The 230686-nt window shown below is 68.0% G+C and carries 197 protein-coding genes, 1 other RNA gene, 1 pseudogene and 1 riboswitch (2 of these 200 only partly in view); of the genes and pseudogenes, 74 read left to right on the plus strand and 125 right to left on the minus strand.

Going from position 1 to position 230686, the window contains the following annotated elements:
* The 4 genes from ACZK4S_RS00265 to mraZ form a co-directional block, all read right to left on the minus strand.
* On the minus strand, positions 1 to 1574 hold the 5' portion of the coding sequence (locus tag ACZK4S_RS00265) for a peptidoglycan D,D-transpeptidase FtsI family protein (protein WP_076059386.1). The gene continues 184 nt to the left of window position 1, outside the view; the window shows 1574 of its 1758 coding nt (coding positions 1-1574); it begins with the start codon at positions 1572 to 1574; its stop codon lies off the left edge, out of view.
* Between the two features lie 272 nt (positions 1575 to 1846).
* Complete coding sequence (gene ftsL / locus ACZK4S_RS00270; protein WP_076058293.1) at positions 1847 to 2380, minus strand: cell division protein FtsL; 534 nt, start codon at positions 2378 to 2380, stop codon at positions 1847 to 1849.
* Complete coding sequence (gene rsmH, locus ACZK4S_RS00275; RefSeq protein ID WP_076058291.1) at positions 2377 to 3327, minus strand: 16S rRNA (cytosine(1402)-N(4))-methyltransferase RsmH; 951 nt, start codon at positions 3325 to 3327, stop codon at positions 2377 to 2379. Before rsmH ends, ftsL begins: the two co-directional genes overlap by 4 nt.
* A gap of 131 nt (positions 3328 to 3458) precedes the next feature.
* A complete protein-coding gene (gene mraZ / locus ACZK4S_RS00280) occupies positions 3459 to 3896 on the minus strand; it encodes a division/cell wall cluster transcriptional repressor MraZ (protein ID WP_076058288.1) in 438 nt (145 codons plus the stop codon).
* Positions 3897 to 4154: 258 nt separating this feature from the next.
* On the opposite strand from mraZ, the gene ACZK4S_RS00285 reads away from it, so the two are divergent.
* The 4 genes from ACZK4S_RS00285 to ACZK4S_RS00300 all read left to right on the plus strand — a co-directional run bounded on the left by ACZK4S_RS00285 (position 4155) and on the right by ACZK4S_RS00300 (position 8959).
* Positions 4155 to 5120: an AAA family ATPase gene (locus ACZK4S_RS00285; protein WP_076058286.1), complete on the plus strand. Its 966-nt coding sequence runs from the start codon at positions 4155 to 4157 to the stop codon at positions 5118 to 5120.
* A 3-nt stretch (positions 5121 to 5123) separates the two neighbouring features.
* On the plus strand, positions 5124 to 6347 hold the full coding sequence (locus tag ACZK4S_RS00290) for a DUF58 domain-containing protein (protein WP_463643022.1): 1224 nt from the start codon (positions 5124 to 5126) through the stop codon (positions 6345 to 6347).
* Positions 6344 to 8497: a transglutaminase-like domain-containing protein gene (locus ACZK4S_RS00295; protein WP_463643023.1), complete on the plus strand. Its 2154-nt coding sequence runs from the start codon at positions 6344 to 6346 to the stop codon at positions 8495 to 8497. The genes ACZK4S_RS00290 and ACZK4S_RS00295 overlap by 4 nt, the downstream gene beginning before the upstream one ends.
* Positions 8498 to 8566: 69 nt before the next feature.
* Positions 8567 to 8959, plus strand: a complete 393-nt coding sequence (locus tag ACZK4S_RS00300) for an SCO2097 family morphological protein (RefSeq protein WP_076058279.1) — start codon at positions 8567 to 8569, stop codon at positions 8957 to 8959.
* 3 nt (positions 8960 to 8962) lie between these two features.
* On the opposite strand, the gene ACZK4S_RS00305 is transcribed toward ACZK4S_RS00300, so the two are convergent.
* The 4 genes from ACZK4S_RS00305 to ACZK4S_RS00320 form a co-directional block, all read right to left on the minus strand.
* Positions 8963 to 9544: a CueP family metal-binding protein gene (locus ACZK4S_RS00305; protein WP_076058277.1), complete on the minus strand. Its 582-nt coding sequence runs from the start codon at positions 9542 to 9544 to the stop codon at positions 8963 to 8965.
* Positions 9545 to 9638: 94 nt separating this feature from the next.
* Entirely contained in the window at positions 9639 to 10859 is a 1221-nt protein-coding gene (gene dinB, locus ACZK4S_RS00310) for a DNA polymerase IV (RefSeq protein WP_463643024.1), read from the minus strand.
* A 5-nt stretch (positions 10860 to 10864) separates the two neighbouring features.
* Positions 10865 to 14605, minus strand: a complete 3741-nt coding sequence (locus ACZK4S_RS00315; protein WP_463643025.1) for a DNA polymerase III subunit alpha — start codon at positions 14603 to 14605, stop codon at positions 10865 to 10867.
* Positions 14605 to 14910: a DUF6504 family protein gene (locus ACZK4S_RS00320; RefSeq protein WP_463643026.1), complete on the minus strand. Its 306-nt coding sequence runs from the start codon at positions 14908 to 14910 to the stop codon at positions 14605 to 14607. The genes ACZK4S_RS00315 and ACZK4S_RS00320 overlap by 1 nt, the downstream gene beginning before the upstream one ends.
* Before the next feature lie 287 nt (positions 14911 to 15197).
* On the opposite strand from ACZK4S_RS00320, the gene ACZK4S_RS00325 reads away from it, so the two are divergent.
* A complete protein-coding gene (locus ACZK4S_RS00325; protein ID WP_463643027.1) occupies positions 15198 to 16124 on the plus strand; it encodes a phytoene desaturase family protein in 927 nt (308 codons plus the stop codon).
* On the opposite strand, the gene ACZK4S_RS00330 is transcribed toward ACZK4S_RS00325, so the two are convergent.
* Together ACZK4S_RS00330 and ACZK4S_RS00335 are read right to left on the minus strand one after the other, a co-directional pair.
* Positions 16121 to 16927, minus strand: a complete 807-nt coding sequence (locus tag ACZK4S_RS00330; protein WP_463643028.1) for a cytochrome c biogenesis CcdA family protein — start codon at positions 16925 to 16927, stop codon at positions 16121 to 16123. The two genes, ACZK4S_RS00325 and ACZK4S_RS00330, sit on opposite strands and share 4 nt — an antisense overlap.
* The gene (locus tag ACZK4S_RS00335; protein ID WP_463643029.1) at positions 16924 to 17778 is read right to left on the minus strand and encodes a DsbA family protein; all 855 of its coding nucleotides are present in this window, start codon (positions 17776 to 17778) and stop codon (positions 16924 to 16926) included. Before ACZK4S_RS00335 ends, ACZK4S_RS00330 begins: the two co-directional genes overlap by 4 nt.
* Positions 17779 to 17953: 175 nt before the next feature.
* Between ACZK4S_RS00335 and ACZK4S_RS00340 the strand changes: the two genes are divergently transcribed.
* Positions 17954 to 20155 (plus strand): HelD family protein, encoded by a 2202-nt coding sequence (locus ACZK4S_RS00340; protein WP_463643030.1) that lies wholly within the window; start codon positions 17954 to 17956, stop codon positions 20153 to 20155.
* A gap of 9 nt (positions 20156 to 20164) precedes the next feature.
* Here ACZK4S_RS00340 and ACZK4S_RS00345 read toward each other — a convergent pair whose 3' ends face one another.
* Entirely contained in the window at positions 20165 to 21055 is an 891-nt protein-coding gene (locus ACZK4S_RS00345) for a methylenetetrahydrofolate reductase (RefSeq protein WP_076058259.1), read from the minus strand.
* A 46-nt stretch (positions 21056 to 21101) separates the two neighbouring features.
* On the opposite strand from ACZK4S_RS00345, the gene ACZK4S_RS00350 reads away from it, so the two are divergent.
* Both ACZK4S_RS00350 and ACZK4S_RS00355 read left to right on the plus strand, forming a co-directional pair.
* A complete protein-coding gene (locus tag ACZK4S_RS00350; protein WP_076058257.1) occupies positions 21102 to 22193 on the plus strand; it encodes a polyprenyl synthetase family protein in 1092 nt (363 codons plus the stop codon).
* Positions 22183 to 24558 (plus strand): HAD-IC family P-type ATPase, encoded by a 2376-nt coding sequence (locus ACZK4S_RS00355; protein ID WP_463643031.1) that lies wholly within the window; start codon positions 22183 to 22185, stop codon positions 24556 to 24558. Before ACZK4S_RS00350 ends, ACZK4S_RS00355 begins: the two co-directional genes overlap by 11 nt.
* Here ACZK4S_RS00355 and ACZK4S_RS00360 read toward each other — a convergent pair.
* A complete protein-coding gene (locus ACZK4S_RS00360; protein WP_463643032.1) occupies positions 24534 to 25211 on the minus strand; it encodes a thiamine phosphate synthase in 678 nt (225 codons plus the stop codon). The two genes, ACZK4S_RS00355 and ACZK4S_RS00360, sit on opposite strands and share 25 nt — an antisense overlap.
* Before the next feature lie 146 nt (positions 25212 to 25357).
* On the opposite strand from ACZK4S_RS00360, the gene pknB reads away from it, so the two are divergent.
* From pknB to ACZK4S_RS00375, 3 genes are all read left to right on the plus strand, one after another.
* Positions 25358 to 27412, plus strand: a complete 2055-nt coding sequence (pknB, locus tag ACZK4S_RS00365; protein ID WP_463643033.1) for a Stk1 family PASTA domain-containing Ser/Thr kinase — start codon at positions 25358 to 25360, stop codon at positions 27410 to 27412.
* 40 nt (positions 27413 to 27452) lie between these two features.
* Positions 27453 to 28658, plus strand: a complete 1206-nt coding sequence (locus ACZK4S_RS00370; protein ID WP_463643034.1) for a hypothetical protein — start codon at positions 27453 to 27455, stop codon at positions 28656 to 28658.
* A gap of 239 nt (positions 28659 to 28897) precedes the next feature.
* Complete coding sequence (locus ACZK4S_RS00375; protein ID WP_463643035.1) at positions 28898 to 29728, plus strand: hypothetical protein; 831 nt, start codon at positions 28898 to 28900, stop codon at positions 29726 to 29728.
* 1324 nt (positions 29729 to 31052) lie between these two features.
* On the opposite strand, the gene ACZK4S_RS00380 is transcribed toward ACZK4S_RS00375, so the two are convergent.
* The 5 genes from ACZK4S_RS00380 to ACZK4S_RS00400 all read right to left on the minus strand — a co-directional run bounded on the left by ACZK4S_RS00380 (position 31053) and on the right by ACZK4S_RS00400 (position 36138).
* The gene (locus ACZK4S_RS00380) at positions 31053 to 32069 is read right to left on the minus strand and encodes a threonine aldolase family protein (RefSeq protein WP_463643036.1); all 1017 of its coding nucleotides are present in this window, start codon (positions 32067 to 32069) and stop codon (positions 31053 to 31055) included.
* Entirely contained in the window at positions 32066 to 33451 is a 1386-nt protein-coding gene (locus tag ACZK4S_RS00385; RefSeq protein WP_076058244.1) for a class II 3-deoxy-7-phosphoheptulonate synthase, read from the minus strand. Before ACZK4S_RS00385 ends, ACZK4S_RS00380 begins: the two co-directional genes overlap by 4 nt.
* A gap of 61 nt (positions 33452 to 33512) precedes the next feature.
* Positions 33513 to 34154, minus strand: coding sequence for a response regulator (locus tag ACZK4S_RS00390; protein WP_076059384.1), 642 nt, complete (start codon positions 34152 to 34154; stop codon positions 33513 to 33515).
* 30 nt (positions 34155 to 34184) lie between these two features.
* Entirely contained in the window at positions 34185 to 35384 is a 1200-nt protein-coding gene (locus tag ACZK4S_RS00395) for a sensor histidine kinase (protein ID WP_076058242.1), read from the minus strand.
* Positions 35377 to 36138 (minus strand): lysophospholipid acyltransferase family protein, encoded by a 762-nt coding sequence (locus ACZK4S_RS00400; RefSeq protein WP_463643410.1) that lies wholly within the window; start codon positions 36136 to 36138, stop codon positions 35377 to 35379. Before ACZK4S_RS00400 ends, ACZK4S_RS00395 begins: the two co-directional genes overlap by 8 nt.
* Before the next feature lie 33 nt (positions 36139 to 36171).
* Between ACZK4S_RS00400 and ACZK4S_RS00405 the strand changes: the two genes are divergently transcribed.
* Positions 36172 to 36936 (plus strand): alpha/beta hydrolase, encoded by a 765-nt coding sequence (locus tag ACZK4S_RS00405; protein ID WP_463643037.1) that lies wholly within the window; start codon positions 36172 to 36174, stop codon positions 36934 to 36936.
* Here ACZK4S_RS00405 and ACZK4S_RS00410 read toward each other — a convergent pair.
* From ACZK4S_RS00410 to ACZK4S_RS00480, 15 genes are all read right to left on the minus strand, one after another.
* A complete protein-coding gene (locus ACZK4S_RS00410) occupies positions 36933 to 37955 on the minus strand; it encodes a zinc-dependent alcohol dehydrogenase (RefSeq protein WP_182765465.1) in 1023 nt (340 codons plus the stop codon). The genes ACZK4S_RS00405 and ACZK4S_RS00410 overlap by 4 nt on opposite strands.
* Positions 37952 to 40021 (minus strand): phosphate acetyltransferase, encoded by a 2070-nt coding sequence (gene pta, locus ACZK4S_RS00415; protein ID WP_463643038.1) that lies wholly within the window; start codon positions 40019 to 40021, stop codon positions 37952 to 37954. Before pta ends, ACZK4S_RS00410 begins: the two co-directional genes overlap by 4 nt.
* Before the next feature lie 4 nt (positions 40022 to 40025).
* The gene (locus ACZK4S_RS00420) at positions 40026 to 40334 is read right to left on the minus strand and encodes a hypothetical protein (RefSeq protein WP_463643039.1); all 309 of its coding nucleotides are present in this window, start codon (positions 40332 to 40334) and stop codon (positions 40026 to 40028) included.
* A 10-nt stretch (positions 40335 to 40344) separates the two neighbouring features.
* Positions 40345 to 40971 carry a hypothetical protein gene (locus ACZK4S_RS00425; protein ID WP_463643040.1) on the minus strand — a complete coding sequence of 209 codons (627 nt, stop codon included), beginning with the start codon at positions 40969 to 40971 and terminating at the stop codon, positions 40345 to 40347.
* A gap of 1 nt (position 40972) precedes the next feature.
* On the minus strand, positions 40973 to 41851 hold the full coding sequence (eutJ, locus tag ACZK4S_RS00430; RefSeq protein ID WP_083665291.1) for an ethanolamine utilization protein EutJ: 879 nt from the start codon (positions 41849 to 41851) through the stop codon (positions 40973 to 40975).
* Positions 41852 to 41853: 2 nt separating this feature from the next.
* A complete protein-coding gene (locus ACZK4S_RS00435) occupies positions 41854 to 42459 on the minus strand; it encodes a cupin domain-containing protein (RefSeq protein WP_076058229.1) in 606 nt (201 codons plus the stop codon).
* A gap of 39 nt (positions 42460 to 42498) precedes the next feature.
* The gene (eutM, locus tag ACZK4S_RS00440; protein WP_076058227.1) at positions 42499 to 42786 is read right to left on the minus strand and encodes an ethanolamine utilization microcompartment protein EutM; all 288 of its coding nucleotides are present in this window, start codon (positions 42784 to 42786) and stop codon (positions 42499 to 42501) included.
* 212 nt (positions 42787 to 42998) lie between these two features.
* Positions 42999 to 44522 (minus strand): aldehyde dehydrogenase family protein, encoded by a 1524-nt coding sequence (locus ACZK4S_RS00445; RefSeq protein ID WP_463643041.1) that lies wholly within the window; start codon positions 44520 to 44522, stop codon positions 42999 to 43001.
* 12 nt (positions 44523 to 44534) lie between these two features.
* Positions 44535 to 45191 carry an ethanolamine utilization microcompartment protein EutL gene (gene eutL / locus ACZK4S_RS00450; RefSeq protein WP_182765460.1) on the minus strand — a complete coding sequence of 219 codons (657 nt, stop codon included), beginning with the start codon at positions 45189 to 45191 and terminating at the stop codon, positions 44535 to 44537.
* A 15-nt stretch (positions 45192 to 45206) separates the two neighbouring features.
* Positions 45207 to 46112: an ethanolamine ammonia-lyase subunit EutC gene (gene eutC / locus ACZK4S_RS00455; RefSeq protein WP_463643042.1), complete on the minus strand. Its 906-nt coding sequence runs from the start codon at positions 46110 to 46112 to the stop codon at positions 45207 to 45209.
* Between the two features lie 4 nt (positions 46113 to 46116).
* Positions 46117 to 47484, minus strand: a complete 1368-nt coding sequence (locus ACZK4S_RS00460) for an ethanolamine ammonia-lyase subunit EutB (protein WP_463643043.1) — start codon at positions 47482 to 47484, stop codon at positions 46117 to 46119.
* A gap of 31 nt (positions 47485 to 47515) precedes the next feature.
* The gene (locus ACZK4S_RS00465) at positions 47516 to 49024 is read right to left on the minus strand and encodes an ethanolamine ammonia-lyase reactivating factor EutA (RefSeq protein WP_463643044.1); all 1509 of its coding nucleotides are present in this window, start codon (positions 49022 to 49024) and stop codon (positions 47516 to 47518) included.
* 35 nt (positions 49025 to 49059) lie between these two features.
* Positions 49060 to 49353 carry a EutN/CcmL family microcompartment protein gene (locus ACZK4S_RS00470; protein ID WP_463643045.1) on the minus strand — a complete coding sequence of 98 codons (294 nt, stop codon included), beginning with the start codon at positions 49351 to 49353 and terminating at the stop codon, positions 49060 to 49062.
* A 1-nt stretch (position 49354) separates the two neighbouring features.
* A complete protein-coding gene (locus tag ACZK4S_RS00475; protein ID WP_463643046.1) occupies positions 49355 to 50566 on the minus strand; it encodes an ethanolamine utilization protein EutH in 1212 nt (403 codons plus the stop codon).
* Positions 50567 to 50731: 165 nt separating this feature from the next.
* The gene (locus ACZK4S_RS00480; RefSeq protein ID WP_463643047.1) at positions 50732 to 51838 is read right to left on the minus strand and encodes a C40 family peptidase; all 1107 of its coding nucleotides are present in this window, start codon (positions 51836 to 51838) and stop codon (positions 50732 to 50734) included.
* A gap of 132 nt (positions 51839 to 51970) precedes the next feature.
* Here ACZK4S_RS00480 and ACZK4S_RS00485 point away from each other — a divergent pair, with 132 nt between their 5' ends.
* The gene (locus tag ACZK4S_RS00485; RefSeq protein ID WP_463643048.1) at positions 51971 to 53704 is read left to right on the plus strand and encodes a DEDD exonuclease domain-containing protein; all 1734 of its coding nucleotides are present in this window, start codon (positions 51971 to 51973) and stop codon (positions 53702 to 53704) included.
* A 23-nt stretch (positions 53705 to 53727) separates the two neighbouring features.
* Here the strand turns inward: ACZK4S_RS00485 and ACZK4S_RS00490 are convergent, their stop codons facing one another.
* On the minus strand, positions 53728 to 54237 hold the full coding sequence (locus ACZK4S_RS00490) for a peptidylprolyl isomerase (RefSeq protein ID WP_463643049.1): 510 nt from the start codon (positions 54235 to 54237) through the stop codon (positions 53728 to 53730).
* 160 nt (positions 54238 to 54397) lie between these two features.
* Between ACZK4S_RS00490 and ACZK4S_RS00495 the strand changes: the two genes are divergently transcribed.
* From ACZK4S_RS00495 to ACZK4S_RS00505, 3 genes are all read left to right on the plus strand, one after another.
* Entirely contained in the window at positions 54398 to 55285 is an 888-nt protein-coding gene (locus ACZK4S_RS00495) for a sunset domain-containing protein (protein WP_143570828.1), read from the plus strand.
* A gap of 64 nt (positions 55286 to 55349) precedes the next feature.
* Positions 55350 to 56552 carry a winged helix-turn-helix domain-containing protein gene (locus ACZK4S_RS00500; protein ID WP_459397935.1) on the plus strand — a complete coding sequence of 401 codons (1203 nt, stop codon included), beginning with the start codon at positions 55350 to 55352 and terminating at the stop codon, positions 56550 to 56552.
* A 52-nt stretch (positions 56553 to 56604) separates the two neighbouring features.
* Entirely contained in the window at positions 56605 to 57252 is a 648-nt protein-coding gene (locus tag ACZK4S_RS00505; RefSeq protein WP_463643050.1) for an A24 family peptidase, read from the plus strand.
* On the opposite strand, the gene trpD is transcribed toward ACZK4S_RS00505, so the two are convergent.
* The 3 genes from trpD to ACZK4S_RS00520 are packed head-to-tail and all read right to left on the minus strand — an operon-like array spanning position 57239 to position 59684.
* Complete coding sequence (gene trpD / locus ACZK4S_RS00510) at positions 57239 to 58279, minus strand: anthranilate phosphoribosyltransferase (protein ID WP_463643051.1); 1041 nt, start codon at positions 58277 to 58279, stop codon at positions 57239 to 57241. The two genes, ACZK4S_RS00505 and trpD, sit on opposite strands and share 14 nt — an antisense overlap.
* Complete coding sequence (locus ACZK4S_RS00515) at positions 58279 to 58686, minus strand: response regulator (RefSeq protein ID WP_182763663.1); 408 nt, start codon at positions 58684 to 58686, stop codon at positions 58279 to 58281. The genes trpD and ACZK4S_RS00515 overlap by 1 nt, the downstream gene beginning before the upstream one ends.
* Positions 58686 to 59684, minus strand: coding sequence for a cytochrome c oxidase assembly protein (locus tag ACZK4S_RS00520; RefSeq protein WP_463643052.1), 999 nt, complete (start codon positions 59682 to 59684; stop codon positions 58686 to 58688). Before ACZK4S_RS00520 ends, ACZK4S_RS00515 begins: the two co-directional genes overlap by 1 nt.
* A gap of 101 nt (positions 59685 to 59785) precedes the next feature.
* Between ACZK4S_RS00520 and ctaE the strand changes: the two genes are divergently transcribed.
* The 5 genes from ctaE to ACZK4S_RS00545 all read left to right on the plus strand — a co-directional run bounded on the left by ctaE (position 59786) and on the right by ACZK4S_RS00545 (position 65676).
* Positions 59786 to 60490: an aa3-type cytochrome oxidase subunit III gene (ctaE, locus tag ACZK4S_RS00525; RefSeq protein WP_463643053.1), complete on the plus strand. Its 705-nt coding sequence runs from the start codon at positions 59786 to 59788 to the stop codon at positions 60488 to 60490.
* 25 nt (positions 60491 to 60515) lie between these two features.
* Entirely contained in the window at positions 60516 to 61334 is an 819-nt protein-coding gene (qcrC, locus tag ACZK4S_RS00530) for a cytochrome bc1 complex diheme cytochrome c subunit (protein ID WP_076058189.1), read from the plus strand.
* Entirely contained in the window at positions 61331 to 62395 is a 1065-nt protein-coding gene (qcrA, locus tag ACZK4S_RS00535; protein WP_076058187.1) for a cytochrome bc1 complex Rieske iron-sulfur subunit, read from the plus strand. Before qcrC ends, qcrA begins: the two co-directional genes overlap by 4 nt.
* Positions 62395 to 64134 (plus strand): cytochrome bc1 complex cytochrome b subunit, encoded by a 1740-nt coding sequence (gene qcrB, locus ACZK4S_RS00540; RefSeq protein WP_083665289.1) that lies wholly within the window; start codon positions 62395 to 62397, stop codon positions 64132 to 64134. The genes qcrA and qcrB overlap by 1 nt, the downstream gene beginning before the upstream one ends.
* 81 nt (positions 64135 to 64215) lie before the next feature.
* Entirely contained in the window at positions 64216 to 65676 is a 1461-nt protein-coding gene (locus ACZK4S_RS00545) for a GuaB1 family IMP dehydrogenase-related protein (RefSeq protein WP_076058186.1), read from the plus strand.
* A 13-nt stretch (positions 65677 to 65689) separates the two neighbouring features.
* Here ACZK4S_RS00545 and ACZK4S_RS00550 read toward each other — a convergent pair whose 3' ends face one another.
* The gene (locus tag ACZK4S_RS00550) at positions 65690 to 66673 is read right to left on the minus strand and encodes a pirin family protein (protein ID WP_076058185.1); all 984 of its coding nucleotides are present in this window, start codon (positions 66671 to 66673) and stop codon (positions 65690 to 65692) included.
* 49 nt (positions 66674 to 66722) lie between these two features.
* Here ACZK4S_RS00550 and ACZK4S_RS00555 point away from each other — a divergent pair, with 49 nt between their 5' ends.
* From ACZK4S_RS00555 to ACZK4S_RS00570, 4 genes are all read left to right on the plus strand, one after another.
* A complete protein-coding gene (locus ACZK4S_RS00555; protein WP_463643054.1) occupies positions 66723 to 67973 on the plus strand; it encodes a sensor histidine kinase in 1251 nt (416 codons plus the stop codon).
* Between the two features lie 11 nt (positions 67974 to 67984).
* Entirely contained in the window at positions 67985 to 68641 is a 657-nt protein-coding gene (locus ACZK4S_RS00560) for a response regulator (protein ID WP_198928186.1), read from the plus strand.
* 68 nt (positions 68642 to 68709) lie between these two features.
* On the plus strand, positions 68710 to 69591 hold the full coding sequence (locus ACZK4S_RS00565) for an ABC transporter ATP-binding protein (RefSeq protein ID WP_076058181.1): 882 nt from the start codon (positions 68710 to 68712) through the stop codon (positions 69589 to 69591).
* Positions 69588 to 70754 (plus strand): ABC transporter permease, encoded by a 1167-nt coding sequence (locus tag ACZK4S_RS00570; RefSeq protein WP_076058178.1) that lies wholly within the window; start codon positions 69588 to 69590, stop codon positions 70752 to 70754. The genes ACZK4S_RS00565 and ACZK4S_RS00570 overlap by 4 nt, the downstream gene beginning before the upstream one ends.
* 78 nt (positions 70755 to 70832) lie before the next feature.
* Here the strand turns inward: ACZK4S_RS00570 and ctaF are convergent, their stop codons facing one another.
* The 7 genes from ctaF to ACZK4S_RS00605 all read right to left on the minus strand — a co-directional run bounded on the left by ctaF (position 70833) and on the right by ACZK4S_RS00605 (position 76460).
* On the minus strand, positions 70833 to 71231 hold the full coding sequence (gene ctaF / locus ACZK4S_RS00575) for an aa3-type cytochrome oxidase subunit IV (protein ID WP_076058177.1): 399 nt from the start codon (positions 71229 to 71231) through the stop codon (positions 70833 to 70835).
* Positions 71228 to 72871: an aa3-type cytochrome oxidase subunit I gene (ctaD, locus tag ACZK4S_RS00580; RefSeq protein WP_143570871.1), complete on the minus strand. Its 1644-nt coding sequence runs from the start codon at positions 72869 to 72871 to the stop codon at positions 71228 to 71230. Before ctaD ends, ctaF begins: the two co-directional genes overlap by 4 nt.
* An 89-nt stretch (positions 72872 to 72960) precedes the next feature.
* Positions 72961 to 73812: an aa3-type cytochrome oxidase subunit II gene (gene ctaC / locus ACZK4S_RS00585; protein WP_463643055.1), complete on the minus strand. Its 852-nt coding sequence runs from the start codon at positions 73810 to 73812 to the stop codon at positions 72961 to 72963.
* Between the two features lie 165 nt (positions 73813 to 73977).
* Complete coding sequence (locus ACZK4S_RS00590; protein ID WP_076058174.1) at positions 73978 to 74322, minus strand: HesB/IscA family protein; 345 nt, start codon at positions 74320 to 74322, stop codon at positions 73978 to 73980.
* Positions 74323 to 74428: 106 nt separating this feature from the next.
* Positions 74429 to 75328, minus strand: a complete 900-nt coding sequence (locus tag ACZK4S_RS00595; RefSeq protein ID WP_158069016.1) for a glycerate kinase — start codon at positions 75326 to 75328, stop codon at positions 74429 to 74431.
* Positions 75325 to 75660: a PspA-associated protein PspAA gene (gene pspAA, locus ACZK4S_RS00600; RefSeq protein ID WP_463643056.1), complete on the minus strand. Its 336-nt coding sequence runs from the start codon at positions 75658 to 75660 to the stop codon at positions 75325 to 75327. The genes ACZK4S_RS00595 and pspAA overlap by 4 nt, the downstream gene beginning before the upstream one ends.
* Complete coding sequence (locus ACZK4S_RS00605; protein ID WP_463643057.1) at positions 75657 to 76460, minus strand: PspA/IM30 family protein; 804 nt, start codon at positions 76458 to 76460, stop codon at positions 75657 to 75659. Before ACZK4S_RS00605 ends, pspAA begins: the two co-directional genes overlap by 4 nt.
* A gap of 154 nt (positions 76461 to 76614) precedes the next feature.
* Between ACZK4S_RS00605 and ACZK4S_RS00610 the strand changes: the two genes are divergently transcribed.
* Positions 76615 to 77274, plus strand: a complete 660-nt coding sequence (locus tag ACZK4S_RS00610; RefSeq protein WP_076058167.1) for a DUF3043 domain-containing protein — start codon at positions 76615 to 76617, stop codon at positions 77272 to 77274.
* A 12-nt stretch (positions 77275 to 77286) separates the two neighbouring features.
* Positions 77287 to 77493: a hypothetical protein gene (locus tag ACZK4S_RS00615; protein ID WP_076058164.1), complete on the plus strand. Its 207-nt coding sequence runs from the start codon at positions 77287 to 77289 to the stop codon at positions 77491 to 77493.
* Here ACZK4S_RS00615 and ACZK4S_RS00620 read toward each other — a convergent pair.
* Entirely contained in the window at positions 77483 to 77788 is a 306-nt protein-coding gene (locus ACZK4S_RS00620; RefSeq protein ID WP_463643058.1) for a hypothetical protein, read from the minus strand. The two genes, ACZK4S_RS00615 and ACZK4S_RS00620, sit on opposite strands and share 11 nt — an antisense overlap.
* Positions 77789 to 77835: 47 nt before the next feature.
* On the opposite strand from ACZK4S_RS00620, the gene ACZK4S_RS00625 reads away from it, so the two are divergent.
* A complete protein-coding gene (locus ACZK4S_RS00625) occupies positions 77836 to 79350 on the plus strand; it encodes a leucyl aminopeptidase (protein ID WP_463643411.1) in 1515 nt (504 codons plus the stop codon).
* A gap of 31 nt (positions 79351 to 79381) precedes the next feature.
* On the opposite strand, the gene ACZK4S_RS00630 is transcribed toward ACZK4S_RS00625, so the two are convergent.
* On the minus strand, positions 79382 to 79726 hold the full coding sequence (locus ACZK4S_RS00630) for a hypothetical protein (protein ID WP_463643059.1): 345 nt from the start codon (positions 79724 to 79726) through the stop codon (positions 79382 to 79384).
* 70 nt (positions 79727 to 79796) lie between these two features.
* Between ACZK4S_RS00630 and ACZK4S_RS00635 the strand changes: the two genes are divergently transcribed.
* From ACZK4S_RS00635 to ACZK4S_RS00655, 5 genes and pseudogenes are all read left to right on the plus strand, one after another.
* Positions 79797 to 81194, plus strand: a complete 1398-nt coding sequence (locus ACZK4S_RS00635) for a dihydrolipoyl dehydrogenase (RefSeq protein ID WP_076058159.1) — start codon at positions 79797 to 79799, stop codon at positions 81192 to 81194.
* Positions 81195 to 81245: 51 nt separating this feature from the next.
* A complete protein-coding gene (gene sucB, locus ACZK4S_RS00640; protein ID WP_463643060.1) occupies positions 81246 to 83042 on the plus strand; it encodes a 2-oxoglutarate dehydrogenase, E2 component, dihydrolipoamide succinyltransferase in 1797 nt (598 codons plus the stop codon).
* Between the two features lie 57 nt (positions 83043 to 83099).
* Entirely contained in the window at positions 83100 to 83840 is a 741-nt protein-coding gene (locus ACZK4S_RS00645; protein ID WP_463643061.1) for a DUF554 domain-containing protein, read from the plus strand.
* A gap of 16 nt (positions 83841 to 83856) precedes the next feature.
* Positions 83857 to 84501, plus strand: coding sequence for a lipoyl(octanoyl) transferase LipB (gene lipB, locus ACZK4S_RS00650; protein ID WP_143570827.1), 645 nt, complete (start codon positions 83857 to 83859; stop codon positions 84499 to 84501).
* A gap of 249 nt (positions 84502 to 84750) precedes the next feature.
* Positions 84751 to 85644 (plus strand): annotated as a pseudogene (locus ACZK4S_RS00655) (glycosyltransferase family 2 protein); the annotation flags it as partial.
* A 238-nt stretch (positions 85645 to 85882) separates the two neighbouring features.
* On the opposite strand, the gene ACZK4S_RS00660 reads toward ACZK4S_RS00655, so the two are convergent.
* The gene (locus tag ACZK4S_RS00660; protein WP_076058149.1) at positions 85883 to 86806 is read right to left on the minus strand and encodes a DMT family transporter; all 924 of its coding nucleotides are present in this window, start codon (positions 86804 to 86806) and stop codon (positions 85883 to 85885) included.
* 48 nt (positions 86807 to 86854) lie between these two features.
* On the opposite strand from ACZK4S_RS00660, the gene lipA reads away from it, so the two are divergent.
* The 3 genes from lipA to ACZK4S_RS00675 are packed head-to-tail and all read left to right on the plus strand — an operon-like array spanning position 86855 to position 90327.
* Positions 86855 to 87787: a lipoyl synthase gene (gene lipA, locus ACZK4S_RS00665; RefSeq protein WP_076058146.1), complete on the plus strand. Its 933-nt coding sequence runs from the start codon at positions 86855 to 86857 to the stop codon at positions 87785 to 87787.
* 14 nt (positions 87788 to 87801) lie between these two features.
* On the plus strand, positions 87802 to 88560 hold the full coding sequence (locus tag ACZK4S_RS00670) for a DUF4191 domain-containing protein (RefSeq protein ID WP_076058144.1): 759 nt from the start codon (positions 87802 to 87804) through the stop codon (positions 88558 to 88560).
* 3 nt (positions 88561 to 88563) lie between these two features.
* On the plus strand, positions 88564 to 90327 hold the full coding sequence (locus ACZK4S_RS00675; protein ID WP_463643062.1) for an ABC-F family ATP-binding cassette domain-containing protein: 1764 nt from the start codon (positions 88564 to 88566) through the stop codon (positions 90325 to 90327).
* A gap of 66 nt (positions 90328 to 90393) precedes the next feature.
* Here the strand turns inward: ACZK4S_RS00675 and ilvD are convergent, their stop codons facing one another.
* Together ilvD and ACZK4S_RS00685 are read right to left on the minus strand one after the other, a co-directional pair.
* Positions 90394 to 92091, minus strand: a complete 1698-nt coding sequence (gene ilvD / locus ACZK4S_RS00680) for a dihydroxy-acid dehydratase (RefSeq protein ID WP_076058138.1) — start codon at positions 92089 to 92091, stop codon at positions 90394 to 90396.
* Between the two features lie 20 nt (positions 92092 to 92111).
* The gene (locus ACZK4S_RS00685; protein ID WP_463643063.1) at positions 92112 to 92930 is read right to left on the minus strand and encodes an aldo/keto reductase; all 819 of its coding nucleotides are present in this window, start codon (positions 92928 to 92930) and stop codon (positions 92112 to 92114) included.
* Positions 92931 to 92978: 48 nt separating this feature from the next.
* Here ACZK4S_RS00685 and ACZK4S_RS00690 point away from each other — a divergent pair, with 48 nt between their 5' ends.
* From ACZK4S_RS00690 to ACZK4S_RS00700, 3 genes are all read left to right on the plus strand, one after another.
* Complete coding sequence (locus tag ACZK4S_RS00690) at positions 92979 to 93452, plus strand: heme-binding beta-barrel domain-containing protein (RefSeq protein WP_463643064.1); 474 nt, start codon at positions 92979 to 92981, stop codon at positions 93450 to 93452.
* Between the two features lie 67 nt (positions 93453 to 93519).
* Positions 93520 to 94662, plus strand: coding sequence for an AAA family ATPase (locus ACZK4S_RS00695; protein WP_463643065.1), 1143 nt, complete (start codon positions 93520 to 93522; stop codon positions 94660 to 94662).
* Between the two features lie 54 nt (positions 94663 to 94716).
* Complete coding sequence (locus ACZK4S_RS00700) at positions 94717 to 96840, plus strand: heavy metal translocating P-type ATPase (protein ID WP_463643066.1); 2124 nt, start codon at positions 94717 to 94719, stop codon at positions 96838 to 96840.
* Here the strand turns inward: ACZK4S_RS00700 and ACZK4S_RS00705 are convergent.
* Entirely contained in the window at positions 96818 to 97258 is a 441-nt protein-coding gene (locus ACZK4S_RS00705; protein ID WP_076058129.1) for a hypothetical protein, read from the minus strand. The genes ACZK4S_RS00700 and ACZK4S_RS00705 overlap by 23 nt on opposite strands.
* A 26-nt stretch (positions 97259 to 97284) precedes the next feature.
* Positions 97285 to 97704: an RDD family protein gene (locus ACZK4S_RS00710; RefSeq protein ID WP_076058127.1), complete on the minus strand. Its 420-nt coding sequence runs from the start codon at positions 97702 to 97704 to the stop codon at positions 97285 to 97287.
* A gap of 202 nt (positions 97705 to 97906) precedes the next feature.
* Here ACZK4S_RS00710 and ACZK4S_RS00715 point away from each other — a divergent pair, with 202 nt between their 5' ends.
* The 3 genes from ACZK4S_RS00715 to ACZK4S_RS00725 all read left to right on the plus strand — a co-directional run bounded on the left by ACZK4S_RS00715 (position 97907) and on the right by ACZK4S_RS00725 (position 103123).
* A complete protein-coding gene (locus ACZK4S_RS00715; protein ID WP_076058125.1) occupies positions 97907 to 99259 on the plus strand; it encodes a dicarboxylate/amino acid:cation symporter in 1353 nt (450 codons plus the stop codon).
* A 170-nt stretch (positions 99260 to 99429) separates the two neighbouring features.
* The gene (glnA, locus tag ACZK4S_RS00720; protein WP_076058123.1) at positions 99430 to 100851 is read left to right on the plus strand and encodes a type I glutamate--ammonia ligase; all 1422 of its coding nucleotides are present in this window, start codon (positions 99430 to 99432) and stop codon (positions 100849 to 100851) included.
* A gap of 148 nt (positions 100852 to 100999) precedes the next feature.
* Complete coding sequence (locus tag ACZK4S_RS00725; RefSeq protein WP_463643067.1) at positions 101000 to 103123, plus strand: MMPL family transporter; 2124 nt, start codon at positions 101000 to 101002, stop codon at positions 103121 to 103123.
* Between the two features lies 1 nt (position 103124).
* Here the strand turns inward: ACZK4S_RS00725 and ACZK4S_RS00730 are convergent, their stop codons facing one another.
* Entirely contained in the window at positions 103125 to 104528 is a 1404-nt protein-coding gene (locus ACZK4S_RS00730) for an MATE family efflux transporter (protein ID WP_076058119.1), read from the minus strand.
* Positions 104529 to 104736: 208 nt separating this feature from the next.
* Here ACZK4S_RS00730 and ACZK4S_RS00735 point away from each other — a divergent pair, with 208 nt between their 5' ends.
* The 3 genes from ACZK4S_RS00735 (at position 104737) to ACZK4S_RS00745 (ending at position 107687) form a co-directional block, all read left to right on the plus strand.
* Positions 104737 to 105708 (plus strand): MDR family oxidoreductase, encoded by a 972-nt coding sequence (locus tag ACZK4S_RS00735; protein ID WP_463643068.1) that lies wholly within the window; start codon positions 104737 to 104739, stop codon positions 105706 to 105708.
* A gap of 66 nt (positions 105709 to 105774) precedes the next feature.
* Positions 105775 to 106194 (plus strand): Fur family transcriptional regulator, encoded by a 420-nt coding sequence (locus tag ACZK4S_RS00740; protein ID WP_076058110.1) that lies wholly within the window; start codon positions 105775 to 105777, stop codon positions 106192 to 106194.
* Complete coding sequence (locus ACZK4S_RS00745) at positions 106191 to 107687, plus strand: catalase (RefSeq protein ID WP_076058108.1); 1497 nt, start codon at positions 106191 to 106193, stop codon at positions 107685 to 107687. The genes ACZK4S_RS00740 and ACZK4S_RS00745 overlap by 4 nt, the downstream gene beginning before the upstream one ends.
* Before the next feature lie 98 nt (positions 107688 to 107785).
* On the opposite strand, the gene ACZK4S_RS00750 is transcribed toward ACZK4S_RS00745, so the two are convergent.
* From ACZK4S_RS00750 to ACZK4S_RS00765, 4 genes are all read right to left on the minus strand, one after another.
* Complete coding sequence (locus ACZK4S_RS00750) at positions 107786 to 108781, minus strand: ABC transporter substrate-binding protein (protein ID WP_463643069.1); 996 nt, start codon at positions 108779 to 108781, stop codon at positions 107786 to 107788.
* Positions 108778 to 109617 carry an ABC transporter permease gene (locus tag ACZK4S_RS00755; protein WP_158069014.1) on the minus strand — a complete coding sequence of 280 codons (840 nt, stop codon included), beginning with the start codon at positions 109615 to 109617 and terminating at the stop codon, positions 108778 to 108780. The genes ACZK4S_RS00750 and ACZK4S_RS00755 overlap by 4 nt, the downstream gene beginning before the upstream one ends.
* 115 nt (positions 109618 to 109732) lie before the next feature.
* A riboswitch (FMN riboswitch) is annotated at positions 109733 to 109861 on the minus strand.
* Between the two features lie 48 nt (positions 109862 to 109909).
* Complete coding sequence (locus ACZK4S_RS00760; RefSeq protein ID WP_463643070.1) at positions 109910 to 110554, minus strand: NAD(P)-dependent oxidoreductase; 645 nt, start codon at positions 110552 to 110554, stop codon at positions 109910 to 109912.
* Between the two features lie 79 nt (positions 110555 to 110633).
* Complete coding sequence (locus ACZK4S_RS00765; protein ID WP_463643071.1) at positions 110634 to 113552, minus strand: bifunctional [glutamine synthetase] adenylyltransferase/[glutamine synthetase]-adenylyl-L-tyrosine phosphorylase; 2919 nt, start codon at positions 113550 to 113552, stop codon at positions 110634 to 110636.
* A gap of 90 nt (positions 113553 to 113642) precedes the next feature.
* Here ACZK4S_RS00765 and ACZK4S_RS00770 point away from each other — a divergent pair, with 90 nt between their 5' ends.
* Both ACZK4S_RS00770 and ACZK4S_RS00775 read left to right on the plus strand, forming a co-directional pair.
* Positions 113643 to 114071: a sterol carrier family protein gene (locus ACZK4S_RS00770; protein WP_076058103.1), complete on the plus strand. Its 429-nt coding sequence runs from the start codon at positions 113643 to 113645 to the stop codon at positions 114069 to 114071.
* 149 nt (positions 114072 to 114220) lie between these two features.
* Positions 114221 to 115126, plus strand: a complete 906-nt coding sequence (locus ACZK4S_RS00775) for an aldo/keto reductase (RefSeq protein WP_233120649.1) — start codon at positions 114221 to 114223, stop codon at positions 115124 to 115126.
* Between the two features lie 4 nt (positions 115127 to 115130).
* On the opposite strand, the gene ACZK4S_RS00780 is transcribed toward ACZK4S_RS00775, so the two are convergent.
* Complete coding sequence (locus ACZK4S_RS00780) at positions 115131 to 116423, minus strand: glutamine synthetase family protein (protein ID WP_076058101.1); 1293 nt, start codon at positions 116421 to 116423, stop codon at positions 115131 to 115133.
* A 118-nt stretch (positions 116424 to 116541) separates the two neighbouring features.
* Between ACZK4S_RS00780 and ACZK4S_RS00785 the strand changes: the two genes are divergently transcribed.
* From ACZK4S_RS00785 to ACZK4S_RS00810, 6 genes are all read left to right on the plus strand, one after another.
* Positions 116542 to 117387, plus strand: a complete 846-nt coding sequence (locus ACZK4S_RS00785) for a DUF2510 domain-containing protein (protein ID WP_459397977.1) — start codon at positions 116542 to 116544, stop codon at positions 117385 to 117387.
* Between the two features lie 46 nt (positions 117388 to 117433).
* The gene (map, locus tag ACZK4S_RS00790; protein WP_083665281.1) at positions 117434 to 118282 is read left to right on the plus strand and encodes a type I methionyl aminopeptidase; all 849 of its coding nucleotides are present in this window, start codon (positions 117434 to 117436) and stop codon (positions 118280 to 118282) included.
* A 77-nt stretch (positions 118283 to 118359) separates the two neighbouring features.
* An RNA gene (rnpB, locus tag ACZK4S_RS00795) (RNase P RNA component class A) lies at positions 118360 to 118724 on the plus strand.
* Between the two features lie 77 nt (positions 118725 to 118801).
* Positions 118802 to 119461, plus strand: a complete 660-nt coding sequence (locus tag ACZK4S_RS00800) for a TRM11 family SAM-dependent methyltransferase (RefSeq protein WP_076058095.1) — start codon at positions 118802 to 118804, stop codon at positions 119459 to 119461.
* Between the two features lie 90 nt (positions 119462 to 119551).
* Positions 119552 to 120970 carry an HNH endonuclease signature motif containing protein gene (locus tag ACZK4S_RS00805; protein ID WP_463643072.1) on the plus strand — a complete coding sequence of 473 codons (1419 nt, stop codon included), beginning with the start codon at positions 119552 to 119554 and terminating at the stop codon, positions 120968 to 120970.
* A gap of 453 nt (positions 120971 to 121423) precedes the next feature.
* Positions 121424 to 121612 (plus strand): DUF5302 domain-containing protein, encoded by a 189-nt coding sequence (locus ACZK4S_RS00810; protein WP_076058089.1) that lies wholly within the window; start codon positions 121424 to 121426, stop codon positions 121610 to 121612.
* Positions 121613 to 121619: 7 nt separating this feature from the next.
* Here the strand turns inward: ACZK4S_RS00810 and ACZK4S_RS00815 are convergent, their stop codons facing one another.
* The 5 genes from ACZK4S_RS00815 to rplM form a co-directional block, all read right to left on the minus strand.
* A complete protein-coding gene (locus ACZK4S_RS00815) occupies positions 121620 to 123053 on the minus strand; it encodes an RNB domain-containing ribonuclease (protein ID WP_463643073.1) in 1434 nt (477 codons plus the stop codon).
* On the minus strand, positions 123053 to 123793 hold the full coding sequence (locus ACZK4S_RS00820; RefSeq protein WP_463643074.1) for a zinc ribbon domain-containing protein: 741 nt from the start codon (positions 123791 to 123793) through the stop codon (positions 123053 to 123055). Before ACZK4S_RS00820 ends, ACZK4S_RS00815 begins: the two co-directional genes overlap by 1 nt.
* A 55-nt stretch (positions 123794 to 123848) precedes the next feature.
* Positions 123849 to 125198, minus strand: a complete 1350-nt coding sequence (gene glmM, locus ACZK4S_RS00825) for a phosphoglucosamine mutase (RefSeq protein ID WP_463643075.1) — start codon at positions 125196 to 125198, stop codon at positions 123849 to 123851.
* A gap of 117 nt (positions 125199 to 125315) precedes the next feature.
* Positions 125316 to 125843, minus strand: coding sequence for a 30S ribosomal protein S9 (gene rpsI, locus ACZK4S_RS00830; protein WP_076059356.1), 528 nt, complete (start codon positions 125841 to 125843; stop codon positions 125316 to 125318).
* A 17-nt stretch (positions 125844 to 125860) separates the two neighbouring features.
* A complete protein-coding gene (gene rplM / locus ACZK4S_RS00835) occupies positions 125861 to 126304 on the minus strand; it encodes a 50S ribosomal protein L13 (RefSeq protein WP_076058081.1) in 444 nt (147 codons plus the stop codon).
* A gap of 349 nt (positions 126305 to 126653) precedes the next feature.
* On the opposite strand from rplM, the gene ACZK4S_RS00840 reads away from it, so the two are divergent.
* On the plus strand, positions 126654 to 128732 hold the full coding sequence (locus tag ACZK4S_RS00840; RefSeq protein ID WP_463643076.1) for an elongation factor G-like protein EF-G2: 2079 nt from the start codon (positions 126654 to 126656) through the stop codon (positions 128730 to 128732).
* Here ACZK4S_RS00840 and coaBC read toward each other — a convergent pair.
* Positions 128729 to 129916 carry a bifunctional phosphopantothenoylcysteine decarboxylase/phosphopantothenate--cysteine ligase CoaBC gene (gene coaBC / locus ACZK4S_RS00845; RefSeq protein WP_076058077.1) on the minus strand — a complete coding sequence of 396 codons (1188 nt, stop codon included), beginning with the start codon at positions 129914 to 129916 and terminating at the stop codon, positions 128729 to 128731. The two genes, ACZK4S_RS00840 and coaBC, sit on opposite strands and share 4 nt — an antisense overlap.
* A gap of 45 nt (positions 129917 to 129961) precedes the next feature.
* Here coaBC and ACZK4S_RS00850 point away from each other — a divergent pair, with 45 nt between their 5' ends.
* Positions 129962 to 130669 carry an NRDE family protein gene (locus ACZK4S_RS00850; protein WP_463643077.1) on the plus strand — a complete coding sequence of 236 codons (708 nt, stop codon included), beginning with the start codon at positions 129962 to 129964 and terminating at the stop codon, positions 130667 to 130669.
* Between the two features lie 12 nt (positions 130670 to 130681).
* On the opposite strand, the gene ACZK4S_RS00855 is transcribed toward ACZK4S_RS00850, so the two are convergent.
* Positions 130682 to 131065 (minus strand): YccF domain-containing protein, encoded by a 384-nt coding sequence (locus ACZK4S_RS00855; RefSeq protein WP_182765418.1) that lies wholly within the window; start codon positions 131063 to 131065, stop codon positions 130682 to 130684.
* Positions 131066 to 131135: 70 nt separating this feature from the next.
* Here ACZK4S_RS00855 and trmB point away from each other — a divergent pair, with 70 nt between their 5' ends.
* The 4 genes from trmB (at position 131136) to ACZK4S_RS00875 (ending at position 133967) form a co-directional block, all read left to right on the plus strand.
* A complete protein-coding gene (gene trmB / locus ACZK4S_RS00860; protein WP_463643078.1) occupies positions 131136 to 131867 on the plus strand; it encodes a tRNA (guanosine(46)-N7)-methyltransferase TrmB in 732 nt (243 codons plus the stop codon).
* On the plus strand, positions 131851 to 132654 hold the full coding sequence (gene truA, locus ACZK4S_RS00865) for a tRNA pseudouridine(38-40) synthase TruA (RefSeq protein WP_463643079.1): 804 nt from the start codon (positions 131851 to 131853) through the stop codon (positions 132652 to 132654). Before trmB ends, truA begins: the two co-directional genes overlap by 17 nt.
* Positions 132651 to 133247, plus strand: a complete 597-nt coding sequence (locus ACZK4S_RS00870) for a class I SAM-dependent methyltransferase (protein ID WP_076058071.1) — start codon at positions 132651 to 132653, stop codon at positions 133245 to 133247. The genes truA and ACZK4S_RS00870 overlap by 4 nt, the downstream gene beginning before the upstream one ends.
* A gap of 108 nt (positions 133248 to 133355) precedes the next feature.
* On the plus strand, positions 133356 to 133967 hold the full coding sequence (locus tag ACZK4S_RS00875) for a superoxide dismutase (protein WP_076058069.1): 612 nt from the start codon (positions 133356 to 133358) through the stop codon (positions 133965 to 133967).
* Between the two features lie 65 nt (positions 133968 to 134032).
* Here ACZK4S_RS00875 and ACZK4S_RS00880 read toward each other — a convergent pair whose 3' ends face one another.
* The 14 genes from ACZK4S_RS00880 to infA all read right to left on the minus strand — a co-directional run bounded on the left by ACZK4S_RS00880 (position 134033) and on the right by infA (position 145658).
* Positions 134033 to 136000 (minus strand): acyltransferase family protein, encoded by a 1968-nt coding sequence (locus tag ACZK4S_RS00880; protein WP_463643080.1) that lies wholly within the window; start codon positions 135998 to 136000, stop codon positions 134033 to 134035.
* A 17-nt stretch (positions 136001 to 136017) separates the two neighbouring features.
* A complete protein-coding gene (locus ACZK4S_RS00885; protein ID WP_083665280.1) occupies positions 136018 to 136662 on the minus strand; it encodes a transglutaminase-like domain-containing protein in 645 nt (214 codons plus the stop codon).
* Positions 136659 to 137804 (minus strand): glycosyltransferase, encoded by a 1146-nt coding sequence (locus tag ACZK4S_RS00890; protein ID WP_463643081.1) that lies wholly within the window; start codon positions 137802 to 137804, stop codon positions 136659 to 136661. Before ACZK4S_RS00890 ends, ACZK4S_RS00885 begins: the two co-directional genes overlap by 4 nt.
* 62 nt (positions 137805 to 137866) lie before the next feature.
* On the minus strand, positions 137867 to 138658 hold the full coding sequence (locus ACZK4S_RS00895; RefSeq protein ID WP_463643082.1) for an ABC transporter ATP-binding protein: 792 nt from the start codon (positions 138656 to 138658) through the stop codon (positions 137867 to 137869).
* Entirely contained in the window at positions 138658 to 139560 is a 903-nt protein-coding gene (locus tag ACZK4S_RS00900) for an ABC transporter permease (protein WP_463643083.1), read from the minus strand. The genes ACZK4S_RS00895 and ACZK4S_RS00900 overlap by 1 nt, the downstream gene beginning before the upstream one ends.
* A gap of 8 nt (positions 139561 to 139568) precedes the next feature.
* A complete protein-coding gene (locus ACZK4S_RS00905) occupies positions 139569 to 140534 on the minus strand; it encodes an ABC transporter substrate-binding protein (protein ID WP_463643084.1) in 966 nt (321 codons plus the stop codon).
* 77 nt (positions 140535 to 140611) lie between these two features.
* On the minus strand, positions 140612 to 141574 hold the full coding sequence (locus ACZK4S_RS00910) for an ABC transporter substrate-binding protein (protein WP_463643085.1): 963 nt from the start codon (positions 141572 to 141574) through the stop codon (positions 140612 to 140614).
* 88 nt (positions 141575 to 141662) lie between these two features.
* The gene (rplQ, locus tag ACZK4S_RS00915) at positions 141663 to 142199 is read right to left on the minus strand and encodes a 50S ribosomal protein L17 (RefSeq protein ID WP_463643086.1); all 537 of its coding nucleotides are present in this window, start codon (positions 142197 to 142199) and stop codon (positions 141663 to 141665) included.
* Between the two features lie 36 nt (positions 142200 to 142235).
* Positions 142236 to 143258, minus strand: a complete 1023-nt coding sequence (locus ACZK4S_RS00920) for a DNA-directed RNA polymerase subunit alpha (protein WP_182763769.1) — start codon at positions 143256 to 143258, stop codon at positions 142236 to 142238.
* A gap of 125 nt (positions 143259 to 143383) precedes the next feature.
* Entirely contained in the window at positions 143384 to 143989 is a 606-nt protein-coding gene (gene rpsD / locus ACZK4S_RS00925) for a 30S ribosomal protein S4 (RefSeq protein WP_076058042.1), read from the minus strand.
* Positions 143990 to 144021: 32 nt separating this feature from the next.
* Positions 144022 to 144429: a 30S ribosomal protein S11 gene (gene rpsK / locus ACZK4S_RS00930; RefSeq protein WP_076058040.1), complete on the minus strand. Its 408-nt coding sequence runs from the start codon at positions 144427 to 144429 to the stop codon at positions 144022 to 144024.
* Between the two features lie 50 nt (positions 144430 to 144479).
* Positions 144480 to 144854, minus strand: coding sequence for a 30S ribosomal protein S13 (rpsM, locus tag ACZK4S_RS00935; RefSeq protein ID WP_076058038.1), 375 nt, complete (start codon positions 144852 to 144854; stop codon positions 144480 to 144482).
* 192 nt (positions 144855 to 145046) lie between these two features.
* Positions 145047 to 145160, minus strand: a complete 114-nt coding sequence (gene rpmJ / locus ACZK4S_RS00940) for a 50S ribosomal protein L36 (RefSeq protein ID WP_002514836.1) — start codon at positions 145158 to 145160, stop codon at positions 145047 to 145049.
* A 276-nt stretch (positions 145161 to 145436) separates the two neighbouring features.
* Positions 145437 to 145658, minus strand: coding sequence for a translation initiation factor IF-1 (gene infA / locus ACZK4S_RS00945; protein ID WP_040284660.1), 222 nt, complete (start codon positions 145656 to 145658; stop codon positions 145437 to 145439).
* A 129-nt stretch (positions 145659 to 145787) separates the two neighbouring features.
* Here infA and ACZK4S_RS00950 point away from each other — a divergent pair, with 129 nt between their 5' ends.
* Positions 145788 to 146075, plus strand: a complete 288-nt coding sequence (locus ACZK4S_RS00950) for a YciI family protein (RefSeq protein ID WP_463643087.1) — start codon at positions 145788 to 145790, stop codon at positions 146073 to 146075.
* A gap of 4 nt (positions 146076 to 146079) precedes the next feature.
* On the opposite strand, the gene ACZK4S_RS00955 is transcribed toward ACZK4S_RS00950, so the two are convergent.
* The 17 genes from ACZK4S_RS00955 to ACZK4S_RS01035 form a co-directional block, all read right to left on the minus strand.
* The gene (locus ACZK4S_RS00955; protein ID WP_076058034.1) at positions 146080 to 146523 is read right to left on the minus strand and encodes a VOC family protein; all 444 of its coding nucleotides are present in this window, start codon (positions 146521 to 146523) and stop codon (positions 146080 to 146082) included.
* Between the two features lie 185 nt (positions 146524 to 146708).
* Positions 146709 to 147551, minus strand: coding sequence for a neutral zinc metallopeptidase (locus tag ACZK4S_RS00960; protein ID WP_463643088.1), 843 nt, complete (start codon positions 147549 to 147551; stop codon positions 146709 to 146711).
* A 122-nt stretch (positions 147552 to 147673) separates the two neighbouring features.
* Complete coding sequence (locus tag ACZK4S_RS00965) at positions 147674 to 148033, minus strand: DUF1707 SHOCT-like domain-containing protein (RefSeq protein ID WP_463643089.1); 360 nt, start codon at positions 148031 to 148033, stop codon at positions 147674 to 147676.
* Between the two features lie 31 nt (positions 148034 to 148064).
* Positions 148065 to 148883 (minus strand): type I methionyl aminopeptidase, encoded by an 819-nt coding sequence (gene map, locus ACZK4S_RS00970; RefSeq protein WP_463643090.1) that lies wholly within the window; start codon positions 148881 to 148883, stop codon positions 148065 to 148067.
* Positions 148880 to 149458: an adenylate kinase gene (locus ACZK4S_RS00975; RefSeq protein ID WP_076058026.1), complete on the minus strand. Its 579-nt coding sequence runs from the start codon at positions 149456 to 149458 to the stop codon at positions 148880 to 148882. The genes map (ACZK4S_RS00970) and ACZK4S_RS00975 overlap by 4 nt, the downstream gene beginning before the upstream one ends.
* Entirely contained in the window at positions 149455 to 150768 is a 1314-nt protein-coding gene (gene secY, locus ACZK4S_RS00980; RefSeq protein ID WP_463643091.1) for a preprotein translocase subunit SecY, read from the minus strand. Before secY ends, ACZK4S_RS00975 begins: the two co-directional genes overlap by 4 nt.
* 183 nt (positions 150769 to 150951) lie before the next feature.
* A complete protein-coding gene (gene rplO, locus ACZK4S_RS00985) occupies positions 150952 to 151392 on the minus strand; it encodes a 50S ribosomal protein L15 (RefSeq protein WP_182763777.1) in 441 nt (146 codons plus the stop codon).
* A gap of 1 nt (position 151393) precedes the next feature.
* Positions 151394 to 151576: a 50S ribosomal protein L30 gene (rpmD, locus tag ACZK4S_RS00990; protein WP_459398002.1), complete on the minus strand. Its 183-nt coding sequence runs from the start codon at positions 151574 to 151576 to the stop codon at positions 151394 to 151396.
* Positions 151576 to 152190, minus strand: a complete 615-nt coding sequence (gene rpsE, locus ACZK4S_RS00995) for a 30S ribosomal protein S5 (RefSeq protein ID WP_076058018.1) — start codon at positions 152188 to 152190, stop codon at positions 151576 to 151578. Before rpsE ends, rpmD begins: the two co-directional genes overlap by 1 nt.
* A gap of 24 nt (positions 152191 to 152214) precedes the next feature.
* Complete coding sequence (gene rplR / locus ACZK4S_RS01000) at positions 152215 to 152598, minus strand: 50S ribosomal protein L18 (RefSeq protein WP_076058016.1); 384 nt, start codon at positions 152596 to 152598, stop codon at positions 152215 to 152217.
* A gap of 3 nt (positions 152599 to 152601) precedes the next feature.
* Positions 152602 to 153144, minus strand: coding sequence for a 50S ribosomal protein L6 (gene rplF / locus ACZK4S_RS01005; protein ID WP_076058013.1), 543 nt, complete (start codon positions 153142 to 153144; stop codon positions 152602 to 152604).
* 27 nt (positions 153145 to 153171) lie between these two features.
* Positions 153172 to 153576, minus strand: a complete 405-nt coding sequence (gene rpsH, locus ACZK4S_RS01010; protein WP_076058012.1) for a 30S ribosomal protein S8 — start codon at positions 153574 to 153576, stop codon at positions 153172 to 153174.
* Positions 153577 to 153652: 76 nt separating this feature from the next.
* Positions 153653 to 153838: a type Z 30S ribosomal protein S14 gene (locus ACZK4S_RS01015; protein ID WP_076058010.1), complete on the minus strand. Its 186-nt coding sequence runs from the start codon at positions 153836 to 153838 to the stop codon at positions 153653 to 153655.
* A 7-nt stretch (positions 153839 to 153845) separates the two neighbouring features.
* The gene (rplE, locus tag ACZK4S_RS01020; RefSeq protein ID WP_076058008.1) at positions 153846 to 154475 is read right to left on the minus strand and encodes a 50S ribosomal protein L5; all 630 of its coding nucleotides are present in this window, start codon (positions 154473 to 154475) and stop codon (positions 153846 to 153848) included.
* Entirely contained in the window at positions 154475 to 154843 is a 369-nt protein-coding gene (gene rplX / locus ACZK4S_RS01025) for a 50S ribosomal protein L24 (RefSeq protein WP_076058006.1), read from the minus strand. Before rplX ends, rplE begins: the two co-directional genes overlap by 1 nt.
* Before the next feature lies 1 nt (position 154844).
* Positions 154845 to 155213 (minus strand): 50S ribosomal protein L14, encoded by a 369-nt coding sequence (gene rplN / locus ACZK4S_RS01030; protein WP_076058004.1) that lies wholly within the window; start codon positions 155211 to 155213, stop codon positions 154845 to 154847.
* Between the two features lie 281 nt (positions 155214 to 155494).
* The gene (locus tag ACZK4S_RS01035) at positions 155495 to 158794 is read right to left on the minus strand and encodes an ABC transporter ATP-binding protein/permease (protein ID WP_463643092.1); all 3300 of its coding nucleotides are present in this window, start codon (positions 158792 to 158794) and stop codon (positions 155495 to 155497) included.
* Between the two features lie 146 nt (positions 158795 to 158940).
* Here ACZK4S_RS01035 and ACZK4S_RS01040 point away from each other — a divergent pair, with 146 nt between their 5' ends.
* Both ACZK4S_RS01040 and ACZK4S_RS01045 read left to right on the plus strand, forming a co-directional pair.
* A complete protein-coding gene (locus tag ACZK4S_RS01040) occupies positions 158941 to 160857 on the plus strand; it encodes a hypothetical protein (protein WP_463643093.1) in 1917 nt (638 codons plus the stop codon).
* Between the two features lie 75 nt (positions 160858 to 160932).
* Entirely contained in the window at positions 160933 to 161313 is a 381-nt protein-coding gene (locus ACZK4S_RS01045; protein ID WP_076060654.1) for a phage holin family protein, read from the plus strand.
* Between the two features lie 251 nt (positions 161314 to 161564).
* Here ACZK4S_RS01045 and rpsQ read toward each other — a convergent pair whose 3' ends face one another.
* The 14 genes from rpsQ to ACZK4S_RS01115 all read right to left on the minus strand — a co-directional run bounded on the left by rpsQ (position 161565) and on the right by ACZK4S_RS01115 (position 175264).
* On the minus strand, positions 161565 to 161858 hold the full coding sequence (rpsQ, locus tag ACZK4S_RS01050) for a 30S ribosomal protein S17 (protein ID WP_076060656.1): 294 nt from the start codon (positions 161856 to 161858) through the stop codon (positions 161565 to 161567).
* A gap of 2 nt (positions 161859 to 161860) precedes the next feature.
* Positions 161861 to 162091, minus strand: coding sequence for a 50S ribosomal protein L29 (gene rpmC / locus ACZK4S_RS01055; RefSeq protein WP_076060659.1), 231 nt, complete (start codon positions 162089 to 162091; stop codon positions 161861 to 161863).
* Positions 162091 to 162510, minus strand: a complete 420-nt coding sequence (gene rplP / locus ACZK4S_RS01060; protein ID WP_076060661.1) for a 50S ribosomal protein L16 — start codon at positions 162508 to 162510, stop codon at positions 162091 to 162093. Before rplP ends, rpmC begins: the two co-directional genes overlap by 1 nt.
* A gap of 2 nt (positions 162511 to 162512) precedes the next feature.
* A complete protein-coding gene (gene rpsC / locus ACZK4S_RS01065; protein ID WP_076060663.1) occupies positions 162513 to 163322 on the minus strand; it encodes a 30S ribosomal protein S3 in 810 nt (269 codons plus the stop codon).
* Between the two features lie 3 nt (positions 163323 to 163325).
* Positions 163326 to 163727, minus strand: a complete 402-nt coding sequence (gene rplV, locus ACZK4S_RS01070) for a 50S ribosomal protein L22 (protein ID WP_076060665.1) — start codon at positions 163725 to 163727, stop codon at positions 163326 to 163328.
* A 27-nt stretch (positions 163728 to 163754) separates the two neighbouring features.
* Positions 163755 to 164036, minus strand: a complete 282-nt coding sequence (rpsS, locus tag ACZK4S_RS01075; RefSeq protein ID WP_076060668.1) for a 30S ribosomal protein S19 — start codon at positions 164034 to 164036, stop codon at positions 163755 to 163757.
* An 18-nt stretch (positions 164037 to 164054) separates the two neighbouring features.
* Positions 164055 to 164891 carry a 50S ribosomal protein L2 gene (rplB, locus tag ACZK4S_RS01080; protein WP_076060670.1) on the minus strand — a complete coding sequence of 279 codons (837 nt, stop codon included), beginning with the start codon at positions 164889 to 164891 and terminating at the stop codon, positions 164055 to 164057.
* A 28-nt stretch (positions 164892 to 164919) separates the two neighbouring features.
* Positions 164920 to 165231, minus strand: coding sequence for a 50S ribosomal protein L23 (rplW, locus tag ACZK4S_RS01085; RefSeq protein ID WP_182763784.1), 312 nt, complete (start codon positions 165229 to 165231; stop codon positions 164920 to 164922).
* Positions 165228 to 165965: a 50S ribosomal protein L4 gene (gene rplD, locus ACZK4S_RS01090; RefSeq protein ID WP_076060672.1), complete on the minus strand. Its 738-nt coding sequence runs from the start codon at positions 165963 to 165965 to the stop codon at positions 165228 to 165230. The genes rplW and rplD overlap by 4 nt, the downstream gene beginning before the upstream one ends.
* The gene (gene rplC, locus ACZK4S_RS01095; RefSeq protein ID WP_076060674.1) at positions 165962 to 166618 is read right to left on the minus strand and encodes a 50S ribosomal protein L3; all 657 of its coding nucleotides are present in this window, start codon (positions 166616 to 166618) and stop codon (positions 165962 to 165964) included. Before rplC ends, rplD begins: the two co-directional genes overlap by 4 nt.
* Positions 166619 to 166629: 11 nt before the next feature.
* Positions 166630 to 166941, minus strand: a complete 312-nt coding sequence (rpsJ, locus tag ACZK4S_RS01100; RefSeq protein WP_040284687.1) for a 30S ribosomal protein S10 — start codon at positions 166939 to 166941, stop codon at positions 166630 to 166632.
* Positions 166942 to 167289: 348 nt separating this feature from the next.
* Entirely contained in the window at positions 167290 to 170250 is a 2961-nt protein-coding gene (locus tag ACZK4S_RS01105; protein ID WP_463643094.1) for a glycoside hydrolase family 2 TIM barrel-domain containing protein, read from the minus strand.
* Between the two features lie 114 nt (positions 170251 to 170364).
* Entirely contained in the window at positions 170365 to 172941 is a 2577-nt protein-coding gene (locus tag ACZK4S_RS01110; RefSeq protein ID WP_463643095.1) for a glycoside hydrolase family 101 beta sandwich domain-containing protein, read from the minus strand.
* 34 nt (positions 172942 to 172975) lie between these two features.
* Entirely contained in the window at positions 172976 to 175264 is a 2289-nt protein-coding gene (locus ACZK4S_RS01115; RefSeq protein ID WP_463643096.1) for a sulfatase-like hydrolase/transferase, read from the minus strand.
* A 202-nt stretch (positions 175265 to 175466) separates the two neighbouring features.
* Between ACZK4S_RS01115 and ACZK4S_RS01120 the strand changes: the two genes are divergently transcribed.
* The 5 genes from ACZK4S_RS01120 to ACZK4S_RS01140 all read left to right on the plus strand — a co-directional run bounded on the left by ACZK4S_RS01120 (position 175467) and on the right by ACZK4S_RS01140 (position 181388).
* Positions 175467 to 177293, plus strand: a complete 1827-nt coding sequence (locus ACZK4S_RS01120) for a DUF294 nucleotidyltransferase-like domain-containing protein (protein ID WP_463643097.1) — start codon at positions 175467 to 175469, stop codon at positions 177291 to 177293.
* A complete protein-coding gene (locus ACZK4S_RS01125) occupies positions 177290 to 177961 on the plus strand; it encodes a 3'-5' exonuclease (protein WP_463643098.1) in 672 nt (223 codons plus the stop codon). The genes ACZK4S_RS01120 and ACZK4S_RS01125 overlap by 4 nt, the downstream gene beginning before the upstream one ends.
* Positions 177962 to 178035: 74 nt before the next feature.
* A complete protein-coding gene (locus ACZK4S_RS01130; RefSeq protein ID WP_463643099.1) occupies positions 178036 to 179787 on the plus strand; it encodes a DEAD/DEAH box helicase in 1752 nt (583 codons plus the stop codon).
* Positions 179788 to 179864: 77 nt separating this feature from the next.
* A complete protein-coding gene (locus ACZK4S_RS01135; protein WP_463643100.1) occupies positions 179865 to 180821 on the plus strand; it encodes a glutathione S-transferase family protein in 957 nt (318 codons plus the stop codon).
* Between the two features lie 18 nt (positions 180822 to 180839).
* Entirely contained in the window at positions 180840 to 181388 is a 549-nt protein-coding gene (locus ACZK4S_RS01140; RefSeq protein WP_463643101.1) for a hypothetical protein, read from the plus strand.
* A gap of 36 nt (positions 181389 to 181424) precedes the next feature.
* On the opposite strand, the gene ACZK4S_RS01145 is transcribed toward ACZK4S_RS01140, so the two are convergent.
* Positions 181425 to 182252, minus strand: coding sequence for a uracil-DNA glycosylase (locus tag ACZK4S_RS01145; RefSeq protein ID WP_463643102.1), 828 nt, complete (start codon positions 182250 to 182252; stop codon positions 181425 to 181427).
* A 65-nt stretch (positions 182253 to 182317) separates the two neighbouring features.
* Here ACZK4S_RS01145 and maeA point away from each other — a divergent pair, with 65 nt between their 5' ends.
* Positions 182318 to 184036: an NAD-dependent malic enzyme gene (maeA, locus tag ACZK4S_RS01150; protein ID WP_463643103.1), complete on the plus strand. Its 1719-nt coding sequence runs from the start codon at positions 182318 to 182320 to the stop codon at positions 184034 to 184036.
* A gap of 52 nt (positions 184037 to 184088) precedes the next feature.
* Here maeA and ACZK4S_RS01155 read toward each other — a convergent pair whose 3' ends face one another.
* A complete protein-coding gene (locus ACZK4S_RS01155) occupies positions 184089 to 188948 on the minus strand; it encodes a GDSL-type esterase/lipase family protein (RefSeq protein ID WP_463643104.1) in 4860 nt (1619 codons plus the stop codon).
* Positions 188949 to 189045: 97 nt separating this feature from the next.
* Positions 189046 to 190506, minus strand: coding sequence for a glutamate--tRNA ligase (gltX, locus tag ACZK4S_RS01160; protein WP_463643105.1), 1461 nt, complete (start codon positions 190504 to 190506; stop codon positions 189046 to 189048).
* A 74-nt stretch (positions 190507 to 190580) separates the two neighbouring features.
* Between gltX and ACZK4S_RS01165 the strand changes: the two genes are divergently transcribed.
* A complete protein-coding gene (locus ACZK4S_RS01165) occupies positions 190581 to 191186 on the plus strand; it encodes a DUF4112 domain-containing protein (RefSeq protein WP_463643106.1) in 606 nt (201 codons plus the stop codon).
* A 24-nt stretch (positions 191187 to 191210) separates the two neighbouring features.
* Complete coding sequence (locus tag ACZK4S_RS01170) at positions 191211 to 192890, plus strand: glutamine--tRNA ligase/YqeY domain fusion protein (protein ID WP_463643107.1); 1680 nt, start codon at positions 191211 to 191213, stop codon at positions 192888 to 192890.
* 70 nt (positions 192891 to 192960) lie between these two features.
* Here ACZK4S_RS01170 and ACZK4S_RS01175 read toward each other — a convergent pair whose 3' ends face one another.
* The 9 genes from ACZK4S_RS01175 to ACZK4S_RS01215 all read right to left on the minus strand — a co-directional run bounded on the left by ACZK4S_RS01175 (position 192961) and on the right by ACZK4S_RS01215 (position 216377).
* Entirely contained in the window at positions 192961 to 197079 is a 4119-nt protein-coding gene (locus ACZK4S_RS01175) for a family 20 glycosylhydrolase (protein ID WP_463643108.1), read from the minus strand.
* Between the two features lie 120 nt (positions 197080 to 197199).
* Positions 197200 to 202272, minus strand: coding sequence for a discoidin domain-containing protein (locus tag ACZK4S_RS01180; RefSeq protein WP_463643109.1), 5073 nt, complete (start codon positions 202270 to 202272; stop codon positions 197200 to 197202).
* 156 nt (positions 202273 to 202428) lie between these two features.
* Entirely contained in the window at positions 202429 to 207741 is a 5313-nt protein-coding gene (locus ACZK4S_RS01185; protein WP_463643110.1) for an alpha-L-fucosidase, read from the minus strand.
* A gap of 235 nt (positions 207742 to 207976) precedes the next feature.
* Complete coding sequence (gene tuf, locus ACZK4S_RS01190; protein WP_076060712.1) at positions 207977 to 209170, minus strand: elongation factor Tu; 1194 nt, start codon at positions 209168 to 209170, stop codon at positions 207977 to 207979.
* A gap of 182 nt (positions 209171 to 209352) precedes the next feature.
* The gene (locus ACZK4S_RS01195; protein WP_463643111.1) at positions 209353 to 209814 is read right to left on the minus strand and encodes a GNAT family N-acetyltransferase; all 462 of its coding nucleotides are present in this window, start codon (positions 209812 to 209814) and stop codon (positions 209353 to 209355) included.
* 77 nt (positions 209815 to 209891) lie between these two features.
* Entirely contained in the window at positions 209892 to 211973 is a 2082-nt protein-coding gene (fusA, locus tag ACZK4S_RS01200) for an elongation factor G (protein WP_463643112.1), read from the minus strand.
* 82 nt (positions 211974 to 212055) lie between these two features.
* The gene (gene rpsG / locus ACZK4S_RS01205) at positions 212056 to 212526 is read right to left on the minus strand and encodes a 30S ribosomal protein S7 (RefSeq protein WP_076060714.1); all 471 of its coding nucleotides are present in this window, start codon (positions 212524 to 212526) and stop codon (positions 212056 to 212058) included.
* Positions 212526 to 212897, minus strand: coding sequence for a 30S ribosomal protein S12 (rpsL, locus tag ACZK4S_RS01210; protein WP_076060716.1), 372 nt, complete (start codon positions 212895 to 212897; stop codon positions 212526 to 212528). Before rpsL ends, rpsG begins: the two co-directional genes overlap by 1 nt.
* Before the next feature lie 351 nt (positions 212898 to 213248).
* Positions 213249 to 216377 carry a discoidin domain-containing protein gene (locus ACZK4S_RS01215; protein WP_463643113.1) on the minus strand — a complete coding sequence of 1043 codons (3129 nt, stop codon included), beginning with the start codon at positions 216375 to 216377 and terminating at the stop codon, positions 213249 to 213251.
* A gap of 420 nt (positions 216378 to 216797) precedes the next feature.
* Between ACZK4S_RS01215 and chvE the strand changes: the two genes are divergently transcribed.
* From chvE to mmsB, 3 genes are all read left to right on the plus strand, one after another.
* The gene (gene chvE, locus ACZK4S_RS01220) at positions 216798 to 217937 is read left to right on the plus strand and encodes a multiple monosaccharide ABC transporter substrate-binding protein (protein ID WP_076060721.1); all 1140 of its coding nucleotides are present in this window, start codon (positions 216798 to 216800) and stop codon (positions 217935 to 217937) included.
* 78 nt (positions 217938 to 218015) lie between these two features.
* Positions 218016 to 219551, plus strand: coding sequence for a multiple monosaccharide ABC transporter ATP-binding protein (mmsA, locus tag ACZK4S_RS01225; protein ID WP_463643114.1), 1536 nt, complete (start codon positions 218016 to 218018; stop codon positions 219549 to 219551).
* A 1-nt stretch (position 219552) separates the two neighbouring features.
* Positions 219553 to 220743 carry a multiple monosaccharide ABC transporter permease gene (gene mmsB / locus ACZK4S_RS01230; RefSeq protein ID WP_463643115.1) on the plus strand — a complete coding sequence of 397 codons (1191 nt, stop codon included), beginning with the start codon at positions 219553 to 219555 and terminating at the stop codon, positions 220741 to 220743.
* Positions 220744 to 221046: 303 nt separating this feature from the next.
* On the opposite strand, the gene rpoC is transcribed toward mmsB, so the two are convergent.
* The 4 genes from rpoC to rplJ all read right to left on the minus strand — a co-directional run bounded on the left by rpoC (position 221047) and on the right by rplJ (position 229930).
* Positions 221047 to 224985 carry a DNA-directed RNA polymerase subunit beta' gene (gene rpoC / locus ACZK4S_RS01235; protein WP_463643116.1) on the minus strand — a complete coding sequence of 1313 codons (3939 nt, stop codon included), beginning with the start codon at positions 224983 to 224985 and terminating at the stop codon, positions 221047 to 221049.
* A gap of 136 nt (positions 224986 to 225121) precedes the next feature.
* Positions 225122 to 228595: a DNA-directed RNA polymerase subunit beta gene (rpoB, locus tag ACZK4S_RS01240; protein WP_143570923.1), complete on the minus strand. Its 3474-nt coding sequence runs from the start codon at positions 228593 to 228595 to the stop codon at positions 225122 to 225124.
* Positions 228596 to 228868: 273 nt separating this feature from the next.
* Positions 228869 to 229267, minus strand: coding sequence for a 50S ribosomal protein L7/L12 (gene rplL, locus ACZK4S_RS01245; RefSeq protein WP_076060731.1), 399 nt, complete (start codon positions 229265 to 229267; stop codon positions 228869 to 228871).
* Positions 229268 to 229312: 45 nt separating this feature from the next.
* On the minus strand, positions 229313 to 229930 hold the full coding sequence (gene rplJ, locus ACZK4S_RS01250) for a 50S ribosomal protein L10 (RefSeq protein ID WP_076060734.1): 618 nt from the start codon (positions 229928 to 229930) through the stop codon (positions 229313 to 229315).
* Positions 229931 to 230267: 337 nt separating this feature from the next.
* Here rplJ and ACZK4S_RS01255 point away from each other — a divergent pair, with 337 nt between their 5' ends.
* A protein-coding gene (locus ACZK4S_RS01255; protein WP_076060737.1) for an ABC transporter substrate-binding protein crosses the window boundary here: on the plus strand, positions 230268 to 230686 show its beginning. The gene runs 484 nt beyond the window's last position; 419 of the gene's 903 nt are visible here — the first part of the coding sequence; it begins with the start codon at positions 230268 to 230270; its stop codon lies off the right edge, out of view.

Raw genomic sequence — 230686 nt, forward strand, 5'->3', positions numbered from 1 at the left:
TTCACGAACGAGGCGGTGTAGCCGTTGTAGCACTTGCACTGCGGGTCGAAGCGCTGGGCGGTGCCGGACTTGCCGGCGGTCCGGTACCCCGGAATCCGGCGGTTGTCGTTGAGCGTGATCACCGACTCCATCATCTCGACCACGGACGCGGAGGCCTCGTCCGAGATGACGCGGCGGCTCTCGGGCTGCGGCAGTTCGATCTCTGTGCCGTCGGCCGCCTTCGCGGACTTGATGATCACCGGCTGGTGGTAGGTGCCGCCGTTGGTCACAGCGGCGACCGCTGCGGCCATCTGCACGGCGTTGACGCTGAGGCCCTGGCCGAACGAGATCTGGTCGCGTGTGTAGTCCGGCATGTCCTTGGTGGGGATCTGGCCGGTGGACTCGCCGGGCAGGCCGGTGCCGGGCTTGGCGCCCAGCCCGAACGAGGACAGGTAGTCGGTGATGGTCTGCTTCTCGAGGTCACGCGTGAGCATGATCATGCCGACGTTCGACGACTGCGCGACGATCCCGCGGGCCGTCAGGTTGAGGTCGCCGTGCGAGAAGGAGTCGCGGACCACGCCGCCGCCGGAGGCGATGCTGCCGGGCACGACCCGCTTGGTGTCGGGGGTCACCAGACCCTGGTCGGCCAGGGCCGCCATCGTCAGGACCTTCTGCACCGAGCCGGGCTCGTAGACCTCGGTCACCGCGCGGTTGCCGAGGTTGTCGCCGTCTGCGGCGCTGGGGTTGGCGGAGTCGAAGCTGGGGCCGTTGGCCAGCGCGAGGATCTCACCGGTGTGGATGTTCATCACGACGGCGGTGCCGGTCTTGGCCTGCGCCTGCCGCATGCCGTCGGCCAGGGCCTGTTCCGTCATCCACTGCAGGTCCGAATCCAGCGTCAACTCGTACGAGGCGCCGTCCACCGGCGGGGTCATGATGTTGGTGCCCAGCGGGATGCGGCCGTAGGTGGAGGCGTCGTAGACCTGCTCACCGGGGGTGCCCTCGAGGTGTTCGTCGAGCGCGTACTCCAGGCCGGCCGCGCCGTCGCCCTCGGCGTTGACGAAGCCCACCACGTTGGAGGCGACCGAGCGGTTGGGGTAGACGCGGATGGGATCAGGGGTGCCGAAGACGCCGTACCAACGACGCTTCCCTTCACCGTCCAGCCCGGCCTTCATGTCCGCCTCGATGGCGCTGAAGGTGGCCGCGGGGACCCGTCGGGCGACGATCTCGTAGCGGGAGTCCGGCGTGTCGATCAGCGTGAGGTACTTTTCCTTGCGGCCGCCCAGGTGCTTGGCGAGGATCTCGGCCACTGCGTTGGGCGCCAGCTCGGTCTCCTCCAGCTTCCGCTTGCTCATGGCGTAGCGCTTGTCCGCCCCGTTGGTGCGCACCATGTCGGGATCGATGGAGACGAGCATGGCCGGCTCGGTGCTGGCCAGCACCACACCGTTGCGGTCGAGGATCTCTCCCCGCGTGGCGGGCAGCTCCCGCTTCGACTGCATCTTGGCGGCGGCCTCGGCCGCGAACGCCTGGGAGTCGAGGCCCTGGAGCTGGACGGCCCGCACTCCCGCCACGCCGAGCAGAAGGGCGAACACCAGCATGAACACGCGGATCCGCACGGAGGAACGCCCCACGGGCAGGCGCACCGTCTTGCGGTAGGTCCGGGGTGCTCCGGCGGGCCTGGAGGTGCGCAGCTTCGGCTTGGCGGCGGGCTTCGCCGCGCTCGTGCGGCTGGACGCCTGCTTCTTGGCCGGCTGCTTCCTGGCTGACTGCTTCTGCGTGCCCCCCTGCTGTGACGGGCGCTTCTGGGATGGCCGCTTCTGGGCGGGGGGCTGCTCGGCCGGCCGCTTCGCACGGGGCCGCTTCTCCCCGCTCACTCCTGGGCTCCAGACGCTCCGACTGCCACCAGCTCGCTGTCCGAGCCGGGGTCCGCGGGTTGCGCCGGCCGGCTCGGGGTGGGCAGCACAGGAGCCGGGACGGGCTTGGTGGCGATGCCGCGCAGGAAGGGCATCTCGTCCTCGGTGGCCGGGGTGGGCACACCGGTCACGGTCCCGTCGGCAAGGTTGATGAAGGCGGGGTACGGGTTGGGGACCATTCCGAGTTCGCTGGCGCGCAGCGCGAGCGCGTTGGCGCTGGACATCCGCTGGATGTGCGACTCGAGAGCGGCCGACGTGTAGCTGAGCTCCGTCGCATCGCGGCGGAGGCTCGAGAGCTCACGCGACTGCGCGCCCACGTTGGTGGTCACGATCGTCACGCCGGCCAGACCGACGGCGATCAGGCCGAGGAGGATGCTGACGAACCCTACCGTCGAGACGGTGGCCCCCACAGACTGCGGAACCACCCCCAGCCTGGGCCGGGCGGGCGCAGCCGCGACCGGATCGTCGGTGGTGATGGGCTCGGCGCTCATGCTGCCTCCTTGATTCGTTCGGCCACGCGGAGTCGCGCGGAGGCCGCCCTGGGGTTGGCGGCGGTCTCTTCGGGGGTGGGTTTCTCGGCACCTCGGGTGAGCAGTGCCAGTTCTGCCTTGAGGTGGTCAGGGACCAGCGGCATGTCGCGGGGGCCGCGGTCGGTGGCCTTGGCGGCGAAGGCCCGCTTGACGGCGCGGTCCTCGAGCGAGTGGTAGCTCAGCACTGCCATCCGGCCGCCCAGGGCGAGCGCGTCGATCGCCGCCGGCAGCACGCCGTTGAGGGCGTCGAGTTCGCGGTTGACCTCGATGCGCAACGCCTGGAAGGTGCGCTTGGCCGGGTGGCCGCCGGTGTGGCGGGCCGCAGCGGGGATGGCACCCGAGATGGTCTCCACCAGCCTGGCGGAGGTCTCGAACGGGCGATGCTCGACGATGGCACGGGCGATGCGGTCCGCGAAGCGTTCCTCGCCGTAGCGCGAGAGGATGCGTGAGAGGTCTCGGGCGGAGTAGGTGTTGAGCACGTCGGCGGCGGTTGGGCCCTCCGTCGGGTTCATCCGCATGTCGAGGGGTGCGTCGACCCGGTAGGCGAAGCCGCGCTCGGTGCGGTCGATCTGGAGGGAACTGAGGCCGAGGTCCAGGAGGATGGCGTCGACGCTCTGGATCCCGAGGTCGTCGAGCACCTCGGGCAGTTCGTCGTAGACAGCGTGTACCAGGGTGGCTCGCTCCGCAAGGTCACCGAGTCGTTCGACGGCGACGGCGTGCGCGTCGAGGTCGCGGTCGATGCCGATCAACCGGGCCTCGGGGCAGGCCTCGAGGATCGCGATGGCGTGCCCGGCGAGGCCGAGGGTGCCGTCGACGTAGATGGCGCCCGGCCGTGACAGTGCCGGGCGCAGCAGATCGACGATGCGGTCACGCATGACCGGATCGTGCACGTCTGTGAAGCCCTGCATGATGCTGTTTCGACCCTTCTTGAAAGCTGTGTTGTTCTGGTGGGTGCCCCCTCCAGTGGTTCCCTTCCGGGCCGGACCTGACATCGGGGAAGTGAGATCAGGGCCTGACCGGCCGGGAGCCACCGGGTGGGTCACAAGCCGGTGAGTGCGACGAATTCGTCATCCATCTCGGAGAAACCCTCCTCGCTGGCCTGGGAGTACTCGTGCCATGCCTGGGCGTCCCAGATCTCGGCGCGCTCTCCGGCGCCGATCACCACGACCTCGCGATCCAGATTCGCGTACTCGCGCAGCGGGGGCGGGATGGTGATGCGCCCCTGCTTGTCCGGAACTTCGTCGCTGGCCCCGGCCATCAGCATGCGCTGGTAGTCGCGGACCTGCTTCACGGTGCTGGGGGCGCTCATGAGGGCGGACATCTTGGCCTCGAAGGTGGCCCTGGGATACACCGCGAGCGACCTGTCCTGCGCTCTTGTGACGACCAGGCCGTGCTCGAGCGCGTCGCGGAACTTGGCGGGAAGGATCAGCCGGCCCTTCTCGTCGAGTTTCGGTGTGTACGTCCCCATGAAAAACATGCGATGCCAGGCCTCCTTCCCCCACTTGTCATCCACTTCGCTCCACTGCGCACCACGGTACCCCACTTTCCCCCACCAGCCCACCACTTTTTGTCGGTGGGTTGTGCTTGTTCGCCCTTTTTCTGCTCGGGAGTCGTCGAGCAGCACGCCTGTCCTCCATCTGGCGGGAAGTGGGTGGGTTGTCGAGCGACACTCGTGAAGGCTTCCGGGCACGGTTAGTCTTGGTTTGCTTGCCGCACGAACATCGAGGAGCCTCCGGTGAACCAGCCCGCCACACCATCACTGCATGAGGTGTCCCAACTCGCCAGCCGCATCGCCTCGGAGATGGCGCGCGTGATCGAGGGCAAGCCCCACCAGATCCGCATGGCCGTGATCGTGCTGCTGGCGGGGGGACACCTTCTGATAGAGGACGTCCCGGGCGTGGGGAAGACGGTCTTGGCTAAGTCGCTCGGACGCGCCATCTCCGGCGACGTCAAGCGCATCCAGTTCACGCCGGACCTGCTGCCCAGCGACGTCACCGGCGTGTCGGTGTTCAACCAGTCGACGCGCGAGTTCGAGTTCAAGCCCGGAGGGATCTTCGCCCACATCGTGCTGGGGGACGAGATCAACCGCGCCTCCCCCAAGACGCAGTCCGCCCTGCTCGAGGCGATGGCGGAGAGCCAGGTCTCGGCAGACGGCAAGACCTACCAGCTGCGTCAGCCGTTCATGGTCATCGCCACCCAGAACCCCATCGAGATGGAGGGCACCTATCCCCTCCCCGAGGCCCAGCGGGACCGCTTCATGGCCCGCATCACCATGGGGTACCCGGCCCGCACCGCCGAGGTGGCGATGCTCACCCACCACGCCAGCGGTGACCAACTCGCCACGGTCAGCGCCGTCACGGACGCCGCCTCCGTCGCCGCCGCCATCGACGCCATCCGGGGCGTGTTCGTGGCCCCGGTGATCAACGACTACATCGTCAGCATCGTCGAGGCCACGCGCCAGCACCCCGACCTGCGGCTCGGCGCCAGCCCCCGCGCCTCCCTGCACCTCATGCGAGCGGCGCGCGTGGAGGCGGCTCTCGGTGGGCGCGACTACGTCATCCCCGAGGACGTGCGCTCGCTCGCCGCCGAGGTGCTCTCCCACCGGGTGCTGCCCACCGTCGAGGCCCAGGTGGCGCGCCGCGACCCGGCAGACATCATCACCTCCGTGCTGGCCTCGGTGCCCACCCCCGCCAGGAGCTGACCCGTGCGTCGAGGCACCCGGCTGACCGGACGCGGCATCACGCTCCTGCTGAGCGGCGCGTTGGTCATCGGCGGCGCCGCCTACATCGGCGAGGTCGACGTGCTCTGGGTCGGCCTGGTGATGGCTGCCCTGCCGCTGCTGGCGCTGGGCTACCTCGTCCTCGCGCGTCCCCTCGTGACGCATGAACGCTCCCTGACCCCGCCCACCATCCCCGTCGGCACGTCCACCAGGGTGGTGCTCCACGTGCTGAACCAGTCGCCGGCCCAGGCGTCGGCGCTGCGCTTCCACGATGCCGCCGACGCGTCGCTGGGCGGCGGCGCGTCCTTCGTCATCGCGCGCGGCTTCGGCGAATGGAGCCAGGCGGTGGGCTACACCGTCGAGGCGCTGCGCCGCGGCCGGTTCAGCGTCGGCCCCCTCTGGGCTCAGGCCGGCGACCCGCTCGGGCTGGCGCTGCGCGGCTTCATCGCCAAGGGACGCGATTCCGTGCTCCGCGTCACGCCGCGCATCTGGCGGCTCGACGACCTGGCCGGGGGCGCCGGGCTCGGCAGCGCCGGCGACGCCACCCCCCAGCGGATCGGCTCCGCAGGCGCCGACGACGTCCTCGTGCGCGAACACCGGCACGGCGACGACATGCGCCGCGTGCACTGGAAGATGACGGCCAAGAAGGACGACCTCATGGTGCGGCTCGAGGAGCACCCGTGGGATCCGTCGAGCACCCTCATCGTGGACACCCGCCGCAGCGCGCACCTGGGCGACGGCGCGGACAGCTCCCTCGAGTGGGCCGTCTCCGCGGTCACCTCCGTGGCCGCCCTCATGAGTGAGGGCCGCCACAAGCTCGCCATCATCGCCCCCTCCGGCCGCGTCTTCGAGACGGGGCACAGCGTGGGCGAGGCCTCGCGCCAGTTGATGATCGAGGCGATGACGGACCTTCCCACCTCGGAGGAGACGTGGCTCGGCTCCGCCGTCGACGACCCTGAGCTGCTGACCTCGGTGGCCTCGCTCGTGGCCGTGACCGGCCTCCTGTCGAACGCGGACGCGGCCGCCCTCGCCGCCGCTGGCGGACGGGCGCGCAGCCTGATCGCCCTGGCGCCGGACGCCTCAGCCTGGGACGCCGAGCACGACGAGCACCGCGAGGCGATCAGGTTCCTACTCGGCCGGGGTTGGCGCGTCGAGACGTTCCGCCCGGGCGAGCCCGTTCCGCAGGTGTGGCAGCAGGTGACGACATGAGGTTCACCCACCACCCGTTCTCACACGTGATCGTGGCCGCTGCCGTGTGGTTGTCGATGCTGCCGCTGTCCACGCTGGTCTCCGACACCCAGCAGGTGTGGGCGCACGCCTGGTTCATCCTGGGCGCGGCCGGCACCGTCGGGCTCGTCATGGGGCTGCTGCGGGCGCCGCGGGCGCTGGTCCTCTTCGTCCAGCTGCTCGTGATCCTCGGCGTGCTCGCCTGGCGCGGGTTGGCGCTGGCGCCCCGGGGGGATCCCCTCGCCTCGCTCCGGGCGCTCACCGCAGACGGTGTCGAGGCGATCCGCACCGGCGTGCCGCCACTGGAGCCGGAACCCGGGTTGGTGTGGCTCTGCCTCATCCTCGCGGCCCTGCTGGTGATCATCGTCGAACTGCTGGTCAACGGCCTCGAGCAGCCCGCCTGGACTCTCGCGCCCCTGGCGTTGACCTACGGCGTCGCGGCGCTCGTGCGCATCGACGACCTCGACTGGCTGCTGCTCGTGCCCGTCGTCGCCGGCTTCATCGCCATCCTGTTGAGCTCCACGGGCGCGGGCGAAGCGGCGGGCAAGGCCTCCCGTGCGAGCTCCCACCACCTGTCGCGCGTCTCCGTCGGGTTGGCGTTCGGCGCTGCCGCGCTGGTGGTGGCGATCCTGGTGTCGGCCATGGTGCCCCTGGGAGACAAGCGTCCCTGGACGGAGGGCGGCCAGGACGGCCCCATCCAGCTCAGCGACCCCACCGTGCGGCTCGACCAGGACCTGCGCCGCCCCACGGACAGCCCTGTGCTGACGTACCGCACGAGCACCGGTGGGCCGGTGTACATGCGCACCGTGGCGCTTCCCAACCTCAGTTCCTCCGGCGCCGGACTGGTGCCGATGTCGCTCAGCCGCTCGGGGCTGGACGGAGACCATGACTTCCCCGGCGAGCAGGTGACGGTCGACGTCCAGATGGACGCGGTGCCGTCCGAGTACCTCCCCGCCCCGTTCGCGGCGGCCTCCTATGACGCCGACGGCGCGTGGAGTCACGACCCGGACACGCTCGCGATCGTCGCCTCGGGCCCGAACCGCACGCAGCAGACGGTCAACCTGGGCTACCGCGTCGAGTCCACGCTGCCCTCCCCCACGCGCGAGGAGGTGTCGCAGGCGAACCCCGGCAGCCTGCCGAGCGCCGTCACGCGCGAGGTCCCCGCCGGGCTGAGCCCCGGCGTCACCGCCCTGACCAGCGACGTGGTCGCCGGCGCCACCACCGCGGGCGAGAAGGCCCTGGCCATTCAGCGGTTCCTGCGCTCCGACGCGTTCCGCTACACGCTGGAGGCTCCGAACACCGCCGGGACGGACACGATCTCGAGTTTCCTGTTGGAGGCCCGCTCGGGCTACTGCATCCACTTCGCCGCCGCGATGATCACCATGGCGAGGATCGAAGGCATCGACGCCCGGATGGCCGTCGGGTTCGTCCCCGGTGAACAGCAGGCGGACGGCAGCTACCTGGTGACCTCGCACGACGCCCACTCGTGGCCAGAGCTGTACTTCGAGGGCCTGGGCTGGGTGCCGTTCGAGCCCACCCCCGCGTACCAGGGCGACCCGGAGTACGTGGATCCCTCGGCGATGCAGCCTGCCACGAGCCCTTCGCCGTCCCCCACGCCCAGCGCGGCGCCCACCCCGCAGCCCACCACGGTGCCGCCCACCCTGCAGCCGGTACCGACGGCGCCGACCACGGTGGACGATGGCCCGGGGCCGGTGGTCCGGGGGCTGCTGATCGCCCTGCTGGTGCTGCTGGCGCTCGTCCTGCCCGCCCTGGTCCGCCTGGGGCTGCGCGCCTCGCGTCTGCGGTCCGACGGCGACCCCGGCCAGGCGACCGACCGGGCTTGGCGGGAGGTGCAGGCCATGTTCGCCGACTACGGCCTGCGCTGGCCCGAGGGGTCACCCGGACCGGCCGGCCGGGAGGCAGCGGAACAGTTGTCACCCCGGGGTGCGGAGGCACTCGCCGCCATCGCCGCGACGGTGGAGCGCAGCCGGTATTCCCGCGACGGCGCGCCCGTCGCCGAACTCCCCGCGGAGGTGGGCACGCTACGCGAGGCGCTCGCCGGCCAGGCCACCCGGGGAGCGCGCCTGCGTGCCGTGCTGCTGCCCGCGTCGCTGTGGCGGCTGGGCCGGTAGCCAGATTGCTCTTGGGGTTGACGATTCCCCGGCATAGAATGGTCGCCACCGGCAGTAAGGGAGAAGGCCATGGCGCTGTCTGAACAGGAACAGAGGCTGCTGGAGCAGCTTGAGGCGTCGTTGAAGGCCGAGGACCCGAAGCTGGCCGACGCACTCAGCGGTACCACGCAGATCAAGCTGCACCGTCGTCGTGCGGCCATCGCAGGGCTGGTGTTCATCGTGGGCGTCGTGGTGCTGATCGTGGGCGTGCAGGTGCATCCCGCCGTCAGCATCGGCGGCTTCCTGTTGATGCTAGGCGGCGCCCTCGTGGGAATCAGTTCCTGGCGGCGCGTGTCTGACGACGCGCAGCCCAGCCGGCCCGGTTCAGGCGGCCCCCGCACCTCCCCCGGTGCGGGATCCAGCCAGGACTTCATGGACAAGCTCGAGGAGCGCTGGCGTCGACGTCAGCAGGGCGACCTTTGAGGCTCAGACCAGCTGCATCGTGGTGATGCAGGTGGGGTCTTCGACGCCGGTGGAGATCTCCTGCGTGGCGGACTTCCCGTCATGGGCCACCGTGATGGTGGCCCGGATGCCTGCGGGCAGCCAGAAACCGGCGAACCCGTTGTCATAGGTGGTGACCGTCTCATCGACGAGTTGCTCACCCTCTGGCGTGACGATGGACACCTCGATCTCCTGACCGGCCAGTTCACCCTGGCATGAGGCGAGGTTGTGGTTGTAGCACTCGTGGGTCTGCGTCAAGTAGGGCGCCACGGAGAGATAGAAGCCCTCGTCGACGGGCAGCGTGACCTCGGCGCCGGTGTCATCACTCAGAACGAGCTCTCCCGGGCGGACGGAGCCGTAGGGGCCGGTCTCCCTGTCGTCGTTGGTGGCATCGAGGCTGGTGACGATCTCGCGTACCGACCTGCCGTCGAGGTTGTGCTCCGCAAGGAAGTCCGACTCGGCGGACGCCGACGTGGTTGGGGTTCCGACAGGCGCCGGGGCGCCGGAGCAGGCCGCGACGACGGGCAGCAACGCGGCTGCGGCCACGGCGATCAGGGTCTTCTTCACTGAGGGTCCTCACATCTGGTTGGTGGTGCCCACGATACCGGGGTGGGGTACCGGGATTGCCCGGGGGGTGGGGATTGCCGCGGGTGGCTTGGGATCACGAGGCGTGGAGCGCGGGCCGTCGGGTGAGTCTGGCCCGCTGCACCGCCTTCGGGCCGAAGCGCAGCACCGCCCTGTCCACCGCCTGTTCCGCCTCGCTCCAGCCGTGCGCCGGCTCGTCGAGGGCGGGCTGCTCGTAGGTGGTGGCCTTCGGCACGAGTTTCTCCATCCGCACGCCCACCCGCCGGATACGGGCGCGCTGCAGGTTGAGTTTGCCGTAGAGCCGCATGGCCTCCGCGTAGACGTCGTTGGTGCGGTCTGTGAACGCCTTGAGCGTGCCGGTACGGGTGATGGTGGTGAAGTCTGCGAACCGGACCGACAACGTCACCGTGCGGCTCACCATCTCCTGCGCCCGCATGCGGGCGGCGGTACGCTCCGCCATCCGCAGGATCTCCGTGGCGACGATGGCGGCGTCGTCGGTGTCTCGGGCGAACGTCTCCTGCGAGCCGACGCTGTGCTCCGCCGGTTGACGGGCCAGCACCGAGCGCTCGTCGCGGCCCCAGGAGAGGTCGAACAGCATGGCACCGAGGTTGTCGCCCATGGCGCGCTGCAGTGTGGCCCGGGGCGTGTTCGCCAGGTCCCGTACGGTCTCCAGCCCCAGCTTGCGCAGTTTGCCGGCAGTGACCTCCCCCACTCCCCAGATGGCATCGACGGGCAGCGGGTGCAGGAACGCGATCACGTCCTGGGCCTGAACCAGGCGCAAACCGTCCGGCTTTGCCTGCTTCGAGGCGAGTTTGGCAATGAACTTGTTGGGGCCGATGCCGACGGAGCACGCCACGCCCTGCTCGTCCATCACCTGCGCGCGCAACTGCTCCCCGACGGCGACCGGGTCCTCGCCGAGGCGGCGCATGGCGGTGGTGAGGTCCATGAACGCCTCATCGATGGAGGCCATTTCCACCTTGTCCGTGAACGTGTCGAAGATCTCCCCGATGCCGGTGGAGACCGCACCGTAGTGGTCGTGGTCAGGGTGCACGACGGCCACCTGGGGGTAGAGCCGCCGGGCCCTGCTCGACGGCATGCCGGCGGTGATGCCGTAGCGGCGTGCCGGGTAGTTGGCCGACAACACCACGCCCCGGGTGGAGCCGCCGACGAACATGGGCACGTCGCGCAGCTCGGGGTGGCGCGCCATCTCGACCGAGGCGTAGAACGCGTCCATGTCCACGTGCACGACGACCTGCGGGAGGCCGCCCGTGGAGACGCGGCTGCGGGTGGTAGGCATGGGGATCACCTTCCTGAGCTTCCGGGGCTGGAGTGCCACAGTTTGCGCGGGGCATCCGCGGCCCCGGTGCCCGCCGGTTTGATGTCTGAGTAGGGGGACTGCTTGAAACCGCTGGCATGCACCAGCACCCGCCTACGGCCCATTCCTCCGGCCCGGGTGTGGTTCTGGGGATCCGGCGGCGGTTCCTCGCCGTCGGCCGGGAGCGGGGGCTCCGGCGCGACCTGGGGTTTCTCAGCCGGCTTCCACTCCCCCACCAGCGAGTAGCCCTGGGGCACCTCGTCGAGGATGGCCGTCACCGCGGCGATGGCCTCAGCTTCCGTCGCCCCCTGGTCCAGCGCAGCGCGCCAGGCCGCGTCCAGGGTGCCCAGATCCCAGGCGCCGGTGGCGCGGATGGAGAGGCCGCGGGTGCCGGTGCGCCGGATGAGCCCCCGCACCAAGAGGATCCACGACGCGAACACCGTGGCCGCGTACGGGCCCTGGACGTCCTCGAAGAAGGTGGTGTCCACCGGGCCGGTGGAGTCGTCGAGGGTGAGGAAGATCACCCGCCGGCCGGAGCGCACCGGAGGGGTCTGGGTGGCCACCTTCACCCCGGCGACGAGCACCTCGTCGCGGTTGCGGCGCTGCAGCAGCGTGCGGGAACTGGCCGCGCCGATGGCGCGCAGCAACGGAAGGTAGCGCTCCATGATGTGGTGGCTGGCGTCCAGCCCGAGGATCTCGAGTTCGGCCTTGAGCCGCTGCTCGTCGTCCATCTCCGCCAGGCCGGTGGGCACCACGTCAGTGGTGGGTTCGGCCTCCTCGTCGCCGAAGCTGAACGCGCCCTGCAGCGCCCCCACCCGGCTGTCGGCGCGGCGTTCGCGGTGCAGGTCTGCCAGCGCCAACAGGAGGTCACGCCGGGTCACCTGGGTGCGCCGCTGGACGGGGGCGCGCCGTCCGATGCCGTAGAGGCGGTCGAATGCGCCGGCAAGGATGAGCCGCTCCACGACGGGCTCCGAGACGTTCGCGCGGGACCAGAAATCCGTCAGCGACGTGTAGGGCCGGGCGGCCACGATCTGGCGCATCTCCTCCTCCGCGATGCCCTTCACATCAGACAGCGACAGCCTGATCCCCCAGCCCTCCACCCGGGGCAGGCCGTCCGTATCTGGGCCTGGGCGTTCGTAGCCACTGAGCGCCGGTGCTGAGGGATGCTCCATCGCCAGGTTCTCCGGCAGCCGCACCGTCTCATCGGTTCCGGCCACGTCGTCGAGCGGTTCCGCCCGGTAGTCCTGCACGCTGCGGTTGACGTCGAGGCCCAGCACGGCGATGTTCATCCGGCGTGCCTCCTCCAACAGCAACCGCTTGGGGTACATCCCCGGATCATGCGTGAGGATGCCGGCCAGGAAGTGCGCGGGATAATGCCGCTTCAACCACGCCGACTGGTACGTAGGCAGCGCGAAGGCAGCCGCGTGCGCCTTGCAGAACCCGAACGAGGCGAACGCCTCGAGGATGGCCCAGATCTCCTCACACATCGGCTCCGGGTAGCCGTTGGCCAGCGCCTTCGGCACGAACCACTCCTTGACCTTCGCCTGGCCCTCACGATCTCCCAGCGCGCGGCGCACCTCGTCGCCCTGGGCCAGCGAGCAGCCGGTGACGATGGAGATGATCTGGATGATCTGTTCGTGGAAGACCACCACCCCGAAGGTCTGCTCGAGGGCGGGAATGAGGCTGGGGTGGAGGTACTCCGGTTCCGTCCAGCCCTGCCGGGCCTCGAGGAACGGGGTGACCATGTCCGACTTCACGGGGCCGGGCCGGAACAGGGAGATGTCGACGATGATGTCGTGGAACGTCTCCGGCCCGAACTTGCCCACCAGTTCCCGCTGGCCGGGCGACTCGATCTGGAAGCAACCCAGCGTGGCGCGGTGGGCGATCATGTCGTACACCTCGCCGTCATCGAACGGGGCGAGCGCGTCGATATCCGGCGCCGGGCCTGCGGTGCGGCTGATCTCCGTGAGCGCGTGGGCCATGGCCGACTGCATGCGGATGCCGAGCACGTCGAGCTTGAGCAGGCCGAGGTCTTCGACATCGTCCTTGTCGAACTGGCTCATGGGGTAGCCACCGAAGCTGCGCTCCAGCGGGGTGCGCTGGCCGAGCGAGGAGTCGCTGAGGATCACGCCGCAGGGGTGCAGCGCGATGTGTCGGGGCAGCCCGTCGAGCGATTCGACCAGGGAGAACAGCATGTCGAGACACTCCTCCCCCAGCCCCGCGGCCCGGAGTTCCGGGAGGTCACGCAGCGCCGCGCGGGCGTCGCGGGCACGGATGTGCGGGAAGGCCTTCGCCATGGCGTCGATCTCCACCGGCGGGAGGCTGAGCGCCGCGCCGACATCGCGCACGGCGTGGCGCACGCGGTAGGTCTCGATCATCGCCACGCACGCCACTCGCTGCTCGCCGAAGGTGGCCAGGATCTTGTCGTAGACCTCCGTGCGGCGCGCCGATTCGACGTCGAGGTCGATGTCGGGCAGCGCCACGCGCAGCGGCGACAGGAACCGCTCCATGATGAGCCCGTACTTGATGGGGTCCACCCCGGAGACGCCCAACGCGTAGTTGACGAGGCTCCCCGCTCCGGACCCGCGCGCGGCGCAGCGGATACCCAGGTCCCGGATGAGGCCCACCACGTCTGCCACGGTGAGGAAGTACGACTCGAACCCCAGCTTGCCGATGACGGTGAGTTCGTCGTCGAGGCGGTCCAGGGCCTGCCTGTCCAGCGTGCCGTAGCGCTCGGTGAGGCCGGCCTCGCAGCGGGCGCGCAATACGCCGGCCGCCTCCTCCGCGGTGGTGCCGAGGGTCTCGAACTCCGGCAGCCGGATCTCACCCAGACCGATGTCGCCGATGGGGTCCAGCATGCACCGCTCCGCCAGGCCGCGGGTGGCGGCCAACAACGCCGACGCATCAGGGCGCCCGGCCAGCAGCGCGGCCTCCCCCGCGGCCAGCGTCATGGCGTCGGTGCCCTTGAGGTGACCCTCCGCGTTGCGGCGGTCGATGTTGCGCACGTCCAGGGGGACGAGGCGGCGTGCCGCGTCGAGCACATCGACGGTGGCGGCCTGCTCACGCCGGGCCATCCGCACCATGTTGGTCAGCACCACGGGGATGCCCAGGCCGTCCCCCAGCCTGATGAGGCCGGCGGCCTGGTGCGCCGAGGCGACTCCGCGCCCACCGGTCTGGTGGTTGGTGGCGGCGAGGAACAGCCCCTCCCCCAGCTCCGTGCGCCACTTCCGCACCTCGTCGGCGGCCTCGGTGGGCCGGCCGGCGACGAGCAGCTCACCCGGCTGCGAATCCGCGCCCAGGAGCACCACCACGTCGTGGCCGGCGCAGTGCTGCGCGATGATCTCGCGGGTCACCACCGGGTCTGCCCGTTCCCCGGCCTGCTGGGCCGCGGTGATGAGCTGGCACAGCGTGCCCCACCCCGAGCGGGAGGTGGCCAGCACGACGGCGCGCGGGAGCCGCGCGTCGCGCAACTGGCCACCCCGCGCCGCAGTGGGCCTGCGGCGGGCCAGCCAGCCGTCGGGCCGCACCGCGAGATCAACGCCGACGATGGGCGCGATGCCCGCGGACAGGCACGCCTTGGCGAAGCGGACGGCACCGTAGAGGCCACCGCGGTCTGTGATGGCGAGCGCGTCCATGCCGTGGGCGACGGCCTCCGCCACCAGCGCGCTGGGGTGGGAGGCGCCGTACTGGAAGGAGTAGCCGGAGGCCACCCTGAGGTGGGGGAACATCAGTCGAGCACCGCCTGGAGCACCCAGTTCTCCGCGCCGACGGTGCGGGCCAGTTCGTAGACGCCCCGGTGGCGGCCGTTGCCCGCCTCGACGCGCCAGACCTCCAGCTCTCCGAGGAGATCCGACCCCGCCGCCTGGTCGACGCTCTCGCCGCGGGCGGCGCGGGCCTGCTGCCCCGCCCACCACGGCGTGGCGCGGCTCCACCGGGCCTGCACCTCTTTGACCAGCAGCAGCCTGTCGCGCCAGATGAACTGTCTGGGCTCTTCTCTGAACAACACGAAAATGGGGTCGTCGTACCTGCGCATGGGGGCCACCTCCCGGGGAAAGTTCGAATAGAACACATGATGTTTTTCGACCCGGGAACCCCGGCCCGGCGCAGGGGTCGAAGCCGCGCCGGGCCGGGGTGGCCCCTCACCTCACGCTTGATACGGACCAGAGCTTCCCCGAACTAATCGAACAAGCGTGCGGTGATCTTCACTATAGATCGACCGTCCGACAAAAGAAAAGGGCGCCGGTGATTCGTGCGCAACTCCCCCGGTGCCCGGCCGGAGGGGCGCCGCCAGCCCTGGCGCGAGGCCCTACGATCGGTCCTATGCTCATCGTCAGAGGCGCCACGCTGGCCGGCCTGGCTGCCTCCGCGCGGCTGGCCAGGCTCGGGCATGAGGTGACCCTGGAGGCGGCCGGGCACACCGTCGACCCGCTGCCGCAGACCATCGTGTTGCCCGCCACCTGGCGTGACCTGTTCAAGAAATCCGGCGCCCACCTGGTCACCGCGCTCAACGGCGCGGGGCTGGCCCTCACCGAGGCGCCACCGCGCCGCCACCACCTCAGCGACGGCACCACGCTCGGCCTCCCCGCGGAGCGGGGTGCGCAGTACCACGCCTTGTCCGCCACTTTCGGCCCGGAGGAGGCGGCGCGCTGGCGCGACCTGCTCGACGACCTGCTGCCGGTGTGGGAGGCCTTCCGCCGGCACGCCCTGGAGGGCACGGAACCGGTGCGCACGAAGCAACAACGGGCCTCGCTCTGGCTCGACCGCAGCGTCGCCGACGTCGCCGAGCAACTCCGGACGCCGCTGTCAGAGGTGGTGCTCTCCGTGGGCCCGGAGAAGCCGGGCACGGCCGCGCTCCCGCTGCTGCTGGAACGGATGTTCGGCCGCTGGCAGGTCACCGACGACGCCGGGGCCCCGCAGCCCGCCGAGCGCCTCGTCGACCTGCTGCGCCAGCGGGTGGCCGAACGGGGAGTGCGCACCGTCGACTCGCACGACGGGCCGGCCGACATCGACTGTCGGCCCCACGTGCTGAGGCCTCATTGGTGGCAGCGCCGAGCAACTCTCGGCACCCCGATCGACGACGGCCGGCAACTTCGCGCCTCCGGCACCTCACCCGCAGGCGCGGCCCCCTGGGGGCAGTTGGCGAGCGCAGCCCTGGCCGTCTACGCGCTGCATGAGCGCCTCACCGGCGAGGACCCGCGCCCGACCAACAAGGCGTTCACGCCGCCCCGGCTGGGGCGCCGGGGCTAGGGCCGCGTCGGACGGCGCAGCCAGCCCCATAGCAGCAGACCCGCCACCACCACCACGGCCCCGACGACGGCGAGGTCGGGGATCCGGAGACCCACCTCGCGCAGCCAGGACTCGAGGTGGAACTGCTGCGTCGCGTCGAGGATGCCGCCGATGCCCGCGGTCGCGTCCGTGGTGATGAACAGCACCCCGACGCCGATGAACAGCAGACCGGAGACGAGACCCAGCGAAGAGGTGGTGAACGGGCCGATCCTGACCGGGCGGGGCCTGAGCCGCTCCCCCAGCCGCAGCCGGTCCCACAGCAGCGCCAGGATCACCAGCGGCACCACCATCCCCGCGCCGAACAGCGCGAGCAGCAGGCCGCCCCGCACTGCGTTGCCGCCCACCGCCGCGACGGTGAGCACCGCGCCCAGCAGCGGCCCGGTGCAGGCGCCGGCCAAGCCATAGGTCATACCGAGCAGCACCGCCCCGATGGGGCCCTTGGGGTCGCCACGCTGCGCGAGCCCGGGGATCGGCAGCCGGATGCCCAGCGCCATGATGAGGCCGAAGAGGATGAGCACGATGCCACCGACGAGTGCGAGGGTGTCGCGGTGCCTGGTGAGCAGGCCGCCCAGCCCCCCCGCAGCCAGCCCCAGCGGGACGAGCGTCAGCAACAGGCCAAGGTAGAACAGCGCGGTGCGCCCGATGAGCCGGGCGCGCTGTTGCCCGAAGGCATAGGCGAAGAAGGCGGGCAGCACCAACGCCGCGCAGGGGCTGAGGATCGCGGCGACGCCGCCGAGGAACGCCCCCGCATAGCCGATCGTCATCCGAGCTTGGCGGCCTCGGCCTCGATGACGCGCTCGAACTCGGCGATCGGCTGCGCGCCGGTGAAGAACTGGGTGCCGACGACGAAGGCCGGCGTGGCCGACACACCCATGCCCTGCGCCTCCTGCGAATCCGTGAGCACGGCCTGGCGCAGTGCGGGCTGCGCCCAGTCGGCCTCGAACTGGGCCGCGTCGAGGCCCAGATCGGCGACGATGCCCAGCACCAGCTCGTCGGGGATGTCGGGGTGCCCCTCGTTCGGGGTGGCGGCGAAGATGGCGTGCTGGAACTCGAAGTACTTCCCCTGCAGGCCGGCGGCGCGCGCTGCGGTGGCGGCCTTGACCGACTCGTCGCCGAACAGCGCCAGGTCGCGGAACTCGATGCGGAGCGTGCCGTCGTCCACGTACTTCTGGAGGAGGGGCAGCGTCTCCTCGGCGAAGACGGAGCAGAACGGGCAGCGGTAATCGGCCCACTCGGTCAGCACGACGGGGGCGTCGAGCGCACCCATCGCCATGGGGTCGCCCTCCAGGCGGCGGGGGAACTCATCGCGCACCCACTGCTCGTAGCCCGCCTGGTCGGCACCGGCGTCGGTGCCCTCCTCCGGCGGCGGGGCGGCTGCGGGATCCTCCTGGGCGGGAGACTCCGTGGCCGGCAGTTGCGCCACCGGAGCCTCCGTCGTGGGAGTGCCGTCCGCCGGCGCCTCAGCCCCGGGGACCGCCGCGGGAGCCGCACTCTGCTCGAGCGGCCGGCTCTGCGAGAACGCGATCAGCGCGACCACCAGCACCAGGAACAGGCCCAGCACGATCCATTTGTCCTTCGTCATGGTGGTGCGTCCGGCTTGCGGGGTGCTGTTCATTGGCTCACTCAAATCACTCTGGGCACTGTGTTCTCCCCACTCTGCCCCATCCCCCCGAAGGCATCCAATCCAGGGTCGGCTCCCCGGGGGGCCTGCCGCTGTCCGGACGGTTCAGGCGGCGTTCATGCGGGGGTAGTAGGGTTGACTGTCTGTCTTTCACGGAGGAAGGTCTGATTTGACCACCACATCGCGCGCTGACCTGGAACGCGAAATCGCCCTGGAACAGGCTCACGTCGACAGGGTCTACGCCAATCTCACCACCGCGACGGCGAGCGCCAAGAACCTGGCCCAGCAGGGCAGGGAGATCTTCATCTCCGACCGCACCGATTTCCTCCGCGAGGAGGACGGCACGGCGTTGTTCGAGCGCGACGCGTTCGCCTACCAGGCCGCCAAGCGGCTGGCGATCCTCGACGCGGAACACGAAGGCCTCGTCTTCGGACGCATCGACCTCACCACCGACGAGGTCCGCTACATCGGCCGCATCGGCGTGCGCGACGAGGACTACGAACCGCTGGTGATCGACTGGCGCGCGCCCGCGGCCGAACCGTTCTACCGCGCCACGCCGGCCGAACCCATGAAGGTCATCCGCCGGCGCGTGCTGCGCTGCCGCGACGACAAGGTGGTCGGCCTCGAGGACGACCTGCTGGATTCGTCTGCCGAGACCGACCTGCCCATCCTCGGTGAAGGAGCCTTGATGGCGGCCCTCAGCCGGGCCCGGGGCCGCACCATGCGCGACATCGTGGCCACCATCCAGGCCGAACAGGACGAGGCGATCCGCGCGCCGTACCAGGGAGTCACGATCATCGCCGGCGGCCCCGGCACCGGCAAGACCGTGGTCGCACTGCACCGCGCCGCCTACCTCCTCTACACCAACAGGGCGCGGCTCGAGAAGGGCGGCGTGCTCGTCGTCGGCCCCTCCAGCGTCTTCATGAACTACATCGAGCGGGTGCTGCCCAGCCTCGGCGAGGACTCCGTGACGCTGAAGGCCATCGGCTCGGTGGCCTCCGACGTGTTGGGCTTCAGCACGGAACGCGTCGACGAGGCGGCAGCCGCCACCATCAAGGGGTCGCTCGCGATGCAGAAGGTCCTCAAGCACCTCGTGCGCGCCCCGCTACCGGAACACGACGTGGACTCCGTCCGGGTCACGGTCAAGGGTGAAGTACTCGGGCTGGGCGCGAGGGAACTGCACCGGATCCGCGAACAGGTGCTCTCCAGCGTCAAGCTCAACAAGGGCCGCCGCATGGCGACCGACCTGGTCGCGGCCGCACTCATCCGCAAGTTCCCGGGCGATGTGGAGATCGAGCCACAGGAACTGGAGGCACAGGTGCGCGAACACCCCAGCCTCCACGCCTTCATGCCCCGGTGGTGGCCCCTGCTCAGCGCGACCCGGGTGTTGGCCCGACTGGCCGACCCCGCCGTTGTGGCAGAGGTCGCCGCCGGCGAGCTCGACGAGGACCAGCGTGCCCGCCTCGTCTCCTCCTACCGCTGGCTCGAGGCGGCTGACGAGGGCGACGAAATCGTGCGCGGCTGGTCCGTGGCCGACATCGCACTACTGGACGAGCTGATCCACATCCTGGGCGTGCCGCCCGAGGATGTCGACAAGGAACTCGACGTCTTCCTCGAGGGCGGCGCTGTCGCCGAGGTGCTCACGACGGCGGACCTGCTGCGGCACGAGAGGCACGTGGATCCGGATGAGGACCCGCACAACACCTACGCCCACATCCTCGTCGACGAAGGCCAGGACGTGACGCCCATGCAGTGGCGGATGCTGCGCAGACGGGGGCCGCAGTCGTCGTGGACCATCGTCGGCGACCCCGCCCAGAGCTCCTACCCCAACCAGGAGGAGACCACCCGGGCCCTCAACGAGGTCGTGGGGCGGGCGGCCAGCCGCACCTTCACGCTCTCGACTAACTACCGCTCCCCCAGCGAGGTGTTCGAGTTCGCCGCCAAGGTCATCACGAAGGTCTTCCCGGACGCGGACCTGCCCAAGGCGGTGCGCTCCACCGGCGTGGAGCCCAGCGTCGAGGCGACCACCACGGAGGCCCTGCCACGGGCGCTGCGCGAGCACCTCCTGTCGGTCGCGGCGAAGGTCAACGGAACCATCGGCGTGATCGTCCCCCCGTCGCGGTTGCGCGCCGTGCAGCTGGGCGTGTTCCAGGATCCCCGCCTCGCGGCGTTCGAGGACCGCCTCATCGTGGTGACGGCGCTCCAGGCCAAGGGCCTCGAATACGACGGTGTGCTGGTGGTCTCGCCGGACGAGATCATCGCGGAGTCGCCGGGCGGCGCCCGCGTCCTCTACGTGGCGCTGACCAGGGCGACGCAGAAGATGATCACCCTCGACGTCGACACTTCCCAGTGGCGGGCGCTGCTGGACTAGGTGTCCAGCTCAGGAGAGGTGCTTGAGCTCGGCCAGGATCTCGCGCGTGGCCTTGCTGCGGTTCTGCGTGAAGAACTGCAGCCCGGGCGCGCCGGCGTCCAGCAGGGTGCGGCACAGCTCGAGGCACGTGGCCATCCCGATCTCGCGCACCTCCTCCTTGGAGGCGGCCGAGCGGAGTTCGGCGACGAACTTGTCCGGCAGCGCGCGGCCCGACAGACCGGCGAAACGCTCGATCTGCGAGATCACCGTCAGCGGCATGATGCCCGGGATGATGGGGATGCTGCAGCCCAGCGCCCGCACGCGGCGCACCAGGTCGATGTAGCTCTGTGCGTCGAAGAACAGCTGGGTGATGGCGAACTCCGCACCCGCCTCCACCTTGGCCAGCAGGATGCGGTCATCGAGTTCGGGGTCCTCGGTGGTCTCGTGGGGGTTGGCGAAGGCGGCGACGCCCACGCAGAAATCGCCCTGTTCCTTGATGAAGCGCACCAGCTCGGTGGCGTTGGCCAGGCCGTCTGCGTGCCGCACCCATTCGCCGCCGCCCGGCATGTCGCCGCGGATGGCCAGGATGTTGGTGACGCCCACGTCGCGGTAGGCGGCCAACGCCTCGGCGATGTCGGCCTTCGACTGGTCCACGCACGTCAGGTGCCCCACGGTCAGCGGGCCGTTCTCCGTGGCGATGCGGCGGGTGGCGTGGATGGTGCGGTCCCGGCGCGAGCCCGTGGCCCCGTACGTGACGGACACGAAATCAGGCTCCAGTGGCGTCAGGGCCTCGACGGCGCGCCACAGGATGGGCTCCTCCTCCTCGGAGCGGGGAGGATAGAACTCGAAGGAGAAAAGGGGACCCTGTGCGGCGGAGAGCAACTCCCCCACCGTCGTGGGCCGTGAGATCGTCGACGGCATGTACCCACCATAGGGAACGCCACAACGCCTCGACTAAGCTGCCCACGTGAGCACCCCGTTTGATCCGAGCTCCCCGCTGAGCGCGCCGTTGCTGTCCGCCATCGGCGAAACCATCGACAGGTTCCTCGACGGGCAGGAGGAGTTGCTGGACACCATCGGCTCCTCGGATCTGCTCCCCGTCGCCCGTGCCGCCACCGCCGGCGGCAAGCGGCTGCGTCCCGCCTACTGCTACTGGAGCTACGTGGCCGCCGCCGGGCAGCCGACGGAGGCCCGGTCACTCCTCGACGTCGCGAGCTCGCTGGACCTGCTCCACGTGTCGGCGCTGGTGCACGACGACCTCATCGACGCCGCCGACACCCGTCGCGGCCTCCCGTCGGCCCACAAGCAGTTCGAGTCGCTGCACGCGGCGCGCGGCGGCCGGGGGTCGGCCACCGACTTCGGGGTGTCGTCAGCCATCCTGCTGGGCGACCTCCTCCTCATGTGGAGCATCGAGCTCGCGGACGGCTCCGGCGCCCCGGGCATCGATCGCGCCCGGCCGCTCCTCAGCGCCATGCGGGCAGAGGTCACCGCCGGGCAGTTCCTCGACGTGAGCGCGCAGTACCGCGTCACCGGCGCCACGTCGGTGGCCGATGAACTCGACGTCGCCCGCCGCGTGCTCGAATACAAGACGGCCAGCTACTCCATCCGGCGCCCCTCCCAGATCGGCGCGGCGCTCGGTGGCGCCGACGCCCAGCTCCAGGGTGCCTTGGCGGAGTTCGGTTCCGTGATCGGCCGCGCCTTCCAACTGCGCGACGACGTGCTCGGCGTCTACGGCCGACCGGAGGTCACGGGCAAGCCCTACGGAGGCGACATCCACGAGGGCAAGCGCACGGTCCTGGTGCTCACGGCGCTGTCCCACGCCTCACCCGACGAGGCCCGCGAACTGGGCGGGCTGCTGGGCGCCGAGGGCCTCACGGACACGGACGTCGACCGGGCCGCAGAGCTGATCGAAGCCTCGGGTGCCCTGGCCCACGTGGAGGCCGTGATCGAGGAGAACATGCGCCACGCCCTGGCCGTCCTCGACGACACCCAGATGACCGCGGACGGCCGCACCGCTCTGGCGGGGCTCGCCGAGCGGAGCGTCAGACGTGCCCACTGAGCTCTCCGGGCTCACCTCCACACAGGTCGCTGAACGCGTCTCCTCCGGCCAGGTCAACCACCTGCCATCGCGCTCCGGGCGCAGCACGGCAGGCATCGTGCGCGCCAACGTGCTCACCCGGGTCAACGCCATCCTTTTCGTGCTGTTCTGTCTGGTCCTCGTCACGGGCAACCTTCTCCAGGGGGCGTTCGGCCTGCTCATCATCGCCAACTCCGTCGTGGGCATCGTGCAGGAGCTACGCGCCAAGCGCACGCTCGACAACCTGGCCGTGGTGGGCGAGGCCCACCCCATCGTCGTGCGCGACGGCGAACGCACGCGGGTCACCCGGGACGAGGTGGTCCTCGACGACCTCATCGCGGTGGGCCCCGGCGAACAGATCGTCGTCGACGGGTCGGTGGTGGCGGCCGACTACCTGGAGGTCGACGAATCGCTGCTCACCGGCGAGGCCGACCCGGTGGCCAAGCAGCCGGGCGACGGGGTGCTCTCTGGGGCCTACGTCATCTCCGGCACCGGGCTGTACCGCGCGGAGAGGGTGGGGGCCGACGCCTACGCGGCGCAACTGACCGCCCAGGCGGCCAAGTTCACCCTTGTCTCCTCGGAGCTGCGCCAGGGCATCAACCGGATCCTCCGCTGGGTCACCTACCTGTTGGTCCCCGTCGCCGCGCTGTCCATCTTCGTCCAGTTCAACCAGCCGGACACCACCTGGCAGGAGTCGGTGCTGCGGATGGTGGCCGTGCTGGTGCCGATGGTGCCCGAGGGCCTCGTGCTGCTCACCTCGATGGCCTTCGCGCTGGGCGTGATCAGGCTCGGCCGGCGCCAGTGCCTGGTCAACGAACTCCCCGCGATCGAGGGCCTGGCCCGGGTCGACGTCGTGTGCGCCGACAAGACCGGCACGCTCACCCAGCACGCCATGACGCTGGGCGAACTCCTGGACCTCACAGACGACCCGGGCCACACCCGTGTGGTCCTGTCGCAACTGGTGGCGGCCGACGACGCCCCGAACGCCTCCGTGCAGGCCATCGCCGCGGCGATCGCGGCCGCCGACGAACCCTGGCCCGTCGAGGCCCGGGCTCCGTTCACCTCCGCCAGGAAGTGGTCCGGCGTCAGCTTCGCCGGCGAGCGTGGGCACTGGGTGCTGGGCGCGCCGGAGGTACTGGCAGGCCATGACGAACTCGCCCGACGCGCGGAGCAGATCGGTGCCACCGGCCGCCGGGTCCTGCTGCTCGCCCGGGCGAAGCAGCGCGTCGATTCGCCCCAGGCGCCCGGGGAGGCGAGCCCCGTCGCGCTCCTGGTGCTCGACCAGCTCATCCGGCCGGACGCGGCGGAGACTCTCACCTACTTCCAGGAGCAGGGCGTGGCGCTCAAGGTCATCTCGGGCGACAACGCCGCGTCGGTGGCCGCCGTGACGCGCTCGCTGGGCGTGGCCATCGGCGACGTCATCGACGCCCGGACGCTGCCCGGGGCGGGCGAGCAGTTCGACGACGCCGTCGACGCCGTCGATGTGTTCGGCCGTGTGACGCCCGAGCAGAAGCGCCAGATGGTGGGTGCGCTGCAGGGCCGCGGCCACACCGTCGCCATGACGGGCGACGGCGTCAACGACGTGCTGGCGCTCAAGGATGCAGATCTCGGCGTGGCGATGGGCTCCGGCGCGCCGGCCACCCGCGCCGTCGCCCAGATCGTGCTGCTCGACGACAAGTTCGCCACCCTCCCCCACGTCGTCGCCGAGGGGCGCCGGGTGATCGGCAACGTGGAACGCGTGGCCAAGCTGTTCCTCACCAAGACGGTCTACGCCATCGCCCTCGCCCTGGTCCTCGGGCTGATGGGCCTTCCCAACCCGTTCCTGCCGCTCCAGATGACGGTGGTGGGGTGGTTCACGATCGGCATCCCGGCCTTCCTGTTGAGCCTCGCGCCGAACCGAGAGCGGGCGCGGCCCGGGTTCGTCTGGCGGACCCTCTCCGTGGCCATCCCCTGTGGCCTCATCGTGGCCGGCGTGACCATCGCCACCTACGTCACCGCCCGCGGCTTCGGCGTGGTTCCGGATCCGCACCAGGAGCAGGCCTCCACTGCGACCCTCATCGCCCTCATCCTGACGGCCACCTGGGTGCTGGCCGTGGTGGCGCGTCCCTACTACTGGTGGCGGGTGGGCCTTGTGGCGTTCGCGTACGCCTTCTACTTCCTGGTGTTCGCGCTGCCCGCCCCCCGCCGCGCGCTGGGGCTGGACATCACGAACACGGCCGAGATCACCTTCGGCGTCGTGGCCGGGCTGATCGGGATGGCGCTGGTGGAGCTCACCTGGTGGGTCACCAAGATCATCCGCCGGGAACGTGCCGACGTCTGGGCTCAGCCGAAGGCGGCGCTCCCGTAATCGGCGGCGCCGGGATCCGCCGTCCAGGTGGCCTTCAACGCGTCCGCGATGGCCTGCGCCTCCACGAAGGGGTCTGCAGCGGTGAACACGGCCGTCGAGACGACGGCTCGGCGCGCGCCTGCGGCGAGCACTGCGTCGACGTTGCCCGACGAGATGCCGCCGGCCGCGAACCACACCGGGCCGGCGGGCAGCGCCAGTGGCGGATACTGCGCCGCCATCTCCGCGACGGCGGCGCCGGCCCCCTCGCCGTCGACGGCCGGGCCGACGAAGGCGAAGTTCCACGGATCCCCGTCGACCTTGTCCGCGTCCTCCGCACCGTCGATGGAGCGGCCGAGCAGTGCGAACTCATGGGGCCGCTTGATCCCGAAGGGACGCCATCCGGGGCGCTTGAGGAAGACCACGTCAGCGCCGCTGGCCTCAGCGACGTCGAGATTGTCCGCCGCGATGAGCGTCTGCAAACCGAACAGCCGGTTGCGGGCCACGCGGATCCCCTCCGCTGTTTCCTCGACCGAGCGCTCGCCCCTGGTCAGCACCAGCAGGTCGGCCCCGTGGGCGGCGAAGTCTGCGGCCTCCGGGCCGGAACGCTCAGGTGGGACCACCAGGGCGAGACGGGCCAGGCGCAGTCTGGTGTGAAGAGACAAGGGTGCGGTCACAGGGGCAATCTACTTCGTCGGGGAGGCCACCGGAAGGAGTTCGGCGACGTGCCCGCGCGCCGGTGGCGGAGGCTTCGGCGGGGCAGCCTACAATCAGGAGAGCAAACGGGCCCACGGCCTCCTTCCCCGACCGTGCTTGGAGTGGCATGAACAGCACTTTCGACCCGTTGGTCGGCCAAGTGCTCGACGGTCGCTACGAAATCGTGGCGAAAGTCGCCCGCGGTGGCATGGCCACGGTGTATCGCGCGCGAGACCGACGTCTGTCGCGCGTCGTCGCGGTCAAGGTCATGCGCAGCGACCTCGGCGAGGACGACGAGTTCGCCGCCAAGTTCGACCGCGAGGCCAGGTCCGCGGCCGTCCTCTCCCACCCGAGCGTGGTGTCGATCTTCGACCAGGGCTCCTCCCAGGGCAAGCCGTACATCGTCATGGAGTTCATCGAGGGCGAGACGATGCGCCGGATAATCAGCCGCGACTCCCCCATGCCGCCGGACAGGGCGCTCGAGCTGTTCGAGCAGGTCGCGGCCGCGCTGGCCGCCGCCCACGAGGCGGGCGTGGTGCACCGCGACATCAAACCCGAGAACGTCATGATCACCCGCCGCGGCCACGTCAAGGTCGCAGATTTCGGGCTCGCGCGTCAGGTGGGCTCCCCCCAGATGACCGCCACGGGCATCCTCGTCGGCACCGCCAGCTACCTTCCGCCGGAGCTCGTGACGCACTCGCGCCCTGATGGCCGCAGCGACGTGTACTCCGCCGGCGTGGTGCTCTTCGAGCTGCTCACCGGGAAGAAGCCGCACACCGGCGAGAACAACTACCAGATCGCCTACCGCCACGTGAACGTCGACATCGAGCGACCCTCAGAGCGGCTCGCAGAGATCGGGCACAGCGCCGACTGGGAGATCCCGGACTACCTCGACACCCTCGTCCTGGCCGCCACCCGCCGCGACCCTCGTGCCCGCATCTCCGACGGCCGGGAGCTGCTCAGCGCGGTGCGCCGCGCGCGGCGCGAACTCGCGCGCACGGGCGGCCATGACAACCCCACCCTCGCCGCTGCCCTGCTTCCCGAGAGTCCTGCGGAGGACGAGACCGAACACCTGCGCACACGTTCCTCCGAACGGCCGCGCCCCCTGTCTTCGGGCTCGCCCCCCACCGTCGTGCTCCGCCGCGACGAGTGGCGCCCGGCGCAGAAGAAGCCACGCCCGGACCCGGTCCCCGTCGCCGAACCCGTGTCGCCGCGGCCCGTGGCCGCCACCACCCAGCCGCGTAGTCAGCGCACGCCCGTGTTCCCGCACCTGCACATCTCCGACGACCCGGTCCACCGGCGCCGTCGCGTCGTCGCGCTCGTCCTGGTGGTGCTCCTCCTGGCGGGCGCCGCGGGCGTCGGCTCGTGGTGGTGGCTCGACGGGCGCTTCACCACCGTGCCCGCGATGAGCACGCTCAACGAGACCAAGGCCCGGGAGGCCGCGTCGGCCAACGCCCTCAAGGTCAACCGCACCGAGCAGTACTCCGAGACCGTACCGGCGGGGGTCGTGATCGCCACGGACCCCACAGCGGGCGAGCGCCTCTTCCGGGGCTCCGACGTCACGTTGGTGTTGTCGAAGGGGCCGGAGCGCTACCCCATGCCCGCGGTGGTCGGGATCCCACTGGAGGCCGCATCCCAGGCGCTGACCGCCGGGCGGCTCGCCGTCGGCACCGTCACAGAGCAGTTCTCGGAGACGGTCGCCGAGGGCATCGTGCTGACCGCCTCGCAGGAGGCGGGTGCCCAGCTGAAGCCGGACACCCCCGTCGACCTGAGCGTCTCCAAGGGCCGCGAACCCATCCGCATCCCGGACCATGTGGGCGGGAGCGCGGACAAGGCCGTGAAGGAACTGGAGAAGCTCGGCTTCACCGTGGCGATCGAGGAGGAGAACTCCGCGGACGTCGGGGCCGGCCGCGTCATCAGGCAGGACCCGCGCGACGGGAGTGGGCACCGCGGCGACACCGTCACCCTGGTCAAGTCCCTCGGCCCCGTGATGGTGACGGTTCCCGAGGTCTGGATGAAGAGCACCGACGAGGCCACCAAGCTGCTCGAGGACCTCGACCTGGTGGTCAAGGTGGAGCGCAGTTCGAACTTCCCGATCCCGCTGGACATCGCCAACAGCACAGACCCGGCGGCGGGTACCGAGGTCGCCGTGGGGACGAAGGTCACGCTCTACGTCGCCTGATCGCGATCGCTGGCACACTGGTGGCCGGAGGTGGGGGATCGTGCCCGATTTCATGGTGGTCGTGCTCATTGTGCTGGCGGTGGCCGCCGTCGGCTTCGGCATCTGGGGCGTGCTGCGGCACCGCTATGTGCAGTCGCTGCGGGCCAAGGGCTGGGAGTTCATCACGTCTCCCCCGCTGTCCATCACCCACGGCCTGAACGTGCCGCCGTTCGGGCTGGGGTTCGATCGCCGCGTCGACGACCAACTGCTCGGCGTCGCGAAGGACTCAACGCCGTTCACCGCCTTCCGCTACTCGTGCGACGCCTGGCGCAGCGCCGGGTACGTGGTGACCATGCCCCTGCCGAAGTCGCTCCCGGCGGCTGAGGTCCTCCATGTCACCGACGACCGGCTGCCCAGGCTGGGCGAGCCCGTCGAACTAGGCGAACTGCGCGCGGCCGCGCCGTCGCGCCGCTATGCCGAGGAGTTGCTCACGGCGGTGGGCGCCCACCTCCGCGGGCCGTACCGGATCAGCATCGACCACGACAACCTGGTCCTGGTCGACGCGCCCCGCGAGGCGGACCCCCTCGAGGACGCCATCGAGCAGTTGGCAGCCGTGCGCGCCGCGCTGCTCACCACCGCGATCACCCAGTACAGCGGGCCCCCCGCCCCTGCGGGCCTGAGTTTCCACGGCCGCCCGGGCTGGTCCTACCTCCCCCGCGACGACGCCTACCTGGGCGCCGTGAGCAGCACCGGCGGCGGCTTCGACCACCAGGCCCACGACATCATCACCTCGTCCAACGACGGGCTGCCCTTCGTCCGCCTGAAGCACACCTGGAAGACCAGGCACACCCGCAGGGACTCCGAGGGCAGGACCCACACAGAGATCCGCAACCACGACGAGATCCTCTGTGAGTTCCGCACCACATTCCCGTTCGAGGACCTGTCCGTGAACTGGGGCCTGTTCGGGCGGTCGCAGAAGTTCGAGTGGGAGGACTTCAACCGGCGCTTCACCGTGCGCACCGGCAACGCCAGGTTCGGCTCTGACGTCATGCACCAGCGCCAGATGGAGTACCTGATGCTGGCCGATGCGCCGAAGTTCGAGATCTCGGCAGGGGTCATCCGGGTGGGCGACGGCGACGACTGGCTGCCGGCAGACTTGGACCGCACGTCGCGGTTCCTCCACGGGTTCTTCGCGCGGGTGCCCAACTTCGTCTGGCAGGAACTGGGCGCATGGCCGCGCCCGATCGCGGAGCTGGAACCCCGTTAGCCACAGGCTGCAAAACGGAGAGCCGCCATGCTGAGTCCAGCGGGAAGATCTGATCGACATATGACGGCTCGAACTGCATCTCCGCGCTGCGGATCGGCGTCGCTCACCTGACGTGCCCAGTTCACGCTCGGCCAGTATAGAGCCCCTCTCTGTTCACTACGGTTCGTAGTACTCTCGGCATCGCGCCACCCCCATTAGCGCTCGTCTAGCACCGCGCGCTTCAGTCGATGGAGACACCTATGATTTCGCACAAATGGAGCTTAAGCATTCTCCTCGCGATCGGGATAAGCCTCTCTTCGGGAGTGGCTGTGGCGGACGATCCTACGCACGGCGCATCGGTTGGCCCCGGTGTTTCCGATCCTCGGATCGACGAGATACTGTCTGTGAATCCCGGCGTTAGTTCGAAGGAACTCGCCGAGTCCATTGCAGATCACGCGATCAACCGAGGAATCAGCGAGGAAGATGTAGTCGCGATGCTGTATGAAGATTCGAGCGAGGCTAGAGCAGCGCACATTCCGAAAGCAACAGAACTGTCCACGAACAGCACAGGTGAAGGCACCGCTGTCAAGCTAGGTTGCGCAGCCGCTGGATACTTCACGTACTCTTACTCTAAGACCCTCACCGTGGCCCATGGGCACAACACTCTCTTCACAGGCCAGTGTGAGGCAGTGCACATGCCGGGCAGAGACATCCCGAGCATCCGGCGCATCACTAGTACCTACACCGGGCTTCGAACGCATGCAAGTTATCCTGCTCATCTTCGTCGAGTCGACGGTGCGTCCATCAACATGAACGACCGCGCAGGGCAGTTCGGCATCAATCGGTTGAGCGCTAACGTCCAGTACGAGTCCGATTTCTCATTCAACAAACATCCTCTTTGGCCTTTCGCTTCCCTCGACGACCAGGTGTGGAAGTCGACATACAACTGCTCGAGTCTGGTTTGGGCAGCTTGGATGTATGCATCGACCTACAACGTCGACCTGGATCGCAATGGCGGGCCTGGTGTATATCCGGAGGACCTCTGGAAGTCGCCGCTGACCGTCCTGAGTCGCTACCTTGAGCGAGCCTAAGTGCGACGGAGGTCATTCCTAGCGGGAGGCTTGGCGCTCTGCGCCGCGTCTGCCAGCGGTTGCAGCGCAGATCCGTGGATTGAAAGCCCTGCAGAGTCGGAGGGCGAGTTCGATCCCACTGCCAGCGGTTACGCGCTGGGGTTCTCCAACTACGGCGCTGGTGATGAACCTTCGACCCGTAAAGGAGTGGTGCTTCGTCTCAGCGACGACGGCCGCAGTCGTGATGTGACGGAGTTCACCCCGATCGATAATGCCCGCTTGATCGGCTGCAACGGTGCCGTCGCATGGCTCTCGAACGACCGGGCCCACTATTGGGATCAACAACACCGCACATGGGAACTCCCTGTACGCGGCGGAGCAATCGACACTCTTTCGCCGGCGGGAGACCATGTGCTCGCGGTCATCAACTACGGCACTCAAGACCTGAGTAGATACGACTCCGCGCTCCTGTTGTTCAATGGGACCGATCATCATTATTGGGACCATCATGGATTCCTCGGAGCGGGGAGCGGTTGGAACGGGGGACGCACGTTCGCCTTCTCCGCATCAGGATTGTCTCCCGAAGTCCACCTCACCGACCTGACATCCGACGCAGTCTCGAGCTTTGGACCCGCTGCAGAGGTGTCTTCGGTGTGGGGCGAGCGGATGGCTACTTTGGATCGGTTCAGTTACGCCTTCGTGGCGAGGTCACCTGATGCCCAGTCAACAATAGACATTTGGCGGATAGATCCGGAGGCACGCTCAGTCACCCCCCTCCCTCTCACTGGCCCCGGCGCCAGCGTAGCCCAGTGGCAGTCCGAGGGCGGACCGACCACGCTCACAGCGCTCGGCGGGTCCCTCTACTGGTTAGCTACTGGAAGTCTGTGGACAGCGGATCCCCAGACCGGGGTTTCTCGCGAAGTTGTGAGCTTGTCAAGGGAAAGCAGCTGGTTCCTGGGGCCATCGGGAGTGGTAGGAGTTCGACCTGCTGGTCTGGGCTGGTCGTTGGAACATCGCTCGGTCACTGATGGAGAAGTCGTTCACCAGCTGGAAGACATCATGATTCCTGATGTGCCAGGTCTGCACCCTTTTGGTGCTGTCTATACGGGAGGGACTCTCCCCACGGGCCGGGGGTAATTGTCCCTTTTAGCGGAGTGAAACCCCTTGTGGTGAGGAGCCGCCTTGCCCGGCGGGCGAGCACACCGGGCGCGACTCGAAGGCAAGGCACCCACCGCCATCGTCACGAGATCCTCGCCGAATCGAGCACCGCGTGACTGTTCGCCATCCCGCCGCGAACGAGAGCCCTTGGTTCATGGCCGCGCTCGACGGCAGAAATCGAGCCGCGTCAGCGCAGTGCCCAGGCGACACGTTGGCCCGCTTCGGCACACTGCTCCCCAGTGACATCGAGGTGCGTCACGGCGCGCAGCGCCCGCGGGCCCAGGACGCTGACCAACACACCCTTGTCCTTCAGCCGTGCGGCGACTCCCGGCGCATCCGGGGTGGAGATCAGCACGATGTTGGTCACCACCGACTCGACGGTGACGACGCCCGGCCGGGCCGCGTCGATGGTCTCGGCCAGGACGCGCGCCGCGGTGTGGTCCTCCACGACGCGGGCGAGGTTGTGGTCCAGCGCGTAGAGCCCGGCGGCGGCGAGCACGCCGGCCTGGCGCCAGCCGGCACCCAACCGCTTGCGCTGCACGCGGGCGCGGGCCATCTGCTCCGCGCTGCCGACGAGCACGCTGCCCACCGGAGCGCCGAGCCCCTTGGACAGGCAGCTGCTGACGGTGTCGAACAGCGAGCCGTACTCGGCGAACGAGCGACCGGTCACAGCAGCGGCGTTGGCGAGCCGGGCGCCGTCGAGATGCGTGGCGATGCCGAGCGCACGGGCGCCCTCGGAGACCTTGCCCAGTTCGTCGAAGTCCTGCACGGTCCCGCCACCGAAGTTGTGGCTGTCCTCCACCTCGATGCAGGCCGTCTCCACCAGGTACGGGCCGCAGTCGACCGCCACCATCGCCAGGGCGTCGTCGGCCACGAGCCGCCCGCGATCCGAGCCCCAGGTGCGCATGGTCACTCCGCCGACGGCGCCGTGGGCGCCCATCTCCGCCCGGGCGATGTGCGCCTGCGCGTCGCAGAGCACTTCGGTGCCGGGCGGGGTGTGCAGCCAGATGCCGAGCTGGTTGGCCAGGGACCCGGTCGCGCAGAAGAGCGCGTCCTCCTTGCCGAATATCCCGGCCACTCGGCGCTCCAGCTCCGCGACGGTGGGGTCCTCGCCGTAGACGTCGTCCCCGACGGGGGCCTCCACCATGGCGGCCAGCATCCCGGCCGAGGGCCGGGTCACCGTGTCGCTGCGGAGATCGATCACAGGTCCTTGGCCTGGAACCACTGGACCGGGTTTTCGCGGTTAAGGCGGCCCGAGCGGAGGCGGCGGGCCACGAGGAAGGCCAGTTCGAGCGACTGGTTGCGGTTCAGGCGGGGGTCGCAGACCGTCTCATAGCGGTTGGCGAGATCGTTCTCGTCGAGGTTGTAGACGCCGCCCACGCATTCTGTGACGTCGTCGCCCGTCATCTCCACGTGCAGGCCGCCGGGCCAGGTGCCGAGTTGCTCGTGGACGTCGAAGAAGCCGTTGACCTCATCGGCGACATCCGCGAACGAGCGGGTCTTGTAGCCGTTCTTCGCCTCGAAGGTGTTGCCGTGCATGGGGTCACAGACCCAGGCGACCTTGCGGCCGCTGGCCTCGACAGCCTCGATGACGGCGGGCAGCACGTCGCGGACCTTCTTGGCGCCCATCCGGGTGATGAACGTCAGGCGCCCCGGGACGTGGTGGGGATCAAGCTTGTCTGCCAGCGCGAGCGCATCGGCGACGCTGGTGGAGGGGCCGAGCTTGACCCCGAGCGGGTTCTGCACGCGGCTGAACAGCTCCACGTGGGCGCCATCGAGCTGGCGGGTGCGCTCCCCGATCCAGAGCATGTGGCCGGAGCAACCGTACAGCTCCTGCGAGCGGGAGTCGACGCGGGTGAGGGCGCGCTCGTACTCGAGCAGCAGCGCCTCGTGGCTGGCGTAGAAGTCGACGGTGCTGAGCGAGTCGTCCTTCACGCCGCAGGCGACCATGAAGGCCAGCGCGCGGTCGATCTCGGAGGCGAGCTCCTCGTACTCCGCCTCGACCTGCGAGTCGCGGACGAATTCGGCGTTCCAGCTGTGCACTCCACGCAGGTCGGCGAAGCCGCCCTTGACGAAGGCGCGCACGAGGTTCAGCGTGGCCGCGGAAGCGTTGTAGACGCGGAGGAGGCGCTGGGGATCGTGCTCCCGCGACTCCTGCGTGAAGTCGAAGCCGTTGATGGCGTCGCCGCGGTAGGAGGGCAACGACAGGTCGCCCCGGGTCTCCACACCGTTCGAGCGCGGCTTGGCGTACTGACCCGCGATGCGGCCGACCTTGACCACCGGGACCTGCGCGGCGTAGGTCATGACCACTGCCATCGAGAGCTGCACGAGCAGCTTGCTCTTGATGGCCTGGGCGGTGACCCCGGAGAACGTCTCCGCGCAGTCGCCGCCCTGCAGGAGGAACGCCCGGCCGTCGGCGACATCGGCCATCTTGAGACGCAGGTCGTCACACTCCCCAGCGAAAACCAGCGGGGGCAGCTTCTCCAGCGCGTCGATGGTCCGATCGAGGGCCGCGGGATCCGGGTACGACGGCTGCTGGACGTAGGGCAGCGCGCGTAGTTCTTCCCGGGAAATGATGCTCGACATGCGCGTTAGGTTACCCCACCCCGCACAGCGCCCTCACCGGTCGACGAGCCGGTGGACGGCCTCACTCGTTGGGATCGTGCAGGCCCTTGTCGATCGCGTAGAGCGTCAGTTCCACCCGGTTGTGGAGTTGCAGCTTGCGCAGCACGTTCTGCACATGGTTCTGCACGGTGCGGTGGGACACGAACAGTTCGTCGGCGATCTCCTTGTAGGCCATGCCCTTCGCGACGCGGCGGAGCACTTCGATCTCCCGGCTGGTCAGCACCGGGCCCTCTTCGTTGTGGGAGCGGGCCACGTTCACCATCCGGCGGAACTCGCCCAGCACCAGCCCGGCCAGACCCGGCGTGAACACGGCATCGCCGACAGCCGTGCGGCGCACGCCGTCGATGAGTTCCTCCTTGGACGCCGACTTCACCAGGTAGCCCTTCGCACCGGCCTTCATGGCGCGGAGCACGTCGTCGCGTTCACCGGAGGCCGACATCACGAGGACGTGCATGTCCGGGAACTCCTGCAGCAGGATCTCGATGCAGGTGGCGCCGTCCGGCTCGGGGATCTGCAGGTCCATCACCATGACCTCCGGACGGGCCGCGCGCGCCCTGTCCAGGCACTCCCGGCCGTTCTTGGCCACGGCCACGATCTCGAAACCCACCTCGGTGAGGTCCTCGCTCAGCGCGTCGATCCACATGGGGTGGTCGTCGACCAGCATGACCCGCTTCCGCTCCAACTTCGCAACCACTCAACTCTCCATCGCGTCGACGTCGATCGGGAACCTGAGTTCCCATTCTGCCCCAGCACCGGGCGAGGATTTGAGGATCGCCGAGCCGCCCAGCGCCGCCATGCGGCCCACGATCGAGTCGCGGATGCCCATCCGGCCGTTGGCTGCGGCGGCCTCCACCTGCTGGGCGCTCATGCCGACGCCATTGTCGCGGACCCAGAGGATCACCTCATCGCACATCTCCTGGTCCAGCAGGATCCAGACCCGGGCGTCCGGGCCTGCGTGTTCCTCCACGTTCTTGAGGATCTCCGCCAGGGCGGCCTCAATCTCGTCGGCCAGAGGCCTGGGGATCTCCACCAGGCTGGCCATGGTGGCGACGGTGACCTTGGACGATTCGTACTTGTCGAGGACGGCCGCGAGGTCGACGGTGGTGGTGGGCTCGACGTTGAGCACGTCGCGGTCTTGCAGGTGCGAGCGCAGCTGCATCTCGGACTCACGCGCCAATGCCGCGAGCCGGATGCCGCGGGGGCCCAGCGAGGGACCCTCCCGCTCGACGAGGGCCAGCACCTGCAGGGCGCCGTCGTGCACGAGCCTGGAGAGTCGCTCCCGTTCGCCGAGCGCGGCGGAGCGGACGCGCTCCTGCTCCTGCTCGACGATCGTGGCCCGGAACTGGGAGATCAACACGCCCAGGCAGGCGGTGAGCAGGATCATGACGAAGCTGCTGCCGAGGCGCTCCAGGCTGAAGTGCGACGGCACCATCAGCGTCGAACCGGCGATGATGACGGAGAACACCACGCCGTACCGGACGCTGTTGAACAGCGCTGCGTAGGCCGCGGCGCCGCCCGCCCAGTAGCCGGCCAGCGTCAGCGGCGCACCGCCCGGCGGCAGGACCAGTGCCGTGACCAGCACGATCGTGACCGTGACGCCCAGGTCCGCCAGGTGGGCGGCGGGGGTGCGCTTCGAGGGCTTGCGCATCCGCAGCGAGATGAAGATGTGCCAGAACACCAACGCCAGGGTGGCTGCGATCACTCCCAGCCGGTTGTCGGCGCGGGGCAGGACGAGCAGGAAGTTCACCAGCACCACGTGGACGCCCAACAGCCCGCGGGCCACCTCCACGACGGTGTAGACCCGGCTGAGCACGTCGTGCCGGTCGCGGTACCAGAGGGTGAACGGGCGCAGGCCCCGGACGGCCTGCGCCTCGTTCCACTGGCTGTCAGGCATCAGGAGCCGCGCTCTGCTCCGCAGGGGGCCCCTCCCCGCCGGGGCGGGGCCGCACGAACTCGTCGGAGCCGATGTCCCTGAGGTCGCCGTGCTTGACGCGCGTGGCATAGACGTCGGCGTACTCCTGACCGGTGAGTTGCTGGATCGCGGCCAGGGTCTCGTCCGTCACCCAGCGCAGCAGCGCCGTGCTGGGCTTCGCGGTGGCGTGGGCGGAGAAGTCGAGGGGCTTGCCGATGATCACGACGGGGCGGCGCACCCACGGCAGACCGAACGGGCCCTTGAAGGACTTGGTGCCGGTGACGCCCACCGGGATCACGGGCACATTGTTGCTGAGCGCCATGCGGGCCATGCCCGTCTTGCCCTTGTACAGCCGGCCGTCGGGCGAGCGGGTGCCCTCGGGGTAGATGCCCACCACGCTGCCCTCCGCGAGCACGGAGGTGATGCTGCCGAGCGCCTGCGCGCTGGCGCGGCCGCCGCTGCGGTCCATGGGCACCATACCCACGTTCTTCAGGAACCAGGCCACGATCTTGCTGCCCACCCCGCCCTCGCCGGAGAACAGTTCGGCCTTGGCGGGGAAGATGATCCGGCGCGGCATGCTGGCAGGCAGCACCAGGGAGTCGAAGGCGGCGATGTGGTTGCTGGCCAGGATCGCGCCGCCCTGCCTGGGGAAGTTCTCCTTCCCGATCACCTTCGTGCCATAGCCGTACTTCACCATGGGCGTGAAGATGACGTACTTGAAGAACTGGTACCACATGGGCGGCAGTCTAATCTCTGTCATCGTAGGAAGATGACTACCTCCTACAGCGTCCGGAATGAGGCGCGCCCGTTCCGGGGTGGACAGGGCGACATCGGTGTCGTCATGTGCCACGGATTCACCGGGACCGTCGGAAGCCTGCGACCCTGGGCCGAAGGGCTGGCTGAGCCCGACGGCGACTGGCCCGGGGTCCGGGTCCTGGCCCCGCGGCTCCCTGGCCACGGGACACATTGGCGCGACCTGGCACGCACCAGGTGGTGGGACTGGTACAACGCCGTCGAGGACGCGTACGTCGACCTGGCCGCCACCTGCAGCACGGTGTTCGTCGCCGGCCTCTCGATGGGCGGCGCGCTGGCGCTGCAGCTGGCCGCAGCCCACCCTGTGGGTGGCACCCTGCTGGTGAACCCCTCCCTCGGCACCAGGGACCGCCGCGTCGCCCCAGCGGTGAAGATCCACCGGCTGCTGCCGCCTCAGCGCGGCATCGCCTCCGACATCGCGCTGGCCCGGGTGGAGGAGCCGGCCTACTCGCGCTTCTCCGTGACCAGCCTCGCCACGATGGCCGAGCTGTGGGCAGACACCCGGGCGAAGCTGCACCGGATCCCCGGCCCGGTGCTCCTGATGGCCTCGACGGTGGACCACGTCGTGGACGGCCTCAGCCGCGAGGTGATCCGCCGGGACATGGCGGAGGTCGTGGATGTCGAACTGACGCGCAGCTACCACGTCGCCACCCTCGACCACGACGCCGGCCGGATCGTCGCCGAATCCCGCCGCTTCATCACGGGGCGCGCAGCCGCCTAGAACTCCAGGACGGTACGGCCGGGCAGGGCCGTGCCCTCGAGCTTGGCCAGCACGTCGTTGACGTCGTCGAGGCGCGCCGGGTGCACCGTCGCCTCGATCTTCGCCTGCGCCGCGAGCGCGAGGGCCCGGTCCAGGTCGTACCGGGTGCCCACGATGGAGCCGCGCAGCGTGATGGCGCGCATCACCATGTCGTAGATGTTGATCGGGAAATCGCCCGGAGGCAGTCCGTTGAGCACCACGGTGCCGCCCGGCCGCATCATCGCCACGGACTGGCCGAATGCCGCCGGCGAGACGGCCGTGACCAGCGCCGCGTGCGCGCCTCCGATGATCCGGCGGACGTAGCTCACCGGGTCCGCCTCCCGCACGTTGATGGTGAGGTTCGCGCCCAGGCGGGCCGCCAGCGTCAGCTTCGCGTCGTCGATGTCGGTGGCCACCACCTGCAGGCCCATGGCACGGGCGTATTGCACGGCCAGGTGGCCCAGCCCGCCCACGCCCGAGACCACGACCCAGTCCCCGGGGTCCGATTCGGTCATCATGAGGCCCTTGTACACGGTGAGCCCCGCGCACATGAGCGGCGCCGCCTGCTCATACGGCAGGCCGGCCGGCAACTTCACCGCGAAATCAGCCTTGGCCACCACGAAATCCGCGAACCCACCGTCCACGTCGTAGCCGGTGCGTCGCTGCTTGGCGCACAGCGTCTCCCACCCCGACATGCACTGCTCGCACCGGCCGCACGCCTCGTGCAGCCACGGCACTCCGACGCGGTCGCCCACCTGGTGCAGTTCGACGCCGGGGCCGACCGCCGCCACCTCGCCCACGGCCTCGTGGCCGGGGATGCGGGGCAACGCGGGCTTGTCGGGCCAGTCGCCGTGGATGGCGTGCAGGTCGGTGTGGCACACGCCACAGGCCCTGACGCGGACGAGGACCTCTCCCCACCGCGGTTCGGGGACGGGCACCTCGCGCAGTTCGAGGGGGGTGCGGAACCTCGTGACGACGGCGGCCCGCATGGTGTCGGTCATGGCTGCTTCCCTGCCTGGATGGCGGTGATGGCGACGGTGTTGACGATGTCGGAGACCAGCGCGCCCCGCGAGAGGTCGTTGACCGGCTTGTTGAGGCCCTGAAGGACGGGCCCGATCGCCAGCGCACCGGCGCTGCGCTGGACTGCCTTGTAGGTGTTGTTGCCCGTCTGCAGGTCCGGGAAGACCAGCACGGTCGCCCGTCCGGCGACCGGGGACTCCGGTGCCTTGGTGCGGGCCACGGCCGGTTCGACGGCCGCGTCGTACTGCAGCGGCCCGTCGACGGGGAGCCCGGGCGCGCGCTCGCGCACGAGCCGGGTCGCCTCGACGGTCTGTTCCACGTCCGGCCCCGTTCCGGAGGCGCCGGTCGAATAGGACAGCATCGCGACGCGGGGCTCGATCCCGAACTGCCGGGCGGTCTCGGCGGAGCTGAGCGCGATCTCGGCCACCTGGTCCGGCGTGGGGTTCGGGTTGACCGCGCAGTCGCCGAACACGAGCACCCGGTCCGCCAGGCACATGAGGAACACCGACGACACCACGGTGATCCCCGGCCTGGTCCTGATGATCTGCAGCGCTGGGCGGATGGTGTGCGCCGTGGTGTGCACCGCCCCTGAGACCATCCCGTCGGCGAGGGACTCGTGAACCATCATGGTGCCGAAGTAGCTGACGTCCTTCATGGTCTCGCGTGCCTGCTCCAGGGTGACGCCCTTCTGGGCGCGAAGCCGGGCATAGCTCTGCGCAAACTCCTCGCGCAACGGGCTCGTGGCGGGGTCGATGAGCTGGGCGGCACCGATGGCGAGGTCGAGTTCCTGCGCCTTCGCCCTGACGACCCCGGGGTCGCCGAGCAGGGTGAGCCGGCAGATCCCCTGATCGAGGAGGCGGTGCGCGGCACGGAGGATGCGCTCCTCCTCTCCCTCGGGCAGCACGATGTGGCGGTCGGCGGCGCGGGCCGCCTCCAACAGCCGGTGCTCGAACATCAGCGGCGTCACCACGTCCTCGCGTCCCACCACCCGGGCGCCGCGCAGAAGTTGTCCAGCGTCGGCGTCGCGGGCGAAGACGTCGCGGGCCTCCCGCAGTTGGCGGGCGTTGAGCTGGGCGGGTACCCGCTCGTAGTCACCCAACGCGAGATAGACCTGCTCGATGGTGCTGCTGGTGCGCAACAAGGGCGCGCCCGGCGTCAGCCGCTGCCAGAAGGCGCCGACTGCGGGGTCGAGCGGCCACGGTCCGGCGGCGATGGCCGCCGCAGCGGCGGGGAACCGCCCGGTCGCGGCCGCCAACGGCAGTCCGACGCCGATCTCCGTCCGGTCGGCGGAGAAGATCACCAGCGACTCGGGACGCACCTGGGGCAGGAGGTTGGACAGGCTCATGTCGGCGATCAGCAGCGCGCGCCGGGTGGCCACCGCGGCGAGGTCCCCCTCCCCCGCGACCGGCTCTGCACCGATCGCCACCAGCGCACCCTCGAGGCCGCTCACGGCCCCAGTCACCTCGGGCACGACGAACGCGGGCACCGGCAGTTCGCCGAGGTCCGCGGCACTCAGTTGCTGGCCCTCGCCCCTCGGCGCGAGCACACCGACCACCTGCGCGAAATTGCGGGTCGCCTCGTCCAGGGCGACGTCGATGCGTTCGCGGGTGAGTTCCGCTCCCCCGCCGGACGGCACGACGAGCACCATGGGCACGTCGATGTTGGCCGAGACGCGGGTGTTCCAGGCGAATTCGATGGGGGCCAGCGAACAGTCGTATTCGCTGCCCAGCACCAGCACGGCGTCGTGCCGTTGTGCGCAATCGGCGTAGCGCGCGATGATCTGCGCCATCGCCGCCGTCGAGTTGTGCAGCACCTCGTCGGCAGTGGCGCCCCACCGGGGCTCCGGCCCGTCGTCAGCCGCGAGTTCCAGCAGCGCGCCGAGCACCCGGTCGGTGGGTTCCGCCACGATCGGCCGGAACACGCCGACGGATGCATGCCGCGAGCCCAGGTCGTCGAGCAGGCCCACAGCGAACTGCAGGAGGTGGGGGCAGTGCTCGGTCGGACAAAGGTAGATCGATGCGCCGCGCACGTCGGTGCCGGGGCTCACGGCGTTACTTCTTGAGGGCCTTGTTGATGGCGCTGTCCAACCCGTCGGGCTCATAGCCGAGGGCGGCCACGACGGCCTTGCGCACCTCCGCACCCACCCCGGTGGAGCCTGAGGACTGTGGCGGGGGCTGCGCCGCCGGCGAAGGGGCGGACGGCGCCGCCGCCGCAGGGGCGGGCACGAGCCGCAGCCCGTGGTCGAGGGCGTACTCCTTGGCGAGCGCGGTCACGATGTCGCCGGGCGCGAGCCGGACCTCCGTGGTGCCGGAGGCGAGCAGTTGGTCGATGGATTCCTTGGTGAGTACGCGGCGAGCCATGGCGTGTTCCTTACTGTCCCGTGACGGCTTCGATGGCGGTGATGGCGGCCGCGCGGGCCGCTTCGATGTCGGCCTCCGTGCCGGAGATCCACATCCGGCCGTAGATGCCCACGGAGCTCATGTGGTTGAGGAAGATCGGTGAGGCCTTCTCGGCCTCGTTGGCGGCCAGCGTGATGTAGGCGGCGGGTTCGACCTCCAGCACCAGCATGGTGTGGCCGCCCTCGATCATCGTGCCCATGTTCATCCGGTTCAGGACCTGGGCCTGGAGGGGATGCACGTTGGTGATGATCTGTTCGGAGGCGATCTTGGGGGCGATGCGTGCCTCCAAGGGCCGGCCCAACGACTCCAGGACCACCTCGCCGGCGCGGAGCACCTCGGACTGGTTGTCGGAGTGCACCTCGAACATCCCGAACTGGCGCTCGACCACCTGGGCGCCCGGCTTCACGTCAACGGCCTTCAGCACGGTGTCGACCACCCTGAAGACCCAGTTGCCCGGCGCCATCTCGACGTAGAGACTGCTCATGCCCTCCACCGGCGGGGAACCGGCCGCGATCTTCCCCGTGAACGCGGCGAACTGGGGCTGGATGCGGTCGAGATGGCAGTAGGCCCGCAGTTGGAAATCGGAATGATCGGCCATGTCAATGGCCTCCCTTCTGGGCGATGGGCTCGGCGAAGCTCGCGACCCCGAGCGGGGTGACGAGCATGGGTTCGGGGGCCACGACGGTGCGGATACCGGTGATGTCGGCCATGATGTCGGCGATGCCGAGGAAGGCTGCGGTGCCTCCCACCAGGTGGATGACGTCGACGTCGTGGCCCGCCACTGCTGCGCGGACGATGGTGGAGATCTTCTCGAGGGTGGGATGGACCAGGGGCAACAACGCCTCCTGCTCGCGCTTCCTGACCTTGCGTTTCTCCGCTTCGGCCAAGGGGATCTTCAACGCGCCGGCGATGACCAGCGACAGGTGGGTGCCACCGGTCGGCTCATCGATGTTGGCGATGACCTCGCCGCCGCGCAGGATGGCGACCCCCGTGGTGCCGCCCCCGATGTCGACGACCGCGCCGTCGGTGATCCCGAGGACCGCGTTGGCGGCGGTGGTCTCGTCGACGACGGCGGTGCACTCGATCCCTGCGCCCTCCAGGACGTAGCGGTGCGCGCGGTGGTCAGCTGCGCCGACCGCCGGCGGGATGGTCACGGCACCCTGGGTGAGCGTGCGCCCGGTGGCGGCCTCGACCTCGTTGCGGAGTTCACGGATCACGGCCTGGGCGCCGGCGAAGTCCCACACCACACCGTCGCGCACCACGTCGGCGAACCTCGTGGCGGCGGCGAGCGGGGCGCCGTCGCGGTCGGTGACCATGACGACGCTGAACGCGGTGCCGAGATCGACCCCCACCCTGATCGGGGTGTGGGGCGCGATCCGCGGGGGGTGCCGCAGCGCCGCCTTGGCCGCCTTCATGGTGCGTCTGACCGGCGTCGGGGAACCCGGCGTGGGGTCCGACGCAGCCGCGGACACGTGCATGTTCAGAGCCCTTCCTCCCAGTTGGCCGGGAAGGTGACGTAGATGAACTTGGCCCACGACGGCGTGCCGAACGTGATCGACGACCCCTTGGGCACGTAGAGGATGTCGCCGGGGCGGCCGATCTGGCCGCCTCCGTCGCCACCCAGGTGGAGCTCACCTTCGAGGACGATCTGAATCTCGTCGTAGGTGAGGGTCCAGGGGAACGACCCCTTGGTGAGGGTGAGATAGCCAGCCGCCATGGGCGCGCCGTCGTCGGCCGTGACCACGTCGCCTGCGGTGACGGCCATGGACGGGGGCGGACCCGGGTACGGGAACGGTTCGAGCCGCGCGTCGGCCTGGCGGGCCAGTTTGACGCGTGGCCGGGCGGTGGAGGCGGCGAGCGCGCCCCCACCCGACCCCAGCATGGAGGTGACAATCGTGCGGATCTGCGTCATGAGAGCGTCATCGGCCCGCGGCGCTTCCTCCGCGGCACCTCCCCGCACAATGCTGACGCCCCGGTCCTTCGCCACGTCCCGCGCGAGCGGGGTGACGATGGCATCGGCGGGCACCACGAGGCGGTCACCCGAGGCCGCTTGGACCTCGGCTGCCGTGATGACGCTCCTACCCATGACGGCTCACTCCTTCCGGTTCACGATCGTCTTCGGTGGTCAGTCGCGGTGCGGGAGGATGAGTTCCACGTCGCCGTGCGGGCGCGGGATCACGTGGACCGAGACGAGTTCGCCGACGCGACCCGCAGCCGCTGCACCGGCGTCGGTGGCGGCCTTGACCGCGCCGACGTCGCCGCGCACGAACACTGTGACCAGGCCGGCACCGATCTGTTCCTTGCCGATGAGCCGGACGTTGGCGGCCTTGACCATCGCGTCAGCGGCCTCGATGGCGCCGACGAGGCCCTTGGTCTCGACCATGCCGAGAGCGATCATCTGGACATCTGCCATGGGAGTTCTCCTTTGAGTGGGTGTTTCCGGGGTGTGGGGTGTGGTTTCGGATTGTTGTTCCGGTTGTGGTGACGGCGTCGACGGTGGTGGGGCCTCTTCAGTGGCCTGCACCTCGGTCTCTGCCGTGGCTTCGGGCTTCTTCCCGTTGCCGGGTCTGCGCCTCGGCGGCACATTGGTTGGTTGATCGGTCATTGGCTACCTCCTCGCGGACCTCATTTCTGCATTTCTGTGAGTATCTGGCGCACCAGCTTCTCGATCAGCGCCGCGTCCGCGTCCTGACCGGACGCCTCTGCGGCCTGCGCAGTGTCGTCGCTGTCGCCGACGGCCGGCGTCATGCCGTCGAGCCGTCCTCCGTGCGCGCGGGCCACATCGGGCGCCGGGCGCAGGTGGTAGGCGAGCCGCTTGACGTTGAGCACGTGCTCGACGGTGATGTTGTCGCTGACGACCGCCCCGCCGATGCCACCGGGCGCGAGCGTCATGGACGGCCGCACCCCCGTGGTCGCACCGACGCCACCCAGGCTGCCCCAGGTGTTGACGAGGACGCGGAAGGCTGGCTTCTCGATACCGAACTGGAGGATGGACTCCTCGTCGCGCGAGTGGATGACCATCGAGTGGCCGTCGCCGCCGAACCTGAGCACCTGGATGGCCCGGTCGCAGCCGGCTTTCCAGCCGTCCTCCACCATCCAGCCGAGCACGGTGGTGAGCTTCTCGCGCGACAGCGGGTACTTCGGCCCCACCCCGTCGAGAGGCGCCACGAGGATGCGGGTGCTCGCGGGGACCTGGATCCCGGCCATCCGGCCGAGCTCCTGGGGCGTGCGCCCCACGTACTCCGCGAACATCATCCCGTTGGGACGGAACATCGCTCCTGCGAGCTTGTCCGACTCCTCCGCCGAGAGCCACTGGGCGCCCCGCTGCTGCATCTCGGTCTTGAGTCGCTCTGCGATCGGCCGGTCGGCGATGACCACCTGTTCGGTGGCGCAGATCGTGGAGCAGTCGAACGACTTCGACTCCACGATCATCTGGGCGGCCTTCACGATGTGCGCCGTGCGGTCGACGTAGGCCGGCACGTTGCCGGGCCCGACTCCCAGCGCGGGCTTTCCGCAACTGTGCGCCGCCTTGACCATGCCCGGGCCTCCGGTGGCCAGGATCATGGAGGTGGCGTAGTGGTTCATCAGCTCGTTGGTGCCGTCGAGGCTGAGTTCGGTCATGCAACTGACCAGGCCCTTGGGCATCCCCGCAGCCTCGCCCGCCTCGGCCATGACGCGCACCGCCTCGGCGGTGCAGTTCCTGGCCGACGGGTGCGGCGCCACGACCACCGCGTTGCGGGCCTTGACGCCGATCAGCACCTTGAAGATGGCGGTGGAGGTGGGGTTGGTCGAGGGGGTCAGTGCGCACAGCACGCCCACCGGCCAGCCGATCTCCACGATGCCCCGGCTCTCGTCGCGACGGAGCACGCCACAGGTGGGGATGTCCTTGATGGAATCCCACACCCCCTGCGCGGCGAACTCGTTCTTGACCTGTTTGTGCGCCGGGAATCCGAAGCCGGTCTCGTCGTGGGCCATCTGGCCCAGCCGGCCGGCTTCCCGCATCGCTGCCGCGACCATGGCCGCACAGATCTTGTCCACTTGCGCCTGGGAGGCGAACTGGAAGGACCGCATCGCCTCCCTCGCCGCCACGGCCAGGTCCCTGGCCTGCTGGATGGACCTCAGATCCGAGTCCATGTTGTGAGGGCTCATGACTCAGTGCTCCTAGAGGCGCTTCGGGTTGGCCGCGACTTCGAGCACGCCGTCCTGGAAGGCGGCACAGGCCGCCCGGCAGGCACTCTGTGAGCCGGTGAGCAGACCTCCGGCGAAGTTGGTCTCGCTCGGCGGTGCGAAGTACTCCTGCACCGAGACGTCCGCTGCTTTGACCGCGAGATCCAGCGCGTAGGTGGCTTCCAGCGGCGGTGCGATCAGGTACGCCAGGGGCTCGCCCTGGCGGATGCCCGCGCCCTCCGAGAGGTAGCTGCCGGTGCTGGAGATCAGGTGCGCGAAGAAGTTGAGCTCACCAGCCTCGTCCGCGGTGTAGAACCACGCCTCCTCCTCGGCGTAGGAGATGGCGGCGTCCACACCGGCGCGCACTTCGGCCGGGGTAGGTCCGGCCAGCATGCCGATGATCTCACCGGACAGCGGGCCCGAGGGGTAGCCCGAGCCTGCATAGAAGCTCTTGGCGTAGACGACGTCGACCTCCGCGTACTTCGTGGCGTCGTCGAGCGCCACGTAGAGCGAGTCGTCGATATCGCACGTGATGAGGCCGAGCGAGCGTTGGTTGTCCGCCAGCCCCAACTTCTCCGCGAAGCCACGATCGACGTTCGCGATGATGCGCACGGCCAGGATGGTCGGCTTGACCGGTTCCAGGATTGCCATGTCAGTTACCTTCCGTCAGTCTTTCGCGACCTCGCGGAGCTTGACTCCGCTGGCGCTGTACTTGAGCATCCGCTTGATGAATTCGACGATGTAGGCGCCGGCCTCGAGCGGGTTGGTGCCACCGTGGGTGGTGATCATGCAGATCAGGTCACGGTCGGCGTCAGATTTGCCGGGCTGCGGGTCGAAGCCCATGTAGGCGCTCATGGCGTCGGCGATGCCGAGGCCCGGGCGTTCGCCGATGAGGAGGACGACGACCTTGGCCTTGACGATCGTGTTGATGTCGTTCATGAGACCCACCCGGCCGTTCTCGATGAAGAACGGGGTGCCGACGGAGACCCCACCGGATTTGAGCCCCTGCTCGATCACCGGGTAGATGTCGCGCAGGTTGTTGTCGATGGCGGCGGCCGAGAGGCCGTCGACAACACACAGCTGCACGTCGGGCCCCTTGACGCACTTCTCTTCGATGAGCTTCTTGGCGTCGTCGTTGAGCAGGCGTCCGAGGTCCGGCCGGAGCAGGTACTCGGCCCGGTCCTCCACCCTGGTGGTCACGGTGAACAGGTTGAACTGGTCCCTGATCTCCTGGGACACGACGCCGTAGATGGCGTCCTGGGTCACTCCGTGATCGGCCTGGAACAGCAACGCGGTGGCTGTCTTCGGGCGCGGCCCGGCCCTACCGACACCCAACCTTGCACTGGTGGTGGCCATCAGGTTGCGCAACCCGTCCGCGTCGGCGGGATTGTCCACCAGCATCGCGTGGCGCGCTTCATCCAGCGTGGGGTCTGCCAGGTCGATGACCAGGTCACCACCGTCACGCTTGATGACGGACTCCGCCCGCTGTTTCACGTTGTCCTTGGGCTCGAAGCCCTCGGCCTTCAGTTCCGCCAGTACCCTGGCGACGATCTCCTCAATTTTCTGGTTCATCAGTTCACCTCTTCAGGAAGAAGGACGCGTCGCCGGCGATTTCGGTGAGCTGGCCGTCCTTCCACAGGCCCACCTCTTCCATCCAGGCCTCGAACTCGGGCAACGGGCGCACTCCGAGTGCCTGGCGGAGAGCCGCGGCCTCGTGGAAGCTCGTCGTCTGGTAGCTGAGCATCGCGTCGTCGCCCATGGGAACACCCATGATGAAGTTGGCGCCGGCCGAGGCCAGGAGTACAGCCAGGTTGTCGTTGCTGTTCTGATCAGACTTGGCGTGGTTGGTGTAACACACGTCACAGCCCATCGAGATGCCGCTCAGCTTGCCCATGAAGTGGTCTTCCAGGCCGGCGCGGATGATCTGCACTGAGTCGTAGAGGTACTCGGGGCCGATGAATCCGACGACGGTGTTGACCTGGTAGGGCCTCCACCGACGCGCGATGGCGTAGTTGCGGGCCTCCAGCACGAGCTGGTCCGCACCGTGGTGAGCGTCGGCAGAGAGCGCTGAACCCTGCCCGGTCTCGAAATACATGTAGTTCGGGCCGGCAGTGACGCAGTACTTCTGCGCCAGTGCATAGGCCTCGTCGAGGAGGTCCACGGAGATACCGAAGCTCTCCATCGCCTTCTGCGAGCCTGCGATCGACTGGAAGACCAGACCGACCGGCGCGCCGCGCTTCATGGCATCCATCTGCGTCGAGACGTGCGCGAGCACGCAGTTCTGCGTGGGCACTTCCCAGCGGGTGATGACTTCGTGGGTCATCTCCAACAGTCGGCTCACCGAGCCGACGGAGTCGTCGGCCGGGTTGATGCCGATGACCGAGTCGCCCGAGCCGAACGACAGGCCCTCGTAGATGGAGGCGCGGATGCCGTCGACCGAATCCGTCGGGTGGTTGGGCTGGAGCCGTGAGGCGAACGTGCCTGGCAGCCCCATGGTGTTGGCGCAGTGCGTCACCACCCGGATCTTCTTGGCCGCGACGATGAGGTCGAGGTTGCCCATCAGCTTGGTGACGGCCGCCACCATCTCGCCGGTGAGCGAGTGGCTGATGCGCGCGATGTCGTCGCCGGTGGTCTTGTTGGACAGGATCCACTCGCGGAAGTCGCCGACGCTCCACCCCTTGATCTCGTTGTAGATCGTCTCGTTGATGCCGTCGTCGATGGCTCGGGTGACTTCGTCCTCGTCGTACGGCACGACGGGGTTCTCACGTAGCGCGCTCAGTGGCACCTCTGCCAGCACGTGTCGTGCCGCGACACGCTCGGCAGCAGATTCGGCAGCAATACCGGCCTGCTGATCGCCCGACTTCTCCTCGTTGGCCTTGGCCAACAGATCCTTGATGTCGGCGAACTCGTAGGTGTGGCCGAACAACTTTGTCCGCAACAGCATCGAAGTCACCTCCTGGCTTTCTTTTCCACGGTCAGCTCCCTGTCTTTCCGGCTGATGTCTGATGGTTGTGTTTTTCTGTTTCTGCCGCTTGATAAAAGATGAGTGTCTTCACTGACACCGGGACGACTCTTCCGTCGAAGAGCGGCTCCCCGATATCGATGAAATCGCCTTCCCCGAGGTGAATCTGGTCGACGACGATGAGCGGCACTTCGGGCAGGTCCTGCTTGATTGTCTGGCCCAGCACCTGGGCATAGTCGGCCTCGGTGACCAGCACCAGCGGACGGCCCGGGGGAAGGTGTCGCACGGCGAAACTGCAGATGCCCATGGCCAGCGCTGTGACCTGCGGATACGTGAGTCGCTGCGGCAGGTCGAGGGAGACGGCGAAGTCTCCCTCTGCGCCATCGCCCCGGTCCCAGCGCTCCACGGCTACCCCGAGCGCCTCGGCGATGGCGGGGCCGTCGTCGAGTCCGGGCACCGAGTCCTGCAACCTCGGCTCGATGACCGGCGCGTTGCGCAACGGCAGGTGCGAGTCCTCCGCCCAGATGGTGGACCCGGACAGCGTGACCTGCTGGCTGGCCGCCCCCAGGACGGTGGCCCGCAGCGTCTGTTCGGGCTGCTCGACCCGCAACGCGGACCAGCGTGCGTTCCTCCGCAACGAGTCCGCGAGCAGCGGCCCGACGTCCCCCCAACGGATGACTTCGGACAGCGTGCGCGCGGGTGCCTTGTCGTAGTAGAGGGCGCCGACCCCGCCGGAGACGAAGTAGGCGCCGACGGTGCCGTCGACGGCGAGGGGCGGGCTCAGGGCCGCCTGGGCGGCCAACGGCGAGGTCTCCCCCAGGCAGAGTTCGACGATGATCTCCGCCATGGCATCGGTGAGCCTGCGCAGTTCTTCGAGCCGCGGCACCGACCCTTCGCGGAGGTCGAGCCCGAGTTCCCGAGTCAGCATCCGGCCGATCGGGGCCAGGTGGGTGAGCACACCCGAGGACGCGTCGAGCACCGCCTGGCGCCCGCCCACCATGGACGCGGCCGAAGCCACGTGCCCACCTGAGCGGAACAGGGCGGCGTTCGAGGAGCCGCCACCGATGTCGACGTTGATCACGGTGGCATAGTTGGCCGCCGACCACTGCGCGGCGCCGGAGCCCCGGCCCGCGATCTGCGACTCGAGGTTAGGGCCGGCCACGGTGACCACGAACTCGCCGGCCAGGTCGCCCAGCCCACGCAGGATCTCCTCCGCGTTGCGGGCGCGGGCCGTCTCGCCGGTGATGATGACGGCGCCGGTCTCGACCTGGCTCGGTTCGACCCCGGCGCGCCGGTACTCGGCACGGATGAGTTCGACGAGCCGCTCGACGTCGACCTCGTCGGCGGTGTGTAACGGGGTCAGGTGCGGTTCGCTCTGGTAGAGCACCCGGCGGGCGTCGATGTCCAGCCGGGGCACCAGTCCCGCGCGGGCCCGGTTACTCACCGTCAGCTCGGAGAGGACCAGTTGGCTCGTCGTGGTCCCGACGTCGATCCCGACGGAGAGCATGTCCCGGCTGTCCATCACACCTCCTTCCTCGTGCGTAGTCGTGATCTCTGTCAGCTCTTGCGGAACGTGGTGTCGCCGCCGACCTCGAGCGAGTCGAGGATGGCGAGGATCACGGCGTCCACCGGGGCCTCAGCGGTCAGCGGGGTATGGCGCGCCGCGCTCCCCTCGCTGATCAGGACGAGTTCGCCCTGGCCGGCACCGACCACGTCGACCGCGACGAACACCTCGTCGCCGATCAGCTCATCAGCGGTGGAGGCCGACTGCACCACGAGCAGTTTGGTGCCGCGCAACGTCTCCGCCTTGATGGTGGACACGGCCGATCCGATGACCCTGGCGATCCGCATGTCAGGCCTCCGCCGGGTCCCTCGGGTCGTCGCGCAGCGGTGGGCGGGCATCCGGCTCGTGCTCCGGCTCGAGGTCGATGACCGGTTCGTGCACGTGCTTGCCGGTGGGCTCGTGGGGAGCCGCTGCGGGAAGCGACCTGCGGAACAGGAAGTACGCGAGCGCGACGGCGAGGATGCCTGCCGTGAGCTTGCCGGCCATCATCGGCGCGATCATGCTGCGCTCGACGCCGGCCGTGAAGCCGAGGTGATCGCCCAGGACGAAGGCTGCCGAGACGGCGAACGCGCTGTTGAGCACCTTGCCGCGGGGGTCCATGTCCTTCATGAGCTGGAACATCGGGATGTTGTTGGCGAGGGTGGCCACCATGCCGCCGGCAGCAGCCTCGTTCATGCCGAGGAGGCCACCGACCTTGGACAGCGGCTTCGCCGCGTACTTGACGATGAGCGCGACGGCCGGGAACGCGCCGAGGAGCATCATGCCGATCTGGGCGACTGTCGCCAGGCCGTCGGTGGGCGGTGCGAGTTCCCATCCCGCCGGCATGATCTGCACGCCGGTCATGTACTCGAAGACACCGATGATGAGGCCGATGGTGATGACGAACACCAGGCCCTTGCCGAAGGCCTCGAAACCCCGGGTCATGCCGTCGGGGATCAGCCACAGGCCGACAGCGATGAGGATGGCCGCAACCAGCACGGGGATGAGGTTCACCAGCACGAACCCGACGGGAAAACCTGCGGCCACGCCACCGACGAAGACGCCGATGGGGATGGTCACGATGCCGGCGAGGATGCCTTTGGCGAGGTAACCGCGGTCCTCCTTGCTGATGATGCTCAGCGCGACCGGGATCGTGAAGACGATGGTCGGGCCCATCATGGAGCCCAGGATCAGGCCGGACAACTGTGCGGCCATGAGGTTGTCGGTCATCTGTTCAGCCAGCGGCCAGCCGCCCATGTCGTTGGCGAGCAACGTGCCCGCGAACATGGCGGGATCAGCCCCGACCACGCCGTACAACGGGCTGATAATGGGGCTGAGCAGCTTTTCCAGAACAGGGGCGAGCGAGGTCACGCCGACCATTGCCAGGGCCAGGGGGCCGAGGGCGTTGAAACCTTCCTCAAAGTGCTCGCCGAGGCCGAACTTGTTGCCGATTGCTCGGTCGAGACCGCCGAGCACCATGCAGATCATCAGGATCCACACAATGATTTCGTTGATGTCCATTGTTCCCCTCACCATTGAGGCCGCCCCTCGACGTTGAGGGTGCGGTTCCTTTGGACTCTAGCGAGGGTGGAACAGTTCCGCTTCGGAATGCATGAAATGCACGCCTAGGTCAACTTACTCGAGATCCGTCCACTGATCGGGACGCGGACAAAGGGGCTGATCGCCTCAGCCGATGACCCGGCGGGCGCCGGTGAAGGGCATGGAGTTGAGGCCGGCCACCCGGACGCCGGAGCGCGGGTTGGCGGCGTCGACGATCTTGCCGTTGCCGATGTAGATGCCCACGTGGCTGACGGGGCTGTAGTAGAAGACGAGGTCTCCGGGCTGGAGTTCCGACTTCGACACCTTGTAGCCGGCCGAGCTCCACTGCGTGCGCGACGAGCGCGACAGGTTGACGCCGACCTGGCGGTAGGCCCAGCTGGTGAGGCCGGAGCAGTCGAACGTGTTCTCCCCCGAGGTGCCCCACACATAGCGCTTGCCGACCTTGCTGAGCGCCGCGTTGACGACGTCCTGTGCACGGCCGGAAGCTACAGGTGCGGGGGCGGCCGGCTCAGCGGGCGCCGCTGCTGCGGGGGCGGCCGGCGCTGCACCTGGCGCTGCGGGAGCCGCCGCGGCCGTCTGTGCACGGGCCGCGCGCAGTTCGGCGCGGCGCTGGGCTTCTTCCGCCTGGCGGACCCGTTCGGCCTCCAGCCTGGCGAGGCGCTCGCGCTCCTCGGCCGAGAGGCGCTTGTAGACGGCCTCCGCCTCAGCTTCCTTGGCGTCGTAGTCATCGGCCAGCTCAACCTTGGCGGCGTGCTCCTTCTTCAGGGCGGCCTCCGTGGCTGCGGCGTCCTCGCGCAGGGTGGTGAGCTTGGCCTGGACGAGCTGCAGCTGCTGGATCCCGGCGTTGCTGCGGTCCACTTCGCTGTGCAGGGTGGCCAGGCCGCTGAGGAAGTTGTCCGAGGAGCTGCTGAGCAGCAGCTGCGCCGTGAGGGACACCGAATCGTGCTGCAGTTGGAAGGCGGCGACGTCCCCGAGTTCCGAGGACAGCTTCCCGACCTTCTCCTCCTGCGTCTGTACGTCGGTCTTCAGCCGCGCCAGCTTCTTCTCCGCCTGCGCTGCACGGTCATGGGACTCGATGATCTGCTGGTCGATGGCCGAGGACTCCTGCTGGATGCGCTCCAGATCAGCCCGGGCCTGCTCGACCGCCTGGGGGTCCGCGCTGGCCACGACGGTTCCGGTGAGGATGACAGCTGAGGTGAGTACAGCGGCGACGGCGGCACGAACTCGGTTCACGGAAGCTCCAGTGGTGGCGGACAGCAAATCTGAGAGAATCCTAAGCTCTTTTCAGGCTTTCTCAAAGTCCTGTCCACAGACTCGCTCAACCCGGTGCAGGATTTGTCGGCACCGGCGATTATCGTCTCCTTCATGTCTGCCACCGCCTTCTCCCAGCCGTCCTTCGAGGACCTCGGCGTACCGCTCCCGGACGTCACGTTCGTCGTGGTGGACCTGGAGACCACCGGCGGGGCCGCAGACTCAGAGATCACCGAGTTCGGCGCGGTCAAGGTCCGGGGCGGCGAGGTGCTCGGGGAGTTCCAGACCCTCGTGCGCCCCTCGGCGCCCATCCCGCCCATGATCCAGGTGCTCACCGGCATCACCAACCAGATGGTGGCGGGCGCCCCTCCCCTGTCCCAGGTGCTGCCGGCCTTCGCGGAGTTCGCCGCCGGCGCGGCGCTGGTGGCCCACAACGCGCGTTTCGACACCACCTTCCTGCGCCGCGGCTACGAGCAACTGGGCATGACCTGGCCACGCCCCACCGTGATCGACACGGTCGCGGTGGCCCGCACGGCGCTCATGCGCGACGAGGTGCCCAACTGCAAGCTCGCCACGTTGGCGCGCTACTTCCGCGCCACCACCGAGCCCAACCACCGGGCGCTCAGCGACGCCCGGGCCACCGTCGACGTGCTGCACGGGCTGCTGGCCCGCGTCGGCAACCTCGGCGTGCACACGCTGGAGGACCTCACGGAGTTCGCCCTCCAGGTCTCGCCGGACAGGCGCGCCAAGCGGGTCTGGGCCCAGGACGCCCCGGAGTCGGCCGGCGTCTACTTCTTCGTGACGGATTCGACGGCGGCGGACGGCAGCCCGAAGCGCGAAGTGCTCTACGTGGGCAAGTCCAACAACCTCAAGCGACGGTTGCGGTCCTACTTCTCGGCGGCTGAGAAGCGCGGCCGCATCCACGAGATGGTCCGGGTGGCCACCGGCGTCGAGTTCATCCCCTGCGCCACGGACCTGGAGGCGGAGGTGCGGGAACTGCGGATGATCGAGTCGCTGGCGCCGCGGTACAACCGTCGGTCGAAGAACCAGCGCAAACTCACCTGGCTGAAGCTCACCGACGAGGCGTTCCCCCGGCTGTCCGTGGTCACCTCGGTGCGCGACGGGGCGTCGCACTTCGGGCCGTTCCGCAGCCGCGACGCCGCCAACGAGGCAGCGCTCACGCTGTACGACGCCTTCAAGTTGCGGCGCTGCACGCCGCGCCTCTCCAGGAAGACGGCGTCGGCATCGTGCGCCCTCGCGGAGATGGGCCGCTGCCTTGCCCCCTGCGAACTCGGGGCAGGCGCTGAGGGCTACGGCGCCGTGGTGGAGGAGGTGCGCAGCAGTTGGGAGACCGACGTGCGCCCCGTGCTCCGCAGCGTGCGTGGCCGTCTGAGCAAGCTCGTCGGGCAGGAACGCTACGAGGAGGCCGGCGAGGTGGCGGAACGGCTCACCGCGTACTACCGCACCTCCCTGCGGTTCCACCGTGTGCGGTCGCTGGCCAGGTGCCGCCAGTTGGTGGCCGCCGTCCCCTCGGCGGCGGGCTGGGACATCCACGTCATCCGCTACGGACGGTTGGCCGCGGCCACCACGGCGCCCTCAGCCCGGGCGCGGGCCGCGGCGGAGGATGCCGTCGCGCTGGCAGAGACCGTACTGCCCGTTACGGGGGGCTGGCCCGCCGCCAGCATCGAGGAGGCTGAGCGGGTCGCCTCCTGGCTGGAGCTGCCCGGGGTCCGCCTCATCGAGACGGACGGGAGCTGGGAATGGCCGCTGAACGCGGGCCTCCCCGAGGGCGCCCTCCCCCGGGAACTACTCGGCGAGCAGCCCCTCTCGGAACTGCTCGCCTCGTGATCCCTGGTTGAACCGGCGAGGGGTCAGGAGATCTCGACGGTCTCGATCACGACCGGCTCGACCGGACGGTCGCCGGAACCGGTGCGCGTGGTGGAGATCGAGTCGACCACCTTCTGGCTGGCCGGGTCCTTGACCTCACCGAAGATGGTGTGGCGGTTGTTCAGGTGCGGCGTGGGGCCGGCCGTGATGAAGAACTGCGAGCCGTTGGTGCCCGGACCCGCGTTGGCCATGGCCAGGAGGTAGGGGCGGTTGAACTGCAGCTCGGGGTGGAACTCGTCGGCGAACGTGTAGCCGGGGCCGCCACGGCCGTCACCGCGGGGGCAGCCTCCCTGGATCATGAAGCCGTCGATCACGCGGTGGAAGGTCAGCCCGTCATAGTACTTGCCCGTGGTGGTCTCATCGGTCTTGGCGTCGGCGTATTCCTTGGTGCCGTTGGCGAGGCCGACGAAGTTCTCGACGGTCTTGGGGGCGTGATTGTCGAAGAGTTCGATGACGATGTCACCGTGGTTGGTCTTGAGGGTAGCGGTGGTCACGCGCTGTCCTTTCTGAGGATTCACTGGAGGCCCAGTCTGTCAGACGAGCCGAAACGACGGCGAAGCGCCGGGCGAAGTTGGGCCAATCGCCTTGAGTGGACCCTACAAGCAGGTAGCGTGGAATCTGCTCGATCACGAGCCACAACCATGGGAGGAACTTGTGAGAAGGTCACAAGAACTGAAGAAGGCCGCCGCAGAGACCGCTTCTGCCGCCGCCGTGTATTCAACCGCCGCTCTGAAGGAAGGCCTGGACCGCGCGCAGCTGATGCTGGCGGATCTTCAGAAGCAGGCCGCACCCGTCCTGCACGATGCCAAGATCCGCACCGCGGATTACGCGGCCAAGCGCCTCGACGATTTCGAGCCGCATCTGAAGGACGCCATGAGCAAGGTCGCCCCGGCCATCGAAATTGCGCGCGAGCGGGTCGAGGACGACCTGCTGCCGAAGGTCCAGGATTTCCTGCACCAGGCCGCTGAGCTCCCCGTCGTCATCGAGGGCGGCAAGCGGGGCAAGGCAGCGCTCAAGGCCCTGAAGGGCGAACTCGAGCCCGCCCCGAAGAAGAGCGGCTGGCGCACGTTCGGCAAGGTCCTCGCCATTGGCGCCATCGTCGCCGGTGCAGCCGCGGCGGTGCGGCATTTCCTGTCCCCGAAGGACGATGGCTGGACGGCCCACGAGCCTTCCAAGGCGTACGTGAACAACAACGACACGTTCTCCAACGCGGCCAAGTTCGCCTCGGACACCGTCGAACCCACCGATGAGGTGGCCGAGCCGGCCGAGGACGAGGTGCAGGCACAGGACGTGACCACCGAGACCACGCCTCCGGCGTCGGTGGTTGACGACGCTGCGGCGCCCGGCACGGCCGCCGCCGGCTACGGCGACGGCTCCTACGTGGGCACTGAGCCCCCCGCAGGGTTCACCATCAAGGGCAACGAGCGCTCGAAGAAGTACCACGTCGAAGGCAGCGGCGGCTATGACCGCACCATCGCCGAAGTCTGGTTCAACTCGGAGGAGGCGGCTGAGGCAGCCGGCTTCACGAGGGCCCAGCGCTGACCGCACTGCTCTCACCCCGCCGGGCGCCGACGCACTGTCGGCGCCCGGTTCTATTGTGTAGCCCATGCACCGCCGCCTGAGTCCCGCCGCCGCACGGCGCATCGCCGTCGACGCCCAGGGCCTGGGCAGGCCGCGGAAGGCGACGGTGGGGTCGGCCGCGCTGCGGGCGGTCATCGCGCGGCTCGGGGTGCTTCAACTGGACACGGTCAACGTGTTCGAGCGCAGCCACTACCTGCCGATCCTTTCCCGCCTCGGCCCGTATGATCGCGCGACGCTGGACCGGATCGTCCACCACGACCAGCGCGCCACCCGGCTGGGCAGCTTCACCGAATACCTCTCCCACGAGGCGGCCATCATGCCCGTGGCAGACTGGCCGCTGTGGGCGTGGCACCGGGCGCGGCCCGAACGGCCCGGCTGGGAGCGCTGGGCGCAGGAGAACGAGCGCCTCATCGACGAGGTGCTGGCCGAGTTTCACCTGTCCGGCCCCATGAGGGTCCGAGACCTCCAACACCCGCTGAACGCCCCCACCAGCGGGGGCTGGTGGAACAAGAACGACGTCTACTGGGCAGCGTCCAGGCTCTTCCGCAAGGGCGACATCGTCGTCGTGGGGCGTGACCGGTTCGAACGGGTCTACGGGGTCGCCGGCGACGTGCTCCCGCCAGAAGCGCGGGTCGCGGTGCCGGAGGACGAGGCCGTCGTCGAACTCGTCCGCAGGGCCTCCGTCGCCCACGGTGTGGCCACCCTCGAGGACCTGGCTGATTATCCGCGGATCAAGCGGGCTCCTGCACAGAGGGCGGTCGATGTGCTGGTGGCGCGCGGAGAGCTTGAGCCGGTCGAGGTCGACGGCTGGGCCCGCACGGCGTGGTTGGCCACGGGTCAACGGGTGCCACGCTCCGTGACAGCGGCCGCGTTGCTGTCGCCGTTCGACCCCCTGGTGTGGTTCCGCCCGCGCGCCGAGCGGGTGTTCGGCTTCCGCTACCGCATCTCCATCTACACGCCGGCAGAGCAGCGCGAGCACGGCTACTACGTGCTGCCCGTGCTGGTCGACGACGAACTCGTCGGCCGCGTCGATCTCAAGGCCGACAGGCAGGCCGGCGTCCTGCGGGTCCAGCATGCGCATGTGGAGCCGGCCAGCGCCCACCGGCGAGAGGAACTGGCCACCCGGGTGGCGCCGCTGCTGGCAGAGGCCGCCGAATGGCAGGGTCTGGGCTCAGTGTCCTTCACCGGCCCCGGCACCTGGGTCGCTGCGCTGAAGCCCCACTTCTGAGTTGTCCACAGGAGCCGCCGGCCTGACCCCGTGCGCTCCCTAGTCTCAGGCCATGACCTGGTTCATGGCCCTGGCCACAACGGCCTCAGCAGGCGCCGTCTGGTGGCTGATCGTTCCGCGGCTGCGCGTCGACGATCCCGACGCGCCGGATTTCGCCGCCCTCGTGTCGTGGCGCACCCTGCTGGGCGTGCTCGGCACGGCCGGTGCGGCGTCGGGCGTGCTGTGGCTGGTGCCCACGCACCACCACTGGCTGTGGGTGCCCTACCTGGCCGTGGGTGTGCCGCTGGTCGCCATCGACCTGCTGAGTACGTTCCTGCCGAAGCGGCTCAACGCCCTCGCCACCGCGCTGATGGCGGCGGGGCTGGCCGCCACGGCGATCACCGACTGGCGCGGCGCAGCGGCCGCCGCCCTGGGCGCGGCGGCCGCGTTCGCGTTCCTCTACCTGGCCTGGCGGCTCTCGGCGAGCCTGGGCTTCGGCGACGTGCGGCTCGCGCTGCTGATCGGCGCCGTCAGCGGACTGGCCGGTGTGGGTACGTGGACGACGGCGCTGCTGACGGGCACCGCACTGGGCGCCGTGCACGGCATCGCCCATGCGCTGTGGGCCCTGCGCGACGCCGGCCGCCCGAGGCACTTCCCCTTCGGCCCGGCCCTGTGGCTCGGCCCGTTGGCGGCGGCCACGCTGCAGGTCACCGCTGGGTAGCGGCGACCCACTTCTCCAGCGTCTGGGCGGCGTTCCCGGAATCGATCGCCTCGTGGGCCGCGGCCAGCGTGGGTCGCAACTGGTCGACGAGCTCGGTGACCGTCGAGATGCCCCGGTAGGCGAGCAGCGCAGCGGCGGCGTTCAAGGCGACGATGTCGCGCACGGGGCCGGGCTTGCCGGCCACCAGGTCGCGCACCACCTGGGCGTTGTGCTCCGGCGGCCCGCCCTGCAGCTCGAAGGAGGAGGCCGGCTCGAGGCCGAGATCCCGCGGGTCGAGCACGGTGCGGAAGACCCGGCCCTCGGAGATGAGCCACACATCGGATTCCGACGTCGTGGTGAGCTCGTCGAGGCCGTCGTAGCCGCGGAAGACCATCCCTCGGGTGCCGCGCTCCGCCAGCACGCGGGCGATCACCGGCGCGATGTCGTCGTTCGCCACGCCCAGCGCCATGGCGCGGGGCCGGGCCGGGTTGGCCAGGGGGCCGAGGAAGTTGAAGGTGGTCTGAATACCCAGCGCCTTGCGCACACCCGCCACGTATCTCATGGCGGGGTGGTAGAGCTGCGCGAACAGGAAGGCGATGCCGGTCTCGGCCAGGATGCCGGCCTGCTTGGCGGGCTCGACGTCCAGCTTGACGCCCAGCGCCTCCAGCGTGTCCGCGGTGCCTGCCTGGGACGAGGCGGCGCGGGACCCGTGCTTGATCACCTTGGCGCCGGCGCCCGCAGCGACGATCGCGGCCATCGTCGAGATGTTGACGGTGTTGGCGCGGTCGCCTCCGGTACCGACGACGTCCACCGCGTCGGGGTCGAGCGAGATCGGCGTGGAGTTGGCCAGCATGGCGTCGGCTAGTCCGGAGATCTCGTCCTCGCTCTCACCCTTGGCCCGGAGCGCGGTCAGCATGGCGGCGATCTGCACGTCGGAGGCGCGCCCGGCGAGGATCTCGTTGAGGGCCCACGTGGCGGCGGTCGCCTCCAGGCCCTCCCTCCGGACGAGACCGGTCAGGATGTCGGGCCAGGTGTAGCTCGTCGACATCAAGCGACCTGCGCCAGGCGCGCACGGATGAGGTGGGCGGCCTGCTCAGGCATGGTGACCGGATCGATCGGGAAGGGGGTCACCGCCTCGGCGCGGGACCAGGAGGCCAGCCAGGCGTCAGCCTCACGCTTGACCAGCAGCATGATGGGGGCGCTGTCGGCGTACTCCTCCTTGACCTGGTGGGCCAGGCCGAAGCCGCCCGACGGCTGCGCGTCGCCGTCGAAGATCATCAGGGCGTAGTCGGTGCCGGCGTCCAGGGTGCGCAGCAGTGCGCCCTGCGTCGCGACCTCGAAGACCTCGATCTGCGGCAGGTCCATGGCCACGCGCCGTCCCAGCGTCAGGCGGATCTGCTCACGCACCAGCCGGTCATCGGAGAACACCAGCACCTTCACGGTCGCATCGCTCATTATCGGTCTTCCTTCGCGTTGTGGCTGTCGACGGTGGGTTGAGATTGTTTCTGGGGGTCATGGTAGCCAAGTCCTTGCGCCTGGGCGCGTCGGGCCTCCTCCCGGTCCAGCGCCCGGTCCACCCGCCGGGCCTCCCGGTTGGAGTCCTTGATCCACTGGATGAAGATCGTGATCATCGCCGCGAACATCGTGAGATCCCCCGTGGCCCACATCAGCGCGCCGGCCCACTCCTGGTCCTGCATGGGCGACATGCCCCAGGTCCGGTCGAAGGAGAGGTACCACTCCTCCGCGATGAGCCGGCTCGAACCCATGATCGTCACGCCGAGGAAGGCGTGGAACGGCATGGTGATGAAGAACAGCAGGATCCGGATGGGGTACGGCATCTTGATCGGCACGGGGTCCACCCCGAGGAGCGGGAAGAAGAACAACACGCCCATGGTCACCAGGAAGAGGTGGAGCAGGTCGTGCGCGAGGTCGTTGGTGAGGGTGATCTCGTAGAGGCCACTCATGTAGAGGCCGAAGGGATAGATGACCATCAGACCCGTGGTGAGCGGCGGGAACATCACGAACTTCCCGAACCACGAGTGGAGCACCTTCAACAGGATGGCCCGCGGCCTCTTGGGCAGGGCGCGCAGCGCCAACGTCACAGGCGCACCGAACACGATGAACACCGGCGCGATCATGCTGAACAGCATGTGCTGGACCATGTGTGACCAGAACAGGACGGTGTCGTACACGCCCAGAAACGAGAAGGTGCCCACGGCGATGGACCCCAGGCCCAACACGACGAAGCTGATGGTGCGCATCAAGGGCCATCTGTCGCCGCGCCGCCTCAGCCGCTGCACCCCCCACAGGTACAGGCCGCCCGCGACGAGCAGTCCGATGACGGCACCGAGGGGGAACTCCCAGGCGGTGAAGAACCGGGCTCCGACGAGGGGGATGATGTCGTCGTCGGGCTTGGCGTGCATCGGGATGAGTGCCAAGGAACCGGTAAACATGTGGCGCATTATCGCATAGCCGCTTTCAACGATTTGGTGGGGGTGGTCCCAATGTTCGTGCCTGGCGTGACCTATGGGGCTTTTGAGGCAATAATGACCACGTGGCCACGAATCATGAACTCATCCAAGCACCATCGGAGCTGCCGACCGGTGCCATCCATCAGGTGCCGCCTGCCCGGCTGAACAAGCCCTACGGACGTCCCGACGTGACCGCCATCGGCGTGATCGTGTGGCTGGCGAGCGAACTGATGTTCTTCGGCGCCATCTTCGCAGCCTACTTCTGGACCCGCTCCATGGCGGCGGACGCCGCCGCGGAAGCTGGCGTCCAGTCCATGTGGGCCACAGAGAGTGCGCACCTCGACCTGCTCTTCGCCAGCATCAACACCACCATCCTGGTGCTGAGCTCGGTGACCATCCAGTTGGGCGCCAACGCCGCTGAGGCGGGCCGGGTCAACGGCTCCTGGGTGAACCCACTGAAGTGGGGCGTGCGTCAGGGCTTCATCATCTCGGCCATCCTCGGCTCGATCTTCGTCGCCGGCCAGGTCTGGGAGTACTTCACGCTCTTCAACGAGGGCATCAGCATCTCCACCAACCAGTACTGGTCGCTGTTCTTCATCGCCACCGGTATCCACGGCATCCACGTGTTCGGTGGCGTCGTGGCCATGTGGTACGTCCTGGCCCGCTCCTACATGACCCGCATCCACACCCACGAGCAGACGGTCCACGCCCACGTCGTGTCCTACTACTGGCACTTCGTCGACGTCATCTGGATCGCCCTGTTCGGCGTCCTCTACTTCCTCCGCTAAGACCGAGACCGGGAGTTTCATTTCAGTGAAGAAATCAACCAATCTCAGGCGGCATGCTGCAGCGCGGCCACTGCTGCTGATCTTGGCCCTCCTCGTCGTCGGCCTCAGCTACTCCGTCGTGAGCCCGCCACGCTCCTCGGCAGAGACGGAGACCACCCTGCAGATCGAGCAGGGCAAGGACATCTACATGACCACCTGTTCCTCCTGCCACGGTCTCGGCGGCGAGGGCACCACGCAGGGCCCCAGCCTCATCGGCGTGGGCGCGGCCTCGGTGGACTTCCAGATGGGCACCGGTCGCATGCCGGCGTCGCGCCTGGAGGCTCAGATCCGCGCCCGCAAGGTGAACTACACGCAGGAGCAGATCGAAGCGGTGGCAGCCTACGTCGCCTCGCTCGGCGCGGGCCCGGCCATCCCCGAGGAGTCGCAGTACTCCCTCGACGCTCTGAACCAGGGCGACGACGAGAAGGCGCTGGCTGTGGCGCGCGGCGGCGCGCTGTTCCGCGCGAACTGCTCCGCCTGCCACGGCGTCGTCGGCGGTGGCGGCGCCATGCCTGAGGGCAAGTTCGCGCCCAACCTGACGGAGACCGCACCCGTGCACATCTACGAAGCGGTCCGCACCGGCCCGCAGCAGATGCCGTCGTTCTCCAAGGACGTCCTCACGGACGAGAGCGTGAGCGAGATCATCGCTTACCTCGAGGCTGCCGACGAGCAGCCCAACTACGGCGGTCTGACCATGGGCGACGCCGGCCCTGTCTCCGAGGGCTGGTGGATCTTCATCATCGGCATCGGCGGACTCTCGATTGTTGCCCTGTGGATTGCACGGAAGGGGGCTCGCGCCCGATGAGCTGGAAGAATCTGCCCGTCCAGGATCCTGACAGGGGTCACAGCGTCACTGATCCCGGCATGGAGGAGCACATCGAGCGCTTCACCGACGCCGACAAGGGCGCAGGCAACCGTGCCTACCTGGCCATCCTCGCCATGCTGGGCCTCGTCCCCGTGCTGGCGATCGCCTTCGTCGTGATCTACTTCGCCGTCCCGCGCCGGGCCTACATCGACTTCGGGTGGCTGAAGGCCAGCGCGATGAACGTCGGCCTGGGCGTCACCGCAGGCCTCGCCGTGCTGCTCATCGGCCTGGCCATCATCCAGTGGTCCCGCGTGCTGATGGGCGACCACGAGTCGGTGGATCCCCGTCACAGCGCCGCCACCTCCCCCGAGGACCGGGCGATCGTCGCCCAGAACTGGCGCGACGGCGTGGAACAGTCGGCCATCAAGCGCCGCCCGCTGATCCTCGGCGCCCTCGGCGGCGCCCTCGGCATCGCCGTGGTGCCGGCCGTGGTGTTGCTGGCCGACATGGGTCCGCACCCCACCCGCCGGGTGCGCGAGCAGACCATCGAGAAGACCATCTGGGCCAACCAGGTGCGCCTCGTCAACGACGAGAACTGGGTGGAGCTGCGCCCTGAGCACCTCGAGGTCGGCCAACTGGTCAACGCCCAGCCCGCCACGCTGCGCGAGCTGGAAGGCGTGGAGGCACATCAGGCGAAGGCCAAGGCCGCGATCATCGTGGTGCGCATGGATCCCCAGTCGATCACCATCCCGCCGTCGCGGCAGGACTGGCAGGTGTCGGGCATCCTGGCGTACTCGAAGATCTGCACCCACGTCGGCTGCCCCATCTCGCTGTGGGAGCGCCAGACCCACCACCTGCTGTGCCCCTGCCACCAGTCGACCTTCGACCTGGGCAACAGCGGCACCGTCGTGTTCGGCCCTGCGGCCCGCTCGCTGCCCCAGCTGCCCATCTCTGTGGACGACGAGGGCTACCTGATCGCGACGAGCGACTTCACGGTGCCTGTCGGGCCGAGCTACTTCGAGCGCGACTCGCGCAATGACTTCCAGGACGGAGACCAGTAATGGCCAAGCCAACGAGCGTCGTCGATACGTCGTCCTCGGTCGAGGCCCACGAGGCCCCCACTCAGAAGACCAACAGCACCCCTGGCGTCCTCGGCTGGGCCGATGACCGGCTGGGGCTGGGCAAGCTCGGCCGCACCGGCCTGCGCAAGGTCTTCCCGGACCACTGGTCGTTCCTGCTGGGCGAGATCGCCCTCTACTCGTTCATCGTGCTACTGCTGACCGGTGTCTTCCTGACCATCTGGTTCAAGCCCTCGATGGCCGAGATCCACTACGACGGCTCCTACCAGCTGATGAAGGGCATGCCCATCTCGGAGGCCTTCGCCTCAACGCTGAACATCTCGTTCGACGTGCGTGGCGGCCTCCTGGTACGCCAGATCCACCACTGGGCCGCCCTGCTGTTCGTGGCGGCCTCGACGGTGCACATGCTGCGCGTGTTCTTCACGGGCGCGTTCCGCAAGCCGCGTGAGATCAACTGGCTCATCGGCGTCGGCCTGCTGTCCATGGGCCTGATGGCGGGCTTCACCGGTTACTCGCTGCCCGATGACCTCCTCTCGGGCACCGGCCTGCGCTTCGTCGACGGCCTGATCCGCTCGATCCCGGTCATCGGCACCTGGGCGGAGTTCTTCGTCTTCGGCGGCGAATTCCCCGGCAGCCTCATCATCCCCCGCCTGTACATGGCGCACATCCTGCTGATCCCCGGCCTGCTGCTCGGCCTCATCTCCGCGCACCTGGCGCTCGTGGTCTACCACAAGCACACCCAGTACCCCGGCCCCGGCCGCACGGAGAACAACGTCGTCGGTTACCCGCTGTTCCCGGTCTACATGGCCAAGGCCGGCGGCTTCTTCTTCATCGTGTTCGGGTTCCTCGTGCTCATGGGTGGCCTGTTCCAGATCAACCCGGTGTGGGCCTACGGCCCGTACGACCCGGCCAAGGTCACCGCGGGTTCGCAGCCTGACTGGTACATGGGCTTCGTCGAGGGCGCGCTGCGCCTCATCCCGCCCTTCTGGGAATCACACTGGGGCGGCACCACCTGGACCTGGGGCGTGTTCCTCCCCGGTGTGGGCATGATGGGCATCCTGTTCACACTGCTGGGTGTCTGGCCGTTCGTCGAACGCTGGCTCACAGGAGACGACCGCGAACACCACCTGCTGGACCGCCCGCGCAACGCGCCGACGCGGACCGCGCTCGGTGTCGCAGGCATGGCGGCCTACGGGCTGTTCTGGATCGGCGGCGCCAACGACATCATCGCCACCCGGTTCTCCCTGAGCCTCAACGCGATCACGATCTTCCTGCGCGTCGCCGTGTTCCTCGGGCCGATCATCGCGTTCATCATCACCAAGCGCATCTGCCTGGGCCTCCAGCGCGCAGACCGCGAACGGGCCCTCCACGGCTCTGAGGACGGCGTCATCGTCCGGAGCCCGGACGGCGGCTACTCGGAGTCGCACGTCCCCGTCGGCACGCATGAGCAGTTCGCGCTGACGCAGCACCTGCAGCACCCGGTGCTCGCGCCCGGCGGCGACACCGATGCGTCGGGGGTCGCCCGCAAGGGCGGTATCAGCAGGCTCCGCGCTCGGTTGTCCCGCTGGTACCTCGGCCATGAGATTGCCAAGCCCACGGCCGTTGAACTCACGGACGGCCACCACGGCGAACTCGAGGTCGGGCGCCACGGGGAGCTCCCGGCGCACGACGATGACGACGACCGCGACACCCCGGTGCTCGAAGGCTCGACGCGCCACTGACCGCACCACCCACAGAATCGGCGCCGCCCCACAGGGCGGCGCCGATTCTGTTCACCCCTGCCGCGAAGGTAGAATCCAGGCGTGCGATTTCTCCATGGCGACCCCTCGTATGACCTGACCTACAGCGACGTCTTCATGGTCCCCAGCCGCTCCGGCGTGAGTTCCCGCCTCGACGTGGACCTCACCTCTTCAGACGGCCTCGCCACCCCCACCCCGCTGGTGGCCGCCAACATGACGGCGGTCTCCGGTCGCCGCATGGCTGAGACGATGGCCCGCCGCGGCGGCCTCGCGATCTTCCCCCAGGACATCCCCACCGACGTGGTGGCAGAGTCCATCACCAAGGTGAAGAACGCCCACCTGGTGTTTGACACCGCGGTCACAGTGTCGCTCTCCACCACCGTCGGCATGGTCCTCCAACTCATCCCCAAGCGGTCCCACGGTGTCGCCGTCGTCGTCGACGAGAACCGCAAGGTGCTCGGCGTGGTGCATCCCCGCGCGGCTGAGGGCTCAGACCGGTTCGCGCAGGCCCGCGACGTGATGACCACCGACGTGACTGTCCTGTCGGCGGACACCGCTCCGTCGGACGTGTTCGCCACCCTCTCCGAGCACCATCAGAAGGTCGCGATCGCCGTCGACTCGGAGGAGCGCCTCGTCGGCGTGATGACCCCCGAGGGTGCGCTGCGTTCCGGCATCTACTCCCCCGCCGTGGACCACGAGGGCAGGCTCCGCGCCGGCGTCGCCGTCGGCATCAACGGCGACATCGCCGCCAAGGTCCGTGCCGCGCTGGACGCACGCGCGGACGTGCTCGTCATGGACACCGCGCACGGTCATCAGGAGAAGATGATCAGCGCCCTGAGCACCGCCCGCGGAGAGCGCGACCGCTTCGAGGCGGAGACGGGCCGACGCATCCTGATCGTGGCCGGCAACGTGGTCACCACGGACGGCTGCCACGACCTCATCGAGGCCGGCGCCGACATCCTCAAGGTGGGCGTCGGACCTGGCGCCATGTGCACCACCCGCATGCAGACGGGCGTGGGCCGCCCGCAGTTCTCCGCCGTCCTGGAGTGCGCGGCCGCCGCGCGCGAGCACGGGAAGTCCATCTGGGCCGACGGCGGGGTCCGCCACCCGCGCGACGTCGCCCTGGCGCTGGCCGCCGACGCCGGTTCGGTGATGATCGGCTCCTGGTTCGCCGGCACGCACGAGTCCACCGGCGACCACCTCATCGACTCCGAGGGCAAGATGTTCAAGGAGTCCTTCGGTATGGCCTCGGCCCGCGCGGTGCGCAACCGTACCCGTGAGCAGTCCGCCTACCAGCGGGCCCGCGCAGCGATGTTCGAAGAGGGCATCTCGGCCTCGCGCATGTACCTCGACCCCCGCCGTCCGGGCGTCGAGGACCTCATCGACTGGATCACCAGCGGCGTGCGCTCCTCGTGCACGTACGCGGGTGCCCGTAGCCTGCCCGAGTTCGCCGAGCGCGCCGTCGTCGGCGTGCAGAGCGGGAGCGGCTACGAGGAAGGCCGCCCGCTCGACCGGAGCTGGTGACCCTGACGGGGCGTCAGCGCTGACGGCGGCGGAAGCGCGGCTTGAGGCGGATGTCCGGCAGGGGCGGCGCCTCCAGCTTCCTTAGGGCGCCGCGGTAACCGCGGACCCCGCCGAAGCGGTCGTCGTCGCGCTGCCAGGCGTCGCGCAGCTCGACGATCTCCTCGTGGCTGCGCCCGATGAAGTTCCACCACATGACGATCCCCTCCTCGAAGGGGGTGCCACCCAGCAGCATCACGCGCGCCGGCTTGTCGCTCGGGTTCGACAGCCGGAGGTGGTTCAGGCCGGCGTCGCGGACGCCCATGACGTCCTTGCTGATCGCCACGCCGTCCATCTCCACCACGCCCGAATCCACCAGAACACCGTGCTCGAACGAGCGGTCCACCTCGAACTCCCAGTCGGCGCCCGGACGCAGGATGATTTCCGCACCGAGCAGCGGCGTCTCCGTGGAGATGGGCGACGCGTCGCCCGCCAGCGAACCCACCATCACCTTGGCGGTGCCGCCGGGGATGTCGAGGAGTTCCGGGCGGTGGTGCTGGAAACCACGGTGCGTGTCCTTGGCGTGCTCCGGAAGCACCACCCACAACTGCACACCGTGCAGGAACTCCGTTTGGGGGGTCGACACCTCGGAGTGCGAGATGCCGTACCCGGACGTCATCAGGTTCACCTCGCCGGGCCGCACCAGGTCATGGACCCCGCCGGAGTCGCGATGCTCGATCTCGCCGTCGAACAGCCAGCTCACCGTCTGCAGCGACGTGTGCGGATGGGGGGCCACGTCCATGCCGCAGGTGGCCTCCACCAGGTTGGGGCCGTAGTGGTCCGCGAAACACCACGCGCCGACGAACGAGCGCTCGAGTTGAGGGATGGTGCGACGCACCGTCATGGCGCTGGGGCCCTCGCCCAGGCTCACCATCCGGGGTTGGAGCTGCTGGATCTCGGTGGGTCCGTGGTCCTTGTGCCCGCAGTCCAGCAGTTGGGGAGAGGTCTCGGTGTTGCTCATGAAGCAACGTTACTCGTCGCCCACGGGCGCCAGCCCTAGACTGCGGGACATGGTTGACGCGATCCGGGCATTCTTCGGCATGGATGAGGACTACGTCAGGCCCTCCCCCACGCGGCCCGCGTTCGGCGACATAGCCGTGGCCTCGCTGCTCTGCATCATCTCGATGGCCACGGTGATGGTGTACTCAGAGATCGACGACATCAAGGACCACGTCGACGTGTGGCCGTCGCTGGGCGCCATCGCGCTGGCGGGGGTGTTTCTCGCGTGCCGGCGGGTCTTCCCGATCACGGTCATGCTGCTGCTCACCGGCGTGCATTTCATCGTCGTGGGCAGCCTGTGGCCGGTCGTGTCCAGCACCCCGAGCATGCAGATCGTCTACTTCCTCGGCATCTACACCGCGCTGGCCTATGCGAAGCGCCGCGACACCCTCGCGCTCGCCGCCGGCGCCGTGGTCCTGGCCATGACGGTGTGGCTGATCGTGGACGACAGCTACAACCGCTCCATCAGTCCGGCCGAGTTCCATCCGACGGCGTGGTACTACGCGGCCACCCTGCTGATCAACGCTGCGTACTTCGGCGGCGCCATGTGGTTGGGCCGCAATGCCTGGCGGCAGGCCCGCGACGCCCACGACCTGGATGAGTCCAAGGCGCTGGTCACGCAGCAGGCACATCAACTTGCCGACCAGGCGGTGCTGGCGGAACGGCTGCGGATCGCCCGTGACCTGCACGATTCGGTCGCGCACCACATCTCGCTGATCGGTATCCAGACCGCCGCTGCCCGCCGGGCGATGGACGCCAAGCCGGAGTTGGCCGCCGAGGCGCTCGTCGAGGTCGAGGAGATGTCCCGCAGCGCCGTCTCGGAGCTACGCACCCTGCTGGGCTCGCTCCGCGACGTCTCTCCCACCGCGGGGGCCGGCAGCTCCCTGGAGGCCCTCGAGGCACTGTGCGAGGAGGCCTCGGGCGAGGGTCTCGACGTGAGCTACGAACTCGTCGGCGACCCCGCGCGGGCCGCCGAGCTCACCACCACCCAGAGCGGCGCCCTCCTGCGCATCGCACAGGAGGCCCTCACCAACGTCCGTCGCCACTCGACGGCGGACCACGCCCGCGTGGTGGTCCGGCTCGGCGACACCACGGAAGTCGAGATCACCGACGACGGGATGCCCGTGCACTGCACCGCAGGCTCGGGCCTCGGCCACGTCGGCATGCGCGAGCGGATCGCCGCCCTGGGCGGCACCATCGACATCGGCCCCCGGGCCACCCGTGGCTACCGCGTCCACGCCGTCCTCCCACGAAGGGTTTGATCACCACCATGATCCGAGTCGCACTCGTCGACGACCAGGCGCTCGTGCGCCGCGCCTTCTCCCTGATGCTGAGCGTGGAGGACGACCTCGAACTCGTCGGGCAGGCGGCCGATGGGCAGGCGGCCGTCGAGCTCGCCACCGCCACCTCCCCCCACGTCATGCTGATGGACATCGAGATGCCGCGGATGAACGGGCTCGAGGCCACCCGCGCCGTGCGCGCCGCGGGCGACACCCAGGTGATCATCCTGACCACCTTCGACCGCGACGACTACCTGTTCGAGGCCCTCGACGCGGGGGCCGCCGGGTTCCTGCTCAAGAACTGCGAACCTGAGCGCCTGCTGGAGGCCATCCGCACCGTCGCCGACGGCGGGGCGCTGCTCGCGCCGGAGGTCACCCGCCGCGTCATCGAGCAGGCCGTGCAGGTCGTGCACCACATCACCGAACCCCATCCTGCCGTCGGGCGGTTGACCCAACGGGAGCTGGATGTGCTGGCCGCCCTGGCGCAGGGGCTGAGCAACGCGGAGATCGCGCGCGACCTGTATGTGAGCGAGGCCACCGTGAAGAGCCACGTCTCCAGCTGCCTCGCAAAGCTCGGCGTGCGGGACCGGGTGCAGGCCGTCATCTTCGCGTTCGAGCATGGCCTGACCCGATCTCATCCGAAGGGATGAGGGCTGCCGACGAAGATGTGGCCGCGCGGGCGATGTCCTGACAACCGGACATCCGGCAGGCTGGTGCCATGCTCGAAATCCACTCTGTCACCCGAACATTCGGTGATCTCACGGCCCTGAACGACGTGTCGTTCAGCGTCCCCGACGGCCGGTTCACCGGCTTCGTCGGCGGTAACGGCGCCGGCAAGACCACCACCATGCGCATCATCATGGGGGTGCTGTCCCCCACCTCCGGCGAGGTGCTGTGGAACGGCCACCCCATCACCGCCGAGGACCGCGCACAGTTCGGCTACATGCCGGAAGAGCGTGGGCTCTACCCGAAGCAGCCCATCCTCGGGCAGCTCGCCTACCTCGGGGAGCTCCACGGCATGACCGCCGCGGACGCCAAGGCCGCGGCCCGGCAGCTGCTGGAGCGGTTCAACCTGGGCGAACGGACCGGCGACAAGCTGGAGAAGCTCTCGCTGGGCAACCAGCAGCGGGTCCAGATCGCCGGCGCGGTGATCGCCTCACCCAAGGCCCTCGTGCTGGACGAGCCGTTCAGCGGTCTCGACCCTGAGGCGGTCGACGAGATGTTCGCGCTGCTGACGGAGTTCACCAAGCGCGGCGTGCCGGTGCTGTTCTCGTCGCACCAGCTCGAGTTGGTGGAGCGGTTGTGCCACCAGATCGTGATCCTGCGCAAGGGAGAGGTGATCGCCTCCGGCAGCGTCGAAGCGCTGCGCTCGGCCGGCCCCAAGCACCACCGGATCCTGGCCGGCGCGGACCTGGGCTGGCTCCGCCACGAGGGCGGCGTCACCGTCATCGACCTCGACGGCCCCCAGGCGGAGGTCGCCTTCGCCGACGACAGCGTGGCCCAGCGCGTGCTGGCCGAGGCCATCTGCCGCGGCAGCGTCCATTCCTTCGGGCCGATCGTGCGGCCCCTCAGCGAGTACTACCGAGAGGTTTCCCGATGACCGACACCCCCCGCACCCGTACGGCACCCTGGGTCATCGTCGCCAAGCGCGAGATCATGGTGCAGCTGACGGACCGCGCCTTCTGGATCGGCACGCTCACCACCATCGTCCTCATCGCGCTCGGCTTCATCTTCGGCGGCCTGCTCGGGGGCGATTCCTCAGAGACCAAGGTGGCCGTGTCCTCCGACGCCGCCGCCACCGTCGTGGCGATGGCGCAGGAGCAGGGCAGCGGCAACTACACCGCCCTGCGCGTGCCGGAGGCCGACGTCATGACCGCCGTCGACGAGGGCGATGCCTCGGCCGCGCTGACCCACTCGGCGGCCGACGGCTGGAAGCTCACCGTCAAGGACCTGTTCGAGGCACCGGACCTCAGCGCCGCCGTCGCTGACTACCAGCTGGGCGTCAACGCCGCCGAGCACAACCTGGATCTGGCCGCGATCCGAGCGGGCACCGAGCTCGAACTGGTGACGATGGAGGACGAGGAGGGCCAGGGCATGGCGGTCATCATCTCGACCATCGCCTTCGCCCTGCTGTTCATGATGTCGGCGATGACGTTCGGCATGCAGATCGCCAACTCCGTGGTCACGGAGAAGGAGTCGCGCATCGTCGAGATCCTCGCCGCAGCCATCCCCACCCGGCAGTTGCTCCTCGGCAAGGTGGTGGGGAGCACCATCATGGCGCTGGCCCAGGTGGTCCTGATCGCCACCACGGCACTCGTCGGCCTCTCGCTGTCCGAATGGAGCGGCATGGTGGGTCTCGTCACGCCCGTCGTCGGCTGGTTCGTGTTGTTCTTCCTGGTCGGCTTCGCGTCGTTGGCGTGCCTGTGGGCCGCTGCGGGCGCCATGGCGACCCGCCACCAGGACCTCAACCAGACCACGACGCCCCTGATGACGATCGTGATGCTGGTCTACATGGCCGGTTTCCTCGCACGTGGCGACGTGGCGCACGTCCTCAGCTACGTGCCGATCGCCTCCACCGTGTCGATGCCCGGCCGCCTCCTCAGCGGGGAGTCCACCTGGCTCGACGCCGGTCTGGCGATGGTCGTCGCGGTGGCGTTCATGGCCCTGTGCATCTGGCTCGGCTCGAAGATCTACCGCCGGGCCCTCATGCAGACCGGCTCCGTCCTGTCCTGGAAGGATGCCCTGCGGCGCCAGGCCGCCTGAGGCTCTTCCCCGGACAACAAGCAAGAAGCCCGCCCCCGGCAGGGGGCGGGCTTCTCGTCGTTTCAGGAGCGGGTGGGCTCAGTGCTTGTAGTCACCGCGGTAGAACTCGAGGACCCAACCGGAGGTGGCCCAGATGCCCAGCCCGAGGAACAGAATGGTGATCCAGGCCTGGTGCAGCGCGGGGCCGAGGCAGATGCCGGCGGTGACGACCGCGGCCCAGAAGGGCCAGATCGACTTCGGGGCGAAGAAGCCCATGTCGCCGGCGCCCTCGATGACGTCGGCCTCCGCACGATCCTCAGGGCGTGCGTCGAAGTTGCGCGCCTGGAGCGTGAGGAAGGCCGCGATGAAGCCGCCGAGGAGGCCGGTGGCGCCCAGCACGAACGTGCCGGCGATCTCGTTCGACACGAACCAGTAGATGGGCGTGACGAGCGCGAAGAAGACGAAGATGAACCAGAAAGAGTACTTCTCGGGCTTCACTTGGCGGAACCTTCCAGCTCGGGATCGTGCGTGTCATCGTCGAGCAGTTCGCCCGGGTCATCGTGGTGGCGGGCTGCCAGCTCCGGACGGGCCGCATCCAGCGCGGGGCTGTTGGACCGCACGCGGGGCAGCGAGTCGAAGTTGTGACGCGGCGGCGGGCAGGAGGTGGCCCACTCGAGCGAGCGGCCCCAGCCCCACGGGTCGTTGACGTTGACCAGCGGTGCCTTGCGGGTGATCCACACGTTCCAGAGGAACGGCAGCATCGAGACACCGAGCAGGAACGCGCCGAACGTCGACAACTGGTTCAGGAAGGTGAAACCCTCCCAGGCGCCATAGTCTGCGATGCGCCTCTGCATGCCCCCGACGCCCAGCCAGTGCTGGACGAGGAAGGTGGTGTGGAAGCCGATGAAGAGGGTCCAGAAGTGGATCTTGCCCCAGGTCTCGTTGAGCATCCGGCCGGTGAACTTCGGCCACCAGTAGTAGAAGCCGGCGAACATCGCGAAGACGACGGTGCCGAACAGCACGTAGTGGAAGTGGGCCACGACGAAGTAGGTGTCCGTGACCTGGAAGTCCAGTGCGGGAGAAGCCAGGATGATGCCCGTCAGGCCGCCGAAGAGGAACGTGACGAGGAACCCGATGGCGAAGGACATGGACGTGTTCAGCGTCAAGGATCCTCGCCAGATCGTGCCCACCCAGTTGAAGAACTTCACGCCGGTGGGCACCGCGATGAGGAACGTCATGAAGGCGAAGAACGGGAGGTTCACCGCGCCGGTGGCGAACATGTGGTGGGCCCAGACGGACACCGAGAGCGCGCCGATCGCCAGCGTGGCGAACACGAGGCCGTAGTAGCCGAAGACCGGCTTGCGGCTGAAGGCGCTGAGCACCTCCGTGATCACGCCGAAGAACGGCAGGGCGATGATATAGACCTCGGGGTGGCCGAAGAACCAGAACAGGTGCTGCCACAGGATGGGGCCACCGGACGACGGGTCCAGCACGTGCGAACCCAGCACACGGTCTGACTCGAGCACGAGGAGGCCGACGGCGAGCACGGGGAACGCGATGAGCACCATGATGGAGGTGACCAGGATGTTCCAGGAGAAGATCGGCATGCGGAACATGGTGAGACCGGGCGCCCGCATGGTGATGACGGTGGTGATGAAGTTCACCGCGCCCAGGATCGACGAGAGACCCAGCAGGTAGAGGCCCATGATCCAGAGGTCGTGGCCCATGCCCGGCGAGTGGATCGAGTTCGACAACGGCGCGTAGGCGAACCAACCGAAGCTGGCAGCACCACCGGGCATCACGAAGCCGGTGCAGGCCATCACCGCGCCGAACACGTACAGCCAGAAGGCGTAACCGTTCATGCGCGGGAAGGCCACGTCGGGGGCCCCGAGCTGCAGCGGCAGGATGGCGTTGGCGAACCCGGAGAACATCGGGGTGGCGAACATCAGCAGCATGATCGTGCCGTGCATGGTGAAGAACTGGTTGAACGTCTCGTAGTTCATGTAGTCCATGCCGGGGCTGGCCAACTCGGCACGGATGCCGAGGGCGAGCACGCCACCGATCATGAAGAAGATGAAGGCGGTGACGAAGTACATGTTGCCGATGACCTTGTGGTCGGTCGTCGTCAGGTACTTCATGACGCGGGCACCGAGGCGGTGCGACTCCACCCCGACGGGCGCCTGCGCCGCGTCGGTGACGGTGGTGCGTTGGGTGACTGTGAAGCTACTCACTTCTGCTCCTCAGGTGCGGTGGTCTGGAGGACCGCCTGCTTGGCTGGTTCGAGCTTGCGCTCACCGGCGTTACCGCTCTCTGCCAGCTCGCGAATCTTGGCTTCGTACTCCTCTTCGGAGACCACGTGCACCTTGAACAGCATCAGCGAGTGGAACTCGCCGCACAGTTCGGCGCACTTCCCGTCGTAGGTGCCGAGCTTGTTCGGCGTGGCGTCGAAGGAGTTGAGATGGCCGGGGATGACGTCCAACTTGAAATAGAACGAGGGGACCCAGAACGAGTGGATGACGTCTGCCGAGTTGAGGTTGAACCGCACCCGCTTGTTCACGGGCAGGTACAGGTCCGGGATCCTCTCCAGGGTGCCGATCTCGTGGGCAACGCCGACCTCGGGGTTGCCCTCCTCCATGTAATTGAAGGTCCAGGACCACTTCTGCCCGATGACGTTGATCACGACATCCGGCTCGGTCTCCTGCTCGACCATCGCGTCCTGCGCCTTGATCGTGTAGAAGAACAGCACGCCGACGATCAGGAACGGCACCAGCGTGTACAGCAGTTCCAGCGGCAGGTGGTAAGTGGTCTGGCGGGGCGCCGGGGCGTCGCCCTCACGGCGGCGGTACCGGATGATCGCCCAGATGATCAGACCCCAGACGATGCCACCGACGGCGAACGACGCGATCCACGCTCCGAGCCACAGGTTGCCGACGTTGGGGGCCTGCTCCGTTGCGGCCTCCGGCAGGCCCAGGCGCGCGGCGCCTTCAGAGCATGCTGTCAGGGCGACCAGCGCCACGGGGAGCCCAGCTGCCAGGGCCCCTCGGACCCATCGTCTCGACGGCGCAGATTTGCCACTCACAAGTTGCCCTTCCGTTCTACCTTTTCGGGCCCCTGTCCCCCGTCGGGAGAGCCGGGACCTGCACTGCTGCAGCCACCTTAACGCATAAAAGCCACCCCGGGTGATGCGTCTCCAGCGGGGTGGCGTAGAATCGCGCGACTCGCGCGCGACTGGTATATGCGAGGCTCAGTGGAACGAGTCGCCGCAGGCGCACGAGCCGCCGGCGTTCGGGTTGTCGATCGTGAAGCCCTGCTTCTCGATCGAGTCCATGAAGTCGATGCTCGCACCGCCCAGGTAGGGGGCGCTCATCTTGTCGGTGACGACGGTGACGCCGTCGTAATCAGTGGCCACGTCGCCGTCGAGCGAGCGGTCGTCGAAGTAGAGCTGGTAACGGAGGCCGGAGCAGCCACCGGGCTGCACGGCGATCCGCAGCGAGAGGTCATCGCGGCCCTCAGCGTCGAGCAGGGCGCGAACCTTCTGCACGGCGACATCGGTGAGGACAACGCCCTGAGTGGTCTGAGTATCGGTCACGGCTGTTTCTCCAAGTGGTTGGGTGAAGTGAGTCCTCGCCGATTCTACGCCGGACTTGCCGGAAACCCCAGAGCACCGTCCGCCCCCGGGATTCGCCTCCGGCGAACTACCAGGCCCAAGAGGCGGCGAGCCTGCTCGCGGCGGCCGCGAGTTCCTCCGGCGTCGACTCGTCCTCGGCCGCACCTTCGCGCAGCGCGTGGGCGGTTTCGAGCCCGGCGATCCGCAGTTCACGCGACGACACGTAGTTGCGGCCCGCAATGGCGATGGCCGGACGCAACTGCTCCTCCGCCCAGCTGACGACCTTCTTCACGACGGGACCACCGACGGCGTGGAACTCCATCAGTTCGGCCCCCGTGACCACCAGGTCTGCCTGCGCCAGCGTGCCCGCGAGCCCGTAGCGCTCGGCCAACCAGGTGAGCGGGTCCAGCACGCGGCCCCCGAGGGCGGTGACGATGAGTCCCACGCCCCCGGCCGCGCCGGCACCCGGGCCCTGTTCCAGGCCCAGCTCGGCCAGCCACCTCTCGGCGCGCGCGTCGAAGGTGAGGACCTCCTGGAGCGTGGCGCCGGCAGAACGCAGGGCAGTGGATGCGTGGCCTTCGAGGCCGGTCAGCGGCCGACTCACCTGGTCTGCGGGGACCAGCGCGACCAGTTGCCTGCCTGCCCAGGCGGCCCGGCCCGCGACGAGGCCCTCCACCGGGTCGTCGGCGAAGCGCGCCAGGATGGCGGCGCCGAGGTCGTCGACCTGGCAGCCGGTGAGGTCCAGGACCACGTCGGCCCCAGCGCCCGGGCGCGACAGCGCCTCCGAGACGTCGGCCGTGGTGGGGGCGCTGATGAACAGCGCCTCGGGAGCCGCGATAGCGGCCGCCTCGGCGAGGGCCTCGCCGTCGACCCCGAGGGGAACGACTGCGACCTGGGCCCCCTTGGCCGCGAAACCGCCCGCGATGGTTTCCGACGCGACGCGTGGCGTGAGCCCGGCGATCGAGTCCGCGGCGACGACCACCCTCACAGGACGGAGGACTCCTCGTCGCCCTCCACCAGCTCGCCTTCGGCGTCTGGGAGGATGCCGTAGTACTCGCTGGTGGAATCGAGCAACGCCCGCACCTCTTCGAGGCTGGAATCTGTGTCCGGCAGCACGAGATCTGATTCGACGATCACGTCATCGGGCACCTCGACGCCGAGCCTGCGCACGCCCTCGCTGAGGGCCTTGAGCGCCGTCTCGAGCGCAGCTTGGTCTTCAGCGGCGACGGCATCCTCGAGCTGACGGTCGAGTTCGTTGAGTTCGATGAGGTGCTCAGGTTCCAACACCCACTGGCCCTGGCCCATGATGCGCACGATCATGCCCGGTCCCCTCCCTGGCCGGCCTCGTACACGTCCGGCGTGGCCTGCGGGGTAGCGCCCTGGGGGGCGGAGTTCAGCTCCGGCCGCGCGGCGGGACCGCCGGTGAGTTCGGCCTTCATCCGGGCCAGCTCACCCTCGACCGACGAATCCGCGGCCAGGGCATCGAGCTCGCGGGTGATGTCGTCGCGCACGGTGCCGGTGGGGTCGTCGAGCGCACCGGTGGCCAGCAGCTCGTCGACGGCGGACGCACGGGCCTGCAGCTGGAGGGTCTTGTCCTCGGCCCGCTGGATGGCCAGGCCGATGTCGCTCATCTCCTCCGAGATGCCGGTGAAGGCCTCGTTGATGCGGGTCTGCGCCTCGGCGGCCGAGTAGGTGGCCTTGATGGTCTCCTTGCGGGTGCGGAATGCGTCCACCTTGGCCTGCAGGCGGGAGCTGGCGCGCACCAGCTTCTCCTCTTCGCCCTGCAACTGGGCGTGCTGCGCCTGGAGGTCTTCGAGCTGCGACTGGAGACCGGCCTTGCGGGTCAGCGCCTCGCGGGCCAGGTCCTCACGGTTCGACTCGAGCGCACGCTGGGCGGCCGACTGTAGCCGCTCCACTTCGGAGTTCATCTTGGCGGCCTGCAGCTCGACCCGCTTGCGGCTGGTGGCCACATCAGCGACGCCACGGCGCACGTTCTGCAGGAGTTCGAGTTGCTTCTGGTACGAGTAGTCGAGCGTCTCGCGAGGGTCTTCGTACTTGTCGAGCGCCTTATTGGCCTTCGATTTGAAGACCAGAGCGATGCGTTCAAAAATGCTGGCCACGAGGTGTCCTTCCGGGAACGTGCGGTGTTCAACCTTGAGGTTAGCGCGCATCCGGTCGCAGGACAGCCCTACGTCCCCCTGAGCTGACCCTGAACCCCGCGTGCGGCCCGGTATGATGGCTGCCGAACCCCTCCGATCAGAAGGACTCCCCACCGTGGCCCTCTTCCGCCCCTACGAGCGCAAGCAATCGACGTCGACCGACCGCATGGCGACGCTGACCCCGAAGGGCGCCAAGGCTGCGGCGAAGGCCGAGAAGTCCGTGAAGGCGCCAGAGACGACGCAGGCCACGCCCGTCGTCGACACCCCGGCCGAGAAGATCAGGGTCACGCGCAAGAAGGAGGGTGCCACCCTCAGCCGTCGACAGGCCGAGGCGGCCCGCATGGAGCGGCTCCACCCCACCCTCTCAGCCAAGCAGCAGCGCAAGGCGGACGCCCGCGCCCGCCAGGAGAGCCGGATGGACGCCTGGGAACGGACGGAGAACTCGCCTGCGCGCCAGCTCGTCCGCGACTATGTCGACACCCGCTGGACCGTGGCGGAGTTCATGCTGCCCGCCATGATCCTGGTGATGGCCGGCGTGATGATCACGATGCAGAACCCGGTGCTGTCCAGCTACATCGCGATGGGCCTCTGGGTGCTCCTCGCCATCACCATCATCAACGTTGCCATCATGTGGCGCGGCTTCAAGAAGCTGTTGGCGGAGCGCCACCCGGGCGAGCCGAAGCGCGGCCTGCTGGTCTACATGTTCAACCGCTCGCTGATGATCCGCCGCTTCCGCCAGCCTGGCCCGCGCGTCAAGCGCGGCGACACCATCTGAGCCGGTGCCCCGATGAGCTACCGCTGGCAACCCGCGTCCGGCACCTACGCCGAATCAGAACTGGCAGCCGCAGACCTGCTCAAGACCTTCGAGGACCAGGCAGCGGCCGAGGCGTGGCTCACCCTGTTCTTCGACGACCTGCTGGACCAGGGTGTGTCAGAGGTGAGCCTCTACGAGGAGGACCGCCTCGTGTACGGCCCCATGTCGCTCAATCCCTGACGGCATCCTGCTCGGCGGCCTTCAGATCCTGGCGCAGCAGCCAGCCACCGAAGACGGCCATCCCCAACCCCGTGGCGATCGCGAACGGCACCTGGCTGCGCGCCTCGGCCACCCTGTCCTCGTAGGTCTGCACCCGGCTCGTGCGCTCGTCGGTCCGGCTGGAGTAGTGGCACACGTCCCCCGGACCCATCTCGACTCCGCGGCACAGCATCGTCGGCGACACCCAGGACGAGACGCCCCACGCCACGATGATGACCCCCGCAGCGATGAAGGCCCACAGCCCGACACGTTTCATGCGGGACAAGGTAGCAGCCTGCAAACCCGACAAGCTCGTTGGCTAGGCTGGCGGGCGTGACTGAACTGTGCCCTGACCTCTCCCTGTCCACCTCCCTGCCCAAGCACACCGACGCGGTGCTCCTGGGCATGGCGACCATCAACCAGGACGAACCGGCCCTCGTCGGCCTGCTCCCCGCCCTGAACAAGGCCTATCAGAAGGCCTACGGCGGCACGGTCACGGCCATGGCCGGCGCGCTCGGCGCCTCGGCCAAGGAGGGCTGCGTCGTCGCACTGCCCGCCGTCAACGGCACCCGGGTCTTCGTGGTGGGCCTCGGCAGCGCCGACGTGACGCCCGACGGGGTGCGCAACGCCGCCGGCAACGGGCTGCGCGCCATCGCCGCGCTCCCGGACGTGGCAGACCTTTCCGTCGCCGTGTCCCTCGAACTCTCGGATCCGGAACTCATCCAGGCCGCCGGCGAGGGGGCGCTGCTCGGCGCCTACCGCTTCAAGGCCATCACCGCGGAGCCCGCAGCATCGACGGTGGCGTCGGTGACGCTGGTGTCGGCGGTGACGAGCGCCGCGGCCAAGGCCGCCGTCGGCACCGCCGCCATCGTGTCGGAGGCGGTGTGCCAGGCGCGCACCTGGACCAACACTCCCCCGAACCTGCTGTACCCGGAGACGTTCGCGGAGGCGGCGCGCGGCTATCTGAAGGACCAGAAGGTCGCCGTCGAGGTCCTCGACGAGAAGGCCCTGGAAAGGGGCGGCTACGGCGGCATCCTGGCCGTCGGCGGCGGTTCGGTGCGCAAGCCGCGGCTCGTGCGCATGTCCTACGCGCCCCGCGGCGCGACCGCCCACCTGGCGCTCGTCGGCAAGGGCATCACGTTCGACTCCGGTGGCCTCGACATCAAGCCGGCCGGTCAGATGGCCGGCATGAAGTACGACATGTCCGGCGCCGCTGCCGTCATCGCCGCCTTCCACGCCATCGCCGCCTCGGAGCTGAAGATCAAGGTCACGGCCTACGCCGCGCTGGCGGAGAACCTCCCGTCGGGCAGCTCCTACCGCTCCAGCGACGTGCTCACCATGTTCGACGGCCAGACGGTCGAGAACTACAACACGGACGCCGAAGGCCGCCTCGTGATGGCCGACGCGATCGGGCGCGCGGCCCAGGATGCTCCGGACCTCATCGTCGACGTCGCGACGCTGACCGGGGCCTGCATGGTGGCCCTGGGACTGCGCACCGGCGGCCTCATCACCAACGGTGAGCCGACCTCCGACGTGGTGCTGGACGCTGCCGAGTCCGCCGGAGAGGACTTCTGGGAGCTGCCTCTGAACGAGTACGTGCGCGGACTGCTGAAGAGCAACGTCGCGGACCTGCGTTCCGGCGCCTCCAACCGGTGGGGCGGGGCGCTCGTGGCCGGCGCCTTCCTGGAGCGCTTCGTGCCGGAAGGCATGGGATGGGCCCACCTCGACATCGCCGGGCCGGCCGAGAACCCGGAAGAGGCCTACGGCTGCACGCCGAAGGGCGGCACGGGCGTCGGCGTGCGCACGCTGGTGGCACTCGCCAGGCAGATGGCGGGCTGATCAGCCCCACCCGGTGAGGGCGCCGGCTGGTCTACCGGAGACCGTCGGCGGCCCGCCGGGCCTGCTTGGCCCGCAGGCCGTACTCGCGCATCCGCTTGGGGTACGGCACCACCCCGGCGTCGTAGCACGGGATGTGGTGCTGCTCTGCGAACGCGTAGCCGTACTCGGCGCTGGGCACGCCGCGACGGGTGGACTCACCGTCGGCGGCCACCAGCAGGATCGACGGCTTGTTTAACGAGGTGGGTTGCTCCACCCACGCCTCGACGCCGCGGCGGCTGATGACGAAGGCGCTCAGGTGCTCGAAGAGCGCGTCGGCGACCTTCTTCGAGTCGCGCGCAACCTCAGCCTGCTTCTTCTTGCGTCCGAACCATCCCACGCCTGCCATTATGCCCAGTGGGCGGTAACGGGAGGGCAACACCCGGCAGGGACGTGGAAGACTGGCACCCATGACGCATCCGTTCGATCTCGCCATCCTCGGTGCCGGCTCCGCCGGCTACGCCTGCGCCCTGCGGGCCGCCCAACTGGGCCTGCGAGTGGCACTGTTCGACGACACCCCGGTCGGCGGCACCTGCCTCCACCGCGGCTGCATCCCGGCGAAGGCCTGGCTGCAGGCGGCCAAGGTGCGCAGCACCGTGGCCAAGGCTGACGCCTTCGGCATCGGGGCCACCCTCGGCGACACCGACGTCCCCGCGCTCCGCCGCTACGTCGACGGCGTCATCAAACCGCTGCACAAGGGCCTGGCCGGCCTCATCGCGGCGCGCGGCATCACCCTCATCCAGGAACGCGGCGTCGTCACGATGGACGACGACGGCCCCGGCATCGACGTCGGCGACGCGCACTACCGGGCACGGGCGGTGGTCGTGGCCACCGGCGCGGCCCCCATCACCCTCGGGCTGCCCGTCGACGGCGAGCGCATCCTCACCAGCGACCATGCCCTCCGCCTCAGTTCGCTGCCCGGCTCAGCCATCGTGCTGGGCGGCGGCGTCATCGGCGTCGAATTCGCGTCGTTGTGGACGGATCTGGGCGTGAAGGTCACGCTCGTCGAGGCGCTGGACCGGCTGCTGCCCGGCGAGGAGCCGGCGCACTCGAGCATCCTCAAGGCTGAGCTGATGAGCCGCGGGATCGACGTTCGGCTCGGCGCGCCCCTCACCGACGTCGAGGTGGGCGAGACAGTCAGTGGCCGGGTCGGCGACGACCAGGTCCGGGCCGACGTCCTGCTGGTCGCCGCGGGACGCAGGCCGGCCACCGCCGGGCTGGGCCTCTCCGAGGCCGGCGTCCGGATCGAGGACACCGGGCACGTCGCCGTCGATGAGTTCTTCCAGACCTCGGCCCGCGGGATCTTCGCGGCCGGCGACCTGGTGGCGGGCCCCCAGTTGGCCCACCGCGGTTACGCGCACGGCCTGTTCCTCGCGGAGCGGATCGCGCAGTTGCAGGGCAGGCACGCCAGCCGGCCCACTCCCCCGCGGGACCGTGACATCCCCCGCATCACCTACTCCACCCCGCAGGTCGCCTCGGTCGGCCTGACCGCCGAGCAGGCGGGGCCCGACGCACAGGTCGTGGACTACCCCCTGTCCGGCAACGGCCGCAGCCGCATCCTCCACGCGCCCGGTGTCCGCGACAGCGGCAGGGTCCGGCTGGTGCGCGAGCCCGACGGCGCCATCGTCGGCGTGCACCTCGTCGGCGACGACGTCGGCGAACTGATCGGCGAGGGCGCACTGCTCGTGGGCTGGCAGGCCACGCCCGAGGATGTCGCCGGAATCGTTCATGCGCACCCCACCTTGGGCGAGTCCATCGCGGAGGCCAACTGGGCACTCGCTGGTCGGCCACTGCACATGCATGCCTGAATTGCCATATAGGGTGGAAACACTCACGGTACGCAAAGGAGCCACAACCACATGTCAACCGAAGTCACCCTCCCCGCACTGGGCGAATCCGTCACGGAAGGCACCATTTCTCGCTGGTTGAAGGCGGTCGGAGACACCGTCGAGGCCGACGAGCCGTTGCTCGAAGTCTCCACCGACAAGGTCGACACCGAGATTCCCAGCCCGGTTGCGGGCACCCTGCTCGAGATCCGCTTCGAGGAAGATGACGTGGCTGAGGTCGGTGCCGTGCTGGCCGTCATCGGCGACGCAGGCGAATCGCCCGCAGCGAGCGACGAGGCTCCCGCTGCCGAGGCCGCCCCCGAGCCGCAGCCCGAACCCGAACCCGAACCCCAGGCCGCCGAAGAGGAGCCCGTCGAAGCCGCTGTTCCGGCTGAAGACCAGCAGTCCCCCGCCGCGTCCGCAGCACCTGCCGCCGCCGGTCCCACCTCCGGCACCGAGGTGACCCTCCCCGCCCTGGGCGAGTCCGTCACCGAGGGCACCATCTCCCGCTGGCTCAAGGCCGTGGGCGACGCGGTGGAGGCGGATGAAGCGCTCCTCGAGGTCTCCACGGACAAGGTCGACACCGAGATCCCCAGCCCTGTGGCGGGCACCCTGCTCGAGATCCGCTTCCAGGAGGATGAGACGGCCAACGTGGGCGACGTGCTCGCCATCGTTGGCGACGCGTCGGCCCAGGCGGCCGCTCCGGCACCGGAGGCTGCTCCCGCGCCGCAGGCCCAGCCCGAGCCCGAGCCCGAGCCCGAGCCGAAGCCCGAGCCCGAACCGCAGGCCCAGCCCGCTCCCCAGGCCAAGCCGGCCAAGGAAGAGCCGAAGCAGGAGCACTCCGCTGCTGTTGAGGCCGCGGTCGCGCGTCGCGCCGCCGAGGCATCGGGCGACGGCACCTACGTGACCCCGCTCGTGCGCAAGCTGGCGAAGGAGCACGGCGTGGAGCTCAACTCCGTGAAGGGCACCGGCGTCGGCGGTCGCATCCGCAAGCAGGACGTCCTCGACGCGGCCCAGGCGGCAAAGGCCGCGCCGGCACCCGCTGCAGAGGCCCCGAAGGCCGCTGCTGCTCCCGCCGCCAAGGCAGCCCCCGCTTCCACCGAGCAGGTCCGCGGCACCACGGAGAAGCTGTCGCGCCTGCGCAAGGTGATCGCCGCCCGCATGGTGGAATCGCTGCAGACCTCCGCGCAGCTCACGGCCACCGTCGAGGTGGACCTCACCGCGATCAGTCACCTGCGCAACCAGGTCAAGGCAGACTTCAAGCGTCGTGAAGGCGCTTCGCTGTCCTACCTACCGTTCATCACGATGGCCGCGGTGGAGGCGCTCAAGCAGTTCCCGATCGTCAACGCCACCATCGATGTCGAGGCAGGAACCATGACCTACGCTGACGGCGAACACGTCGGCATCGCGGTCGACACCGATCGCGGTCTGCTGGTTCCCGTCATCAAGGAGGCCGGCAACCTGAACCTCACCGGCCTGGCCAAGAAGATCGGTGACCTCGCTGCCCGCACCCGCAACGGCCAGGTCGGCCCTGACGAGCTGTCCGGTGGTTCCTTCACCATCACGAACTACGGTTCCGCAGGCACGCTCTTCGACACCCCGATCGTGAACCAGCCCCAGGTCGCCATCCTCGGCACCGGCGCGCTGGTGAAGCGTCCGGTCGTGGTCGAGGACCGCTTCGGCGCCGAGTCCATCGCCATCCGCCACATGATGTACCTGTCGCTCAGCTACGACCACCGCCTCATCGACGGTGCCGTGGCCGCGCGCTTCCTCTCCGCTGTGAAGGAGCGTCTGGAAGACGGCGACTTCGGCGGCGAATTCGGCATCTGACAGTTCCCCTGAGACAGAGACCCCCGGCCTTGGCCGGGGGTCTCTGCGTCTGGTTGGATGACGCTCGTGTTCATCGGGATCGGTACGGTCGTCAACGTCGCCACTGTGGTGGTCGGCTCTCTGATCGGGCTGGCCCTCGGAAACCGCATCCCTGAGCGCACGAAGGACACCGTCACCTCCGTGCTGGGCCTGTTCACCATGGTTCTCGGCGGGTTCTCCGTCGTGGCGATGAACAGCGACGCGCTCACCTCCGCCGTCGGTAGGTCAGCGATGATCGTGGTGCTGGCCGCGCTGCTGCTCGGCACCCTGCTCGGCTCCTGGTTGCGGGTGGAGGACCGGCTGGAGCAGGGCGCGCACTGGATCCGCTCCAGGTTCAGGGGCGCGGGCGACGAGAACCGCTTCGTCGACGGGCTGGTGGTGTCCACCCTCGTCTTCTGCGTGGGGCCACTCACGATTCTGGGCTCGATCTCCGACGGTCTGGGCCGCGGGGCCGATCAACTGCTGGTCAAGGCCACGCTGGACGGTTTCGCCGCCATGGCGTTCGCCTCAACGCTGGGATGGGGCGTCCTCGCCTCCGCGGCCGCGGTGGGCGTCCTCCAAGGCTCGCTCACGGCGCTGGGCTACTTCGCCGGCGACATCCTCACCGTCGCGCAGGTCGACGCCCTGACCGCCGCGGGCGGCGTGATCCTGCTGGGTCTGGGCCTGCGGCTGCTCGGCCTGAAGCAGGTCCCCGTCGGTGACCTCCTCCCCGCGTTGCTGCTCGCGCCCGTGTTCACCTGGGCTGCGGGCCTTCTCTGAGGCGTAGTATCGCTGCGTGTTGACGTTCGAGTACCGCGGCCTCGGGGACGAACCCAGGCTCAGCGACTACCAGGAGACCTGGGACTACCAACGTGCCGTGCACGCCGAAGTCGCCGCAGCCGCGCGGCCGGGCCACGTCATCTACGTCGAGCATCCGCCGGTCTACACCGCCGGCCGCCGCACCAAGCTCACTGACTACCCCAAGGACGGCACGCCGGTCGTCCCCGTGGACCGCGGGGGTGAGATCACCTACCATGGGCCCGGCCAGCTCGTCGGCTACCCCATCGTGCACCTGCCGGACGGAGTCGGGGTCGTGGACCACGTGCGCGCCATCGAGGGCGCCGTCATCGACCTGCTCGACACCTACGGCATTTCGTCTGGGCGCGTCGAGGGCCGCACCGGGGTGTGGTTGGCATCCTCAGGGGACAGGCCGGAGCGCAAGATCTGCGCCATCGGCGTGCGGGTGTCCCAGCGCACCTCGCTCCACGGCTTCGCGTTGAACGTGCTGAGTTCCGCTGAGCGGTTCGGTAACATCGTCCCCTGCGGCATAGCGGACGCCGGCGTCACCTCGATCGTCGAGGAAGCACCGGGGGCCTGGTCCGTCAGCGCCGTGGCGCACGATCTTGAGCCTTTCCTCCGTGGTCGCCTCCGCCACACCTAGCCGCGCACCGGTGAGCCGGAGTAACGTCCTGACCATCCCCAACGAGAGGGGCCGCCATATATGACTCGAATCGCGCTAGTTATCTTCGGATACGCCGCCACGGCAGCGCTCGTGTGGGCGTTCCTCACCCTGCAGACACACCCACAACCTCCCGGCGCCTGGCTGCGTTGGGTGGTGCTGCTGGCGATGGGGCCGTCCCTGTTCCGATATTCGGTGCAACTCGTGCTCGCGCCGCTCTACGAGGTGATCATGGCACGCCGACGCCGCCGCCAGGGTGCCCGGTGCATGGTGCGGCGGCCGTCGGTCAGCGTGCTGGTGCCCGCCTGGAACGAAGAGGTGGGGATTGAGGCCACCGTGCGCTCCGTCCTCGCCAGCGACTATCCGGATCTCGAACTCGTCGTCGTCGACGACGGTTCGACCGACCGCACCGCTGAGGTGATGCTGCGCCTGGTGCGCGAGCACGAGGAATCGCGCCGCCCTGGTCGGCTCGTGTTCCGTTCGCTCCCCAACGCCGGCAAATCCCGCGCCATGAACACCGCGCTGACTCTGTCCAGCGGCGACCTGATCATCACCGTCGACGCCGACAGCGTCGTGGAACCTGATGCCGTCAGGGAGATCGTGCGGCTCTACGACGACCCCCAGGTGATGTCGGTGGCTGGCAACGTCAAGATCGGCAATCACAAGTCTGCCATCGGCCTCCTCCAGCAGTTCGAGTACCTCTACGCGTTCTTCTTCAAGAAGGCCGACTCCCTGCTCAACGCCGTATACATCGTCGGCGGGGCCGCGGCCTCCTACCGGCGAAGCATCATCGACACGCTGGGTGGCTTCGACGAGACGATCATCACCGAGGACATCGAGATGTCCACCAGGATCCAGGACGCTGGCGGCAAGGTGCAGTACACCCCGAGGGCCGTGATCTGGACGGAGGGCGCCTCAGACGTGGCGGGCCTGGCCGGGCAGCGCCTGCGCTGGAAGTACGGCCGCCTCATCACGTTCTGGCGCTACCGCTGGATGTTCCTCAGCATCGCGCCTCGGCACAACCTGTGGCTGTCCTGGCTGGTGATGCCGGTGACCGTGATCGCCGATCTGCTGCTGCTCCTCGAGCCGTTGCTGCTGGCGCTCATCGTGGCGTACACGTGGGTGAGCCACGACTTCCTGCCGATCATCGTCTACGCCGCCCTGCTCGCGGTGGTCATCGTCTTCCAGGTGCTGACCGACGTGCGCCGTCGGCAGAGCCTCAACCTGCTCCTGGTCGCGCCGATCGCCTGGCTGCTGATCTATTTCATCGACGCGATCGAGTTCCAGGCGCTCACCCGCAGTCTCCTGCGCATCTCGCAACGACAGGGGCTCGACTGGCAGCGCTGGGAACGCTCCGGTGTCTTCAGCGGAGCACCAGTTCCGAACCTTCCACCGCCGGTCGTCGAGTCGACAACAGCACCGCGGCGAGCAGCAGCAGCGCGCCGAGGAGCCCCGCCGGACTCAGTCGCTCCCCCAGAACCAGGAACGCCAGCGCGGAGCCGGTGACCGGTTCGAGCAGCGCGACCATCACGCCAGTCGTCGACGTCTGGGAACGCAGACCTCTGAGATAGGCCAGGTACGCGAAGGCCGAGGGGATCAGGCCGAGCAGCAGCACCAGCGCGACGGCCGACGCCGTGGGCTCGAAGGCCACGGGCTGTCCCCCGACGAACGCCATTGCGAGGACGGCGGCGCCGCCGAGGAGGAAGGCGAGACCGGTGCCCGTCACATCGTGGTAGTCGGCCACTGGACGCGCGCCCAGGACGCTGATCACGGCGAAGGCCACGCCCGCCATGAGGGCCAGGCCCGCACCGAGCAGCGCATCGCCGACCGAGACGTCGGACGGTGGGACGCCCATGAACAGCGTCAGGCCGCCCGCGGTGCAGGCGAGCGCAATCGCCAGCGGTGGGCTGAGGCGCTGGCGGCCGGCGAGCAGGTCGACGGAGAGCACCAGCACGGGTGCCGAGCCCACAGCGATCAGCGTGGCGACGGAGACGCCCAGCACGCCGACCGCGCTGAAGAAGCAGAGTTGGTAGACCGCCGAACACAGCGCCATGGCCGCCACCCGCCCCCACCCGGACCGGCTACGCGGCCACCGCAGGGTGCCGGTGCGCAGCGCCACGCCCATCAGGAGCAGCCCGCCGATGAAGATGCGGTAACCGGCGATCGCCAGGAAGCCCACCCCCGCCGTCGCGTGGAGCAGGGTGCCGAGCGTCCCGGAGGTGCCCCATGCCACCCCGGCAAGGACCAGGAGCACAATCCCGGATCGGGAGGCAACGAGGCGTAGCACGGTGACACTCTACTCACGCCCTCTCCCGGGGGGTATTACTCTGGGGGGGTGACAGCAGTGCAGCCAGACGGACGCAGACTCCTCAGAGTCGAAGCGAAGAACGCCGAGACACCGATCGAGCGGAAGCCCGCGTGGATCAAGACCACCGCCAAGATGGGCCCGAACTACCAGGATCTCCAGCAGATCGTGCGTTCGGGTGATCTCCACACCGTGTGCCAGGAGGCGGGTTGCCCCAACATCTACGAGTGCTGGGAAGACCGGGAATCCACGTTCCTCATCGGTGGGGACAAGTGCACCCGTCGCTGTGACTTCTGCCAGATCGAATCCGCCAAGCCGGAGGGTTACGACCCGGCCGAGCCGCTGCGCGTCGCCGCTTCCGTCAAGAAGATGGGCTTGCGCTACGCCACCATCACCGGCGTATGCCGCGATGACCTGCCCGACGAGGGCGCCTGGTTGTACGCGGAGACCATCCGGCAGGTCCACGGGGTCAACCCCGGCGTCGGCGTCGAGATGCTCGCGCCGGACTTCTCCGGCAAGGAGGAACTCCTCGCGCAACTCTTCGACGCACAGCCGGAGGTGTTCGCCCACAACGTCGAGACCGTGCCGCGCATCTTCAAGCGGATCCGTCCGGGCTTCCGCTACGAGCGCTCGCTCGAGGTGCTGAGGATGTCGCGCGATCGCGGGCTGGTCACCAAGTCCAACCTCATCCTGGGCATGGGCGAGACCCGCGAGGAGATCTCGGAGGCGCTGCAGGACCTGCACGACGCCGGCGCCGAGCTGATCACCATCACCCAGTACCTGCGCCCCAACGCGACGCTGCACCCCATCGACAGGTGGGTCACGCCGGAGGAGTTCGAGGAGCTGGATCAGGAGGCCCGCGAGATCGGATATTCTGGCGTGTTGTCCGGGCCGCTCGTTCGTTCTTCGTACCGAGCAGGCAGGCTGTACCGCACAGCGATGGACGCACGTAACAAGAACTGACACGAGAGGCTGTCATGGCGAAGAGCGAACGCGCGAAAGCCTTCGAGGCGAAGCAGAAGGCTGAGGCCCGCGCCGAGAAGGAGCGCAAGCGCAGTTCCACAGACCCCGCAGACTGGGGTCGTTGGCGCCAGCTTGTAGAGACCTACAAGATGAGCGCCAAGTACGACAAGGCGCTGCCCTGGCTGATGCTCGCCGGGTTCGTCGTGCCGTTCGCGCTGCTCCTGGTCGTGGGCTTCATCCTGAACCAGCCCCTCATCTGGGGCCTCGTCGGTGTGTCGGCCGGCTTCCTCGGTGCCATGGCGATCTTCGCCTGGCGGGCCCGCCGCGCCGTGTACAGCCGCTACGAGGGCCAGGCCGGCTCAGGTGAGGTGGCGCTGCAGATGCTGCCGAAGCAGTGGGTGTCTGATCCCGTCATCGCCGTGACCAAGAACATGGACGTCGTGCACCGCACACTCGGCCCCGGCGGCCTCATCCTGATCGGTGAGGGTGAAGCCGGCCGTCTGAAGCCGCTGCTGCAGGGTGAGAAGCGCAAGCATGAGCAGGTCGCCTACGGCGTCGAGGTCAAGACCATCCAGATGGGCAAGGCCGCGGGCCAGATCCCGCTGGACCAACTGGCCAGTCACATCAAGAAGATGCCCAAGGTGCTCACCCCCGCGAAGATCGGCGAGGTGCGCCAGCGCCTCCGCGCCCTGGACGCCATGCGCCCCAAGGCACCCATCCCGAAGGGCCCCATCTCGATGAAGGGCTCCCGAGCCGCCATGCGCGGCCGCTGACCTGTGGCCAACATCGTCAATCTCGAAGCCATCACGCATGGCTTCGGTACCCGCACCCTGCTCGACAACGTCTCCTGCGGCATCTCGGAGCGCGAGGTGATCGGCGTCGTCGGCCGCAACGGCGACGGCAAGACCACCCTGCTGCGGATCATGACCGGGGAACTGGAGCCAGATGCGGGGCGCGCCATCCGCGCCACCAACTCCTCCATCGGCGTGCTGCAGCAGCAGAGCGACCCCCGTCCCGGTGAAACGGTGCGCGACCGCATCGTCGGCGGTGAACCGGACCACGTCTGGGCGGCTGACGCCGGCAAACGCGGCGTCGTCGAGGCACTCCTGACCGACATCGGCTTGGAGCGGCCCCTGGATAAGTTGTCGGGTGGTGAGCGACGACGGGTCGAGCTCGTCGCGGTCCTGCTCGGCCACCACGAACTCATCGTGCTCGACGAGCCCACCAACCACCTCGACGTGGAGGCCATCGCCTTCCTGGCCGAGTATCTCCACGCCCGCACGCAGGCCGGGCTGGCCATGCTGGTGGTCAGCCACGACCGCTGGTTCCTCGACGCCGTGTGCACCCGCATCTGGGAGGTGCACGACGGCGTGATCGACGCCTACGACGGTGGTTACGCCGCGTACGTGCTCGCCCGTGTGGAACGCCAGCGGGTGGCCGCGACGAACGAGGCGCGTCGGAAGAACCTCGCGCGCAAGGAACTCGCCTGGCTGCGCCGCGGCGCCCCTGCCCGCACGTCGAAGTCGAAGTTCCGCATCGAGGCCGCTAACGTCCTGATCGCCGACGAGCCGCCGCCACGCGACAAGCTGGCGCTCGAACAGTTCGCGGTGACCCGCCTGGGCAAGGACGTGTTCGACCTCATCAACGTCGACTACACGGTGCCGGACCGCACGTTGCTCGACAGGTTGACCTGGTCGATCGGTCCGGGAGACCGGATCGGCCTGGTGGGCATCAACGGCGCGGGCAAGACCACCCTCCTCGACCTCCTGGCCGATGAACGTGACCCGGACAGCGGCAAGATCAAGCGCGGCAAGACCCTCCGGTTGGCCTACCTGTCGCAGGCCGTGGCCGAGCTCGATGAGGACGACCGCGTATTGTCGTCGGTGAAACGGTTGCGCGAGGAGACGAAGCTCGCCACCGGTCGCGACGCCTCCGCATCGTCGCTGCTGGAGGAGTTCGGGTTCACCGGCGACAAGCTCGTGGCCCGGATCGGTGACCTGTCCGGAGGGGAGCGCAGGCGGCTGCAGTTCCTGCGCCTGCTGCTGACCGAACCCAACGTGCTGCTGCTCGACGAGCCCACCAACGACCTGGACATCGACACCCTGACCGTCATCGAGGACTACCTCGACACCTGGCCGGGCACGCTGATCGTGGTCAGCCACGACCGGTACTTCCTGGAGCGCGTCACCGACGTGACCTACGCGCTGCTGGGCGACGGCACCTGCGTGCTGCTGCCGGGTGGCGTCGAGGAGTACCTGGACAGGCGACGGCGTGCCCAGGCCGCCGACGCGGCTGCAGCGCCTGGCCCCACCGGGCCCGCCACCAAGTCCGACGCCGCTGCGGAGCGTCAGCGGAAGAAGGACCTGGCGCGGCTCGAGAGCCAGCTCGGCAAGGTCGAGTCGGAGATCGTCAAGCTGCACACCGCGATGACGGAGGCGGCCAGCGACTACCCGCGGCTGGCGAAGCTCACGGCTGACCTGCAGGCTGCCGAGGCCCGCAAGGACGACCTCGAAGAGGCCTGGCTTACCGCCGCTGAGTGACCGCAAGGCGGGCCGTGACCTGGGGTGTCCCCCGGGTACGGCCCGCAACTGCTCCAGGCTCGGCCCTCAGCCCAGCACCGCACCCTTGCTGGCCGAACCCACGAGCTTCTGGTATTTACCCAGGACGCCGGTGGTGAACTTGGGCTTGATCGGGCTCCAGCCCTCCCTGCGGCGCGCGAGTTCCTCCTCATCAACCTCGAGGTCGAGCGTCATGGTGCCGACGTCGAGACGGATCTTGTCCCCGTCGCGGACGAACGCGATGGGCCCGCCGTCGGCCGCTTCCGGCGCGACGTGGCCCACGCACAACCCGGTGGTGCCGCCGGAGAACCGGCCGTCGGTGAGCAGGAGGACGGTCTTGCCGAGGTTGGCGCCCTTGATCGCCCCGGTGATGGCCAGCATCTCGCGCATGCCCGGGCCACCCTTGGGCCCCTCGTAGCGGATGACCACCACGTCGCCATCCGTGATGGTGCCGTTCTCCAGCGCATCGAGAGCGGCACGCTCACGTTCGAACACCCTGGCGGTGCCTTCGAACACATCGGTCTGGAAGCCGGCGGTCTTGACCACGGCGCCCTCCGGGGCGAGCGATCCGTGCAGGATGGTGATGCCGCCGCGCGGGGCGATGGCGTTGTCCAAGGACCGCAGCACCTTGCCGTCGGGGCGGCCGGGCGCCGACTCCTCAAGGTTCTCAGCGATGGTCTTGCCCGTGACGGTCATGCAGTCGCGGTTGATGAGCCCCGCCTCGTCGAGCACCCGCATGATGACGGGCACGCCGCCCACCCGGTCGACGTCGTTCATGACGTAGCGCCCGTAGGGCTTGAGGTCGCCCAGGTGCGGCACCTTGGCCTGCATGCGGGTGAAGTCTGCCAGCGTGAGGTCCACGTCGGCCTCGTGGGCGATGGCCAGCAGGTGAAGCACGGCGTTGGTGGACCCTCCGAACGCCATCACGACGGCGATGGCGTTCTCGAACGCCTCCTTGGTCATGATGTCCCTGGTGGTGATGCCCTGGCGCAGCATCTCGACGACGGCCTCGCCGGCCTTGAACGCCGCGATGTCGCGCCTGGGGTCGACGGCCGGCGGCGCGGCGGAGCCGGGGATCGACAGGCCCATGGCCTCTGCCACGCAGGCCATCGTGTTGGCCGTGTACATTCCGCCGCAGGCGCCCTCGCCAGGACAGATCGCCTTCTCGATCGCCGTCACGTCCTCGCGCGACATCAGCCCCCTGGCGCAGGCTCCCACCGCCTCATAGGCGTCGATGATCGTGACCTCGCGTTCCTCTCCCGACGAGAGGCGCGCCAGGCCCGGCAGGATGGATCCGGCGTAGACGTAGACGGAGGCCAGACCCAGGCGGGCGGCGGCCATCATCATGCCCGGCTCGGACTTGTCGCAACCGGCCAGCAGCACGGATCCGTCGAGGCGTTCCGCCTGCATCACGATCTCGACGGAGTCCGCAATCGTGTCGCGGGAGACGAGCGAGTAATGCATGCCGTCGTGGCCCATCGAAATGCCGTCGGAGACGGAGATGGTGCCGAATTCGAGCGGGAAACCGCCGGCCGCGAACACCCCCTCCTTGGCCTTCTTCGCGAGTCTGTCGAGGGAGAGGTTGCAGGGGGTGATCTCGTTCCAACTGGAACCCACGCCGATCTGGGGCTTGGCGAAATCGTCGTCGCTGAGGCCGACTGCACGCAACATGCCGCGGGCGGCGGTGGCTTCCAAACCGTCGGTGACCTGGCGGGAGCGGGGCTTGATGTCCGGATGCTCTTCCATTCCCGGAGTCTACGGCCCCGTCACTGCCGTTCGTCGGGCGAAGTGCCGAACCGTTGGCCCCTGTCCAGCGTGGCGATGGCGGCCATGTCGTCGTCGGTCAGCGTGAAGTGCTCCACCTCCAGGTTGCTGCGCAACCGCTCGGGGTTCGTCGACTTCGGGATGACCGCGTTGCCCAACTGCAGGTGCCACCGGATGATGACCTGCGCCGGGGTGACGCCGTGCCTGGCCGCGATGGCGCGGATCAGCGGGTCTTCCAGCACCTGCCCACGGCCCAGCGGGCTCCACGCCTGCGTGACGATGCCGTGCTCCCGGTGGTAGTTCCGGAGGCCTTCCTGTTGGAGGTAGGGGTGGAGCTCCACCTGATTCACGACGGGGGCGACCCGTGTCTCCTCGATGATCCTGCCGATGTGCTCCTCCGTGAAGTTGGACACCCCGATGGAGCGGACGCGGCCCTCCTCGCGCAACTCGATGAGGGTGCGCCACACGTCGACGTACTGGTTCCGGTTGGGTCGGGGCCAGTGGATCATGTAGACGTCGACGGCCGTGCCCAGCGCCTTCTCGGTCGCCTCGAAGGAGGCGAGCACCGCGTCCTCGTCCTGGCTCTCCTCGCCCCAGAACTTGCTGGTGACGGTGAGGAGCGAGCGGTCGATGTCGACGCGGCGAAGCGCGTTGCCCAGTTCGACCTCGTTGGCATAGAACTCGGCGCCGTCGACCAGCCGGTAGCCGGCGTCGACACCGGCGACCACCACCTCCTCCGTCTGCTCCGGCGGAACCTTGTAGAGGCCGAAGCCGAGCGCAGGCATGCGGAAACCGTCGAGGAGTTGCAGGTCGTCTGTCATGCGCCCGATTCTGCCACCGCCGGCCGGCACCCGGCTTAGACTCGGGGCATGGATCTCCATCCCGCACTGCAGCCCCTGGCAACGCTCGTCGGCGCCTGGGAGGGCGCTGGGCACGGGGAGTACCCGAGCATCCGGCCCTACGGCTACATCGAAGAGATCACGTTCACCAACATCGGCAAGCCGTTCCTGGAGTACCGGCAGCGGACCTGGAATTCGGACAACGCGCTGATGCACGTGGAGACGGGCTACCTGCGACTCCCCTCCCCGGACAGGGTGGAGTTCGTGTTGGCGCTGCCCACCGGCCAGGTGGAGCTCGCCGAAGGACATCTCACGGTGGCGGACGGTGTCGTGCAGCTCTACCTGGAGGGCAGGATCCTCAACTCCTCGACGGCGAAGACCGTCAACGCGTCCGCCCGCCGCTACTCCCTCATCGACGACGAACTGGCCACCAGCTTCGACATGGCCGCCGGGGAATACCCCCTGCAGCGTCACCTGACCTCTGAACTGACCCGCACCAGGTAGCGGCGATCCCGCCAAGCGGGACCGGCCCCCTCCGGCGCTGTCGCACCCTCGGTTTACGCTCGCCAACATGTACAGGACACTGGCCGTCTCCGGATACCGGTCGCTGCGTGACGTCTCCGTCCGGCTCGGCCGCGTCACCGTCGTGACGGGGGCCAATGGGTCGGGAAAGTCGAGTCTCTACAAGGCGCTGCGGCTCCTTGCAGGTTGCGCGCTGGGCGACGCCGTGGCCTCCCTCGCACGCGAGGGCGGGCTGTCGTCGGTGCTGTGGGCCGGCCCCGAGTCGCTCCAGGGCGCCCGGCGCACCGGTATGGTGCAGGGCACCGTGAGGAACGGACCGGTGTCGCTCAGGTTGGGCATCGGCGCTGATGCGCTCAGCTACCTCATCGATCTGGGCCTGCCCCAGCAGGGCCTGAGCGCCTTCGACCGGGACCCGGAGATCAAGCGCGAGGTGGTCTGGGGTGGCCCGCTCATGCGCGCCTCCACCCTCGCCGCCCGCCGGAAACGCGGCCTGGTGGAGGTCCGCGATGAGGGCCCCTGGGAGGAACTGCCCTTCCAGCTGGCGCCCCACCAGTCCATGCTGCTCGACCTCCCCGAACTCCGGGCGCTGCGGGACGACCTCGCGGCCTGGCGGTTCTACGACACCCTGCGCACGGATGCCGGGGCCCCCGCCAGGCAGCCGCGGGTGGGCACCCGCACCTGGGCGCTGGCCGGCGACGGCGCGGATGTGGCTGCGGCACTGCAGACGATCCGCGAACACGGGCGCGAACCCATCGGCCAGTTCATCGAGGACGCTTTCCCCGGCAGCAGCCTCGAGGTTCCGGTCACGGACGGGATCTTCGAGCTCGCGCTCCACCAACCCGGCTTGTTGCGCCCGCTGCGTGCCGCAGAACTGTCGGACGGCACCCTGCGCTACCTCATGTGGCTGGCCGCCCTCCTGGCCCCGGCCCGCCCTCCCCTGATGGCCTTGAACGAACCCGAGAACAGCCTCCACCCCACCCTCATCGCGCCGCTCGGGCGCCTGATCGCACGCTCGGCGGCGGAGACGCAGATCGTCGTGGTGACCCATTCACAAGCCCTCGTCGAGGCGCTCACCAGCGCGGTGACCGAGGAGGACCTGGAGTTGGTGGACCTGGACAAGGACACGGGGGAAACGGTGATCGCCGATCAGGGCCTGCTGTCGCGTCCGAGCTGGGAGTGGGGGCGCCGGTAAGCCCCGCTCGGGCGGCTCTTTCATACCCCCTGGGGGTATGGTAACGTCGGTGGCATGACTGCTCACCAGCATCACGGGCACCCGGCACCCACGGCGCCGGAAGTGCGGGGCCACGAAGACCACACGGACCATTCCCGAATGACCCATGGGGCGCCTCCGGAGAGCGCCGGCCACGAAGGCCCCGCCACCCATGGAGGCCACGGCGGTCATGCCGGCCACGCGGTCCGCTTCGGCCTCCTCTTCTGGATCATGCTCGCCCTGGGTGTCCCGGTCGTCGCACTCTCGCCGATGTTCGCCCACCTGATCGGCTACGCCCTCCCGGGCTGGGCTATCTGGGTGGCGGCGCTTCTCGGCACGGTCATGTACGTCTGGGGCGGCCAGCCGTTCCTGACGGGAGCCGTCAACGAGATCAGGCAGCGCAAGCCCGGCATGATGCTGCTGATCGGGCTCGCCATCACCGTCGCCTTCTTGGCATCCTGGAGCGCGACGCTGGGCATCCTCCACCACGAACTGGAGTTCTGGTGGGAACTGGCGCTGCTGATCGTCATCATGCTGCTGGGCCACTGGGTGGAGATGCGCTCCCTGGCGCAGACCACCTCAGCGCTCGATTCGCTCGCCGCACTGCTGCCGGACGAGGCCGAACGCGTCGTCGACGGCGGCGTGGAGAAGGTCTCCCCCACCGCCCTGGCAACCGGCGACATCGTGATCGTGCGGCCCGGCGGCCAGGTGCCGGCCGACGGCAGGATCACCCAGGGCTCAGCGAGCATGGACGAGTCGATGATCACCGGCGAGTCCAAGCCGGTGGCCCGTAGCGAGGGCGACCAGGTCGTGGCCGGCACGATCGCCACGGATTCGGGCATCCGCCTGGAGGTCACCGCCATCGGCGACGACACCGCCCTCGCCGGCATCCAGAAGATGGTCCTCGACGCCCAGAACTCCTCGTCGAGGGCACAGCGGATCGCGGACCGGGCGGCGGCCTGGCTGTTCTGGTTCGCCCTCGGCGCGGCCGTCATCACCGCCGTCGCGTGGACCGTGCTCGGCGTGCCGGACCAGGCGATCGTCCGCACCATCACGGTGCTCGTGATCGCCTGCCCGCACGCCTTGGGGCTGGCCATCCCGCTGGTGGTGTCGATCGCCACCGAGCGCGCCGCCAAGGCCGGCGTCCTGGTCAAGGACCGGCTCGCGCTCGAGGCGATGCGCACCGTCGATACCGTCCTGTTCGACAAGACCGGCACGTTGACCGTCGGCGCCCCGGTTGTCGCGGCGGTCCACGCCGTCGGACGCTCCGACGACGAGGTGCTCGCCCTGGCCGCAGCCGCGGAGGCCGACTCCGAGCACCCCCTTGCCAAGGCGATCGTCCGGCGCGCGGCAGAGCGCGGCGTTCAGGTGCAGCAGGCACATGACTTCTCGTCCTCCCCCGCCGTCGGCGTCAGCGCCCTGGTTGAGGGACGACGCGTCCAGGTGGGCGGCCCCCACCTGCTGTCCCAGGAGACAGCAACGGCACTTCCGGTCAGCGAGACCTGGGCGTCCTCCGGAGCCACCATCCTGCACGTGCTGGTCGACGGCGAGCCCGTCGGCGCACTGCAGGTCGCCGATGAGGTCCGCCCCGAATCCCGGGCGGCCGTCGAGGCGCTCCGCGAGCGCGGGGTCACCGTCGTGATGATCACCGGCGACGCTCGGGCGGTGGCGGAATCTGTCGCGGCAGACCTCGGCATCGAGCGGGTCTTCGCGGGAGTCCGCCCAGAGGACAAGGCGGGGAAGGTGCAGGAGCTGCAGCGCGAGGGACGAACCGTGGCGATGGTCGGCGACGGCGTCAACGACGCACCGGCCCTCGCCCAGGCCGACGTCGGCATCGCGATCGGCGCGGGCACCGACGTCGCGATCGGGTCCGCAGGCGTGATCCTCGCGGGGGACGACCCTCGGGCGGTCGTCTCCGTCATCGAGTTGTCGCGCGCCGCCTACCGCAAGATGAAGCAGAACCTGTGGTGGGCGGCAGGGTACAACCTGGTGGCGGTGCCGCTCGCGGCGGGCGCGCTCGCCTCAGCAGGCGTCACCCTGCCGATGTCGGTGGGCGCCATCCTGATGTCCCTCTCGACGGTGGTGGTGGCGGTGAACGCCCAACTGCTGCGCCGCCTGGAACTGGACCCCGCCTCGGTTACGCGCCCACAGCACGCTTGATCAGGTCGGCAACCTTCGTCTCCACCTGCGCCGTCCACGCCGGGATCGCGAACGCGGAGGGCCAGATGTCGCCGTCGTCGAGTTTCGCGCTGTCGTTGAAGCCGAGGGTGCCGTAGCGAGTGCCGAACTTCTTCGCCGGTTGGAAGAAGAAGACGATCTCCTTACCCACCATGTAGGCGGGGAACCCGTACCAGGTCTTGCACCCCATATCAGGCGCGACCTTCTTCACCAGCGCGTGGAGGGACTCGGCGATCGCCTTGTCGTCGCCCTCCATCTCAGCGATCTTCGCCAGCACATCGGCTTCGGGGTCCTTGGTGGAGCGCGCCCGCTTCAGCTCAGAGGCCCGTTCCTTCATGGCGGCCTTCTCCTCGGCGGAGAAGGTGTCTGCATCAGCGTCGGTGCGTTTCTTGGTGGCCATGTCGAAATCCTGCCACGCCGAGGACGCTATTTACGATTGATGACAACAGTTCCGAGCAGCAGATCTGTCAAGGCACGCCGCTCGGCGCCGATCACCACCGCCGGGATGACGAGGCACTTCAGTGCGGTGCGCACGATGGCGCGCCACCAGCCGATGTGCCGGCCGTCGAGCCGCACGATCCCGATCCGGGCGATGAGCTGGCCGAAGGAGCCGCCGGTGAGCGCCGTGAGGATGCTCGCCTCCACGAAGTACACCGCCAGGATCATGAACGACCTCCACCCGGTGCCCGTCATCACCTCGATGCCGAAGACCGCTATCGCCACCAGCATGCTGGCGGCCCAGTCGCCGATCATGGCGGCGATACGCGCGCGCCACGACGCGAGCGAGCCACGGCCACGCTCGGGCAGACCGATGGTCTGGCCCGGGTAGGTGGTGATGTCAGTCACGCGGCGCAGCCTACCAGCGGCTCCCCGGTACGCCGTCGGTGAACAGGTTTCCCGGAGCCTTCAGGGACGTGCCATGATCTGTCCATGCTGATGCTCGTCGGTCGACTGTGGGTCGATCTCTGCCGCGTTCCCGCGGGCACCTGTCTGCGCTGACGCGGACCCCTCCCGACGTTCATCCCACCCCAGCTTTCAAGGAATCCTCATGTCCACCATCATCGAGGCGCGCTCTGACGCACCCACCCGCGAACCCCGCAAACCCTTCTACACCGGCCTCGGCTTCCAGATCGCTGTCGGCCTCGTCGTCGGCCTGATCCTGGGATTCATCGCACTCGGCATCGGTGCGCCCGCCGAAGGCGAGCGCAACTGGCTCACCGGCCTTCTCTACGAAGTGGGCTCGGCCTACGTCAAGCTCCTCATGCTGCTCGTCGTGCCGCTCGTCGTCACCGCCGTGATCTCCTCGATCGCCCGCCTGCAGCAGGTCAGGAACGCCGCCCGGCTCGCCGTCCAGACGCTCGTGTGGTTCGCCATCACCGCCCTTGCCAGCGTCATCGTCGGCATCGTCGTCGGCCTGCTGTCCAAGCCGTGGCTGACCGCCGGCGTCTCCGGCGACGCCGCCGAACTCCCCAGCCGCCAGGGCGACTGGGCCGCGTTCCTGCTCGGTCTGGTACCCAGCAACATCTTCGGCCTCGGCGTCAACGCCAGCACCACCGCCGAGGGCGTCGTGACCGCTTCCCCGAGCTTCTCGGTGCTGCAGGTCCTCCTCATCTCGATCCTCTTCGGTATCGCCGCGGTCAAGGTGGGCGACAAGGCCGCGCCCTTCGTCGGCTTCATGGAGTCGGCGCTGTCCGTCATCCAGAAGGTCCTGTGGTGGATCATCCGCCTTGCCCCCATCGGCACCGCTGCCCTCGTCGGCCGCGCCGTTGCCACCTACGGCTGGACCTCGCTGGCGTCGCTCGGCTCCTTCGTCCTGGCCCTCTACGTGGGCCTGGCCGTGATCTGGGTGGTCGTGTACCCCGCCGTGCTGAAGTTCAACGGCCTCGACGTGGCGCAGTTCTACCGCAACGTGTGGCCCGCCATCTCGCTGGGCTTCGTGACCCGCTCCTCGATGGGCACCATGCCCGTCACCGAGCAGGTCGTCGAGCGCAACCTGGGCGTGCAGCGCCAGTACGCCAGCTTCGCCGTGCCGCTGGGCGCGACCACGAAGATGGACGGTTGCGCCGCGGTCTTCCCGGCCATCGCCGCGATCTTCATCGCCCAGTTCTACGGCATCGACCTGAACATCACGCACTACCTGCTGATCGCGTTCGTCGCCGTCCTCGGCTCCTCGGCCACCGCCGGCACCACCGGCGCCACCGTCATGCTGACCCTCACGCTGTCCACGCTGGGCCTCCCGCTGGAGGGCGTCGGCCTGCTGCTCGCGGTTGAGCCCATCGTCGACATGGGCCGCACGGCCCTCAACGTCACCGGCCAGGCGCTGGTCGCGGCGGTCGTGGGCAAACGCGAAGGCGTGCTGGATCAGGAGATCTACGACGCGCGTCCGCAGTTCGCTGCCTGACACACGCAAGCTGAGAGGGGTCCGGGCCACGCCCGGGCCCCTCTGGCGTTGCGCTGAGGGGCCTTCGACACCGGGAAAGCTGTAACAGGGCCGTTACCCACCGGCAACTGCCGGGCAAAGATAGGCTCATATCGTTTGGACTCGTCAACCGAGACGTAAAGGCTATCCACATGTTCCAAGGCGCAGACGACCTACTGGCTTACATCAAGGAAGAGAATGTCGAGACGATCGACGTGCGCTTCTGCGACCTGCCCGGGGTCATGCAGCACTTCACCGTCCCAGCGACCGCCTTCGGGCCCGAGGTCTTCGAAGATGGCCTGGGGTTCGATGGTTCCTCCATCACCGGCTTCCAGAAGATCCATGAGTCCGACATGGCCCTGCTGCCGGATCCCACCACGGCCTACCTGGACCCGTTCCGCAAGTCGAAGACGATGAACGTCAACTTCTTCGTGCACGACCCGCTGACCAAGGAGCCCTACTCCCGTGACCCGCGCAACATCGCGCGCAAGGCGGAGGCGTTCCTGGGGTCCACCGGCATCGGCGACACCGCCTTCTTCGCCCCTGAAGCGGAGTTCTACGTCTTCGACGACATCAGGTTCGAGACGTCGGCGAACTCGTCGTACTACCACATCGACTCCGAGGCGGGCGCCTGGAACACGGGACGGATCGAGGACGGCGGCAACCGCGGCTACAAGGTGAGCTACAAGGGCGGCTACTTCCCCGTCGCGCCCGTGGACCACTTCGGGGACCTGCGCGACGACATCGTGCGTCACATGGGCAACGCCGGCCTCGAGGTCGAGCGTGCGCACCACGAGGTCGGCACCGCCGGCCAGGCCGAGATCAACTGGCGCTTCGACACGCTGCTCAAGGCCGCCGACGACGTCATGAAGTTCAAGTACCTCGTGAAGAACACGGCGTGGGAGGCGGGTAAGACCGCCACGTTCATGCCGAAGCCCATCTTCGGCGACAACGGCTCCGGCATGCACGTCCACCAGTCCATCTGGGAGAACGGCAAGCCGCTGTTCTACGACGAGAACGGTTACGCCGGCCTGTCCGACATGGCCCGCTGGTACATCGGTGGCCTGCTGAAGCACGCGCCCGCCCTGCTGGCCTTCACCAACCCGTCGGTGAACTCGTTCCACCGCCTGGTGCCCGGCTTCGAGGCCCCGGTCAACCTGGTCTACTCGCAGCGCAACCGCTCGGCGTGCATCCGCATCCCGATCACCGGTTCGAACCCGAAGGCCAAGCGCATCGAGTTCCGCTGCCCGGACCCGTCGTCGAACCCGTACCTGGCGTTCGCGGCGATGCTGCTGGCTGGCGTCGATGGAATCCAGAACCGGATCGAACCGCTGGCCCCCATCGACAAGGACCTCTACGAACTGCCGCCGGACGAGCATGACCAGGTGCCCACGGTGCCCGGTTCGCTGGGTGCGGTGCTCGAGGAGCTCGAAGCTGACCACGAGTTCCTCTACGCCGGTGACGTGTTCACTCCGGACCTCATCGAGACGTGGGTCGAGCTGAAGCGCGCAGAGATCCAGGCCATCGCGATGCGCCCGCACCCCCACGAGTTCGAGCTGTACTACGCACTCTGAGCCGGTCGCCGGTATTTCGAGGGAGATTGCTGCCACATCGACGCCACAGGGCGCGATGTGGCGGGAATCTCCCTCGAACTGTCTGATCCATCCTTCGATAGAGCCTCGGTCGTCGCGACAGCGCGATGGTTACATCTAGGCTGCAACCGTGAAAACCTCCCGTGGCCTGCGCGCCTTCATCGCCGTTGTCATCACCCTCGTCTGGCTGGTGGGCGCCGGCATCGGTGGACCCTACTTCGGCAGGATCTCCGAAGTGGCGCAGAACGATTCCGCACAGTTCCTCCCTGCAGGGGCTGAGTCGACACGGGTCGACGCACGCTACCTCGACTTCGTCGACAGCGACACTCTCCCCGCCATCGTGATCTTCACCGCAGAGGATCCCCTCACAGAGGCCCAGTTGGCCGATCTGGGCGCGCTGGCCCAGAAGCTCGGCGAAGAGCGGAGCGTGCTGAGCACCTCTCCCTTGCTGCCCTCTGAGGATGGTCAGGCGGCACAGCTCTTCCTAGGCGTGGATCCGGACCTTGAGCAGGGCGAGGCGGTGTCCGAGCTTCGCGAGACCCTGAGTGCAGAGACGCCCGCGGGCGTCGAGCAGCATGTCACGGGTCCTGCCGGCTTCACCGCGGACATCGCCGACGCATTCTCGGGCATCGACGGCCTGCTGTTGCTCGTGGCGCTGGGGGTCGTGCTGGTCATCCTGCTGATCGTCTACCGATCCCTGATCCTGCCTTTCGCCGTGCTCTCCACCAGCCTCTTCGCGCTGTGCGTGGCGTTGCTCGTGAACTGGTGGTTGGCCAAGGCGGACGTTCTGGTGCTCACGGGTCAGACGCAGGGCATCCTGTTCATCCTCGTCATCGGCGCGGCCACAGACTACTCGCTGCTCTACACCGCCAGGTACGCCGAGGAACTCAAGCGCCATCAATCCAGGGCCACAGCCACATGGCAAGCCATCAGGGGCGTCGTGGAACCTGTCCTGGCCTCGGGCGGCACAGTCATCGCTGGCCTGTTGTGCCTGTTGCTGAGCGACCTGGGTTCAAACCGCTCATTGGGGCCCGTCGCGTCCATCGGCATCCTGTTCGCCATGCTGGCCGCGCTCACCCTGCTGCCCGCGCTCCTCTACCTGATGGGCCGCGCCTCGTACTGGCCGCGCCGGCCACGGTTCCTCCCCGATCGCACTGACGAGGACGAGATGAACCAGGGCGTCTACGCCAAGACGGCGCGGTTCGTCTCCCGCAAGCCGCGCACGGTGTGGATCGTCTGCGTGCTCCTGCTGGCCGCAGGCGCGGCCTTCGTGCCCACCCTGAAGGCCGACGGCGTCCCGCCGAGCGACTTCGTACTGGGCTCCTCCGATGCCCGCACCGGCCAGGAGAAGCTGGGCGAGCACTTCCCCGGTGGCTCGGGCACCCCGGTGCGTGTGCTGACCGAGGAGGCGAATTTCGACTCCGTGGCCGACGTGCTGCTCACTGCGGACGGCGTCGACTCGGTGTCCGTGGTCGCGGCCGATTCGCCGGCCGGCACCGCGCTCGTGACGGAGGATGGCATCCAGGCGTTCGGGCCTCCCGGCACCCCGGCACCCTCGCCCACGGTGAACGACGGCGAGGTCATGCTGCTCGCCACGCTGGCGGATGCTCCCGACAGCGACGCAGCCATCGACGTCGTACGTTCCCTCCGCAGCGAATTCGGGGGTACTGCCGGAGTAGGCGGTCGGACCGCTGTCGACATGGACACCCGCGACACCTCCGCGAAGGACCTGGCCCTGATCATCCCCATCGTCCTGGTGGTGATCCTGGTGATCCTCATCTTCCTGCTACGCAGCATCCTGGCGCCCGTGCTCCTCATCGCCACCACAGCGCTCAGCTTCGGCACGGCCATGGGTACCGCCGCAATCGTGTTCAACCACATCCTCGACTTCCCGGGCGCGGACCCCTCGGTGCCGCTCTACGGGTTCGTCTTCCTCGTCGCGCTGGGCATCGACTACAACATCTTCCTGATGACCCGCGTCCGCGAGGAGACCGCGAAGCACGGCACCCGGCGGGGCATCCTGCGCGGTCTGGCTGTCACCGGTGGTGTGATCACCTCTGCCGGCCTCGTGCTCGCGGCGACCTTCGCAGCCCTGGCGGTGCTGCCCATCCTGTTCCTGGTGCAACTGGCCTTCATCGTCGCGTTCGGCGTTCTGCTCGACACGTTCCTGGTGCGCACCCTGCTGGTGCCGGCGCTCACCTACGACATCGGCCCGGCCATCTGGTGGCCGTCGAAGCTCCGCAAGAAGGGCTGATTCAGGCGGGGCACACCTGCAGGTGCGGATCTGCCTGCTCTGCGTCCAGGAGGGCGCGGGCGGCAGCTTCCCGCTCTGCCACGACGAGGCGCCGGTGCTGGTAGCGCCAGGCGATGAGCAGCGGGATCAGTGCGGCCACCCAGGCAGCCGGTGCCGCCAGGATCACGGCGATGAACCCGACATGAGGGACCACGAAGAGGCCGATGACGCCACGGGCCACGAGCTCCAGCACGCCGGCCATCGTCGGGGCCATCGTCGAGCCGAGGCCCTGGATCACGTGGCGGATCACGAACAGGACAGCAAGGATCGCGTACAGGGCGGCGTTGATGACCAGGTACCGGTGGGCCATGTCCACCACCTGCGGCTCCCCCTCACCCAGGAACATCCGCACCATCAGCGTGCCCCCGAAGAAGATCGCCACCCCGAGCACCAGCGCCATGCCCATGGCAAGCAGGAGCGCCTGCCGCACGCCGATGAGGATCCTGCGCCACTGACGACCGCCGGCGTTCTGCGCGACATAAGTGGTCATCGCAACTCCGACGGTGGCCAGCGGGATCACGGCCACCTGATCGACGCGCATGGCCGCGGTGAAGGCGGCCACCGCGTCGGTGCCCAACCCGTTGATGCCGAACTGCAGCAGCGCTGCGCCGATCGCGATGATCGACATCTGGAACCCGAGGGTGACGCCCAGCTTGGTCGACTCCCTCAGCTTGGGCATCTCCAGCCGCCAGTCCGCCCGGTGCAGGTGCAGGTCGGGCATCCGGCGCCAGATGAGGATGAGGCACAGCACCACCGACACGGTCTGGGCGATCAGCGTGGCCAGCGCGGCGCCGCCCACTCCCGTGCCCAGCACCGCGATGAACACGATCACCAGCACCACGTTGAGGACGGTGGAGATGATGAGGAACACCAGCGGGGTCCGGCTGTCGCCCAGGGCCCGGATGACGGAGCTGAGGTAGTTGAACGCCACCGTGGCGAACGAGCCGCTGAACAGCACGACGAGGAACGTGGTCGACTGCGGCATCAGTTCCTCGGGCGTGCCCAGCCACGTCAGCAGCGTATGGGCCCCCAGCGTGCCGACCAATGTGATCACCAGCGCCACCATGGCGCTGATCAGGACACCCCGGGCCACCGCGCGGCGCATCCCCGGCAGGTCCTGAGCCCCGAAGGCGCGGGCAACCGGGATCGCCAGACCCGCGGAACAGCCGATCGCGAAACCGAACAGCAGGAACTGGAGGCTGCCGGACGCCCCGACCGCAGCCAGGGCATCGACACCCAGCAGGCGTCCGACGACGATGGCGTCGGAGACGGCATAGGCCTGCTGGAACAGGTTGCCGATCAGGAGCGGCAGCGTGAAGAGCACGATGAGGCGGAGGGGGGATCCGACGGTGAGGTTTTTGGCCATGCAGGACCTTCTGGGCAGTTGGGATGAATGGACCGCGTCGTGGCGCATCGGGTCGTGGGACTGCGGGTCCGACACCCTGCGGCGATCAGCCAGAGAATTGTATTGCCATACCCCAAATAACGCAACTCGGCAAGTTTTCCTGCGCCGGCGCCATCGTGGACGCCCTCCCCGCCTCTTCGGCGGAGCGCCACCGCGTAGGCTGACCCGCATGGTTCGTGCAATGGTGGTCCGTGAGTCAGGCTCTGCGATCGAAGAGGTGGGCGAGGAGTTCCTCGATGGGAGCGGCGGGATCGTCGTCGACGTGAAGTTCTCGGATCTCAACTACAAGGATGCGCTCGCGGTCACCGGCCGTCCCGGCGTGGTGCGCAAACACCCCTTGGTCGCTGGCATCGATCTGGTCGGCCGCGTCGCCGAGTCAGACGACGAGCGGTTCTCCCCCGGCGACTGGATCATGCTCAACGGCGCCGGCCTCTCCGAGACCGAGCACGGTGGCTACGCCACGCGGGCGAGGATCAGCGGCGAGTACGCCGTCGGCCTCCCCGAGGACCTCTCCCCCGAACAGGCTGCGGCGCTCGGCACCGCCGGCTACACCGCCGCCCTGGCCGTGCTGCGGATCCTGGGCGAGAACATCATGCCCGACGACGGCCCGGTGCTGGTCACCGGCGCAACCGGCGGCGTCGGCTCCATCGCCACCCAACTGCTCTCCAACGCCGGCTATGTCGTCTACGCGACCACCGGCAGGGCGGAGCAGCTGGGCGACTACCTGCGCAGCATCGGCGCCGACGAGGTCATCGACCGCGCCACCCTCAGCGAGCCGGGCCGCCCGCTCCAGAAGGCCACCTACTCCGCCGTGGTGGACTCCGTGGGCGGGCAGACGCTGGCCAACGCCATCGCCCAAACCAAGAAGGGCGGCGTGGTGGCGGCCTGCGGCCTGGCGGGTTCGCATGACCTGCCCACCACCGTGATGCCGTTCATCCTGCGGGGCGTCACCCTCGCGGGCATCGACTCCGTGTGGGCCAGCCTTGACGACCGAGCCGACGCGTGGCGCATCCTCGCCCGCGGGCTCCACCTGGACATGCTCGACGCGATCACGGAGCGGGTGGACCTCGACGGCGTGCGCGCAGCCGCGGAAGAGATGATGGCCGGCCAGCGCCACGGCCGCACGCTCGTCACCATCTGACCGGACTGTTCATCGGGCCTTTTCCTTCTTTGGATTGTTTCCAGAAAAGGCGCTAGGGTTCGTGTCATGCACGATTGGCCCACCTCGCTCAAGGACGCCGGCATGCGCGTCACAGCGGGCCGCGTCGCCGTCCTGACCGCCCTGGCAGACCACCCGCACATGCGGGTCGGCGACCTGACGGAGGCGGTGCGGGAACGCACAGGCAGCGCGTCCGTCCAGGCGGTCTACGACAACCTCGCCGTCCTCCACTCCCACGGCCTCATCAGGCGCGTGGAGCCCGCAGGACAACCGCCGCGCTACGAGTTGGAGAACGGCGACAACCACCATCACCTGATGTGCCGCAGCTGCGGAGACATGCGTGATGTCCCGTGCGCCGTCGGCGCCGCCCCGTGTCTTTCCGCAGCGGACGACCACGGTTTCGTCATCGACGAGGCCGAGGTCATCTACTGGGGAACCTGTGCGAACTGCAACGAAAGGAAACAATGACCCACTTCTCCGGCGAGTACCAGCCCACCGGCCCTTCGACCCGCTTGAACGGCGCCCCCGCCGAGTCGGATGCCCACTCACTGACCGTCGGCAACGACGGCCCGATCGTCCTGCACGACGTCCACCTGGTCGAGCAGCTCGCCCACTTCAACCGCGAGCGGGTGGCGGAGCGCAGCCCCCACGCCAAGGGCTCGGGCGCCTTCGGCACCTTCACCGTCACCCAGGACGTCACCAAATACACCAAGGCTGCCCCGTTCCAGCCCGGCGCCGAGACCCGCATGCTGACGCGCTTCTCCACGGTCGCCGGAGAGCAGGGCTCCCCGGACACCTGGCGCGACGTGCGCGGCTTCTCCGTGCGCTTCTACTCCACCGCCGGCAACCTCGACATCGTGGGCAACAACACCCCGGTGTTCTTCGTCAAGGATCCGCTGAAGTTCCCCAACTTCATCCGTTCGCAGAAGCGCCACCCCGCCACCGGCCTGCGCAACACGAACATGCAGTGGGACTTCTGGACCAACTCGCCGGAGACCGCCCACCAGGTCACCTACCTCATGGGCGACCGGGGCCTGCCGGCCACCTGGCGCCACATGCACGGCTTCTCCTCCCACACCTACATGTGGGTCAACGGCGAGGGCGAGAAGTTCTGGGTGAAGTACCACTGGCGCAGCAACCAGGGTGAGAAGAACCTCACCAACGACGAGGCCCAGCGGCTGGCCGGCGAGAACGCCGACTTCCACCGTGCCGACCTCTTCGACGCCATCAGGCGCGGCGAGTTCCCGTCGTGGACGTTGCACATGCAGGTCATGCCGTACGAGGAGGCCAAGACCTACCGCTTCAATCCGTTCGACCTCACCAAGATCTGGTCCCACAAGGACTACCCGCTGATCGAGGTCGGCGTCATGGAGCTCAACGAGAACCCGGTCAACTTCTACGCGCAGATCGAGCAGGCAGCGTTCTCACCGTCGAACTTCATCCCGGGCACCGGCATCTCGCCGGACAAGATGCTCACCGCCCGCGTGTTCGCCTACCCGGACGCCCAGCGCGCCCGCATCGGCTCGAACTTCCACCAGCTCCCGGTGAACCAGCCCATCACGCAGACGAACAACTTCGCCGAGCAGGGCCACATGCAGTACCTGCACACGGGCGCGGCCCCGGTCCACACCTTCAACAGCTACGGGCGTCCGTACTCGGACGCCGAGGTTGTCGATGAGGCGGGCTGGGAGGCTGACGGCTCGCTCGTGCGCGCCGCCGTCACCCGGCACGCGGAGGACGACGACTTCGGCCAGGCGGGCACGCTGGTCCGCGAGGTCTACGACGACGCTCAGCGTGAGCGCTTCGTGGAGACCGTCGCCGGTGGCCTCTCCCAGTGCGAGCAGCAGGTCCAGGAGCGCGGCTTCTGGTACTGGAAGCAGGTCGACGAGAACATCGGCCAGCGCATCGAGAACAAGGTCCGCGGTCTCTCGACCATCGAGGACGAGGATTCAGTGGCCTGATCCAGGCCACTGACGGGGGGCGGGCTGCTGGCGGGCGGCCCGCCCCTCTTTCCGTGCCACCTTGCTTCCGCCTTTGCGCAACCCATAGGACGAACCGCTCAGAGGACGTCGAGGTGCGCCTCTGCAGGTGCTGCCTCGATGACACCGGCCTGGGTGAGAAACTCACCCATCCGGCCGAAGGCCGCGGTGTCGAGGGCCACGCTGACCTCACCGTCGCGCTTCCACAGCTCGGCGGTGGCGGCCAGCACCTTCTCGGCGGTGGCCTGCTGCTCCGGCTCAGCCATGGCCGGGACGTGCTCCGCCGTGGCGTCCAGTGCGGCCTGCGGGTCTGCCACGACGGCCTCTTCGGCCTCCTTCATGCCGAGCGCCACGGCACGCAGGATGTCCTCGGACACCTTCGTGCCGGGCGCGATCAGGCTGGGCCCGACCAGCAGCGCCTCGCCGGGTTCGAAGACGGGGATGGAGACCGACGCGATGTTCTGGTTCTCCAGTTGGACGCCCTCGTTGTTGATGAAGCCCATGGCGAAGTCCACCTGCTTGGCGGCCAGCGCAGAGAGCGTCGTGAAGCCGATGTCGACGAGCGTGACCTCGTTCTGTGTGAGGCCGGCCTGGTGGATCGCGCAGAGCGCCGCGTAGTAGCTGGAGCCGAAGTGACCCGGGATGCCCAGCGTGGCCCCGTTGAGTACGTCCAGGCCCGGGTCGGCCCCGAGCGTGGCGGGGGCGCCGCCCATCACCCGCAGCGGGTAGGTCTGGTACGAGGTGGCGAAGGTCCGCAGGTCGTTGCCGCCGGCGTTGGCCACCATCGCCTCATCGGCGGACGCGAAGACGATGTCCTCCTTGCCGCCCAGCACGGCACCCCACAGGTCTTCCTGCTGGCCGTGGTGACGCAGCGTCACGTCCAGGCCGTGCTTCTTGAACAAACCCTCCCTCACGCCGAGGTAGAACGCGCTGAACTGCACGTTCGGGATGTAGGTGAGCCCGACGGTGAGCTTCCCGTCCCCCGCCGCCTCCGGTTGCCGGCTACCACAGGCGGTGAGGGTGGCCCCCGCTCCCACGGCGAGGCCACCCAGCAGCATGCTGCGTCGACTGATCATGTTGTTTCTCCTTGTAGGCGCGCCACTGCCGCTCGCTCCAGAAGCTGGACGAACGCGTACAGGGCCATGGCTGAGAGGCTGATCCAGGCGACCACGGCGAAGACGCCGGCGGTGTCTGCAGCCTCTCGGGACAACGTGAGCAGGGTGCCCAGACCGGCGCCGCCCATGACGAGTTCGCCGACGACCGCACCGGTCATGGCGAGCACCACACCGCCGCGCACGCCGGCCAGCACCGACGGGGCCGCCATGGGCCCCTCGATGTGGATCAGGCGTTGCCAGGCGCTGGCACCGTCGAGAAGGGCGTTCTCCACCACACGCATGTCGAGGGACCGGAATCCGACGATGGTGGTGGTCACCATGGGGAAGAAGGCGACGATCGCACAGAGCACCGCAATGGGGATGGTTCCGTAGCCGATCCAGAGCACCAGCAGCGGCGCCGTCGCTACGAGCGGCACTGTCTGCGTGATGGCGACGACGGGCTCCATCACCGCTGCGAGCAGCCGGGAATGGGTGATGACGATTCCCAACGGGATCGCGACAAGGACGGCGAAGGCGACACCCAGGAGGGCCGCGATCAGCGTCGGCGACAGATAGCGCCACGCGATCCCCAGCTGCGCCTGCGAGACCATGCGGGCGACGACGTCGCCAGGGCCGGGCAGGTAGAGCGGTTCGATCAGGCCGGCGCCGGTCACCGCCCACCACACGCCCACCGCGAGGATGAGCGCAATGGTGGCAGGGATCCAGCGGCCGGCGGTGGGCCTGGTGCGTGCGGGGTAGGCGGACCAGAGCCCGAGGTGCGCAAGCCTGCGCGCCCTACGTCGCTCATCGGTGGTCATCTGCCCCGTCACTCCTTGTCCAGGCCCGGGGCACGCGTCGACAGTATGACCCGAGCAGACCCTCGACACCTCGCTGGATCGCGAGACGTCAGGGCGCATCAAGCACGCCGTCGGCGACGAGTTCCTCCCATCCAGACTTTAACTGTCGGTCTCGGAATTTCACCGAGTCAGCCCTTCTGGAGAACCAGAAGAGGTCGCGGACTGTCACCGCCGGTTCGGACTTACACCGACCCCGGAACACGTTTGCCGTCAACATTAGCACCGCGGCGCCGGAGTGCGCGTTTCCGCCCTCTCAGTAGGCGACCGTGAACCGCTGGCGACGGTGCGCCGGGCGCTCGATCTCGTCGACGAAGGCCTGGGCGTAGTCCTCGCCCGAAATGAACGAATTGCCCTCGTCATCGGTCAGCAGCACGTCGTCGCCAAGGCGGAAACTGCCCACCCGCTCGCCCGGCGCGAAGGCTCCGAAGCCACCGGCGGGGCTGAGGAAGAACCAGTCGAGCGACGCGTCGCTGGCGCGCAGGTCCTCCAGCAGCCCGGCCATCTCGGTGGCCTCCGGCTTGAGCCAGTCCGGGAAGCCTTCCGTGTCGACGAGGCGGGGGCCGCCTGGGGCGACCTCCAGCGACGCGGCGCCTCCGACGACGGCCAGCCGGGCGCCTGCCGCGCGGGCCTCCTCGGCGATCGTCGCCATGACCTCCCGCAGGTGGCCCTCAAGTTCACCGCGCGGCGACAGGGCCGTCACCACCACCTCAGCGCCGGCGACGAGTTCGCGGAGCGCGCTGCGGTCCGAGACGTCACAGGTGCGGTACGTCACTGCGCCGGCCTTTTCGTCGGGGAGATGACGGGAGGCCGCGGTGACCTCGTGGCCGCGGGACGAGGCCTCGCGGACGATGTTGCTGCCGGCGTAGCCGGTGCCGCCGATGATCACGATGCGTGCCATGGTGCAGTCCTTTCTCCGGGGCCTCTGGTAGCTGCCCATTGGGGCAAACCTAGTCCTGCCCTCCAGCCGTCAGGCCGGATCAGGCGGCCCAGAAGATCGCGTCGACGGCGTCGGCCGCGCGTCGCAGCAACCGACGGGTGTCCTCCACCAGCCTGGACGCCTCACCTGCCCGGTAGCCGAGCAAGAGGGCGATGGCCGCCAGTTCGCGTGTGTCGGACGGCAACGCGTCGCTGGCCCGCCCGCGCACCAGCATGATGGCGTCGCGCAGCATGCTGGCCCGGTGCCAGGCCTCCTGCAGCCGGGCCGCCTGGCTCTCCGGCACGATCTCCAACTCGGCCAGCGCCGCCAGTGCGTCCATCGTGGACGTGGTGCGCAGCACCGCATGCTCATGGCCGTGCTGCAGCTGCAGCAACTGCACCGTCCACTCGACGTCCGAGAGGCCGCCGGGCCCCAGCTTGAGGTGCCGGTCGCGCGGCACGCCCCTGGGGATGCGCTCGTTCTCCATCCGTGACTTCAGCTTGCGGATCTCAGAGATCTGCGCGCGGCTCAGGCCGGCCTCGGGGTAGCGGAACCAGTCGATCCCCGCGAGCACCTCCTCCGAGAGCGCCCGCTCCCCCGCGCCATGGCGGGCGCGCAGGAGCATCTGGGCCTCCCAGGTGGAGGCCCACTTGGTGTAATAGGTGAGGTACGACGACACCGTGCGCACCTGGGGGCCACCTTTGCCCTCGGGGCGGAGGTCGGTGTCGATCACCAGCGCGGGATCCGGGCCCGGCTTGCCGATGATCTCGGCGGCGCGCCGGACCAGGTCGGTCGCCCTGGCGAGTTCCTCGCCCTCCGTGCCGTCGGGAACGACGAACATGCAGTCGGCGTCGGAGGAGTAGCTCACCTCATAGCCGCCCCACCGCCCGAGCGCAATGACGCCCACCGGCGGGGCGTCGATGGTGCGGCGCGCCAACTGCAGGCCGGCCTCGACGGTGGCGGACGCGAGGTCGCTCAGCGCGCCGCCCACCGCCGCGAGGTCCGCGTGCCCCAGCACGTCACTCAGCGCGATCCGGCACAACTCGGCGCGGCGCAGCGCCCGGACAGAGGCGACCGACTGCTCAAGGTCGTCGTAACGGTTGGCGGCCCGGGTGAGGGCGGCGGTGAGTTCCTCGACGGAGCGTGGCCGCAGGTCGTCGGTGCTGGCCAGCATCTTGATGTGCTCGGGCGCCCGCTTCAGGAGGTCGACCACGTAGCGACTCGACGACGCCACCCGGGCCAGGCGTTGGGCCATGTAGCCCTCGTCGCGCAGTGCCCGCAGGTACCAGGAGGTCTTGCCGAGCGACTCCGACAGCTGGCGGAACGCGAGGAGCCCGAAGTCGGGGTTCGGCCCGTCGGCGAACCACTGCAGCATCGCGGGGAGCAGTTGGCGCTGGATCTCGGTGCCGCGGTCGCGGCCGATGGTCAACGCGCGGATGTGGCCCAGGCCCGCCTGCGGGTCAGCGAAGCCCAGGGCCCGCATGCGGGTCTTCGCGGCCTCGGTGCTCAACTGCAACTCGTCCGTGCGGACCTGGCTGACGACGTCGAGCAGCGGCGAGAAGAACAGTCGCTGCTGCAGCTGCCGGACCCGGCGGGCGGAATCGCGCCACCGCTTCTGCAGGTCCTCCGCCGAGGATCCCATCGAGCGGGCGACATGGCTGAGGGCCAGCTCGTCGTCCGGCATGAGGTGGGTCCTGCGGAGGCGGCGCAGTTGGATGCGGTGCTCCAGGACCCGCTGGAACCGGTAGGCGCGCGCCATCTCGGCGCCGTCGGCCCTGCCGATGTAGCCGTTGCCGATCAGCGCCATGAGTCCGTCGAACGTGCCGCGGGTGCGGATCCGCTCATCGGCGCGGCCATGCACCAACTGCAGCAGCTGGACGGAGAACTCGGTGTCGCGCAGACCGCCGGAGCCGAGCTTGATCTCGCGATCCTCCTGCTTAGCGGGGATCAGGGAGATCACGCGCTCCCGCATGGCGCGCACCTCAGGCAGGAACTCGGGTCGCTCCCCCGCCTGCCAGACCAGGGGCCACACGGCGTCGACGAACTCCTGGCCCAGGCTGAGGTCGCCTGCTGCGGGACGGGCCTTGAGCATGGCCTGGAACTCCCAGTTCTTGGCCCATTTCGCGTAGTAGGCGCGGTAGCTGGCCAGCGTCCTGACCAGCGGGCCGGCTTTCCCCTCCGGGCGCAGGGCCGCGTCGAGCTGCCAGATGCTGCCCTCATTGGTGTGCGACGAACAGATCCGGGCCTGCGCGGCGGCGAGCTTGCCGGCGACGGCGACCGCTTCGTCGGCCGTTGCGCCCTCCGCCGGTTCGGCGACATAGATCACGTCGACGTCGGAGATGTAGTTGAGCTCCTGGGCGCCCGTCTTGCCCATGGCCAGCACGGCGACGCGGGCCTGCCGCCAGCCGGGCACCTCCGCGCGGGCGAAGGCCAGCGACATGTCGAGGACCACGTCGGCGACATGCGACAGTTCGGCGGCGATCTCGTGGACCAGGGCGTCCGGCTGCGGAGCGGAGAGGTCGCGCGCGGCGATCTCGATCAGCGCGGCCCGGTTGGCCAGCCGGAGCTGGTCCGCGCTCCCGGCGGCCACCCCGTCGTCCAGGTGGATCCGGGCATTGAAGAAGGCGCGCCACCCGGACAGCCCACGGTGCACGGGTTCGACGGCGAGGATGCGCGCCTCGGCCGGGTTCCGCACGAGCGTGTGGGCCAGCACGCTGGAGCCGCCCATGACCAGCAGCAGCCGTCGGAGCCACGCCTCGTCCGACGCCATCTCACGGAAGACCTCCGGCGACGCGGCCTCGAGCCGCTCCAGCGAATCGAGCGCCAGGTCTCGGTCTGCCACGGGTTCGAACAGCGCGAGATCCACCGGGGGTTCCCCGCCGAGCCTGTCCGTCCAGCGCTCCCAGACGCGGGCGGCGCCGCTCGCGGAATCAAAGCCGCGACGGGCGAACTCCCCCATCGGCGACTGGTATCTACCCATTGGCTCAGACTAGTGCGCTGCGCTCCCCGGGGGGTCGCGACGTTCCGACCTGCGCGACGGGCCCTGGGCGCCAGCCGTTAAGCTGAATCGATGTTCAAACCCACGCCGAAGGTCGTCGCCGCGCTGCGCGCGCGCCTCGACGACGAGGGCCTGGCCGCGCTCGAGGTGGAGCTCAGGTTGCGCCGCCCGGATCTCACGCGGCTGCTGCTGCGCGCCGCCTCCGATCCGGCGCCGCTGGGCCGCGAGCTCCTGGCCGCCGTCTGCCGCGCGGGATGCGCCCTCTTGGGTGAGCGGCATCCGGGCGCGACCATCGAGGTGCGGGTGCCGCCGTTCGCAGCGGTCCAGATCGGCTTCGAGACCGGTCCCAGGCACACCCGCGGCACTCCGCCGAACGTGGTGGAGATGAGCGGCGAGACGTTCGCGGCCTTGGCCACCGGACGCCGGGCATGGGCCGAGGCCGACCTGCGCGCCTCGGGCGTCCATGCCGACGAGGCCTCCGTGGCCTTCCCCCTCTGCTGAGGGTTCAGCTGGCGTTCATCCGCCCTCCGGACGACCCAACCGGATCCGATGGCGTGGCGGTGGTGACACCCTCGAACTCAGCGAGGGCGTCCGGCGCTTACTCCGGGAGAAGCGCCACCCATGGCCCCGGCAACGGACAGACTGGACGCATGAGCCCCGAAGTCTCCGCGTCACACCATCCGATGCGCACCCTTGAGGTCGCCGGGCGAAGCGTCCCGGCGCTGGGCCAGGGCACCTGGCACATGGGGGACGCATCGTCGCGCAGAGAGGGAGAGATCGCAGCGTTGCGCACAGGCCTGGACCTCGGCATGACGCTGATCGACACGGCGGAGATGTACGGCTCAGGCCGGGCCGAACTGTTGGTGGGCGAAGCCATCAAGGGTCGCCGCGAGGAGGTGTTCCTGGTGTCCAAGGTGCTGCCAGACAATGCGAGCCACGACGGCACATTCCGCGCCTGCGAGCAGAGCCTGCGCCGCCTGGGCACCGATCACCTCGACCTCTACCTCCTGCACTGGGAAGGTTCGTACCCGCTGGAGGAAACCTTCGGTGCCTTCGAGGAGCTGCGCGCGCAGGGCAAGATCGGCGCCTGGGGCGTGTCGAACTTCGACCGAGCGCTCATGGCCGAAGCGACAGTGGCGGCGCGCGCCGCCGTCGGGTCCGGTGGGAGCCGGCCTCAGGATCGCCCGGCGACCAACCAGGTGCTGTTCAACCTGCAGCGCCGCTGGCCGGAGGGCGGGCTGCTGGAGGATCTCCGCGCGGCGCAGATCCCGCTCATGGCCTACTCACCGATCGAACAGGGCGCCTTGGCCGGAGGAGGTAGGCGCAGGGCGGCGCTCACCACCGTCGCCCGCCGCCACGGAGCCACCGAGGCACAGGTCGCGCTTGCGTGGGTCATCTCGCAGCCGGGCGTGTTCGCCATCCCGAAGGCTGGATCTACGGCCCACGTGCGTGAGAACGCCGCGGCCGTCAGCATCCAACTCACCGCTGAGGATCACGCCGAGCTGGACGCTGCGTTCCCCAAGCCCCGCGATGATGCACCGCTCGAGTTGATCTGAACGGTCACATCACGCGGATGTGGCGGTCCAGTTCCCAGGGCGTGACCTGCTGGCGGTAGGCCGCGAATTCCTTGCGCTTGTTGCGCATGAAGTACTCGTAGACGTGCTCGCCGAGCGTCTCCGCCACGAGTTCGCTCTCGTCCATGATGCGGATGGCCTCGTCAAGGTTGCGGGGCAGTTCCTGAATGCCGATCGCCTTGCGCTCGCGGTCCGAGAGGCGCCACACCTCGTCCTCGGTCTCCTCGGGCAGCTGGTATTCGCCCTCGATCCCCTTGAGGCCCGCGTTGAGCATCACGGCGTAGGCGAGGTACGGGTTGACCGCCGAGTCGATGGCGCGGTACTCGATGCGCGCCGAGGACGTCTTCCCCGGCGTGAACTGGGGAACCCTCACGAGGGCCGAGCGGTTGGCTCGTCCCCAGCACGCGTACGACGGGGCCTCTCCCCCGCCGACGAGGCGCTTGTAGGAGTTGACCCACTGGTTGGTGACGGCGGTGATCTCCGGCGCGTGGTGCAGCAGGCCGGCGATGAACTGCTTGGCCGTCTTGGAGAGGTTGTACTGGTCCGCCGCGTCGTAGAAGACGTTGGTGTCGCCTTCGAACAGCGACATGTGGGTGTGCATGCCGGAGCCCGGGTGCTCGGAGAACGGCTTGGGCATGAAGGTTGCGTGGATGTCCTGGCTGACGGCCACCTCCCGCACCACGACGCGGAACGTCATGATGTTGTCGGCCATGGTGAGGGCGTCGGCGTAGCGCAGGTCGATCTCGTGCTGCCCCGGAGCCGCCTCGTGGTGGCTGAACTCGACGGAGATGCCCATTTGTTCGAGGATGGTGATGACGTCGCGGCGGAAGTCGGTGCCGTCGCCCAGCGTGGTGTGGTCGAAGTAGCCGCCCTGGTCCAGCGGGACGAGGGGGTTGAGCGAGCGCAGCAGGAAGAACTCGATCTCAGGGTGGATGTAGAAGGTGTAGCCGAGATCGGCCGCCTTGCCGAGAGCGCGCTTCAGCACGAAACGGGGGTCCGCGAAACTCGGTGAGCCGTCGGGCAGCTTGATGTCGCAGAACATCCGCGCCGTCGAGCGGCCGGCCTGCCGCCACGGCAGCACCTGATACGTCGACGCGTCCGGGTGCGCCACCATGTCCGACTCGTAGACACGGGCGAAGCCTTCGATCGCGGAGCCGTCGAAACCGACGCCCTCCGCGATGGCGCCCTCGACCTCAGCCGGAGCGATCGCCACAGATTTCAGTGAGCCGAGCACATCGGTGAACCACAGCCTGACGAACCGGATCCCGCGCTCCTCCATGGAGCGGAGAACGAACTCCGTTTGCCTATCCATGCGCGCAAGTTTGCCGCGAAGATGTTACAGCCGCGTGACATTCTGCGTTCTGGGCGCGCTCCGGACCGCCCCTAGACTGGGGCACATGGCTCAGCCCGGTTGGTATGCGGATCCCACGGCGCCCGATGGGCGCCGTTACTGGGATGGTCAGCGATGGGTGGACCCCACGCCCCCGCGCAGGGGCCGCGCGGGCTGGGTGTGGCTGTCGGTCGCCCTGGTCGTGGTCGCAGCCCTGGTGGCAGCGCTGCTCATCTTCCCCAGCCGGGCCAACCCCTTCGCCCCCACGCCGGAGGACACCCGCACCGCCCGCCCCACCGGCAAGCAGTGGGATGAGCGGGTGCCGTCAGAGACGCCCACCCCCACCGAGATCGAATCGCAGTTCGGCGAGTCCATCGACTGCCCCTCCAGTGAGGACTGGCCGCGCAGCGAACTGACGGACGGGCGCCTCGAAGGTGGCGGGCTGAGCGTCGACGCACCCCAGGGCGAGAAGTGGCGGATGAGCCCCGCCCACATCGACTGGATGTACGACGGCAACTCAATGCTGCGCGAGATCGTCTTCGGCTGGATCAGCAACGTCAACGTGGGCTACATCAAGGTCTCGGACGGCTTCTCGGCCAATCCCCGCGCCGCGGCCGAGCAGTTCGTCAACTGCATGGCGTCGTCGGGCATGTTCCTCGGCTTCACCAGGCGCACCGTCCTGTGGAACGAGGAGTGGGACGTCTCCGGCAGGCCGGCGTGGCGGCTCACGTCGAACGTCTACGTCGACGACTGGAGCCACGAAGGCATCGAGGGCGACACCGTCGACATCATCATCGTGCCCACGGACGACAAGGACCGGTTGGCCGTCTACGTCAGTTGCGTGACCATCGGCCACGAGGAGAACATCAGCGAGGTCGAGCCGGTGTTGGAGTCACTGGCGTACGAGGGTTGACGCGTACAGAGGGGCCGGCGGGAGCGGCGGGATAGACTCGTTGACTGTGAATCCTGTTACTCCGCACACCATCACCCCCGTTCGCGACGTCCCCCGCAGCATCCTGCGTCCGGAGTACGTCGGGAAGAAGGCGCCGAAGCGCTACACCGGCTCCGATGTCCAGAGCGACGAAGTGATCGAAAAGATGCGGGTGGCGGGGCGGATCGCTTCCCGGGCCATGCATGAAGCGGCCAAGGCGATCGCGCCGGGCGTGACCACAGATGAACTGGACCGCATCGCGCACGAGTACATGCTGGACCACGGCGCCTACCCGTCGTCGCTGGGCTACCGCGGATTCCCCAAGTCGATCTGCACCTCCGTGAACGAGGTCGTCTGCCACGGCATCCCGGACACGCGGCCGCTGGAGGACGGCGACCTGGTCAAGATCGACTGCACCGCGTTCAAGGACGGCGTGCACGGCGACAACTGCGCCACGTTCTTCTGCGGCGATGTCGACGAGGAGTCCAGGCTGCTGGCGGAGCGCACGTTGGAGTCGCTCAACCGGGCGATCAAGGCCGTGCGGCCAGGTCGCCCCATCTCTGTCATCGGTCGGGTCATCGAGAGCTACGCGAAGCGCTTCAACTACGGCGTGATCCGCGACTACACCGGTCACGGCGTGCACACCGCCTTCCACTCCGGCCTGGTCGTCCTGCACTACGACGAGCCGCGCGTCGACACCGTGATGGTGCCGGGCATGACGTTCACCATCGAACCCATGCTCACGCTGGGCGGGTACGACACGGAGGTGTGGGACGACGACTGGACCGTCGTCACCGCCGACCGTTCGCGCGTGGCCCAGTACGAGCACTCCCTCGTCGTGACCGCGACCGGCGCGGAGATCCTGACGCTTCCCTGACGAGTCTCCGCCTCCCGTCGCTACGAACTGGCGACGGTGTGCCGAAGGCCCGATCCACGGTAGAATCGTTGGTTGGACGAGACGGCCAGATGATCGCGGCTGGAAACAGCTGAGGAAAGTCCGGGCTCCACAGAGCAGGGTGGTGGGTAACGCCCACCCGGGGTGACCCGCGGGACAGTGCCACAGAAAACAGACCGCCCAGCAATGGGTAAGGGTGAAACGGTGGTGTAAGAGACCACCAGCGCTCCGGGTGACCGGAGCGGCTAGGTAAACCCCACTCGGAGCAAGACCAAGAAGGCCGGCCCCAGGGCCGGCTGCGGACACCGTTCGAGCGCTGCTCGCGCGAGGTGTCCGGGTAGGTTGCATGAGCGCACCGGCAACGGTGGGCCTCAGATAGATGATCATCCGTCGACAGAACCCGGCTTACCGGCCGTCTCGTCCCCCACCCTTCCGCAGGCCGTGTTGCGGCGCGCAGCGCCGGCTCGATCCGCCTGCACCCCGGCGGCCTACGATGCAGACATGCGTCTGCGCCCCCATCTTCTTGTCAAGCACGATCAGGTGGTGGCCGAGCGTCACCCACTGGCGGACGAGAACGTGCACTTCTCCCGTTCAGTGGTGGCAGCAGTGGTGGAGGACCTGTCCCAGCCGAACCACCGGGTGCTCGACCCGTTCGCCGGCTTCGGCACCACGCTCCACGTCGCGACGGCCATGGGAAGACAGGCTGTGGGCGTCGAACTCCTGCCCGAACGCTGCGCCGTCGCCGCCGCGGTGGCCCCGGACGCCTTGATCGTGCAAGGCGACGCCCGCCGGCTCGCGCGGCTGGTCGAGGGCCCCTTCGACCTGATCCTGACGTCCCCGCCCTACATGGCCGCGGATGACGGCCCGGAGGATCCGTTGTCCGCCTACACCGGCGCGAGCACCTACGACCGCTACCTGGCCGAGCTCCGCGGAGTCCTGGCGCAGTGCCTCGAACTGCTGACGCCAGAGGGACACCTGGTCGTGAACGTCGCCAACATCGACACGGGCACGCACTTCACCCCCCTGGCGTGGGATGTGGGGAGGATGCTCGGCGATGTCGGGCGCCTGGCCCAGGACGTCTTCGTCTGCTGGGACCGGTCCTGGCACGACCTCGCGGGCGACTACCTGCTCGTCGCGCAACGCGGGGCCGATCAGCGCTGAGCCGCAGCGCCTGCGATCCGCGGGCCGTACTTATCCACAGCCGGGACACCACGCCGCGAATTGTCACTGCGAGCGAATATTGTGGGTGCCATGGAGATCGGTCAGCACCCGGCAGTCGAGGCGCTCAGCGCCGTCGACGCGTTGCTCTCCGGCATTGACGTGGAGGCTCTGGCGTCCTGTCCCGAGGTTGAACTGGTCCATGTGATGCGCAGCGCCCGGAGGCTCCGGAGCCGCATCGACGCGCTGGCCTGCGTGGTGACTGACCATGTCAACCGGCGCCAGGCTTCGATGAAGGCGGTGGGCACCCCCACCACCTCGCTGATCGCGCTGGACGAGAACCTCGACAACCGGCAGGCCGCGGGTCAGGTTGCCTTGGCCGGGGACATGGTCCGACACGAGGCGCCCAAGCAGGCGGCACTCGACGGAACCATCTCTGCGCAGCAGGCAGCCGCCATTTCGAAGGGAATCGCGGACCTTCCGGAGCTGCCGGCAGAGATCATGGCCAAAGTCGCCGAAACCTTCGTGGCCAGGGCCGCAGGGGTCCCCGCGAGGAAACTCGCGAGGCTCGCTCCGCATGTGTTGGCCGCAGTCGCTCCGCAGCACGCGCTCCGGGACGAAGACTCGCTCCAACGTGTCGAGCGCCAGCGGGCCAACGCAGTCAAGAACCGCCGCTTCACGTGGGGCAACGACGGCGAGGGCTCCATCTGGTTCACCGGCCAACTCCCCGAACTCGAAGCAGAGCCGTGGATCCGGACCTTGTCGGCCACGGTCGCGGCGGACAAACGTGCCGAGCGGGACCGTGAGCAGGCGGCACGCCACGGGCAGATCAATGCCCGCACCCGCCGTGCCCTGACCCGCCCCGACAGGCAGCGCACCCCGGCGCAGCGCAACGCGGACGCACTCATCACCCTCTTGGGGGAATCCGCCACCCGCACTCCCGTGGGTGACGCGCCCATCGTTCAGCTATCCGCCCACGGCGACACCGTCAGGGCCGAGGGAGTCGCGCGCCCACGTGACAGGGGGAGCCGCTCCCCCAGGGCGCAGATCCGCGTGACGATCTCTTTGGCAGATCTCCTCGACCGCGCCGGCGCCGGTGGGGTCCTGGATTCGGGCACCGAACTGACGCCCGGCCAGCTGCGCCGTCTGGCTGCAAAGGCGGAGATCATCCCCTTCGTCCTCGGTGGCAGCTCGGAGATCCTGGACATGGGCCGCGCCTCCAGGCTCGTCACGCCCGCACAACGCCGAGCTCTCGAGCTGCGCGACGGGGGCTGCGTCTTTCCCACCTGTACGAAGACTCCGGAGGAATGCGACGCCCATCACGCCAACCCCTGGAACCTCGGCGGGAAAACCAACCTCAGGGAGTTGGTGCTGCTCTGCGGGCACCACCACAACATCGTGGAGCCCGACGTCAACGGCAGCCGAGACCAATGGAAGATCCAGTTCCATCCAATGACCGGCACACCGGAGGTACTCCCACCCGAGCGCTTCAACGGCCCGAGGCGCGTGTGACGGCCCGGTTCGCTCTGCGACTCCTGGGCGGACGGGCCCGCGCCGCGCCACTCTCAACGCGGGCGCCGCGGGGCCAATAGGCCGTCGCTCCTCCAGGTAGCGCGCTGCCGTGGCAGGGATGCGTTCTGCATACCGATAGATGTCGACCACGGCTGACTCCGCGCCCGCGCGTGTCAGGGAGCCGAAGCTGGCGCGTCCGAGCGCTCTCGTAGGGTGGGCGTCAGGCCAGAGGAAGGAAGCACCACACATGTACGGCGAAAACAGGGAGTACCCCCAGGCAGCACACCTGCTCACTCCCCTCGGCGTTGTTGTCGTCGGGATGGTGCTGGCAATTGTCCACAGCCCCGTCTGGTGGCTGCTCGTCGCGGCCTTCGCCGGCCGCGCCGTTTACCTGGGGTGGCTCCTGAGACAACGTCGCCGCCGCGCTACCCCGCAGCCGGGTACAGTTGCGCCATGAGTGACGCTGAGCAGACCGACGCCCCGCTGGACCCCAAAGAGGCCATGCGGCAGGCCCTTGAACGCAAGAAGCAGGCTGAGCACCTCTCCGCCAACGCCGGAACCCACGGGGACCGCAAGCAGGGCGGCCAGGCCCACGGGCCCGCCGTCGGGCGCCGCGAGTTCCGCCGCAAGTCCGGCGGTTAAAGCCTGATCAGTTCGGACGGGACAGGGTGACCTGTCCCCTCCGGACATCCACCTTGTCCACACGCACCCGCACCTCGGAGCCAACTTCGCTCGCCTTGGCCGGCACCCTGAGTTCGACGGCGGGTTCAGCAATCTGCACCGTCCCCACATGCGTCTTGGGGTCGACGTCGGTGACGACGCCGGTGAAGATCGCACCCACCCGGTTACTGAGCACGAGGCCCTCCGTGAGGTCGATGACGCCACGCTCGTAGGCCCGAGCCGACCGGCCTGTCTCGGCCATCTCCTCCGGCAGTGCGGCCAGCCCGTCACGGGCCCACTGCGGCACCTCGAGGCCGTTGATCAGCGCATGACAAATGACCAGGACGTAGCGGTCCACCAGCCTCCGCAACGGCGCCGTCGTGTGCGCGTAGGGCGCGGCCAGCGCCGCGTGCAGCAAGTTCTCCTCCGGCACCTCGCCGTCGAAGGCCAGGTACCCGGCTCCACGGAACAACATCGTGCACTTGGTCAACGCCGCCAGCTGCTTCGGGTCCTTGGGGGACAGCGACCGCACGAACTCCGGATACGGCATCTCCTTCGGCCACGGCACACCCAACGAGCGCACGGCCCGCCGCAGCTTCTGCAGCGACCACTCCTCAGCCGGCGGCAACGTCCGCAGGACGCCCACCTTGCCCTTGAGCATGGTCTGCGCCGCCACGAAACCAGTCATCAGCGAAATCTGCGCGTTCCAGTTCTCCACCGGCACGAGCGCACGGAACTCCAGTTCCCAGGTGCCGTCGCGCTCGACGATCTCCTGATCGGGCAGGTTCAACGACACGCCGCCGCGCTCGATCTCCAACTGCTGACGGAGCCTCCCCACCTCAGGCAGCAGGGCGATGCTCGCATGAGGCGTGCCGCCGTCGAAATCTGCCTGGACGCCCTCGTAGTTCAGCTTGGCCCGGCTCTGCACCAAGGCGCGCGTCAGGCCGACGTCGACCACCTCGCCGCCCGCGTCCAGATGGAGTTCCCACACGAAGGCCGGCCGAGGCTTCCCGTCGGCCAACAGGGACCCCGCGTCCTCGGAGATCACCGACGGGTGCAGCGGAATACGCGCGCTGGGCGCGTACTTCGTCATCCCACGACGATGGGTCTCGGCCTCCAACGCCGTCCCGGGCCGCACGAAATGCGGCACATCGGAGATGGCGTAGCGGACCAGGTAACCGTCGCCCTCACGCTCGATCTGGATGGCCTGGTCGAGGTCCTTGGACGTGGGCGGGTCGATCGTGACGAACTCGACGTGGGTGAAATCCGCGTGGTCGTCGGCCGATTGCCGAGCGGCGAGTTCCGCGTCGGCCACGACCTCGTCCGGGAAGCGGAGCGGCATCTCCAGCCGTTCCTGCAGGAGCTGGATGGCCCCCCGGAGCGACTCGGGGATCCCATGGACCCGGAGATGCAGCGAGGGCATCAGAGACCAGACTCAGCCGTACGCACCAGGATGCGATCGCACTCGACGCAGCGCAACACCTGGTTCGCGGGGGCCTTCTTGTAGGAGTCCAGATCCGAGAGCGTCAACTGCAGCTGGCAGCCGGTGCAACGCCCCGCCTTCAGCGTCGCGGCGCCCAGCCCTGTGGAGGCCCGCAGCTTCTCGTAGAGCGACATCAGCGGCGGTGCCACCCTCGCCGCGACGGGACCACGATCGGCGGCCAGGTCCTTTGCCTCCCTGCTCAGCTTCGCCACCGCTTCATCGCGGGCGGCCACCTCGGCGTGCAGTTCGTTCTCGATCTCCACCTTGCGCGCAGCGACCCGGTCGCGATGGGCGACCGCGTCCTCCAGGCGGCTCATCACCTCGAGCTGGTCGTCCTCGAGCTCGATGATGCGCTTCTTGAGGTGCTCGACCTCTTCGGTGAGCGAGCGCAGCGTCTTCGGGTCCCCCACCGACCCGTCGGCCAACCGCTGGTCCGTGCGCTCCAGCCGCGCCTTCACGGGGGTCAGGTCCGCCTCCGCCTTGCGGACCCAGATCTGCAGATCGTCGACGCGGGTGCTGGAGGCAACCAGCTCATCAGCGACACTCTTGCGCGCACTCATCAGCTCCGCGATGGTCTTGTGCTGCGGGAGCGAGCGCGCTGCGTGTTGGACGCGCGCCACCTCCGAGTCGAGCTCCGCCAGGGTAAGCAGAGTGCGTTGATCAGCGGGGTCAGCGAGCATCGCGAATCCTTTGTCCAGTTGGGTGGGGCTCACTCTACTAGGACGGGGGCGCCCGTCAGAGACTCAGGCGCTCAGTCACCTTCGCCGCGAGCTGCTCCGTGATCCGCTGGGCCTGCTCGACGGTGGGCGCCTCACACATGACCCTCACCACCGGTTCGGTGCCGGAGGGGCGCAGCAGGACGCGGCCGGTGTCGCCGAGCTCGCGCGCGGCGGCCGTGACGGCAGCCTGGACATCCGGGTCGATGCCCGCGCGCAGCTTGTCGACGTTGCGCACGTTGATGACCACCTGCGGCAACACCGTCATCACGGACCCGAGGTCCTTGAGTGACCTGCCGGTGGACTGCATCCGGGACGCGAGGTGCAGGCCGGTGAGCGTGCCGTCGCCGGTGTTGGCGAACTCGGAGATGATCACGTGGCCGGACTGCTCGCCGCCCAGCGCGAAGCCGTTGGCGTTCATGGATTCCAGGACGTAGCGGTCCCCCACCTTCGTCTGGTCGACGCGGATCCCGTGCTCGCGCATGGCATTGACGAGGCCGAGGTTGCTCATCACCGTCGCCACCACCGTGTCGGAGTGCAGGCGGTGCTCCTCCTTCATGGCGATGGCCAGGATCGCGAGGATGCGGTCGCCGTCCACGAGGTTGCCCTCGTGGTCCACGGCGAGGCAGCGGTCGGCGTCGCCGTCCAGCGCGATGCCCAGATCCGCGCCCTCGTCCACGACGCGCTTCACGAGGTCGCCGATGTGGGTGGAGCCGCAGTCATCGTTGATGTTGATGCCGTCCGGCTCGGCGTGGATCGGGACGATGTGGGCACCCTGGGCCGCGAACGCCTCGAGGGCGGTCTGGGAGGCCGCGCCGTTCGCGCAGTCGATGACGACCTTCAGCCCTTCGAGGGAGGGGTCCCCCAGCGACGCCACCAGGTGGGCCACATAGGCCTCCACGGCTCCGAGGTCGCTGCGGATGCGGCCGACGGACGAGCCGGTGGGACGCTTCCAGTCCTCGCCCATCCGAGCCTCGATGGCGTCCTCGAGGAAGTCGTCGAGCTTCACGCCGCCGCGGGAGAAGAATTTGATGCCGTTGTCCGGCATGGGGTTGTGCGAGGCGGAGATCATGACGCCCAGATCGGCGTCCATCTCGTTGACGAGGTACGCGACGGCGGGTGTGGGCACCACACCGAGCCGCACCACGTCGACACCCGCCGACGCGAGCCCGGCGATCACCGCCGCCTCCAGGAATTCACCGCTCGCCCGGGGGTCGCGGCCCACGAGGGCCAACGGCCGGTTGTCGCGGAACGCTCCGGCCTCCCCGAGGATGTGCGCTGCGGCGACCGAAAGGTCCAGCGCAAGCTCGGCGGTCAGTTCAACGTTTGCGACGCCGCGGACGCCGTCGGTTCCAAAGAGTCGTGCCACGTCTGGAGACTCTACAGTCGCGCATCGACACTGAGCGAATCGCCGCGCCCGGCCCCGCACCGAGGAAAGGCAAACGCCCACCCTGCAGTAGCAGGATGGGCGTTCGACGTGCAGAAATCAGCGCTTGCTGTACTGCGGGGCCTTACGGGCCTTCTTCAGACCGGCCTTCTTGCGCTCGATGATGCGCGAGTCGCGGGTCAGCATGCCGGCCTTCTTCAGAGCGGCGCGCGACGCCTCAGCGTCGACCTGGTTCAGGGCGCGGGCCACACCGAGGCGCAGGGCGCCGGCCTGGCCGGAGGTGCCGCCACCGTCGATGCGGGCGATCACGTCGTAGGAGCCTTCGACGTTCGCGATCACGAACGGCTCGTTGACGTGCTGCTGGTGCAGCTTGTTCGGGAAGTACTCCTCGAGGCTGCGGCCGTTGATCTTCCAGGTGCCGGAGCCGGGCACGATACGCACGCGGGCGACGGCTTCCTTGCGACGACCGGTGCCGCCGCCGGGGGCGACGATGGCCGGACGGGTGTCGATGCCCGAGGCAGCGACCGGGTCGGCGTCGGAGCGGTACGCGATTTCGCGGTTCTCTTCGTCGACGAAGGGAGTGATCTCCTCGACGACGGTCTCGTCGATCTCGTTGGTCTCAGTCATGTTCTTCGGTCCTCGGCTCACTGGGCGATCTGAATGATCTCGAACGGCTGCGGCTTCTGGGCAGCGTGGGGGTGCTCGGGGCCCGCGTAGACCTTGAGCTTGCTCAGCATCTGACGGGAGAGCTTGTTCTTGGGGAGCATGCCCCAGACAGCCTTCTCGACGGCGCGGCGCGGATCCCTGTCAAGCAGTTCACCAATGGAGACGGCCTTCAGACCACCGGGACGACCGGAGTGCGAGTAGCGGTAATCGTCCGAGCGCTTGTTGCCGGAGAGCGCGATCTTCGATGCGTTGATCACGACGACGAAGTCACCCATGTCGACGTGGGGCGCGAACTGCGGCTTGTGCTTGCCACGCAACAGGTTGGCGATCTGGGCAGCGAGGCGACCCAGGATGATGTTTTCGGCATCGATGACGTGCCAGTTGCGGACGATCTCGCCCGGCTTTGGGGTGTACGTAGACACAGTCCCACTTCCATTCATACTTAACTGATGGGGGTTGCACACCGGGACAGCGCCCCATTAGGCCCCGAAAAGATGGCGTACAACAGCTACCCATCCTAAGTGCCGCGCGCCCCATCTGCAAAATGGCCGCTCCAGCTCATCCAGGCCACCGCGCGCGAGTCCGAGGTGCGGGCGCTCCGCTCCGAACTCGACGAGGTGGTCTGAGTGGCCATCGTCGTCGACATCGACGTCATGTTGGCGCGCCGCAAGATGGCCGTCGGCACCCTCGCAGACCGCACCGATTGACCTTTGGCAGGCCATTTGAGGGGGTCGGGGCCCACGGCGGCACCGCGCACACTAACGTATGTGCATGGCCTCAAAGACGAGTTCCCAGATCACGATCACGTCCCCGGACGATGTACGCAACGTCGTCCTCGTCGGCGCGAGCGGATCGGGCAAGACAACCCTGTTCGAACACCTCCTGCGTGCGCGGGTGGATGGATATCGCGGCGAAAAGGAAACCCAGGAGCGTGCCGCCACGCTGTGGCTGGCATCCATCCCGGCGATCGACGTCCAGATCAACCTCCTCGACGCTCCCGGGCACCCGGATTTCGTGGGTGAGCTGCGCGCCGGTCTGCGTGCGGCCGACGCCGCGGTCTTCGTGGTCCCCGCCGGCGACGACATCGATCCCACGACCGTCGCGTTGTGGGAGGAGTGCACGGAGTCCAACACCCCGCGCATCATCGCGATCACCAAGCTGGACCAGGGCCGCGCGTCGTTCGCCGACATGGTCGCGGCCTGCCAGGCGACCTTCGGCGCGGGTGTGATCCCGGCCTTGATCCCGCTGGAGAAGGACGGCACCAACGTCGGCAACCTCTCCCTGCTGAACAAACGCGCCCACGACTACTCCAGCGGCCAGCGCGTCTCCCGCGACTCCACTCCTGAGGAACTCGCTCTGATCGACGCCGCCCGGGCGGACCTGCTCGAGGCGATCATCACCGAGGTCCAGGACGACGACCTGATGGAGCGCTACCTCGAGGGCGAGGAGATCGCGGTGGGGGAAGCCAACGGCGCGCTGCTGCGCGCGGTCGTCGGCGCCCGCTTCTTCCCCGTCCTGCCCGCCCACACCACCTCAGACAAGGGCACCGAGGAGCTGCTGCGCTGGATCGAACAGGGCTTCCCGCCCCCGTCGATGCTCCCCGTGCCCCCGGTCACCACGCCCAACGGCGCGCGGTTGCCGGACGCCACTTGTGACCCCGACGGCCCGCTGGTGGCCCAGGTGGTGCGCACCACGTCCGACAACTTCGGCCGTTCCTCACTCGTGCGCGTCTTCAGCGGCACGCTCCGCGGCGACCAGGTGGTCCACGTCTCACGTAACCGCGAGCTGTTCGGCTGGGACCCGGACCCGATGCGCCCGGACCAGGACGAAGAGGAGCGGATGGGCCCCATGTCGGCGCCCTACGGCACCGAGTTCACCCCGCTGAACAAAGCGATCGCCGGCGAGATCGTGCTCGTCACCAAGTTGTCGAGGGCGGAGACGGGCGACACCCTGTCAGCCCCGGAGCGGCCGGCGTTGATCGAGCCGTGGGAACTCCCCAGGCCCCTCCTGCCGGTGGCCATCAAGGCGACCACCCGCGGCGACGAGGACAAGCTCGCCGGCGCCCTCCACCGCATCTCGATGGAGGACACCACCGTGCGGCTCGAACGCAACTCCGAGACCGAACAGCAACTGCTCTGGGTCATGGGCCAGGCGCAGAAGGACCTCGCGCTGAGCAAGTTGAAGGACCGCTTCGGGCTCAACGTCGTCGAGGAGGAGGTGCGCGTCGCGCTCCGCGAAACCGTACTGACGCCGTCGAAGGGCCTCGGCCGCAACGTGAAGCAGTCCGGCGGCCACGGTCAGTACGCCATCTGCAACATCCAACTCGAACCGCTCGAGCGCGGCGCCGGTTTCCAGTTCGTCGACAAGGTCGTCGGGGGGTCCGTGCCCCGCGCCTACATCGGATCGGTCGAGAAGGGCATTGAGCAGCAGTTGGCTCTGGGCACCAAGTTCGGCGTGCCTATGGTCGACGTGCGGGTCACGCTCTACGACGGCAAGTCCCACTCCGTCGACTCCTCCGACATGGCCTTCCAGGTCGCCGGGCAGTACGCGCTGCGCGACGCGTCGGAGAAGGGTCAGGTAGGGCTCCTGGAACCCATCGAGCGGGTCCGGGTGCGAGTAGGCGACCAGTATCTGGGCGCCGCGCTGACCGACCTCGGCGCACGACGCGCGCAGGTGCAGGGCACGGAGATGGACGGCAACGGCCACGCCGTGGTCGAGGCGCTGGTGCCTGCGATCGAGTTGGTGAGCTACCCGATCGACCTGCGCGGCGTCGCCCAGGGCACGGGCACCTTCACCCGCGAGTTCGTGGGCTACGAACTCATGCCGCAGGAGGCCTGGCCCACCGCCTAGCTGGTGAGCACGTCTAGGAGGGCGTCGGCGACTTCACGTTTGGAGCCCGACGCCTCCTTCACGACCTCGTCCTGCGCATCCAGCACGTACACCGTGTTGTGCGACGTCTCGAAGCCCTTGTCCCACCCCACCTGGTTCACCGCCAGGAGGTCGACTCCCTTCTTCTGCCGTTTCCGACGTCCGCGCTCGAGGTAGTCGGCCCCGGTTTCCGCCGCGAAGGCCACGATGGTCTGTCCGTCGCGGCGCTCAGCGGCAAGGCCCGCCACGATGTCCTCGTTCTCGACGAGGGTGAGCGACGGCACTCCCCCGACCTCCTTGGTGAGTTTGCCCTCTGAGACCTCCGCCACGCGGAAATCCGCCACGGCCGCGGCCATGATCACCACGTCCGCCTCGGCGGCAAGTGAGCGCATCACCCCGGCGAGTTCCGCAGCAGAACCCGCCGTCGTGATCTCGACGCCCGGACGCTGGGCCGGGCGCAGCACGTCCGCCTCGACGTTGGTTGCGGCCAGCAGCACTCGCGCACCGCGTTCGGCAGCGGCGACGGCGATCGCCACGCCCTGCTTGCCGCTGGAGCGGTTGCCGATGAAACGCACCGGGTCGATGGGCTCGCGGGTACCGCCGGCCGACACGGCCAGGGTGACGCCCTCCAGATCCCGTCGACGACCGGCCAGCGCCATGGCGGCCTCGTAGATGGCCTCGGGTTCACTCATCCTGCCCGGGCCGGAGTCACCACCGGTCAGCGGGCCGTCGTCGGGGCCCACGACGTGCACGCCGCGGCTCCGCAGCGTCGCCATGTTCGCCTGCGTGGCGGCATGCAGCCACATCTCCGTGTGCATGGCCGGGGCGACCAGCACCGGCGCCTTCGTGGCCAGCAGCGTGGTGCCCAGCAGGTCCGACGCCAAACCGGCGGCCATCGCGGCGAGGGTGTTGGCCGTGGCGGGCGCGACGATGACCAGGTCGGCGTTCTGTCCGAGTGCCACGTGGCGCACCCGGGGGACGTCGTCGTGCACGGAGGTGGTGACCGGGTTGCGGCTCAGCGACTCCCAAGTGGGACGCCCCACGAACCGCAGCGCGTCCTCTGTCGGCACGACATGCACCTCATGCCCGTCGCCGATCAGCAGCCGCACCAGGTGCACCACCTTGTACGCCGCGATGCCGCCGCTGACCCCAACCACAATGTTCATGACCGTGATTCTTTCATCCGGGTACGCTGACTGACCATGTGCACCGTGGTGATTCGCGTTCCCGAGCCCGGGCCGGGCCGCGTCAGGCTGCTGGCCATCCGGGACGAGGACCCGGGCCGGCCGTGGCGGCCGCTGGGCCAGTGGTGGCCCCAGCACCCCGAGATCACCGGGATCCAGGACCTGTCCGCCGGCGGAGCCTGGCTCGCCCACAACCAGTCGCAGCTCAGTGTCCTCCTGAACCGCGCAGGCGGCCCTCCTGAGGGCATCATCCCGACGACCCGGGGCGACCTCGTCATCGGCTCCCTCACGGGACGCCAGGTCCCGGCGACGCCCACCACCCTGGGGTTCAACCTGGTGGAGGCCACCTTCGACAGCGTGCGCGTCACCTCCTGGGAGGGAGGCGCGACGCGCACCGTCGACCTCGAGCCGGGCACGCACATGATCGCGCACTCGGACGTCGACGACTTCGGGGCGGAGCGCATCGCGTACTGGCTGCACCGCTTCGCCGACGCCCCCACCGAGGGTGTGCGCTGGTGGACGGAGTGGGCCAAGGTGCTCGACGAGGGCGGCCGGAACCTGGACCCCACCGACGACCGCGCGCTCATCCGCGACAACCGCGCCCACGGCTTCCCGACGCTGTCACTGCTGGCCGTCGTGGCGTCGATCGGCCCCGGCAACGTCACCAGCGCGATGGGTGTGCTCGGGGAGCCGGGCATCTGGGAACCGGTGGCTCCCCTCCTCCCCCGTACCTGAGCAGCTGTCGGCTCAGAGGATCCCGCCGCTCGGCACGATCCGCTTGCCGAAGGGGAAGCAGGTCACGGGGATCATCTTCAGCGACACCCACGCATTGGCGATACCGATGATGGTCAGCGACTGCGCGAGCGCCGAGGTGATGTGCAGGAGCGCCAGCCACCAGCCCGCCACCACGAACCAGATGACGTTCATGAGCCCTGATCCCCAACCCGCCCCCGGCTTCGGTTCGACGGTGCGGCCGAACGGCCAGAGCACGTAGTTGGCCATGCGGAACGACGCGAGCCCGGCCGGGATCGTCACGATGAAAATGCAGGCGATCACTCCCGCCAGCATGTAGCCCAGGGCCAGCCAGAAGCCGCCCAGGATGACCCAGATGACGTTGAGAATGGTGCGCATCGATGACTCCTCGTGGTTGCCGATCAGCACCTCACAGTCTAGTTCGTGCGGTCACCGGTAGGCTGGGCCGGTGATTTCCCGACCCCCACGCCCCCGCCGCGACATCGTCAGTTTCGTGCGCCGCAGCACGCGGATGAACGAGTCGCAGACCAAGGCCTGGGAGCGGCATGCCGCCGAATACCTCGTGGACATCCCGCGCGGCGAGTTGGACACCTCCGTGGCGCCTGAGGCCCACGTCGACTGGGCCGCGGAGTTCAGGCGTGAGGCGCCGCTGATCGTGGAGATCGGCTCCGGCGCTGGCGACTCCCTCGTCCCCATGGCCGCCGGCCGCCCCGAATCCAACGTAGTGGCGTTCGAGGTGTTCGAGCCGGCCGTCGCGTCCACGCTCGGCCGGCTGGGCCGCATCGGCGCCACCAACGTGCGTCTGGCCCTGGTCGACGGGGCGCAGGCGCTCCCCCGCCTGTTCGACGACGGCTCCGTCACCGAACTGTGGACGTTCTTCGCAGACCCCTGGCACAAGAAGCGCCACCACAAGCGTCGCCTCGTCAGCACCGGGTTCGCCGATGTCGTGGCCGCCAAACTGGCACCGTCCGGGGTGTGGCGACTGGCCACCGACTGGGAGGACTACGCGCTCTGGATGCGGGAGCACCTCGACGACCATCCCGGCCTGGTCAACGTGCACGACGGTTGGGCCCCCAGACTCGAGGAGCGCCCCGTCACGAAGTACGAGGCACGTGGGTTGGCCGCGGGCCGCACAGTCTTCGACCTCACCTACCGGAGGGCCGATGCGACTCAGGATTGATCTGGCCTACGACGGTACCGAGTTCCACGGCTGGGCCACTCAACCGGGCCTCCGCACGGTGCAGGCCACCCTCGAGGAATGGATCGGCAAGGTGCTGCGCCTGGCCGGGCCGCCCACCCTGGTGGTCGCGGGCCGCACCGACGCGGGCGTGCACGCCAGACGCCAGACCTGCCACGCCGACCTGGACCTCGACGAGGACCCGTCGGCCACCCTGCTGCGCCGTCTCCGCCGCGTCCTCCCGGACGACATCGCCGTCCGCGACGTCACCCCCGCCCCCGAAGGTTTCGACGCGCGGTTCTCGGCCATCTGGCGGCGCTACTGCTACCGCCTGACCGACGGGGTCGCCGATCCGCTGCTGCGCGGGCACATCACACCGTCGCGCGAACCGATCGACGTCGGCGCGCTCAACGCCGCCACGGAACTGCTGATCGGGCTACGGGACTTCGCCGCCTTCTGCCGGCCGCGCCAGGGTGCCACCACCATCCGCGACCTCCGGAAGCTCAGCGCCACCCGCCGCCCCGACGGCGTGATCGAGGTGCACCTGCTGGCGGACGCGTTCTGCCACTCGATGGTGCGCTCCCTAATGGGCGCGCTGACCGCCGTGGCGGCGGGGCGGCGCAGCCTCTCCTGGTTGGAGGAGGTGGCCGCCAGCAGCGTCCGCCATGGCGAGGTGCAGGTCATGCCGGCCCGTGGCCTCACGCTGGAAGAGGTGGGCTATCCCCCCGACGATGAACTGGCCGCCCGCGCCACCGCGGCGCGCGCCATGCGCACCCTGGAGACATCATGAGCCACTACTTCGACACCCCTGACCAGCCGCTGGTCACGCACGAGTTCAACGCCACCGTCTTCGGCAACGACCTGACGTTCACGACAGCCGGTGGCGTGTTCTCCGGCGGCCGCCTCGATCTGGGCACCTCCGTCCTGCTGCGCGAGGTGAGCCCACCCGAGCGGGGCCATCTGCTGGACCTCGGGTGCGGAGTCGGCACCATCGCCGTCGGGCTGGCCGTGGCGGCGCCCGGCGTCACCGTCGACGCGGTCGACGTGAACGGCCGCGCCGTCGAGCTGACCCGGATGAACGCGCAGCGGCACGGAGTCGCCGAGCGGGTGCACGCCGTCGCCCCCGACGAGGTGCCGGCTGACGTGCGCTATGACGAGATCTGGTCGAACCCCCCGATCCGGATCGGCAAGCAGGCGCTGCACGAACTCCTCCTGACGTGGTTGCCGCGGCTCACGCCTGACGGTGTCGCCTGGTTGGTCGTCGGGAAGAATCTCGGCGGTGACTCGCTGCAGCGCTGGCTGACGGATCAGGGCCATCCGACGGAGCGCGTGGCGTCCGCCAAGGGCTTCCGCGTGCTCAAGGTCGCCGCTTCAGAGGCCTGATTTCCCCGCCAGCGGAACCCGGTGAGAAGTTGAAGCGGTGACCAAATGGGCGGCATAGGATGGGGATCGTCAGCGCGCATCGGCGCGAGTCAACGATCAGGAGACACCATGACCTACACCCTTCCCGACCTCGACTACGACTACGGGGCACTCGCCCCGCACATCGCCCCGGAGATCATGGAGCTGCACCACAGCAAGCACCACGCCGCCTACGTGGCCGGCGCCAACACCGCCCTCGAGCAGCTCGCCGCCGCGCGCGACAAGGGCGACTTCGGCGCAGTGAACAAGCTCGAGAAGGACCTCGCCTTCCACCTGGGTGGTCACATCAACCACTCCGTCTTCTGGAAGAACATGTCGCCCAACGGCGGCGGCGAGCCCACCGGCGACGTGGCTGAGGCGATCGGCGAGTTCTTCGGTTCGTTCGACGGTTTCAAGAAGCAGTTCAACGCCGCCGCCAACGGCCTGCAGGGCTCCGGCTGGGCCATGCTCGTGTGGGACACCCTCGGCCAGCGCCTCAACATCAACCAGCTGTTCGACCAGCAGTCGAACGTGCCGGTCGGCCAGCTGCCCGTGCTGCAGCTGGACATGTGGGAGCACGCCTTCTACCTCCAGTACAAGAACGTCAAGGGCGACTACGTCAACGCCTGGTGGAACGTCATCAACTGGGACGACGTGGCGCAGCGCCTCACCGCCGCCAAGAACGTCCAGCTCACCTACTGAGCCACCGCGTAACACGAAGACCCCGGGCCAGGCCCGGGGTCTTCTCGTTTCGGCTGAGCCGCAGATCAGCTGCTGGCGGCCGTCAACACGTTCTCGAGCACCTTCTCGGCGGTCTCGTAGCCGAAGGGGTCCACCAGGATGTGGCTGCCGTCGGGCCGCAACAGCTGCCCACCGGGCTGGGAGTCGTCACACAGCGCCGGGCCGTCGGCCGTCTCGGGCTCGGGGTCCCTGCACAGCAACGGATCCATCCGGAAGGTCTCCACTCTGTCGTCGCGCTGGGCCAGGTCGACGACGATGTCGTTCCACCGGCGGCGGTACTCGTCGTGGTTGACCATGAGGTCCAGCAGCGGGTGGCACTCGTCCTCGGTGCAGCGGCTGAGCATGCCGGTGCCGGGGCGCTCGGTCTGGGCGATCACCAGAGTGGCGCCCTGGGAGGTGAGCCGGTCGACACTGGCCGCCAGGTCCTCCTCGAGCGCCTCCCAGAAGATATCTTCGTCCGGTCCGACGATCCGTCCGTCGAGCCAGCGCTGGTGCACCTCGTAGCGCGACCACCAGAACACCGTCGCCGGACGCTCGGAGTCGATCTTCTCGGTCTGGATGTCAGCGACCATGGTGCAGTCGCCTGCGCCCTCATGATCGGGCTTGAGGTACTCCTGCAACTCGATGGAGAGGGGCGGACATCCGCCGCGCGAAGCGTTGTCGACCACGAAGTCGTTGTCGCTGGCCACCTCGTCAAGCGATTCCATGAGGCGGAACGGCACGGAGTCGCCCACCACGATGACGAGGTCCGGGTTCGTCTGCGGCACCGGGGATCCGCCGGGGCTGACCGGGATCGCGGGCGGACGCGTGCTGGGCACGGGCAGTCCGCGCAGCGCGGTGGCCCACGTCATGATGATGACCATGATCACTGCGACGGCGAGCATCGTGCGCTTGAAGGTCAACCACGTGGTGAAGCGGCCGCGACGGATGGGCTCCTCCACGAAGTGGTAGCTCAGCACCGCACAGATCAGCGTCGCCACCAGCGCCAGCGGAGCCCGCAGCATCCGGAACTCCTCCTTGTGGGCCACGTCCAGCCACACGCTCCACGGCCAGTGCCAGAGGTACAGCCCGTAGGAGATCTGCCCGAGATACGTCATCGGCCGCCAGGACAGGAAACCCGACAGCATCGTCGGCGGAGCGACCACCAGCGCGCCGATCAGCAGCGTGACGCCCACGCTGAGGATCACCGCCCCGCCCTGGAAGTAGAAAGCGCTGGGTCCGGCCAAGAACGGCAGCACGGCCACGGCCGTCACCACGCCGACCGCCGCGATGAGACGGTGGTGGCGGTGGAAGACGGTGCGCACCCCGTGGTTGCTCATCACGATGGCCAACAGGGCACCGAGCAGCGGCTCGAACGCCTTGGTGTCGGTGCCCATGTAGGCGCGGTCAGGGGACGCCGGGTCGTACAGCACCATCAGCAGGGCTGCCGAGACGACGATGAGCACTGCCGCCACCACCCCGATGATGGTGGTGACCCGCTTCCTGCCGCCCAGCTTCCCGGCGACGAACGCGACGATGCCGATCAGCACCGGCCAGAAGAAGTAGAACTGCTCCTCGACGGCCAACGACCACATGTGCAGCAGCAACGACGGCGTGCCGTCAGAGGCGAAGTAGCTGTTGGCGCCCATGAACCGCCAGTTTCCGAGGTACAGCACCGTCCAGAAGATGTCCCAGCTCGCGCTGGCCTTGCGGAACAACGGCATCAGGAACGTGGCGTGGAGGAGTACCAGCAGCAGGACCAGCGTGGCGGCGGGCAGCAGGCGGCGGAACCGGCGCTGCCAGAACTTCCCGTACTGCGGCTTCCCGTGCCGCAGGGTGTCGCGCAGCAGGCCGGAGGTGATCAGGTAACCGGACAGCACGAAGAACACGTCGACGCCGGCGAACCCCAGTTCCAGGTTGGGAACGCTGAGGTGGAACGCGATGACCAGGCCCACAGCGATGGTGCGGAGACCATCAAGGCTGGGCACATAGGTGATGTTGTCTGGCGGCTGCACCCCGGGAGTCTAACGCGTCAGGTCGCGGAAGCCCTTCCCCGGCGCACCTTGCGGCCGTACACCCAGGGCGCCACCTCCCGGCCCGTCAGCCAGGCGTGCCAGACCGCGATCGCGACGAAGGAGCCCATCCAGGCGCCCAGTGCCCACCGGGTCACGCGGCGCAGCGGCAGCTCCCTGGTCAGCGGGACGAAGTTCACGGCCCCCACCCGGTTCGTCTCGTCCGAGGCGCAGGCGTCGAGCTCGTAGCCGCCCACGGCCACCTTGGCCCAGGTGTGCCCGCGCAGCCACCATGGATTTTGGAAGCCCCGGACCATGGCCGAGTGCACCAGACGGGTCTTGAAGCCCAGTTCGCGCAGCACGAGGAGGAGCACCGTGTTGTACTGGTGCGACCAACCCCGGTGCGACCGGAGCGCGCGCTCCGGCGGCTCCCAGAGGTGCCACAGCGAATAGTAGGGAAAGGCCCGCGCGACAGCCTTCACCGCCTCGTCGGCCAGGGCCCTCCCGGTCGCGCCCGTCTCGCGGCACTGCTGCGCCAGGGCGGCGACGGTGTGCGGTCCGGACACCAACGGTCTGCGCGGCGCCAGGGCCGCCACCGGGACCAGCGCACCGATCAGCGCCACCAGCGGCGACCAACCGATCTTGAGCCGCTTCTTCCTTCTCACAGCCGTTTCCCCTTCGGATTGTGCGCGAAGCCCCGCAGCTTCCGGTACGGCACCTCGTCTGCCAGTTGTCTGTGCAGCGCCAACATCGCGTCGGTGGTGCGCTGCCAGGGATACTGCTCGGCGCGCGCCCGTGCCGCACGCCGCAGCTCTGGGCCGAGACGCGGGATCAGCCGTTCCACGGCGTCTGCCAGCGACAGTGGGTTGGCGTCGCCGCGTTCGCCGGACGCGGCGTCGACCAGTTCGCTGGCTCCCCCGCTGGTGGAACTGACGACGGGGGTGCCGCACGCCAGCGCCTCGAGCACGGCGAGGCCGAACGTCTCCGCAGGACAGACGGACAACGAGATGTCGTGCTGCGCGATGCGCCTGGCCACCTCGTCCCGGCCTGGCACGAAGCCGTGGAAGAACACGGGCGCGCTGCCGGCGACCGCCTCCAGTTCGGCCTGGTCGGGGCCGGTGCCGTACAGGTCCAGCCGGACCTGATGGCCCCTCCGGTGCAGTTCGACGACGGTGGCCACGGCCAGCTGGGGGCTCTTCTCGTGGGAGAGCCTGCCCACGTAACAGAACTTGAGCACGCCGTCGTCGGCCGGTTCCCCCTTGTCGGGGTGGAACGTCTCCAGGTCCACGCCCAGTGGGACGAGCGCCAGGTTGGCGCCGGTGTCGGCGAACTCCTCCTCCGCGAAGCGGCTGGTGACCACGACGGTGTCGAAGTTGCGGGACAGCCGGCGGTTGAGCCCGCCCACGATGGTCTCGACGCCGAAGCTGGAGCGCACGAACATCGCCAACATGTCGGACAGCCGCTCGTGGCTGAAGAGCACGGAACCGACGCTGCGCTTGGCGGCCCAGTTCGCCGCCGGCGAGAGGGTCCACTTGTCCGACACCTCGATGGAGGTGGGCCGGAACCTGTCCAGCACGTCGAGCACCCGCCAGGGTTGGAAGATCATGCGGTACTGCTCGGTGACCTTGGGGGCGCGGACCTGCACGAGGATGCCGGCCTCGGTCTCGAGGATCTGGTCCTTCTCCCCCGGCGCGACGAAGATGCGCGTGTGCCCGGCGTCGACATAGCCCTGACCCAGGGTTTCGATGACCACCTTCATGCCCCCGGACGTGGGGCCGACGAAGTTGGCCAGCTGGGCGATGCGCATTCCCCTACCGTACCCATTCCGGGGGCGTCGGTTCCCAGGGGACGATGGACTCGGTCGGGAGGTCAGTCGAGCAGGGTGCGGTCCGACAGGCTGGCGCCCTTGATCTTGGCGAACTCCTGCGTGAGTTGCTCGGCCGTGATCGACTTCTTGGCCTCGTCGTCCACCTCGAGGACGATGCGGCCCTCATGCATCATGATCAGCCTGTTGCCCAGTTCGATGGCCTGGTGCATGTTGTGGGTGACCATGAGGGTGGTCAGCCGATGCCGCTCCACGGCCTCGCCGGTGAGGCGGGTGATCAGGGCGGCGCGCGCCGGATCCAGCGCGGCCGTGTGTTCGTCGAGGAGAAGGATGGCGGGTTGCGCATAGGTGGCCATGAGCAGGCTGAGTGCCTGGCGCTGGCCGCCCGACAGCATGCCGACACGCATGTCGAGGCGGTTCTCCAGCCCGAGTTCCAGCGTGGTGAGGGCCTCCTTGAAGACCGCGCGCTTGGGGCTGGTCACGGCCATCCGCAGGCCTCGCTTCCGGCCACGCTCGAACGCGATGGCCAGGTTCTCCTCGATGGTGAGGTGCGGCGAGGTGCCGGCCATGGGGTCCTGGAAGACGCGCGCGACCCACTTGGCCCGCTGGTGTTCCGGGGTGCGGCTGACGTTCTTGCCGTCGATCATCACCTTGCCGCCGTCCACCGGGTACCGCCCGGAGACCACGTTGAGCATGGTGGACTTACCGGCGCCGTTGGAGCCGATGACGGTGACGAAGTCTCCCTCGTGGAGGGTGAGGTTGATGGCGTCCAGCGCGACCCGCTCGTTGACGGTGCCGGGGAAGAAGCGCTTCGTGACTGAGGCGAGTTCGAGCATCAGGCAACTCCTGCCTCTGCGGCCTGACGACGACGGCGTTGGCGGCGCAGTTTCTTGAGGGGACCCCACTGCGGCAGCACCAGGGCGAGCACGACGAGCACCGCCGAGATGAGCTTCATGTCGTTGGGGTTGAAGCCGTTGTTGAGGGCGATCTGGATGACGCCACGGTAGATGACCGACCCCAGGGCGGCGGCGAGCACGGCCTGCCACACGGCGGTCATCCCGAAAATGGCCTGGCCGACGATGACCGAGGCCAGGCCGGCGACGATGAGGCCGATGCCCATGGAGATGTCCGAGAAGCCCTGGTACTGCGCCACGAGCGCGCCGCAGAGGGCCACCATGCCGTTGGAGATCATCAGGCCGACGATCTTGGTGACGCCGGTGTTGATGCCCTGCGAACGGGCCATCATCTCGTTGTCGCCGGTGGCGCGGATGGACACACCGAAGCTGGTGCCGAGGAACCAGTAGACCACCAGCCCGACGAGGAGCACCACGACGCTGAACGCCGCCACCGACATCCAGGTGCCGAGCAGCCGTTCGCCCCGGAACCAGCTGAACAGCGTTTCGGTGCGCAGCAGCGGCACGTTGGCCCGGTTGCCCATGATGCGCAGGTTGATGGAGTACAGCGCGATCTGGGTCAGGATTCCTGCGAGCAGGGGGTTGATGTTGCCCCAGACGTGGAGCAGCCCGGTGATGGCGCCGGCGAGCATGCCGGCGACCATCCCGGCGATCATCGCGGCCCAGACCGGCACCCCGTTCACGAGCAGGATGGCGCACGTGGCGGCTCCTGTCGTGAACGAACCGTCCACCGTCAGGTCAGGGAAATCCAGGACCCGGTAGGTGAGGTAGACGCCCAACGCCATGATGGCGTAGAGCAGGCCGATCTCGAGCGCGATGATCATCTAGGTACTCAGAACTTCTTGGTTGCGCGGTCGACGACCGCCTGGGGCAGTTCGATGCCCTGGGCCGCGGCCGCCTCTTCGTTGACGAACAGGTCGAACTGCTTCTGCGTCTCGACCGGGATGTCGGAGGCGGGAGTGCCCTCGAGCATCTTGATCAGCACGGCGGCGGCGTCCTTGCCCTGCTGGATGTAGTTCACCGAGAGCCCGGCGGTGGCGCCACGCTCCATCGTCGACTCGTCCGAGGCGAAGACGGGCACGGACTTCTGTTCGGCCACCTGCACGAGGGACTCGGCGGCGGAGACGACGGTGTTGTCGGTGGGGATCAGGTAGGCGTCGACGTCGAGCGACTCGGCGGCCTGCTGCACCTCGGCGGAGTTGGTGACGGTGGCCGTCTTGATCTCCATGCCACGGGATTCGGCGGCCTTCTCGGCCTCAGCCACCTGGACCTCGGAGTTGACCTCACCGGAGGAGTACACGATGCCGACGGTGACGGCCTCGGGCAGGATCTCCTTGATGAGGTCGAGCTGCGCGTCCATGGGGTTGAGGTCCGAGACGCCGGTGATGTTGGCGTCCGGGGCGTCCCATTCCTGCATGAGGCCGGCGGCGACCGGATCCGTGACGGCGGCGAAGGCGATCGGCTTGTCCGTGATCACGTTGGCCAGCGCCTGGGCGGTGGGGGTCGCGATGGCGAGGTAGCCGTTGAAGTCCGAGCTGGCGAACGTGTTGGCGATGCTCGTGAGCGTCGACTGGTCGCCCTGGGCGTTCTGCAGGTCGATGGTGAGGTTCTCACCCTCCGTGTAACCGGCCTCCGCCATGGCTTCCTTGAAGCCGTCGGCGACGGCGTCGAGCGCCGGGTGGGAGACGATGGTGGCGATGCCGATCTTGTAGGACTCCGTGGAGCCCTCCTCTGCGGCGCCACAGCCGGTCAGTGCGAGCGCGGCGATGGTGCCGAGCGCGACAACCTTGAGTTTCATGTTTCTCCTTGCGCGAAAGGGTGAGTGCCTGTAAAGACTAGGCTTCCGCGGCGCGGGTGGGCGCCGGCGTCCACCCCTCAGTACGTGGTGGCGGCCTCGTCGATGACTGCCTTGGGAATGGTCACGCCCATCCGCTCAGCGGCGGCGGGGTTGACCACGGTCTCCAGTGATTCCTGCAGCTGGACGCTGGTGTCGCCCGGCTCCCCTCCCTTGAGGAGTTCGACGATCATCTTCGCCGTCTGCAGACCCTGCGCCTTGTAGTCGGTCGAGAGTGCCGCGGCCGCGCCGCGCTCAACCGAATCAGGATCCGAGCTGACCAGCAGCGCCTGCTTCTGTTCGGCCACCTGCACCATGGACTCCATCGCCGAGACGACGGTGTTGTCGACGAGGGTGAAATAGGCGTCGACGTCGAGCGACTCCGCAGCCTGCTGCACCTCGGAGGAGTTCTGGATGGTGACTGTCTTGATCTCGACCCCGAGTTCCTTGCCCGCCTCAATGGCCTTCTCGGCCTGCACCTGGGCGTTGACCTCGGAGGCCGAGTAGACGATCCCCACGGATTCGACGGTGGGGTCGATGTCGAGGATCAGCTTCAGTTGCTGGTCGGTGGGCAGCTGGTCCGAGGTGCCGGTGACGTTGCCGCCCGGCTTCTCCATCGAATCCACCAGGCCAGCGGCGACCGGATCCGTCACGGACGCGAACACGATGGGCCGGTCCTGGATCACCTGCGCCATGGCCTGGGCCGGCGGCGTGGCGATCGCCACGAACAGGTCGTGCTTGGAGGCGGCGTAGGTGTTGGCGATGTTGGTCAGAGTGGCCTGGTCGCCCTGGGGATTCTGGAACTCCAGGGTGAGGTTCTCGCCCTGGACGTAGCCCGCCTCGGCGAGGCCTTCCTTCACGCCCTCCCAGATCAGGTCCAACGACGGGTGGGAAACGATGGTCACGCCACCGATCGACACCTGGTCAGGGGTGCCCAGTTGCGCGCCGCAGCCAGTGAGCAGCAATGCGGCGACAGCGGCACCTGCAAGAACTCGTCGCAGCATCTGGTCTCTCCTCTGAACGGCCAAAACTAACGAAACCCTACCGGTGGAAGAGAAGGGGCCCCACGACGGGGGCCCCTTCTGGATGGTGTCACTTGGACTCTGCAGCGTCCTCGTCAGCAGCCGTCTCGTCGGCCGCGGCCGGCGACTCCTCGGTCTCGGCGACCTCGTCGGTTTCGGTGACCTCTTCGGTCTCCTCAACCTCTGCGGTCTCCTCAGCCTTGGGCTCCTCGGCCGGTGCGGCCTTGGGCGCCTTGGCCTTCGGTGCCACGGCCTCGGTGATCAGTTCGATCACTGCCATGGGGGCGTTGTCGCCCTTGCGGGGGCCGATCTTGGTGATGCGGGTGTAGCCACCGTTGCGGCCCTCGAAGGTGGGGGCGATCTCGTCGAAGAGACGACGCACGACGTCGACGTCGGTGACCGACTGCAGCACCAGGCGACGGTTGTGCAGGTCACCGCGCTTGGCCTTGCTGATCAGACGCTCGGCAACCGGCTGCAGCAGACGGGCACGGGTCTCGGTGGTGGTGATTCGGCCGTGCTCGAAGAGCTGGGTGGCCAGGTTGCGCAGGATGTGGCGCTGATGGGTCGGGCTACCGCCCAGACGGGCACCCTTGGTCGGCTTAGGCATTGATCAATTCTCCAGTGTGAGTAGCGGTGTGGGCGGTCAGTACTGCTCGGTCTCGGCGAAGTCAGCGTCTTCGTCGTTGTCCTCGTCGTAGCGCTCGATGGCCTGCAGCGGGTCGAAGCCCGGGTGCGAGTCACGCAGCGACAGGCCGAGGTTGGCGAGGGTCTCGCGAACCTCGTCGATCGACTTGCTGCCGAAGTTGCGGATGTCGAGCAGATCCTCTTCGCTGCGGGCCACGAGTTCACCCACGGTGTGGATGCCCTCGCGCTTGAGGCAGTTGTAGGAGCGGACCGACAATTCCAGATCCTCGACAGGGAGGTTCAACGACTCGGCGATCTGCTCGTCGACGGGCGACGGGCCGATCTCGATGCCTTCGGCGTCCACGTTGAGCTCGCGGGCAAGGCCGAACAGCTCTACGAGGGTGGTGCCGGCCGAAGCGACGGCGTCACGCGGCGTCATCGACGGCTTGGTCTCGACGTCGACGATGAGACGGTCGAAGTCGGTGCGCTGGGCGACGCGGGTGGCCTCGACCTTGTAGGTGACCTTGAGCACCGGCGAGTAGATCGAGTCGACCGGGATGCGGCCGATCTCGGAATCGGGATCCTTGTTCAGCACTGCGCTGACGTAACCACGGCCGCGTTCGACGACGAGTTCCATCTCGAGCTTGCCGGTCTCGTTGAGAGTGGCGATGTGCAGCTCGGGGTTGTGGATCTCGACGCCGGCCGGGGGCTGGATGTCACCGGCGGTGACGGATCCGGCGCCTGCCTTGCGGAGGTACATGACGACGGGCTCGTCCTCCTCCGAGGAGATCACGAGGCCCTTGAGGTTCAGGATGATCTCGGTGACGTCCTCGACGACGCCCTCCACCGTGGAGAACTCGTGCTGGTTGCCTTCGATCTTGATGCTGGTGACCGAGGCGCCCGGGATGGACGACAGCAGGGTGCGACGCAGCGAGTTGCCGAGCGTGTAGCCGAAGCCGGGCTCGAGAGGCTCGATGACGAACCGGGACCGGTGGTCCGAGACGACCTCTTCCGTGAGGCCCGGGCGCTGTGCGATGAGCATGGTGTTTCCTCCCCGCGCCGACCGCTATATGAAGGCGCGAATAGTGCTGAGCCCGACCGTCGGGCCCAGCGCCCCGCCCGGAGCGAGCCGGACGGGGCGGTGGTGGGGCACGAGGCCCCGACGGATCACTTCGAGTAGAGCTCGACGATCATCTGCTCCTGGACATCGACCACGATCTGCTCGCGGACGGGGAGCTGGTGCACGAGGATGCGCATCCGGTTGGGACGGGCCTCCAGCCATGCGGGAACGGAACGCTCGCCGTGGGTCTCACGGGCGATGACGAACGGGGTCAGGTTCAGCGACTTCTCAGCCACGTCGATGATGTCCTTGGCGCGGACACGGTACGACGGGATGTTGACGCGCCCACCGTTGACCAGGAAGTGGCCGTGGACGACGAGCTGACGGGCCTGACGACGCGTCGAAGCGAAACCGGAGCGGTACACGACGTTGTCGAGACGCGACTCCAGGATCTGCAGCAGACGGTCACCGGTCTTGCCGGGGTGACGGTCGGCCTCTTCGTAGTAGCGACGGAACTGCTTCTCGAGCACGCCGTAAGCGAAGCGCGCCTTCTGCTTCTCACGAAGCTGCAGCGAGTATTCGGAGTCCTTCGTGCGACCGCGGCCGTGCTGACCCGGAGGGTACGGACGACGCTCGAAGGCCTTGTCGTTGCCGACAAGGTCAGTCCCGAGTCGACGGGACTTCTTGGTGATCGGGCCGGTATAACGAGCCATAATGTATTAGTCCTATTCTCTCTCGGGCCGGATCAGACGCGACGGCGCTTCGGCGGACGGCAGCCGTTGTGCGGTGTGGGGGTCACGTCGGAAATGGCGCCGACCTCCAGGCCGACGGCACCGAGCGAACGGATAGCGGTCTCGCGGCCCGAGCCCGGGCCCTTGACGAACACGTCGACGCGCTTCATGCCGTGCTCCATGGCCTTACGACCAGCGGCCTCGGCGGCCATCTGAGCGGCGAACGGGGTCGACTTACGCGAGCCCTTGAAGCCGACGGTGCCGGCGGAGGCCCACGAAATCACATTGCCCGTGGGGTCGGTGATCGAGATGATGGTGTTGTTGAAGGTGCTCTTGATGTGCGCCTGACCGGCGAGCACGTTCTTCTTTTCCTTGCGGCGGCCCTTGGTCTTGGCGCCGGCCTTGCGGCTTGCAGTAGCCATATGTTCTTAAGTCTCCTTGAGTCCTTGAGAGGAGGCGCTCGACCCGGAGGTCAGCGTGCCTTCTTCTTGCCAGCGACGGCCTTCTTCTTGCCCTTGCGGGTGCGGGCATTGGTGCGGGTGCGCTGACCACGAACCGGGAGGCCGCTGCGGTGGCGACGGCCCTGGTAGTTACCGATCTCGACCTTGCGGCGGATGTCGGCGGCAGTGCTACGACGGAGGTCACCCTCGATCTCGTAGCTGCCTTCGATGTGGTCGCGCAGCGCGACGAGCTGGTCGTCGGTCAGCTGGTGGACGCGGAGATCGCCGGAGACTCCAGTCGCGGCGAGGGTTTCGGCGGCGCGGGTACGGCCGATGCCGAAGATGTAGGTGAGTGCGACCTCGAGGCGCTTTTCGCGCGGCAGGTCAACACCAACTAGGCGTGCCATCAGGCGGTTTCCTTTCCTATGCGAAGGTGTGGGCGTGACGCGTCCCCGCCGCCTATGGTGCTCGGCTCGAGCACCGACGGGGCCTTGGCCTTCGTCCAAGGGTGGTCGATCCCGCTGGGGGATCTAGCTATCACGTTGTTTCAGTTGTCAGGCGGAACCAGGCCTGGGGCCCTCGTCCGCGGTGGCCTGTGATCAGCCCTGGCGCTGCTTATGGCGCGGGTTGTCGCAGATCACCATCACACGACCGTGCCGGCGGATGACCTTGCACTTGTCGCAGATCTTCTTGACGCTCGGCTGAACCTTCATTCGAGCAACCTTTTCAATCGGCGACTGGGAGCGCAGGGCGCGCCCAATCTTGCGGTGGATGAGCTTGGTCGAAGTGGCCACGGGCACGCGGGCGCGCACGGGCATTGACGACCGAGGAGCAACTTTACGCTAGGCGTGCGCGGAAGGCAAAAGCACGCTCAGGGCCCGCTGCGGTGCGGGCCGACGGCGTACTGGCCGGTATCCAAAATAGAAAGCGCCGCCGGCCCACGAAGGGACCGGGCAGCGCTCGAGAGGGTGCGGCCGGAGCCGCAGGTCTCACTTGTGTCGGTAGACGATGCGTCCGCGGGTGAGGTCGTAGGGCGACAGCTCCACGACGACGCGGTCCGACGGCAGGATGCGGATGTAGTGCTGCCGCATCTTGCCACTGATCGTGGTCAACACCTTGTGGCCGTTGGCCAGTTCGACGCGGAACATCGCGTTGGGCAGGGCCTCGACCACGGTGCCCTCGAGTTCGAGAGCTCCCTCTTTCTTCGCCATAAACTCTCTTCTGTTCGCCACCGGGCGCTCTGAGCGCGCGCCGGATGATACTGCAATCGGCAAGTTTACGCCCACAGCCGTCGCTGGCCAAACGGGGGCCCGCCCCTGCCTCGCCACTACCCTGTCCCCATGGCCTATTTCGCTGTCTGCTACACCTACTCCGACGACACCGCCGAGCTGGACAGGGTGCGCCCCAGCCACCGGGAATTCCTCGCTTCCCTGACGGCCGGCCCGCTGGTGGCCAGTGGCCCGTTCGTCGGTGCGGCGCGCCCCAGCGCACTGCTCCTCCTGCGGGCCGGATCCGGGGACGAGGTGACGTCGGCCCTCGACGCCGACCCCTTCTGGGCTGCGGGCCTCATCAGCGAGCGCCTCGTCGAGGAATGGAATCCCATCATCGGCGTGTTCGCCGACAACTGAGTGGTCAGCTGACGCAGAACTCGTTGCCTTCGGGGTCCAGCATGACGTGCCACCGGTGCGTCCCCTGGTTGTGGGAGTCGACGTACGAGGCGCCGCGGGCGAGGAACTCGTCGCGCAGGGCGTCGATGTCGTCGCCACCGGAGTGGACGTCGTAGTGCAGGCGGTTCTTGGTCTGCTTCTCCTCAGGCACATCCTGGAAGAGGATGCGGCGCCGCCCCGGGCTGCCCACCTCGTCCGGCGGGCAGATGGCTGCCGCCCCCCTCCACACCAGGTTCCCCCTGTGTGTCTGGGTGTCCGCCTCGGTGGCGTATCCCCCGTCGATCATCCGCTGGATGAACACAGGATCGCTGGGCTCCACCGTCCAGCCGAGGGACTCCGCCCACCAGTCCGCGAGGTTGTGGGCGTCGCGCGTGTCGACGCAGATCTGGATTCCATAGGGTTTGGGCATGTCGAACCTCCTGCTCTCTCCCGACATTACGAGCAGCGGGGTTCAGACAGAAGCCCCTGCGCGCAGTCACGGGCGGCGGCGGCCTCCGCCGTGGCCCGGGCGAAAGTCTCACCCTCCCCCAACTCGGCGGGTTCAGCCTCGCACTGGCCGCGATGCTCGCAGGCCAGCTCCCCCACCAGAAGCTCCTAGGCGACCTCGTCGTCCGGCACCGTCCAGGTGTTGCAGTCGTTCATGGTGGCCGCGTAGAGGCCGCGGGTACCCCAGTACAGGAGCGACTCGCGTGAACCGTGCACCCCGTCGGCGCGCATCGTCGCGAGTCGCTCCATCCAGGACTCATACTGTTCCTGCCCGAACCGGAAGGCGCTGTTGTGACGGGTCATGGCGGCTGACCAGCAGGTGGCCTGCAACTCCGCGCGCCGCTCCAGCACGGGGGTGTTGGCCATCGCTGTCTTGGCCCGCGTGATGCCGGCCAGGCTCTGCAGGTGGTGCCCGTACTCGTGGTTGACCATCTCGTTGACCGACAGGTCCCACGTGCGCGCCATGTCGAAGTGCCGCGCACCGAAGTGGACGCTGCCGCCCTCGGCCGAACAGTAGAACGCGGGCGCCTCCAGGTAGCCACAGGCGCTGTCGTCGCCCTCACCGGTGAAGAACTGGACGCCCGGAGCCGCCGTCAGCCACCCCAACTGCTGGAACGTGGGCACCCAGGAACGGTGCACGCAGAACCACTGGTCGCGCACCGCCGCCTCCCACTCCGCCTCGTCGCGGACGGTCTTCGGGGAGGCGCAGTGTTCCAGCGCGACCGGGGCCAGGGCGTTCAGGGTGGTGACCTGCGCGTCGTAGAGCGGCGACACCGGGTCTGGGCCCGGCAACGGCTCCCAGGTCTGCCCGGGCAGCTCCCACTCCCCCGGCCCGGCTCCCGGCTCCGGGACCTGCTCACCCCCGGCAGGGGGCGGTCCGGCATCAGGAGCGCGCTCGAGGTTCATGCCGAAAATGACGAGGGCGAGCGACACCACCAAGGTGGTCACCACAGCGATGAGGGTGGTGAGCCCCAGCCGGAATCGCGGCCTGGCCCGCCGAGGGCGAACGGTATGGGCTGAAGTGCGCATCCGTCACTCCCCCCGTCGGCTGCACTGCGCGTGCAGGAAGTATCTCAGAAGATCAGCACGAGCAGGATGATCAACACCGCCACCAGGGCAAGGCCGACGACGCCCACCATCATCGCGACAGGCACCAGGGTGCGCGACTGCGTGATCTGTCCTGCCGGGACCCCGCCCTGCTCGACGATGGCCGGCACATGGGCGGCGGCGGCGGGTAGCTTCTCCATCACGGGAACCAGGTCGCCGAGGGTGCGTGCGTCGTAGACCACGTCCATGGCGGCGGCGTACTCGTCGTGGGTGAGACGTCCGTCGGCGAACGCGTCATTGAGCCGCTGGGTGATGGAGGCGCGCTCCGTCTCGTCGATGGGGTCGCCTGGGCGTTGCAGGTACTTCGAGCTCGGTGGCAGCGGCATGAGGACCATCATAGGCCGCTGTGGGAGCCGCTCAGTCGGACAGCGGACCGAACAGGTCACCGAGCCTGGAGGCTCCACCATCATGTTCTGTGAGCACCCAGATGCCGTGCTCGGTGAGGGCCACCGTGTTCTCCCAGTGGGAACCGTTCGACCCGTCGCGGCTGACGACGGTCCAGTCGTCGTCGAGCTCGAGGGTCTGGTGTGTGCCGGTGGTCAGCATGGGTTCGATGGCCAGCGCCATGCCCACGGACAACCTGGGGGTGGGCCGACGGCGGTGCCAGTTGGGCACGTCAGGGTCCATATGCATCTCGGAGCCGATGCCGTGCCCGGTGTACTCCCGCAACGTTCCGTAGTGCGTGGGCAGGCTCTTGACATAGCCCTCGATGGCCTTGGAGACGTCGCCCACCCGGCCGCCGTCGCGCACCGCCCTGGCGCCGGCCCAGAAGGCCTCGCGGGTGGCGTCGATCAGGGCCTGGTCCTCCGCGGCGCCCGACCCCACGATGATGGTGCGGGCAGCGTCTCCGTGCCAGCCCTCCACGATGGCGCCGAAGTCGATGGAGACCACGTCGCCGTCCTGCAGCACCCTGTCACCAGGGATGCCGTGGACAAGTTCGTTGTTTGTGGAGATGCACGCCACGCCGGGGAACGGGGTGCCGTAGTCGCCGTAGCCCAGGAAGGAAGAGCCGGCGCCGTGGCGGGCGAGCACCTCGCGGCCCACCGCATCCACCTCGGCCGTCGTGACCCCCGCGGTGGCTGCCGCCACCATGGCGTCGAGGCCTTCAGCGACCACGAGTCCGGCCCTGCGCATGAGGCGCAGTTCATCGGCCGATTTCAGTTCGATCATGCTCATCGGCGGCTGATGTGCAGGTCGAGTTCGTCAAACATGCGCTGCTGCACTTCCTCGACGGTGCCGGTGCCCTCGATGTCGACGAGGAGGCCCTTCGACTCGTAGTGGAACAGCAGCGGGGCCGTCTGGCCCGCGTAGACCTCCATGCGGCGACGGATGGTGTCCGCGTTGTCGTCCGCCCGGCCCTCCTTGGCCGCGCGGGCCAGGAGCCGTTCGACGAGGGCCTCAGGCTCGACATGCAGCGACACCACGGCGTCGAGCCGCTGGTCCTGCTCCGAGAGGTAGCGGTCCAGGAAGTACACCTGGTGCATGGTGCGGGGGAATCCGTCCAGCAGGAAGCCGGGCTCGCAGTCCGGCTGCGCCAGGCGGTCCGCGACGATCTGCTCCGTCATGTCGTCGGGTACGTACTCTCCCGCGTCGATGATCTCCTTGACCTTGATGCCGAGCGGGGTCTGGTTCTTGATGTTGAACCGGAAGATGTCGCCGGTAGAGATCGCAGGGACACCGTAGCGGTCGGCCAGCGCTGTCGCCTGCGTGCCTTTTCCCGCGCCTGGGGCACCCATGATCAGTAGCTTCACCGCAGGAAGCCCTCATAGTTGCGCTGCTGGAGCTGGCTCTCGATCTTCTTAACCGTGTCCAGGGCTACACCGACGATGATCAGGATGGAAGTGCCGCCGAACGGGAAGTTCTGCTGGGCGCCCACTGCCATGAAGGCGATCGTCGGGATGAGGGCGATGGTGGCCAGGTAGAGCGAGCCGGGCGCCGTCAGACGCGACAGCACGTAGGCCAGGTAACGCTCGGTCGGCTTGCCGGCGCGGATGCCCGGGATGAAGCCGCCGTACTTCTTCATGTTGTCCGAGACTTCTTCAGGGTTGAAGGTGATGGACACGTAGAAGTAGCAGAACGCGACGATGAGCACGAACTGGACCAGGTTGTAGACCCACGAGTACATGCCCGTGCCGGTGAAGTTGGCCTGGATCCACTGGGAGACGCCGCTCTCCGGCCGGAAGGTGGCGTAGAGGACCGGCAGGTACATGATCGACGAGGCGAAGATGACCGGGATGACGCCGGACTGGTTGACCTTCAGCGGGATGTAGGTGGTGGAGCCGCCGACGAGGCGACGACCGACCATGCGCTTGGCGTACTGCACCGGGATGCGGCGCTGACCCTGCTCCACCCAGATGATGCCGAGCATCACCAGCAGGCCGATGCCGATCACGAGGAAGAAGAGGATCCAGCCGGTGGCACCCTGGTGCGACTGCTTGATGGACCACAGGCCCGTCGGGAAGCTGGCGACGATCTGGGTGAAGATCATGATCGACATGCCGTTGCCGACGCCGCGCTCCGTGATGAGCTCGCCCATCCACATGATGATGCCGGTGCCGGCGGTCATGACCATGACCATGGTGACCAGCGGGAACAGCTCGTCGGAGTAGAGGATGCCCTCACAACCGGGGAGCAACTGACCGGTGCGGGCCAGCGTCACGAATGCGGTGGCGTTCAGGATGGCCAGGACCAGCGTCAGGTAGCGGGTGTATTCGGTGATCTTCGCCGTGCCGGAGGCACCCTCCTTCTTGAGGGCCTCCAGACGCGGGATGACGACGGTGAGGAGCTGGAGGATGATCGACGCGGTGATGTAGGGCATGATGCCCAGCGCGAAGATCGTCAACTGCAACAGCGCCCCACCCGAGAACAGGTTGATGATGTTGTAGATGCCGGCGGATGGCCCCTGAGTGGCGATGGCCAGACACTCATCGATGCGTGCCATGTTCACGTTCGGGGAAGGGATCGTCGACCCCAGGCGGAACACGGCGATGATGCCCAGCGTGAAGAGGAGCTTCTTACGAAGGTCCGGCGTCCTCAACGCATTAGCCAAGGCGGAGATCATCCGACCCCTACTTTCCAGGTAGCAGATACTTTTGACCGCGCAATCGCTGCACGGCAACCAGGGCAGCCTATCAAGCTGATAGTCCCTGCTGAAACTCAACTCACAGTGTGAGTGAGCGGGACAGGAAAGCGGGGTGGCTCCGGAACCGGAGCCACCCCGCCGTCTCTGTCTCTGGTGACCGAATCAGAGTTCGGTCACGGTGCCACCGGCACCCTCGAGCTTCGCCTTGGCGGAGTTCGAGAACGCGTTGGCGGTCACGTTGAGGGCAATGGAGACATCCCCGTTGCCCAGCACCTTGACCAGGTTGCCTGCGCGCACCGCGCCGGCCGCGACCAGATCCTCGACGCCCACTTCGCCGCCCTCAGGGAAGAGCTCAGCGAGGCGGCCGACGTTGACGACCTGGTATTCGACACGGAACGGGTTCTTGAAGCCCTTGAGCTTCGGGAGGCGCATGTGCAGAGGCATCTGCCCGCCCTCGAAGTTCGCAGGGGTGTTCTTACGCGCGCCGGTGCCCTTGGTGCCGCGACCTGCGGTCTTACCCTTCGAGCCCTCACCACGGCCAACACGGGTCTTAGCCGTCTTGGCGCCCGGGGCGGGCTGCAGATGATGCAGTTTCAGCGCCATCTCACTTCACCTCTTCCACGGTGACCAGGTGGGCCACGGTACGAATCATGCCGAGAACCTCGGGACGATCCTCCCGCACCACCGAAGCACCGATGCGCTTGAGTCCGAGCGTACGCAGCGTGTCACGCTGGTACTGCTTGCCGCCGGCCGAAGACTTGGCCTGCGTGATCTTGAGGTCTGCCATCAGGAAGCCACCCCTTCTTTGGTCTCGCGGGCAGCGCGGAGGAGAGCCGCCGGGGCGACATCCTCGACCGGCAGACCGCGGCGCTTGGCCACGGCTTCCGGCATCTCGAGCTGCTTGAGCGCCACCACAGTGGAGTGGACGACGTTGATGGCGTTGGCCGAGCCGAGCGACTTGGCGAGCACATCGTGCACGCCGGCGCACTCGAGCACCGCACGGGTGGCGCCACCGGCGATCACACCGGTACCGGGGGACGCGGGGCGCAGCAGCACGACGCCACCGGCCTTCTCGCCCTGAACCGAGTGCGGGATGGTGCGCTGGATCAGCGGCACGCGGAAGAAGTTCTTCTTGGCCTCTTCAACGCCCTTGGCGATGGCGGCCGGAACCTCCTTCGCCTTGCCGTAACCGACACCGACCATTCCCTCGCCGTCACCGACGACGACCAGTGCGGTGAAGCTGAAGCGCCGACCGCCCTGGACGACCTTGGCGACACGGTTGATCGCCACGACCTTCTCGAGGTACTTGTTCTCTTCCTTGGAAGCCTGCTGGCCACGACGATCGTCACGGCCACGACGCTCCCCCTGAGCACCGCTACGGCGCTGCTGGGTTTCACTCATCGTGATATCCCTTTCCTTTCGTCGTTAGAAGCCGAGCCCGGCCTCGCGGGCGGCGTCGGCGAGTGCCGCGATCCGCCCGTGGTACTTGTTGCCGGCACGGTCGAAGACGACGTTCTCAACGCCAGCTGCCTTCGCACGCTCAGCGATGAGAGCACCCACCTTGCGGGCCTTCTCGGACTTGTCGGCTTCAACGGTACGCAGGTCGGCTTCCATGGTGGAGGCCGAAGCGAGCGTCTTGCCGGCCCGGTCGTCGATCACCTGAACGAACAGGTGACGAGCGGAGCGGGTGACGACCAGGCGGGGGCGCTCAGGCGATCCGCTGATCTTCTTACGGGCACGGAGCTGGCGACGCGAACGCGCAGCGCTCTTGGCGGCCAACGTCTTGTTGGTCCTGATCGAAATCGCCATGGATTACTTACCAGCCTTTCCAGCCTTGCGGCGGACGTGCTCGCCCGCATAGCGGACGCCCTTGCCCTTGTAGGGCTCAGGCTTGCGGAGCTTGCGGATGTTTGCCGCAGTCTCTCCGACAACCTGCTTGTCGATGCCCTGGATCGTCAGCTTCGTGGGGGTCTCCACGATGAAATCGATGCCCTCAGGGGCGTCGATGATCACCGGGTGCGAGAAGCCGAGCGCGAACTCGAGCTGCTTCGGACCCTTGGAGATGACACGGTAGCCAACGCCGACGATTTCGAGTTTCTTCTCGTAGCCCTCGGTGACGCCCACGATCATGTTGTTGACCAGGGTGCGCGTCAGGCCGTGGAGGGAGCGGGACTCACGCTCGTCGTTGGGACGGGTGATTTCCAGCTGGCCCTCGTCGGTCTTGTCAACGCTCAGCGGCTCAGAAATGGTCAGCGACAGCGAGCCCTTGGGCCCCTTGACGTCGACCTGTCGGCCATCGAGCTTGACGTCGACACCGGACGGGATGGTGATGGGCATCCTGCCAATTCGCGACATATCAGTTTCTCCTCTTCCTTCGCCCGGTCACCAGACGTAGGCGAGTACTTCGCCACCGACGGACTTGGCCTTGGCGTCACGGTCGGTCAGAAGACCCTGCGACGTCGAGATGATGGCGATACCCAGGCCACCGAGGACCTTGGGGAGATCGGTGGACTTCGCGTAAACGCGAAGGCCGGGCTTACTCACGCGCTTGAGGCCCACGATGGTGCGCTCGCGCGAGTCGCCGTACTTCAGGGTCACCTTCAGGACCTTGCCGACCTGGCCTTCGACCTCGGTGAGCTCGTAATCGGTGATGTAACCGTTCTTCTTGAGGATCTCGGCGATGCCCACCTTGATCTTCGACGACGGCATGGACGTGGAGTCCTGGTACGCCTGGTTGGCGTTACGCAGACGTGTCAACATGTCTGCGATCGGATCAGTCATCGTCATGACTATTGCCTCTTTCTCACACCGGTTTCCGGCTGCCCGGACCTGGTGTTAGTTGATTCTGACGTAGTGGGTCTCGTCACCAGGACGACTTGGTCACGCCCGGGAGCTGACCCGCGTGGGCCATCTCGCGCACGCAGACGCGGCACAGGCCGAACTTGCGGTAGACCGACTTCGGTCGGCCACACTTCTGGCAACGGGTGTAGGCGCGGACCGCGAACTTGGGCTTGCGGGCTGCCTTGACCTTGAGTGCTGTCTTAGCCATTAGTTACTCACTTCTTCTTCTTGGCGTAGAACGCAGGACCGCGCTTGGTCTTCTGCTTCTTCGGGTCGTCCTGCGCCTTGAAGGGGAAGCCGAGGTGCTTGAGCAGAGCGCGACCTTCCTCATCGTTGGCGGCCGACGTCACAAAAGTGATGTCCATGCCACGGACGCGGTCGATCTTGTCCTGGTCGATTTCGAGGAACATGACCTGCTCAGACAGACCGAAGGTGAAGTTGCCGTTGCCGTCGAACTGGTTGCCGTTCAGGCCACGGAAGTCACGGATACGGGGCAGCGCCAGGGTCAGGAGACGGTCGGCGAATTCCCACATGCGGTCACCACGGAGGGTGACGTGGGCGCCGATCGGCATGCCTTCGCGCAGCTTGAACTGGGCGATCGACTTGCGGGCCTTCGTGACGGTGGGCTTCTGACCGGTGATCGCCGTGAGGTCCTTGAGGGCCCCTTCGATGATCTTCGAGTCACGTGCAGCCTCACCGACACCCATGTTCACCACGATCTTCACAAGACCGGGGATCTGCATGACGTTGGCGTAGTCGAACTCCTGCTGGAGTGCGGGCACGATCTCTTCGCGGTACCTGGTCTTCAGGCGCGGCATCGCGTTGGTGGTAGCGGTGGCGGTCATCAGATCTCCTCCCCCGTCTTGCGCGCGATGCGCACGGAGCGCTCCGCCTTGTACTCGGAACCGTCGGGACGACGCTTGGACACCTCGACACGCTTGTAACCGACGCGCGTCGGGACCTCCTTGCCGTCGACCTTCACCACGAGCTGCACATTGCTGACGTGGATGGGGGCCTCGACGTTGATGATGCCGCCTTCGACCTTGCGACCGGTCGCAGTCTGGGACTCACGACGGTGCTTCTTGACGAGGTTGACACCCTGGACCGTCACACGCTCGTTGGCGGGATCGACAGCGATGACCTCGGCGACAACGCCCTTGTCCTTACCGGACAGGACCTTGACGCGGTCACCCTTCTTGACGTGGAGCGACATGTCAGATCACCTCCGGGGCGAGCGAGATGATGCGCATGAACTTCTTGTCACGCAGCTCGCGGGCCACGGGCCCGAAGATGCGCGTGCCGCGGGGTTCACCGTTGGCGTTGAGGATCACGGCGGCGTTCTCGTCGAACTTGATGTAGGAACCGTCGGGACGACGGCGTTCCTTGGTGGTGCGGACGACGACGGCCTTGACCACGTCGCCCTTCTTCACGTTGCCGCCAGGGATCGCGTCCTTGACGGTGGCGACGATGGTGTCGCCGAGGAATGCGTAGCGACGTCCGGAACCGCCGAGCACACGGATGCAGAGAATTTCCTTTGCACCAGTGTTGTCGGCGACCTTAAGTCGCGACTCCTGCTGGATCATTACTACTCCTTGCTCCACCGGTTCCTCGTTAAAGGCCTTGTGAAACTAGAAACGAACCCCCTGGATTTTGCCAGGAGGGAACCCCCAGCTCGAGGGAGAGGAGGTTGTGGCGAAGCCTGGGAAAGGTCCCCCCGAAGGGGCACAGACCCAAGGCAACCTGATTAGTCTAGCCCAGCGGCACCAACGCGCGAAATCGCCCCCACTGAGCGGTTCACCCTACCCCACACCGCCGACCGGACCTGAGCGCCACTCCCCTGGCCCGGTGGCCGACGCCGGCGGCGTCACTCGCTCCGCAGCGCCTCGACGGGGTCCTTGCGCGAGGCGGACGAGGCGGGCAGCAGACCCGCGACGGCGGTGAGCGCCATGCTGATCAGGACCAGGCCGACCGCCGCCTGCCACGGGAGGACCGCCACATTCGGGACGTCGAAGCGGGCATAGACGATGGCGTTGGCCGGGATGGTGAGCAGCGCGGTGATCGCCACTCCCAACACGCCGGCGACGAAGCCGACGATGAGGGTTTCGGCGTTGAAGACCCGACGGATGTCGCGCTTGCTGGCGCCGACGGCGCGCAGGATGCCGATCTCCTTGCGCCGCTCCAGGACCGAGATGTAGGTGATCACGCCGATCATGATCGACGACACCACCAGGGAGATCGCCACGAACGCGATCAGCACGTAGCTGATGGTGTTGATGATGTCGGTGACCGAACTCATCAACGCACCCACCAGGTCGGAGTACGTGATGACCTGTCCTTCGCGACCGGTCTCACGCATCCGCTCATTGTAGGAATCGAGCAGGTCGGTGATCTGCGCTTTGGACTCGAAGTCGATGGGATAGATGTTGACCGCCGACGGCTCGTCGGGCGACGCGTAGCCCAGGGTCCTCAGGGTGGACTCGTAGGTCGCCGCCCGGGTGGAGGCGGTCGACATCAGCAGCTGCGTGAGTTCCTCCTGGCTCTTGTCCATCTGGAACGAGGCCATGAACGCGTCCTGGTCGATGCTCACCGCCTCCCGCAGGTCGTCGGCCAACCCGGCCATCGAGGATTCGACCGCACTACCCAGCTGCGCGGTGATCTCGTCAGTCAGTTGCGCAGCGACATCACCCATGTAGACCTGCATCACCTGTTCGAGGTAGGAGCCGAGCTCCGCCTGGAGTTGCCGCTCCAGCGCGTCGGTGTCCACCACGTCCAGGGCGGTGTCGAGCAGCGCCTGCTGCTGGTCCGCGAGGAACACCTGGGCGTTGCCGGTCACGTCAGCGGGATCCAGGCCCTGCTCGGCGGCCCAGGCGAGGTAGGCACCCAGCTGGGTCTCGACGGCGGTGCGGTCGATCCCCAGTTCCAGCGCGATCGCCGTGAGCGTCGAGTCCGCCTCGGGTGAGGCCAGGAAGGCGGGCATGGCGACGGTCGGATCAGCCGGGTCCAGACCGTTCTCATTGGCGTAGATGGTGTACGTCTGCAGGAAGACCGGCAGCTGGGCCAGGATCTGTTCGGTGCTGACGGCGGGCAGCTCCTGCATCGGCACCGCGGGCATCTCGGGCAACTGGATGAGGTTGGCCGGATCAAGACCCTCCAGCACCGAGGTGAGGTCCAGCGGGGGCAGCTTCGCCGGGTCGATGCTGAGCGACGACATGTCGAGGTCCAGCTCGAGGCCGCTCAGATCGGGCTGCAGCTTCGATTCGTCGACGGTGAACGCGGCTGTGACGGCCTCCTCGTCGATGGTGAACAGCGAGGTCAGGTCCAGCTCCTCCCGGGGGGCCTCATCTGTGAAGCCCCGGCCGGTGAACACATTGACCGATGGTTCGGCGAGTTGCTCGCGGACGATGGGTGCCTCCGCCGCCTCCGCCATCAGGTACTCGGTCAGGGCCGGCGTGTAGTAGATGCCGGGGCTCAGGGTGGCGTTGCCGTCGTCCGCGGGCCGCGCGATCCCGACCACCTTCACCGGCGTGCCCTCCGCCACCAACTGTGCGACGTGGCTCTGGTCCTGGCTACGGTCGGTCCACACGTCGAAGTCGTCGTCGTGCACGTAGTACTCCGCGGCGTTCACGAGCTTGAACGAGACGTCCATCACCTCGTCGTAGGAGAAGTCCCGGGTGGTGGTGGGTGTGACGACGTCTTCCTCTGCCATCATCTGCCGGACCATCTCGTCGAGCTGGGCGGGATCGAGCAGTCCCATTGCGTAGAGCGCGAGGTCGCTGATGCCGCCGGTATCCGTCAGCACCACGAGCATCTCGTCGTGCGCGGCGGGCCAGCGCCCTGAGACCACGTCGTACTGCTCCTCGACGAGACCCAGGTCACCCACAAGCTCGTCGAAGGCGCTGCTCCGCAACCCGGCGGTCACCCCGCCCGCCGCCGGGGAGCGCGCGAAGCCGAGCGCCACCATGGCCGCGTCGGGGTTCACCTGGCGGGGGTCGCTGCCCCCGTCGTCGGCGTACAGCTGGGGGGTGACGTCGTAGGTGTACTCGACGGCGTTGACCAGCGAGTCGATTCCGCCGCCGTTGTCGTCGAGGTAGGTCTTGAGTGAGCCCAGGTCGTTGGTGCCCACGCTCGAGAACATCTTGGCCATGAGTGGCACCTCACGCACCTGCGCGTCGTCCGCGCCGCCCGGCCCGTCGTCCCCCAGCCCGCCGGAGACCAGCATCGCGGTCATGTCGAAACCCTGCGCTTGAATGGTGAGCGGGTACTGCGAGAGCGTGTCCTCCTCCACACCCTTGATGTAGCCCTGGACGCCGTTGGCCAGGGCCAGGATGGCGGCGATGCCGATGATCCCGATGCTGCCGGCGAACGACGTCATGAGCGTGCGCCCCTTCTTCGTCATCAGGTTGTTGAAGGACAACGCGATGGCGGTGAGGAAGCCCATGCTCGTGCGACGGGCCCAGCCGTGGCCGGCCGGGGCGAGCGCTGCGGGGAGGAAGGGATCCGTGTCCTCCACCACCCGGCCGTCGCTGAGGTGCACCGTGCGCGTGGCGTACTGCTGGGCGAGTTCGGGGTTGTGGGTGACCATGACGACGAGCCGGTCCATCGCGATGCTCGTCAACAGGGCCATGATCTGGACGCTGGTGGCCGAATCCAGGGCGCCGGTGGGCTCGTCGGCCAGCAGGATCTCCGGATCGTTGATCAGCGCCCGGGCGATGGCGACGCGCTGCATCTGCCCGCCGGAGAGCTGGTTGGGCCGCTTGTGGATGTGCTCCCCCAGACCCACATCCTCGAGTGCCGCCCGCGCCCGGCGGCGGCGCTCCGAACGCGTGACACCTGCCAGCGTGAGCGCGAGTTCCACGTTGGCCAGCACGCTCTGGTGCGGAATGAGGTTGTAGCTCTGGAAGACGAAGCCGACGCGGTTGTTGCGGTAGGTGTCCCAGTCGCGGTCGCGGTACCGCTCGGTGGAGACGCCGTCGATGACCAGGTCGCCAGAGTCGTACTGGTCGAGCCCACCGATGAGGTTGAGCATGGTGGTCTTGCCGGAACCGGAGGGGCCGAGGACCGCGACGAACTCACTGTCGCGGAAAGCGATGGAGACGTCGTCGAGGGCGACCTGACTGAAGTCGCCTGTGGTGTACGACTTGCGCACATCCCTCAACTCGAGCATGTCGGGCCTCTCCTGATGGCGTGTGATCCCGTTCCAGTTTCCCACTGACCGAAAACGGGTTGTCCACAGGGTCGGCAACGCGTGGTGATCCCGTGGACGGTTTGACCACAGTGGTGGTGCCAGACCCCATCCCCCTTGGAGAAACAATGACGTGGCGTCCGCTCTGTACCGCCCTGATCGCGCTGTTCACCTTCGCGCTCATGATCCCCACCGCCTCCGCCCGTCCGCAGGACGGCCACCTCACCGATTCGGGTCACATGGTGGCCCTTCCGGGCACCGGCACCAACTGGTACGGCGCCTACCACGTGGACAGGCAGACGGCCTACTGCGCGGACCTCATGGCGGACGGTCCCCGCAACGCCTCGTCCTGGGTACAGGCCCCGGGAGGCTACGTCCTCCGCAAGCAGAACCGGGCCAGCCACGGCACTCACGGCAACGGCAGCGCCGCGGCCACCGACCGTGAGTTGGCCGAACTGGCCTGGGTCCTCATGGCCACCGGACAGCAACCCGCGCCCGATATCGGTGCGGCGGTGGAGCACTTCGTGCGGCTACGGACCATCGACGGCGCCCACCAGCAGGCCCGCGAGGAGCAACGCTGGGGCGCCGTCGTCACGGCGCACCCGGGTGCGCGGGCCCAGTTCGACCGGCTCGAGAGAGAGGCACGGCTCTATGCCGGCCCCTACACTCTGGAGTTCAACTGGCAGGTCCGGCCATCGCGCAAGTCCCCCACGGGGCACGTGATCGTGGCGGTCCGGAGCGCGGCTGGGGTGGCGGTCCCGCATCGTGCGTTCAGCGTCGCGGGAAGCGGCAACCTTCAGATCGTCGAGGCCCCCACGTCCACTGGGGAGGGCGGCGGCGCCCACGTGCGGGTTTCCCTCCCGTCCCCTGAGGAGTCCACGGTGCGGGGCACGTTGTCGGTCCAGGTGCGGGGTCTGCCCGGCGCCCGACCGAAGCTGTACCTCCCCCAACCGGCCACCGTGCAGCGCCTGCTCGCCGCTCCGGACCTGGTCAAACTGAACGACTCCGTGAGCGTGGAATTGAAGCCAGAGGTCTTCCACCCCACGCTCACCACCAGGACCCGCGACGTCATCGCGCACAGCGGGGCACCGGCCGTGGACATCGTCACGCTGACGAAGGGCCGGCCAGGTGCGGAGTTCACCGGCACCAGCGCGCTGTACGGGCCGTTCGCCTCCCTGGCAGAACTGAAGGCGTCCTCGCGCTCGGACGCGCCCCTGGTGGACACCGCCACCTTCTCCGGCAGCTACGACGCCCATGGCGACGCGGAGGTGGCCACCACCGAGCTCCGCTTCCCAGAGGCCGGCTACTACACCTGGGCGGAATCCCTGGACGCGCGGCCGACGGTGGTGCCACCCGCTCCCCCTGCCTGGCCACAGCTGCCGGAGACCGGCGTGGTGCTGAACCCGAGCGTCACGTCAGTGCTGACCGCCGACGGGGCGCGGGAACCCGCGGAGGTCGGCACGGTACTGGCGGACCGGATCGACCTCGGCGGCATCCCTCCCGGCCTGGAGGTACCCGGCAGTGATGAGCCCCTCAGCGTCAGCGTCTCCGGGAGGATCGCCGGCCCCGTGGCCGCCGTCCGGACGGCGGCCGGGGACTCCTGCGAGGCCGCCGACTGGACGGATGCCGCCACCCTCGTCGAGTACGAAGACACGGCATGGACAGGGGAATCACTTGACGGGTTGGCGCGCTCTACGCCGACGACGCCGGGCTGCTACTCAGCGGAGGCGACGGTGACCATCAGGCACGGGACCGCCACTGTGGGCACCAGCCGGCATCCGTTGGGCGTCCCGGAACAGACCATCCTCGTCACCCCGGCACCACGGCCCACCCCCGAACTGCCCTCCCCCAGCCCGTCCCCGACGCCTTCACCGACGCCTTCACCGACGCCGTCGCCGACACCTTCGCCGACACCTTCGGCGCCGCCCTCCCCGCAGCCCACGCCGCTCGCAGCCACGCCGTCGGGATCTGCCACGCAGACCACCCACAGCCCGTTCCCTGCGGCCACCCGCACCCGGCCGGGTCTCCCCTCCACCGGACGCTGACGGATGCGGGCAGATCAGGGGTTGATCAGGGTGCGAACTCCAGACGCGCACCACGCGCCGTGGCAGGCTTGTGACATGCAGTTCATCGGCAGGCTCATCGTCACCGCACTCGCCACCGCCATCGCGGTCTGGCTGGTGCCCGGAATCACGCTGTCTTCCCCCACCCTCACGGACAAGGTGCTCACGCTGCTGGGAGTTGCGATCGTCTTCGGGCTGGTCAACGGCATCGTCGCGCCCCTCGTGAAGGGGCTGGGCACCTGTTTCATCGTGCTGACCCTCGGCCTCGCCCTGCTCGTCATCAACGCGCTCATGCTGATGCTCACCTCGTGGCTGGCGCGCCTCCTCGGCCTGGGATTCCAGGTCGACGGCTTCTGGCCCGCCTTCTGGGGAGCGATCGTGATCGCCATCGTCGGCGCCCTGTTCGGCGGCCTCCTCGGTAGCCGCAACAAGGACTGAACCCGTCCCCCGGCATAGTCCAGCCGGTAAATTCACCGTATCTACCAGCGATAGGGCTGGCGGTCATCAACTCGGCTGTGCAACTCGTCGGGGTGCTCGCCTTCGGCTGGCCGGCCGGCAGCATCTTCCTGCTGCTCTGGACCCAGAACCTGATCATCACGCTGGTGGTGGAAGTTCCCCACCCACTGACCCCGAACACAACATTGGCCCGCCCCCGTGAGGGGGGCGGGCCAATGTATGCGAACGGTGCCTTACTTGGCGCGCTCGATGATCTCAACCAGACGCCAGCGCTTCTGCGCCGACAACGGGCGGGTCTCCATGACGCGGACGCGGTCGCCGATGCCGGCTTCGTTGTTCTCGTCATGGGCCTTCAGACGGGAGGTCTTGTTCATGACCTTGCCGTACAGCGGGTGCTTCACGCGATCCTCGACGACGACGACGATGGTCTTGTCCATCTTGTCGGAGGCGACGATGCCGGTGAGCACCTTGCGGCGGTTACGGTCCTCGACCACAGGGGTCTCGGAGGGGGTGGTGGAATCAGTCATGGTCACTTCTCCTCAGCGGGCTCGTCCACGATGCCGAGGTTGCGTTCCTGCAGCACGGTGTAGATGCGGGCGATGTCCTTGCGGACGTTGCGCAGCCGGCTGCTCGACTCCAGCTGGCCGGTGGCCGCCTGGAACCGAAGACCGAACAGTTCCTCCTTGAGCTCAACTACCTTGGCGTTGAGCTGGTCACGCGACAGACCACGCAGGTCGTGTGCGGCGAGAGACTTACTCATCAGTTGTCACCTGCTTCGCGCTTGATGAAGCGTGCCTTGAAGGGCAGCTTGTGGATGGCCAGACGCATGGCCTCGCGGGCGACATCTTCAGTAACACCAGAGAGTTCGAAGATGACCCGACCGGGCTTGATGTTGGCGATCCACCACTCGGGGGAACCCTTGCCGGAACCCATGCGGGTTTCGGCCGGCTTCTTGGTCAGGGGGCGGTCCGGGTACACATTGATCCAGACCTTACCGCCACGCTTGATGTGACGGGTCATGGCGATACGAGCGGCCTCGATCTGACGGTTGGTCAGGTACGAGGGTTCGAGCGCCTGAATGCCGAAGTCACCGAAGGCGAGCTTGGTGCCGCCCTTGGATGCACCGCTCCGCTTGGGGTGGTGCTGCTTACGGAACTTGACGCGACGAGGAATCAGCATGCTCAGGCTCCTGCGTTCTCAGTTGCGGGCGCAGCCTCAGCCTGGGCTGCGTCGGCGCGACGGCGACCGCCGCGCTCGGGACGGTCACCGCGACCTTCGCCGCGTGCCGGGCGACGGCCCGGACGCTGCTGACGACCAGCGGGGGCGGCCTGACGGGCAGCCTTCTGAGCGGCGCGCTCGGCGCGGGTGCCGGCGACGTCGCCCTTGTAGATCCACACCTTCACGCCGATACGGCCGAACTGGGTGCGGGCCTCGTAGAAGCCGTAGTCGATGTCGGCGCGGAGGGTGTGCAGCGGCACCTGGCCGTCGCGGTAACCCTCGGAGCGGGACATTTCAGCGCCACCGAGACGACCGGAGCACTTGATGCGGATACCCTTGGCGCCCGCACGCATGGCGGTCTGCTGGGCACGACGCATGGCGCGACGGAAGGCGACACGGGCGCCGAGCTGTTCGGCGACACCCTGGGCGACGAGCTGCGCATCGATCTCGGGGTTCTTGACCTCGAGGATGTTCAGCTGGATCTGCTTGCCGGTCATCTTCTCGAGCTCAGCGCGCGTCTTCTCCGCCTCGGCGCCGTTACGGCCGATGACGATGCCCGGACGGGCGGCGTGCAGGAAGATGGTCACTCGCTCCGAACGACGCTCGATCTCGATCGACGAGATGCCGGCGCGCTCGAGGTTCTTCGTCAGGAACTCACGGATCTTGACATCCTCGCCCACGAGCTCCGCGTACTGCTTGTCGCTGTACCAACGGGTCTTGTGGTCGGTGGTGATGCCCAGGCGGAAGCCATGCGGGTTGATCTTCTGGCCCATGACTCAGGCTCCCTTCGTCTCGCGGGGTTCGACAACCACGGTGATATGCGATCCACGCTTGAGGATGCGGCTGGCCGAACCCTTGGCGCGGGGGCGGATCCGCCGGAGGGTGACGCCCTCGTCGACGAATGCTTTGGAGATGTACAGGTCGTCAGACCGCAGGGCCTCAGCCGACTCCGCGTTGGCCACGGCCGAAGCCACAACCTTGAAGACCGGCTCGGAAGCGGCCTGCGGGGCGAACTTGAGGGCGACGAGGGCGTCCTTGACGTCCATGCCGCGTACCAGGTTGACGACGCGACGGACCTTCGTGGGGCTCATCCGGACGTGCCGCGCGATGGCGAACGAGCCAGGACGATCCCCGAGCAGGTTCTCGCGACGACGGCTGTTGCCGTTTTCGTTGCTCATTGTTGAATCAATTCCTTATCTCGCGCCTCAGCGGCGACGGGCCTTCTTGTCGTCCTTCACGTGACCCCTGAAGGTACGCGTCGGAGCGAACTCGCCCAGCTTGTGACCGATCATGGACTCGGTGACGAACACCGGGACGTGCTTACGGCCGTCGTGCACCGCGATGGTGTGCCCGAGCATGTCGGGAATGATCATCGAACGGCGCGACCAGGTCTTGATGACGTTCTTGGTGCCCTTTTCGTTCTGAACGTCCACCTTCTTCTGCAGGTGGTCGTCGACGAAGGGGCCCTTCTTCAGGCTGCGTGGCATATTTCTTCAGGCTCCCTATCAGCGCTTCTTACCGGTCTTGCGACGGCGGACGATCAGGCGGTTGCTCGCCTTCTTCTTGCTGCGGGTGCGGCCTTCAGGCTTGCCCCACGGCGAAACCGGGTGACGGCCACCGGACGTGCGGCCTTCGCCGCCACCGTGCGGGTGGTCGTGCGGGTTCATGACAACACCGCGGACGGTCGGGCGGACGCCCTTCCAACGCTTGCGGCCTGCCTTGCCCCAGTCGATGTTGGACTGCTCGGCGTTGCCGACCGCGCCGATGGTGGCGCGGCAGCGGACATCGACCATGCGCATTTCACCCGACGGCATACGCAGCGTGGCGTACTTGCCTTCACGGGCGACCAACTGGATGGCGGAACCGGCGGAACGGCCCAGCTTGGCGCCACCACCCGGACGCATCTCCACCGCGTGCACCGTGGTGCCGACGGGGATCTGACGCAGCTCCAGGTTGTTGCCCGGCTTGATGTCGGAGCCATCACCAGCGGAGATGACGACGCCCTGCTTGAGGCCGGCCGGCGCGATGATGTAGCGCTTCTCGCCGTCGGCGTAGTGCAGCAGCGCGATGCGAGCGGTGCGGTTGGGGTCGTACTCGATGTGAGCGACCTTGGCCGGCACGCCGTCCTTGTCGTAGCGCTTGAAGTCGATCAGGCGGTAGGCCTGCTTGTGTCCACCACCGATGTGACGGGTGGTGATACGACCGGAGTTGTTACGACCACCGGTCTTCGGCTTGGCGACGAGGAGCGACTTCTCCGGCGTGGAGCGGGTGAGCTCGACGAAATCGGACACACTCGAGCCGCGACGGCCCGGCGTAGTCGGCTTGTATTTACGGATACCCATGAAGTTTCTGTTCCTTCTCTAGTTCCGGTCAGCCAACCGGCCCGGCGAAGATGTCGATGCTCTGACCCTCGGCAACGGTGACGATCGCGCGCTTGGTGTCGGCGAGCTTTCCGGTGCCGTAGCGGGTGCGGCGACGCTTGCCCTGACGGTTGAGGGTGTTCACGGACACGACCTTGACACCGAAGATGGCCTCAATGGCGATCTTGATCTCGGTCTTGTTCGCGTCGGGCGAGACGACAAAGGTGTACTTGCCGTCGTCGAGCAGGTTGTAGCTCTTCTCGCTCACCACAGGACGCAGGATGACGTCGCGGTGATCGCGGATCTTCAGCGCTGTCGTCACTTGTCCTTCTCCTCAGTGTTGTCGGCCTTCTTGGCCTTCTTCGCCTTGGGCGCCTCTTCGACAGCGGCTTCCTCAGCGACGGGCTCTGCCACCGCGTAGTCCTCGTTCTTGTCCGCGACGAACGCGGCAAGGGCTGCGGAGGTGAACACGATCTTGTCGTTGGCCAGCACGTCGTAGGTGTTGAGCTGGTCAACCGCGATCAGGTGCAGCGACGGGACGTTGCGCAGGCTCAGCCAGGCGTTGTCCTCGAAGCGGTCCAGGACGACGAGCGCCTTGCGGATGTCGCCGGCCACCTTGGTGAGTCCTGCGAGTGCCACCTTCGTCGACGGCTTGTCGCCGGCGATCTCGGAGATGACGTAGACCTCGCCGTCACGGGCGCGATCCGACAGGGCGCCACGGAGGGCGGCCGCAATCATCTTCTTGTTGGTGCGCTGGGCGTAGCTGCGCGGCGTGGGGCCGTGGACAACGCCACCGCCGGTCCAGATCGGGGAGCGACGCGAGCCGTGGCGGGCACGACCGGTGCCCTTCTGACGCCAGGGCTTTGCGCCACCGCCGCGAACCTCGCCGCGGGTCTTGGTGTCGTGCGTGCCCTGACGGGCCGCGGCCAGCTGGGCCACGACGACCTGGTGGATCAGGGGGATGTTGGTGTTCGCGTCGAACAGCGCGGCGGGGAGGTCGGCCTTACCGGCCTTCTTGCCCTTGGCGTCCATGACGTCGATGGTCAGATCGCTCATGCTGCGTCACCCTTCCTAGCTGCGGTGCGGACGACGACGAGGGACCCGTTGTTACCGGGGATGGCGCCGCGCACGATGAGCAGGCCACGTTCCGCGTCGACGGCGTGGATCTTCAGGTTCTGCACGGTCACCTTGGCGTTGCCCATGCGGCCCATCATGCGGGTGCCCTTGAAGACACGACCGGGGGTGGCGCAGCCACCGATGGAACCGGGGGCACGGTGCTTGCGGTGCACACCGTGAGAGGCCTTGAGGCCGGAGAAGCCGTGGCGCTTCATGACGCCCGCGGTGCCCTTGCCCTTGGTGGTGCCGGTGACATCGATGAACTCGCCGTCGGCGAAGAGTTCAGCGGTCAGTTCCTGACCGAGCTCGAACTCCGACGCGTCGGCGGTGCGGATCTCCAGCAGGTGCTTGCGGGGCGTCACATCAGCCTTGGCGAAGTGGCCAGCGGCAGGCTTGGTCACGTGCTTGGCCTTGATGGCGCCGAAGCCGAGCTGCACGGCGTTGTATCCGTCAACCTCGGGGGTGCGAACCTGGGTCACGACGCAAGGGCCGGCCTGGATCACGGTCACGGGGACGACCTTGTTGTTCTCGTCCCACAGCTGGGTCATGCCGAGCTTGGTGCCCAGGATGCCCTTCACGATTCGTTCACTCATTTCAGCAGACCTCACGGAAGCTTGATCTCGATATCGACACCCGCAGGCAGGTCAAGACGCATCAGCGAATCGACTGTCTTCGGCGTGGGATCGAGGATGTCGATCAGACGCTTATGCGTGCGCATTTCGAAATGCTCACGGCTGTCCTTGTACTTGTGGGGCGAACGGATGACGCAGTACACGTTCTTCTCCGTCGGCAGCGGCACCGGGCCGGCCACCTTCGCACCCGTGCGAGTCACGGTGTCGACGATCTTGCGCGCCGAGCTGTCGATGACCTCATGGTCATACGCCCGCAGCCTGATGCGGATCTTTTGTCCAGCCACAGTCGTTCCTAACTTCTCTTGCCCTTTGGAAATTTCAAGTTCCTGCGGGGTAAAACCCCTTGTCGCCCCGTACCACGCGGTCGGGAGTGTCGGTCATTTGGTCTCAACCCAAGCGGCCCTCCCAGGAGGGTGAACCTCTGTGATTTGCGCCGCCCGGACCCAGTGATGGATCCAGCTGCCCGACCCCGTTCCAGAGACGTCCCGCAGCGTAGACACGCCACCGAACTCCTCGCGGAGCAACCTGACTATTTAAGCACGCCTCTGGGACAGGTCCAAATCGGGGTGTCCGAAGCGCTCCGGGTCTGCGCGGGGCGTTCCCCGCACAGACCCGGTGTCGCCCCTTGAGCGTCAGAGGTGGAAGCGCAGCGCCCACTGGGCGGCGCGCGGTCGCAACTGGTACTCGGGCCGGACGTCAGGCCCGCAGGACCGTCCGCCCAGGCCCTGCTGCTGCACGTCCAGGTACAGATGGGTACCCGACGACGGGGGCAGCTCGTGGGGATGCGTGGCGGCCGTGACCTGGTGGACGTCGTGCGCCCGCAGGGTGAAGCCGGGCAGTTCGCCGGCCACCGGCTCCGCGGAGACGGCCATACCCAACTCGGGCAGCGTCAGTTCCCTCAGCTCGCTGCGGTGACCGCTCTCCTGCGGGACGGCGTAGTCAACGACGAGGTCCTCGATCGCCGAGTCGAACCGGCCCACGTGGGCGGCCGCACGGGAATCGGCATAGTTCTCCGCCGGACCGGTGCCGAACCACTCGGCACGCTGCAGCCCCTCGGGAAGGGTGAAGTGCAGGCCCACGCGGGGCCAGCCGCCCGTCCAGCCCGCAGAGGGCAGGGCGGAGGCGTCCAACCGGAGGCCCTCCGCGTCCAGCGTCCACACCAGTTCGACGGTGACCGCCCGTTGCGTGGCGGCCGGGGCGTAGCGGTGCAGCATGGTCACGGACCCGGGCGCGGTGCGCACGGAGACCACGCGGCGCTCCACCCTGTCCAGGCCTGCGGCGCGCCACTGCTTCTCCCATGCGGGCCCGTCCGTGACGCCATGGCGGGCGACGGCGGGCTCCTCCTCCGCGTAGGAGTGGAAGCCGTCCAGCCGGTCGTTCTCGGTGGGGGCGCGCCACAGTTCGAGGCGGGGACCCGCCACGACGCGGCCACCGATGGACAGGAGGTCCCCGGTACGCGCGTCGAAGCGCCCCGGGCCCAGCGTCAGCACGCCGTCCTCCTCCGAGGGGAGATCTGCCGAGACGAGCGGGCGCAGGGTGGCCGGCGCGTCGGCGAGCAGGACCTGGCCGCGGCTCACCACGTGGCCCTCCCCCGCCCACCCGTTGTCGCCGACCAGCACGGCCTCGACGGTGCGCCAGAGTTCACCGTCGCGGGGCTCGAAGCCGGGCAACGAGACGACCGCGAGGGCGCCGGGGGCGAGCGCGTCGACCTTCAGCTCGCCGGAGCCGATCTGGCGCCCGTCCAGTTCATCGCGCCAGACGAAGCGCAGGTCCGCGGTGTCGCCGTCGTGGCGGCGGTTCTCGATCAGCACCTCGCCCGCGGTGACGTGCAGCTTGATGGGCGTGATGACGGCCGCGTACTCGGCGAGCATCGGGCTGGGGGTGCCGTCAGAGAGCAGCATGCCGTCGGTCACGAACGAACCGTCATGGAGGGGTTCGCCGAAGTCGCCGCCGTAGCCGAAGAACTCCTGCCCGTCAGCGGTGCGGGTGCGCAGACCGTGGTCGCGCCACTCCCAGACGAAGCCACCGTGCCACTGCGGGAGCGTGTCGAACAGCTCCTCATAATCTGCCAGCCCGCCTGCCCCGTTGCCCATGGCGTGGGCGTACTCACACAGGATCATGGGCCTCCCGGCGAGCACCGCGGCGCGCCCCGGCGAGCCGAACCTGTTGCGCCCCAGGCCCGCGGACAGGTCCTCCATCTCCTCGAGCGACGGGTACATCCGGGAGACGACATCGGTGTAGCGGCCCTCGAAGTCGGGCTCGTAGTGCACGGGGCGCTCGGGATCCCGACGGTGCAGCCACGACGCCATCGCCGCGGCGTTCTGGCCGGTCCAGGACTCGTTGCCCAACGACCAGGCGATGATCGACGGGTGGTTCTTGTCGCGCTCGAAGAACCGCTCGATGCGGTCGAGGAGGGCGGCGCGCCACCGTGGGTCGTCGGTGGGGTTGTCGACCCAGCCGTCCAGCTCGAACCCGTGGGTCTCCAGGTCGTTCTCCGCGATCACCCACAGGCCGATCTCGTCGGCGAGGTCCAGGAGCCGCGGGTGCGGTGGGTAGTGCGCGGTGCGCAGCGCGTTGATGTTGTGCCTCTTCATGAGGCGGAACTGCTCGCGTACGACGTCCTCGTCGAAGACGCGGCCGTGGTCCGGGTCGTAGTCGTGGCGGTTGACGCCGCGCAGCCGGAGCTTGCGGCCGTTGACGCGCCACTCGTGCCCGACGATCTCGATGCGGCGGAAGCCGACGCGGAGGCTGCGGGTTTCGGCGTCGTTGGTGACCTCGGCGTCGTACAGCGTGGGGCGGTCGGCGCTCCAGGGGGACACCTCCCCCACCTCGATGACGGCCACGTCCCGGGCCGAGGCGAAGGTGGCCTCCACCCCCAGCGCCGCGACGCGCACGGTGATCGGGTAGGCCGCGTCGGCGGCCCGCAGCTCTGGGAGGAGGCGGCCATGCCCGGTGGCGGGGTCGAAGTCGGCCCGGAGCCACACGTCGTCGATCCCCGCCGCGGGACGCCCCAGCACGGTGACCGGGCGGAAGATGCCCGGCAGCCACCACTGGTCCTGGTCCTCCAGGTAACTGGCGGCCGACCACTGGTGCACGCGGACGTGCAGCACGTTGACGCCGGGCCGGGCCTGTTCCGTGACGTCGAGTTCCTGGGTCAGGCGGCTGCCGCGCACGACGCCAACCTCGGCCCCGTTCAGCGACACGATCGCCAGCGACTCGACGCCGTCGAAGCGGAGGTGGACCCGTTCGCCGAAGCCCTCCTCGAGCTCGAACGTGGTGCGGTAGTCGCCGGTGGGGTTCTCGTCGGGCACGAACGGCGGGTCCACCGGGAAGGGGTAGTTGATGTTCGTGTACGCCGGCCTGCCCCACTCCTCACGCCCCTGCAGCACCCAGTGCGAGGGCACCGCGATGGTGTCCCAGCCCGAGTCGTCGAAGTCGACCGCCGCTGCACCCTCCGGCGCCAGGTCCGGGCGGGCGACGAAGTGGAACTTCCAGGTGCCGCTGAGGTCGCGCTCAGCCGCCGTCGACGCCACACGGGCCCGCGGTTGGACGCGTCGGCCTGATCCGGGGGAATACGACGTGATCTCAGACATGCAGGAACCTCTCGGGTGCTCGGATGGAGGGGACACATCCACCCTAGTCCCCGTGCCGGGATGCTGGGTTTGATGCCGTCCGTGGCATCAAACCCAGCACTGAGCACCAGAGGGTCAGCCGCGCTTCTCGGGGCCTCCGAACATCACGATGTTGTTGAAGACCCACTCGTTGCGCTGCGAGAAGGTGTACCCACCCGCAGGCTTCGCAGTCGCGGCGTACACCGTCGTCATCGTGTAGGAGCGACACGCGCCCCTACCCGTCGCCGCGGTGTCGCACTCGGTTCGCCACTGCCGGCCGGCCGACGTGAACACGCCGTCGTTCGTGGAGCCCGCGTCGCCCAGCGGGTTGCCCTTCCATGCCGCCCGCGTCATGTACGGCAGGTAGGTGAGGTTGTTGAAGGCCCAGCCGCTCTCGCGTACGAACGCGCCGTTCTCGACCTTGACCACCGTGGCCCAGATGTCGGTGCGGCACCGCTCCGTCTGCGAATACGGTTCGCACACGGTGTTCCAGTCGCGGCCGTTGATCCCCTTGTGCAGCCCGGCCAGGGTGTAGGGCGCGGTCCGCACGAACTTTGCGGGGGCCGTCACCGTGGGCGTGGGCTCAGGCGACGGGCTGGTGGGCGGCGTCGGGCTGACCTTCGGCGCCACGGTGATGCTGAAGCTGGCCGTGGCCGTGAGCCCTGCGGCGTCGCGCGCCGTGACGGTCACCTTGTATGTGCCGGCCGTCGTCGGGGTGCCGGAGATGACCCCGGTGGAGGGAGCCATGGCCAGGCCCGAGGGCAGGCCCTGCGCCGCATACGTGAGCGGTCCGCCCTCGGGGTCCGTGGTCCGCACCGTGATGGTCACGGCCGTGCCCACCTTCGCCGCCGTGTTCGCGACGGTGAAGGCGGCCGGGGGCAGGCTCTCGCCCGAAGGCGCCTCGGCGGCCGGGAACAGCACGTAGGCGGTGGCGGGCTGCGCCACGATCGTGACCTGTCCGTCGGTGGGCGTCACGGTGCCCACCTTCGCGCGACCCTCGTCCGTCAGCCTGAACAGGGTCAGGGAGGGTTGGTTGAGCCACGCATCCGTCAGCAGCCAGGTGGTGGTACCACCGGCGGGGTTGTAGTGGTAGAGCCGGTCCGGGCCAACGTCGGTCCACTCCCGGCCGCCGTCGCGCCAGGGCAGGAGGTAGGCGCCGTCCTTGACGATGGTGGCGCCGTCGAAACGCACCTCGGTGGCGGTGGCGACGGTGCCGTTGGCGAAGGTGGCCTCGGCACCGGTGCGCTTGGTGAGGCCGGAGCGCTGCAGGAACTTGGCCGGCAGGTTGGTCTCCCAGACCGCGGTCGTGATCCCTGCGTCACCCTCGGCGACCTCCCGGGCCGCGCCGAGGATCGGGTCGTCGTCCCAGCCGTCACGCAGGCCGTTGTACACGAAGCGGATGACGTCGGAGTCCTTACCGGTGTTGACGGTGGGATGGGTGGCGACCACCCAGCCCTGCTCCTGGAGGGCGGCGTTCAGCAGCTGCGCGGCAGGGGCGTCGAGTGCCTCGTCGAAATAGAGGGTGTCCACGTTGAGCGGGCCAGAGTCCCACAGTTCCTGGTAGCCCGCTGCGAGCCCCGGGGCGGGGGTCGCAGCGCTGACGTCGTAGCCGAAGGTGGTGTTCAGCGCCACACCCTCATCGGAGAGGGCGGTGAGGTCTTCGGTGGTGGTGGGATCTGGCGCCGCCACCCCGGTCAGCACGACGCGCTGGCCGAGGTTCTCGGTGGCGGCCGAGAGCTGCCGGGTGGCTGCGAGGATGTCGGCGGCGGCGCCGGACGGGGCGCGGACGATGACCTCATCGGCCACCTCCTCCGCACCGTTGCCGAGGTCCACCAGCCGACGGGCGGCCACACCCGCGTCCTGCCAGTCGACGGCGCCGTCACCGTTGGCGTCCCTGGCGAGTTCCACCTCGACGTAGGGGTCTGCACCGCCCTGGCCGATGCCTGACCAGGTGCCCGCCCACAGTGATCCCAGCGGCTGGGTGTCGCCGGACCGGATCTGGCGTTCCCAGCGGCTGTTCGCATCAGCACCGGTGGCGTTGGTCCCGAAGGCGGCCGCCAGGTTCGACTCGTGCGCCAGCGCGAGCCACGAGCCGGCTACCGCTCCAGGCGCCGCGTCGGTCAGCTTCTCGTAGGTGTCTCCCCCGGCCACGCCTGCCACCGCCACGCGTGCGGTGGTCAACTGGGCGGCCGGGTCCGAGCCGTCGAGCGTCACCAGGTCGTGGTTGGGGATGCGGAGGCTCTTGACCACGGCCCCGGGATCTTCCAGGTCCGTGAGCGTGAACCGTAGCCTCTGGCCCGAAATCTCCGCCACCACCGTCAGCGAGACGCCGGTCAGGTCGGGGAAGGACAGCGCATAGGACGCGCTCCTCCTGTCGTGCGCCACGACGGGGTCCGCGACGCTCACGGGCTGGACGGTGCCGTTGACCTCGACGGTCGTGAGCGCCGCTCCGAGGCGGCCGGCCAACTGGTCGTCACCGAGGCGGTAGTCCACCACCTGGGGGAAATCGGGGTGCAGGCGGACCTTGAAGTCGTAGTCCTGCAGTTCGATGGCGCCGGCGGGTACCACCACGGCCGGGTCGCCGGAGGCGAACTGGTCGGTGAGCGTCATGCCGCCCACGGCGAGCGCCGCGACGGTGATCATGGAGGCGATTCGGTGCTTCTTCAAGAACATGTCGATCTCAATCCTTCTCAAAATCCTCGGGCGCTCAGCGCCAGAACTCGATCTCGCGCACCACGAAGTGCTGGCCGCTGACCTCGTAGGTGCCGGGGGTCTCGAGCCGGACGTGGGTGGCCTTCCCGGGCGCGAAGGTGATCGTGTTCCACGTCGGCCCCGCGCTTCCGCCGATCGCGTACTCCTGGGTGGCCACGGTGGTCCAGTTGACGCCGTCCTCGGAAACCTTCACGTCCAGCGACCTGGGACGCTCCGTGTCGCTGCGGAGCAGGAACCGCACCTGCGCCACCGTGACGGCGGCCGGCGCCTGGGCCTGGATCCAGTGGGGCGGCGCAGCGTGCGATGGCGTCCACTGGCTGTGCCAGAAAGTGTCGGTGTTGCCGTCGAAGGCGTGCTCCGGGCGCCCACCCCGGCCGTTCCCGGAGAGGTCGGTGGACGAACTCGCCGTGAAGGTCCAGCCTGTGGTGGGGACCCGCACCGGGTTCTCCGGCGGCGGGGCAGAGGCCACGGCGGTGGTCGTCGCCGTGGCCGTCGCCACTTCCCGGTGGCCGACGAGGAACTTCGCCGAGGCGGTCAGTGGCTGCGCGCCGGAGGCCGCCGCAGGGACCGTGACCTGGAAGACGAACTCCCGGCTGCCGCCCGGACGGATCGCCGCCCGACTGCGTCGCGGCGCCTGCACCGTCCAGCCCGCCGGTGCCTCCAGGTGCAGGTCGACGCGCGTGTACGGGTTGTCACCGTGGTTGTCGAAGCGCACCACCACCTGCGTCGTCTCGCCCGGCGGGAGATACGCGGGCGGCTCGATGACGAGGCCGCTGACGCTCCACTTCTCCCGGGGGACGGTGGGCTCTGTCCATTCCTGCTTCATCAGGGCGAGCATGGAGCCCGCGAGCGACGGGTTCTGGGCAGCGACGTTGACGTTCTCGCCGAGGTCGGTGGCCAGGTCGTACAGGCGGAAGTCCCACAGATCGTCCGCGACCGTGCGGTCCTTGGCGGGCGCGAAGCGGATCGCTTTCCAGTTGCCGCGCCGTACCGCTTCGGCTGCACGGGTGGTGGAGCCCCCCTCTGCCTCGTTGGCGCGCGGGGTGGCATAGGGCTCCACCCGCCACCAGTACAGGGGCCGCTCCTGCAGCGGCAGCTCATAGTCGTTGCTGCTCGGCGTCGAGGCGTCGAACGTGCTGCGGATGGAGCCACCGTCGATGAACGGGGGAACCGGGGCGCCGGAGAGGTCGGCGAGCGTCGGCAGGATGTCCCAGAACGCCAAGGGCTGGGAGACCTCTGTACCGGCGTTGCTGCCCATGTAGCCGGGCGCCCAGATGATGGCCGGTGTGCGGATGCCGCCCTCGTGAAGGTTGCGCTTGTAGCCGCGCAGCGGCCCGTTCTCGTCGAAGAAATCGGGGTTCAGCGGGATGCCGGCGTGCGAAGCCTCCTCATGGGGGCCGTTGTCGGAGAGGAAGATCACGATGGTGTCGTCGGCGATGCCGTGCTGCTCGAGCTTCGCGACGATCTGGCCGACGTGGCCGTCCAGGCGGGTGATTTGCGCGGCGTGCGCCTTCTCCCCTTCACCCCACGGTTCGTCCGCGTAGGGCCCGTAGTCCGGCACGTGCTGCGGTGAATGGGGGATGTTGGTGGACACCAGCACCATGAACGGCTTGTCCTTGTTGGCGTCGATGAACTCGAGAGTCCGCTCGGTCACCAGATCCGGCGCGTAGGCGCCGTTGGCGCCGTTGTAGTTCTCGGGGATCTCGACCCGGGTCTGGTTGTGCCAGAGATAGGTCGGGTAGTACTGGTGCGCGTGGATGTGGGTCAGGTAGCCGAAGAACTCGTCGAAGCCCTGGAGATTCGGGTGGCCGTAGTGGCCAGGCGCATCCGGTGAGAAGCCCCACTTGCCGAACAGCGCCGTGGTGTAGCCCTGTGACTGGAGGAGGTGACCGAAGGTGACCTCGTCCGGCCGGAACGGGTCGTCGACCGAGGTGGTGGGGTTCTGCCGGACGGTGGCGTGGCCCGTGTGCATGCCCGTCAGCAGCGTGCAGCGCGACGGCGCGCAGACGGCGGCGCCGGCGTAGAAGTCGGTGTAGCGCACCCCCTCGGCCGCCAACTTGTCGAGGACGGGGGTCTTGATCTGTTGTTGCCCGTATGAGCCGAGGGTCCCGTAACCCAGGTCGTCGGCGAGCACGAGTACCACGTTGGGCGACCTGCGTCCGGATGACGCCGCCTGGGCGCTCGTCGTCCTCCAGGCTGCACCTGCGAAAGCCGCGGCGCCCATGGCGCCGCCTCCTGCCACCAGGAATGCCCTCCTGTTGAACGGGGCTGTGTGACCCTGCATCGATCCTCCTCGATCCGACTGCGCAAACTCGGGCCATCAAAGCACCCGGATCCGGGCCTGCTCCGCGAACGGAACCCAAGTGCGCAATCGCCCCGCGCAGATCACCGCTGCGGCGCCGGGGCAATCGGCACAGCGGGCTGAGCCCCTCGTCGCGGCGCAGAAGCTAGGCTGGGTGAGACGCTTCTGATCAAGGGAGATCACCGTGTCCGAGTTGGCCGAAACCATCCAGTTCCTCGCCGCCCGTGAGCCTTGGTCGCTGCTGAGCGCCCCACAGATCGAGTCTTTCGCACGCCGCGCCGTCGGGCAGTACGTCCGACGCGGAGACGTAGTGCTGGCCGCAGGGCAGGCTCCCCTGGCGATGTTTGTGGTGCGGTCGGGAGCCGTCGAGATCATCGACGCCAACGGTGTGCTGATCGACCATGACGAACAGGGCGACTGCTTCGGCCAGTCGTCGATCCTCGAGGAGCGACCCTCCCGCTTCACGTTCACGGCCATCGAGGATTCACTGCTGTGGTCGTTCGCCCCTGAGGTGGTGCGCGAGCTCGTCGCCTTCCCTGAGGTGCGGCGCTTCTTCACCGAGGCCCGGCTGGGTGACGCGACGCGCCACGTGCCGGAGGGTGGGCCGGTGCTGCAGGTGCCGGTGCGCGAGATGATCACCCGTTCCCCCATCACGATCGATCTCGGGCACACCGTCCGGCAGGCCGCCCGCGCCATGACCGAACACCGCGTGAGCGCCATCATCGTCACCCGTGGCGACGGCGACCTCGCCGGCATCCTCACGGACCGCGACCTGCGTCGCGTGGTGGCCGACGGCATCGAGGTGGACAGCCCCCTGTCTGCAGTGATGAGCCACACCCCGTTCACGATCGGGGCGGACGCGCTGGCGCTCGACGTGCTGCTGTCGCTGGTGCAGCACAAGATCCACCACCTCCCCGTGTTGGAGGACGACAAGGTGCTGGGCATGGTGACCTCCGGCGACCTCATGCGTCTGGAGCGCTCCAGCCCCCTGTACATGGTGGGCGACCTGGCCAGGCAGCACGATGTCGCCGGGTTGGTGAAGGTGATGGGCAGGATCCCGAACCTGGTGGGCAGACTGCTGCGCCAGGACGCCACCGCCGAGGACATCACGCGCATCATCAGCCGCACCACCGAGGCACTGGCCCAGCGCATCGCCGAGATGGGCGAGGCCGAACTGGGCGCGCCCCCGGTGCCCTACGCCTGGGTGGCGCTCGGCTCGTTGGCCCGGCAGGAGCAGGCGCTGGGTTCGGACCAGGACCACGCCTTCATCCTCAGCGACGACGCGCTACCGGAGCACGACGGGTACTTCGCGGCGCTGGCCGAGTACCTCACCGCCGCTCTGGTGGAGTGCGGCTTCCCCCGGTGCCGCGGCGAGGCGATGGCCACCAACCCACGGTGGCGGATGCAGCTGCGCGAGTGGCAGCGCACCTTCTCGAACTGGCTGGCCGCCCCGACATCGGAGGCGGTGCTGAACTCGTCCATCTTCTTCGACATGCGGCCCATCCACGGCGACCACACCCTCTACACCGCCCTCCAGCAGCGGGTGTTGAGGGCGGCCCCGGAATCCACCCGCTTCCTCGGCCACCTGGCCAAGCACGCCAACGCGGCCGAGGTCCCCGTCGGGTTCCTCCGCGGTTTCGTCGTGGAGAAGCGTGGCCAGCACCGCGACCGGCTCGACATCAAGCTGGGCGGCATCAACCCCATCGTCGACGTGGCCCGGATCTACGCGTTGCGCTGGGGGCTGCCGCAGGTCAGCACCCGCGCCCGTCTCGCCGCCGCGGCCGAGCACGGCGCAGAGGTGGAGAACCTGCTCGATGCCCACGAGTTCCTGGGCTACATCCGGCTGCAGCACCAGGGTCGCCTGGTGGCCGCCGGCAGCGAACCCGACAACCACGTCAACCCCGAGGACCTGTCCGACTTCGAACGCAGATCGCTGCGCGAGGCTTTCGTGATCGTCGGCAAGGCACAGGCGGCACTCACTGTGGCGTTCCAGACGCAGTTCATCTCATGAGGTGGTCCCTCACGCGCAGGAACGCCGGACTGTCTGACAGGGTCCCCGACGGCGGGCTCAGGCGCTACCTGCAGACCGATCCGCCGCCGCGGCACACGCCCATCGACCAGGTGCCCCTCCTCGCGGTGGACTTCGAGACGACGGGTCTCATTCCGGGCACCGACAAGGTCATCTCGGTGGGCATGGTCGACGTGGACGGCCTCCGCATCCCCATGGGCAGCGCCACCAACTACCTCGTGAACCCCGGGGAGGGCGTGGGCCAGTCCGCGATCATCCACCAACTCACCGACGACGAGGTGCTCGCGCACGGCGTGACCACCGAGGAGGCCCTCGACAGGCTGTTCGACCGCCTCGCCGGGCGGGTGCTGCTCGCGCACCATGCGACGATCGAAGTGGGATTCATCGCTGCTGCGGTCAGGCGCGTCTACGACGTGAGTATCCCCCTGCGTGCCGTCGACACCCTCGGGCTCGGGCTGAGGGCGCTCGGCATGGACGAAGACCATCCGCGTGATGCCCTGCGCCTCTGGAAGTTGCGCCGAAGGGCGGGGCTGCCGAGCTACAAGGGCCATGACGCCGTCGTAGACGCCCTCGCCTGCGCTGAGTTGTACCTGGCGCTGGCCCAAGAGTTGCAGCTCCGGGATCTGGGCGCGGCCCTGCGCCTCTCCTGACGCCGTCGCCCCGGGTCAAGCGGACACGCGGGTGCTTTGCAAGGTGGGCTTGGGGGGTTAAAGTCGGGCCGCGTATGTCCTCCTCGGCTCTCGACCACCTCTCCCCCGCCTTCCCCCAGCGCGCCGCTTGGGGCACTGCGTCGTCCCTGCGCGCCTGGCAGCAGGAGGCACTGGACCAGTACGAGCGGGACCAGCCGAAGGATTTCCTCTGTGTCGCCACGCCCGGTGCAGGCAAGACCACCTTCGCGCTACGCGTCGCCCTCACGTTGCTCCAGACCCGGAGGATCCGGCGGATCGTCGTGGTGACACCCACCGAGCATCTGAAGGTCCAGTGGGCCGACGCCGCGGCACGCGTCGGCATCCAGCTCGACCCCGGGCTAGGTGGCTCCTCGAAGCGGGGACGCTCGCGGGAGTTCCACGGCTCTGCGGTCACCTACGCGGGCGTGGCCGCCCGGTCCTACGTCTACGAGGCACTCTGTCACTCGCAGGAGACGTTGGTGATCTTCGACGAGATCCACCACGCCGGCGATTCCAGGAGTTGGGGCGAGGCCATCGTCTACGCCTTCAAGCCCGCGGCCCGCCGCCTGTCGCTGACCGGTACCCCCTTCCGTTCCGACGAGAACCCCATTCCGTTCGTGGCCTACGACGAACTCGCCCCTGGCGTGAAGCAGTCGCGGGCGGATTACACCTACGGCTACGCCGAGGCGCTGGCGGATTCCGTCGTGCGCCCCGTCATCTTCATGAACTACGGCGGCCCCATGCGGTGGCGCACCAAGTCCGGCGATGAACTCGAGCTCGACCTGGGCGTGCCCACCACCAAGGACCTCACCGCCCACGCGTGGCGCACCGCACTGTCGCCCACCGGCGAGTGGATCTCCGCAGTGCTGCGCGCCGCAGACAAGCGGCTCACCGAGGTGCGGCGGCACCTGCCTGATGCGGGCGGTCTCGTGATCGCCACCAACCAGACCACCGCCCGCGCCTACGCGCGGCTGCTCACCGAGATCACCGGCACCAAACCCACCGTCGTGCTCTCCGACGACACCAAGGCCAGCGGCAAGATCGACGACTTCTCGGCCTCTGAGGACCGCTGGATGGTGGCGGTCCGGATGGTGTCCGAGGGCGTGGACGTGCCGCGGCTCGCCGTTGGCGTCTACGCGACGGCCACGTCAACCCCGCTGTTCTTCGCGCAGGCAGTCGGGCGTTTCGTGCGTTCACGCCGCAAGGGCGAGGTGGCCACCGTCTTCCTCCCCACCGTCCCGGTGCTTCTGGCGCACGCCGCCACGCTGGAGAAGCAGCGCGACCACGTGCTGGGGCGCCCCAAGACCGACGAGACGGACATCTGGGCGGAGACCGAGGCGCTCATGGAGGCCGCGAACCGCTCCGAATCGGCCTCCGACGACCTCTTCGGCGAGTTCGAGGCCCTCGAATCCACGGCGACGTTCGACCACGTCCTCTTCGATTCCCAGGCCTTCGGCATGCACGCCGAACCCACGAGCCAGGACGAGGCCGATTACCTGGGCCTGCCCGGCCTGCTCGACGCGGGCCAGGTCAGCCAGCTCCTCGCCGAGCGCCAGCGCCGGCAGCTGCGCCGGCGCGAACGCGAGGACACCAAGGCGGAGCCGGAGGTGGCGCTCCACCGGGCCATGGCCTCGAAGCGCAAGGAACTCAACTCGCTGGTCAGCCAGTACGCCCGGCTGAAGGGCGTCCCGCACAGTCACGTGCATGCGGACCTCCGTCGGGAGTGCGGCGGGCCGCCGCTGGCCAAGGCCTCGCAGGCGGAGGTGGAGGAACGCGTCCGCTCCATCCGCGCCTGGCTGCGCGGCTGACCTCTCCCGGCAGGAGTCGACCGCAACAGATTCCCCTGGAGCTGGAATTAAGTTGAACTGTCAACTACGATGGGGGCATGAGCGAACAGCAAGAGCATTCCACTGGCGGCGTCTACTCATCCAAGGGCAAAGAGTTCAGCCGCGACACCCGCTACATCGAGACCCGGATCGTGGCCGAGCCCCGTGAGGGCACCGACGACTACCCCGTCGTGCCGAACCGCTACCGCCTGATCGCCGCCTACGCGTGCCCCTGGGCCAACCGCGCCATCATCGTGCGCGACCTGCTGGGCCTCCAGGACGTCATCTCGATGGGCAACCCCGGCCCCACCCACGACGCGGATTCCTGGACGTTCGACCTGGACCCCGACGGGGTCGACCCGGTGCTGGGCATCGCCAAGCTCAAGGAGGCCTACGAGAAGCGCTTCCCCGGTTATCCCCGCGGCATCACCGTGCCCGCCATCGTCGACGAGACCACCGGCGAGGTGGTGACCAACAACTTCCCTCAGATCACCGAGGACCTCTACTTCGAGTGGAAGCAGTTCCACAAGGAAGGTGCCCCCGACCTCTGGCCGGACGACGTCCGCGAGGAGATGGAGGAGGTCATGCAGCGCGTCTACACCGAGGTGAACAACGGCGTATACCGCTGCGGCTTCGCCGGCTCACAGGACGCCTACGAGGCCGCCTACGACCGGCTCTGGACGGCCATGGACTGGCTCGAGGAGCGCCTCGGCAGCCGCCGCTACCTGATGGGCGACCAGATCACCGAGGCCGACGTGCGCCTCTTCACCACCCTGGTGCGCTTCGACGCGGTCTACCACGGCCACTTCAAGACCAACCGCAACAAGCTCAGCGAGATGCCCAACCTCTGGGGCTACGCCCGCGACCTGTACCAGACGGCCGGCTTCGGCAACAACGTGAAGTTCGACCAGATCAAGGACCACTACTACATCGTCCACACAGACCTCAACCCCCTGGGCATCGTGCCGAAGGGTCCGGACCTGAGCGGCTGGGACACCCCGCACGGCCGGGGCTGACCAAGTAGACTTAAACGCGTGATGACAAGCAACGATGCGGTGCGCCGTCCGGACGGCCGCCGGCGGCTGGCCGCGTGGCTCGCCGCCGTCGTCGCATCGTCCAGGGCGGAGGCGCCCGTGGCGGCCACCGGCCCGTCGGCGCGCGTGCAGTCCGTCAGGGCGGAGTTCGAAGCACTCCGCTCCAACCTCATCTACCGCATCGAACACTCCGCCCTGTTCGACGACGCGGCGTTGCTGACCCGCGAGTTCCATCTGGCGCTGATGCGCTGGGAGGAAGCGCAGGGCAGCGACGACGACGAATTGCTGCAGCGCGCCGCGTCGGAGGTGGAGTTCTCGTTCCGTACGGCCAGGTCGCACGCGGAAACGGTGGGCCTCACGCACCTGCCGGAAGGTTCCCGCGCCAAGGCCGAACGGGCGATCCGCGCCGCGCGCCTGGCAGAGCGCGCAGCCACCGGTGAGGAGCGCGAGGAAGCCGTCGGCCACGTGGCCGGCCTGCTCGACGCGCTGTCGCTGTACTACCTCCCGTCGCCCACCGAGGTGCCCCACCTGCTGGGTACACCCCGCTGATCCAGACCCGCGCGGCCCTGCCGAGGGTCGGAGGGCTCACAGGCTCCGCAGCACCCCGTCCAGCATCTCCTCGGTGAGCCTGCCCGTGAAAGTGTTCTGCTGGCTCACGTGGTAGCACCCCACCAGCGACACCTCCCGCCCTTCCGGCGTGCGGAGCGTGGCGCGGACCCCGTGCCCGAACCTCGGTTTGGGTTTCGGCACCTCCCACCCGGCGTGCCGCACAGCCGCCAGCGTGGCGTCCCACCCGATGCCGCCCAGGCACATGATGGAGCGCACGTGCGGGGCGGAGATCCCCAGATCCGCATCGAGCCACGGCGCACAGGTCCGCTTCTCCTCGGTGGTCGGCTTGTTCTGCGGCGGTGCGCACCGCACCGTCGCCACGATCCGCACCCCGATCAGTACCAACCCGTCGCCGGCGTGCTGCGAGGTGGGCTGCGTCGCCATGCCGGCCCGGTACAGCGCGGCGTAGAGCCAGTCCCCCGACCGGTCGCCCGTGAAGTTGCGCCCCGTCCGGTTCGCGCCGTTGGCCGCCGGCGCCAAGCCGACGATGAGGATCGGAGCGTCGGTGGGCCCCAGCGCCGGGGCGGGGCGACCCCAGTACGGCTGGTCCGCGAACGACGCCCGCTTCTGCACCGCCACCAACTCGCGCCACTCCACGAGGCGGGGACAGGCGCGGCACACCGAGACCCGCGCGTCGAGCTCCTCCGGCGCTGCGCCCCGCGCCAGCCGGGCGACATCGTCGGGGGTGTGGGCCACGGGAGTCGACCGCGTGGCCGGGTCACCGGGCCAGCCGGTGCCCGGCGGCACCGGGGAGGCGAACAAGCGCCCGGTGATCGGGTGCGGTAACTCAGGTGACGGGTACATGGGGCGACTCTAGTTCGGTCCCGATCCGCCGCACGTGGCAACGGCCCCACCACTAGGCTGGGCGTATGCCCAAGCGCCAATACGAGTCCCTCCCCGGCAGCCACGGATCCCGCGTCCGCATCAAGGCCCGCGGCGGGGCGGTACTGCGCGATCCGCGGATCAACCGGGGCACGGCATTCACCCACGACGAGCGGGAGAAGCTCGGCCTCACCGGCCTGCTGCCCAGCCACGTCACGCCGCTCGAGGCCCAGCTCCACCGCTCCTACATGCGCTTCAAGAACGCCACCACCCCCCTGTCGAAGTTCTCCTACCTCCAGGGCTTGCGGGAGCGCAATTCCGTGCTGTTCTACCGGCTCCTCAGCGAACACCTCGACGAGGTCATGCCCGTGGTCTACACCCCCACCATCGGCGAGGCGATCCAGGAATTCAGCTTCTGGTTCCAGACCATGGACGGCGTCTTCCTGTCCATCGACCGGCCTGAACTGGTGGAGCCCTCCCTCCGCGCCACAGAACTGGGCGCCGACGACGTCGACATCCTCATCGTGACGGACTCGGAGGGCATCCTCGGCATCGGCGACCAGGGTGTCGGTGGCATCCAGATCTGCAACGGGAAGAAGTCGCTGTATACCGCCGCCGCGGGCATCGACCCGGACCGGATGCTTTCGATCGTGCTCGACGTGGGCACGGACAACCTGAAGCTGCTCAACGACGAGCTGTACCTGGGAGAGCGGCACGCGCGCGTCCGCGGGGAGCGCTACGACGCCTTCGTCGCCTCGTTCGTCGCGGCGGCCCAGACCGTCTTCCCCAACGCCATGATCCACTGGGAGGATTTCGGCGCCAGCAACGCGCACCGCCTCCTGGACGCCTACCGCGGCGACATCTGCACCTTCAACGACGACATCCAGGGCACGGCCGCCGTCGTGGCGAGCGCCATCCTGGCGGGTGTGCAGGCCAAACGTGAGAAGCTCGGCCAGCAGCGCTTCGTCATCCACGGCGGCGGCACGGCGGGCATCGGGATCGCCGACCTGCTCGTCGACCTGCTCGTCAAGGAGGGGCTCGCCGAGGACGAGGCGCGCAGGCTGTTCTGGGTGACCAGCAGCCGCGGACTCGTCTCCGACGACGCGACCCAGCGCTTCCGTGACTTCCAACGCCCGTACGCCAGGGGCATCGGCGAACTGGGTGAGTGGGACCTCAACCACCCCGGTGTCTACACGCTGGCCGACATCGTGCGCAACGTGCACCCCACCGTCCTGATCGGCACCTCGGGGCAGCCTGATTCCTTCTCCGAGGACATCATCCGCGACATGGCCGCCCACGTGGAGCGCCCGCTCATCCTCCCTCTGTCCAACCCGACGACGCTCGCCGAGGCCCTGCCGGAGGACCTGCTCGAGTGGACGCACGGACGGGCCCTCATCGCGACGGGCTCACCGTTCCAGCCGGTGCTCCGCGACGAGACGACCTACACCATCGCGCAGGCGAACAACGCCCTGGTGTTCCCCGGTCTGGGCCTGGGCGTGGCGGTCTGCAACGCCGAACGGGTCACCGACTCGATGATCGCGGCCTCTGCGGAGGCCGTGGCCTCGCTGGCGGAGGCCCGGCGGCCCGGGCAGTCGCTGCTGCCCAGCATCAACGACCTGCGGCGCGTCTCCGCGACGGTGGCCATCGCCGTCGCACGGGCTGCAGAGGCCGACGGTGTGGCCAGGGAACCTCTCACCAACCCGGTCCAGCAGGTGTTCGAGTCCATGTGGATGCCGAAGTACCCGGAACTCGTCTTCGACGAATAGTCCCGCGGCCCCTCCGACCCGGCGTAAGTGCCGGGCAGGAGAGTGCCATGGGTCACTGCCGGCGCTCGGGTCCGCCGAACATCACGATGTTGTTGAACACCCACTGGTTGCTCTGCGAGAAGGTGTAGCCACCCGCAGGCTTCGCCGTGGCCGCGTACACCGTCGTCCACGTGTAGGAACGGCACGCGCCCCTACCGGTGGCGGCGGTGTCACACTCGGTCTTCCACTGCCGACCTGCAGAAGTGAACTCACCGTCCGTGGTCGAATCGAGGTCACCCAACGGGTTGCCCTTCCACGCCTGACGCGTCATGTACGGCAGGTACGTCAGGTTGTTGAACGCCCACCCCGACTCGCGGACGAACGTGCCGTTCTCGACCTTGACCACAGTGGCCCAGATCTCCGTGCGGCACCGCTCAGTCTGCGAGTACGCCTCGCATTGGGTGAACCACTGACGACCGTTGAACTGGTGCTTGCCCGGCAGGGTGTAGGGCACCGCCGGGACGTACTTGTCCGAGGCCGGAGTGGTCGTCGGCTTCCCCGAAGGCGTGACCGTCGGCTTGACCGACTGCTTCACCGACGGCTTCACCGACGGGCTCGGCGACACTGACTGCGAAACGCTGGGCGACGGAGAGGCCGAGGGTGAAGGCGACGGATCGGGCGCATCCTCCAGCGGCAGCGTGATGGTGCCGCTGAAGGTGTTCGACACGTTTCGGTCGCCGTTGGCGGCCGCCACGCTGCCTGACAGGGTGAACGCCCCGTCGGCAGCGGTGAGCGCTGCAACGTCGGTGGGGGTCAGCGTGTGGCTGCCGTTGGTCGTCAGCTGTGCCCCACGCGCCAACTTGTCGGCCGTCGCCGCCCCGGTCACCGATGTCAGGTCGACGTTGCCCGTATTGGCGATCACGTCACGGAACGTGACCTGATCCCCCACCGACGCCACGCCGTCGGCGTCGGAGTCGACGAACGTCAGCGTGCGGGTGCCGGCGATGGCAGGCTTGCGGTCGATGACGTCCACAAGGGAACCGGGCACGTTGATGGTCAGCTTCGGCAGCACCGTGCCGGAGGCCGGGTGGGCCTCCCACACCGTCGCCGGGTCGACGTAGCCGCGCGCGATGTCCTCCGCCGTGACCACATGAGCCGACGTGGTGCACACGTAGGAACCGCCGGCGGGCAGTGCGCTGTAGCGGCAGTTGCCCGCGCCGTCGGCCTGGACGAACGGAGTGAACGGGCCGCTGATCGGCTCGATCCGCTGCGTCACGTTGCCTGTCGACTGCACCGTGAAGTCGAATCCGACGCGTGCGCCGACCGTGTATGGGTTGGTGGCGAGGTTGCGCGACTGGTACGCAGCGTTGGCGGCACCAGTGATCGTCGCCCCCAGCTTGGGATCGGCGCCGACCTGGATCCGGGCGTCGCCGCGCAGGTCGAACGTGCCGGCCTTCAGCTCCACGTCGCCGACGTGACTTGCGTCCGGGGATCCGGCCGGGATGGCCAGCGTGAGTTCCACCGTGATCGAGGCACCCGGCGCGACCGCCGGGGTGGCGACCTCAGGGCTCACCCAGCCGTTCCGGAGGCGCAGCAGCGCCGAGCCCGCGGGGAGGGTCCGGGTGTCGTCGTTGCGGACGGTCACCGGAACCTTCACGCTCTGTCCGGCCTGGCCCTTGGCGACAGTCTCCTGGAAGCCCGCCTTGAAGGGGTTGAGCCAGACCTCGTCGAACGCGCCGTAGGAGATGTTGGCGTCCTGGGGCTCGAAGAGCACGCCGAAGGTGCCGTCCTGGAGGGCCAGCAGGTCGGAGTACATCATCGTGTCGGTGCGGAAGGTCTTGGCCACGGGCCAGGTCTTGCCCTCGTCGTAGGAATACCAGATCGTGCCGTTGGTGCGGCTGGTCGCCCTCGCGTTGGAGAAGAGCAGTTCCTTGGCGCGGTCGCTGCCGGCTTCCGCGTCGGGGTGCATCCGGATGATCGACGCGTTGTTGCGCGGGTCGAGCAGGGTTTCGTCGAGGACGCGCTCCGTCCAAGTGTGACCGCCGTCGTGCGAGTACGCCACCCAGCGCGCGTTCGCGCCACCGTTGTAGCGCGAGTTCATCATGAGGGTGCCGTCGCTGAGTTCCACGACCTTGTTCTCATCCATGTTCACGCCGATCATCTCGCCGCGCTGCCAGGTCTGGCCGTTGTCGTCGGAGTAGATCGAGTAGGCGTAGATCTGGAGGTCGGTGTTGCGCGAGGCGTACTGCTGGACGAGACGCCCCGCGTACTCGCCGCGGGTGATCTGGATGCCGTGACCCGACGTCGCGAACTGGCCCAGGACGTTGGCCGGCTTCACGACCTCCGTGAGGGAGCGCTGCACCCACGTGTGGCCGTTGTCCTTCGACACGGCGACGGCGGCGCTGATGACGTTGCGGTCACCGTCGTTGTTGCCGACCACCGAGCCGAAGACGCCCTGGTTCTTGGAATACACGTGGAAGTTGAACAGCGTGTCCGTCTCGGCGTCGTAGAGGTACGACGGATCCGAGTAGCCGAAGCGCCAGGCCCCCTGGTTGCTGGTTCCCCGGTGCGAGCCGCGCGCGATGTAGGTCATCTCGCCCCAGGTCTTGCCCCCGTCGGTCGAGCGGCGCTGGACGATGGAGTTGGGGTTCGGCGAGTCGCCGCCGCCGGGCCGGCCGTCGTAGGAGGCGAGGATGTCACCGTTGGGCAGCTGTACGACGCCGGGAATCCGGTAGTTCGAGAACTCCTTGTCGGGCGACTGGAGCGCGACGGTAGCGAACTCGCCCATGCCGCGGGCGGGCATCTGGGGCTGGGTACCACCGTCGTAGTCGAGCGCCCAGATGCGCGAGGAGCCCGGCACCAGCTCGATCTGCGTCAGGACGAACTTGGCCAGGGACAGCTGACCCTTGTAGTTCAGCGTGCCGTCGGTGAACCACTGGTCCGCGATGGCGGGGTGCGAGGTGTTCTGCTGCGCGACCCAGCGGTGCGCATCGATGAGGCCGACGCCGTCACGCGCCGCCAGCGTACGTAGGGCCTCAGCGTAGGGGGCGGCGGCGGAGTCGAGTGTCGCTGGGGTCATGACGATTGCCACGGCGTCAGTGGCCACGATCGCGTCCAGGACGGCGTCCACGTTGGTCGTGAAGTTCGCGACGGAACTCTCGTCGGTCACATCGGGCGTGACGAAGACCGCGTCGGGATCCTGCGGGATCACCTCGGTGGTGTAACGCCCGAGGAGGTCGGCCGACGTCAACCCCGCCACAGCAGCATTGGAGATGAAACGCATCCGGTTGCGGATGGTCGTGGCCATCTCGCCGCGCAGCACCTCTTCAATGACCTGAACGTAGTTCTTCGCGAAAGCGGGCTGCGTAGCGCCAACGGCTGTGGTGCCACCCAGGAACGACCACATGGTGGCCTCAGCATTGCCGTACAGCGGCCTCAGCAGCGCGGCAGCTGAACCCCCCGCGCCGGGGGACGCCGCGCTGACCTCAGCCTGCGACAGCGTGCGGGCGAACGTGTCGATGTAGTCGATGTCGCCGGTGAAATACCACCGCTGAGGGGCACTGGGACCGGTCGCAGCGGCGGTGAGGGCCGTGGGCGCGTAGTCACTGGGAGCCATCGAGAAGTGGCTGGTCAAGTCGAGATTGCGCTCGACCACGCCATCGATGAACCACGTCAGATTGTTGGCGGTGAGGTTCACGGACACGACATGCCAGTTGCCGTCGTTCAGGGTGCGGGAACCTGTAAACCATTGACCGGTCAGATGCCGACCCACTCGGACGCGACCCTGATGGAGCGAGACGTCGAGGCGCACGCTGCCGGCCCCGGTGAAGGAGGCCAGCACCATCGTCTGGTCGGCGGAGAACGTCGCGGAGGTTCGGAATCGCACCGTCACGTTGCCCTGGCTCGCCTGGGCAAAGGTGGTGATGTCCTTGTCAGCTGTGAGTGCAGTGGCGCCGTTGAAGTTGCGGGCGAGATCCCAATTGATAGCTCCGGCCGCGCCGGAACCGTGGCGGTAACCGTCAGTGCCGTCTGCGCTGATGGTGTAGGTCTCGTTGATCTCCGGCCCGGTGCGGGGCACGCTCACGACGTCGCCGCTGGTGGCCAGCTCCGAGGCGGGGTCGAGGAGGCCGAGGGAGTCGAGAGCCACGCGGGCCCAGCGGAGGTGGCCGTGCTCGTTCGGGTGGATCTCGTCGTTCATGATGGCGGGGTGCGACAAGCCGCCCTGGCTGATCTCGCGCCAATAGGTGGCGACGTCGACCATCAACACGTCGTCTTCAACGGCGAGTTCACGCACGGCGGTGAAGTAGATCTCGAGGTTGGTGTTCATCTGAGCGTTCTGGGTACCGTTCTGCGTCTGCAGCACGGGGATCCCTCCCGCCGTGCGAATGGCGGCGACGGCCCGCTTCAGTTCGGCGCGGAACTGGTCCAGCGGCACGAGAGGCGCGTTCAGTCGGCCGTCGTTCATGGCCAGCGCGATCATCACGACGTCGGCCTGGCGATCAGTGACCCAGGAATCGAAGTTGAGGTCGAGGCACGGCTCTCCGGGGTTGCCGGCGGGACAGATGGTGCGGCCGGAGGACACGGCCGTGTTCAGCACAACGTCCTGGGAGCGGTCGTGGCCGTCGACTGGCGTGGTGCGCAGGTACTGATCGAAGTACTCGGTGTAGCGCTTGTAGCCGTTGGTATGGACGATGCCATGGGTGATGGAATCCCCTGTGAACAGCCACCGCATGGGAGCCGGCTGCGCCAGCCTCTCCTGCAGCTCGGCATATTCGGGCAACGAGGCGTTGCGTTGTTTCCAGGCGATCGTGCTCGCCGGTATCTCGGGTGCTGCCGTCGCTGCAGGGGCGATTCCCAGCAGCATTCCCAGCACCAGCAGTACCGCTGTCGCCATCCTCGTGCCGGGCCAGGTCTGCCCAAGGCGTTGCGTCATAGTCGAACCTCCATCGCTTCGTCCGTACGATGATGCCGTGCGGCGCCTGGCGATGGAGGAATCACTCATCACACATGAGCGTCCGATGTCTGATGTGTCAGGCGAGGACGCTGCGCAGCGAGCGGAGCCTGGCCAGCGACGCGTCGCGGCCGAGGATCTCCATCGACTCGAACAGTGGCGGCGACACCCGGCGGCCCGAGATCGCCACTCGGATCGGCGCGAAGGCGAACTTCGGCTTGATGCCCATACCTTCCACGAGGCGCTCCTTCAGGGCGGCCTGGATCGAATCCGTGTCGAAGGGCACCCGCTCGGCCACAGCGATCGCGGCATCCAGCACCTCTGCGGCGTTATCGGCCAACGCGGCTGCAGCATCGTCGTCGACGGTGAGGTCGCCGTCGGCCACGAAGAGGTAGTCCAACTGAGGCAGGGCATCCTTCAGCAGCACGAGCCGCTCCTGGATGATCGGCACCGACTTGCGCAGCACGGCCACCTGCTCCTCGGACGGGGTCCAGTGCGACTCCTCGAAGGCCATGATCCGGTCCGCGAGTTCCTCTGCGGACAACGAACGGATGTAATGACCGTTGAGCCAATCGAGCTTCTTCAAGTCGAAGATGGGGCCGACGGGGTTGACCTTGGCCCAGTCGAACTGCTCGACGAACTGCTCGAAGGTCTTGACCTCCTGCTCGTCGTCGCCGGCGTAGCCCAGCAACTGCAGGAAGTTGCGCACCGCCTCCGGTAGGTAGCCCTCCTCTTTGAACCACATCAGCCGCGCTGCGGGGTTCTTCCGCTTGGAGATCTTCGACTTGTCCGTGTTGCGCAGCAGCGGCATGTGCGCGAACAGCGGCAGCTCCCAGCCCAGCCACTGATACAGCAGGACGTGCTTCGGTGTCGAGGAGATCCACTCCTCGCCGCGCACCACGGTGTTGATGCCCATGAGGTGGTCGTCGACAACGACGGCCATGTGATAGGTCGGGAACCCGTCCGCCTTCAGGATGACCTGATCGTCGGGGCGGGGCGCCTTGACCTCGCCGCGCACGATGTCCTGGAACGTCAGCGGCACGTCGTCGGGGATCAGCATCCGCACGACGGGGGTCTCGGAGAAGCCGGCCAGTTGGGCGCGCTCGTCGCGGGTCATCCCGTGGCACAGTCGGTCGTAGCCGGTGACCGAGGCCTTGGACTGCTCCTGCTCGCGGCGCAGCTCGACGAGCCGCTCGGACGAGCACCAGCAGTAATAGGCGTGCCCGTCCTCGACCAGCCGCTCGACGAACGGCCGGTAGGTGGTCAGCCGCTCCGACTGGCGGTAGGGGCCGTGCGCGCCGCCGACGTGCGGGCCCTCGTCGGGCTGCAGGCCCAGCCAGGCCAGCGACTCGTAGATCTGGTCCTCAGAGCCCGCCACGAGGCGGGCCTGGTCCGTGTCCTCGATCCGCAGGACGAACTGTCCCCCCGTCTTGCGGGCCCAGGCCAGGTCGAACAGCGCCATGAAGGCGGTTCCGACGTGGGGGTCTCCGGTGGGTGAGGGGGCGACGCGGGTGCGGGCGGGGATCACTGTTTCGCTCATAGTGGAACCAGCCTATCGGGCCCCACCCGTGGGGCTACTGGTCTTGGCCCTCGAGTCGCGCCACACTGGAGCGTATGACTCAGGAACCGCCCCCCACTCCGGCCAGCGCCATCGAACGTGCGCGCAAGGTGGCCGAGGAGGCGCTGTCCGGTTCAACCACCGACCCGACGTTGAAGGCCGCCCGGGACAGGACGAAGCGGGATCTGGGCAACGTGCCGAAGGAGTCTCCGGCGAAGTTGACCCGCGCTCTCTCGTACGTGCTCGACGACCTGGTCCAGGTGCCCGGTACCAAGATCCGTATCGGCGTGGACCCGGTGCTCTCGATCGTGCCGTGGGCCGGCACCGCCGTGGGAGCCGTGTTCGGCGGCAGCATCCTCGTCGACGCGATCCGGCTGCGTGCCCCCATCCCGGTCATCGGCCGCATGGCCTTCAACTCGCTGCTCGACTGGCTGCTGGGCATGATCCCCTTCGTCGGGGCCATCTTCGATGCGGCCTACCGCTCCAACAAGAAGAACCTCAAGCTCCTCAACGGAGCCATCGAGAACCGCGAACTGGTCAAGCAGTCCTCCGTCCGGTACTGGATCGCGGTGGGGGCCCTCGTGGCGGTGCTGCTGGCCGTCGTGATCGCCATCCCCATCCTGCTCATCCTGGGGCTCGCAGACCTTGCCGCCGCGCGGTAGCCGGAGCGTGCTAACTTACGCGTCATGACTCAGTCATCAGCCATGCCCTCGAACTTCATCTACGACGCGGTGCGAGCCGACGTCGAGCAGGGCAAGCGTGGCGGCCGGGTCCAGACCCGTTTCCCACCCGAGCCGAACGGTTACCTGCACATCGGGCACGCGAAGGCCATCGTGGTCGACTTCGGCGTCGCCACCGACTTCGGCGGCATCTGCCTGCTGCGGCTGGACGACACCAACCCGGAGACCGAGGAGACGAGCTTCGTCGACTCCATCATCGAGGACATCGAGTGGCTCGGCTACGAGCCCGCCGATGTGCGCTACGCCTCGGACTACTTCCAGAAGCTCTACGACTGGGCGGAACAGCTGGTCGAGAAGGGCCTGGCTTACGTCGACGACCAGGACGGAGACGCAATCTCCGCGGGCCGCGGCGGCTTCGGCAAGCCGGGGGCCAACTCCCCCTATCGTGACCGCAGCGTCGAGGAGAACCTCGATCTCTTCCGCAAGATGCGCGCCGGCCACTACGCCGACGGTTCGCGCGTGCTGCGCGCGAAGATCGACATGAATCACGAGAACATGCAGCTGCGCGATCCAGTGATGTACCGCATCCGCAAGGTTGCGCACCACCGCACCGGCGACGACTGGCCGATCTACCCCAACTACGACTGGGCCCATGGCCAGTCGGACGCGATCGAGGGCACCACGCATTCACTGTGCACGCTCGAGTTCGAGTCGCACCGCCCGCTCTACGACTGGTTCCTGGAGCAGCTCGGCGTCGAGGACGGCCCGCGCCAGTACGAGTTCGCCCGCCTGGAGTTGACGCACACCATCACCTCGAAGCGCCGTTTGGCGCGGCTGGTGATGGACGGCGTCGTCGACGGCTGGGACGACGCCCGGATGCCGACGCTCCGCGGCCTGCGGCGCCGCGGCTACCCGGCGGCTGCCATTCGGCAGTTCATGCTCGAGGTGGGCACCACCCGTACGAACTCGCGCCAGTCCATCGAGGCGCTCGAATCCTACGTACGCCGCGAACTCAACGCTACGGCGCAGCGCCGGATGGTGGTGCTCAACCCTTTGAAGCTGCGCATCACCAACTGGCCGGTGGGCGACAACGGGAAGCCTGCTGTGGAGCACTTCGAGGTGTCCAACAACCCGGAGCGGCCCGAGGACGGCACCCGCCAGGTGGAGTTCACCGGCGAGCTGTGGATCGAGCAGGACGACTTCCGCGAGGTCCCCCCGCCGAAGTACTTCCGCCTCTCCCCCGGCCGCGAGGTGCGCCTGCGCGGCGCCTACTTCGTGACCGCCACCGACGTGGTGAAGGACGACAACGGCGAGGTCGTCGAGGTGCTGGCCACCTACGACCCCGCGTCGAAGGGCGGCAATTCGCCGGACGGCCGTAGGGTGAAGTCGACGATGCACTGGGTCTCGGCCGAGCATGCGGTGCCGGTCCGGGCCGCGCTGTACGAACGGCTGTTCACGACGGAGGCCCCCGGCGAGGCGACGGGCGAGGCGCTCGACGACCTCAACCCGAACTCGCGCCAGATGGTCGACGGCTGGGCCGAGGAAGCGCTGGCAGACGCGGCGCCGGGTGAAGTGGTCCAGTTCGAGCGCCTCGGCTACTTTGCGGCCGACCTCGACGAGGACATGCTGTTCCACCGCACTGTCGGGCTGCGCGACGAGTGGGCCGCCATCCAGAAGCGCAGCTGACGCACAACCAGGTGGCGGGTCCCCGGGATGTCCCTGGGGACCCGCCACCAGGCCTGGCTCGGCGCGCGGGTCACGGCCGCTTCTCCGGCCCCCCGAACATCACGATGTTGTTGAAGACCCACTGGTTGGACTGGCTGAAGACGTAGCCGCCGGCGGCCTTCGGGGTGGCCGAGTACACCGTCGTCCAGGTGTAGGAGCGACAGGCTCCCCTGCCCGTGGCTGCGGTGTCGCACTCGGTCCTCCATTGCCGTCCGGCCGACGTGAACACCCCGTCGTTGGTGGCTCCCGTGTCGCCCAGCGGGTTGCCCTTCCAAGCCGTACGCGTCATATACGGCAGGTAGGTGAGGTTGTTGAAAGCCCAACCCGACTCACGCACGAATTTGCCGTCGTCCATCTTCACCACCGTCGCCCAGATGTCGGTGCGGCAACGCTCGGTCTGCGAGTAGGACTCGCACTGCGTGAACCACTGGCGGGTGTTGAACTCGTGCGTACCCGGCTTCGTGTAGGGCACCGTCGGGGCGAAGGTGTCCGACGGTCTCGTCGGCGTGGTCGTCGGCTTGGCGCTCGGCGACTTCGTCGGGGTGGGCGATTTCGTCGGCTGCGGCGCGGCCTGAGTCAGCGTCAACCGGAAGGTGGCGCTGACGCTGTGACCCGCGTCGTCGGTGACGGTGACAACAGGGTGGTACACGCCGACGGTTCCCGCGACGCCGAAGATCTCCCCTGTGGGGCTGATCGTCAGCGGCGCCGGAAGGCCCTTCACGCTGTACTGGTACGGCTGCGAGCCGCCAGTCACCGAGACCTTGACCAACACGGGCTGACCATGGGTTCCCGCCCGGTTGCCGATGGGCACTATGACAGGGAGACAGCCGTCGGGCAGTTCGTACACGTCGGGGGTGAGGCCGACGGACCCCGGCTGCGGCTCGCCGGGCAGCAGACCGCGGAACTCCAGTTCGCCCACTGAGGCGAAGGCCTGCGTGCCGTCCTGCGGTGCGGTCATCTTCACCCGCACGTACCGGCCGGTGGCGCCAACGTCGATCGGCTTGGCCGCCGTTCCCGCAGGCAGCGCCTGCGTCACCGCCGGAGTGGCGGGGAACGTGGTGTTGTCACTGACGTAGACCTCCACGGTCTTGACCTGTCCGCTGGCCGAGCCCTGACGGGGCACCCAGTTCAGCGAATGCACGTCCGTCACCTCGCCCAGGTCCACCGTGAGCGTGTGAGGGTATGGCGGCACTGGCGAGGACCACTGGGAGTGCCAGAACGTGCTGCGATTGCCGTCGACGGCGGCGGCCGCGAGACCATTGGGGGCCTGCTCGTTGGTGGCCACCGAGGACGCCGTGGCCCCGGCGGGGACGAGCACCCGCCCGGTCGGCGCCGGAACCAGGGAGTCGACCTCGATCACCTTCTCGACGAACCGGCCGGCGTCATCAGTGAAGCGGACCAGGTGGTTCCCCGCCTCCATCCCGTGGGCGAAGTAGACAGACGCGAACGCCTTGCCCTCGCCGTTCGTGCGGACCCGGCCCTGCACTGTGCCGTCAATGGTGACCGTGGCCCAGCCGTCGAACTCGAGCCCCGCGACATCGACGAACAGGCGGGCGTCGTCGCGCACGCGGGTGGCTTCAGGCGTGGCACTGGGGGCGACGCACTCGTTGAAGTGGCGGTCCGGGACACCAACGCCGTAGCCCGTCCCGGCGATGGCGTCCGCCGTCACCACTTTGCCGTCGGAGAACGTGACCGTGGTGGTGTGGCTGCCCTCGGCATAGGTGTGGTCGGCCCCGACGGTGTAGCGCCCGCCCGCATGCAGCGCATCCCGTCCACGCTCGGCGACGAACGTGGCGGGCACCGGTGCCGACCCGTCGCCGAAGTCAATGGTGGCCGTGAGCGGCGAGGCCAGCCCCGAGCGACTTGCGCCGTCGGAATCGTCCACCGAGTCCACCGCAACCGAGAGGCCGTCCGCGGAGGCCTTGGTGCCTGGCGCGACCAGGATCGCCGGCGCGATGCGCGTCCCACGCAGCGGTGCGAACGCCCTCGTGCCGGCCACGTCGGTGCCCCAGGCCACCTTCGGGCCGTCGTAGAAGTTCTGCCCAGCGGCCAGCAACCGGGCGCCCTGCCCACCCATCCGGTCCAGGAAGTCAGGGAGAGAGCGCCGAGCCTGCGGCGTCCAGCCGATCTCGGCGTGCGAGATGGCGCGCGGGAAGATCAGGAACTCGGCCTGGGAGCCTCCCCGCACGGATTCGCTCCACATGGGGGCTTCGACCCCAATGATTGCCGACTCCGGGATGGTGCCTGTGGCCAACGGCCACTTCACCGCTGCCGGGTCCCAGTTGTAGTACTTGTCCAGGTCACCCATGCCCAGCCAGGTGAGCCCGATGGGCGTCTTCGCGGTGTACTTCATGTCGACGTAGGAGCGGAAGCCGTCAGCGACGACCACCTTCGAGCCGGCTGACACCGAGCTGAGCACGGCGTCGAGTTCTGCCTGGTTGTTCATGTACCAGGCCTGGATGATGTCGCCGCTGCGCAGCTTGCCTCCCTTGGCGTATTCGTTCCAGCCCATCGGCGTCTTGCCGCCGTCGCGCACGATCCCGGTGATCTGCTCCACGAAGTGGGCCGCATCGGCTGCGCTGGTGGAGTGCACCTCATCGCCTCCGACGTGGATGATCTCGCCGTCGGTCAGCTCCATGACCTGGCCGAAGATGTGACGCATGCTCCTCCATGTCTGCTCGGCGCGCACGTCCAGCGACGAGCTGCCCACGCGCCCGTCGTTGTGTTCGACGGGGGTGCCGTACGCGGTGACGGCGGGCAAGGAGGTGGCCGTGTTGAGTTCCGGGATGGCATGCAGGATCGCGTTGGTGTGGCCGGGCACATCGATCTCAGGCACGATGGTGACGAAACGCTCGCTCGCGTAGCGCACCAGCTCGCGGTAGTCGCCCTGGGTGTAGTACCCCACCCGGCCCAACTCGCGCTGGTGGCCGTCCGGGTGGTCGAGCATGGCGGACTTGCCGCCGATGCTGGTGAGGCGCGTGTAGTCGACGGGGTCCGCCGGGTCCTTGCCCTCGTTGGTGATCTCGATGCGCCAGCCCTGGTCGTCGGCCAGGTGGAGGCGCAGGTAGCTCATCTTGTACGACGACATCGTGTCGACGATGCTCTTGACCTCGTCCACGGTGAGGAACGAGCGGGCGACATCTGCCATCACCGAGCGGTAGGAGAAGCGGGGGGCGTCCTCTATGGTGACGGCCGGGATGGCCCAGCTGGCGGTGACGATCCGTTCGGTCTCGTTGATCATCGGTGGGAGCAGCTGGAGCAGAGTGCGGGTGCCGTTCCAGAGGCCGTGCGGCGCGGAGGCTGTGATCGAGACCTTCTCCGCCGTGACCACCAGCCGGTAGCCCTCGTCCGCGTTGTCGGCGGAGACGGCCTGGTAGGCCGGGTCGAGGATGAGCTCGATGACGTCGGTCCACGAAGTCGCGGCGCCGTCGACGACGGAGAGGGCGAAGCCCGTGGGGGTCGCCATAGCGGATCGGAGCTGGTGGCCGACGGCAGCCGCGTCGCCGGAGGCCGAGATGACGGTACCGGCGCCCAGGACGAACGGCTCACCGTCGCCGACGGTGACGGACACCGGCAGCGGCACCAGGGAAAGCCCGCCTGCGGCGGGGGCAGGGGCCGGTCCGTCCCAGACTTCGAACTCGAAGAGGCTCACGCCGTACTTCATCCCGCCGATGGGCGTGCGCTCCAGCGCCTGCATCCGCACGTACTGGTAAGCCGTGGACGCCGTGGCACCCTGCGTGAAGACCTGGGTGTCCGAGGAGCCGCAGGTGGGCGTGACGTGGGCGGTGGCGTCGACCCAGGCGACCCCGTCGATGGAGACCTGCAGCGTGTAGCGCGCTGCGCAGGCAGCTTCCCACTCGATGCTCACGTGGTGCACGACGGTTGGCTCAGCCAGCCTGACCTGCAGGTATGCACTGTCCGAGGTGTTCGAGGACCAGCGGGTGGTGGCATTGCCGTCGATGGCCAAGTCCGGCCCGTTGCTCCCCGCGACCTCCTGTCCTGAAGCCGACGCGGTGGCACCGGCAGCCGCGAGGGCGACGTTGCGGCCCTCTTGAGCACCGGCGCTGGGGGCGGTGGTTGCGGCGAACAGGGTGGCCGACAACGCGGCAGCCGTGAGCAGCGCCAGGGCGCGGGTGCGGATTCTGAGCATCTGTGCACTTCCATGTGGGTGGGGTCCCGCCACGATGCGGATCGACTAGAGCACGCTATCCGGAGCTTCCTCTGCACGGCACTGGGCCTGCACAATCGCGCAGGCCCAGTGACGAGAGTGCTATCCGGCGGTGGCGAACATCACGATGTTGTTGAACACCCACTGGTTCGACTGGCTGAAGGTGTAGCCACCCGCGGGCTTCGCCGTGGCCGCGTACACCGTCGTCCACGTGTAGGAACGACACGCACCCCTACCCGTGGCGGCAGTGTCACACTCCGTCTTCCACTGACGACCAGCCGAAGTGAACTCCCCAGCCTGACCCAGCGGGTTACCCTCCCACGCCTGACGAGTCATGAACGGCAGATACGTCAGGTTGTTGAACGCCCACCCCGACTCCCGCACGAACAGCCCGTCCTCCACCTGGACCACAGTGGCCCAGATCTCCGTGCGGCACCGCTCCGTCTGCGAATACGCCTCACAGGCCGTCATCCACTGACGACCGTTGAACGTATGAAAGCCCGCTCTTGTGTATGGCACCTGAGGGACGAACTTGGCCGGCGGTGTGGCCGGCCTGGTCGACGGCCTGCCGCTCGGCGACTTCGTGGGAGTCGGCGACGGCTTGGTGATCGGCTTGGCCTCGACCGTCAGCGTGAAGACCGCCTTGGCAGGGTTGCCGGCGGCGTCGGTCACCACGACCGTGACCTGGAAGCTACCCTTACCCGTCGCGGTGCCGGTGATGAGACCGCTGCTGTCGACGGACAACCAGGCGGGTGCCCCGTCGAGCATGTAGCTGAGCGGCAGCGACCGGTCCGTGGCCCTGATCTGGATGGAGACACGGTCACCATCGGTGACACTGCGGTCCGAGAGGTCCTCGATCACGGGCGCCGAGGTGTCCGGCACCGCCGGCTCACGCACGGTGAGCGTGACGGAGCCGGCCGTGGTGCCGTCGCTCGCGCTGAGCACCGCCTGTCCGGCCGTCGCCGCTGCGGGCACCTGCAGGACCGCGGAGATACGGCCGAGTGTGTCGGCAATGGTGGTCGCCGAGTGCGATCCCAGGGTGAGCGTCACTGTGGAGCCGGCCTTGAAGCCCACCCCGGTCACGGTCACGTCCTGACCGGGGTCCACCAGCGCCGGAGTGACCTCCACGACGGCCTGGAGGGGCACGTCGACAAGGGACTCAGGCTGCGCGACGGCCGGGGCCTTGGCGGCGAGTTCGGCCGCATTGGTCCACGGCTGGCTGCTGCCGTTCTGCAGCACCGCCGACAGGGACTCGAACTTCAGGTACCGCGTGGCGACCGGCTGGTCGAACGTCACGGTCTTTGCCTCGTTCGCCGTGCTGAAGGATCCCGCGGCCACCTCGGTGCACACGGCATCGGTGGGTTCGGTGAAGCTGCGCTGCTGCAGTTCGGTGGCGGTGCGTTCCCCATAGGCGCCCGAGCAGGCGTCGATGGTGTAGCTGACCACCTGTCCGTTGCAGGCGGGGTACGCGATGGAGCCGCTGCAGTCGGCGGAGGGTCGCGGCAGGTACGTGAACGACGCAACGTCCTTCTCGCTGCCCAGGTCGAGCACGATGTAGTGCGGGTGCGTCGGGTTGGACCCCTGCCACTGGGTGTGCCAGTAGGTGGCCGGGTTGCCGTCGACGGCGGCCGACACGTAGCCGTTCGGGCTGGCGGTGCCACCCTCAGCAGGCTCCGCCGAGTCCCACGCCACAGCTCCAGCGATGGTCAGGTCCGACGGGTTCGTGAGGCGGATGATCGTCGAGGTGGTGACGGTGTCGCCCTCGAGGGTGGTCAGGGTGCCGCGGATGACGCCCGCGACCCCGGTGGCGGGGGCGCGAACGGTGACAGACGCCGTCGGGGATCCCTCCCCCAGCCACTGCTCCGAGGGGGTGACCGACCACCCGGCGGGCACCTGCACCCTGAGTGTGCTGTATTCCGCCACCTCGGCACCCTCGAAGGTGACCTGGGCGTCGGTGCCGTATGGCATGGTCACGGGCGTGTGCGCCACGCGCAACGACGTACCGTCCTGGGGCTCCGGCTGCGGCCACGGGGCGCGCTCACCCGACGACAGGGTCGTCCAACGATAGATCCGCCGGCTCACACCGTCTTCGGCCTCGGCCCAGACCTCAAGGACAGTGGACCCGCCTGTGACCGGCACGGTGTAGGTGCCGTCGGCGGCCGGGGCCAAAGCCACGCCGTTGACGCGGGCCGACAGGGTGGCCTCCGGGTCAGCCGTGGTGAACTTCACTGTGTAGCCGGCGAGGGTCTCTGCCACCTGATTCACGACGCCCTCGGTGGTGGCGTCCCGGACGGCGCCCGGGAAGGTAACGCCCTGAAAGTCGGCCGTGACGATGTCGGCCAGTCGGCCGGGGAGGTCTGCCGGGCGCGCCGGGCTCTGGGGGCCGGCCACGCCGCCGCCGAACTGCACCAGCGGAACGACGGCCGCGCCGACCGTGAGGTTGCTGAAGTCGAACGGATGCTGCAGCGACGTCTCGTTCTGGTAGCCGCCCACCAGCAGCACGACGCGGCTGGCATCGGTGATGGAGGCGTTGGACACCTCGGAGCCCACGTTGGTGAACGTGCTGCCGTCGGTGGAGTAGGAGCCTTGCACGCCCGTGCCGGTGCGGGTGAGTCGCAGGTGCACGGTGTCGCTAGGGGGATTGGCCGCTGAGCGGACCTCGTTGGCTGCGCCGGCCAGTTCCGTCACGACCCTGAGATCGGGGTTGCCGTTGCCGTGCTTGCGCTGGATCAGGACGTAGTTGTCGTCGTTGGTGTAGAGGCCGAGCCCGGCCTCTTCCCAGCCCTGCTGCGTGATCCCCTTCATGGTGACCGTCGCCGACTGCCCCGCACTGAGCGTGGGCGTGCGTAGGGCGACGGTGTTGCCGACGCTGTTGCCGGTGGCCCACAGCGAACCGCCGGTGGGCAGCAGGCGCAGCGACGAGTCGTCCTGCGCGATGATCCGGCCCGCGGTGGGCCTGATCACGTCGAAGGCCCCGGAGAGCACCGGTACCGGCGGGTCCGACGCCTCGGTGACCGTGACTGTGGCCGACAGGCTATCGGTGATGCCCAGCGGCGAGCTGCGCCAGCCGCTGATCTCGGCGGTACCGACACCCTTGGCGGTGACGACGCCGTTGCCGTCGACGGTGGCGACCGCAGGATCGCTCGACTCGTAGCCCGTGAGGCCCTGCGGCTCGGAGTTGTTGGCCTCGACCATGAGGTCCGCGTCGCCGTTGGTGAGGTCTGCCGCGGTCATGGCCGAGGTGGTGATGCGGCGGTTGAGCCCGTCGTCGTACACGTTCCCGGAGAACTCAACTCCGGTCGAGCCCCGGAGCACGTACAGCGGGCGGTTGTAGTTCGCGCCGGCCAGGGTGGCCTGGGTGGTCTCCCCGGGGGCCAGTTCGGCGTCGGCCAGCGTGATGGCGGAGGCGAGCCCGCGGTCGTAGCGACCGATGATGTTGCCGGTGACGCGCAGCCCGTTGACGGACTTCGCGTCGACGATCGTCGAGTCGCCCACGAGGAAGGTGTTGTCCTGGATGGTGATGTTCTCGTGCGCCTTGCGCTCCGGCACGATGGTGTTCAGGATCGGGTCCACGAAGATCACCGGATGGTTGCCTCCGGCCGCTCCTCCGGGGCGGGTGAAGAGGTTGCCGCGGATGGTGACGTCGCGCACGACGCTGGACTCGTACCAGTTGTTCGCGTCACCCGACATGTAGATCGAGGCCATCTCCATCTGGTCGAAGACGTTGTTCTCGATCAGCACCGGCTTGCGGGTGGTGACGAGGACGCCGCGCGTAGGGATGGATTCGAAGTGGTTGCCGCGCACCGTGAGCTGCGGGGAATAGGTGAGGTTCTCGACGACGTGCTGGTCGGCGGTGATGCCGGCCGGCAGGTCACGGTCGAAAGTGACCTTCATGGTGGTCAACGGCTTGTCGGCGTCGTAGCCGGAGGGGCCGTCGACCGAGACGACATTGCCCACCCAGTCCGGCACTTCGAGCATCGTGGACTTGGCCACGAACATGGCCTGGTTGCCGGGGTAGAACTGCGGGAAGCCCGCGGTCTCGTTGTGCATGTACTTCAGAGTCACCTCGCGGCCGTTGACCGCATCCACCTGCACGTAGGTGCCGTGCACGTTGATCGGGTCGTCGTGCGCGAAGCCGAAGCTCGAGTCCTCGATGAGGACCTCGCCCTTGTCGCCGGACACCTGGATCAGGTCGGCGAAGGCGGAGGTCGAGCGCCAGGAATCGCCGGGCTGGCGGAAGTTGACGTCACGCACCGTGAGGCCGTCGTTCATCTGGGCCACGACGCCGAACCCGTGCAGATAGCCCAGGTCCAGACCTGCCAGCGTCGTGTTCCTGGATTCGAACATCAGCATGCCGGAGGTGTCACGGGTGGTGGTGCGGACCTGGATGGAGCGACCCAACTCCATGGTGCTCCCGTGGAGGCGCAGCAGCCCGGGCTCGACCTCAGTGATGGAGGTCACGCCGTTGAAGAGGGCACCCGCGGCACTGCCGCTGCGCAGCAACCGGCCTGAGCTGTACTCGAAGGTCTGGGTGTAGCCGATCGTGCGCAGGCTCGGGTAGCTCCAGTAGGGCCGACCCGTGTAGGGGCTCAGCTCTGAGCTGAGCGACACGTCTGTGCCCGTGATGGAGTAGCGATAGCCGTCCGGGATTCTGACGTCGCGGTAGCCCTCCCCGGCGCCCGCCACCGTGATGTCCACGACGCGGGGGGAGATCCAGTCGAGGGCGAAGTTCTGCAGGGTGGCATTGGTGGAGCGCAGCGCAGCGAAGATGCTCTGCTGGCCGTGCATCACCAGCTGCGACCCGTTGCCCTCGACCGTGACGTCGGTCATGTCCTCGAGCAGGATGGCGATGCGCTTGTTCTTGTGGGAAGGGTTGGCGCCCACCGTGTTGGAGATGTACAGCTCACGCTCCGCCGCATTGTCGGGGTACATCTGGTAGGTGCCGTGGGGGAAGTTGAGCGTGACCGGCCCCCTGAGCGTCTTGGCATGCTCGATGGCGGCAGCCACTCCTTCCGTGGAGTCCGTGCTCCCGGTGGGGTCGGCCCCGAAGTCTGTGACCTGGACCACAGTGCCCAGGGCCATGGCGGTCAGGGCCGGGCCCGGCACCAGCCCCAACGTGAGGGCGAGCGCCGCGAACAGCACGAGGGGTCTGACGAAATGCCTGCGCATCTGCATGGGGCAACCTTCTGTCGACGGTGACGGATGCAAACGCTACGGGGCGCGCTCAGCTGAACCGCTAAACCCGCGTCAAATGAACATCCTTTCTGAAGCGTTGAAGGCCCCGGAGTCTTTCGACTCCGGGGCCTCGTGCAGCCGCCGCTCAGAGACCGGTCAGCGCTTCTCGGGACCTCCGAACATCACGATGTTGTTGAAGACCCACTCGTTGCTCTGCGAGAAGGTGTACCCACCCGCAGGCTTCGCGGTGGCCGCATACACCGTCGTCATCGTGTAGGAACGGCACGCGCCCCTACCCGTGGCGGCGGTGTCGCACTCGGTCTTCCACTGACGACCAGCCGACGTGAACTCCCCAGCCTGACCCAGCGGGTTACCCTTCCACGCCTGACGCGTCATGTACGGCAGGTACGTCAGGTTGTTGAACGCCCACCCCGACTCCCGCACGAACTTACCGTCCTCCACCTTGACCACAGTGGCCCAGATCTCCGTGCGGCACCGCTCCGTCTGCGAATACGCCTCACACGTCGTGAACCACTGACGGCCGTTAAAGTCGTGCTTACCCGGCAGCGTGTACGGCACCGACGGCACGTACTTGTCCGAGGCCGGCGTGGTCGTCGGCTTACCCGACGGCGTGACCGTCGGCTTCACTGAGGGCTTCACCGACGGCGACTTCGACGGGCTCGGCGACACAGACGGGCTCGGTGACGCCGAGGGCGAAACGCTCGCCGACGGCGACGGCGACGGCGACGGCGACGGCGACGGCGACGGCGACGGCGACGCAGCCGGCGTCACCATGACCGTTGCGGATCCGGCGGCGGTTCCGTCAGTGGCGCTCACCGTCGCGGCACCAACCGCTTGGCCGGCTGGCACGGTGATCTGCGCCGTGGCCACGCCCACCTCGTTGGCGGGCACGGTCACCGCGCTGCCCCCGAGCGTCACCGTCACGTCCGCGCCGGGCACGAACCCTATGCCGATCACGGTCACCTCAGAGCCCCGCTCAGCCGTCGCTGGGGACACAGACACCCGCGCGTCGGTCAGCGGAGCATCGGTCAGGTCAGCCACCTCGACAGGCCCCCGGAGGTTGAGCTCCGCGATCTGCGCCCACGGCTGGCTCTGCCCGCCGGACGCGGTCACGGCCGATGTGGACGTGAGACGCAGGTACCGCGTGGTGACGGGCTGGTCGAAGGTAACCGTCTTGGCGTCGGTGTTCGACGCGTCGAAGTTGCCCTTCGCCACCTGTGTGTAGACAGCATCTGCGGGGTTCGCGAAGGCTCGGCCCTGCAGTTCGGTCGCGGTCCGGGTGCCGAAGGTGCCCGTCGCCGAGTGCACCTCGAAGCCGACGATCTGCCCGTTACAGGCTGCCGGATTGATCGAGGAGCCACACGCCGACTTGGGGCGGGGCACGTACGTCAGCGAACCGATCGTCTGCACCGACCCGAGATCCACGGTGATGAAGTGCGGGTGCGGCGGGTTCGAGCCCTCCCACTGCGTGTGCCAGAACGACGCCGGGTTGCCGTCGATGGCGGCGGTGACGTAGCCGTTGCCCCCGCCTTCGGCCGGTTCCGCCGAGTTCCACGCTACGACGCCGGAGATGGCGACCGGGGCGGCCGGGTTCACCAGGGCAATCTGCGCCGACACAGCGCCGGTTTCACCCGTCGGGGTCAGCACCGTGGCGGTGATCACTCCCGACGTGCCCGACTGTGGCGCCCGCACCGTGACGGTGGCGATGCCATCGCCGGCGGGAACCCACTGACGCGAGGGGGAGACTACCCAGCCTGCCGGAGCATCCACGACCAGCACGCTGTCGGCGGGCAGACCGTTGGTGATCAGCGAAATGGTCTGGGTGGTGCCCAGCGTCATACCGGTGGGTTCGCTGGCCAGCTCCACCAGCGGAGCGCGGCTGACCACGAGCTCGAAGGTGACACTCGCGGACCCGCCGCGACCGTCGCTGACAGTGACCGTCACCTGGCTGGTGCCCGTGGCAGTCGGTGAGCCGGAGATGAGGCCGGTCTCGGCGTTGAGGGTGACGCCGGCCGGGAGGCCGGTCGCCGAATAGGTCAACGCGTCCCCATCGCGGTCGGACGCGAGGATCTGGATCGCGACGTCGCGCTCGACGATGGCGCTCTGGGCGCCGACATCGGTGATGCGGGGCTCACGGTTGCTGTCGGGATCGACGAACACCTCAAGGTTCTGGCTCGCGTCGTACGACGCGAACCAGTCTTCGGCCGGGGCAGCACCGATGGTGGGCATGACCTTACCGTCGTACGTGGTGACCACGACGGGCTCGTCCGCAGTGCCGTAGGCCCACAGGCGGGCGCTGGAGTCGTCACACGAGGTGCCCGACTTGAAGAAGACCGTCGCACTCGGCGCCAGGTCCAGGGTGCGCAGCTGCTCAAGCGAGTTCAGCGGCGCGGTCTGGGTGCCGGGGCCGGCGGTCGGGGCTTCACAGTCGATCCAGATGTCCGTGGGTCGACCGGGGTCCTGCTCCAACGTCTGGTAAAGCGACAGGTTCGCGATGCCGTAGGTGCCGCGTGCCGAGGGTACGGTGACGCGGAATTCCTGGGCGGTCACGGGGGTGTCGAGACGCCAGATGCGGTTGACACCGACGGCACGCCCGGTGGCGATCTGCTGCCAGTTGCCGGCGACCTTCGCCTCGACCTTGACCTCGCGGATCTGCTGGCCGTGGTCCGCGGCGTCCTCGCTGAGGCTGATGCGGTTGACGCGCTGGGGCGAGCCGAGGTCGATCAGCAGCGGCGTGGTGTCGTCGCCGCCATCGGAGACCCACGACGAGCGGCTGTTGCCGTCGGTGATGTCGTGGGTGGTCTCGCTGCCGACGGTGACCGCGCGGCCGAGTGCGAGGTCGTTGCCGAACGCCTTGCGACGCAGCTGTGCGAAGTCCATGATCGCGTCGACGTTGGATTGCGACAGTCGACCCTCCGTCGTCGGGGGCACGTTCAGCAGCAGGACGGAGTTGCGGCCAACGGATGCATCCCAATGGTTGTCCAGCAGCGCCTGCCCCGTCTTCGGGGTGTCCTTGCCCGGGCCCCAGAACCAGCCCGGGGTGAGCTTCATGTCGGCCTCGGACGGCCACCAGTGCAGGTGGCTCGCCCGTCCGTCCTGCGTGGCGGAGACGATCTGGTCGTCGAAGCCGTACAGCTGGTCGAAGTTGCCCGATTGGACGGCGCCGATCCTGCCGCCGGGTTCGCTCTCCTTGACCGGTACGACAGCCCACTCGTCATTGCGGGCCCAGCCGTGCTCATTTCCGACCCAGCGGATGTCGCGGCCACCCACGGCGATCTGCGCCTTGGGTTGCAGCTTCTTGATCAGGTCGTAGTACGCCGAGTAGTCGAAGCGCTCGGTGCCGGAGGTGTTGCCGCCGGCACCGTCGAACCACACCTCGTCGACCTGGCCGTACTGGGTGAGGACTTCGTACAGCTGGTTCAAGAAGTACTGGCCGTAGTCGGTGGCGTTGTAGTTGTAGGTCGGCAGGTCGCCGGCGGCCACTGCTGCCGAGCGGTCGTCACCCTCCACCAACGTGGGAATGGTGCGGGGCGTCGCTGAGGAACCGTTGGCGTAGATGCCCTTGATCTCGGCATTCGAGTCAGCCGGTGACAGGTACAAGCCCACGCCGATGCCGTACTTGCGCGCGGCTTCGGTGAACTCCTTGACGATGTCGCCTTCGCCGTTCTTCCACGGGGAGGCGGAGATGTCGTAGTCGGAGTAGCGGGTCGGGTAGGACAGGAAGCCGTCGTGGTGCTTGACGGTCAGCACTGCCATCTTCATGCCGGCGTCGCGCAGGTTCTTCAGCCACGAGTCGATGTCGGCGTTGGTGGGATTGACCTTCTCCGCCGGGTAGGTGCCGTAGCCCCACTCGATGTTCTCGAAGGTGTTCGGGCCGAAGTGCAGGAAGCCGGTGTACTGCAGTTCCTGCCAGTCGAGCTGCTCCGCCGTCGGGCGGACTGCGCTGGCCTTGGCAATGATGTCTTCGCGGCAGTCCTCCGCGCTGACCGCGACGAAGTTTCCAGTCTCGAAGGGGCCGCCTTCGCAGGTGGCGACCGGATCCTGCGTCTGGAACAGGAAGGCTTCACTGCGGAACGCCTCGTTCAGCTGGGCCAGGCGGGCGCGCTGGATGGTGCCGGCGAAGCCGCGGTCGAGGCCGGCGGTGTTGACGTCGTTTCCGAAGGCGGTGCCACCGGGGATGGCCTGACGCATCAGCGTGGTGGCGGTGATGGTGGGACCGGCCACGCCGTCGAGCCAGAGGTGCATCTTCGCGCCGCCCTCGGGCTGCGGGTCGTAGGCCACCGAAAGGACGTGCGACGCTCCAGCGGCCGGAAGCGCGATGGTGGCGATGTGATTGGACCAGTTGCCCGCGGTTCCCGTGGGGTTGCTGGAGAAGCCGTAGCGGAGCTGCCCGTCCTGGTAGCGGACGAAGGAGTTGCCTCCGAGCGCGAAGATGGTGGCGAGGGTGCGCTGCGTGGCCGAGGGCGTGAACTCGAGCTCGGCGACGAAGCCGGCGTCGAGATTCACCGCGCTGAGCGGGTTCGGGTCGGCCAGGAAGTTGAGCGCGTGCGTGGCGGCGCTCAGAGTCGCCTGGCCGCCGCCGACGGTGGCGCCTCCACGGGACGTCAGGGCACCTTCCACGGTCTCCCCCGCCGCGGGCACGTAGGCCGTGCCGTCGAGCGAGCCGTCGAAGGAGACGTCGAGCAGGTCGGTGGTCAGGGCACGCGGCTGGAACTCGAAGGCCACGTCGGCCGAGCCGTCGGTGGCGGCGACGCGGACCTCGTGCAGCGTGCCGGGCATCCCACGGTCCTGTCCCGCCGGGTGCACGTCATTGCCGAAGCCGAACATGTTCGCCGAGCCGCTCGCGACCACGAGGGGGTGCGGGCCCGTCACCGGGGGCATGGCGACCCCGTCGAGCATGAGGTCGACGGTGGTCTGGGCAGCCGTGTAACGGTAATGCAGTGAGATCGCATGGCGTTCGCTGTCCGACGGCAGCTCCACGTCGCGCGTGTGCTTGGTCCAGGATCCGCCGAGGTTCGTGTCCCAGCCGTAGCGCAGCTTGCCGTCCTGCGCACGGACGTAGAAGTTGCCACCCGCGGACATGATCGTGTCGAAGTGGCCGACGGCGTTGGGGGTGTACTGCACCTCCATGAGGAAGCTCTTGGTTCCGCTGTCGAGCGCGAAGTTGTTCGGCAGGAACCGGATGCCCTCGGTTCCTCCGGCGAGGACGACGCCCTCGCCGGGCACCTGGTCCTCGTTCCCGTCCATTCGCTGCAGCGTGCCGCGCTTGAGCTCGGTTCCCTGGGCGGTGTAGTCCTCTGTGCCCACGAGAGAGCCGCCGAACGCGACGTTCAGCGAGTCGCCCTCTGCAGCTTGGGCGGGTTGAAGGGTGGGGGTCATGGTTGTGGCGAGAGCCACAGCGAGGGCACTGACGAGCACCTTGCTGAAGCCTGCGAATCGCTTGCGCACGGGCATTGGTCTCCGATCCTGATCAGCTCTGATCCAGTGACGTCATGCTAGACCGCGGTGTTAGCGTTGCCACGATGTGGACAACGCGACTGCGCGGTAGCCCTACGCGAGAGGGTGCAGCCCACCCACGGGTTCGGCGTCATTCCGCTTCGGGGCGGAGCCGGCAGAGGAGCGGGAACGGCGAAGGGGCCGCACAGCCAAGCTGTGCGGCCCCTTCGCGGATCAGTAGATCAGATCACTTGAGGATCTTGGTGACATTGCCTGCACCGACGGTACGGCCGCCTTCACGGATGGCGAACTTGAGGTTCTCCTCCATGGCGATCGGCTTGTTGAGGTGCACGGTCATCTCCGTGTTGTCGCCGGGCATGACCATCTCGGTTCCAGCGGGGAGCTGGACGACGCCGGTCACGTCGGTGGTGCGGAAGTAGAACTGCGGGGAGTAGTTCGAGAAGAACGGCTTGTGACGGCCGCCTTCTTCCTTGTTCAGCACGTAGACGTTGGCCTCGAAGTCGGTGTGCGGGGTGGTCGAGCCCGGCTTGATGACGACCATGCCGCGCTCGACGTCTTCCTTCTTGGTGCCGCGGAGCAGCAGGCCGACGTTCTCGCCAGCGCGACCCTCGTCGAGGATCTTGCGGAACATCTCAACACCGGTGACGGTGCTGGTCTGCTTCTGCTCACGGATGCCGATGATGTCGACGGTGTCGCCGGTGTTGACGACGCCGCGCTCGATGCGGCCGGTGATGACGGTGCCACGACCGGTGATCGTGAAGACGTCCTCAACAGGCATCAGGAAGGGCTTGTCGGTGTCGCGCTCGGGCTGCGGGATGTACTCATCCACGGCCTCCATGAGCTCGAGGACCGACTTGCTCCACTTCTCGTCGCCGTTCAGGGCGGGGAATGCGGCAACGCGGACGATCTTGGTGTCTTCGAAGCCCTGAGCGGTCAGGATCTCGTCGAGTTCCATCTCGACCAGGTCGATGAGGTCAGCGTCATCGTCGTCGATCATGTCGCACTTGTTGAGCGCGACGACGATCGCCGGCACGCCGACCTGGCGAGCCAGGAGAATGTGCTCGTGGGTCTGAGCCATCGGGCCGTCGGTGGCGGCGACCACGAGGATGGCGCCGTCCATCTGAGCCGCACCGGTGATCATGTTCTTGACGTAGTCAGCGTGTCCGGGGCAGTCGACGTGCGCGTAGTGACGCTTCTCGGTCTGGTACTCGACGTGCGAGATCGAAATGGTGATACCACGCTGGCGCTCTTCGGGCGCCTTGTCGATCTGGTCGAACGCCGAGGCAGAGTTCCACTGCGGGTACGCGTCGTGCAGCACCTTCGTGATCGCCGCGGTGAGAGTGGTCTTGCCGTGGTCGACGTGTCCGATGGTGCCGATGTTGCAGTGCGGCTTGGTCCGCTCAAACTTGGCCTTTGCCACGAGGGCTCCTTCTTGGATCTCGCCACGCACTCTGCGCAGCTCTAGATTTTCGGGGTTCCTGATGCCGGTAGGGCACAAGGGACTCATTCATTTTTGTGCAGTGAGCGCCGATAGTCAAACCAGAGGTGCTCACACTGATCGGCCAGTCTAGCGAATAGGTTCGAACTGCGGAGCGGCGAGGTTCAGATCCGGTCCCGATTGCCTATGGCCGAGGGCCGCAGCATCGAGATGTGGGCGATGCCGGCCTCCTCGAACTGCTCCGCCACCGGCCTGAACCCGAAGCCCGCATACAGGGCCTGGACGTAGGTCTGTGAGTGCAACACCATCGGCTGGGTGCCCAGGCGGTCCACGGCCTCCCGGATGAGCACGCGGGCCAGCCCCTCACCTCGCCGGTCGCTCCGTACCGCCACCCGGCCCAGCGCCCAGGAGGCGCCGTATTCCGGCGTGGCGAGCCTGAGCGTGCGCAGGTAGGCCGCCGCTCCCCCGTCGTCGTGGATGGCGTAGTGCAGCGTCTGCGGTGCGCGGTCGTGCGCGTCGATATCCTGGACGTCGGCACGCTGCTCCACGTAGAACACCACCGAGCGCAGCACGGCGATGTCGAAGAACTCGTCCTTGCCCAGTTCGGCCCAGGTCCTGATCCGCATGTCCACAGCGTCACTGTATAGAAAACCGGCCGGGAGCTTTCGCTCCCGGCCGGTCTCACACATCGTGGGGCCGAGTGCTACTCGCCCTTCGCCTTGGCGACGATCTCTTCCATGATGTTCTTCGGGGTCTCGGCGTAGGAATCGAATTCCATCGAGTAGTTGGCCTGGCCCGAGGTCTTCGAGCGCAGGTCACCCACGTAGCCGAACATCTCCGAGAGCGGCACGAGCGCCTTGACGACACGGTTGCCGTGAAGCTCGTCCATGGACTGGATCGAGCCACGACGCGAGTTCAGGTCACCGATGACGGTGCCCAGGTAGTCCTCGGGCGTGGTGACCTCGACGGCCATGACGGGCTCCAGGATTGCCGGGTCCGCCTTGCGCGCGGCTTCCTTGAAGGCCATGGAGCCGGCGAGCTTGAACGCCAGCTCCGAGGAGTCGACGTCGTGGTAAGCGCCGTCGGTCAGCGTCACCTTGATGTTGTCGACCGGGTAGCCGGCGAGCACGCCGAACTGCAGGGCCTCCTTGACGCCGGCGTCCACCGCGGGAATGTACTCGCGGGGGATGCGGCCGCCGGTGACGGCGTTGACAAACTCGTAGCCGGAGCCGGGCTCGGTGGGCTCGAGGTCGATGATGACGCGCGCGAACTGGCCGGAGCCACCGGTCTGCTTCTTGTGCGTGTACTCGACCTTCTGCACCTTGCGGCGCAAGGTCTCGCGGTACGCGACCTGCGGCTTGCCGATGTTCGCCTCGACCTTGAACTCCCGCTTCATGCGGTCGATCAGGACGTCGAGGTGCAGCTCACCCATACCGGCGATGATGGTCTGCCCGGTCTCCTCGTCGGTGTGGACCCGGAAGGTGGGGTCCTCCTCCGCGAGACGCTGGATGGCGTGCGACAGCTTCTCCTGGTCGGACTTCGTCTTCGGCTCGATCGCCTGCTCGATGACGGGGTTCGGGAAGGTCATCGACTCCAGCACGATGGGGTTGGCCGGGTCGCACAGGGTCTCGCCGGTGGTGGTGTCCTTGAGCCCCATGACCGCGCAGATCATGCCGGCACCGATGGAGGGGATCTCCTCACGCTTGTTGGCGTGCATCTGGTAAATCTTGCCGATGCGCTCCTTGCGGCCCTTGGTCGAGTTGAGGACCTGCGAACCAGACTGCAGGACGCCGGAGTAGACGCGCACGAAGGTCAGGCGACCCAGGTGCGGATCGGCGGCGACCTTGAAGGCGAGGGTCGACAGCGGCTCGTCGTCGGAGGGGTGACGCTCGAGCTTGACGTCCTCGTGGCCGGGCTTGAAGCCGTCGATGGCGGGCACGTCGAGCGGCGACGGCAGGTAGGCGACGACCGCGTCGAGCAGGGGCTGCACGCCCTTGTTCTTGAACGAGGTGCCACAGACCACGGCGGTGAACGCGTTGGTGATGACGCCCTTACGGATGGCCGCCTTGACCTGCGCGACCGAGGGCTCCTCGCCTTCCAGGTACAACTCCATGATGTCGTCGTCCACGTCCGCCACCCGCTCGATGAGCGTGGCGTGGGCAGCCTCGGCCTCGGCCCGGAGCTGGGCGGGGATCTCCTCGACGTCGTAGTCCTCGCCCATGGCGGTCTCGCCGCGCCACGTCAGCGCGCGCATCTCCACGAGGTCGACGACGCCCAGGAAGTCACCCTCGGAGCCGATGGGCAGCTGCAGCAGCACCGGATCGGTGTTGAGGCGCTCGCGGATCGTCCTGACGACGTGGCTGAACGAGGCGCCGGTGCGGTCGAGCTTGTTGATGTAGCAGATGCGCGGCACGCCGTACTTGGTGGCCTGGCGCCACACGGTCATCGACTGCGGCTCGACGCCGGCCACGCCGTCGAACACCGCAACGGCGCCGTCGAGGACGCGGAGCGAACGCTCGACCTCGACCGTGAAGTCCACGTGCCCGGGGGTGTCGATGATGTTGATGAGGTGTTCGTGCCAGAAACAGGTCGTCGCGGCGGACGTGATCGTGATGCCGCGCTCCTGCTCCTGCTCCATCCAGTCCATGGTGGCTGCGCCGTCATGGGTCTCACCGATCTTGTGGTTCTTGCCGGTGTAGAACAGGATGCGCTCGGTCGTGGTGGTCTTGCCGGCATCAATGTGCGCCATGATGCCGATGTTGCGAACCTTGTTCAGGTCGGTCACAGTTCGGTCCTTCTCGAGTATCGAAGAGTCAAGTCGTTAGACGGTGAGAGCCCCCGTACCCTGCGGTACGGGGGCAGCTGAATCACCAGCGGTAGTGGGCGAAGGCGCGGTTGGCCTCGGCCATCTTGTGCGTGTCCTCGCGGCGCTTCACGGAAGCACCCAGACCGTTCGAGGCGTCGAGAATCTCGTTCATGAGACGCTCGGTCATCGTCTTCTCGCGACGAGCGCGGGAGAAGCTGACGAGCCAACGCAGCGCCAGAGTGTTCTGACGGCCGGGCTTGACCTCGATCGGCACCTGGTAGGTGGCGCCACCGACGCGGCGGGACTTGACTTCGATCGAAGGCTTGACGTTGTCGAGAGCCTTCTTCAGCGTCTGCACCGGATCGGTACCGGTCTTGGCGCGGGCGCCCTCGAGGGCGTCGTAGACGATGCCCTGGGCGACGGACTTCTTACCGTCGAGCAGGATCTTGGAGACGAGCTGCGAAACGAGCGGCGAACCGTAGACGGGGTCGATGACCACGGGACGCTTCGGGGCGGGACCCTTGCGAGGCATTACTTCTCCTTCTTGGCGCCGTAGCGGCTGCGGGCCTGCTTGCGGCCCTTGACACCCTGGGTGTCGAGCGAGCCGCGGACGATCTTGTAGCGCACACCGGGGAGGTCCTTCACACGACCACCGCGCACGAGCACCATCGAGTGCTCCTGGAGGTTATGGCCGACGCCCGGGATGTAGGCGGTGACTTCGATGCCGGAGCTCAAACGCACACGCGCGACCTTACGGAGCGCGGAGTTCGGCTTCTTCGGCGTGGTGGTGTACACGCGAGTGCACACGCCGCGGCGCTGGGGCGAGCCCTTCAGCGCGGGCGTATTGCTCTTGGACGGTTTGTCCCTGCGGCCCTTCCGGACCAGCTGCTGAATAGTTGGCACCTGTTTGGTTTCACTTTCGTTGTCTGGATATTGGCGGGGGTTTCCCTGGCGCAGGTCTCCGTGTCATCGTTCCGGGTCACCGTTCCGGGCAGAAACACAGTTGGCTGCCGTGCGAACACCGCACGCGTCAGGGATCCTCGCAACGTTTAGGACCTGAGCGTCATGCCAGGGCACGCACAATCGCGCCCTAGTCCGGGCACGCTTGCCAAGATTACTCCACCGGTGCCTGAGGGTCAAAAATCCCGCGGACCAAAATGGCACCCCCTAGTGAGGTGCCGCCAGCCCCCCGTCACACAAGCCGGCCGCCCTCCCGTCAGGGAAGGCGGCCGGCTCACACCCTCAGGTGCACCGTCAGCGCTTCTCCGGTCCCCCGAACATCACGATGTTGTTGAACACCCACTCGTTGCTCTGGCTGAAGGTGTACCCACCGGCAGGCTTGGCGGTGGCGGCGTACACCGTCGTCATCGTGTAGGAGCGGCACGCGCCCCTGCCTGTGGCGGCGGTGTCACACTCGGTGCGCCACTGACGCCCACCGGAGGTGAACACACCGTCGGTGGTCGAGCCCAGGTCGCCCAGCGGGTTGCCCTTCCAGGCCTCCCGCGTCATGAACGGCAGGTACGTCAGGTTGTTGAACGCCCACCCCGACTCCCGGACGAACTGGCCGTTGTCCACCTTGACCACCGTGGCCCAGATGTCAGTGCGGCACCGCTCCGTCTGCGAATACGGCTCACACGTGGTCATCCACTGACGACCGTTGAAGTCGTGCTTCCCGGGCTGGGTGTACGGCGCAGTGCGGACGAACTTGCCGGTGCCCGCAGTAGCAGTGGGCTTCACCGTCGGCGACTTCGACGCAGTCGACGACACCGTCGGCTTCCCGGTCGGCGTCGCAGACGGGGAAGGCCCGACCTTCGGCTGCACCGAGATGGTGAATTCCATCAGAGCCACGTTGCCCGCAGCGTCGGCGACCAGCACCGTCACCTCGTGGTCACCGACCGCGATCGTCGTGCCCGAGATCACGCCGGACTGGGCGTTGATGCTGAGTCCTGCAGGTAGGCCGGTGGCGGAGTGGACCAGTGGCGTGGAGTCATCCTGCGCTCCTACCCGGATGGTCGCGGCCACGCCCGACGTGACTTTGGTGGTGGCCAGCTGCGTGACCGCGGGAGCGGAAATGTCTCCCTGAGGATCGATCTCCGGTGCGGGGATGATCACCTCGTAGATCGAGAGGTAGGGGCTCAATGCCTTCTCCGTCACGTTGATCCGCACATACCGCGCATCGACCTGGTCGAACTCGAGTTGGTCCACCCGCTCGCCGGAGCTCTGGGCGCTCCTGGAGCCGACTTCCGTCCAGGTCACTGCGTCGTCCGAGACGAGCACGGTGTAGGCGGCGGCAGCGGCCGCTTCCCAATGGACCTGAACCTGATCCATGGCGCGCCGGGCACCGAGATCGATCTGCAGCCACGTGGGCATCGCATAACTGGCGGACCAGCGCGTGCGCAGGTTGCCGTCGAGGGTGTTCTCCGGACCGAACGCCGGTGCCTCGTTACCGGAAGCGGTGGCGGTGGCGCCATCGGTCAGCGGACGCGGCCCGTTGACCACGACCTCCCAGGCGCTCGCACCTGCTTCGGACTTTGCCGAGACCCGCACGTACCGGCCGATCATGGCGGCGAACTCGACGCTGTTGCCGGTGACGTGCACCGCGACCGCGCGCCAGTTCTCGCCGTCGTCGGAGATCTCCACGTGGTACGAGGTGGGCAGGGGTTGGGCCCAGGCGACGTCCACGCTCTCGATGGTGTTCGACGCGCCGAGATCAACCACGAAGGAGGGGTCCTTCTGCGTGCTGACCCACCGCGTCGTGCGGCTGCCGTCGGTGAGCGCCGCAGCGGGACCCTCCGGAGTGCTGGACGAAGCGGTGACGCTGGCATTGCGGCTCAGCTCGACGGTACCGGGCTGCGACACCGCACCGATGGTGGTCAGACCGGGGCCCCGCCCGATCTCGCGGACCCCCGCGGTGAACTCGGCGTAGGTGCGCGTCGGGGTCTGTGCATTCCACGTCTTCTGGGAGATGACAGGGAAGGAATCCTCGATCAGACCGTCGACGTCGAGTTCGGTGTAATCAGCGTCCACCAGGTCGTTCCAGACCGCGAACCGGGCGCCGTTGGGCGCACCCGCCGGCACGATGTCGGTGGCGTCGAGCCTGTTGGGCAGCCACACGTCGTAGAGCCGCTGGTTGTTGAGGCCTTGGCCGTGGTAGTAGTTCGCGAACGGCACCACGTAGAGGGTGGAGTCGTTCATGTTGATGTACTCGTAGCCGTCAGCCTCTGCGCTGGCCATGCCGTACCAACCGTTGTTCCAAGCGCCGATCAGCACGTCACGGTCATAGCCGGCAGCTGAACCGTGCATCACCGTCATGGAGCCCCACGCGGCCGGCTTCTTGCCGTGGCTGCGGATGTACGCAGCCATCTCATTGAAGAAGTCCCGGTACTCCTCGGCCTCTGCTCGGCTGTACTCATCCGCGCCGAAGTGGACGACCGGGCCCTCGAACCAGTCGATGAACTCGCCGAAGATCAGCTTGATCATCTCGCGCGTCTCCGGCTTGGAGAGGTCGAGCATGTCGTCGTCGCCTCCGTTGAGTCCCAGTTCGGGGCGCCACTGGATGAACGCCAGCGAGTGTGCAGGCACGTCGATCTCGGGCGTGATCACGACGGCGTTATCAGCTGCGGTCTCCTCGAAGGAGCGCCAGGTCTCTCGGTCGTAGCTGCCGTCCTCAGCCGCGAGACCGGCCAACTCGGGGTTGTCCGAGGCGAGGCGGAAAGCGGCGTACCCGTCCTGCCAGCCGGTGCTGGGGCGAGGGATCTGGTTGTCGTTCAGGTGGATCTGGAAGGAGTTCAGCTTGTACCAGCCCATCATCTTGATGTAGTCGCGCAGGAACTCGGGTGTGAAGTAGCGGCGGCCGACATCGAGCATGAAGCCACGGTCGGCGTAATCGGGCCAGTCGTGCGCCGTACCGACGGGGAACTGGTCGCGTCCCTCTGACTGCATCAAGCCCTGCAGGAGAGTGCGCGTTCCGTAATACAGACCCTGCTCACTGTGAGCGGTGATCGTCACCTGGTCCTCGCCGGCGACAAGCTCGTAGCCCTCGGCGTTGAACAACTCGCCGGCCCCCGTGACGCTGAGCTCCTCATCTATCAGCAGGACGATATCCGCGGAGCCCGTGGTCGTGGTGGTCTGCGCAGGGAAGCCGGTGTAGGCGGTGAGGTCATCGACGAAGCGGCCGGCGAGATCCGCGGCTTCTGGCGCGGCGACGGTCGTCGGTCCATCCGCATCCTGTTGGAAGTTGCCTTGGCCCCCCACCCATTGCTGTAGTTCCGGAACGATGAGCGGTGCGGCGTTGGGCTGCGCGTTCGCGTGCGGTGCCGCAAGCGTGCTGCCGACCATCGCCACTGCCATGATGGGGACAAAATACCGAGCCAGTGACTTCATCATGAATCCTTTCGACGCCCCAAGACACCATCCCGGGGTTCCTTGTGTCTGCAGGTCGGGGCGATGTGCTCACCCACCTTGAGCAACACCACCAACGGCCGCTCAGCCTTCAGCACCGGGTTCGGGGCGGGACCGATCGGCTCGAACGCGTCTGCGCAGGCGCGGATGATACCGCGGCGCCACCTCGATCAGCAGTGGGGGTGGCTTGGGGATTCGTTATGAAACCGAGACTGACCGATTGCGCGATTCACGTTGACGGGGGCCTCTCAGTTGAGCACCATGTGACAGAGAAAACCGTTTCACGGGTCCTCGTATGCCGCCCCGTGTCACACATGCCGATTCGTCGGAGAGGGCATCAGAGCCCCACCCAGGGATGGCCAGAGTTGGCCTCCACTGATCCGTTTCTAGGAGGAAACGATAATGAAGCTCAATCGTCGCGGGTTCATCGGGCTGGGCGCTGCCAGCGTTGCCGTCCTCGGTCTGGCCGCCTGCGGAAATGACACCGCCGCACCCGGTACCGATCCGACCACCTCCGCCAGCGCCGGCGGAGGCGAAGCGGCAGCCGGCGGCAAGGTCGGCGTCTCGATGCCCACCCAGACCTCGGAGCGCTGGATCGCCGACGGCGACGCCGTCAAGTCGCAGCTCGAGGAGGCCGGCTTCGAGGTCGACCTGCAGTTCGCCAACGATGACATCCCGACCCAGTCGCAGCAGGTCGACCAGATGATCACCCAGGGCGTCAAGGTCCTCATCATCGCCGCCATCGACGGCACCGCGCTCGCACCGCAGCTGGATGCAGCGGCCGCAGCCGGCATCAAGGTGATCTCGTACGACCGTCTGATCCGCGACTCGGAGAACGTCGACTTCTACGTTTCCTTCGACAACTTCAAGGTCGGCGTCGCTCAGGGCCAGTCCCTCATCGACGGCCTCGCTGAGCGCTTCAGCGCCGAGAATCCCGCCAACATCGAACTGTTCGCCGGATCGCTGGACGACAACAACGCCCACTTCTTCTTCGACGGCGCCATGTCGGTCCTGCAGCCGAAGATCGATGCGGGCGAGTACGTCGTCCCCTCGGGCCAGACCTCCATCGAACAGGCCGCCATCCTCCGTTGGCAGCAGGAGACCGCGCAGAAGCGCATGGAGGACCTCCTCACCGCCAACTACGGCGACAAGAAGCTCCACGGCGCCCTGTCCGCCTACGACGGTCTCTCGCGCGGCATCATCACCGCTCTGGAGAACAACGGCTACGGCGGCGAGACCTTCCCCATCGTCACCGGTCAGGATGCCGAGATCGCTTCGGTCAAGCTCATCAACGACGGCATCCAGTACTCGACGATCTTCAAGGACACCCGTCTCCTGGCTGAGCAGGCCGTCAAGGCCGCCGTCGCACTGCTCGAGGGCAACGAGCCCGAGGCCAACGACACCGAGACCTACGACAACGGCATGAAGGTCGTGCCGTCGTACCTCCTCGACGTCACCACCGTCACCAAGGACAACGTCACGGAGGCTCTGGTGGACACCGGCTACTGGACCCAGGAGCAGGTCGACTCCGGCGTTGCCTGATCCCGGGTAACTGACGTGATGGGGCCGGTGGTTGAATATCAACCGCCGGCCCCATCCGAGATTGAAAGCAGGCATACCTTGAGCGACATCATTCTCGAGATGCGCAACATCACCAAGGAATTCCCCGGTGTGAAGGCGCTGTCAGACGTGAATCTCAGCGTGCGGCGTGGCGACATCCACGCCATCTGCGGTGAGAACGGAGCCGGCAAGTCCACCCTCATGAAGGTGCTGTCAGGCGTCTACCCGCACGGAACCTACGATGGCCAGATCTTCTTCGATGACGAAGAGGTCAAGTTCAACTCGATCAACCAGTCCGAGGCCAAGGGCATCGTCATCATCCACCAGGAGCTGGCACTGGTTCCCCAGCTGTCCATTGCGGAGAACATCTTCCTCGGCAACGAACAGGCGCAGAACGGCCGCATCAACTGGCACAAGACGAACCAGCGGGCAGCCCAACTGCTGCGCCAGGTGGGCCTCGACGAGAACCCCACCACCCTCATCCAGGACATCGGCGTCGGCAAGCAACAGTTGGTCGAGATCGCGAAAGCCCTCTCCAAAGAGGTCAAGTTGCTGATCCTCGACGAGCCCACGGCCGCTCTCAACGACACTGACTCAGCACACCTTCTCGGCCTGCTGCGCCAACTGCGTGAGCAGGGCATCACGTCGATCATGATCTCCCACAAGCTCAACGAGATCATCTCCATCGCCGACGCCAACACGATCATTCGAGACGGAATGACGATCGAGACCCTCCAGAAGGGCCCGGAGATGCAGCAGAGCCGCATCATCAAGGGCATGGTCGGCCGTGACCTCGAGCACCTCTACCCGCAACATGAGCCGAAGATCGGGGAGGAACTGTTCCGCATCGAGGACTGGTCCGTCATGCACCCCACCATCCCGGGGCGCAAGACCATCGACGACGCCAGCCTCAACGTCCACGCCGGCGAGATCGTCGGCATCGCCGGCCTCATGGGCGCAGGTCGTACCGAACTCGCCATGAGCGTGTTCGGCGAGGCGTGGGGCCACAAGGTCAGCGGCAAGGCATACCTGCACGGCAAGGAGACGAACCTCTCCTCCGTACACCAGGCGATCGACGCCGGCTTGGCGTACGCCACAGAGGACCGCAAGCGGTTCGGCCTCAACCTGATCGACGATATCCGCCGCAACATCTCCGCCGCCTCCCTCGACCGGCTCAGGACCCCTCTCGGTTCTGTCAATGCCAACGAGGAGATCAAGCGCGCCGAGCAATTCCGAGGCAGCATGCGCATCAAGGCACCATCGGTGATGACGATCGCAGGGCAGCTGTCCGGCGGTAACCAGCAGAAGGTCGTCCTCTCCAAGTGGATGATGACCGAACCCGAGGTGCTCATCCTCGACGAGCCGACCCGTGGAATCGACGTCGGCGCCAAATATGAGATCTACACGATCATCAACTCACTCGCCGACGCAGGCAAGGCCGTCATCGTGATCTCGTCCGAGTTGCCCGAACTGCTCGGCATCTGCGACCGCATCTACACGCTGGCCTTCGGGCGCATCACCGGCGTCCTGGATCGGGGCGAAGCAAACCAGGAGAACCTCATGACACTCATGACCAAGGAAAGGGAGGCTGTCTGACATGGCAAGCGTCAAGAACATGTTGGGGGCGGTGAACCTCCGCCAGAGCGGCATCTTCCTGGCTCTGGTGGCCATCGTTATCCTCTTCCAGGTCTGGACGAAGGGCCTGCTGCTCAGCCCGCCCAACGTGACCAACCTGGTGCTGCAGTACTCCTACATCCTGGTGTTGGCGATCGGCATGTTGTTCGTCATCGTCGTGGGCCACATCGACCTGTCCGTTGGCTCCGTGATCGCCCTCGTGGGTGCCATCGCGGCGACCCTCGTGATCAAGATGGGACAGGCCTGGTGGGTCGCGGTCATCGCCGGGCTCGCTGTCGGCCTGCTGATCGGCCTCTGGCACGGGTTCTGGGTGGCCTACGTCGGCATCCCCGGCTTCATTGTGACCCTGGCGTCCATGCTGCTGTTCCGTGGCGCGACGTTCATGGTGCTGGGTTCCATCTCGCTGTCCCCCATGAGCAACGAGTACAAGCAGATCGCCACGGGGTTCATCCAAGGACTCTTCGGTACAGTGCCCATCTTCGGCAAGAACGTGGACATCTTCACGCTGCTGATCGGCATCCTGGCGGTGGCCGCCTTCATCTTCAGCGCGCTGCGTACCCGCGCGGCCCGCATCCAGTACGAGCAGCCCGTGGAGAAAGCAGGCCTGATGGTCGCGAAGTTCGCCGCGATCGCCGTAGCAGTGCTCTTCTTCGCCTTCCAGCTCTCGGTGAGCCGGGGCTTCCCGATCGTGTTGTTCATCCTGGCCGCCCTGATCCTGATCTACGCCTACCTGTCGCAGAACACGGTCTACGGTCGTCACACCTACGCCATCGGCGGCAACATCCACGCGGCCCGCCTCTCCGGCGTCGACGTGAAGCGCACGATCATGCTCGTGTACGTCCACATGGGCCTGTTGTCGGCCATTGCGGGCATCATCTACTCGTCCCGCGCGAACGGTGCGCAGCCCGCCGCCGGCAATGGCATCGAACTCGATGCGATCGCCGCCTGCTTCATCGGTGGCGCAGCCGTCACCGGAGGCGTTGGCCGGGTCGTCGGCGCCATCATCGGCGGCACGATCATGGCAGTGATGACCAATGGCATGCAGCTGCTCGGCGTGGAGGCGCCCACCCAGCAGGTCGTCAAGGGCCTCGTGCTGCTCCTCGCGGTCGCGTTCGACCTCGTGAACAAGCGGCGCGCCGTGTCCAAGGGGTAACTGCCCGACAAGGCAGCAGGGCCGGAAACCGGTTCGCGGATCCTCGTGGTCCTCGCAACACCTGCTGTAGGTGATCTGAAGGACATCATGCACACGCCCGGCTGGCTCGTCCCAGCCGGGCGTTGTGCGTGGTCAGCGGTCGAACCGATCCGGCGAGCAGCCTCACGCCGCGGCACGCAGCGCTGCGCAACCGAAGGACTCGGCCCCGCAACTCCACACAAGGAAACGGTCCTCGCAACGCCCAGAACTGGGTGTTGCGAGGACCGTGAGGAACCGCCGTCAGTGCCCCCTTCGGGACCAGGTTCAGCGAATCTCGCCGAAGTCCATCTCGTCGAGCGGCACGGCCGGGCCGACCACGTCAGAGCCGAACGCGTAATCGTACGGGTCGTAGCTCATCGTGTAGGCCGTGGCGCGGGCCTCTTCGGTGGGCTCCACCCGGATGTTGCGGTAACGCTCGAGACCGGTACCGGCAGGGATCAGCTTGCCGAGGATGACGTTCTCCTTCAGGCCCATGAGCTTGTCGCTCTTGCCCTGGATGGCGGCATCCGTGAGGACCTTGGTCGTCTCCTGGAAGGACGCGGCGGACAGCCACGACTCCGTCGCGAGCGACGCCTTGGTGATACCCATGAGCACCGGACGACCCTCAGCGGGCTTGCCGCCCTCAGAGAGCGCCCGACGGTTCGAGGCCTCGTAGCTGGGACGGTCCACGAGCTCGCCCGGCATCATGTCGGTCTCGCCCGAATCGATGACGGTCACGCGACGCAGCATCTGCCGGATGATGATCTCGATGTGCTTGTCGTGGATGGGGGCACCCTGCGTGCGGTACACACGCTGGACCTCCTCCACGAGGTGCTCCTGCACCTTGCGGAGACCACGCACACGCAGCACGTCCTGCGGGTCCACCTGGCCAGCGGTCAACTGCTGACCGATCGACACGCGGACGCCGTCCTGGATGTGGATGCGCTGGCCCGTGTTGTCCTCGAACTCGAGGCGGGTGCGGCGGCCGACCGGGTACTCCAGGTCTTCGCCACCGTCGTCGCGCACGATGACGATCTTGCGCGAACGGTCGCCGTCTTCGATCCGCACGACGCCGTCGGCCTCTGCGATCGGGGCCTTGCCCTTGGGCTGGCGGGCCTCGAAGAGCTCCGTGACACGGGGCAGACCCTGCGTGATGTCGTCTCCGGCCACACCACCGGTGTGGAAGGTACGCATCGTCAGCTGGGTACCGGGCTCGCCGATGGACTGCGCGGCGACGATACCGACGGCCTCGCCGACGTCCACGAGCTTGCCGGAGGCAAGCGAACGGCCGTAGCACATGGCGCAGGTACCGGCAGCCGACTCACAGGTGAGCACGGAGCGGACCTTGACCGTGGTAACCCCGGCCTCAACCAGCTTGAGGATCTCGGCGTCACCCAGGTCCGTGCCGGCCTGGACCAGCACGTTGCCCTCGGCATCGACAGCGTCGACGGCCAGCGAGCGGGCGTAGACGGCGGTCTCCACGTCGACCGTGGTCTCCACAGAGGCGCCCTTGGCGAACGGCTCAGCAGGGATCTCGATCGGGCGGCCCGTCTCGTCCACACCTGCGGTGGTCCACTTGGCGATGACCTTGGTGAGGCCACGCTCGGTGCCGCAGTCTTCCTCGCGGATGATCACGTCCTGGGAGACGTCGACCAGACGACGGGTCAGGTAGCCGGAGTCTGCGGTACGCAGAGCGGTGTCGGCCTGGCCCTTTCGGCCACCGTGCGTCGAGATGAAGTACTCGAGCACCGACAGGCCTTCGCGGAAGTTGGACTTGATCGGGCGGGCGATGATCTCGCCCTTCGGGTTGGCCACGAGGCCTCGCATGGCGGCGATCTGACGCATCTGCGTCATGTTTCCTCGAGCGCCCGAGTCCACCATCATGAAGATGGGGTTCTCGGTCGTGAAGTTCGCCTTCATGGCCTCCGTGAGTTCCGTGGTGGCGTCACCCCAGATGCCGATGAGCTCGGACCGGCGCTCGTCCTCGGTCAGCTGACCGCGGTCGTACAGCGTGTCGATCTTGGTGGCCCGGCGCTCGTAGACGTCGAGGATCTCGGCCTTCTGCGGCGGGGTCTGGACGTCCGAGATGGACACCGTCACGCCGGAGCGCGACGCCCACTTGAAGCCCACGTCCTTCAGGTTGTCGAGCGCAGCTGCGACCTTGACCTTCGGGTACGTCTCCGCGAGCTCATTGATGATGGGGCCGAGCACGCGCTTGCCCACGACGGTGTTGACGTAGTGGAAGTCCTCCGGGAGCGCCTCGTTGAAGAGGGCGCGACCGAGCGTGGTCTCCACCAGCACCGAACCATCGGGGCGGGGCTCGACGCCGTCGACTACGACGTCACGCAGCACGATGCGGCACTTGGCGCCGATCGACAGGTCGCCGCGGTCGAAGGCCATGATGGCCTCCGCCAGCGACGAGAAGAGCCGGCCCTGTCCCTTGCCCTCACGCTCGGAGGTCAGGAAGTAGTGACCGATGATCATGTCCTGGGTGGGCATGGTCACGGGGCGGCCGTCTGCGGGCTTCAGGATGTTGTTGGTGGAGAGCATCAGCACGCGTGCCTCAGCCTGGGCCTCAGCCGACAGCGGGAGGTGCACGGCCATCTGGTCACCGTCGAAGTCGGCGTTGAACGCCGTGCAGACGAGCGGGTGGATCTGGATGGCCTTGCCCTCGATGAGCTGGGGCTCGAACGCCTGGATGCCGAGGCGGTGCAGGGTTGGTGCACGGTTCAGCAGCACGGGGTGTTCGGTGATGACCTCTTCGAGGACGTCCCACACGACGGGGCGCTGACGCTCCACCATGCGCTTGGCGGCCTTGATGTTCTGGGCGTGGTTCAGGTCGTCGAGACGCTTCATCACGAACGGCTTGAACAGCTCCAGCGCCATGGCCTTCGGCAGGCCGCACTGGTGCAGCTTGAGCTGCGGGCCGACCACGATGACCGAACGGCCCGAGTAGTCGACGCGCTTGCCGAGGAGGTTCTGGCGGAAGCGACCCTGCTTGCCCTTGAGCATGTCGGAGATCGACTTCAGCGGTCGGTTGCCCGGCCCGGTGACGGGACGGCCACGACGGCCGTTGTCGAACAGCGAGTCCACGGCTTCCTGCAGCATCCGCTTCTCGTTGTTGACGATGATCTCGGGGGCACCGAGGTCGATCAGCCTCTTGAGACGGTTGTTGCGGTTGATGACGCGCCGGTACAGGTCGTTGAGGTCCGAGGTGGCGAAGCGGCCACCGTCGAGCTGCACCATGGGTCGCAGGTCCGGGGGGATGACCGGCACGACGTCCAGCACCATCGACGACGGCGCGTTCTGGCCGTTGAGGAAGGCGCTGACCACCTTGAGGCGCTTCAGGGCACGCGTCTTGCGCTGGCCCTTGCCCGTGGCGATGGTCTCGCGCAGCGAGATGGACTCGGCCTTCAGGTCGAAGTCCTGCAGGCGCCGCTGGATCGCCTCGGCGCCCATGGAGCCCTCGAAGTACTTGCCGAAGCGCTTCTTCATCTCGCGGTAGAGAATCTCGTCGCCCTCGAGGTCCTGGACCTTCAGGCCCTTGAACCGCTGCCACACCTCGTCGATGCGGTCCAGCTGACGCTGCGCACGGGTGCGGATGAGGTTGGCTTCCTTCTCGCCAGCCTCGCGCACCTTGCGCTTGACGTCGGCCTTGGCGCCCTCTTCCTCAAGAGCGGCCAGGTCCTCTTCCAGCTTGCGCATGCGGGTTTCGATGTCCGCGTCACGCTTGCCGGCGACCTGCTTGGACTCAGCCTCGACCTTCGCCTGCAACGAGGAGAGGTCGCGGTGGCGGCCCTCCTCGTCGACGGAGGTGATCATGTGCGCGGCGAAGTAGATGACCTTCTCGAGGTCCTTCGGCGCGATGTCCAGCAGGTAACCGAGACGGCTGGGGACACCCTTGAAGTACCAGATGTGGGTCACGGGCGCGGCCAGCTCGATGTGTCCCATGCGCTCGCGACGCACGTTGCTCCGGCTCACCTGGACGCCACAGCGCTCGCAGACGATGCCCTTGAAGCGGACGCGCTTGTACTTGCCGCAGTAGCACTCCCAGTCACGGGTGGGGCCGAAGATCTTCTCGCAGAAGAGGCCGTCACGCTCGGGCTTGAGGGTTCGGTAGTTGATGGTCTCGGGCTTCTTGACCTCGCCCTCGGACCACTTCTGGATCTGCTCGGTGCTCGCGAGACCGATCCGGAGTTCATCGTAGAAGTTCACGTCCAGCACGTTTGGCTTCTCTTTCCCCTACTTCGGCAGTAGGCGCCTGTGAGACATCGGCGATCTCGCCTGTCTCGGATTTCAAGTGTGTGCGAGCGAAGCAAGCTCCGCCGGTGGGCTCACGTGGGGCGCAGCCCCCCGCGGATCAGACTTCGCCGACGTCCATGAAGTTGTCGCTACCGGGACGGCGACCGAGATCGATACCGAAGTCTTCGGCCGAACGCATGTCGTCCTCCGAATCAGTCAGGTCGATGACGGTTCCGTCGTCAGAGAGCACCTCTACGTTCAGGCAGAGGGACTTCATTTCCTTGACGAGCACCTTGAAGGACTCAGGGATGCCCGGCTCGGGGATGTTCTCCCCCTTGACGATCGCCTCGTAGACCTTGACGCGGCCAGGCACGTCATCGGACTTGATGGTGAGCAGTTCCTGCAGCGCCCAGGCGGCACCGTAGGCCTCGAGGGCCCACACTTCCATCTCACCGAAGCGCTGGCCACCGAACTGGGCCTTACCGCCGAGCGGCTGCTGGGTGATCATCGAGTACGGACCGGTCGAACGCGCGTGGATCTTGTCGTCGACCAGGTGGTGGAGCTTCAGCATGTACATGTAGCCCACGCCGATCTTCTCCGGGTACGGCTCGCCGGAGCGGCCGTCGAAGAGGCGGGCCTTGCCAGTGGAGTCCACCAGGCGGTCACCGTCGCGGGTGGTCAGCGAGTTGGCGAGGAGACCAGCGATCTCCTCCTCGTTGGCACCGTCGAACACGGGGCTGGCGACCTTGGCGTCGCCGTCGACGTGGCCGAGGCCGACGTCACGGAGGCGCTCGGCCCACTCTTCCTGGACCCCGGTGATGTCCCACCCGGTCTTGGCGATCCAGCCGAGGTGGTTCTCGAGGACCTGACCCACGTTCATTCGCGAGGGCACACCCAGCGGGTTCAGCACGATGTCGACGGGGGTGCCGTCCTCGAGGAACGGCATGTCCTCCACCGGAAGGATCTTCGAGATGACGCCCTTGTTACCGTGGCGGCCGGCGAGCTTGTCGCCGTCGGAGATCTTGCGCTTCTGGGCCACGTGCACGCGAACCAGCTGGTTCACGCCGGGGGGCAGTTCGTCGTCGTCCTCGCGGTTGAACACGCGCACGCCGATGACGGTGCCGGATTCGCCGTGGGGAACCTTGAGCGACGTGTCGCGCACCTCGCGGGCCTTCTCGCCGAAGATGGCGCGCAGCAGGCGCTCCTCCGGGGTGAGCTCGGTCTCGCCCTTGGGCGTGACCTTGCCGACCAGGATGTCGCCGGCGGAGACCTCGGCGCCGATGCGCACGATGCCACGCTCGTCGAGATCAGCCAGCATCTCGTCGGAGACGTTGGGGATCTCGCGGGTGATCTCCTCAGCGCCCAGCTTGGTGTCGCGGGCGTCGACCTCATGCTCCTCGATGTGGATCGAGGTGAGGACGTCGTCCTGCACGATGCGCTGCGACAGGATGATGGCGTCCTCGTAGTTGAGGCCCTCCCACGGCATGAAGGCCACGAGGAGGTTCTTGCCGAGTGCCAGTTCGCCCTGGTCCGTGCAGGGGCCGTCTGCCAGCGGGGTGCCGATCTCGACCCGGTCGCCGGGGCCGACCAGCGGACGCTGGTTGATGCAGGTACCTGCGTTCGAGCGGACGAACTTGTCCAGCTTGAAGCTGGAGTACGTGCCGTCGTCGTTGGCGATCTCCAGGAGGTCTGCCGAGACGGAACTCACCACGCCGGGCTTGCGGGCCAGGGTGACGTCACCGACGTCGACCGCGGCGCGGTATTCCATGCCGGTGCCGACGACGGGTGACTCGTTGCGGAGCAGGGGCACCGCCTGGCGCTGCATGTTGGCGCCCATGAGGGCACGCGAGGCGTCGTCGTGCTCGAGGAACGGGATCAGCGCCGTGGCGATGGAGACCATCTGGCGCGGGGACACGTCCATGTATTCGACCTCGCCGACGGGGACCTCGTCGGCGTCGCCGTGCTTCAGGCGGACGAGCACGCGCTCCTCCGTCAGGCGGCCGTCCTCGTTCACTGCGGCGTTGGCCTGCGCGATCGAGTAGCGGTCCTCCTCATCAGCAGTCAGGTAGTCGATCTGATCGGTCACGTGACCGTCGACGACCTTGCGGTACGGGGTCTCGATGAAGCCGAACGCGTTGACGCGGGCGAACGAGGCCAGCGAGCCGATGAGGCCGATGTTCGGGCCTTCAGGGGTCTCGATGGGGCACATGCGGCCGTAGTGCGACGGGTGGACGTCTCGGACTTCCATGCCGGCGCGGTCACGGGACAGACCACCGGGGCCCAGCGCAGATAGACGACGCTTGTGCGTCAGGCCGGCGAGCGGGTTGTTCTGGTCCATGAACTGTGACAGCTGCGAGGTTCCGAAGAACTCCTTCAGCGCGGCGGTCACCGGGCGGATGTTGATCAGCGTCTGAGGCGTGATGGCCTCGATGTCCTGCGTGGTCATCCGGTCGCGCACGACGCGCTCCATGCGGCCGAGGCCGGTGCGGAGCTGGTTCTGGATCAGCTCGCCCACGGTGCGGAGACGACGGTTACCGAAGTGGTCGATGTCGTCGGCCTCGACGGGGAGGTCACCCAGGAATTCCTTGTGCTCGTGCAGGGCGACGATGTAGCCGATGGCCGCAGAGATGTCGTCCTCGGTGAGCACCTGCTGATCGAACGGGAGCTCGAGGCCGAGCTTCTTGTTGATCTTGTAGCGGCCGACCTTGGCGAGGTCGTAACGCTTGTCGTTGAAGTAGTAGTTCTCCAGCAACTGCTGCGCAGCGTCACGTGCCGGGGGTTCGCCCGGACGGAGCTTGCGGTAGATGTCGAGGAGGGCCTCGTCCTGCGTCTTGACGGTGTCCTTCTCGAGCGTCAGCCGCATGGACTCCGCGTCGCCGAACTCAGAGAGGATGCGGTCTTCGGTCCAGCCGAGCGCCTTGAGCAGGACGGTGACGTTCTGCTTGCGCTTGCGGTCCAGACGCACGAAGACCATGTCACGCTTGTCGATCTCGAACTCGAGCCACGCGCCACGCGACGGGATGACCTTGCAGGAGAAGATGTCCTTGTCCGAGGTCTTGTCGGGGGTCTGCTCGAAGTAGACACCGGGCGAGCGCACCAGCTGGGAGACGACGACACGCTCGGTGCCGTTGATGATGAAGGTGCCACGGTCCGTCATCAGCGGGAAATCGCCGATGAAGACGGTCTGGGACTTGATTTCACCGGTTTCATTGTTGGTGAACTCAGCGGTGACGAAGAGCGGTGCCGCGTAGGTGGTGTCGCGGTCCTTGCACTCCTCGATCGTCCACTTGGGCTCTTCGAAGCGGTGGTCGCGGAACGACAACTGCATCGAGTCCTGGAAATCGGAGATGGGTGAGATCTCGGCGAAGATCTCTTCCAGGCCGGAGCGGGTGTTGACGTCGGTGCGGCCGGCAGCGAGCTGCTCTTCGACCTTCGCCCGCCAGGTCTCATTCCCGATCAGCCAGTTGTATGCGTCGATCTGCAGGTCCAGGAGGTTGGGAACCTCCAGAGGCTCGTGAATCTTCGCGAACGAGATACGACCGGTGGACGAGACGACATTGGTGTTCTTCAACGCAGAGCGCGAGGCGGCCAAGATTGGGTCCTTCCAAGAACGCTTGAAGCAAATATCCGTGCATGGCGAACTGCCCGTGTCAAATCACGGGCGCAACGCATAGCGGGGCAAAGAACCACTATATATCAAATCGCCGCAGACGGCAACAACCGCGGGCCCCCGGATTTCGGCCTGCGGTGGAAAGGGTCGACGTTGACCTCGCGGGACCGATGATACCGCTCCGGGTGGCGGTGGCAAGTGAAACGGCCCGCCCCCTTACGGGGACGGGCCGTCAGCAGAGTTGGTGACTCTAGATCACTTGAACTCGACGGTGCCGCCGGCGGCCTCGAGGGCCTCCTTGGCCTTGGCAGCGGTGTCCTTGTCGACGCCCTCGAGCACCGGCTTCGGGGCGCCCTCGACGAGGTCCTTGGCTTCCTTCAGGCCGAGGGAGGTCAGAGCGCGCACCTCCTTGATGACGGCGATCTTCTTGTCGCCACCGGAGGTCAGGATGACGTCGACCTTGTCGGAGGCAGCTTCCTCGTCGCCGTCGCCAGCAGCGTCACCGGCAGCGGCAGCCGGAGCGGCCGCAACGGCCACCGGAGCAGCGGCGGTCACGCCGAAGGTGTCTTCGAACAGCGTCACGAACTCGGAGAGCTCGATGAGGGTCATCTCCTTGAAGGCGTCAAGGAGCTCTTCGTTGTTGAGCTTAGCCATGAGGCTTTCCTTTCAGATTGGTCCGCAGCGTGCGGAACAGTGTTGTTATTCCGCAGCTTCCGCTGCTTCAGGTGCCGCTTCCGCGGCGGGGGTCTCGTCCGTGGCTTCGGTGGCCGGCGCGGAGCCAGCACCACCGATCAAGGAGGGGTCAGCCTGTGCGGCGTCGCGCAGCGCGCCGAGCACGCGAGCGCCCTGCGACAGCGGGGCAGCCAGCATGTAGGCGGCCTTGGCCAGGTTGGCCTGGAGCGCGCCTGCCATCTTGGCCAGCAGTACCTCGCGGGATTCGAGGTCTGCCAGCTTCAGAACAGCCTGGGCGTCGAGGAACTTGCCTTCCAGGACACCACCCTTGATTGCCAGAGACGGATTTGCCTTCGCGAAGTCGCGCAGCCCCTTGGTGGCGGCTGCGATGTCACCCGTGACGAAAGCGATAGCAGTGGGGCCGGTGAGGGTCTCGTCGAGCCCCTCGATTCCGGCTTCCTTGGCAGCGATCGCCGTCAGGGTGTTCTTCGCAACGGCGTAGGTGGCGTTCTCACCGAGCGAACGGCGCAGCTGCTTGAGCTGCGCCACGGTGAGACCGCGGTACTCGGTCAGCACTGCCGCCCCGGACTTGCTGAAAGCCTCAGCCAGTTCCGAAACCTTGGCAGCCTTATCCGGCCTCGCCATATGAGTCTCCTTCCGGTCTAACACCTCTGCCCGCCGTGAAGGGCGGCCTGAGGGCCGAAGTGACGCAAGACACAAAAAACGCCCCGGCGCTCAGGCGGCGCGGGGCGGACAGGTATGACCTATTCTTCTCACGTTCACCTGCGCGGGTGCCATGTGGCTTTATGGCTGTTGAGCCACCTGCGGTCTTCGGCTCCCGAAACGATACCGGAAGCCGGCCCAGCGGCCAAATCGGCGGTACCCGCCATCCCTGGGGCTGTGCCAATGCGGTCCCGGAGGCGCCGTCCCTTAAGATTTGGCAGTCGAATCATCCTGTATCCGCATTGAGAGAAGAACTGCCATGCGCCGAATCCTCGCCGCCAGCCTGCTGGCCGCACTCACGCTGACCGCCTGTGGCGGCCAGGACACCTCCGGGCCGGCCGACGCCGGCGACTCCACGGACCGCAGCCACGACGTGTCCGGAGTACAAAAGGTGGACGAGATCGCCGCCCTGCTGCCCGCCGCCGTCGCGGACAAGGGCACCCTGGTCGTCGGTGCCGCCGTCGACTACGCCCCGGCTGAGTTCCGCGCCGATGACCTGCAGACCGCGATCGGCTACGACGTCGACCTCAGCAAGGCGCTCGGCAAGGTGCTGGGCCTCGAGGCGGAGGTCGTCGACGGCGAGTTCGCCTCGCTGCTGGCCGGCATGGGCTCGAAGTACGACATCGGCATCTCGTCGTTCACCATCACCCCTGAGCGCACCGCCAGCTACAACATGAT

The sequence above is a fragment of the Tessaracoccus zhenghani genome (genome assembly GCF_055326325.1).

Excerpts from the sequence above, each read along its gene's own strand:
- ACZK4S_RS00505 (WP_463643050.1), top strand. The coding sequence starts at position 56,605 with ATGACCTGGTTCATGGCCCTGGCCACAACGGCCTCAGCAGGCGCCGTC.
- ACZK4S_RS00910 (WP_463643085.1), bottom strand. The coding sequence starts at position 141,574 with ATGCTGCGACGAGTTCTTGCAGGTGCCGCTGTCGCCGCATTGCTGCTC.
- ACZK4S_RS01170 (WP_463643107.1), top strand. The coding sequence starts at position 191,211 with ATGACTCAGTCATCAGCCATGCCCTCGAACTTCATCTACGACGCGGTG.
- ACZK4S_RS00775 (WP_233120649.1), top strand. The coding sequence starts at position 114,221 with ATGAGCCCCGAAGTCTCCGCGTCACACCATCCGATGCGCACCCTTGAG.
- mmsB (WP_463643115.1), top strand. The coding sequence starts at position 219,553 with ATGGCAAGCGTCAAGAACATGTTGGGGGCGGTGAACCTCCGCCAGAGC.
- ACZK4S_RS00435 (WP_076058229.1), bottom strand. The coding sequence starts at position 42,459 with ATGGGTAGGAGCGTCATCACGGCAGCCGAGGTCCAAGCGGCCTCGGGT.
- ACZK4S_RS00385 (WP_076058244.1), bottom strand. The coding sequence starts at position 33,451 with ATGTCGAGCATCATTTCCCGGGAAGAACTACGCGCGCTGCCCTACGTC.
- ACZK4S_RS00565 (WP_076058181.1), top strand. The coding sequence starts at position 68,710 with ATGCTCGAAATCCACTCTGTCACCCGAACATTCGGTGATCTCACGGCC.
- ACZK4S_RS00395 (WP_076058242.1), bottom strand. The coding sequence starts at position 35,384 with ATGCCTGACAGCCAGTGGAACGAGGCGCAGGCCGTCCGGGGCCTGCGC.
- rpmD (WP_459398002.1), bottom strand. The coding sequence starts at position 151,576 with ATGGCAGACCTCAAGATCACGCAGGCCAAGTCTTCGGCCGGCGGCAAG.
- ACZK4S_RS00875 (WP_076058069.1), top strand. The coding sequence starts at position 133,356 with ATGACCTACACCCTTCCCGACCTCGACTACGACTACGGGGCACTCGCC.
- ACZK4S_RS00390 (WP_076059384.1), bottom strand. The coding sequence starts at position 34,154 with ATGCTGGTCGACGACCACCCCATGTGGATCGACGCGCTGAGCGAGGAC.
- ACZK4S_RS00695 (WP_463643065.1), top strand. The coding sequence starts at position 93,520 with ATGTACAGGACACTGGCCGTCTCCGGATACCGGTCGCTGCGTGACGTC.
- rplQ (WP_463643086.1), bottom strand. The coding sequence starts at position 142,199 with ATGCCTAAGCCGACCAAGGGTGCCCGTCTGGGCGGTAGCCCGACCCAT.
- ACZK4S_RS00800 (WP_076058095.1), top strand. The coding sequence starts at position 118,802 with ATGCGTCTGCGCCCCCATCTTCTTGTCAAGCACGATCAGGTGGTGGCC.
- eutJ (WP_083665291.1), bottom strand. The coding sequence starts at position 41,851 with ATGCACGTGTCCGCGGCTGCGTCGGACCCCACGCCGGGTTCCCCGACG.
- ACZK4S_RS00810 (WP_076058089.1), top strand. The coding sequence starts at position 121,424 with ATGAGTGACGCTGAGCAGACCGACGCCCCGCTGGACCCCAAAGAGGCC.
- gltX (WP_463643105.1), bottom strand. The coding sequence starts at position 190,506 with ATGAGCGAAACAGTGATCCCCGCCCGCACCCGCGTCGCCCCCTCACCC.
- mraZ (WP_076058288.1), bottom strand. The coding sequence starts at position 3,896 with ATGTTTTTCATGGGGACGTACACACCGAAACTCGACGAGAAGGGCCGG.
- pknB (WP_463643033.1), top strand. The coding sequence starts at position 25,358 with ATGAACAGCACTTTCGACCCGTTGGTCGGCCAAGTGCTCGACGGTCGC.
- ACZK4S_RS00670 (WP_076058144.1), top strand. The coding sequence starts at position 87,802 with ATGGCGAAGAGCGAACGCGCGAAAGCCTTCGAGGCGAAGCAGAAGGCT.
- rpsG (WP_076060714.1), bottom strand. The coding sequence starts at position 212,526 with ATGCCTCGCAAGGGTCCCGCCCCGAAGCGTCCCGTGGTCATCGACCCC.
- ACZK4S_RS00765 (WP_463643071.1), bottom strand. The coding sequence starts at position 113,552 with ATGGGTAGATACCAGTCGCCGATGGGGGAGTTCGCCCGTCGCGGCTTT.
- ilvD (WP_076058138.1), bottom strand. The coding sequence starts at position 92,091 with ATGGAAGAGCATCCGGACATCAAGCCCCGCTCCCGCCAGGTCACCGAC.
- rpsH (WP_076058012.1), bottom strand. The coding sequence starts at position 153,576 with ATGACGATGACTGATCCGATCGCAGACATGTTGACACGTCTGCGTAAC.
- ACZK4S_RS00905 (WP_463643084.1), bottom strand. The coding sequence starts at position 140,534 with ATGAAACTCAAGGTTGTCGCGCTCGGCACCATCGCCGCGCTCGCACTG.
- rplV (WP_076060665.1), bottom strand. The coding sequence starts at position 163,727 with ATGAGCAACGAAAACGGCAACAGCCGTCGTCGCGAGAACCTGCTCGGG.
- map (WP_463643090.1), bottom strand. The coding sequence starts at position 148,883 with ATGAGCATGATCGAACTGAAATCGGCCGATGAACTGCGCCTCATGCGC.
- ACZK4S_RS00570 (WP_076058178.1), top strand. The coding sequence starts at position 69,588 with ATGACCGACACCCCCCGCACCCGTACGGCACCCTGGGTCATCGTCGCC.
- ACZK4S_RS00740 (WP_076058110.1), top strand. The coding sequence starts at position 105,775 with ATGCACGATTGGCCCACCTCGCTCAAGGACGCCGGCATGCGCGTCACA.
- sucB (WP_463643060.1), top strand. The coding sequence starts at position 81,246 with ATGTCAACCGAAGTCACCCTCCCCGCACTGGGCGAATCCGTCACGGAA.
- ACZK4S_RS00700 (WP_463643066.1), top strand. The coding sequence starts at position 94,717 with ATGACTGCTCACCAGCATCACGGGCACCCGGCACCCACGGCGCCGGAA.
- ACZK4S_RS00920 (WP_182763769.1), bottom strand. The coding sequence starts at position 143,258 with ATGCTCATCGCACAGCGCCCGGGCCTCACGGAAGAGGTCGTCTCGGAC.
- ACZK4S_RS00900 (WP_463643083.1), bottom strand. The coding sequence starts at position 139,560 with ATGATCATCGCGCTCGAGATCGGCCTGCTCTACGCCATCATGGCGTTG.
- ACZK4S_RS00950 (WP_463643087.1), top strand. The coding sequence starts at position 145,788 with ATGGCCTATTTCGCTGTCTGCTACACCTACTCCGACGACACCGCCGAG.
- ACZK4S_RS00855 (WP_182765418.1), bottom strand. The coding sequence starts at position 131,065 with ATGCGCACCATTCTCAACGTCATCTGGGTCATCCTGGGCGGCTTCTGG.
- maeA (WP_463643103.1), top strand. The coding sequence starts at position 182,318 with ATGCCCAAGCGCCAATACGAGTCCCTCCCCGGCAGCCACGGATCCCGC.
- dinB (WP_463643024.1), bottom strand. The coding sequence starts at position 10,859 with ATGCCTACCACCCGCAGCCGCGTCTCCACGGGCGGCCTCCCGCAGGTC.
- rplX (WP_076058006.1), bottom strand. The coding sequence starts at position 154,843 with ATGTCGCTCCACGTCAAGAAGGGTGACCGCGTCAAGGTCCTGTCCGGT.
- ACZK4S_RS00460 (WP_463643043.1), bottom strand. The coding sequence starts at position 47,484 with ATGCTGTTGCGGACAAAGTTGTTCGGCCACACCTACGAGTTCGCCGAC.
- ACZK4S_RS00420 (WP_463643039.1), bottom strand. The coding sequence starts at position 40,334 with ATGGCTCGCCGCGTACTCACCAAGGAATCCATCGACCAACTGCTCGCC.
- ACZK4S_RS01145 (WP_463643102.1), bottom strand. The coding sequence starts at position 182,252 with ATGTACCCGTCACCTGAGTTACCGCACCCGATCACCGGGCGCTTGTTC.
- ACZK4S_RS01130 (WP_463643099.1), top strand. The coding sequence starts at position 178,036 with ATGTCCTCCTCGGCTCTCGACCACCTCTCCCCCGCCTTCCCCCAGCGC.
- ACZK4S_RS01155 (WP_463643104.1), bottom strand. The coding sequence starts at position 188,948 with ATGACGCAACGCCTTGGGCAGACCTGGCCCGGCACGAGGATGGCGACA.
- ACZK4S_RS01040 (WP_463643093.1), top strand. The coding sequence starts at position 158,941 with ATGACGTGGCGTCCGCTCTGTACCGCCCTGATCGCGCTGTTCACCTTC.
- ACZK4S_RS00635 (WP_076058159.1), top strand. The coding sequence starts at position 79,797 with ATGACGCATCCGTTCGATCTCGCCATCCTCGGTGCCGGCTCCGCCGGC.
- ACZK4S_RS01165 (WP_463643106.1), top strand. The coding sequence starts at position 190,581 with ATGACTCAGGAACCGCCCCCCACTCCGGCCAGCGCCATCGAACGTGCG.
- ACZK4S_RS00895 (WP_463643082.1), bottom strand. The coding sequence starts at position 138,658 with ATGCTCGAACTCGCCTCAGTCACGAAGCGCTTCTTCCCCGGCACCGTC.
- ACZK4S_RS00815 (WP_463643073.1), bottom strand. The coding sequence starts at position 123,053 with ATGCCCTCGCTGCATCTCCGGGTCCATGGGATCCCCGAGTCGCTCCGG.
- ACZK4S_RS00755 (WP_158069014.1), bottom strand. The coding sequence starts at position 109,617 with ATGACCACCGATGAGCGACGTAGGGCGCGCAGGCTTGCGCACCTCGGG.
- rpsQ (WP_076060656.1), bottom strand. The coding sequence starts at position 161,858 with ATGACTGATTCCACCACCCCCTCCGAGACCCCTGTGGTCGAGGACCGT.
- ACZK4S_RS00520 (WP_463643052.1), bottom strand. The coding sequence starts at position 59,684 with ATGTTTACCGGTTCCTTGGCACTCATCCCGATGCACGCCAAGCCCGAC.
- rplE (WP_076058008.1), bottom strand. The coding sequence starts at position 154,475 with ATGACCGCCACCGCTACCACCAACGCGATGCCGCGCCTGAAGACCAGG.
- ACZK4S_RS01115 (WP_463643096.1), bottom strand. The coding sequence starts at position 175,264 with ATGCAGGGTCACACAGCCCCGTTCAACAGGAGGGCATTCCTGGTGGCA.
- rplF (WP_076058013.1), bottom strand. The coding sequence starts at position 153,144 with ATGTCGCGAATTGGCAGGATGCCCATCACCATCCCGTCCGGTGTCGAC.
- rplN (WP_076058004.1), bottom strand. The coding sequence starts at position 155,213 with ATGATCCAGCAGGAGTCGCGACTTAAGGTCGCCGACAACACTGGTGCA.
- ACZK4S_RS00550 (WP_076058185.1), bottom strand. The coding sequence starts at position 66,673 with ATGAGCAACACCGAGACCTCTCCCCAACTGCTGGACTGCGGGCACAAG.
- ACZK4S_RS00840 (WP_463643076.1), top strand. The coding sequence starts at position 126,654 with ATGGCCTCAAAGACGAGTTCCCAGATCACGATCACGTCCCCGGACGAT.
- ACZK4S_RS00400 (WP_463643410.1), bottom strand. The coding sequence starts at position 36,138 with ATGTGGTACCAGTTCTTCAAGTACGTCATCTTCACGCCCATGGTGAAG.
- coaBC (WP_076058077.1), bottom strand. The coding sequence starts at position 129,916 with ATGAACATTGTGGTTGGGGTCAGCGGCGGCATCGCGGCGTACAAGGTG.
- ACZK4S_RS00615 (WP_076058164.1), top strand. The coding sequence starts at position 77,287 with ATGAGCTACCGCTGGCAACCCGCGTCCGGCACCTACGCCGAATCAGAA.
- ACZK4S_RS00330 (WP_463643028.1), bottom strand. The coding sequence starts at position 16,927 with ATGACGATCGGCTATGCGGGGGCGTTCCTCGGCGGCGTCGCCGCGATC.
- qcrA (WP_076058187.1), top strand. The coding sequence starts at position 61,331 with ATGAGCTGGAAGAATCTGCCCGTCCAGGATCCTGACAGGGGTCACAGC.
- ACZK4S_RS00805 (WP_463643072.1), top strand. The coding sequence starts at position 119,552 with ATGGAGATCGGTCAGCACCCGGCAGTCGAGGCGCTCAGCGCCGTCGAC.
- ftsL (WP_076058293.1), bottom strand. The coding sequence starts at position 2,380 with ATGAGCGCCGAGCCCATCACCACCGACGATCCGGTCGCGGCTGCGCCC.
- rpmC (WP_076060659.1), bottom strand. The coding sequence starts at position 162,091 with ATGAGTAAGTCTCTCGCCGCACACGACCTGCGTGGTCTGTCGCGTGAC.
- infA (WP_040284660.1), bottom strand. The coding sequence starts at position 145,658 with ATGGCGAAGAAAGAGGGAGCTCTCGAACTCGAGGGCACCGTGGTCGAG.
- ACZK4S_RS00515 (WP_182763663.1), bottom strand. The coding sequence starts at position 58,686 with ATGAGCGATGCGACCGTGAAGGTGCTGGTGTTCTCCGATGACCGGCTG.
- glnA (WP_076058123.1), top strand. The coding sequence starts at position 99,430 with ATGTTCCAAGGCGCAGACGACCTACTGGCTTACATCAAGGAAGAGAAT.
- secY (WP_463643091.1), bottom strand. The coding sequence starts at position 150,768 with ATGATCTCCGCCTTGGCTAATGCGTTGAGGACGCCGGACCTTCGTAAG.
- ACZK4S_RS00750 (WP_463643069.1), bottom strand. The coding sequence starts at position 108,781 with ATGATCAGTCGACGCAGCATGCTGCTGGGTGGCCTCGCCGTGGGAGCG.
- ACZK4S_RS01135 (WP_463643100.1), top strand. The coding sequence starts at position 179,865 with ATGAGCGAACAGCAAGAGCATTCCACTGGCGGCGTCTACTCATCCAAG.
- qcrB (WP_083665289.1), top strand. The coding sequence starts at position 62,395 with ATGGCCAAGCCAACGAGCGTCGTCGATACGTCGTCCTCGGTCGAGGCC.
- rplR (WP_076058016.1), bottom strand. The coding sequence starts at position 152,598 with ATGGCGATTTCGATCAGGACCAACAAGACGTTGGCCGCCAAGAGCGCT.
- ACZK4S_RS00715 (WP_076058125.1), top strand. The coding sequence starts at position 97,907 with ATGTCCACCATCATCGAGGCGCGCTCTGACGCACCCACCCGCGAACCC.
- rplL (WP_076060731.1), bottom strand. The coding sequence starts at position 229,267 with ATGGCTAAGCTCAACAACGAAGAGCTCCTTGACGCCTTCAAGGAGATG.
- rpsI (WP_076059356.1), bottom strand. The coding sequence starts at position 125,843 with ATGACTGAGACCAACGAGATCGACGAGACCGTCGTCGAGGAGATCACT.
- ACZK4S_RS00685 (WP_463643063.1), bottom strand. The coding sequence starts at position 92,930 with ATGACAGACGACCTGCAACTCCTCGACGGTTTCCGCATGCCTGCGCTC.
- ACZK4S_RS00465 (WP_463643044.1), bottom strand. The coding sequence starts at position 49,024 with ATGGACAGCCGGGACATGCTCTCCGTCGGGATCGACGTCGGGACCACG.
- ACZK4S_RS00425 (WP_463643040.1), bottom strand. The coding sequence starts at position 40,971 with ATGGCCGATCATTCCGATTTCCAACTGCGGGCCTACTGCCATCTCGAC.
- ACZK4S_RS00445 (WP_463643041.1), bottom strand. The coding sequence starts at position 44,522 with ATGAGCCCTCACAACATGGACTCGGATCTGAGGTCCATCCAGCAGGCC.
- ACZK4S_RS00965 (WP_463643089.1), bottom strand. The coding sequence starts at position 148,033 with ATGCCGCTGCCACCGAGCTCGAAGTACCTGCAACGCCCAGGCGACCCC.
- ACZK4S_RS00690 (WP_463643064.1), top strand. The coding sequence starts at position 92,979 with ATGGATCTCCATCCCGCACTGCAGCCCCTGGCAACGCTCGTCGGCGCC.
- ACZK4S_RS00405 (WP_463643037.1), top strand. The coding sequence starts at position 36,172 with ATGACTACCTCCTACAGCGTCCGGAATGAGGCGCGCCCGTTCCGGGGT.
- rplJ (WP_076060734.1), bottom strand. The coding sequence starts at position 229,930 with ATGGCGAGGCCGGATAAGGCTGCCAAGGTTTCGGAACTGGCTGAGGCT.
- rplP (WP_076060661.1), bottom strand. The coding sequence starts at position 162,510 with ATGCTGATTCCTCGTCGCGTCAAGTTCCGTAAGCAGCACCACCCCAAG.
- eutL (WP_182765460.1), bottom strand. The coding sequence starts at position 45,191 with ATGGCAATCCTGGAACCGGTCAAGCCGACCATCCTGGCCGTGCGCATC.
- ACZK4S_RS01035 (WP_463643092.1), bottom strand. The coding sequence starts at position 158,794 with ATGCTCGAGTTGAGGGATGTGCGCAAGTCGTACACCACAGGCGACTTC.
- ACZK4S_RS00375 (WP_463643035.1), top strand. The coding sequence starts at position 28,898 with ATGATTTCGCACAAATGGAGCTTAAGCATTCTCCTCGCGATCGGGATA.
- ACZK4S_RS00325 (WP_463643027.1), top strand. The coding sequence starts at position 15,198 with ATGCTCATCGTCAGAGGCGCCACGCTGGCCGGCCTGGCTGCCTCCGCG.
- ACZK4S_RS00955 (WP_076058034.1), bottom strand. The coding sequence starts at position 146,523 with ATGCCCAAACCCTATGGAATCCAGATCTGCGTCGACACGCGCGACGCC.
- ACZK4S_RS00300 (WP_076058279.1), top strand. The coding sequence starts at position 8,567 with ATGGCGCTGTCTGAACAGGAACAGAGGCTGCTGGAGCAGCTTGAGGCG.
- ACZK4S_RS01110 (WP_463643095.1), bottom strand. The coding sequence starts at position 172,941 with ATGTTCTTGAAGAAGCACCGAATCGCCTCCATGATCACCGTCGCGGCG.
- eutC (WP_463643042.1), bottom strand. The coding sequence starts at position 46,112 with ATGAACCAGAAAATTGAGGAGATCGTCGCCAGGGTACTGGCGGAACTG.
- eutM (WP_076058227.1), bottom strand. The coding sequence starts at position 42,786 with ATGGCAGATGTCCAGATGATCGCTCTCGGCATGGTCGAGACCAAGGGC.
- rplB (WP_076060670.1), bottom strand. The coding sequence starts at position 164,891 with ATGGGTATCCGTAAATACAAGCCGACTACGCCGGGCCGTCGCGGCTCG.
- ACZK4S_RS00410 (WP_182765465.1), bottom strand. The coding sequence starts at position 37,955 with ATGACCGACACCATGCGGGCCGCCGTCGTCACGAGGTTCCGCACCCCC.
- rpsK (WP_076058040.1), bottom strand. The coding sequence starts at position 144,429 with ATGGCTACTGCAAGCCGCAAGGCCGGCGCCAAGACCAAGGGCCGCCGC.
- rpmJ (WP_002514836.1), bottom strand. The coding sequence starts at position 145,160 with ATGAAGGTTCAGCCGAGCGTCAAGAAGATCTGCGACAAGTGCAAGGTC.
- ACZK4S_RS00555 (WP_463643054.1), top strand. The coding sequence starts at position 66,723 with ATGGTTGACGCGATCCGGGCATTCTTCGGCATGGATGAGGACTACGTC.
- ACZK4S_RS01180 (WP_463643109.1), bottom strand. The coding sequence starts at position 202,272 with ATGCAGATGCGCAGGCATTTCGTCAGACCCCTCGTGCTGTTCGCGGCG.
- truA (WP_463643079.1), top strand. The coding sequence starts at position 131,851 with ATGCGACTCAGGATTGATCTGGCCTACGACGGTACCGAGTTCCACGGC.
- rplD (WP_076060672.1), bottom strand. The coding sequence starts at position 165,965 with ATGAGCGATCTGACCATCGACGTCATGGACGCCAAGGGCAAGAAGGCC.
- rplO (WP_182763777.1), bottom strand. The coding sequence starts at position 151,392 with ATGGCGCTGAAACTGCATCATCTGCAGCCCGCCCCGGGCGCCAAGACG.
- ACZK4S_RS00745 (WP_076058108.1), top strand. The coding sequence starts at position 106,191 with ATGACCCACTTCTCCGGCGAGTACCAGCCCACCGGCCCTTCGACCCGC.
- ACZK4S_RS00475 (WP_463643046.1), bottom strand. The coding sequence starts at position 50,566 with ATGGACATCAACGAAATCATTGTGTGGATCCTGATGATCTGCATGGTG.
- ACZK4S_RS00820 (WP_463643074.1), bottom strand. The coding sequence starts at position 123,793 with ATGCTCGCTGACCCCGCTGATCAACGCACTCTGCTTACCCTGGCGGAG.
- ACZK4S_RS00295 (WP_463643023.1), top strand. The coding sequence starts at position 6,344 with ATGAGGTTCACCCACCACCCGTTCTCACACGTGATCGTGGCCGCTGCC.
- ACZK4S_RS00890 (WP_463643081.1), bottom strand. The coding sequence starts at position 137,804 with ATGCGCATCGCCCAGCTGGCCAACTTCGTCGGCCCCACGTCCGGGGGC.
- ACZK4S_RS00760 (WP_463643070.1), bottom strand. The coding sequence starts at position 110,554 with ATGGCACGCATCGTGATCATCGGCGGCACCGGCTACGCCGGCAGCAAC.
- ACZK4S_RS00735 (WP_463643068.1), top strand. The coding sequence starts at position 104,737 with ATGGTTCGTGCAATGGTGGTCCGTGAGTCAGGCTCTGCGATCGAAGAG.
- ACZK4S_RS00315 (WP_463643025.1), bottom strand. The coding sequence starts at position 14,605 with ATGTTCCCCCACCTCAGGGTGGCCTCCGGCTACTCCTTCCAGTACGGC.
- ACZK4S_RS00500 (WP_459397935.1), top strand. The coding sequence starts at position 55,350 with ATGCACCGCCGCCTGAGTCCCGCCGCCGCACGGCGCATCGCCGTCGAC.
- ACZK4S_RS01125 (WP_463643098.1), top strand. The coding sequence starts at position 177,290 with ATGAGGTGGTCCCTCACGCGCAGGAACGCCGGACTGTCTGACAGGGTC.
- ACZK4S_RS00485 (WP_463643048.1), top strand. The coding sequence starts at position 51,971 with ATGTCTGCCACCGCCTTCTCCCAGCCGTCCTTCGAGGACCTCGGCGTA.
- ACZK4S_RS00785 (WP_459397977.1), top strand. The coding sequence starts at position 116,542 with ATGGCTCAGCCCGGTTGGTATGCGGATCCCACGGCGCCCGATGGGCGC.
- ACZK4S_RS00335 (WP_463643029.1), bottom strand. The coding sequence starts at position 17,778 with ATGAACAGCACCCCGCAAGCCGGACGCACCACCATGACGAAGGACAAA.
- ACZK4S_RS00705 (WP_076058129.1), bottom strand. The coding sequence starts at position 97,258 with ATGGCCACCAAGAAACGCACCGACGCTGATGCAGACACCTTCTCCGCC.
- rpsD (WP_076058042.1), bottom strand. The coding sequence starts at position 143,989 with ATGGCTCGTTATACCGGCCCGATCACCAAGAAGTCCCGTCGACTCGGG.
- ACZK4S_RS00870 (WP_076058071.1), top strand. The coding sequence starts at position 132,651 with ATGAGCCACTACTTCGACACCCCTGACCAGCCGCTGGTCACGCACGAG.
- ACZK4S_RS00345 (WP_076058259.1), bottom strand. The coding sequence starts at position 21,055 with ATGCCGTCGACGATCTCACGGCCCACGACGGTGGGGGAGTTGCTCTCC.
- ACZK4S_RS00320 (WP_463643026.1), bottom strand. The coding sequence starts at position 14,910 with ATGCGCAGGTACGACGACCCCATTTTCGTGTTGTTCAGAGAAGAGCCC.
- trpD (WP_463643051.1), bottom strand. The coding sequence starts at position 58,279 with ATGTCGACGAGCTACACCTGGCCCGACATCCTGACCGGTCTCGTCCGG.
- rpsC (WP_076060663.1), bottom strand. The coding sequence starts at position 163,322 with ATGGGCCAGAAGATCAACCCGCATGGCTTCCGCCTGGGCATCACCACC.
- rpsS (WP_076060668.1), bottom strand. The coding sequence starts at position 164,036 with ATGCCACGCAGCCTGAAGAAGGGCCCCTTCGTCGACGACCACCTGCAG.
- ACZK4S_RS01215 (WP_463643113.1), bottom strand. The coding sequence starts at position 216,377 with ATGAAGTCACTGGCTCGGTATTTTGTCCCCATCATGGCAGTGGCGATG.
- ACZK4S_RS01045 (WP_076060654.1), top strand. The coding sequence starts at position 160,933 with ATGCAGTTCATCGGCAGGCTCATCGTCACCGCACTCGCCACCGCCATC.
- ACZK4S_RS00470 (WP_463643045.1), bottom strand. The coding sequence starts at position 49,353 with ATGCGGATCGCCAGGGTCATCGGATCGGCCGTGTCCACCATCAAGGCG.
- chvE (WP_076060721.1), top strand. The coding sequence starts at position 216,798 with ATGAAGCTCAATCGTCGCGGGTTCATCGGGCTGGGCGCTGCCAGCGTT.
- rpsM (WP_076058038.1), bottom strand. The coding sequence starts at position 144,854 with ATGGCACGCCTAGTTGGTGTTGACCTGCCGCGCGAAAAGCGCCTCGAG.
- ACZK4S_RS01195 (WP_463643111.1), bottom strand. The coding sequence starts at position 209,814 with ATGCGGATCAGGACCTGGGCCGAACTGGGCAAGGACGAGTTCTTCGAC.
- ACZK4S_RS01015 (WP_076058010.1), bottom strand. The coding sequence starts at position 153,838 with ATGGCTAAGACAGCACTCAAGGTCAAGGCAGCCCGCAAGCCCAAGTTC.
- rpsE (WP_076058018.1), bottom strand. The coding sequence starts at position 152,190 with ATGAGTGAAACCCAGCAGCGCCGTAGCGGTGCTCAGGGGGAGCGTCGT.
- ACZK4S_RS00780 (WP_076058101.1), bottom strand. The coding sequence starts at position 116,423 with ATGGAGGAGCGCGGGATCCGGTTCGTCAGGCTGTGGTTCACCGATGTG.
- ACZK4S_RS01105 (WP_463643094.1), bottom strand. The coding sequence starts at position 170,250 with ATGTCTGAGATCACGTCGTATTCCCCCGGATCAGGCCGACGCGTCCAA.
- ACZK4S_RS00730 (WP_076058119.1), bottom strand. The coding sequence starts at position 104,528 with ATGGCCAAAAACCTCACCGTCGGATCCCCCCTCCGCCTCATCGTGCTC.
- ACZK4S_RS00645 (WP_463643061.1), top strand. The coding sequence starts at position 83,100 with ATGACGCTCGTGTTCATCGGGATCGGTACGGTCGTCAACGTCGCCACT.
- ACZK4S_RS00620 (WP_463643058.1), bottom strand. The coding sequence starts at position 77,788 with ATGAAACGTGTCGGGCTGTGGGCCTTCATCGCTGCGGGGGTCATCATC.
- rsmH (WP_076058291.1), bottom strand. The coding sequence starts at position 3,327 with ATGCAGGGCTTCACAGACGTGCACGATCCGGTCATGCGTGACCGCATC.
- ACZK4S_RS00770 (WP_076058103.1), top strand. The coding sequence starts at position 113,643 with ATGTTCAAACCCACGCCGAAGGTCGTCGCCGCGCTGCGCGCGCGCCTC.
- ACZK4S_RS01175 (WP_463643108.1), bottom strand. The coding sequence starts at position 197,079 with ATGCTCAGAATCCGCACCCGCGCCCTGGCGCTGCTCACGGCTGCCGCG.
- ctaD (WP_143570871.1), bottom strand. The coding sequence starts at position 72,871 with ATGAAGTACCTGACGACGACCGACCACAAGGTCATCGGCAACATGTAC.
- pspAA (WP_463643056.1), bottom strand. The coding sequence starts at position 75,660 with ATGATCGTGCGCATCATGGGCCAGGGCCAGTGGGTGTTGGAACCTGAG.
- rplC (WP_076060674.1), bottom strand. The coding sequence starts at position 166,618 with ATGAGTGAACGAATCGTGAAGGGCATCCTGGGCACCAAGCTCGGCATG.